The sequence below is a fragment of the Janibacter terrae NBRC 107853 genome (assembly GCF_001591405.1).
Lineage (GTDB): Bacteria > Actinomycetota > Actinomycetes > Actinomycetales > Dermatophilaceae > Janibacter > Janibacter terrae.
Genome location: NZ_BCUV01000006.1, coordinates 225354 through 456039, shown reverse-complemented (window position 1 = coordinate 456039; position 230686 = coordinate 225354). Strand labels below are relative to the sequence as shown.

Genomic DNA, 230686 nt, shown 5'->3' with positions numbered 1-230686 from the left:
GTCGCTTCGTTGTCGAGCATGGCCGCGACGATGTCGCCGTTGTCCGCCTGCGGCTGCTGGCGCACGACGACCCAGTCGCCGTCGCAGATCGCGGCGTCGATCATCGAGTCGCCGACGACCTTGAGCAGGAACAGGGAGCCCTCGCCGACGATCTGCTTGGGCAGGGGGAAGACGTCGTCGACGACCTCCTCGGCGGTGATCGGGACACCGGCGGCGATCTGGCCGAGGACGGGGACGTAGCTGGCCTCGGGACGCGCGTCGCCGGAGCCGGTCGGGTCGACGACGGCATCGCCGTGGTCGGCGCCGCCCCGCATGGAGGCCAGGTCGGTGACCTCGCCCGCCGGGGCGTCGTGGCCGTCGGGGGAGATGACCTCGATGGCCCGCGGGCGGTTGGGGTCGCGGCGCAGGTAGCCCTTGCGCTCGAGGGAGGAGAGCTGGTGGGCGACGGAGCTGGGGGAGGTGAGGCCGACGAGCTCGCCGATCTCGCGCAGGCTCGGCGGGTAGCCGCGGGTCGCGACGGCATTGCGGATGACCTCGAGGACCTTGCGCTGCCGCGCGGTCAACCCGTCCCCGGTGTCGCGCTCGGGGAGCTGGTGGATGTTGCCCTCGCCCGTGTCCTCGCCCTGTCCGCTCATCGATCGACCCTTCGTCCGTGTCCGCGAGGCACCGTTGTCGGTGGTCGCTGGTCAACTACTCCGTGTCGACGACAGTAGGCCGATCGAACAGGTATTTCAAACATCTGTTCGAGCGTGTCCTTGATTTTCTTCGAACACCCGTGCTAGACATCGTACAGACGTTCTATCGAACACCGGTTCGAGAGAACCGCCACCGCCAGGAGGACCGCATGACCGCTCTCACCGCCGCCCCCGCCCCCCTTCGCGGCGCGCGCCCGGCGCGCTCGCGTCATCTCGTCTCGGTGCCGACGGGCGATGCAGCCCTCGCCCACCCCGCCACCCGGCTGCGCATGACCCGCCGCGGTCGGCTGGCCGTCACGACCTCGATGCTCCTGGTCGCGAGCGTCGCCGGTGCCGCGATGGCCTTCGGTGGGCCCGCGACCCAGCCCGAGCAGGTCACCGTCCGGTCGGGGCAGACCCTCGGTCAGATCGCCGCCGCAGAGCTGCCCGAGCTGCCGGTCCAGCAGGGCGTCGCCCGCCTCCAGGTGGCCAACGGGCTGTCGACCTCGTACGTGCACGCGGGGCAGACGCTGACCATCCCGACCCCCTGAGTCGCACCTGATCTCCCGGACCCATCGACCCGGGTCCGGGCCGGCCGAGGGCCACCTCCGCAGCACGTGGAGGTGGCCCTCGTGCCGTTCGTCGACGGGTGTGGATCAGGACTTGCGTCACGCGCTCCGGGGGCGTCTAATGGTCACTACATCTAGTGGTTACACCGTTGTCATTCGTCCACATCTAGTGCACAGGATGAGGTCGGTTCTCCACAGAAATCCGGGGTTCGTCCCCACGCCATCCACCGCACCATCCACAGACCAGCCGTTCTTTCGGCCACGACGAAGGGAGTCCGACGTGCACTGCCCGTTCTGCCGCCACACCGACTCCCGCGTCATCGACAGCCGCACCACGGACGACGGCAGCGCCATCCGGCGTCGCCGCCAGTGCCCGGAGTGCAGCCGCCGCTTCACCACCCTCGAGAGCGCGAGCCTCACGGTGACCAAGCGGTCTGGTGCGGCCGAGCCCTTCAGCCGGGCCAAGGTCCTGGCCGGTGTCCGCAAGGCCTGCCAGGGCCGACCGGTCACCGAGGACCAGCTCGCCCTCCTCGCCCAGCGCGTCGAGGAGAGCATCCGGGCGCAGGGCAGCGCCGAGATCGACGCGCACGAGGTGGGCATGGCGATCCTCCCGCCGCTGCGCGAGCTCGACGAGGTCGCCTACCTACGTTTTGCGTCCGTCTACCAGTCCTTCGACTCCCTGGACGACTTCGAGGCGGCCATCACCGCCCTTCGCCGCGAGCACACCGCGGCCACCTGACCCAGCACGAACCCACTCGCACCACCCGAGCAGCACAGCCGTCACCACACGGACCAGGAGAGAGAGCATGACCGAGACCGCCGGCAAGCCCAGCGCCCGTCGCGGGTCCCGCACCAAGGGCCTGACGATCAACCGCATCCACACGACCGAGGGCGTCCACCCCTATGACGAGGTCACGTGGGAGAAGCGCGACGTCGTCCAGCAGAACTGGAAGACCGGCGAGACGATCTTCGAGCAGCGCGGGGTCGAGTTCCCCGACTTCTGGTCGGTGAACGCCTCCACGATCGTCACGACGAAGTACTTCCGCGGCGCCGTCGGCTCGCCCGAGCGTGAGGCCGGGCTCAAGCAGCTCATCGACCGGGTCGTGCTCACCTACGTCAAGGCGGGGAAGGACCACGGTTACTTCGCGACCGACGCCGACGCGGAGGTCTTCGAGCACGAGCTGACCTACGCGCTCCTGCACCAGATCTTCAGCTTCAACTCGCCCGTGTGGTTCAACGTCGGCACCAAGAGCCCGCAGCAGGTCAGTGCCTGCTTCATCCTCTCGGTCGACGACTCGATGGACTCGATCCTCAACTGGTACAAGGAGGAGGGCTTCATCTTCAAGGGCGGCTCCGGTGCCGGCCTGAACCTCTCCCGCATCCGCTCCTCGAAGGAGCTGCTCTCCTCCGGTGGCACCGCCTCCGGCCCGGTCTCCTTCATGCGCGGTGCCGACGCCTCCGCGGGCACCATCAAGTCCGGTGGCGCCACCCGTCGCGCGGCGAAGATGGTCGTCCTGGACGTCGACCACCCGGACATCGAGGAGTTCGTCGAGACCAAGGCGCGCGAGGAGCACAAGATCCGCGCGCTGCGCGACGCCGGCTTCGACATGGACCTCGGCGGTGCCGACATCACCTCCGTGCAGTACCAGAACGCCAACAACTCGGTGCGCGTCACCGACGAGTTCATGCGCGCCGTCGAGGAGGGCACGGACTTCGGTCTGACCTCCCGCATGGACGGCTCGGTCATCGAGACCGTCGACGCCCGCGAGCTCATGGGCAAGATCGCCCAGGCCGCGTGGGAGTGCGCCGACCCGGGCATCCAGTACGACGGCACGATCAACGACTGGCACACCAACCCCGAGACCGGTCGCATCACCGCCTCCAACCCGTGCAGCGAGTACATGTCGCTCGACAACTCCTCGTGCAACCTCGCCTCGCTCAACCTGCTGAAGTTCCTCAAGGACGACGACACCTTCGACGCGGCTCGCTTCCAGGCGGTCGCCGAGCTCGTCATCACCGCGATGGACATCTCCATCTGCTTCGCGGACTTCCCGACCGAGTCGATCGGCGAGACGACCCGTGACTACCGCCAGCTGGGCATCGGCTACGCCAACCTCGGCGCGCTGCTCATGGCGACCGGCCACGGCTACGACTCCGACGGTGGCCGTGCGCTCGCCGGCGCGATCACCTCGCTGCTCACCGGTGCGTCCTACAAGCGCTCGGCGGAGCTCGCCGGGATCGTCGGCCCGTACAACGGCTACGCCCGCAACGCGGACGCCCACAAGCGCGTCATGCGCAAGCACCAGGCGGCCAACGACCAGATCCGCACGCTGCACACGATGGACAAGGACATCCACGCCTACGCCACCAAGGCGTGGGACGCGGTCGTCAAGGTCGGCGAGAAGAACGGCTACCGCAACGCCCAGGCGTCGGTGCTCGCCCCGACCGGGACCATCGGCTTCATGATGGACTGCGACACCACCGGCATCGAGCCCGACTTCTCGCTCGTGAAGTTCAAGAAGCTCGTCGGCGGCGGCTCGATGCAGATCGTCAACCTGACGATCCCGCGCGCGCTGAAGAAGCTCGGCTACACCGAGGAGACCATCGAGGCGATCGTCGAGTTCATCGCCGACAAGGGGCACGTCATCGACGCTCCCGGCCTCAAGCTCGAGCACTACGAGATCTTCGACACCGCCATGGGTGCGCGCGCCATCGCCCCGATGGGTCACGTGCGGATGATGGCCGCGGTCCAGCCCTTCCTCTCCGGTGCCATCTCCAAGACGGTCAACCTGCCGGAGACGGCCACGGTCGAGGAGATCGAGGACGTCTACATGCAGGGCTGGAAGCTCGGCCTCAAGGCGCTCGCGGTCTACCGCGACAACTGCAAGGTCGGTCAGCCGCTCTCCGACGGTGGCTCGACCGCCAAGGACGCTAAGGCCTCAGCCGACGCCGCTGCCGCCGCGCCGGTGGAGAAGGTCGTCGAGTACCGCCCGCTGCGCCGCCGCCTGCCCAAGCGCCGCACCTCGCAGACGACGAGCTTCGCCGTCGGTGGGGCCGAGGGGTACCTGACCTCCGGCACGTACGACGACGGTGAGCTGGGCGAGATCTTCCTGAAGTTCGGCAAGCAGGGCTCGACCCTGGCCGGCCTCATGGACGCCTTCTCGATCGCGATCTCCATCGCGCTGCAGCACGGTGTGCCGCTCGAGACCTACGTCGAGAAGTTCACCAACCTGCGCTTCGAGCCGGCCGGCATGACGGACGACCCGGACGTGCGGATGGCGCAGTCGATCATGGACTACGTCTTCCGTCGCCTCGCGCTGGACTACCTGGACTTCGACACCCGGTCCTTCATGGGGATCCACACCGCGGAGGAGCGTGCCCGTCAGCTCGAGACCGGCTCGTACGAGGCCCCGTCCTCGGACGACGAGAGCTACGACGACGACAGCTACTCCCAGGGCGTCCCCACCACCGAGGCCAAGGAGGCCAAGCCGGCCGCCAAGGAAGAGGTGGAGGTCACCGACCAGTCCGGCGCCGGTGCCGCCTCGGCCCGCCAGGTCGACGCGACGATCCACTCCTCGGCCGAGCTCCTGGAGAAGTTCCAGGGCAAGACCGCGGACGCCCCGATGTGCATGACCTGCGGGACCAAGATGCGCCCCGCCGGCTCGTGCTACGTCTGCGAAGGGTGTGGCTCGACCAGCGGGTGCAGCTGATCTGAGTTAGAGACGAAGGGGGAGGGGCTGGCCGTTCCGGTCGGCCCCTCCTCCACACACCCTCGGTGCCACCAGAGATTTCCACATTTCAAGCCGTCTTCGGTGTGGGTCCTGGTGTGATGCCAAAGGCGGTGCCAAGTTTGTTGATCACGGCCACCCATTCAGGTGACGTCCGGATCGGTGAGACAGGAAGCCAGAGATGACAGAGCAAGATCCTCCCGCCTTCGAGTTCATCGACCTCTTCGCGGGCATCGGTGGCCTCCGCATCGGCCTCGAGTCGATCGGTGGGGAGTGCGTCTTCTCGTCCGAGTGGGACAAGTTCGCTCAGCAGACCTATGAGGCGTGGCATGGTGAGCGTCCGGCGGGGGACATCACGCAGATCGATCCTGCGTCGATCCCGGATCACGACATCCTCGCGGCAGGGTTCCCCTGCCAGCCCTTTTCGATCGCAGGCGTCTCCAAGAAGATCTCCTTGGGCAGGGCCCACGGCTTCGCGGACGTGAAGCAGGGCAATCTGTTCTTGGCTCTGGCCGACGTCGTGCGGGCCAAGCGGCCGTCCGTCCTGCTGCTGGAAAACGTAAAGAATCTCACGTCACATGACCGCGGCAGGACGTGGCGCGTCATCCAAGAGACCCTCGAGGAACTCGGCTATGAGGTCCACCACCAGATCGTCGACGCCGCAGGTTGGGTCCCGCAGCACCGTGAGCGGATCTTCATCGTGTGCTTCCGTCAGGAGATCTTCAAGCCTGGGTTCCCGCAAGGAGTTCCCTTTGAGTATCCGACTGGCCCAGGAGGCCATAGACTCCGCGACGTCCTCGAACGTGACGTTGACCCCAGGTACACCCTGAGCAACAAGTTGTGGGAATACCTGCAGAACTACGCGTTGAAGCACAAGGCCAAGGGGAACGGATTTGGCTATGGCCTTCCGAAACTCGACGGAGTGAGCCGCACCCTATCCGCGAGGTACTACAAGGATGGTTCCGAGATCCTCATCCGGCAGGCCCAGGGACGAAATCCTCGGCGGCTGACGCCGCTGGAGGCGGGACGTCTCATGGGCTTTCCGATGGAGCGCCTCGACATCGTCGTCTCCGACACGCAGGCCTACCGCCAGTTCGGCAATGCGGTGGTGCCCAAGGTTGCCAGCGCGGTCGCGCGCCAGATCGAGATCGTCCTGCAGCAGGCGATGGCGAGCGGCGTCCAGTGGCGTGCTCGGGGCGCGTCCGAGGAACTCGTGGCCAGTTGACTCAGCCCCGCGCGCGTCCATCCAGCTCACGATCGGAATCTGCAACTCCTGTCGGGTGATCAAACACGGCTGTGAGCGCGTTGTCAGCAACAACGCGAAGGAGCTCTCCGCCGCAGATCTCTTGGCGGCGAGCACGCACACGTGGTTTCGGATACCGAATCGACGTCCGGGGTCCGTGCGCAGTAACGGCATCCAGCGTGACGGTGTCAGACTTCATCGCGCTCATGGAGGTGAGAGGTGTCCTGTGGCGTCGGTCTCGTCTGATCCGATGGGGAGCAGCTCAGCCAACACTTCGGCGACCGCATCCGCGGCCTGCTCCGCGGGCACGTGTTCCCAAATTCGCACAACACGCCAACCGAGGTCGGTCAACCGATGGTCGGTGTCGGCATCACGTTTCGCATTGGTGTCGAACTTCCACAACCACCATTCCCTATTGGCCTTCGGGGTGACGCAGTGCTCGGGACAGCCGTGCCAGAAGCAGCCGTCGACGAACACAGCGACTCGACGGCGAGGGAAGGCGATGTCCACACGCCGACGCGGTAGACCGTCGACCCTGAATTGAACCCGGTACCGGAAGCCGCGACGGTGAAGCTCGCGTCTGAGCTCCACCTCTGGCTTCGTTTCCGAGCGGCGCTGGGCAGCGAACCGAGCGCTCAATGAGGCTACGGGCTGCTCACGGGGCGGCTCTTCGACCGAAATGTCACCACCTCCTTCCCGACGTTCAATCGACTCCGACGAACCCGTGCTCCTTTGCTTTCTGCAGAACGGAGAGCAGCCTCGCGCTCTGACGCTCAGAGGGGAAGCCGGACTTCCTGCCGGTGACGAGGTCGAGGATGCCTACATCGGTGGGGCTCACGATCTTCGACTCGATCCCAAATGAACGTACTTCTTCCCATGTGGCAGGTGGAATCTCGAAAACTGCCGCCTGGACGTGGATGGAGTTGTCGATCTTCTGGGTTTGCCTAGCGGACCTGGCCACGTCTCTCACTTCCGCCGCGGAGATGAGTGTGTCGATGAACTCTGACGGAAGTGATAGTGGCATGGCACGCACCACGTCCCAGCAGGCTTTCCGCTTTGCCCACTCGGTGACGTTCTGGACAGGACGACGCTCCGCGGTCAGGGCCCTAAAGGCCAGCTGCCCCGCCTCTATGAATGTTGCCAAGACTGGCTCGGAGACCGACTGGTCTCGCCAGATCTGGTCAAAGTTCATGCGCGCGCTGGGCGCTTGGCGGGAGATCTCGTGTGCCACCTTGGCCATGGCGTACGTCACGATGTTTGCCAAGTAACCGCTCTGATACCAATCGGCCTTGGCTACCCGTGCACGTACGGCGTGGAAGACGATAGCCTTTGCGACCAACCCCTTGAAGTAGGCCTCGTTGAATTCGGCGTCCGAGGACTCCCACTTGGTGGCTACGGATTCAGCGAACGCAACGAAATTCTTCTGTGCGCCAGCGCTGACCATGTGTGGTTGCTGTCCCCAAGAAACCTCGTACTTGGCCGCTTCTGTTTTGGTGATCACCTGGTTGCGTGGGTGCGATGCCTCGAACTTCTTCTGCTCACTCGGGGTGAGTTTGGACTTCTCGCTCTGGTACTGACCTCGCGTGCGCTCGTAGAACCAGCGGGTTTGGAAGTGGACGCCCGGCCTTGCAGGGGCCAACAGGCGGCGCGAGAGAGTCTCAAGCCTCACGTGGAACGGGCTGTTCGAGAAGAAGTCAGCCTCACTCACCTTGTTCTGGCTGTTCGCGTAGCGGGAGATGGAGGGCACGAGCTCCTTGGCCCGCTCCTCGTCCACCACGACGAGTTTCATCTGGACGTGAACATTTGATACGTCAGGCTTCGGAGACGAGTCCCGCCGCACGTAGAAGAGCGAGGCGGTCGTCTGGCCACCGTTCACAATCTGCAGGTCAGTGATGGCCACAATGTGCCCCGCCGCGTCGCGCTGGACGCCCGTAGCCGTGGCTGTCACACCGTTGTTGTACGCCAAGAACATGTCGGGTTCGGACAGAATCGTCGTCTTGATCCCTTTGTTGACTTTCCCGCGCCCCTGCAGGAAAGCGCGCACGTTGCTTTCTAGGAGCCTGCTTCCGTGTCGCGCGTAGAGGTCGGCCAAGATCGAGCCGGGCACGGCGGCCAAGTAGGTTTCAAAGCCGGAGCCACCTTCGATGCGCAGGGCAGGCAGACCGTCGGGCAGCCACTCGGCCAATGAGATCTGAAGCTCTTCTCGGCCCTGGCTCGAGGTTTGGAGCTGTTCGAAGCGGTTGATGTCCCAGACGTGGTAATCGATCGGAACGCCATTGAGTTCAGAGGATGGCAAGTGCTTCACGCTGGCGCTGAGAGGGGAGTCGCTGAGGAGATAGAGACGGTACCTCGTCACGCTCTGGCCGCGGTGCCGCAGGTCAACGGCAAGCTGCACCGCCGGGTCGCTCGGCTCTCGATCAACCTCGAATGTCCCGTTCACCGCGTCGTGCAAGAAGCCTTCGAGAGCGCCGAGCGCCTTGGCAACCTCCGTTGCTGTCACATTGCTGATCTCGTCCTCATCGCTGAAGAGTGCTACAGCCAAGGCGATTGAGTCGTCGGAGTCGCCCAAGTCGTACCCATCTACCCGCAGGCGCTTCCTGTTGCCACCCACTCCGTCGAAGTGGGCCGGTACCAGATTCTCGATCACTTCTGCGTCCGCAAGCCGCTCAGAGGCCTCGCTGACGAAAGCGGTCAGCGTGAAGTCACTGTCGACGTCAGCTCGCATCCTGACGGAGTTCAGGAGGTCCTGCCGAAAATCAACCATCACTGCCACCTTGGTCTTGAAGGATCACCTCACGGAGCTGCCAACGCTTGAGGGCGTCGATCGCGAGGTCGTACCGAACGTTCGAGACCGGCAGACGGTCCACGGTCTTGGTCTGGATGCTAGGGAAGGAGTTGTCGACTAGCAGCTCTTGGAAGCCGATGACCGAGAAGAATGTCTCCGCATAGAACGAGTTGGACTCGTCAAGTCCGAGGGAAAGCAACAGGTTGTCGATGCGGGATCGTCCCTCGAAGGACAACCCCTCCAGCGTGCGGATTTCGATCAGCAAGTCGATGAGTGTGAACGCTCCCGGCGCGTCAGCGTCACAGTCGTCAAGAGTCACGATCGCCAACACGAGGCGCTTGTCTCCCGGGTCAAGCTGCTCGACAGAAGCGACCCCCACGGTTGAGGCAGAGGGACGTCGTGCCTTGATTTCGCAGAGGTCGCCATCGAGAAATGTGAAGTCCTGTGGCGCTCTCAACGGTCCCGTCCAAGCTCGAGCCACATCCTCCGGGCCATGCGTGTCGGAAAGAGCCTTGAAACCGAACCAGAGCTCGGCGACGAGGCCCCGAAGCTCTTGGAGCGACAGTTGACGAGCCGTGTAGCGACGGAGCATGAGCTTCCACTCGTCCAGGGTGCGGAAGACTGATTTGACCGCAGACTCCTCGGACTTCTCGGCGCCAGACCTGGCCACCAGGTCGAGACACAGCCGGCTGAAAGCAGCAAAGAGAGTGACATCCTCCAAGCGCAAGGACGTCGCCCAACGACCGTCGCTGCGCTGTGTCAAGCTCAAGGTAATGTCGCGGGAGACCGGCGAGTCGTGAGGCTTGCTAGTGGTGATCATGACGAACACAGGCTTTCCCGCCGGGTCAGATCCGTAAAGCAGGTCCAAGGGATGATCCGGGTCGAAATAGCGTTGTGCGGGAGAGCGCTGCTCGACCAAGCCCCGCCAGTCGGCCACGGTCTCAGTCGTCGACGTCATCGTCCACCCCGATCTCGGTCATCCAGTTCTGCTGCGCAACGGAGTTGATGACGTATTCGACGTCGCCACTGGGGTTTGACGTGTCCACGGGCGTTCCCGGGAAAGCGATCTTTGCCGCAACCGTTACCGAGTGCAGCAAGTGGTCCTTGAGGGCGTCGGCAGCTGCGCGGTCGTTGTCGCTGCTGAAGTGCTCGCTGAGAGTGGGCTCCGCAGCCAGTGGGTAGAGCAGGAGAGCGGGGCGGGTAAGCGCCGGGTAGTAGGCCTTCTCCGGAATCTGCTGTGGAGGTTCGGCTTGGTGGCTGAGCCACTCGTCCTCGGCGGCTTTTCGCTCATCCGGCGTGAGCAGGTGCGTGAGGTCGGTGGGCCCGGCCAGCCTGCTGCTGGACCCGGAGACGATCAGGCGACGGGTGTTCGTTACGGTGACGGCACGGGTCACCTTCGTGAAGGTGAAATCACCGTGTGTGCCCTCCTCGGCTCCCTTCTTGCCGCTCATCAAAACCACATCCCAAGTCTGGTATGCGGGGCTCTTGGACTGCCGGGCAAAAAGACCCAACTGCGATGGCTGGGGGCCGGGCCCCGACGCGTGCGACCATATGGGGTCGCTCTCATCGGCCCTGAACGCATCCAAGAAGTCGGCGACAACGTCCTTCCGGACCTCCTTCCAGCGCCGGTGGCGACGGAGCTCGTGCCCGTCCGGTTGGCCGAGGTTGTCCAAGAGCTGGTGGAACGCTGCCAAGTTGGTGTGAAGAACGTCGATCGATGTGGGAAGCTTGGTGCTCTCGATACGGCGGCCGGACAACGACACTGACTTCTGGAGTTGGGCGGTGGCCTTCATCTTGTTGCGGGCGGTGACGAGGAGTGTCCCGGGATGTTTCTGGATGGCCAGACCGAAATCCTCGGGCGTGCGCTTCTGCTGCTTCATGACGGTGAGGTCCTCGCGCAGTTCCCGCACGGCCTCGTCAACAAAGCGGTAGTCGGCGGCGACTTCGTCGTCGATCCAGATGCGGCACAGGTCCTCGTAGCCATCCCGGTACCCGAACCAACGAGCCATCTGCATCAGGGTGTCAAAGGCGCCGACGCTCCGGTAGAAGTAGCTAACCGTGAGGCCTTCTAGAGTGAGCCCACGACTCAGGACGTCACCACCCACGGCGATGAGCCTGGGTGGGCGGTCCCAAAGGGCTTCTTCCTCCGCGAGCCGCTTGTCCCGGTCGGAGTTGTGTAGTTCCACCCTGACGTCGGCCGTTGCGCGATGAAGCTGCCCCAACACTTGGGCCCACGTGACGCCGGCATCCTGGTAGACGTCTTCGAAGGTCTCCTCGATTTCGCTGAGCACGTCGTTGGGCGTGCCCTTCGAAAAGGCGACACTGTGCATCTCAATCGTCTGGCGCAGTTCGATCGAGTAGGCGTCGATCATGTCGAACACCTGGCGTTGGACGCTCTTGAAGCGGGAGACGTTGATCAGCATGGAGCGACCGGAACTGTCCCCCCTCAGGTCGCGGATGGCGTTGGACAGCATGAACACTCGAATCGCGCGCCGCAGGCTCTCAGGCAGTCCGACGACCACGAGATCGGACTTGTGCTTCGGAGGAAAGAAGGTGCTGGCGTCGGATAAGTCCATGGTGTGCATGGTGTTTGCAGGGCCGGAGGCGGGCCCAAAGACCCGCTCGGCGCCGACGTAGTTGGAAGGTGCCTCGAGGCTGTACACGAAGTCCCGGGGAAAGAGATCTTCGGTGTTCTCGTGGTTGATGAAGATGTTGGCGAAGGGCGTCGCCGTGAAGGCGAGGTAAGAACTGCGCGTGAACGTGTCGAGGATCGACCGGATCCCTTGATTTATGGCGGTGGGGTTGTTTTCATCATTTGTGTTCACGGATGCGTAATCCGATTCGTCATCCAGTACGAGCACTGGGATGTCGATCATGCCTTGGGCAGTGGCCTGTTGCTGCAGCCAGTCCTGCAACGCTTTGAGAACGCTCTTGTTCTTTTTCAGCACGAAGACGTAGGTACTCGAGGAGTGCTGGTCGACGGAGATGTTGCTGGCCTGCTGGCTCGACTTGCGGAAGTCCTGGAAGACCGTGGTCATGCCCTGCGCGACCGGGATCGTCTTGTCGAGAGCTCCCACTCCGATCTGTTTGGTGGGAACGGCAGAGACGCCGATCTTCGGCTTCAGCGTGCCCGAGTCGCGACCAATGAAGCCCTCGTCGACTCGAGACTGGGTCTGCTGACGGAGCGACTCCGTGTTGCCCGCGAGCACGATGATGAGGCGGAAGCCAGCGTCTGCCGCCTTGTTGAACAGGCCAAGGTAAGTGGCAGTCTTCCCAGACTGGACGTCACCGATCACCAGTCCTCGTCTCGCCCACACACCAGTCTTGGTCGGGTCGCCGACGAGGTCGAGGACCGTGTCCGTGAGCTGGTCCATGGTGTCCATGACCTTCGGCGGACGGCCTTGGTTGAGCATCCACTGCTTGTACACCTTCCAGCGATGCCATTCGATCGAGTGCTTTCGCTGCGGCAGCCAGGACCGGAAGTCCTTGCTCGTGATGACGTCGCCAAGGTCGTGGACGATGAGAAGCTTGTTGGTCAGCTCCTTGACGAGCTTCTCGACTGCGTGGTCCGTAGCGCTGGGGGCGGCGATCGGTCTGTACTCCTCGATGCACTCGCGCAGTTGTGCTTCGGTATGCAATGAGTCTCCCAGCAGCGAGCTCACGATCTTGTCCAGTCTTTCCAGACCTGCCTCGTTGGTCACTTTCGTTCAGCCGCCTCTCTCAAGATGTTGTGGGCATCTTCGACGCCGTTAAATGGTTCGATACCAGACATGACGCCCACGAAAGAATCAACGTCGTTCTTCCGGAGCCGATAGGTCTCCCAGAGCTCGACTGCCATGCCGCGGAGGTACGCGTAATCGACGGACGGAACCTTTTCGAGGTGGTCCTGCCCCAGTCTGTTGAAGAGGTCCTGGCTCGGGAAGGAATCCTCGATGAGCCGCAGCAGGGCGGATAGGGCTCGTTCATCAGAGGGCTCCAAGCGCTCAGCGAGTGAATTGAGGAGCGGGTGATCACGATTGATCTCATAGCGGAAGTCTTCTCCGTGGCTGATGAGTCGCCACGCGTGCGTGACTCGGTCCTCTGAAGGCTCTGGTCTCCCGCGGTACAGGTGCACCCGCTTGCTGGGTTGGACGATGCGTTCAGCGATGCGACGCAAACGGTTGCGCACGACGGGGGGCGGTTGAGCTGCGGACTTCTTGATGTCTAGAGCCCACAAGTGGTCGAGGGTGTTGGGGACGTCCACCCGAACGCGGGCGAGCTTGCCCAAGTCCTCCCGGGGCAGGATCCGGAACCATGTTCCCCAAATCACCAGGCGCATGGCCCGGTAGATGTAAAAGCCTTGGCTGTCGCGGAGTCGTCCCGCTACCTGGGCACGCTCTCGGTCCTTGACGGACATCTTGGAGATCATGGGGAGCGTGAAGGCTTGTACGCGGATGGTTTGCCCCTCTACCTCGAAGGCCTCAGGTGGCCCGGGTTGAGTCGCGCGGTGGTCCGACAGGAACGGGTCGATCTGGTCGAGTTCGACGTGATTGATGGTTATGGTGAACGGCGATCCGTGCTCACCAGCCAGAAATCTGTGGAAGACCAAGGCCAAGTGCTGCTTCACCCCGACAAAGGCCGAGTCCAGTCCTTTGGCCCCCTCGTCTACCTGAGCGCGCAACTGGTCCAGGTTGCGCCACAGGACCAAGGTGCCGGACGCGCGTTCTCTGAGTTCAGCGAAGTGGGGGAGCCCTTCGATCTCAGTGGCGTCCAACCGAATGAGTGCCCATGTTCCGACTGAGGCGAGATGGTCCAAGTCCCAACGGAACGCAGTGACGGTTGCGGCCTCGTCCTTGGACACGAGCACCAGATCGCGACACTGGGACAAGGAGGCGGTCTTGAGCCCGAGGCCGAATCGTCCCAGGTCGTGGGCATCTCTGGCAGCCGTCGAGCTCTTACCGGCCAATCGCATCGCTTCTCGAGCGCCGTCCTCGGACATGCCTACGCCGTCATCCAAGAGAGCTACGTAGTCGCTGGGCTCGCTCGCGAAATGCAGGTCAACCCGCTGTGCTCCTGCAGTGATCGAGTTGTCCACCAAGTCGGCGATCGCCGCTTCCAACGTGTACCCCACTGCGCGCATCGATTCCATGAGCTGAGGCTCAGGCGTGACCACTTCGTCCGCTGCCAAGTCTTCCCCGATTCATTGCGTGGCAACATTGCTGCGCCGGTTCCCGGCGGGAACCTCCCCGGCGATGTTGCACATTCAAGCAGGCGCCCCCGACAACGTGGGCTTTGGGCCCCTTTCGTAACCGAACGTTGTCACACCTCCCTGAAATCATGGACACATGTTCGACGACGAGCTGGCCATGTTGGGGGAGTCCTTCACGAGACTGGGACATGTGCGGACGGGGGTGACCAAGCGAGGCGGCCGTGCCGACGAGCCCACGCTCACAGCGGTGCTCACCGCGACCGAACGACTCAGACGCGCGGCCGACGCGCTCGAGCTCGCGGTCATCGGGCATGCCGTGCGCTGGGGGGAGGAGCGAGGGCCGGACGGCATCTTCAGACCGGTCCACCTCCCGTCCGGCCGCGTAGCGGAGTTCGCCGCGGAAGCGGTAGCACTGGTGACGCGCGACAGCCTCCACGAGACCGACCGCCGGTGCGACCTCGGCGCCCGGGCCCTGACCGATCTGCGCCCCATCGCCGACCTCGTCGCCGCCGGCGAGATCACGACAAACGCGATGGCCATCGTCGCGAAGGAGACGCGCGACGCGTGCCCCGAGGCTGTCGCGGCGGTCATCGAGCACCTGCTCGGCTCCCTTCGCGGCAAGCCCGGCACGCGACGCATCATCGAGTTCGACCACCGTGAGCTGCGCAAGGCCACCCGCCGGATCCTCGAGCGCGTCGAGCCCGAGCTCCTGGACGAGCGCGCCGCCCGCAACCGTCGCGAAGCGCTCGACGTCCGCTTCAGCCCCGGCCCTGTGGGGTGTGCCGACATGTACGCGACCCTCCCCACCGAGCTGGCCGTCGTGCTCAAGGAAGCGATCGAGCAGGCGGCCGCACGTCGGCGTGAGCTCGATCCCGGGATGACCGTCGGGGCATCCCGCGCCCACGGTCTCGCCGACCTCGCCCTCCGCGGCGTCGACGTCGTCGCCAACGTCCGCCTGGGCATCCCGATCATCACGTCCGCAGCGTCCCGGCTGACCTTCGCCCCCTTCGGAGGGGGCGAAGGAGGGAGCGCCGTCGGGCAGGACCTGCACGGCCCGACGTCCCGGGCCGGCCGCTTCGTCACGGGAGAGGGCGCGGACGCCGTCGACGTCATCCCCGAGGAGTGGGCCGGCAATGCGGTCACCTCGCAGGTGCCCACGACCCTGGGTCCCGGTGGGCAGCAGTCGTGGATCAGCGGCTGCGAGATCCCGGGCGTCGGCTTCATCCCCGCGGACGCGGTGGCGGCGATCGTCAGCAACGTCGAGACGAGGGTCTCCCGTGCCCTGATCGACGCCCGCACCGGAGTGCTCGTCGAGACCAGCAACCCGCGGTACGTCGTCCCCGACTCCATGCGGGAGTTCGTCGGTGCCCGCGACGGCACCTGCCGCATGTGGGCATGCAACCGCCGGGTGCTGGGCGGGCGCCCGGTGGGCAACGCGGACCTCGACCACGCCCTCCCGTACCCCGAGGGCACCTCGTCCCCGAGCAACCTCTCCGGCCTCTGCCGGCACCATCACCGCCTCAAGCACTCCGCCCGGTGGACGCACACCCTCCACCCGGACGGCCGCACCGAGTGGATCAGCCCGAGCGGGGTCTCCGCCGACACCTTCCCCACGATGTGGGTGCACGCCGAGGCCGAAGGGGAGGCGAGCTCGCCCACCGCAGAGGGGGCGAAGAGTCATGACCTCGCAGAAGACCTGGTCATGGCACCGCCCTTCTGATCCCCCTGGCCCCCAGAGGCGCCGCGACCCGCTACCTTGACGGCAAGCAGCCACGTGCGAGGGGAGTCGCAGGAGATGCAGATGGATGGCACACCGGTGCCCGAGACGACAGGGCCCCCCGAGCCCACATCCCGCGCCGGTGCCTCCGCGCGCCGCGAGTACGAGCGGCGCAGGGCCCAGGACGAGCAGCGTCTGCGGCAGAAGTGGGGACGTCTCGGCCATGTCGCCGTCGCCCTGTCGGACGAGAAGCAGAGCACCAGGGCGTGGGCTACCGGAGCCGTCGGCGAGGAGCGGCTCGGCGCCCGCCTCCACCGGTTGGCGTCACCGTCGCTCGCGGTGCTCCACGACCGCCGCATCCCTGGCAGCCGCGCCAACATCGACCACCTCGCGATCACGCCCAGCGGCATCTGGGTGATCGACGCCAAGAAGTACACCGGCCGCCCGCAGCTCAAGATCGAAGGGGGGATCCTGCGTCCCCGCGTCGACACCCTCCTCGTCGGGCGGCGCAGCCGCACCAGGCTCGTCGACGGACTGCTCAGGCAGATCGACGTCGTGCGCGGCATCACCGACCAGATCCCCGTGACCGGGGCGATGTGCTTCGTCGACGCCGACTGGCCGCTCGTCGGGGGCTCCTTCACCACCCGCGGCGTCCACGTCCTGTGGCCGCGGCGATTGACCAAGCTGCTCCAACGCGACGGGCCGGTCGCCCTCGACGTCGAGGCGACGCGGGCGGTCCTCGCCGCGCGCCTGCCGCCTGCGTGAGATGGATACGGTGAGCCCATGCCACGCCTGATCCCGGGGGACCCGCGGTTCGTCAACGACTCCGAACGTGCGGTGTGGGAGCGGCTGCGCGACTCCCTTCGTCCGCAGGACACCGTCATCGCCAACTACCGCCTGACCGACACCCGCAAGGACCACGAGGCCGACATCGTCCTCGTCATGCCCGACGTGGGCGTGGTCGTCGTCGAGGTCAAGGGCAGCGGGGTGCGGATCGCCGACGGGCAGTGGACGATCAAGCGGCACGGCAAGCGGGTGCCGATCGACCCCGTCGCGCAGGTGCGGGACGCGCGGTACGCGATCCGGCAGTACGTCGAGTCCGACCGGCGGTGGGCCGACTCCTCCCGCGGCAAGGTGCGTTTCGCGCACGCGGTCGTGACTCCCTTCGTCGGTCTCGGCCTGGACTTCGACCTGCCCGACTGCCCGCGCTGGATGGTCCACGACCGGGAGGACATGGCCGACCTCGCCCAGCGCATCGCCGACATCCCGCTCGGGTTCGACACCCACCGGCGGATCCCGACCGAGGACGACTGCGACGTCATCGTCGACATCCTCACCGCGCGCGGCACCGACGCCGTCCCGAGCGTCGTCGACGAGGCCGACGAGCGGCAGGCCCGCGCCGACCGGCTCACCCAGGAGCAGGGTCTCGTCCTCGGCGTCACCCGGCTGCTGCGCCGCGTCGAGATCCGCGGTGGCGCGGGCAGCGGCAAGACCGTCCTCGCCCTCACCCAGGCGCGCCAGCTCTCCGCCGGACGCAGCGGCCAGGCGCCCGAGCGGGTCGCGCTGCTGTGCTACTCGATCGGCCTCGCGACGCACCTCAAGCGGGAGACCGCGACGTGGCCGCACCGCCACCGTCCCGCCTTCGTCGGGACCTTCGAGGAGCTCGGCAACCGCTGGGGCGTGCCCTCGGGCGCCCGCGACGACCCGCGCTTCTGGGAGGAGGAGATGCCGCTGCTCATGGCCGAGCGCGCCGCCGAGCTGCCGCCGGGGGAGCGCTACGACAGCTTCGTCGTCGACGAGGCGCAGGACTTCGCCGAGTCGTGGTGGCGACCGCTCCTCGGCGCGCTCACCGACGAGCAGGAGGGCGGCCTGTTCATCTACTCCGACGAGAACCAACGCCTCTTCAAGCGCTTCGGCCGGCCGCCGGTCCCGCTCGTGCCCCTCGTCCTCGACCACAACCTGCGCAACACCAAGCAGATCGCCGAGGTCTTCCGCACGCTCACCCCGATGAAGATGCGGCTGGAGGGCGGCGACGGCCCGGACGTCGCCTTCGTCGCGACGTCGCCCCACGACGCGCTCGACGTCGCCGACGACCAGGTCGACCTCCTCCTGGACGAAGGGTGGACACCGGGCCACGTCGCGCTGCTCACCACCGGTCGGCGCCACCCCGTGCAGGTCGAACGCCAGGACGAGCTCGGGCAGCCGGGCTACTGGCGGACCTTCTGGGAGGCCGATGACGTGTTCTACGGGCACGTCCTCGGGGCGAAGGGGATGGAACGTCGCGCCGTCGTGCTCTGCGTCAACGAGGACGGGAGCACGCAGCGGTTCCGCGAGCGGCTGTACGTCGGGCTCTCCCGCGCCACCGACCGGCTGGTCGTGGTCGGCGACCCGGGGGCCATCGCGCACGCCGGTGAGGAGGTCGTCCGGGCGCTGTCCCCGGGCTGAGCGACACGCGCAGGCATGGGGAGTCCTCCCCATGCCGGAGGCGACGAATCCGCAGGTAGTCTGACCCGCGACACCGTGCACACGTGCACCACCAGACACCACAAGAGATACGGGGAGGCCTGTCATGAGCAACTGGGCTGCCGGTTGGTACCAGGACCCTGACAACCAGGGACAGATCCGCTACTGGGACGGCAACGGATGGACCGAGCACCGGCAGGGGACCCCGGAGGGCTTTGGCGTGGGCCAGCCCGGCCCGGACTCCTCGGGCACCGGGACGCGACAGGACCACGCGGGCACCACGAGTGAGGTCGACGACGCGACGCGCGTGCGCCCCAGCTCCGACCGCGCCCCGGAGACGGAGGCCATCTCCACCGACAGCACCGGCTACGGCGCCTCGTCGTACGACCAGTCGAGCGCGTACGGCCAGCAGGGTGGCTACGACCAGTCGGGTGCCTACGGGCAGCAGGGGTACGGCCAGCAGGGCTACGGGCAGCAGGGCTACGGGCAGCAGCCCGGCTACGACCAGTCCAACCCGTACGGGCAGCAGGGCTACGGCCAGCAGCCGCAGCAGGGCTACGGCCAGGCGCCCTACGCCACCGGTCAGCCCGGCGGCTCGGGCAAGAGCAAGCTCCCGCTGATCATCGGTCTCGGTGTCGTCGGCCTGCTGCTCATCGGAGCCCTCGGATTCCTCGGCATCAAGCTCGTCAGCGGTGGCGACGACGAGCCCGTCGCCACCCCGACGACGCCGACCTCGACGCAGCCGACGGACCCTTCGACGAGCACCGACAGCCCGACCACGACGGACACCACCACGTCCGACCCGACCACCTCGTCGCCGACCACGGACGACGGCCCGGGCAAGGACGTCATCGGCCAGAAGGGCAAGGCCGCCGAGTGGGAGCAGAAGTACAAGGGCAGCGGCAAGGGCTACATCGCCGTCCCCCCGGGTGACGGTGCCGGCCTCGTCGAGTTCACCTACACCGGTGACAAGTACCAGACGCTGACGGTCAAGGGTGTCGACGGCCAGGGCAAGAGCGCCGAGTACCTCGTGACCGCGAGCGACGCCAAGAAGGGCATCTTCGCCTACAACCTCACCAACTACAGCTCCTCGACCTCGAAGCTCGAGTTCGACACCGAGGGCGACTGGACCGTGAAGTTCTCGCGCATCAGCAAGGCGCCGGCCTTCGGCACCTCGCAGAAGGGCAACGGCTCGGCCATCTTCACGTGGGACGGCAAGAAGGCCGACCTCGGCGCGAAGTACACCGAGGACAAGGACTCCTTCCTCGGCACCTTCCGCGTCCAGGCCGTCGGCGCCGAGGACTACCCGGACCGCCTGATCTCCGAGTACGACGCGTACGAGGGCACCACGACGGTCCAGGAGGGCACGAAGTACCTCGTCGTCGAGGCCCGTGGCGACTGGGAGCTCACCAAGAAGTGATGTCCCGAACGTCGCACTGACGAAGGGGGTCGGACCACGGGTCCGGCCCCCTTCGTCATGCCGTGGTGGGGGCGGTCAGCACTCGATGACGTTGACCGCGAGGCCGCCGCGGGCGGTCTCCTTGTACTTGACCTTCATGTCCCGCCCGGTCTCGCGCATCGTCTTGACGACCTTGTCGAGGGAGACGACGTGCGATCCGTCGCCGCGCAGGGCGGTGCGCGCGGCGGTGATCGCCTTGACCGAGGCGACCGCGTTGCGCTCGATGCACGGGATCTGCACGAGCCCCCCGACGGGGTCGCAGGTGAGGCCGAGGTTGTGCTCCATGCCGATCTCGGCGGCGTTCTCGACCTGGGCCGGGCTGCCGCCCATGACCGCGGCCATCGCGCCGGCCGCCATCGAGCAGGCCGAGCCGACCTCGCCCTGGCAGCCGACCTCGGCGCCGGAGATCGAGGCGTTCTCCTTGTAGATCACCCCGATCGCGGCGGCGGTGAGCAGGAACCGGCAGATGCCGTCGTCGTCCGCGCCCGGCACGAAGTCGACGTAGTAGCGCAGGACCGCGGGGATGATCCCGGCGGCGCCGTTGGTCGGCGCGGTGATGACGCGACCACCGGCGGCGTTCTCCTCGTTGACGGCCAGCGCGTAGAGCGTCAGCCAGTCCATGCCGCGAAGGGGGTCGGTGCTCGTCCCCTCGGAGCGCAGCCGCTGGTGCAGCTGCGGGGCACGACGGCGCACCTTGAGCCCGCCGGGCAGGACGCCCTCGGTGCGCACGCCGTTGTCGATGCACTCGCGCATGACCGACCAGATGTGCAGCAGCTCGCTGCGCACCTCGTCCTCGGAGCGCCACGAGGTCTCGTTGTCGAGCATGACCTGTGAGATCGACAGGCCGGTCTCGGCGCAGATCGCGAGCAGCTGGTCGCCGGTGGTGAAGGGGTGCGCCACGGGGGTGGTGTCGGCGACGATGCGGGTCGAGCCGGACGCGTCCTCTCCGACGACGAAGCCGCCGCCGACGGAGTAGTAGGTGTGCGTGCTGAGCGGCGCCTCGCCCTCGCCCGCTCCCTCACCCCACGCGGTGAAGGTCATGCCGTTGGGGTGCAGGGGGAGGGACTTGCGTCGGTGGAGCACGAGGTCCTCGTCCTCGTGGAAGTCGATCTCGTGCTCGCCGAGCAGGTTCACCCGGTGCGCCGCGCGGATCTGCTCGAGGCGACCGCTGACGGACCTCGGGTCGCACAGCTCGGGCCGCTCGCCGGAGAGCCCGAGGAGCACCGCGGTGTTGGACCCGTGGCCGTGCCCGGTCGCGCCGAGCGAGCCGAAGAGCTCGGCCCTGACCCGGCGCACCTGCGGCAGCACGCCCTCGTCGCGCAGGCCCTCGGCGAACATCACCGCCGCTCGCATCGGGCCGACGGTGTGCGAGCTCGAGGGGCCGATGCCGATCGAGAAGAGGTCGAAGACGCTCAGTGCCACGGGGGGTGCTCCTGGGTGCTCGGGGTGGGGGCACGGTGGCCGGTCGCGTGGGTGGTGCGACCCGCCGTGGGTCCCAGTATCCACCCCGCGGCCGGAGGCGGCCTGTGGAAAAGTCCGCGCCTCGTCGGGTCGATCCCGACAGGATGACGGGCATGAGCTTCGACGACCTGCCCCAGGGGTGGCACACCCGACCCCTCACCGACACCACGCTCGCCGCCGACGTCGTCGACCTCGTCGTGCGGGACTCCGAGCGGGAGCTGGGCTGCCTCAGCCTGCTCCTCTGCCACGCCGACGGCCGCATGGTCCAGCCGGTGACGATCACCGAGATGGACCTCCACCCCGGCGCGGAGGAGGACGCCGTCTTCGACACGATCATCGGCGGGCTCGCCGACAGCATCGGTGGCTTCGTCGCCGCCATCGGGCGCCCGCGCGGCCTCGCCCCGGACGACCGGGCGCGCGACCTGCACGAGGAGGCGCTCGCCGCGAGCCGTCGGCACGGCGTGCCGCTCCTCGGCACCTACCTCGCGACCCCGCAGGGCGTCGTCGAGATGCCGGTGTGGGAGGAGCTGCGTGCGACGGGGTGAGCGTCTGGCTGGCCCGAGCCGGCGTGTCGTACTGCAGTTCAGCTGACCGGTCCCCGTGAGGTCCCGGAAAGCCGGGCCCTGTCATCGCACCTGATGACGAACTGCAGTACGACACGCCCAGACTCCAGCTCGCCCACCCACCGTCACAGCTGCGCCTCGACCTGCGCAGCGACCGCCGCGCCGATCGCGCGGGCGAACGCCTGCGGGTCGACGTGCGCCGCCGGTTCCTCGGGGACGAGGACATCGACGAGCCCGTCCTGGTGCATCTGCGGCGCGCCGACGCGTTGGCGGGCGGCGAGGAGGGGGGCGTGCTCGGTGTCCTTGAAGACGATGGCGCTCGCGCCCTCGGGTGGCAGCGGGGAGAGCCAGGCATTGCCCGCGGCGACGACCCGTCGCGCGGGCAGCAGCGCGAGCGCGCCGCCGCCGGTGCCCTCGCCGAGCAGCACCGACACGCTCGGCACGGTGAGGGCCGTCATGTCGGAGATGCACCGGGCGATCTCGCCGGCCAGGGCCCCCTCCTCGGCACGCGGGGAGAGGTCGGCGCCGGGGGTGTCGATGACGGTGACGAGGGGCAGACCGAGCTCGGTCGCCATCCGCATGCCGCGGCGCGCCTCGCGCAGGGCGGCCGGACCCATCGACTCCGAGACCTGGTAGCGGCGGTCCTGGCCGACGAGGACGCACGACCGCCCGCCGAAGCTCGCCAGCGCGAGCATCACGCCCTTGTCCGACTCGCCGTAGCCGGTGCCGTTGAGCGGGATGACGTCGTCCGCGGCGTACCGCAGCAGCTCTCGGACGCCGGGGCGGTCCCCCCTTCGCGTCGTCTCGATGGCGGTCCACAGCCGCGCGATCTCCTCCTCGCTCGGCTCCGGCCGGGAGACGAAGGGGGCGATCCGCCGGACCGGCGCGCCGTCCTCCGCCGCGGGTGAGCGGGCGTGGCCCCCGGTCGTGGCGGAGAGCAGCGTCAGCGCGCGGGCGGCGATGTCGGCGAGCCCGGCGGTCGGCACGACCGCGTCGACGATGCCCTTGTCGACGAGGTTCTCGGCGACCTGCACGCCGGAGGGGAAGGGGACGCCGTTCAGCGTCTCGTAGACGACCGGGCCGAGGAAGCCGATGAGCGCGCCCGGCTCGGCGATGGTCATGTGGCCGAGCGAGCCCCACGACGCGAAGACCCCGCCGGTCGTCGGGTGCCGCAGGTAGACGAGGTAGGGCAGGCCGGCGGCCTTGTGCGCGACGACGGCCGCCGAGATGTCGACCATCGTCATGAAGGCGGGCGTGCCCTCCTGCATCCGGGTGCCGCCGCTCGCCGTCGCCGCGACGAGGGGGAGGCGCTCGGTCGTCGCCCGGCGCACCGCCGCGACGAGGCGTCCGGCGGCCGCGCGCCCGATCGAGCCGCCGAGGAACCGGAACTCGCCGACGACGAGCGCGACCTCGTGCCCGCGGATGCTCGCCCGGCCAGTGACCACCGACTCGTCGGTGCCGGACCGCGCGGCTGCCGCCTCCAGGGTCGCGAGGTAGCCGTCGCTCAGGCCGGAGCGGTCGATCGGCTCGTCCCAGGAGACGAAGCTGTCGGCATCGACGACGGCGGCGAGCAGGTCGTGGGCTCCCGGGCGTGGCGCGCTCATGCCGTGATCGTGCCAGCAGCGGGGCCGCGTACGCTTGCCGCCGTGCTTGTGCCGCTGACCACTCTCGTGATCGTCGCGGTCGGCGTGCTCGGCGTCCTGGCCCTGGCCTACCTGATCATCGACCGGCTCGTCGACGACCTCATGCTGCTCACGACCGCCGTCGTCGAGCTGCTCCTGCTCGCCCTCGTCGTCGGGTCCGCGATCGCGATGGGGCAGGTCGAGGGGGAGGGGGAGGGGGCGACGATGCTCGCCTACGCCCTGACCCTGCCGATCCTGCCCCCGATCGTCGTCTTCATCGCCCTGAAGGAGAAGACCCGGTGGGCCATGGGGGTCGTCCTCGCCGGTGCCTTCACCGTCGGTGTCATGACCTACCGCATCCTGCAGATCTGGCAGACCCATGGCCCCGCCTGAGCTGCGCACCGGCACCGGGCCGGGGCGGGTCGTCGTCGCCGTCTACGCCGTGCTCGCGCTCGCCGCGACCGGCCGCTCGGTCCTGCAGATCACCCAGTACCTCGACCGGGCGCCGCTGGCGTACCTGCTCTCGGCGTTCGCCGCCGTGGTCTACGTCGTCGCGACCGTGGCCCTGGCGAAGGGGGGAACCACCGGCGCGCGTGTCGCGGCCGGGGCGATCCTCGTCGAGGCCGTCGGCGTGCTCACCGTGGGCACCCTGTCGTACGTCCTGCCGGACCTCTTCCCGGACAAGACCGTCTGGTCGCACTTCGGGTCCGGGTACGGGTTCCTGCCGCTCGTCCTCCCCTTCGTCGGCCTGTGGTGGGTCCACCGCGTGAGACGGGCCTGACCAGATGCTGGTCACCCTCCTAGTCTCCGGGTAGGTCTTGAGTGCCAGCGTCAGGCCCCGGCTCGCTGGCCGGCAACCCTCCATCCGCGGTGGGGTGCCCCGGGAGACGACCTGGTCCGTGGCGACCGCCACGGTCAAGCGCGCACGATCAGGAGCAGCATCATGAGCGACCCGTCCACGTGGAGCTTCGAGACGAAGCAGATCCACGCCGGCCAGGCGCCCGACCCGACCACGGGTTCGCGGGCACTGCCGATCCACCTGACGACCTCCTACCAGTTCAAGGACACCGAGCACGCGGCGAACCTGTTCGCGCTCAAGGAGCTCGGCAACATCTACACGCGGATCATGAACCCGACGCAGGACGCGGTGGAGCAGAAGATCGCGGCCCTCGAGGGCGGCGTGGGCGCGCTCCTCACCGCCTCCGGCATGTCCGCCACGCACCTGGCCCTGGTCAACCTCGCCGAGGCCGGTGACCACATCGTCGCCAGCACCGCCCTCTACGGCGGCACGATCAACCTGCTGAAGTTCACCCTGCCGAAGTTCGGCATCGAGGTGAGCTTCGTCGAGGACCCGAGCGACCTCGAGCAGTGGCGCGCCGCGGTCAGGCCCAACACCAAGGCCTTCTTCGGCGAGACCATCGGCAACCCCAAGGACATCGTCCTCGACATCGCCGGCATCTCCGAGGTCGCGCACGCGGCCGGGGTGCCGCTCGTCGTGGACAACACGATCGCGACGCCCTACGTGCTCCGTCCGATCGAGCACGGCGCGGACGTCGTCGTGCACTCCGCGACGAAGTACCTCGGTGGCCACGGCACCGCGATCGCCGGCGTGATCGTCGACGCCGGCCGGTTCGACTACGCGGCCGACCCGGAGAAGTTCCCCAACTACAACCAGCCCGACCCGAGCTACCACGGGCTGCGCTTCGGCCCGGACCTCGGCGTGGACGGTGCCATGGGTGCCAACCTCTCCTTCATCCTCAAGGCCCGCGTGCAGCTGCTGCGCGACATCGGCCCGGCGATCTCCCCCTTCAACGCCTTCCTCATCGGGCAGGGCATCGAGACGCTCAGCCTGCGCATGGAGCGGCACCTGGCCAACACGGCCAAGGTCGCCGAGTTCCTGGGGCAGCACGCGCAGGTCGACAAGGTCACGTGGGCCTCGCTGCCGACCAGCCCGAGCCACGAGCTCGCGCAGCGCTACACGCCCCAAGGCGCCGGCGCCGTCATCTCCTTCGAGATCTCCGGCGGCCTCGAGGCGGGCAAGAAGTTCGTCGAGGGCCTGAGCCTGCACAGCCACCTGGCCAACATCGGTGACGTGCGCTCGCTCGTCATCCACCCCGCGTCGACGACCCACTCGCAGGGCCCCGACGAGGACCGGCTCGCAGCCGGAGTCACCCCGGGCCTGGTGCGCCTCGCCGTCGGCCTCGAGGCGATCGAGGACATCGTCGCCGACCTCGAGCAGGGCTTCGCCGCCGCGAAGGCCTGACGACCACCCCGAGGGGCCTGTGGAGAACTCCACGGGCCCCTCGGCGTTCTTCCCTAGCGTGGGTGCATGGGCGGACAGGAACGCATCTCCATCGACAGCGAGGGCATCGAGGGCCTCGGTCGCCAGCTCAAGGCCATCGCCGACTTCCTCGAGGAGAAGGCGGCCAAGGCCAACAACGAGGCCGTCGAGACCTTCGGGTTCCCGAGCTGGTACGGCACCGACGCGTACGAGGCGGCGATCGGGGACTTCGAGCGGGAGCGGATCAGGGTGGGCAAGCAGCTGCGCGAGCTGGCGCGGCTGGCCCGGGACGCGGGGTCCTGGTACGTGCTCACCGAGGACCTCGTCGACCGGCGCAACCAAGGGATCCTCTGATGGCGCTCCACGACCCCGGGACCATCGAGGAGTGCGACCCCAGCACGATCCGGGCCGAGGCGGACGAGCTGCGGACGGTCGCCGCCAACATCCACACCGTGGCCGAGATGCTGCGCATGGTCTCGACGAAGGGGGTGTGGGACTCGTGCTCGGGGACGATCTTCGAGGACGAGGTGGGCAGCACCCCGGATGACCTCTTCGCGATCGCCAACCGCCTCGCGGACACCGAGCGGATCATCCGTCCCTACGCGGACCGGCTCGAGGAGAGCCAGGCCACCCTCGAGCGACTCCGTGGACGGTACGAGGAGAACGTCCGCATCTCGGAGGAGCGCAAGGCGAAGCTCGCGACGCTGACCCCGCAGGACCCCGAGTACGCCATCGTCGAGCGGGAGTACCGGGCCGCCGCCAACTCGCGGGAGATGAACAAGAGGGGCTTCGAGCGCGAGGCGGAGGAGGCGAGCGCCGACGAGCGGACCATGGCGACGAGCCTGGCCGCGGTGGGGTCCGAGCTCTCCGACGAGAAGGGGTACAACGGTTTCGAGATGGCGAGCCGGACGGGCCGGAGCCGCCTGTTCAACAACGACGTCGTCGACCTCACGCCCTGGGGCAAGCCTGCGGCCGTCGTCACGGCAGCCGACCCGCTGGGCAGGCTGGGGCGCCGCGCCGTGTACGGGGAGGGCAGCTACCGGGACGTCGGCCTGACGACGGTGCTCACGGCGGCCGACATCCTCGTGCCCGGCAGTCGGCGCATCGAGGCCAGGGACGCGACCCGGGCCAGCCGCCGGGCCGACGAGCTCAAGGGCATCAGGGCCGCCGACAGGTCGACCAACCCCATCGCCCATCGACGGCTCGCGACCAACACGAGGATCTGGGCGCAGCACCAGGTCGCCACGGGCAAGGTCCGGGCGAAGCACAAGGTGACGGACACCCTCGCCGACAAGACCGGCATCCGGCTCGTGGACGACATGGTCACCGACTGGTCGGCCGTGGCCGGCGCCGGGCGCGTGCGAAGGAGCGGGTATGCGCTCAAGTACTCGGTCAAGGTCACCAACAAGACCACGGCGCAGGTGAGCTCGGTCCAGTCGGCCGCGGACAAGGTCGGCGCCGCGACCGAGTCCGACGAGGCCCGGCGCGAGCGCCGGGCGCGGGAGGAGGCCGAGGAGCGACGGCAGGAGACCGAGCGCCGGCGGCGAGAGTCCCGCGTGGAGGGCATCACGTCGCGACCGATCACCTCACCGGTGCCGTAGCCGAGAAAAGTGCGTTGCACCCCCTTCGCCGGGGTGCGAGCGTGGCGGCATGGCCTCCGACATCCACGTCACCCGGATCGACCCCGACGACGACGCAGCCGCTGCGCTCGTCCTCGACGGGCCGGCTTCGTCTCCACCCGCGACGGGGAGGTCGTCGGCATCGCCGGGTCCTGGGACGTCGAGCTCTCGGTCCCGGCGAAGGGGGGCGCCTCCCTTCGTCCCGCCGAGGGCCTGACGTGGGTGGGCGTGCACCCCGACCACCGGCGCACGGGTGTGCTGAGCGCGCTGGTGCGCGAGCACCTGCGATGGACCCGTGAGGACCAGGACCGGTCGATCGCGGTGCTCAAGGCCTCGCAGGAGACGATCTACGGCCGCTTCGGGTACGGCGTCGCGAGCTCGGCGCTGCGCTCGCGCTTCGCGGCCGGCACGACCTTCACCGCGCCCGCTGCCGTGCGCGCGCAGGCGGAGGCGACGACGACCCGCACCACCACCGCGAGCGCCGAGCAGGGCGCCCGCTGGCACGCCCTCGCCAGGGCGTGCGGGGAGCAGGCGCCGGGGCAGGTCGTGCGCAGCCTCGAGGACTGCGAGCGGATCCTGCGCGACGTCCCGGAGAGCCGCGGCGACCGGGAGCCGGCCCGGCTGCTGTGGGCGATCCGCGAGGGCCGCGACGTCGGGTGCGCGTACTTCCACCGCAGCCCCACGTGGTCCGACGGGCAGCAGCAGGGCGAGGTCGGGGTCTTCTTCCTCATCTCCGTCGACCCCGGTGCGCGGCTGGCGCCCGCCGAGCGGCTGACGACGATCGACCTCATGGGCAGCACGGAGTACTGGGTCACCCCCGACGACGCCCTGGCGCTGTGGCTGCCCTCGCACCGCTCCATCGGTGGCGGTGGTCTGAGCGACAGCCTGTGGTTGCGCCTCGTCGACCTGCCGACCGCGGTCGCCGAGCGCGGTCACGCCGCGGACCTCGACGTCGTCGTGCTGGTGCACGACGACGTCCTCGAGGACACGGCCGGCACCTGGCGCTGGACCGCCCGCGACGGCGTCGGCGCACTCACCCGGACCGACGAGCCGGCCGAGGTCACGCTGGGCATCGGCGACCTCGGGGCCGTCTGGCTCGGCGGCCAGACGCTCGGCGCACGACACGCGGCCGGCTACGTCACGCAGCAGCGTCCCGGCGCGGTGGCCGAGCTCGACGCCGCGCTGCGCACACCGGTCGGGCCGACCACGACGATCGACTTCTGAGGGCGCGGATATCCTGAACCCCATGCCCACCACCCTTCGCGACGCCGTCCCCGCGGAGGAGCTGCACTACAACGAGGACCTGCCGGTCGTCGCCCGCAAGGACGACATCGCCGAGGCGATGCGCGAGCACCAGGTCGTCATCGTCGCGGGGGAGACCGGCTCCGGCAAGACGACCCAGCTGCCCAAGATCGCCCTGGAGATCGGGCGCGGCACGACCGGGCAGATCGGGCACACCCAGCCCCGGCGGATCGCCGCGCGCTCCGTCGCCGAGCGGATCGCCGAGGAGATGCAGGTCGAGCTCGGCGGGCTCGTCGGCTACCAGGTGCGCTTCGCCGACCACAGCAGCGACCAGACCGCGGTCAAGGTCATGACCGACGGCATCCTGCTCAACGAGATGCAGCGCGACCGGGACCTGCGCCGCTACGACACGATCATCATCGACGAGGCCCACGAGCGTTCGCTCAACATCGACTTCATCCTCGGCTACCTCAAGCAGCTGCTGCCCCGGCGTCCCGACCTCAAGGTCATCATCACCTCCGCGACGATCGACCCGGAGCGCTTCGCCCAGCACTTCGGTGACGCCGCGGGCGAGCCCGCCCCGATCATCGAGGTCTCCGGCCGCACCTACCCCGTCGAGGTCCGCTACCGCCCGCTGGGCGACGACGAGGCAGACGACGGGGACGGGGACCAGGTCACCGGCATCTGCCGCGCGGTCGAGGAGCTGTGGACCGAGTCGACGAGCACGGCGCCCGATGTCCGGGACGTCCTGGTCTTCCTCTCCGGTGAGCGCGAGATCCGCGACGCGCAGGACGCGCTGACGTCGATGGACCTCCCGGACACCGAGATCATCCCGCTCTACGCGCGCCTGTCCGCGGCCGAGCAGCACCGCGTCTTCGCACCGCACCGCGGCCGCCGGGTCGTGCTGTCCACCAACGTCGCCGAGACCTCGCTGACCGTCCCCGGCATCCGCTACGTCATCGACACCGGCACCGCGCGCATCTCCCGCTACAGTCAGCGGACCAAGGTGCAGCGCCTGCCCATCGAGCGCGTCTCGCAGGCCTCGGCCAACCAGCGCGCCGGCCGCTGCGGTCGCGTCGCCGAGGGCGTGTGCATCCGCCTGTACTCGGAGGAGGACTTCGAGTCGCGGCCCGAGTTCACCGACCCCGAGATCCTGCGGACCAACCTCGCCAGCGTCATCCTCCAGATGACCTCGCTCGGCCTCGGCGACGTCGCGCGCTTCCCCTTCATCGAGCCGCCGGACTCCCGCCAGATCACCGACGGCGTCCGACTGCTGCAGGAGCTGCAGGCCTTCGACACGGAGACCGCGGCCGCGCGCGAGCCCCAGCAGGCGAAGGGGGGACGACGCGGCGGTGGTCGTCGCCTCACGCCCGAGGGCAGGACCCTGGCCCGGCTGCCCGTCGACCCGCGGCTCGGCCGGATGCTCATCGAGGCCGACCGGCTCGGCTGCACGACCGAGGTCCTCGTCATCGTGGCCGCGATGTCGATCCAGGACCCGCGCGAGCGTCCGGCGGAGCAGCGCGCCCAGGCGGACCAGCAGCACGCGCGGTTCCGCCGGGAGGGCTCGGACTTCGCCAGCTGGTGGAACCTGTGGGTCTACCTCAAGGAGCAGCAGAAGTCCTTGTCCGGCAGCGCCTTCCGTCGGATGTGCAAGCGCGAGTACCTGCACTTCCTGCGGATCCGGGAGTGGCAGGACCTCCACTCCCAGCTCGTGCGGGCGGCCAAGCAGCAGCGCATCGACACCCGGCAGCGCACGGCAGCAGAGGACGCCGAGCCGGACTGGGACCGCATCCACCAGGCCCTGCTCACCGGCCTGCTCAGCCACATCGGCCTGCGCGACGAGGAGAAGCGCGACTACCTGGGCGCCCGTGGTGCCCGGTTCTCCATCCAGCCGGGCACGACGAACTTCAAGCGGCAACCCCCCTTCGTCATGGCCGGCGAGCTCGTCGAGACGAGCCGGCTGTGGGCCCGCTCGTCCGCCCGCATCGACCCGGTGTGGGCCGAGCGCGCGGGCGCGCACCTCGCCAAGCGCACCTACTCCGAGCCGCGCTGGTCCAAGAAGGCCGCGAGCGTCATGGCGACCGAGCGGGTCACCCTCTTCGGCGTGCCGCTCGTCGTCGGGCGGCCGGTCTCCTACGGCAGGATCGACCCGGTCGTGAGCCGCGAGCTGTTCATCCGGCACGCGCTCGTCGAGGGGGAGTGGGACGCGCGGCACGAGTTCCTCGCCGCCAACCGCAAGCTCACCCGTCGGCTCGAGCAGCTCGAGGAGCGCGCCCGACGCCGGGACCTGCTCGTCGACGACGAGGACGTCCTCGCCTTCTACGACGAGCGCATCCCCGCGGACGTCGTCTCGGGCGCGCACTTCGATGCCTGGTGGAAGACGGCGCGCCGCGAGCAGCCCGACCTGCTGACCCTCACCGAGGAGCTGCTGACCCGCGACGACGCCGAGGCGGTCAGCGGGCGCGACTACCCGCGCCGCTGGCGCACCGACGGGCTCGAGCTCGCCGTGAGCTACCAGTTCGAGCCCGGCACCGAGGACGACGGCGTCACCGTCCACGTGCCCGTCGCCGTGCTCAACCGGCTCACCGCCGGTGGCTTCGACTGGCAGGTCCCCGGCCTGCGCGCCGACCTCGTCACCGCGCTCATCAAGTCTCTGCCCAAGGCCACCCGGCGTCACCTCGTGCCCGCTCCAGACCACGCCCGCGCGGCCCTCGCCGAGCTGGACCCCGACGCCGGCACGTCGATCACCTCGCAGCTGTCGACCGTGCTCGGGCGCCGCGGCGGGATCCGCATCGAGGAGAGGGAGTGGGACTGGGCCAAGGTCCCCGACCACCTGCGGGTCACCTTCGCCGTCGAGGACGGCCGGCGCCGCCGGCTCGGTCGCGGCAAGGACCTCGAGGCCCTGCGGGAGAGCCTCGCCGGGCACGTCCAGCAGGGCATGTCGCGTGCCGGGGCCTCCATCGAGCGGACCGGCCTGACGACGTGGGACCTGGACGAGCTCCCGGGCACCTTCACGACCCGGACCGGCAAGCACACCGTCATCGGGTACCCGGCGCTCGTGGACGAAGGGAGCACCGTCGCCATCCGGGTGCTCCCGGACGAGCAGCAGGCCGTCGCCGCCCACCGCGCGGGCGTGCGTCGCCTGCTCCTGCTCGGCACGACCCCGCCGTGGAAGCGCGTGCTCGCACGCCTCACCAACGCGCAGAAGCTCGCGCTCGCCGACAACCCGCACGGGTCGGTCCCGAAGCTCCTCGACGACGCCCTGGCCGCGGCCGTCGACGACATCGTCGCCCAGCACGTGCGCGGACCGGTGCGCTCGCGCGCCGCCTTCGAGGAGGCGCTCGCCGCCACCCGCACCCACGTCGCGCAGCGCGTGCTCACGGCCGTCTCCGAGGTCGAGCCCGTCCTCGCCCAGCGCAGCGAGATCACGGCCCTGCTCGCTCGCCTGACCGCTCCGGTCCTCGCGAGCACCGTCGCCGACGTGCGCGCCCAGCTCGACGGCCTCGTCCGTCCGGGGTTCATCGCCGACACCGGCCTGGAGCGCCTGCCGGACCTGCGGCGCTACCTGCGCGGGATCTCCCTCCGCCTGGAGCGCGCCGCGGAGAACCCCCGCCGCGACGCCACCCACCAGGAGAGCATCGACGCGGTCGAGGCCGCCTACGCCGACCTGCTCGACGCGCTCCCGCCGCTGCGCCGTCGCTCCCGCGACGTCGTGGACATCGGGTGGATGATCGAGGAGCTGCGCATCTCCCTCTTCGCGCAGTCGATCGGCACCGCACGCTCGGTCTCGGCCAAGCGGGTCCGCTCGGCCATCGCCGCGATCGAGGTCTGATCGAGGGGGGAATGGTGGGCGCGCCACGACCGTTGCCACAATGAGTGCTTCACCGCCTGGGTGATCCGTGATGATCGAGAGGATCTGACGTGACCGAGCGCCTCTACCGCTACGAGGTCGACGCCGACCCCGCGCTGCTCCAGCCGGGGCCGATGATCGTGGCCTTCGACGGCTTCTTCGACGCCGGCATGGCCCAGCGCCTGCTCGTGGACCACCTGCTCGAGGCGAGCAGCCCGACCGTCGTGGCCTCCTTCGACGTGGACTCGCTCATCGACTACCGCAGCCGGCGTCCCGTCATCGTCTTCGACGCCAACCGGTACACCGACTACGCCGACCCGACGCTCCTGCTCTACCACCTCACCGACCGGGACGGGCAGACCTACTACCTCCTCACCGGGCCCGAGCCGGACTACCGCTGGGAGGCCGTCGTCGAGGCGGTCACCTCGCTCATGGACGAGATCGGCATCTCGCTCGTCGTCCACGCGCACGGCATCCCGATGGCCGTGCCGCACAGCCGCCCGGTCGGCATGACCGTCCACGGCTCCGACGAGCGGCTCATCGGTGACCACAAGCCGGTCTTCGGCACCGTGCAGGTCCCTGCGTCCCTCGCCGCGCTCCTCGAGATGCGGCTGGGGGAGTCCTCGCGCGACGCCGTCGGCTTCAGCATCCACGTGCCGCACTACCTCGCCCAGTCGACCTTCCACGACGGCGCGCTCACCGCGCTCAACGCGATCGTCGACTGCACCGGGCTCAACCTGCCCAACGACGCCCTCGCCGAGGCCGCCCGCGAGGGCCTCATGCAGATCGAGCGCGAGATCGACGAGAACGACGAGGTCAAGGAGGCCGTGCAGGCGCTGGAGCGCCAGTACGACGTCCACCTGCGTGGTCTCGAGCGGCCGAGCCTGCTCGCGGGCGAGGGGCAGGACCTGCCCTCCGCGGACGAGCTGGGCGCGGAGTTCGAGGACTTCCTGCGCACCGTCGACGACGCCGACTAGCCCTTCGCGTCGGACCAGCGCCGCACCACGGAGGTGTCGGCGACGAAGCGCACCTGCTCACCGCCCAGCCATCGCCGGGCGGCGTCGGTGAGGGCGGCGTCGACCGCGGCCGCGGCGGCGTCTGCGTGCTCCTGCGGCACGTGCACGAGCAGCTCGTCGTGCAGGCAGAGCACGATCCGGCCGCCGAGGGGGCGCACGGCCACGCGCACCGTGGCCGCCCACGCCTTGAACAGCTCGGCTGCCGAGCCCTGGATCACCGCGTTGCGGGCGAACCGGCCACGGGCGCCGGTGAGGCCCTCGACGTCGTCGCCGCCCCCGCCGAGGTCCGTGCGCACGAGGCGCCCCCCGTACGTGCGCACCGGCTCACCCCGCCGCCCCCGCTCCTGGGCACGCTGCAGGTGCGCCATCGCGACGGGGTACTCGCGCTCGAGCCCCTTGAGGGCCTCGGCGGCCGGCCCGGACCGCTGCCCGTACATCGCCGCCAGCACGGCGATCTTGGCGACCGGGCGCTCCACCCCGAGCCGCTCGGCGACGGGGGCGTAGAGGTCCGCGGCGCGCGTCGCCGCAGCGAAGGCCTCGTCCCGGGAGACCGCCGCGAGGACGCGCGGCTCGACCTGCCCGAGGTCCGCGCGGACGAAGACGTGACCCGGTGCCGCGACCACCGCCGGGCGCAGCTCGGCGGGCAGGTTGTGCAGGCCGGCCTGGGCGGTCATCCGCCCGGCCGCGCCGTCGCACGCCGCCCACGCGCCCCGCAGCCGATCGTCCGGGCCGACGTGCTCACGCAGCCACCGCCACCCGTAGGTCGTCGCGATGCGCTCACGCCTGCGCCACTCGAGCAGCGCGGGCACGACCGGGTGGGTGGCCGCGTGTGCCTCGAGGACCCACTTGCGGGTCGAGGGGACGTCGATCCCTGCGCGGGCGAGCAGCGCCTTGACCTGGGCCGGGTTGCGCAGGTCGACCGACCCGGTGCCCGGGACGGCCGCGAGGACCGGCGCGTCGCGTCTCGTGCGGGCGGCGAGCTCCTCCTCGAGGGTCTGCGGCTCCGGGCCGGCAGCGTCCGTCACGAGCCGTCGGGCCGTCTCCCGGTCGATCGGCAGGCCGTCGAGCTCGAGCTCGACGCACAGCACCGCCGCGGCCGACTCGGCGTGCGCGGTGGCGAGGGCACGAGGGCCGCGGGAGCCCATCCCTTCGCGCTGGATCGCGGCGGCCCGCCGGGCCGCCTCGGCGAAGGCCGCGCAGCGCTCCGGCGTCGTGAGCCAGGCGCCCGTGACCGCGTCGGCGCGCAGGTACCCGTCGTCGAGGACGAGCTGCTCCGCAGGCACCTCGTCGGCGAGGAGGTCGAAGAGGTCTCCCGTCGGCGCGCTCGGTGCCGCCTGCGGGTCCAACCCGTGCGCCGCGGCCCACACCCGCTCGGGCCCGGCAGCCCACCCGCCGTGCGCGAGGCGGTGGACCTCGGCGAGGTCCCACGTGCGGTCCAGCTCGGCACCGGCGGCGACGAGCGGGGCGACCGACCTGGCCGACCACGTGACCCAGCGCGTGCCGGGGGAGAGCGCCGCCACGAGCGAAGGGAGGTCCCTCGCGAGCACCGCCGGGCCGTCCGGGGGCAGCACGGCGCCCACGCCGTCGACCCCGACGACGAGCGCTCCCGGCTGCTCCGCTCCCACGAGGCGTGAGGCTACCCGCGGCATGACAGGATCGGCCCAGGACAGACCACCGCTGCACCCGCAGAGAGGACGTCACATGGGATTCATCTCCGACCGCCTGGGCCTCGGCCGCACCAAGGTCAAGGACACCCGCACCGCGATCGAGCAGGCGCACGACCCCGCGAGCCAGGACGCGCTGGGCGGCTCGACCCTCAAGCTCGTCGAGAACCTGCTCGACACCGGCATCGACGGACGCGGGCCCTTCGACTCCGCCGCCACGGTCGCCGACCGGGCCCTGGCCGAGCACGGCGGTGACGCCGACAAGGCCGTCGACGAGATCGTCGGCGACACGCTCAAGCTGGCTGCCGCCAGCGGCTTCCTCACCAACCTCGGCGGGTTCGCGACGATGTGGGTCGCCCTGCCCGCCAACATCTTCGGCTTCTACGTCCTCGCCACCCGCATGTCCGCGGCCGTGGCCAGGGTGCGCGGCTACGACCTGACCCAGCCCGAGATCCGCTCGGCCGTCCTGCTCAGCCTGGTCGGTGCCGACGCGCAGGACCTGCTCGCCAAGGCCGGCATGGTCGCGCCGACCGGGCGCCTCGCCGGCCTGGCCGCCCAGCGACTGCCCGGACCGGCCCTCATGGTCGTCAACAAGGCCGTCGGCTTCCGCATCCTCTCGCGGGCCGGCAAGGGCGTCTTCTCGCGCTTCGGCAAGATGGTCCCACTCGTCGGCGGTGGCGTCGGGGCCGGCATGGACGTGTGGCTGATGCGCCAGCTGGCCCAGCACGTGCGCACGGAGTTCCCGCCGCGCGGCTGACCGATCTCGAGGTGCGCGCGCAGGGGCCCGGCGGTATCGTCCGCCGGGCCCCTGACCCGCTCAACGGAGAGTTGCCCCCATGTCCTTCGCCGAACTCGTGGACGGCGCCAACGGCTTCATCTGGTCGATCCCGCTCGTCGGGCTCTGCCTCGTGGCCGGCCTGTACTTCACCATCCGCACCCGCCTCGTCCAGGTCCTCGGGATCCCGGACATGGTCAAGCAGCTGCGGGAGGGGGAGGACTCGGTCGACGGGACCTCGTCCTTCCAGTCGCTGATGATGTCGCTCGCCAACCGCGTCGGCATGGGCAACATCGGTGGTGTCGCCACCGCCATCGCCTTCGGCGGCCCGGGCGCCGTCTTCTGGATGTGGGCGGTCGCCTTCCTCGGTGCGGCGACCTCCTTCATCGAGTGCACCCTCGGCCAGATCTACAAGGAGAAGGACCCCGACACCGGTGAGTACCGGGGCGGTCCGGCGTACTACTTCGAGAAGGCCTACGCCCACCGGTGGCGCACGCTCTCGCTCGTCTACGCCGTCACCTTCGCCGTCGTCACCGTCTTCGCCATGAGCTTCTTCCTGCCCGGCGTGCAGGCCAACGGCATGTCCTCGGCGCTCGACGCAGCGTGGGGCGTCCCGACGTGGGTGACGGCCATCGGCATCGTCATCGCGCTGGCCTTCATCGTCATCGGCGGCGTCAAGCGCATCGCGACCTTCGCCGCCTTCGTCGTGCCGCCGATGGCGATCCTCTACATCCTCTTCGCCCTCGTCGTCTTCTTCGTCAACGCCGACCAGATCGGTCACGTCTTCAGCGAGATCTTCTCGGGTGCCTTCGGCGGCCACGCGGTCTACGGCGCGATCATCGGCCAGGCGGTCAAGTGGGGCGTCCAGCGCGGCATCTACTCCAACGAGGCGGGCCAGGGCACCGGCCCGCACCACGCCGCCGCCGCCGAGGTCTCGCACCCGGCGAAGCAGGGCTTCGTCCAGGCCTTCGCCGTCTACATCGACACCCTCTTCGTGTGCACCGCGACGGCCTTCATCATCATCTCGACCGACATGTACTCGGTCTTCAGGGGCGAGAGCTACCCCGGACCGACGCTCTACGAGGGAGCGATCGGGACCGACGTCGAGCCCGGCCCGGGCTTCGTGCAGGCGGGCCTGGACAGCTTCGCGCCCGGTATCGGCTCGAGCTTCGTGGCCCTGGCGCTCGTCTTCTTCGCCTTCACGACGATGGTGGCGTACTACTACATGGCCGAGGTCAACCTCGCCTACCTCACCCGCAAGATCCGCAGCGCCACCGTGCGCCGCGGGATGATCCGGGCGCTGCAGGGGTTGATCCTCGTCTCTGCCGCCTACGGGGCGACGACGACGGCCGGCTCCGCGTGGGGCCTCGGCGACATCGGTGTCGGCACGATGGCCTGGCTCAACATCCTGGGCATCCTGCTGCTCCAGGTCCCGGCCCTGAAGGCCCTCAAGGACTACCGCGCGCAGAAGGCCCGGGGCATCGACCCGCAGTTCGACCCGCGTGAGCTCGGGATCGAGGGTGCGCAGTTCTGGGAGCTGCGTGCCGACGGCCAGCTCACCCAGGGCGCTCCCCGGGAGTCGGTCGGCGCACGGGAGTGACGCCGAGCTCCTGAGGGAATCCGGACCGGGCGCGCTACGTTGGATCCAGCGGAGCGCGCCCGGACCGGGCACGCCTGAGCGTCAGGAGACCGACATGGCCACGACCAGCCGCGTCCGCAACGCCACCCACCTCGCCTCCGCCGTCCGCAGCGCGGCGCGACCAGGCGGGCCCAGCCTCTGGACCCGCCTGCGCGCCGTCCCCCGGATGATCCGCGCGGTCCGCGCGGGGCAGTACACCGGTCTGTCGTCCAGCCGCCTGATGCTCCTGCTCGCCGGTGTCGGCTACGTCGTCTCGCCGATCGACGTGGTCCCGGAGGGCCTCCTCCTCGCCCTCGGCCTGCTCGACGACGTCATGGTCATCGGCTGGGTCGCCACGACCCTGGTGCGGGAGACCGAGGACTTCATCGCCTGGGAGCAGGCGGTGGCCGCAGGCGCGTCCGGGCGCCAGCAGTGGACCCCGCCGCAGCAGCAGTGGGAGCCCGGCCCGACGGTCCGCTCGCACGTCGTGCGCGACTGACCGTCCGCAGACCACCTGCCTGACGTCCGGGTTTCCACAGGATCCGCCCGGTCGCTGCCGGCGCCCTCTGCAGGCGCCAGATTCGTCGGCATGGACCACATCGCCAGACCTCGCGACGCCGCCGAGCTCGCCGTCATCCTCCCGTACCAGCTCGGGTACCACCCGGGCCCCTCCCTCTGCCTGACCGTGATGCGCGGCCGCCGGCTCGGCCTGCTGCAGCGGCACGACCTCGTGCCCGAGCCCGCGGCCTGCCGGGCCGTCGCGGAGCACGCCATCGCCATCGCGGTGCGGGAGGGGGCCACCGCAGTCCTGCTCATGGCCTTCGAGGAGGACGAAGGGGAGTCCCGCCACCTCCGCGCGGCGATGACCGCCGCCGCCGGCGAGGCCGGGCTGCGGGTGCAGGAGCACTTCGTGGTCCGCGACGGGCGCTGCTACCCCGCAGGCGGGCCCCGGGCCAGGCGTCGCCTCGGCATCCCGCTGCCCCGACCCGAGGACGTGCCCGCCGTCGCCACCTTCGTCGAGGCAGGGGTCTGCCCGCTGCCGAGCCGTGCGCACCTGGTCGACGCCGTGCTGCCGGAGCGCGACGAGGCCAGGGCCCGTCGGGTCGCGCTCGCCGTGAACCCGCTCGAGGAGGAGTTCGCGCACCAGCAGGTGGCCCGGACCTGGGCGCGGCTGCTCGACCCCTCCGCCGACGCGACCCCGGTCGCCGAGCTCAGCGACGCAGAGCTCCTCGTCCTCTCCGCGTCGCTGCAGGACGTCGACTGGCGTGACGCGCTCCTCGGCGGGCTCTGCCCCGGAGCCGTGCCCTTCGCCACCTTCGGCGACCCCCTCGTCGAGCACGCCCGCACGGCGCTGGCGCGCTGCCCGTGGGCCCTCGTGGACCCGGACGCCGGGTCCGTGCCCGATGCTGCCGTCGACGTCGGTCGCCACCAGGAGGACGTCCTCGCGGTCCGCGCCCGCGTCGCCGAGCTCGGGCGGCTCGTGCCCGAGGAGCTCACGCCCCCGCTGCTCACCTGCACGGCGCACATCGCGTGGTGGATGGGGGACGGCACGATCGCCGGCAGCTGCCTCGAGCGCGCGCTGCAGATCGAGCCCGGCTACCGGCTCGCCGGTCTCATGCTCGACCTGCTGTCCGCCGGGCTGCGGCCCTGGGACCTCGGGCCCGACGCGCGCGCCGGGCGCCACCCCGCGGCCTAGTCCGGACAACGGACCGGACTCGATCCCGTGGGGCCGCTGTGGTTAGAGTTGTCGCCAGGTCATGAGTGCCAGCGTCAAGCCCCGGCTTGCTGGCCGGCAACCCTCCTCGCGACGGGGTGCCCCGGGTGATGACCGGGCCGCATCGCAGTGGTGCGGCAAGGCGAGACCCCGGGAGCACCGTCGATGAGCGTCACCACCACACCCCCCAGCAACACCGCGCTGTGGCGCGACGGCGACGAGCCGGGGGACCGGCACTTCCTGCGCATCGGGGACCTCACGCTCGAGTCCGGCGAACGCCTGCCTGACGTGGTGCTCGCCTACGAGACCTGGGGCGAGCTCGACCCGGCCCGGGACAACGCGGTCCTCGTCGAGCACGCCCTCACCGGCGACAGCCACGTCGTGGGCCAGGCCGGTCCGGGACACCCGACCGACGGGTGGTGGCCGGGCCTGATCGGGTCCGGCGCCCCCCTGGACAGCGACGAGTACTTCGTCGTCGCGATCAACGTCCTCGGCGGCTGCCAGGGCAGCACCGGTCCCGGGACGCTCGCAGCGGACGGTCGGCCGTGGGGTGGGCGCTTCCCCCGGCTGACGATCCGCGACCAGGTCGCGGCAGAGGCGGCGCTCGCCGACGCGCTGGGCATCGGGCGCTGGCACACGGTCATCGGCGGCTCCATGGGCGGCATGCGCACCCTCGAGTGGGCGGCTGGTCACCCCGACCGGGTCGGTACCGCCATCGCCCTGGCCACGAGCGGCTACGCGACTGCGGAGCAGATCGGCTGGAGCCAGGCCCAGATCCTCGCGATCCGCAACGACCCCTGGTTCGCCGACGGCGACTACTACGACCACCCGCAGGGTCCTGAGGTCGGTCTCGGCATCGCCCGCCGCATCGCCCACGTGACCTACCGCAGCGAGATCGAGCTGCACGAGCGCTTCGGTCGCCGGGAGCAGGACGAGCCGGCGGGGGAGTGCGGTCGTCCGCGCTATGCCGTGGAGAGCTACCTCGACCACCACGGCGGCAAGCTCGCGCGTCGCTTCGACGCCAACTCGTACGCGGTGCTCTCCGAGGCGATGAACTCGCACGACCTGGGTCGCGGGCGCGGCGGGGTCGAGGCGGCGCTCGCCCCCTTCGCCGGTCGCCTGGTCCTCGCGCCGGTGGACTCCGACCGTCTCTACCCGCCCCGCCTCTCGGAGGAGCTCGCGCGACTGCACCCACGGGCGCAGCTGACGACGATCTCCTCCCGGGTGGGCCACGACGGGTTCCTCACCGAGGTCGACCAGGTCGCCGGGCTGCTCCGCCGCGTGCTCGCCGGGGACACGGCCGCGTGTGAGTGAGACACGTCACGCGCCGCCGGTGTAGCGTCTGGCACAGGTCATTCAGGAACCGAGTATCTGTTGAGGAGCATCGATGACGATCGTCGTGGGGTATGTGTCCACCAAGGAGGGCGAGGCCGCTCTCGAGCGGGCCTTCGAGGAGTGCCACCTGCGCAAGGAGCCGCTCGTCGTCATCCACTCCGACCGGGGGGGCGTGGGGATGAGCGGCGACATCGCACGCAAGAACGAGCAGGACCTCAAACAGGTCCGGACCCGTCTCGAGGAGGCCGGCGTCGAGGGTGAGGTCCGCGGGCTCGTCCGTGGCAAGGAGCCGGCCGAGGACCTCATCGTCGTCGCCGAGGAGACCGACGCCAGCCTGATCATCATCGGCCTGCGCAAGCGCACGCCGGTCGGCAAGCTGATCCTCGGCTCCAACGCCCAGCGGGTGCTGCTCGACGCGCCGTGCGACGTGCTCGCCGTCAAGGCGCGCTGAGCCGCCACGCACGGCACCAACCGACCCAGCGGGCGTCCTTCGGGGCGCCCGCTGCGGCATTTCGGCGCACCGCGTTTTATAATGGTGACGAGCCCAGCGCGCAGCGACCGGGCGAGTCGGAGCCCGAGGGACGAACGCCACCCCTTGGAGGTCCCGGCGGATTCTTCCGTGACGAAAGGTTGTTGGTGACTGCTGTGTCCCCACGGTCCGACGGGGCGCAGGGCTCCCTCCCCAAGGAGTTCTCGCACCCATCGCTCCAGGAGCTGGTCCGCAAGGGCCACACGACCGGATCCATCACCAGTGACGAGCTGCAGGCCGCCTTCGGCGACGCGCAGATCAGCCCCAGCCGGGGGCGGGTCGTCCTGCGGGCGCTCGACGACCAAGGAATCGAGGTTCAGGTGCCACAGTCCACGTCCGCCAAGAAGACGACGGCGAAGAAGGCCCCCGCGAAGCAGGCGGTGACCAAGAAGACCGCTACGCCAGTGAAGAAGACCGCGGCGCCCGTGAAGAAGACCGCGGCGAAGAAGGCGACCACCAAGACCGCCGCCCCCAAGGCGGCTGCGGCCGCCGCGGCGGCCCCGGTGAAGAAGGCCGCCGCCAAGAAGACCGCTGCGAAGAAGACCGCCGCCAACAAGGCCGCCAACCCGACGACGACCACGGCCGAGGAGCCGGATCCCGACGAGGACGAGGTCATCGGCGAGGACCCGGCGCAGGCGAAGGCCAAGCCCGAGACCGAGCAGGACGAGAAGTCCGGTTTCACGATCAGCAACGACGACGAGGACGACGCTCCCGCGCAGCAGGTCGTGACGGCCGGTGCCACCGCAGACCCGGTCAAGGACTACCTCAAGCAGATCGGCAAGGTCGCCCTCCTCAACGCCGAGCAGGAGGTCGAGCTCGCCAAGCGCATCGAGGCCGGCCTGTTCGCGGAGGAGAAGCTCGCCTCGGGCGAGAAGATCGACATGAAGTTCAAGCGCGAGCTGTGGTGGATCGCTCAGGACGGCAAGAACGCCAAGAACCACCTGCTCGAGGCCAACCTGCGACTCGTCGTCTCGCTCGCCAAGCGCTACACCGGTCGCGGCATGCTCTTCCTCGACCTCATCCAGGAGGGCAACCTCGGCCTGATCCGTGCGGTCGAGAAGTTCGACTACACCAAGGGCTACAAGTTCTCGACGTACGCGACGTGGTGGATCCGCCAGGCCATCACGCGCGCCATGGCCGACCAGGCCCGCACCATCCGCATCCCGGTGCACATGGTCGAGGTCATCAACAAGCTCGCCCGTGTGCAGCGCCAGATGCTCCAGGACCTGGGCCGTGAGCCCACCCCGGAGGAGCTGGCCAAGGAGCTGGACATGACGCCGGAGAAGGTCGTCGAGGTCCAGAAGTACGGTCGCGAGCCCATCTCGCTGCACACCCCGCTCGGCGAGGACGGTGACTCCGAGTTCGGTGACCTCATCGAGGACTCCGAGGCGGTCGTACCGGCCGACGCCGTGAGCTTCACGCTCCTGCAGGAGCAGCTGCACTCGGTCCTGGACACGCTCAGCGAGCGGGAGGCCGGCGTCGTCTCCATGCGCTTCGGCCTGACCGACGGCCAGCCCAAGACGCTCGACGAGATCGGCAAGGTCTACGGCGTGACGCGTGAGCGCATCCGCCAGATCGAGTCCAAGACCATGAGCAAGCTGCGTCACCCGAGCCGCTCGCAGGTCCTGCGCGACTACCTCGACTGACCGCCACCCCTCAGCGGCGCCGGGTCAGGCGCCGCGAGAGGGCGCGGCCGAGCGCGCGCCAGGTGTCGACGCCGTCCTGGGGCCACAGCAGCGAGCGCACCTGGGCCGAGCGCTGACGGCTGGAGCGGACCCGTCCGACGACCGCGTCGACCTCGTGGGACACATCGGGCAGCTGGCTGCCGGCCGGGGCGTAGCGCGCGGTCTCCAGGGTCCTCACGACGAGGTCCAGCTGGTCCTGCACGTGTGGCTCGAGGGCCATGCGGTGGCCGAGCCAGGCACCGGCCTGCCGCGGGGTGGACCCCACGGGTGCCCGGATGCCGAGGTCGTCGAGCTGGCTGACCAGCTCCTGCCACTCCCGCTCGACCCGGGCGGCGTCGTCCTCGGCGCGCGAGCGCCCGCGACGTCGGGAGAGCCGCGCCGTGACCGGCACGATCGCGAGCAGCAGCGCGAGTCCGGCGAGACCGAGCAGCCACCACACCCACCGGGGGGTGCCCTCGTCCGCGACCGCCGTGGGGTCGACGGACGTCGCCTCCTCGCCGGGCTGGGCCGCGGCGGACGAGCTGCTCGTCGTCGACGAGCTGGACGTCGCGCTGTCCGTCGAGTCGCCTGTCTCGGAGGTCTGGATCGTGTAGCCGGGGACGGAGGCCGCGCGCGCCCCGGGCGTCGGCTCGAACCGCACCCAGCCCACGCCTTCGAAGTACAGCTCCGGCCACGCGTGGGCGTCGCTGGCGCGCACGACCCGCTGCCGGCCGTCGGGGGAGGAGCCGGGGAGGAAGCCGACGACGACGCGCGCGGGGATGCCGCGGGCGCGGGCGAGCAGGGTCATCGTCGTGGCGAACTGCTGGCAGTAGCCCACCTTGGTCCGTAGGAAGTGCACGACCGGGTCCCGGCCCGGGGGCGAAGGGGGGAGCTCCAGGTCGTAGTCGAAATCGGGCCCGCGCAGGTACTCCTGGATCGCCCGGGCGGCCCGGATCTCGCTCTCACCCGGCGTCGTCAGCGAGTCGGCGAGCTCGGTGATCTCGACGGAGGACCCGGGGTCGAGGGTGAGGTACTCGTCCCGGTAGGCCGTCGGGTCGACGGGGTCGGCGAGCTGGGTGCTGCCCGCGGGGAAGTCCTCGTCCTGGGGGTCGAGCTCGGTGAAGGACGCGGAGTAGGTGCCGGGGGTGCGCTGCACGCGAGCGGTGCCGTCGCGCCCCAGCGACCACGCGATGCCGCCGAGGTCGGCGGAGTCGACGAGCGCGGGCAGGGGCAGCTGCGGCGCGGACACGCTGTTGTCCTCGACGATGACATTGCGACGGTCGCGGGCGACGCCCTCGGGCAGGTCGGCCAGGGGATCGCGCGGGACGAAGCCCTCCTGCGGCTGGCGGGTGCGCGAGGTCATCCGGCCGAACCCGTCGGTGAAGTCCTCCACGACCGCCACCCGCAGCGGCTGCGGGGTCGGGTCGTCGGTCGTGTAGCGCAGGACCGGGACCTGGCTGGGCGACTCGAGGCTGCGCTTGAGGTCGAGCTGGGTGGACAGGCGGATGCCGGTGCCGTCGCCGACGCCCGTCCCGCGCCGACCGAGCCCGTCGAGCACGAAGCGCGTGGGCATGTGCGGCACGACCGTGGTGACGGCGACGGCGCCGGCGATGGCGATCGCGCCGAGGCGGACCGCCTGCCAGCGGTGGGCGCGGGTCGCGGACTGCTGGCCGTCGCCCTGAGCGAGGAGCGGGATCGAGGTGGCCCAGCCCCGCAGGTCGAGGTCGGACTGGTGCACGACCATCGCGAGCCAGAGGCCGGCGCCCCCGAGGAACCAGCCCCAGTGCAGCGACCCGCCGGAGTTCGCCGCGGAGACGAGGAAGAGGGACAGGAGCGGGAGCCCCGCGACCGTCGGCGACCCGGCGGTGGCGCTCGACATGTCGACCGCCAGGGTCACGACCACGACGATGATGACGAGCATGACGACGATGCCCGGGGTGGACGGGGCCGGCGCGGCGTAGGTCGTGACCGTCCGCTGCGCGTCGGCGACGTGGTCGGTCAGGGCGGCGAGCGTCTCGGGGGTGGGCAGGAGCCCGGCGTAGAGGGTGTCGCGCAGCTGGGTCAGCAGGACGTAGAGCGTCGCGGCGAGCGTCTGGCCGACGATGACCAGACCCGCGTTGGGGGTGAGGGCGCGCAGCAGCATCCCGCTGCCCGCGACGGCCAGTACCCCGGCGACGGCCGGCGGCATCCACGGGGCCTCCTCGAAGAGCGCGCCGAGCGGGAGCGTGACCGCGACGACGGCCGCCGCGCCGAGGAGGCCGGCGACGACGCGCGGGTCGCCCCTCATGCCCGGACCCCCAGCCCGACGGTCACGCGGGCCCACTGGTCCTGGAGGCCGTCGCCGGGGCGGACGACCTCGGCGTGCCAGCCCCCGCCGGCGAGGATGCGCGCCGTCGAGACCGCAGCTCCCTCAGCGCGAGCACCGGAGTGGAACCCACCGCGGTCGATGACGAGCGCGAGCCCGTGGCGCGAGCGGGCCGTGCACAGGTCGGCGATGTCGTCGCCGAGGTCGCCGACGACCCCGATGACGAGCCCGCCCCCGTGCTGCATGAAGTCGTCGAGGGACTCGACGAGCCCCCGTGGGCTGGTCGTCGCCCGCGGCTCCACGGCGGCGAGCTCGTCGAGCGCGTGGTCGAGGCCCTCGAGGGGGCGCACCGCGCCGGCCTCGTCGGAGGCCAGGCACAGGTGGACCTCGAAGCGCTCGGACAGCAGGAGCGTGACGATGGACGCGACCGCGGTGACCGACCACTCGAAGGACCCGCCGTTGCCCGTACCGGCGTGCGCGACCGCACGGTCGTCGAGCAGGACGAGCGCCCTCCGCCGCGAGGGCTGCTCGTCCTGGCGGACCATCGTCTCCCCGGTCCGGGCCGTCGAGCGCCAGTGGATGCGCCGCAGGTCGTCACCGATGCGGTACTCCCGCACGCCCACGTCGTCCTCGCCCTGGAGCGAGACCCGTGAGGCGGCGGAGGTCTCGCCGCCACCGCCCGCGCCCACCCCGCGCACGGGCGTGAGCGGCAGCACCCGGGGGAGCACGACGAGCGAGGTCGTGTCCGGCACCGTCACGGCCCGGGTCACGAGGCCGAAGGGGTCGGCGAGCCGGAAGGTGAGCGGCCCGATCTGGTGGCGTCCGCGCACGTGCGAGCGGACGCGGTAGCCCACCCGGCGGGAGCCACCCCCTTCGAGCGGGGCGATGAGCAGGCGGGGACGGTCGCCGAGCGCGTAGGCCAGGTGCTCCTCGCCGCGCAGGAGGGGGGTCGGGAGCCGGCCGGCGTTGCGCACCTCCACCGTGACGTCGGCGTGGCCGTCGGTGGTGATCCGGGTCGGCTCGACGGTGCGGGTCACCTCGAGCTCGTGGTCACGTCGGGCGAGGAGCAGCGCGAGCGCGGGGAGCAGGGCCAGCAGGACGCCGATCTTGGTCAGGTCGTGCAGCCCGAGCACGAGCCCGCACAGTCCGACGACCACGCCGGCCCCGAGGAAGCCCTTGCCCCGCGCGGTCACCGGTGCCCACTCACCGAGAGGCAGGCACGCGGGTGCGTTGCACGAGCTCGGTGACGATGTCGGCGGGCTCCCGTCGGGCGAGCTGCGCCTCGCTGCTCAGCAGCAGCCGGTGCGCGAGGACGACCGGCGCGAGGGCCTGGATGTCGTCGGGCAGCACGTGGTGGCGCCCGCTGAGCGCCGCGCGCGCCCGGCCGGCGCGCAGGAGGTGGAGGGTGGCGCGCGGGGAGGCGCCGAGGCGCACGAGCGAGCTGGTGCGCGTGGCCGTCGCGATGTCGACGACGTACTGGCGCACCGCGCTCGAGGCGTGGACCGTGCGCACCGCGGCGACGAGGCGGCTGATGGTCGCGGCATCGGTCACCGGACGCAGGTCCTGCAGCGGCGAGCGCGCGCCGTGGTGGTCGAGCATCGCGACCTCGGAGCCGGCGGTGGGGTAGCCCATCGACAGCCGGGCCATGAACCGGTCGCGCTGCGCCTCCGGGAGGGGGTAGGTGCCCTCCATCTCCACGGGGTTCTGCGTCGCCATGATGATGAAGGGGTGGGGCAGCGCGTAGGTGTGCCCGTCGACGGTCACCTGCGCCTCCTCCATGCACTCCAGGAGGGCCGACTGCGCCTTGGGTGAGGCGCGGTTGATCTCGTCACCGACGACCACGTTGGCGAAGACCGCGCCGGGACGGAACTCGAACTCGCGCTGGTCCTGGTTGAAGATGCTCACGCCGGTGATGTCGCTCGGCAGCAGGTCCGGCGTGAACTGCACCCGGCGCACCGACGCGTCGATGCTGCGGGCCAGGGTCTTCGCCAGCATCGTCTTGCCGACCCCGGGCACGTCCTCGATGAGCAGGTGGCCCTCGGCCAGCAGCACGGTGACGGCGGTGTCGACGACCTCCGGCTTGCCCTCGATGACGGCGTTCATCGCCTCGGCGAGCTCGCGGCCGACCGCGCGGACCTGGTCGAGTGCGCTCGGGGGCGCAGGCGCCGAGGGGACGCCTTCCCTGCTGAGTGTCACCACGACTCCGATCCGGGACGACGTCCGCCGCCCCACGCCACTCCGATGTGCTCCCGACCCTACGTCGCGCGGTGCCCCCGACTCCACGATCCGGCGGCACGACGCTCCTCGAGGACGAAGGGGGGCCGGGAGGGACGCCCTTCGCCGGTACCTGGCGTGAAAATCGCCCCACTTTGCACCACCCCCTATTTCTCAGGCGAAACCCAGGGTCCAGCTCGCGATCCACGGCCCGTGGAGGGTGTGTTTTCGGTCCCAGTGGAGTAAAGTGGTGGAACAAGGAAGGGCAGGGAGCCATGAGGGTCGACACGAAGGGGAGGTGGCCGCGTTGTTTCTCGGTACCCACACCCCGAAGCTCGACGACAAGGGCCGGCTCTTCCTCCCGGCGAAGTTCCGCGACAAGCTCGCCGGCGGTCTCGTCATGACCCGTGGCCAGGAGCGGTGCCTCTACGTCTTCCCGATGGACGAGTTCACGAAGATCACGCAGAAGTTCCAAGAGGCGCCCACCTCCAGCAAGGCCGCGCGGGACTACATGCGCGTCTTCCTCTCCGGCGCCAGCGACGAGATCCCCGACAAGCAGGGCCGCGTCACCGTGCCGGCCGCGCTGCGCCAGTACGCCGGCCTCGACCGCGACTGCACGGTCATCGGCACCGGGTCCCGCGTCGAGGTCTGGGACACCGCCGCGTGGAACGACTACCTCGCCAGCACCGAGCAGGCCTTCGCCGACCAGTCCGAGGAAGTGATCCCCGGACTCATGTGACGCAGCTGCCACCCGGCCTCCAGCCGTGACGGCGCCGACCCGACTTCCCCCGGGCCGGAACGTCCCGGATGGGGACCAGGTGGCAGCAGCACACCGGACCGGGGACCACCCACCACCCACCACCAGCACGAAGGGAGCACCGTGGAGCACCCCGGCACCGAGCCCGACCGCGACGCGGCCTCCCGCCACGTCCCCGTCATGCTCGACGAGGTCCTCGAGCTCCTCGCGCCCGCGCTCTCGCAGCCGGGCGCGATCCACGTCGACGGCACCCTCGGCATGGGCGGCCACGCGGAGGCGGTCCTGCAGGCCGACCCGCAGGTGCGCCTCATCGGCATCGACCGCGACCCGCAGGCGCTGCGCCTCGCGGGGGAGCGGCTCGCGCGGTTCGGTGAGCGGGCCACGCTCGTGCACGCGGTCAACGACGAGATCGGCGAGGTGCTCGACGACCTCGGGATCGGAGGCGTCACCTCGGCCTTCTTCGACCTCGGGGTCTCCTCGCTCCAGCTGGACGAGACCGAGCGCGGCTTCGCATACGCGCACGACGCACCGCTCGACATGCGGATGGACCCGACGACCGGCATCACCGCGGCCGAGGTGCTCAACACGTACGACGCGCGGGAGCTGTCGCGGGTGCTCTCCGAGTTCGGCGAGGAGCGCTTCGCCCGCAAGATCGCCGGGGCGATCGTCCGGGAGCGGGAGGCCGCTCCCTTCGACCGGTCCGGACGGCTCGTCGAGCTGCTCCGCGCGACGATCCCCATGGCCTCGCAGCGCGGCGGCGGGCACCCGGCCAAGCGGACCTTCCAGGCGCTGCGCATCGAGGTCAACCAGGAGCTCGCCGGCTGGGCCGCGGCGCTGCCGGTCGCCCTCGAGCGGCTCGCGGTCGGCGGTCGCCTCGTCGTCCTGTCCTTCCACTCCCTCGAGGACCGGATCACCAAGCGCGGGCTCGCGGCCGGAGCCACCTCGAGCGCACCCGCCGACCTGCCGATCGAGCCGCCCGAGCACGCGCCCGAGCTGCGCCTGCTGACGCGCGGCGCGCTCACCCCCGGCGAGCAGGAGCTCGCCACCAACCCCCGCTCCGCCTCGGTCCGCCTGCGCGGCGCCGAGCGCATCAGACCTCCACGCCGACCGAAAGGCACCCACAGATGAGCCAGTCGTCCGTCGCCACGACCGTCGCGCGCCGCGCGCCCGCCCGCCGCGAGCGCGCCTCCCTCCACGTCGTCACCCCGGCCGACCGGGCCGGGTCGCCGTGGTTCCCCGTCGCCTGCGTCGCCCTGCTCCTCGCCGGGCTCGGCGCGGTCCTCGGCCTCAACACGCTCATGGCGCAGGACTCCTTCGAGGTGTCCGCCATGGAGGCCCGCTCCGCCGCGCTCGCCGACACCGAGGACTCCCTCGCGCAGACGGTCAACGACCGCTCGGCGCCCCAGCGCCTCGCGACCCGCGCCGGTGAGCTCGGGATGGTGCCGGCCGGCAGCGCCGCCTTCATCGACCCCGACAAGGGGCAGATCCTCGGCGTGGCGTCGGTCGCCAAGAAGCCCGACGGTTTTACCGTGGACGCAGCGGCGACGGTGACCGCGGACGAGCGATCGAAGGAGACGGTCTCCGCACCGACCAGTCGCTGACCGGGTCGTCGCTGACCGCACGACCGCACGCACGACCGCACGACGAGGAGAGGGGCCAGAGGTGAGCCGACGCCGACCCCCGGCCCAGCGTCCCCCCGCGAAGAAGACGGTCGCGAAGAAGACCGCCGCCAAGCAGACGGCTGCCAAGAAGACGGCGACGAGGCGACCGGCGAGCTCCCCGGCCCGGCGCCCCGGTTCCACCCCGCCCCCGCGTCCACCCCGCCCCCCGCGCGCTCCACGCCCTTCGTCCGCGGCAGCGGTCCCGCCCGGCGGCAACCCGCGCGCCCGCATGCGCGCTCTCACCCTCGGCACCCTCGTCGTACTCAGCCTCTTCGCGGCCCAGCTGCTGCGCATCCAGGGCTTCGACTCCGATGCCGTCGCGGCCGACGCCCTGCGTCAGCGCACCCAGACCGAGGCGATCCCCGCGCACCGCGGCACGATCTACGACGCCAACGACACCGTCCTCGCGCAGAGCCAGGAGCGACGCACGGTCATCGTCGACCAGACGGCCGTGCCCGAGTACGAGAAGAGGGTCGACGGCTCGCTCACCACCGTCGGCGTCCAGGGTGCGGCCGAGGACCTCGCCGGGCCCCTCGGCAGCGACGTCGCCGAGCTCACGCCCAAGCTCACCGGTGACCTGCGCTACCGGGTGCTCGCCAAGAACATCTCGCCGCTCGCCTGGCGCAAGATCAACGCCCTGGGCATCCCCGGCATCTACTCCGAGCGCTCCTCGCAGCGGACCTACCCGCAGTCGACGACGGTCGCCTCGCTCGTCGGGTTCGTCCAGCCGCAGGACCAGACGGCCGGCGGCGGCCTCGAGCTGCAGCTCGACGACCTGCTCAAGGGCACGCCCGGCCAGTCGACCTACGAGATCGCCCAGGACGGCTCCCGCCTGCCCAACGCCTCCGACGAGGTCAGCTCGGCCACGTCCGGCAAGGACGTGCGGCTGACGATCGACAACGACGTGCAGTGGTACGCGCAGAACGCGCTGGCGGACAAGGTCAAGGAGACCAACGCCCTCTCCGGCACCGTCGTCGTGCAGCGCGTCGACTCCGGCGAGCTCGTCGCGCTGGCGTCGTACCCGACCTTCGACCCCAACAACATCAGTGACGGCAAGGGCGTCTACTCCAACCTCGCCTTCAGCGACGTCTTCGAGCCCGGGTCGACCTCCAAGATCATCACCGTCGCGGCGGGGCTGGAGGAGGGCGAGATCACCCCGGAGACGCCGATGATCCTGCCGTACTCGCTCGAGCGCGGTAACCGGACGCTGAGCGACAGCCACCCCCACCCCGACGAGTACCGCACGGTCGCCGGCGCCCTCGCCGAGTCGAGCAACACCGGGACGATGCTCATCGGCGAGACGATGTCGCCGAGGACGCTCGAGGAGTACCTGCGCAAGTTCGGCTACGGGCGCACGAGCGGCTCCGGGTTCCCCGGGGAGTCCGCCGGCCTCCTGCCCAAGGCCGAGACGTGGAACGGCTCGCAGCGCTACACGATCACCTACGGCCAGGGCGTCTCGACGACCGCCGTGCAGGTGACCAACGTCTTCCAGGCCATCGCCAACGACGGCGTGCGGATCAACCCCACCTTCGTCAAGGAGGTCGGTGACGGGCAGGGCGGCTGGGACCCCGCCCCGGCCGGCAAGCGCACCCGCGCGGTCTCGGAGAAGACCGCTGACCAGGTCTCGCGGATGCTCGAGGGCGTGGTCTCCGACCAGGGCACCGCCCCCCAGGCGAAGATCAAGGGCTACCGCGTCGCGGGCAAGACCGGCACCGCCGACCGCTACGACTCCCAGGTCGGCGGGTACTCGGGCAAGACCGCGAGCTTCATCGGGTTCGCGCCCGCCGACGACCCCCAGCTCGTCGTCTCGGTGATCCTCCAGCGCCCGATCAAGGGGTACTACGGCGGCGTCGTGGCCGCCCCGGTCTTCAAGGACGTCATGACCTACGCCCTGCAGAAGGAGCAGGTCCCCCCGACGCCCCAGGACGCCAAGGCACCCAAGGTGCGCACCACGCTGGCCAAGAAGCCGAGCGCCGACACCCCGGGCCTGCTGCGCGACCGTGGTGCACCGAGCGGCGGGTAGGGTCGCAGACCGTGTCTTTCCCTCGCCCCGCGCGGGTCACCCCGCTGAGCCTGCACGCAGTCGCCGACGTCATCGGTGACCGCGTGGCCCGCCCTGCCCACGGGGACATGGGCACTCTCGTCACCGGGGTCTCCCTCGACACCGCCACCGTGCGGCCGGGCGACCTGTGGGCGGCCCTGCCGGGGGCCCGCGCGCACGGCGCCGACTTCGTCGACCGGGCGGTCGCGGCGGGGGCGGTCGCCGTCCTCACCGACCCCGACGGCGTGGCGCGCATCCAGGCGAAGGGGGTCGACCTGCCCGTCCTCGAGACGGCTCGGCCCCGCGAGGTCCTCGGCCGGGTCGCCGCGGCGGTCTACGAGAGCGCGCAGCGTCGACCCACGATGTACGGCATCACCGGCACCAACGGCAAGACGACGACGGCCTACCTCGCGGTCTCCGCGCTCGAGGTCCTCGGCCGCACGACCGGGCTCATCGGGACCATCGAGACCCGCGTGGGCCAGGAGCGGATCACGTCCGTGCGCACCACGCCCGAGACCACCGACCTGCACGCGCTGCTCGCGGTCATGGGGGAGCGGGGAGTCGACGACTGCGTCATGGAGGTCTCGAGCCACGCCCTGACCCTCCACCGCGTCGACGAGGTCGTCTACGACGTCGCGGTCTTCACCAACCTCAGCCAGGACCACCTCGACTTCCACGGGACGATGGAGGAGTACTTCCTGGCCAAGGCCGGCCTCTTCACCCCCGCCCGCTCACGGCACGGGGTCATCTGCATCGACGACGAGTGGGGGCAGCGCCTGGCCGGCATCGCCGCGGTCCCCGTCACGACCGTCACCTCCCGCCTGGACGTCGAGGCCGACTGGGTCGTCGGCGGGGACCCACGCCAGCCGCAGATGACGCTCACGGGACCCGTCGGTGAGCTGCACCTGGAGTCCGCGCTCCCGGGGGACTTCAACCGCGTCAACACCGCCATGGCGGCGATCGCGATGATCACCTCCGGGCTCGAGCCCCACGACGTCGCCCGCGCCGTCCTCACCCGCCCCGAGGTGCCCGGCCGGATGGAGATCGTCGTCCCCGACACGGAGCGCGAGGACCTGCCGCTCGCGGTCGTCGACTTCGCGCACACCCCCGACGCCGTGGGGGCCGCCCTGGCCGCCCTGCGTCCGCAGACCAACGGCCAGCTCGTCGTCGTCCTCGGAGCCGGCGGCAGCCGTGACCCGGGCAAGCGTCCCGGGATGGGGGCGGCCGCGGCCGCGCACGCCGACGTCGTCATCGTCACCGACGACAACCCCCGGGACGAGGACCCCGCCCTCATCCGGGAGGCCGTCGCCGCCGGCGTGTGGCCACGCGCCCGCGCCCGCCTCGAGGTCATCGAGGGGCGGGTCGCCGCGATCCGGCGGGCCGTCGAGATCGCCCACGAGTCGGGTCCCGGCGCCACCGTCGCCGTCCTCGGCAAGGGGCACGAGCAGGGCCAGGAGGTCCGCGGCGAGGTCCGCGACCACGACGACCGGGCGGTCCTGCGGGCCGCCCTCGAGAGCCGGAGCGCCACCGGATGATCCCCATGACCCTGGGCGCCGTCGCCGACACCACCGGCGGGCGCCTCCACGGATGCGCGCCCGAGGCGGCCCGCACCCTCATCGTCGACGGCCCCGTCGTCACCGACTCGCGCGAGGCCGGTCCCGGCAGCCTCTACGTCGCGCGGGTGGGTGAGAGCGCCGACGGGCACGACTTCGTGGCCGGTGCCGCCGAGCGCGGCGCGGTCGCGGCGCTCACGACCCGGGAGGTGGCCGGCCTGCCGTGCGTCGTCGTGCAGGACGAGCAGGCGGCCTTCGTGGCCCTCGCCCGGCACCTCGTCGACTCCCGCCCCGACCTCACGGTCATCGGGATCACCGGCTCCTCGGGCAAGACGAGCACCAAGGACCTCCTCGGGAGCGTCCTGGCCGCCGACGGCGAGACCGTCGCGCCGGTCGGCTCCTACAACTCCGAGGTCGGCGTGCCCCTCACGGTCTGCCGGATCACCCCGAGCACCCGCCACCTCGTCGTCGAGATGGGCGCCCGGGGGATCGGTCACGTGAAGTACCTCACCCGCATCGCTCCGCCGCGCATCGGCATCGTCCTCAACGTCGGCCACGCGCACGTCGGCGAGTTCGGCTCCGTCGAGGCGATCGCGCAGGCGAAGGGAGAGCTGCCCGCCTCCCTTCCCGACGACGGCGTCGCGGTGCTCAACGCCGACGACCCCCTCGTCGCGGCGATGGCCTGGCGGACCTCGGCCCGGGTCGTCCTCGTCGGCGAGTCCGAGCGGGCTGAGGTCCGGGCCACCGACGTCACCGTCGACGACACCGGAGCGGCCTCGTTCACCGTCACCGCCCCCTTCGGCACGGCCAGCGTGGAGCTCGCGCTCGTCGGGCGCCACCACGTCGGCAACGCCCTGGCCGTCATCGCCGCCGCGCACGCCGCCGGGATGACGCTCGAGCAGATCGTGCCCGCGCTGGCGGCCGCCCGGCCGATGAGCCGCTGGCGCATGGAGGTGACCCGTCGCGACGACGGGGTCGTCGTCGTCAACGACGCCTACAACGCCAACCCCGACTCGATGGCCGCCGCGCTCGGCAGCCTGGCCACCATGGCGACGACCGGGCGCCGGTGGGCCGTGCTCGGCGCGATGCTCGAGCTCGGCGAGGCCTCCGACGAGCTGCACGCGCGCGTCGGTCGTGAGGCCGCCGCCCTCGGCATCGACGAGATCCTCGTCGTCGGCGCGTCCGCTGCTGCGATCGCGACCGGCGCGGAGGACAATGCTGACCGGGACATCCGCGTGCGGGTCGTGCCCGACGCCGGCGCCGCGGAGGCGGTGCTGGCCGAGGAGCTCGTCGCGCCCGACGTCGTCCTCTTCAAATCGAGTCGAGATGCCGGGCTACGGTGGCTCGGAGACCGGATCGTCCAGAGGGAGGCCCGCACGTGAAGGCGGTGGTGATCGCTTCTGTCGTGTCACTCGTCGTCGCCCTCCTGGGGACGCCGATGTTCATCAAGTACCTCGTCAAGCAGGGGTACGGCCAGTTCATCCGGGACGACGGTCCGACGTCGCACCACACCAAGCGGGGCACGCCGACGATGGGTGGCGCCATCATCATCCTGGCGACCGTCGCGGCGTACGCCGTCGCGCACCTCGCCGTGTGGGAGTCCCCGACGGCCAGCGGCGTCCTCGTGCTCTACCTCATGGTGGGTCTGGGCGCGGTCGGTTTCGCGGACGACTACATCAAGATCAGCAAGCAGCGCAGCCTCGGGCTGAAGTCGCGGGAGAAGCTGCTCGGCCAGACCTTCGTCGGCGTCTCCTTCGCCGTGCTCGCCATGCAGTTCCCCAACGAGGCCAAGCGCTACCCGGCGTCGGAGCACATCTCCTTCGTGCGCGACACCAACCTCGACCTGTACTTCGCCGGACCGATCGTCGGGCTGATCCTGTTCATCCTGTGGAGCAACCTGATGATCGCCGGCACCTCCAACGGCGTGAACCTCACCGACGGGCTCGACGGCCTCGCGACCGGCTCCTCCGTCATGGTCTTCGCGGCCTACGTCGTCATCTCGATCTGGCAGTTCAACCAGAACTGCCAGGTCGACCCGGTCAGCAAGTGCTACGACGTGCGCGACCCGCTCGACCTCGCGGTCGTCGCCGCCGGCGCGACGGGAGCCTGCTTCGGCTTCCTCTGGTGGAACGCCTCGCCGGCCAAGATCTTCATGGGGGACACCGGCTCGCTCGCCCTCGGCGGCGCCCTCGCCGGGCTGGCGATCCTCTCGCGCACCCAGCTGCTCATCATCATCCTCGGCGGTCTCTTCGTCACGATCACCCTCTCGGTGATCATCCAGGTCGCCTCCTTCAAGTCCACCGGCAAGCGTGTCTTCCGGATGGCGCCGCTGCAGCACCACTTCGAGCTGCTCGGCTGGCAGGAGGTCACGATCGTCATCCGCTTCTGGATCATCGCGGGCCTCTTCGTGGCCATCGGCCTGGCGATCTTCTACGCCGAGTGGGTCGTGGGGGCACCGTGACCGCTGGTCGTGCCGAGCGGCTGGCGACGCTGACCTGCGCCGAGGCCGACTGGGCCGGGCTGCGCGTGCTCGTCACCGGGCTCGGCGTCTCCGGGTTCGCCGCCGCCGACGCGTTGCTCCAGCACGGCGCGCACGTGCGGGTCGTCGACGGCACGGCGCCCGTCGAGGGCACGCCCATGGGGCAGCGCGCGCAGATCCTCGAGGTCCTGGACGCCGAGCTGCACCTCGGCGAGGGCGCCGAGCAGTCCCTGCCCGTCCCTGCGGACGAGATCGACCTCGTCGTCACCTCACCGGGGTGGCCGCCGCACCAGCCGCTCCTCGCGGCGGCGGCGGCAGCCGGCATCCCGATCTGGGGCGACGTCGAGCTGGCGTGGCGCATGCGTCCGCGCGAAGGGGGAGCCCCCTGGCTGCTCGTCACCGGCACCAACGGCAAGACGACGACCGTGCAGATGCTCACCTCGATGCTGCGGGCTGCCGGCCTGCGCGCCGCGAGCGCCGGCAACGTCGGTACGCCCGTCCTCGACCTCGTGCAGGACCCGCAGCCCTACGACGTCATCGCCGTCGAGCTGTCGAGCTTCCAGCTGCACTGGAGCGACTCCCTGCGTCCGCAGGCCGCGGCGTGCCTCAACATCGCGCCGGACCACCTCGACTGGCACGGGTCGCTCGAGGAGTACACGCGGGCCAAGGGCAAGGTCTACGCCAACGCCGAGGTCGCCTGCGTCTACAACGAGCAGGACCCGGTCACCCGACGGCTCGTCGAGGAGGCCGACGTCGTCGAAGGCTGCCGGGCCATCGGGTTCACCCTCGGCACCCCCGGCCCGTCGATGCTCGGGCTCGTCGAGGACGTCCTCGCCGACCGGGCCTTCGTCGAGGACCGGGCCACCTCCGCCGCCGAGCTCGGCAGCCTCGCCGACGTGCAGGGGGACGCCCCGAGCGTCGCGCCGCACCTCGTCGCCAACGCCCTGGCCGCCGCCGCGCTGGCCCGCGCCCACGGCGTCCCGGCCGTCGCCGTGCGCGACGGGCTGCGCCGGTGGCGACCCGAGCCGCACCGCATCGCGCACGTGGCGACGGCCGGCGGGGTCCACTGGGTCGACGACTCCAAGGCGACCAACCCGCACGCCGCCCGGGCCAGCCTGACCTCGTACGAGCGGGTGGTCTGGGTCGCCGGCGGACTGCTCAAGGGGGCCGACGTCGACGAGCTCGTCGCCGCCGCGGCCGATCGGCTGCGGGCCGTCGTGCTCATCGGTCGCGACCGCGACCAGATCGCCGAGGCGCTCGCCCGACACGCGCCGGATGTCCCGGTGATCGACATCGCCGCGGCCGACACTGGGGCGATGGACCTCGTGGTCCGGCACGCGGGAGAGCTCGCGCAGCCCGGCGACGTGGTGCTGCTGGCTCCGGCGGCCGCGTCCATGGACATGTTCGACAACTACGGAGCACGCGGCGACGCCTTCGCCGCGGCGGTGGACCGGTACCTGCAGGGAGAGTGAGCGCGTGAGCAGCAGTGCAGCGACCGGACGCGGTCGCGCCGGCACGCGCGCGACCCGCACCACCTGGCTCGACCAGTGGGCGGCGCGCTTCGAGTCGCCCATGACGACCTACTACCTCGTGCTCGGGGTCGTCGGCGTCCTCGTCGGCATCGGCCTGGTCATGGTCCTGTCGGCCTCCATGATCATCTCGCTGAAGGAGAACGACTCCTCCTTCACGATCTTCCTCAAGCAGTTCGTCTTCGCGGTGATCGGCGGCGCGGCCCTGTGGTGGGCCTCGCGCCGCAGCGTCCTCTTCTGGAAGCGAACCGCGCTGCCCGCCGCGCTCGTGTCGGTCGTGCTCCTCGGCCTCGTGCTCACCCCGCTCGGCTTCGGCTTCCAGGGCAACCGCAACTGGATCGGTGTCGGCTCGCTGTCGATCCAGCCGAGCGAGGTCGCCAAGATCGGTCTCGTCCTCGCCGGCGCGCTGGTCCTGGAACGCAAGCGCGCGCTGCTCGGCTCGATCAAGCACGCGCTCGTCCCCTTCGTCCTGCCGGGCGCACTGGTCGTCGTCGGGCTCGTCATGGCGGGGCACGACATGGGCACCGCGATGGTGATCTGCGCGATCGTCATCGGCATGCTCTTCACCGCGGGCGTGCGCAAGCGCTGGTTCGCGGCCGGTCTGGGCGTCGCGCTCGGCCTCGGCGCGCTGGCCGCCCAGATCGGCAACAACCGGATGGAGCGCATCCAGATCTGGCTCGACCCCTCGCAGTGCGCGCCCGGGACCGACCTCTTCTACGGCATCTGCCGGCAGTCGGTCCACGGCCGCTACGCCCTCGCCGACGGTGGCTGGCTGGGCGTGAGCCTCGGCGCCAGCCGCGAGAAGTGGGGCTGGCTCTCCGAGCCGTACAACGACTTCATCTTCGCGATCATCGGCGAGGAGCTCGGGCTGCTCGGCACCCTGACGGTGCTCGCCCTGTTCGCGGCCTTCGCCCTGGCCGCGCTGCGGCTCGTGACCCGCACCGACGACTTCTTCGTCCGCATCGCCACGGCCGGCATCTGCACGTGGGTGCTCACCCAGGCGATCATCAACATCGGCGCCGTCACCGGGATGCTCCCGGTCATCGGTGTCCCGCTGCCCTTCGTCTCCTCCGGTGGCTCGTCGCTCGTCACGACGATGCTCGCCGTCGGCATCCTGCTCAGCTTCGCGCGGAGCGAGCCCGGATGCTCTGAGATGATCGCGGCGAAGCCGTCCCGGGCGCGCGCCCTGCTCGCCCGGATCCCGAGCAGGAGGACCTCGCAGCGATGACTCCCACCCGCCCCTCACGCATCCTGCTGGCGGGAGGTGGCACGGCGGGTCACGTCTCCCCGCTGCTCGCCCTCGCCGACTGCCTGCGCCGCCGCGACCCCGGGGTGCAGATCCTCGCCCTCGGGACGAGCGAGGGCCTGGAGGCGCGGCTCGTGCCCGAGCGCGGGTACGAGTTCACGACGATCCCCAAGGTGCCGCTGCCCCGCAGGCCCTCCGGCGACCTCGTCCGCCTGCCGGTCAACCTGCGGCGCGCCGTCGCCGCCGCCGGCAAGGCCATCGAGCGGGTCGACGCCCAGGTCGTCGTCGGCTTCGGCGGGTACGTCTCGACACCCGCCTACCTGGCCGCGCGCAAGGCCGGCATCCCGATCGTCATCCACGAGCAGAACGCCCGCGCCGGTGTCGCCAACAAGGTCGGCGCCCGGTTCACCGACCACATCGCCATGACCTTCCCCGGGACGAAGCTCCCGGGTGGCCGGGTCATCGGCATGCCGCTGCGGCCGGAGATCGTCACCCTCGACCGGGCCGCGGTCCGCCCCGAGGCACGCGCGGGACTCGGGCTGCGCGACGACCTGCCCGTCCTCCTCGTCACCGGCGGCTCGCTCGGCGCGAAGCGGCTCAACGACGCCTTCGCGGCGAGCGTGGCCACGCTGCGCGACGCCGGGGTGCAGGTCCTCCATGCGACGGGTGCCGGCAAGGACTTCGTCGCCATGGGCGGGGACGAGACGGTGCCGTACGTCGTGCTGCCCTACGTCGACCGGATGGACCTCGCCTACGCCGCGGCCGACGCCGTCGTGTGCCGCGCCGGGGCCAACACCGTCTGCGAGCTGACCGCCGTCGGCCTGCCGGCCGTCTACGTGCCCCTGCCGATCGGCAACGGCGAGCAGCGGCTCAACGCCGCCGGCGTCGTCGCCGCCGGCGGTGGCCTGCTCGTCGAGGACGCCGACGTCGACCCCGCCTGGATCGAGCGTGAGGTCGTGCCGCTGCTGCGTGACGCCGACCGGCTCACGGCGATGTCCGCCGCGGCGGCGTCCGTGGGGCACCGCGACGCCGACGAGACCCTGGCCGACATGGTCACCGCGGCGTGGGAGCAGGGCGGCAGCCGTGGCTGAGCTGCCCATGGTCCCGCGCAACGCACGCTTCGACGTCCTGGCCCCGACCGTCCCGCTCGCCGACCTCGGCGTCGTCCACGTGCTGGCCGCCGGCGGCGCCGGCATGTCCGCCATCGTGCGCCTGCTGCTCGATGCGGACGTCGAGGTCCGGGGGAGCGATGCCCACGACTCGCCGCTGCTGGAGCGGCTGCGCGAGCGCGGCGCGAGGATCTGGGTGGGCCACGACCCCGCCCACCTCGACGGCGCCGACACCGTCGTCGTGTCCTCGGCGATCCGTGAGGACAACCCCGAGCTCGCGGCCGCGCGGGAGCGCGGGCTGCGGGTGCTGCACCGCAGCCAGGCCCTCGCCTCCGCGATGGGTGAGCAGATCCGGGTGGCCGTCGCCGGCGCCAACGGAAAGACGACGACGAGCTCGATGCTCACCGTCGCGCTGCTCGAGGCCGGGCAGCAACCCTCGTTCGCGCTCGGCGGCGAGCTGTCCACGCAGGGCGTCAACGCCGCGCTCGGCGAGGGGCGGTCCTTCGTGGCCGAGGCCGACGAGTCGGACGGCTCCTTCCTCGCCTACCGGCCCGACGTCGCCGTCGTGACCAATGTCCAGCCCGACCACCTCGACTTCTACGGGGACTACGCCACGGTCGAGGCGGCCTACCTCGAGTTCGCCGGCACCGTGACCACGGGTGGGCTGCTCGTCGCGTGCGCGGACGACCCCGGGTCGCAGCGCCTCGCCGAGCGTGCCGAGGTCGCCGGTGTGCGCGTCCTGCGGTACGGCTTCTCCGAGGGGGCGCAGGTGCGCCTCGTCGACCCCGTGCTCGACGGGACGAGCGCCACGGTGACCCTCGAGGACGGCGCCGAAAGGCATCGGCTGGCGATCACGGTCCCCGGTCGCCACAACCTGCTCAACGCCGCCGCCGCGTACACCGCGGCCGTCCACGGCCTGCTCGTGCACCCGGCCGCCGTGCTCGAGGGGCTCGCGGCCTACGGGGGCACCCGACGTCGCTTCGAGACGAAGGGGGAGGCCCGCGGCGTCACCGTCGTCGACGACTACGCGCACAACCCCGGCAAGGTCGAGGCCGTGGTGCGCACCGCCAAGGAGATCGCCGGCGGGCACCGGCTCTTCGTGGTCTTCCAGCCCCACCTGTACTCGCGCACGCGCGACTTCGCGCAGGGCTTCGCCGACGGGCTCGCCCCTGCCGACGAGGTGCTGCTCCTCGACGTCTACGGGGCGCGCGAGGACCCGCTCGAGGGCGTCGGCTCGCACCTCATCGCCGACCCGCTCGTCGCGGCCGGTCGCTCGGCCCGGGTCGTGAGCGAGGCGGACGCGGTCGGGTCGATCGCCTCGAGCGCCGAGCCCGGCGACCTCGTGCTCACGGTCGGGGCCGGTGACGTCACGCACGTGGGTCCGAGGATCCTGCGGGCCCTCGCCGCCTCGGGCGGTGACGGGACCTGATGACCCGGGGGAGCGGGACGCGGGAGGCGACCGAGCAGCGCTTCGCCGAGCGGGCGGCCCAGGCCCGGGGGCAGCGGCTGCGCCGCTGGCTCGTCGTCATGCTGTGCATCGCGGTCGTGCTGGGCCTGGGGTGGCTCTTCGGCTTCTCGGCGTTGCTCGGGACCAAGCGGGTCGAGGTGACTGGCGCCGACCCGGCCGACCGTCCGCGCATCGAGGCGATCGCCGAGACCGAGATCGGGACCCCGCTGGCCCGCGTGGACGCCGACGCCCTGTCCAGCACGATCACCGACGACGTCGCCGGTGCCGCGCACGCCGACGTGGAGCGGGGCTGGCCGCACACCCTGAAGGTCAACGTGACGTCGAGGGTTCCGGCGCTGGCGGTCCGTCGGGACGGCGGCTACCGGCTCCTCGATCTCGAGGGCGTGGAGATCCGCACCGTCTCGTCCCCGCCAAAGGGGGTGCCCGCGGTGACCGCCGAGGGCCAGGAGGGCGTCTCCGGCCACGGGGTGCGGGCCGCCCAGGGGATGCTGGCCGCGCTGCCGCAGGCACTGCGCTCCAGGGTCAAGGACGTCACCGTTGACTCGGCCGACCAGATCACCTTCCGGCTCGGGGGCACGGAGGTCGTCTGGGGTGACGGGAGCGACCCCGAGCTCAAGGTCAAGGTGATCCCGATACTCCTGCAGAAGAAGCCCGACGTCATCGACGTGTCCGCCCCCGAGACGCCGGTCACGAGGGGATAGTCTTGCGACACGCTGGCGCGAGCGTTTGCCCCGGCGGCCCGCGGGACATACCGTCATCCGCACACCGAGCGTGACCAAACTGTAACCCTGAAGTTCACCTTGAGCCTTCAGGCGGTGAGGCACCACCGAGCAGCAGCAACAGGAGTCCCCCGTGGCATCAGCCCAGAACTATCTGGCCGTTATCAAGGTCGTCGGCATCGGCGGCGGTGGCGTCAACGCCATCAACCGGATGATCGAGGTCGGCCTCAAGGGTGTCGAGTTCATCGCGATCAACACCGACGCCCAGGCGCTGCTGATGTCCGACGCGGACGTCAAGCTCGACGTGGGCCGCGAGCTCACCCGCGGCCTCGGTGCCGGCGCGGACCCCGAGGTCGGCAAGCGGGCCGCCGAGGACCACGCGGAGGAGATCGAGGAGGTCCTCAAGGGGGCCGACATGGTCTTCGTCACCGCGGGCGAGGGTGGCGGCACGGGCACCGGCGGTGCCCCCGTCGTCGCCAAGATCGCCAAGGGCCTGGGTGCGCTCACCATCGGTGTCGTGACGCGTCCGTTCACCTTCGAGGGGCGTCGGCGCGCCAACCAGGCCGAGTCCGGCATCGGTGCGCTGCGCGACGAGGTCGACACCCTCATCGTCATCCCCAACGACCGGCTGCTCTCGATCAGCGACCGCGCGGTCAGCATGCTCGACGCCTTCCGCAGCGCGGACCAGGTGCTCCTCTCCGGTGTCCAGGGCATCACGGACCTCATCACCACGCCGGGCCTGATCAACCTCGACTTCGCCGACGTCAAGTCGGTCATGCAGGGTGCCGGCTCGGCACTCATGGGCATCGGCTCCGCCCGCGGCGAGGACCGCGCCGTCCAGGCCGCGGAGCTGGCGATCTCCTCGCCCCTGCTCGAGGCGAGCATCGACGGTGCGCACGGTGTGCTCCTGTCGATCCAGGGTGGCAGCGACCTCGGTCTCTTCGAGATCAACGAGGCCGCCCGCCTCGTCCAGGAGGCCGCGCACCCCGAGGCCAACATCATCTTCGGTGCGGTCATCGACGACGCCCTCGGCGACGAGGTGCGAGTGACGGTCATCGCGGCCGGCTTCGACGGTGGGTCCCCGACGCAGCGCCCGGACGACCGGGCCCTCGGCCAGGTCCAGTCCGGCGGACAGGGGCGACCGGCCCCGGCTCAGCAGGCCCCCGCGCAGCAGCAGCGCCCGGCCCAGCCGCAGCAGGGTCGTCCCCAGCAGGTCCCGGCCCAGCAGGTTCCGGCGCAGGCCCAGCCGCAGCAGGTCCCGGCCCAGCAGCAGGCGCCCGCCCAGCAGCAGGCGCCCGCCCCGGCGCAGCCCCAGCCGGTCCCCGCGCAGGCCCCGGCTCAGGCCGCGCCGGCGACGCCTCCGCGGCAGGTGACCTTCGACGACGGTGACGACCTGGACGTCCCCGACTTCCTGAAGTGACCTGACCGGACCCAGTGTTTGCCTGGAGAGACGACACCGCCGGACTCGTGCGGGCGTTCACCGATCGGCACGGGGGGCGCAGTGTCGCCCCCTTCGCCGGTCTCAACCTCGGCGCCCACGTCGGCGACGACGCCGCAGCGGTCGCGGGCAACAGGGCCCTCGTCGAGGAGGCCACCGGTCTGCGGACCGTCTGGGCGGACCAGGTGCACGGCGCCGACGTCATCCACGTGACCCCGGAGCTGCTCGCGGCGGACCGCTCCGGGACCGGTGCGGTCGGGACCGGTGACGCGATGGTCAGCGACGTGCCCGGCGTCGCCCTCGGCGTGCTCGTGGCCGACTGCACCCCCGTCCTCGTCCACGACGCCGCGGGTCCGCTCGTCGGGGTCGCCCACGCGGGCCGCCCGGGCATGGTGGCCGGGGTCGCGCTCCGCCTCGTCGAGGCGATGCGCGACCTCGGCGCCACCGACCTGCTCGCGACCGTCGGCCCGTCGGTCTGCGGTCGCTGCTACGAGGTCCCCGACGAGATGCGCGCGGACGCGGCACAGGTCGCGCCCGTCTCCGCCGCGATCACGTGGACCGGCACGCCCGCCATCGACGTCGCGAGCGGCGTCGTCGACCAGCTGCGCCGAGCCGATGTGCCCGTCGAGTGGGTCCCCGGGTGCGCGCGCGAGGACCAGGCGCTCTACTCCTACCGGCGCGACGGACGGACCGGGCGCTTCGCCGGGATCATCGGGAGGACGGCATGAGCGGGCGAAGGGAGGAGCTCGCCGCCAACCTCGAGCGCGTCGAGGAGCGCATCGCCCGCGCGTGCGAGGCGGCCGGCCGGCCGCGCGAGGACGTCCGGCTCGTCGTCGTGACGAAGTTCTTCCCCCGCAGCGACCTCGACCTGCTCGCCGACCTCGGCGTGACGGACATCGGCGAGAACCGGGAGCAGGAGGCCGCGGCCAAGCTCGCTGAGGGTGGCACTCCCGAGGGCGTGCGCACCCACTTCATCGGCCAGCTGCAGTCGAAGAAGGCCGGTGCCGTCGCCCGCTGGGCCGACGTCGTCCAGTCCGTCGACCGGGCGAAGCTCGTCGGCGCGCTCACCCGCGGCGCCGAGGCGGCCGGGCGCGAGCTGACCGTGCTCATCCAGGTCGACCTCGACGCGGAGCCCGACGGCCACCGCGGGGGAGCGGTCCCCGGCGACGTGCCGGCCCTCGCCGACGAGATCGCGGGGTCCCCCCTTCGTCTCGCGGGCCTCATGGCGGTCGCGCCGCTCGGCGAGGACCCCGACCCCGCCTTCGCCCGCCTCGCGGAGCTGTCCGCGCGCCTGCGGGTCGACCACCCGGACGCCGACTGGATCTCCGCCGGCATGAGCGGTGACCTGGAGTCCGCGGTCCGCCACGGTGCGACACACCTGCGTGTCGGGACGGCAATCCTCGGAGATCGGACGTCCCACCGGTAACTTCGGTGACACCGAAGGCAACAGGTGTGTGACGAAGGATGAGGACATGACGGCACTGCGCAACGCGATGGTCTACCTCGGGCTCGCGGAGGACGACAAGCGCTACGACGAGTACGACGACCAGTACGTCGACGAGTACGAGGCCGGTCACGACCTCGTCGAGGAGGAGCACGCCGCCGAGGTCACGCCGCTGCGCCGTGTCCCGAGCGCTCCTGCCGTCCGCGAGGTGGAGGTCACCGCGATGAACCGCATCACCACGATCCACCCGAGCACGTACAACGACGCCCGCGCCATCGGCGAGAGCTTCCGCAGCAACACGCCGGTGATCATGAACCTCACCGACATGGACGACTCCGACGCCAAGCGTCTCGTCGACTTCGCCGCCGGCCTGGTCTTCGGTCTGCACGGGTCCATCGAGCGGGTCACCAACAAGGTCTTCCTGCTCTCCCCGGAGCACATCGAGGTCGACGCAGAGGGTGGCGAGCCGGCGCAGCCGCGCGCGCTGTTCAACCAGAGCTGACCCTCCCAGCGGGGCCACAGACCCCCGACCTAGGCTGGATCCATGTCGATCGTCCGCGGCGTGCTGAACCTCGTTCTGTACGTCTACCTCCTCGTCCTCTTCGGGCGCCTCGTCCTCGACTGGATCCAGGTCTTCGCCCGTGAGTGGCGACCCCGTGGCGTGATCCTCCTCGTGGCCGAGGCGATCTACTCGCTCACCGACCCGCCCCTGAGGGCTCTGCGCAAGGTCTTCAAGCCCCTGCGCATCGGCGGTGTCGCCATCGACATCGCCTTCCTCATCCTGATCCTCGCGGTCTACATCCTCCTGGGCATCGTCTAGGCTGAGCGGGATGCCCGTGCGCGCTCCGCGTGACATGGGCGTGCACACTGTCCGATCGCTTACGGAGGAACAATGGCGCTCACGCCCGAGGACGTCCTCAACAAGACCTTCACCCAGACCCAGTTCCGTCGTGGGTACGACGAGCGCGAGGTGGACGACTTCCTCGACGAGGTCGTGGCCGAGATGCGCCGCATGGTCAAGGACTCGGAGGACCTGCGGGCCCGGGCCCAGGACGGGAGCGCTCCCGCAGCCGCTGCCGCCCCGGTCGCCGAGGGGTCCGGCAAGGCCGACGAGGCACTGGCCCGCGAGAACCGCGACCTGCGCGCCCGGCTGGACGACCTGCGCAGCCGGTTCGAGAAGGAGACGGCCGCCCGCGCGGCGGCCGAGAAGCGCGCCACCGAACTCGAGCGCGCCAAGGGCGACGCCTCGGTGACCCGTGCGCAGCAGGGCGCCGACGAGCGCATCGCGACCGTCACCGCCCGTGCCGAGGAGGCGGAGAAGCGCGCCCAGGAGCGCATCGCCGCCGCCAACGCGGCCGCCGACAAGGCCGAGGCCGAGGCGAAGTCCCGCCAGGACAAGGCTGCCGCCGCCCCGGTGGCCGCCGCTGCCGGGACCGACGGTGGCGCCGGCCAGATGGCCGCTGCCGCCGGTGGCGGCGCCGGTGCCTCCGGGCTCATCGCCCTCGCGCAGCGCCTGCACGACGAGCACGTCGCCGAGGGCCAGAGCCAGCGGGACAAGCTCATCGCCGAGGCGCAGCGTCGCCACGACGAGCTGATCAGCACCGGACAGGGCAAGCACGACGAGCTGCTCTCCACGGGTCAGGCGAAGTACGACGACTTCGTCAAGACCGGTCAGGGCAAGCGCGACCAGTTCATCGGCGAGGGCACGACGCAGCGCGACAAGCTCATCTCGGACGCGCAGACCAAGAGCACCACGATGGTCAGCGAGGCCGAGGCCCAGCGCAAGAAGATCCTCGACGACCTCAACGCGCAGAAGACGCGCATCGAGGGCCAGATCGCGGAGCTGACGACCTACGAGCGTGACTACCGTCGCAAGCTCAAGGACTTCATCAGCAGCCAGCTGAAGGGCCTCGACAGCAGCGCCACCGTGGCGCCGGAAGCCTCCGCCAAGCACTGACCTCAGCCACTCGGTCGCCCCGCGGGCGGCGTCCACCCGATGTCGGGAGGGCGCCGCCCGCGGCGTGTCCCGGACCGGTGCGGCCAGGTCGTCGTCCCGCGGGTCGAGACCGACACCAAGTTGTCACGTGGCGAGTGCGACCGGGCGACGAAAACGTCGTACCCTGCGTTGACTCTGATCCGTGCTCTCGGCCCGGATCCACGATCTGAGGACGGTCATGGCCGCGAAGAAGACCACGACGAAGACCGCCACCGCGGCCGCGACGAAGAAGAGCGCGACGGCCAAGGGGGCCACGAAGAAGACCGCTGCCAAGAACGGCACGGCCACCACGTTCGCCGTCCGCGAGGACGAGAGCCCCTGGACCGCCAAGGAGCTCAAGGAGGTCAGGGCCGAGCTCGACGCCGAGATCGCCCGCCTGACCGCGGAGATCGACACGGCCGAGGCGGGGCTGACCGAGTTCCTCAAGGAGCCGGTCGACGGCGCGGGCGACGACCAGGCCGACGCGGGCGCCAAGTCCTTCGAGCGCGAGCACGAGCTGAGCCTCGTCGCGGGCGCCCGTACGGGCCTGGAGCAGAACCAGCACGCCCTCGACCGGCTCGAGGACGGCACCTACGGGATCTGCGAGTCCTGCGGCAACCCGATCGGCAAGCTTCGACTCCAGGCCTATCCTCGTGCGACCCTGTGCATGACATGCAAGAGTCGACAGGAGCGGCGCTGAGCGCCCCACACACCCCAGACCACGACGACGACACCCCGGCGGCGGGTTCCCGCTCCGGGGTGCTGCGGTGGTACGCCGTCGCGGCCGTCGTCACCCTCGTCCTCGACCAGGCCACCAAGGTCTGGGCGCTCGACGCCCTGACCGACGGGAGGGTGGTCCCCGTGCTCGGTGACCTCCTCTCCCTTCGCGTCATCCGCAACTCGGGCGCCGCGTTCTCCATCGGCGACGACATGACGTGGGTCATGACGATCATCGCCGTCGCGGTGACCGCGGCGATCGTGTGGGTGACCCCGCGCATCCGCTCGACCCACTGGGCCGTCTCGCTCGGGTTGCTGCTCGGCGGGTCCCTCGGCAACCTCTACGACCGGTTCTTCCGTGAGCCGGGCCCGCTGCGCGGGCACGTCATCGACTTCATCGACTACGCCGGGTACTTCGTCGGCAACGTCGCGGACATCGCGATCGTCGGTGGGGCCGGGCTGCTCATCTGGCTCGTCCTCACCAACGTCGGGATCGACGGCTCGCGCCCGAAGCACACGGAGGAGTCCCATGGGTGACACCCGCAACGTCCTCGTCCCCGACGGCCTCGAGGGGGAGCGGGTCGATGCCGCCGTGGCGCGGCTCTTCGGCCTCTCCCGCACCCGGGTCGCCGAGCTCGCCGCCGACGGCCAGGTCCTCGTCGAGGGCGCGACCGTCGTCAAGTCCTCCCGGGTGAGCGCCGGCGACCGCATCGAGATCACCCTGCCCTCGGTCGACGAGAGCCCGGGCGTCGCGATCGTCGCCGAGCCCGTGCCGGGGATGCGGATCATCCACGACGACGACGACATCGTCGTCGTGGACAAGCCGGTCGGCGTCGCAGCCCACCCCAGCGTGGGCTGGAGCGGGCCGACCGTCCTCGGCGGTCTCGCAGCGGCGGGGTACCGGATCACGACGAGCGGGGCGAGCGAGCGCCAGGGCATCGTCTCCCGGCTCGACGTCGGCACGTCCGGCCTCATGGTCGTGTGCAAGAGCGAGTACGCGTACTCCGTGCTCAAGCGCGCCTTCAAGCAGCGCACGGTCGACAAGACCTACCACGCACTCGTCCAGGGCCTGCCGGACCCGCACGTCGGCACGATCGACGCCCCCATCGGCCGGCACCCGAGCGGCGACTACAAGTTCGCCGTCATGGACTCCGGCAAGCACGCGATCACCCACTACGAGCTCATCGAGGCCTTCCGCCATGCCTCGCTGCTCGAGATCAAGCTCGAGACCGGCCGCACGCACCAGATCAGGGTGCACATGGCCGCCCTTCGTCACCCGTGCGTCGGGGACCCGACGTACGGCGCCGACCCGACGCTGAGCGCGAAGCTCGGCCTCGAGCGCCAGTGGCTGCACGCGATGGGCCTGGGCTTCATCCACCCCGGCACCGGCGACTATGTGCACTTCGAGAGCACCTACCCCGACGACCTGCAGACCGCCCTGGACCGGCTCGCCGGCATGCACTGAGGCCGTACGGCTAGTTGACGAGGCGGTCGCGGCCCTCCCAGTACGGGGCGCGGAGCTTGAACTTCTGCAGCTTGCCGGTCGCCGTGCGGGCCAGCTCGTCGCGGAACTCGATGGAGGTCGGCGCCTTGTAGCCGGCCGCCTTGGACTTGCACCACGCGATGAGGTCGGCCTCGGTGGTCGTGGACCCCTCGGTGAGGACGACGAGGGCCTTGATCGTCTCGCCCCACTTGGCGTCCGGGACGCCGATCACGGCGACCTCGGTGACGTCCGGGTGGGAGAAGAGGACGTCCTCGACCTCGATCGAGGAGACGTTCTCCCCGCCGGTGATGATGACGTCCTTCTTGCGGTCGCTGATCGTCACGTAGCCGTCGTCGGTGATCGTGCCGCCGTCACCGGTGTGGAACCACCCGCCGGCGAAGGTGCGCTCCGTCTCCTCCGGGAGGTTCCAGTAGCCCTCCATGACGACATTGCTGCGGGCGAGCACCTCGCCGGTCTCCTCGTCGACCTTCATCCGGCAGCCCAGGGCGGGGGAGCCGGCGCGCACGAGCTTGCCGGCGCGCTCCTGCGCGGACAGGTCGTCCCACTCGGCGCGGGTGCGGTTGATCGTGAGGAGGGGGGAGGTCTCGGTGAGGCCGTAGATCTGGATGAACTCCCAACCCAGCTCCTCCTCGACCCGGGCGATCGTCTGCGTGGGCGGCGGCGCGCCCGCGACGATGATGCGGACCCGGTCACGGCCGGGGACCTCGCCCTGCCACTCCGCGGCCGCGGCCAGCACGGAGTTGACCACTGCCGGGGCCGCGCACATGACGGTGACGCCGTGGCGCTCGACGCGCCGCAGGATCTCCGCGCCGTCGATCTTGCGGATGACGACGTGCTGGGCCCCCACGCCCGTCATGGCGAAGGGCATGCCCCACCCGTTGGCGTGGAACATCGGCAGCGTGTGCAGGTAGACGTCGCGGTCGCTGATGCCCGCGTGCAGGCCGAAGGTCACGGCGTTGGTCCAGATGTTGCGGTGGGTGATCTCCACGCCCTTGGGGCGGGCGGTGGTGCCAGAGGTGTAGTTGATCGTCGCGACCGCCGACTCGTCCGCCTCCCAGGCACGAGGAGTGGCGTCCTCCGTGTCGCCGAAGAGGTGCTCGTCCTCGCCGAGGACGAAGGTGTGCTCCGCCGAGACCTCGTCGACGAGGGAGGTCAGCTCGGGGTCGATGTAGAGGACGCGGGCGCCGGAGTGCTCGACGATGAACCGCACCTCCTCGGGGGCCAGGCGGAAGTTGACGGGCACGAGGACCCGGCCGGAGCCGGAGACCCCGAAGAAGCTCGTCAGGAGGCGCGCCGAGTTGTGGCTCACCACGGCGACCCGGTCGCCGACCTCGATGCCGAGCGAGTCCAGGTGGGCCGCCTGGGCGAGGGCGAGCCGGCGCATCCGCGCGTAGGTCACGTCCTCCAGGGGCGCAGCCGGCTGGTCGGGCTCGTCGACGACGGCGATGCGCTCGCCGTAGACCGCGGCGGCGCGGTCGATGAAGTCGTTGACGGACATGGGGACGAACATCCCGGGGCCTCCTGTGAGGTGGTTGACGGCGGTGTCGGTCCCGACGGTAGACCCCCTTCGTCCGGCGCGGTAGCGGGCGTCCCACCGCGACGCGCCGAGTGGCGGTGACGGAGCGACCGACGGCGTGCTCGGCTGTCGGGGGCGCGATCTAGACTCGGGTCGATGTCCGAGCTGCCGCGTCCCGAGAACTTCGTCCACCTGCACAACCACACCGAGTACTCCATGCTCGACGGTGCCGCGCGGATCAAGGACATGTTCTCGACCGCCCAGGAGATGGGCATGCCGGCGATCGCGATGACCGACCACGGCTACCTCTTCGGGGCACACGAGTTCTGGAAGACCGCGCAGTCCTACGACGTCAAGCCGATCATCGGCCTCGAGGCCTATGTCGCCCCCGGGACGCACCGCAGCGACAAGACCAGGGTGAAGTGGGGCGACGAGCGCACCCGGCCCGGCGACGATGTCTCCGGTGGTGGCGCGTACACCCACATGACGCTGCTGGCCCGCAACAACACCGGCATGCACAACCTGTTCAAGATGGGCTCGCGGGCCTCCCTCGACTCCGTCTTCGCCAAGTGGCCGCGACTCGACCGCGAGCTGCTCTCCCAGTACGGCGAGGGGCTCGTCGCGACGACAGGCTGCCCCTCCGGCGAGATCCAGACGCGGCTGCGGCTGGGCCAGTACGACCTCGCGGTCCAGGCCGCGTCGGAGTTCCGGGACATCTTCGGCCGCGAGCACTACTTCCTCGAGCTGATGGACCACGGCAACCAGATCGAGCGCCGGGTGCGCGAGGACCTGATGCGCCTGGCCAAGGACCTGCAGCTGCCGCTCCTGGCGACCAACGACCTGCACTACGTCAAGCAGGAGGACGCGATCGCCCAGGACGCGCTCCTGTGCATCAACTCCGGGTCCAAGCTGCACGACCCCGACCGCTTCAAGTTCGACGGGGAGGGCTACTACCTCAAGTCGCCCGAGGAGATGCGTCGGCTGTGGCGCGAGCTGCCCGAGGCGTGCGACAACACCCTGCTCGTCGCGGACATGTGCGAGGTCTCCTTCGTCGAGGGCGAAGGGCGGTACATGCCGAAGTTCGACTGCCCGCCTGGGGAGTCGGAGCAGTCGTGGTTCGTCAAGGAGATCCAGACCGGCCTCGGTCGCCGCTTCCCGGACGGCATCCCGGAGTACGCGCAGAAGCAGGCCGACTACGAGATCGACGTCATCGTCGGCAAGGGCTACCCCGGGTACTTCCTCGTCGTCGCCGACTTCATCAACTGGGCCAAGCGCAACGGCATCCGCGTCGGGCCGGGCCGTGGCTCCGGTGCCGGCTCCATGTGCGCCTACGCGATGGGCATCACCGACCTCGACCCCGTGCCGCACGGCCTGATCTTCGAGCGCTTCCTCAACCCCGAGCGCAAGTCGATGCCCGACTTCGACGTGGACTTCGACGAGCGCCGGCGGGCCGAGGTCATCAAGTACGTCTCCGACAAGTACGGCGACGAGCGCGTGGCGATGATCGCCACCTACGGCACGATCAAGGCGAAGCAAGCGGTCAAGGACGCCGCCCGCGTCATGGGCCACCCCTTCAACGTCGGCGAGCAGCTGACCAAGGCGATGCCCGCCGACGTCATGGGCAAGGGCGTGCCGCTGGCGAAGATGTGGGACAAGGAGCACGACCGCTTCGGGGAGGGGCAGGAGTTCCGCCAGCTCGTCGAGTCCGAGAAGCACCTCGGTGAGGTCGTCGACCTGGCCAAGGGCCTCGAGGGTCTGAAGCGCCAGTGGGGCGTGCACGCCGCCGGCGTCATCATGTCGAGCGAGCCGCTCATCGACGTCATCCCGATCATGCGCCGCCTGCAGGACGGTCAGGTCCTCACGCAGTTCGACTACCCGACGTGCGAGACGCTCGGCCTGGTCAAGATGGACTTCCTCGGCCTGCGCAACCTGACGATCCTCGACGACGCCCTGGTCAACATCAAGGACAACCGCGACGAGGAGATCGACCTCGACGCGCTGAGCAAGGACATGACCGACAAGGCGACCTACCGCCTGCTGAGCCGTGGTGACACGCTCGGGGTCTTCCAGCTCGACGGCGGCGGCATGCGCACCCTGCTGCGCCTGATGCAGCCGGACAACTTCGAGGACATCTCCGCCGCCCTCGCGCTCTACCGCCCCGGCCCGATGGGCGTCAACGCGCACACCAACTTCGCCCTGCGCAAGAACGGCCGCCAGGAGGTCGTGCCGCTCGACCCGCAGCTGAAGGGGAAGCTCCAGCCGCAGATGGAGGAGGCCCTCGGCCCGATCCTCGGCACGACGTACGGTCTGTGCATCTACCAGGAACAGGTCATGGAGATCGCGCAGAAGCTGGCGGGCTACACGCTCGGCAACGCCGACCTCCTGCGCCGCGCCATGGGCAAGAAGAAGAAGGAGGTCCTCGACAAGGAGTACGTGCCCTTCTCCGAGGGCATGAAGGCCAACGGCTACAACGAGGCGTCGATCGCCGCGCTGTGGGGCGTGCTCGTCCCCTTCTCCGACTACGCGTTCAACAAGGCGCACACCGCCGCGTACGGCCTGGTCTCCTACTGGACCGCCTACCTCAAGGCCAACTACCCGGCCGAGTACATGGCCGCCCTGCTCACCTCGGTCGGCGACGACAAGGACAAGTCGGCGCTGTACCTCAACGAGTGCCGCCGCATGGGCATCAAGGTGCTGCCGCCCTCGGTCAACGAGTCCCAGGCCCGCTTCTCGGCCGTCGGCACCGACATCCGCTTCGGCCTCAACGCCATCCGCAACGTCGGCCGCAACGTCGTCGACGGGATCATCGCGGCCCGCGAGGAGAAGGGGGCCTTCACCTCCTTCGACGACTTCCTCGCCAAGTGCCCGGCCGTCGTGTGCAACAAGCGGACCATCGAGTCGCTCATCATGGGCGGCGCCTTCGACGACCTCGGCCACCCGCGGCAGGGGCTGGTCATGGTCCACGAGGAGTACGTCGACGCCTTCGTCGGCGTCAAGCGGCAGGAGGCCGTCGGCCAGGACTCGCTCTGGGACATGTTCGGCGGCGGCGACGAGGAGGCCGACGTGGCCGGCGCCGGCATCGAGGGCATGGGCCTGCGGCCGATCCCGCAGGTGGAGTGGGACAAGCGGGCCAAGCTCGCCAACGAGCGCGAGATGCTCGGCCTCTACGTCTCCGACCACCCCCTCTTCGGCGTCGAGCACGTGCTGCAGCGCGCCGCCGACACCTCGATCGCGACCCTCACGCAGCCCGACTCCGGGGTGAAGGAGAACAGCAATGTCACCGTTGCGGGGTTGGTCACCGGGCTGAGCGTCAAGCGCACCAAGAAGGGCGATCTCTGGGCGATCGCGACCGTGGAGGACCTCGAGGGGGCCATCGAGTGCCTCTTCTTCCCCAAGACCTACCTCACGGTCCAGACGATGCTCACCCAGGACATCGTCGCGGTCGTCCGCGGGCGGGTGAACGCCCGCGACGACACGGTCTCGATCTACGCCGAGGACCTGACGATCCCGGAGCTCACCGACGGTCCCCGCGGACCGGTCGTCCTCACGCTCGACTACGCGCGGGCGACCACCGGCCGCATCGAGGAGGTCAAGCAGGTGCTCTCCCAGCACCCGGGCAGCACCGACGTGCAGATCAAGCTCGTCCAGCCCGGACGATCCGTGACGATGTCGGTCGACCCGTCCTACCGGGTCGAGCCGACCGAGGCGCTCATCGGTGACCTCAAGGTGATCCTCGGCGCCCGGGCGGTGTCGGCATGAGCGAGCACGTGAAGGGGGAGGCCCCCACCCCTCCCGTGGCGGCGCAGAAGCCGTGGACCCGCACCCACCACGGCGAGGACGTCGCCGACCCCTACGAGTGGCTCCGTGACGGCGAGGACCCCGAGGTCCTCGCCCACCTCGAGGCGGAGAACGCCTACGCCGAGGCCACGACGGCGCACCTGGCCCCCCTTCGCCAGCGCCTGTTCGACGAGATCAGGAGCCGCACGCTCGAGACCGACCTGAGCGTCCCCGTCGCCTCCGGCGACTGGTGGTACTACGCGCGGACCGTCGAGGGCAGCCAGTACGCGATCCAGTGCCGCGCGCCGCTCACCGACCGCACGACCGTGCCCGAGCTCGACCCGTCGCAGCCGCTGCCGGGCGAGGTCGTGCTGCTCGACGGCAACGCGCTCGCGCAGGGCCACGAGTTCTTCTCGCTGGGTGCCTTCGAGGTGAGCGCCGACCACAGCCGCATGGCGTACGCCGTCGACGTGACCGGTGACGAGCGCTTCGACGTCACGGTGCTCGACATCGCCACCGGGGAGGTCCTCGACGAGGCGGTCACCGGGGCGGGGTACGGGCTGGCCTTCTCCCGGGACGCCCGGCACCTCTTCCACGTCGCCGTCGACGACGCGTGGCGGCCGCACGAGGTGTGGCGGCACGAGATCGGCACCGCCCGGGACGCCGACGCGCTGGTGCACCGCGAGGACGACGAGCGCTTCTGGATGGGCATCGGCACCAGTCGCGACGAGCGCTGGGTGGTCATCGGCCTCGGCAGCAAGACGACCTCCGAGGTCCACCTCGTCGACGCCGACGACCCGACCGCTGCGCCGCGGTGCGTCGCGCCCCGACGGGAGGGCGTCGAGTACGACGTCGAGCCCGCCGCCGACCACCTGCTCATCGTGCACAACGAGCGCCAGCCCGAGGGCGACCTCGCGTGGGCGCCGCTCGAGGCCACGAGCGCCGATCAGTGGCAGCCGCTCCTGGAGCGCGCCGAGGGCGAACGCTTCGTCGGGGTCGACGCCTTCGACGACTTCGCGGTCCTGTCGCTGCGTGCCGACGGGCTGCCGGCGCTGCGCCTCCTGCCGCGACGGGCGAGGTCCACCCCCTTCGTCGGCTCGGACTACGGGCCACCGACCGCGGTGGCCTTCGACGACGAGCTGCACTCGGTCCACCTCGGTCCGGTCGCCGACACCGACACCGACCGCATCCGGGTCGTCCACGAGTCCTGGGTCTCGCCGCGGTCCGTCCTCGACCTCGTCGTGGCGACGGGCGAGCGGACGGTCCTCAAGCGCCAGCCGGTGCTCGGTGTCGACCTCGAGGACTACGAGCAGCAGCGCACCTGGGCGACCGCGCCCGACGGCACCCGCGTGCCGGTCTCGCTCGTCATGCGCCGCGGGACCGTCGCCGACGGCACCAATCCCGGCCTGCTGTACGGCTACGGCAGCTACGAGATCAGCATGGACCCGTACTTCTCCATCGCCCGGCTGTCGTTGCTCGACCGCGGGGTGGTCTGGGCCGTCGCCCACGTGCGCGGCGGCGGCGAGCTCGGGCGGCACTGGTACGACGACGGCAAGATGCTCGCCAAGCGGCAGACCTTCACCGACTTCGTCGCGGTCGCCGAGCACCTCCACGAGACCGGCTGGGTGGCCCGTGACCGCTTGGCGATCGAAGGGGGGTCCGCCGGCGGTCTCCTCGTCGGTGCCGTGGCCAACCTGGCGCCCGACCGCTTCGCCGCGGTCCTGGCGGCCGTCCCCTTCGTCGACGCGCTGACGACGATCCTGCGGCCGGACCTGCCGCTCACGGTCGGCGAGTGGGAGGAGTGGGGCAACCCGCTCGAGGACCGCGAGGTCTACCGCTACATGCGCGGCTACAGCCCCTACGAGAACCTCGCGGACGTCGAGTACCCCGCCGTCCTCGCGACGACCTCGCTGCACGACACGCGCGTCTACTTCACCGAGCCGGCCAAGTGGGTGGCGCGGCTGCGCGAGGTGACCCGGCACTCGCCCGAGCGCCCGGTGCTGCTGCGCACCGAGATGAGCGCCGGGCACGGCGGACGCTCGGGTCGCTACGACGCCTGGGAGCAGACCGCGTGGGAGTGGGCGTGGGTCCTCGACCGGATCGGCGCGACCGAGCTCACCCCAGGTCGAGGGTGATGAACTTCGGCCGGTAGAGCGTCGGGTCGCGGGTCAGCTCACCGAAGTCGAAGGTGTTGACGTTGTACGAGATGAGCAGCTGCTCGTCGTCGGACAGCGTGGGGTGGCCGTGCGCGTTGTACGTGAAGTGCTGCCCGCGTCCCGACTCGGGGGTCTCGTAGATCCGCTGCGGGTCCGCCCACGGGCCCTGCGGCGAGCACGCCGTCCACGCGTTGATCCCGGGGCTGAAGGGCTGCGAGGTGTCCGAGGAGATCATCAGGTAGCCGTCGCGGTAGGGCGTGACGCTCAGCTCGTTGGCCACGCCGTCGGTGAGCCGCGCGCTCCGCGTCGGGTCGCTCGTCCACCCGTCGGCGCCCCGGTACTCCCAGCGGGTGCGGTCGGTGAGGTTGCCGGCGGGCACGCGCGCCAGGTGCAGGTGCTTGGTCTGCTCGAGGTCCTCGATGCCGTAGACGTAGGTGTACGTCGGTGTTGGCATCACCCCGGCGCCCCAGGCGACGTGGTCGGTGCCGGAGCTGCCGGGGTCGATGATCTCCTCCACCTCGAGGCCCGGCAGCGAGACCCGCGCCATGGCGTTGCGGTCCCACGCGAAGCCCTGCTCGCCGACCCGGCGGGTCAGGGAGAGGAAAACGACGAGCTCCTCGCCCTGCACGAGCGCGTCCTGCACCCAGTAGTAGGTGTCCTCGCTCGGGTCGGGGAAGAAGGACTCGGGCCCCTCGGACGTGTGCGTGCTCAGGCGCCCGGAGTCGTCCTCGGCCACGAGCGCGTTGTGGACCATCGCCATGCCCGGTCGCGGTGTGCCCCCGGCGGTGACCTCACCGATGAAGGAGTCGGAGAACAGCCACAGCGTGCGACCGTCGGGCAGCCCCACGGAGTACGTCGAGTCGCCACCGACCCACCCGGGTCCGGTGAGCTCGAAGCGCCGGTCGTCCTCGCGTGACGGCGTCGCCCAGTCGAACTCCGCCGTCACCGCGTCGCAGCCCGCCCCGGGTGCCTCGTCCGTGCAGGCCGCGAGCATCCCCCCGCCGAGCGCGAGCGCGACGAGGCCCGCGGTGACACCGGTGCGGCGCATGCGGGCTCCTCGGACGAAGGGGGTCGCCCCCATTGTGACCGACGGGTCACCTCGGGTAGGTGGCTGCGGCGCGTCCCCGATGTCACGACTGCGCAATGACAGGTGTCATGGGGAGACATCTCGCAGCCCGGGGAGCATCATGGGGGTGAGGGCCCGGCCGCCCGACCGTGCCCACCGAGACCAGGAGGTGCCCGATGGGCGCAGCAGTCGAGATCAGCACCGGTGACATCGCGCCGGAGCACCTGGCAGGCAAGCACGTGATGCTCGGGTCCACCGAGCTCGGGGTCCTCGGGGGGTCCGAGTCGTCGGTCCGCTACGACATCCCGTCGGGCAAGCACGTGCTCTACCTCAAGGACGGGCTGACGACCTCGGGTGCGGTGGCCTTCCGGGTCCAGGCGGGGCACTGCGCGCAGATCGTCGTCAAGGACACCGAGGCGGGGATCTTCAGCGCCTTCTTCGGCGGCTGGTTCGCCCTGCAGCGCGCGGGCGATCATCGCCTCGAGCCCGGGGTGCCCGGCGCCGAGGAGATCTCCGAGGACGAGGTGCCCGTCGGGGCATGAGACCCGTGGGGGAGCATGTCCCCCATGAGCACCGACGACGCCGCCCGGCTGGCCCGCGGCGAAGAGCTGGAGTACCGGGCCGCGCGCGTGGGCATGGTCTTCGTCCTGATGTTCTGCCTCGGCTTCACCGTCATCGGCCTGTGCCTTCTCGGCGGCGAGGGACTGCTGCGGATGCTCGGGGTGGCGCTCATCGTCTTCTTCGGTGCCGTCGGCATCCCCGTCGCGGTGTGGAGGCTCGCGCGTCCCGGCGTCCACGTGCGCGTCTCGGCCGCCGAGGGCGTGTGGATCCGCGAGCTCGGCGCGTGGATCCCGTGGTCGCACATCGTCTCGGTCGGTCGCGGACGGGTGGCGGCACGTCCCGTCGTCGAGCTGCACCTGCGGGACGGTCGGACGGTGGAGATCCCGCAGACGATCAGCGCCTCCCCGCTCGACGTCCACCCGGTCCTCGCCGCCGAGCACGCCCGCCAGTCCTGACGGCGCCGGCCTGCTCATTACGATCGGGAGCATGCGCGTCACCCAGCTGCGGATCTACCCGGTCAAGTCCCTCGGGGGCACCGACGTCGACTCGGCGCAGGTCGAGCCGTGGGGCCTGGCCGGGGACCGACGATGGGCGCTCGTCGACCCGGCGGGGGAAAAGGTCACCGCCGCGAGGAGCACGCCCTGCTGCGCCTGTGGGCCGAGCAGGTCGACGAGGAGACCATCCGCATCCACGACGAAGGGGAGAGCATCCTCGTCGACGTCCCGCTCGGTCTCCCACCGGTCCCGGTGAGCCACTCCCGTCAGGGATTCGCCCCGCCCGCGGACCAGGACGTCAGCGAGTGGATCAGCGACCGGGTGGGTCGCCCGCTGCGCCTCGTGTGGCAGGAGGACCCGCGGGTCCGGCGGATGTCCGGCGCGCACGGGGGCCTCGAGGGCGACACCCTCTCGCTCGCGGACGCCGGGCCGCTGCTGCTCACCTCCGAGGTCTCGCTCGCCCGGCTGCAGGAGTGGGTGGGCGCGGACGAGGAGCCGCTCAGCATGCTGCGCTTCCGCCCCAACGTCGTCATCGACGGCGAGGAGGCCTTCGTCGAGGACGCGTGGCCGACGGTGCGCATCGGTGACGTCCGGTACCGGACGGCCGAGGTGTGCGACCGCTGCGTCATGACGACGATCGACCCGGTCACGCTGGCCACGGGCCCGGAGCCGATCCGCACGCTCTCGCAGTACCGCAGGTGGGAGGGCAAGACGTGGTTCGGCACGCGTCTGGTCCCGCTCGGCGCGGGCGGGCTGCGGCTGGGCGACGAGGTCGTCCCCGGACCCTGAGGGGCCCTGCGACACGCGGGTCGCACGCCAGCCGTTGACAATTGTGAGGGGCACCACTACGTTCGCAAACTGAATCTGAACACAGATTCATTTCAGAGGTTCTCAACGAGGAGATTCCCGATGGCGCTTGTTCCTTCGTCCCGAGTCCGCCGTTCCTTCGCCCTGGCCGCGAGCGGAAGCCTGGTGCTCGCTCTCGCTGCCTGTGGCGGGGAGGGGAGCGACGGAGGGGCCGGTTCGGGTGGCGACACCCTCGTCATCGGCTACTCCGCCGGGATCAGCGGCGGCGCTGCCGAGTACGGCCGCAACGTGCAGAACGGTCTGCAGATGGCGATCGACGACCTCAACGAGGAGGGCGTCGAGATCGACGGCAAGCAGTACACGCTGAAGCTCGAGAGCCTCGACGACCAGTACCAGCCGAGCACCACCGGGACCAACGCCCAGCGCCTCGTGCAGAAGGAGGGCGCCAAGATCGTCTTCGTCCCGCACGCTGGTGGCATCAAGGCGGCCCAGGAGCTCAACACCTCGCGCGACAAGTTCCTCATCGGCGCCTACAGCTCCGACCCGGACATCCTCTCCAGCGGCAACGAGCTCACCGTGATGATCCCGCCGTCCTTCACCAGCTACATCGACCCCTTCATCGACAAGGTCGACACCAAGGGCAAGGGCAAGCTCGGCCTCCTCACGACCTCGAGCGAGTTCGGCCAGGAGTGGACCAAGGCGGCGACCAAGAGCTGGCAGGACGCCGGCGGCCAGGTGCTCTCCAACAACAACATCGACTACGGCACCGTCTCCGACTTCGCAGGACCCGTGTCCAAGACGCTCGCCGGCAAGCCCGACGTCATCCTCGTCGGCGGCCCCTCGCAGCCGACCGCGCTGATCATCGAGGAGGCCCGCAAGCAGGGCTACGACGGTGCCTTCATGGTCATCGACCAGGCGAAGTTCGAGGAGATGGAGGAGTTCACCGAGCCGGAGAACCTCGACAACTCCGTGGGCATCGCCCCCGTCAAGGAGTTCGAGGGGACCGAGGACTTCATCTCCCGGTACCAGGAGAAGTTCTCTTCCGACAAGCCGGTCAACGCCGACATCGCGCTCAACTACCAGTCGCTCCCCGTCTTCGTCGAGGCGATGAAGAAGGCCGGCAGCACCGACGACCCGGAGGCCATCCGCGAGGCCATGCCCGAGGCCGTCGGCGAGGTCGACGACAAGTTCAAGGTCGCCTTCGCGCCCGACAGCATCACCGACAAGGGCCACTTCGTCTCCGACGGGCTCAAGGCGGCCTACCGCAACGACAAGGGCGAGTACGAGACCTTCGACATCGACCAGCCGAAGGAATGAGCCCGGTGACCAGCGACCCCCACGGAGGTGACGGATGACCCTGTTCATCCAGCAGCTCATCAACGGTCTGGCGCTCGGCGGCATCTACTGCCTGGCCGCCATCGGCCTGACCCTCGTCTTCGGCGTGCTCGGGTTCCCCAACCTCGCCCACGGCGCGCTCTTCATGGTCGGCGGGTACCTGACCTACACCCTGCTCGTCGACGTGGGGCTGCCCTACGTCGTCGCCATCGTGCTGGCGGCTGTGCTGCTGGCGGCCATCGGTGTCGTCTTCGAGCGGCTGATCTTCCACCCGCTGCGCAACGCGCCGCACACCCACCACATGATCGCGACGGTGGGCGTGATGTTCTTCCTGACGTCCGTCGTCCAAGAGGTCTGGGGGACCGGGTTCCTACGGATGGAGTCCCCCTTCGACGGGCGGCTGACCGTGGCCGGCGCGCAGATCTCCTGGCAGCGGATCATCATCATCGTCACCGCGATGGTCGTCCTGATCGCCCTGACCTTCTTCCTCAAGAGGTCCGTGCACGGTCAGGCGATCGAGGCGATCGAGCAGGACCGGACCGGTGCCGCTCTGGTGGGCATCAACCCCAACGTCGTCTCGATGCTGACCTTCGCCGTCTCGTTCGCCCTCGTGGCGATCTCGGCGGGGCTCGTCGCCCCGATCCAGCTGCTGTCGCCCGGGATGGGGGAGTCCCTGAGCCTCATCGTCTTCGCGATCATCATCCTCGGCGGGCTCGGCTCCCTCCCCGGAGCCATCATCGGTGGGTTCGTCATCGCGATGGCAGAGGTCATGGCCTCGACCTACATCTCCGTCGGCGCCGGGCAGGCGGCGGTCTTCGTCGTCCTGATGGCCGTGCTCGCGATCAAGCCGACCGGGCTCTTCGGGATGGTGGAGCAGCGATGACCACGATGCTCAAGCCACGGCTCCTCGGCGTCGCCGTCGTCCTCATCGCCTTCCTCGTGGCGCCGTTCCTCGTCGAGGGCCAGCCCTACCTGCTGCGCATCGTCACCACGGCGGCGGTCTACGCGATCGCGGCCTACGGGATGAACATCATCCTCGGCCTGACCGGGCAGCTGTCCCTGGCCCACGGTGCCTTCTTCGGTGTCGGTGCCTACGTCGTGGGACTGGCCACGACCGACCACGACTGGTCCTTCTGGACCGCGTTCCTGGTCGCCGTCCTCGTCACCACGGTGCTCGGCTACGCCTCGGGGCTGATCGCCCTGCGGACCCAGGGGGCCTACTTCGCCATCTTCACCATGGCGCTCGGGTTCCTGATCTACATCATCATCATCCGGTGGGAGTCGGTGACGCACGCGCACTCGGGTGTCAGCGGGATCAAGCTGCCCGAGGGCATCGGTCCGATCGACTTCGAGGACCCGGTGGCCCTCTACTACCTCGTGCTGCTCTTCCTCGCCGGAGCGGCGTACACGACGCACGCGATCCTCGGCTCCAACGCGGGACGCTCGCTCGTGGCCATCCGCACCTCTGAGGACCTGGCGAAGTCCATCGGGGTCAACGTCGGCGTGAGCAAGCAGCTGGCCTACACCGCCTCGGCGGGCACGGCCGGTCTGGCGGGCGGGCTCTTCGCCACGCTCAACGGCTTCATCGGCGCCGACTCCGCGTCGATCGACCTGACCTTCCAGTTCCTCCTCTTCCTGCTCATCGGCGGGATGGGGACGGTCATGGGACCGATCGTCGGCAGCGTCCTCGTGGCCTTCCTCTTCGAGATGCTGCAGGATCTCGAGGCCTACCGCTTCATCGTGCTCGGCCCGATCATCGTCCTGCTCGTCATCTTCGCCCCGCGTGGGATCGTCGGGTACCTCAACGAGTTCATCGCGGGACGACGGCGCAGATCCTCGCCACCCGAGGCCGCCGTCGCCTCGACCACGACGGAGAGGGGACTGTGATGTTGCTCGAGGTACGTGGGCTCGGCAAGGCCTTCGGTGGCCTGGACGCGGTCAAGGACGTCGACTTCGACGTCCCGGAGGGCTGCGTCACGGCGATCATCGGACCCAACGGCGCTGGCAAGTCGACCTTGTTCAACCTGCTCGCGGGGTTCTACCGGCCGACCTCCGGCACCGTGACCTTCCGGGGCAAGGACATCACCGGCATGCACCCGCACCAGACGGTGCGGGAGGGCATCGCCCGGACCTTCCAGACGACGCACCTCTTCGAGGGTGCCACCGTCCTGGACAACGTGCGGGCCGCCAGCGTCGTGCGCTCGACGTCCAACGCGCTCGACGCGGTGCTGCACACGCCGCGGCACCGGCGGGACGAGCGGCGCAGCCTCGCGAGGTCGATGAGCGAGCTCGAGTTCGTCGGCGCGGCGCACCTGAGGGACGAGATCGCCTCCACCCTCCCGCAGGAGGCGCAGAAGCGGATCTCGATCGCCCAGGCGCTCGCCACCGAGCCGGTCCTGCTGCTCCTCGACGAGCCCGCCGCCGGGACCACCGACGAGGAGACGGAGTCCTTCGGGATGCTCATCCGGCAGATCGTCGCCCGCGGGATCACCGTCTGCCTCGTCGAGCACAAGATGTCGATGGTGATGAACTTGGCCGACCAGATCGTCGTCCTGGACCACGGTCAACGCATCGCCATGGGCACCCCGGAGGAGATCAGGAACGATCCGCTCGTCATCGAGGCCTACCTCGGTGCCGACGCGGGCGCGGCAGGAGCAGCATCATGATGAGCATCACCGGCCTGAGCGCCGGGTACGGCGCGGGCAACGTCCTGCACTCGGTCGACATCACCGCACCGGCGGGTGAGCTGACGGTCATCCTGGGCGCCAACGGGTCAGGGAAGTCGACGCTCTTCCGCACGGTGAGCGGCATCCTGCGGCCGACCAGCGGACGCGTGGAGTTCGACGGAGAGGAGACCACCCGGGCCCGACCGGCGACGATCGTGCGCAGGGGGCTCGCGCACTGCCCCGAGGGACGCCACCTCTTCCCACGGATGTCGGTGGAGAAGAACCTCACGCTCGGTGCCTACGTCGGTCGACGGGACAGGAAGCGCGTGCGTGAGCTCCTCGCGCGCACCTACGATCTCTTCCCCGTCCTGCGCGACAAGAGCCACCAGAACGCGGGCTCCCTCTCGGGCGGGCAGCAGCAGATGGTGGCCATCGGTCGTGCGCTGATGTCGGACCCGAAGATGCTCATCCTCGACGAGCCGTCGATGGGGCTGGCACCGCTCATCACGCAGCAGGTCTTCGACGCCATCGTCGGGATCAACCGGGAGGGCATCGGTGTCCTGCTCGCAGAGCAGAACGCGCGATCCGCGCTGAGGATCGCGACCACCGGGTACGTCCTCGCGGAGGGCAGGGTGGTCCTCTCCGGTCCCGCCGCCGACCTGGCTGACGACCCTGCGGTGCAGCAGGCCTACCTCGGGGTCTGACCGGTGAGCACCGAGGACGAGACCCTGCGCCGCCTCCAGAGTGACGGAGGCGGCGCAGGCCGCGCCGCCACGGCGTACGGGCCAGGGCCCGACCAGCTCGTCGAGGTCCTCGCACCGGCCACCGCCGACCCGGCCCCGCGCACCCTCGTCGTCGTCCACGGGGGCTACTTCCGCCCCGGAGTGGACCGGGCGCACGCCCGACCCATGGCCGCGGCACTGGCGAGCGCCGGGTGGCGCGTCGCCCTGGCCGAGTACCGTCGGGTGCCCGGCGACCCCGAGGCCACGACGACCGACCTCGCTGCCCTCGACGCCCACCTGCGCGGCGCGGGTCACGACGTCGCCGCGTGGGTCGGCCACAGTGCCGGCGGGGCGCTCGTCATGTGGCGGGTGCTGCAGGCGCACCTGCCCGCGACGCGGGCCGTCGCCCTGGCGCCCGTCGCCGACTTCGACGCCGCCGTTGCGGAGCACCTGGGCAGCGACGCAGTCCTCGACTGGGTCGGCGCGTCGCCCGAGGAGGCCCCCGCGCTCTACGCGCGCCTCGACCCCACGCGGCTGCGCACCGCCGATCCCGTTGCGGCGCAACGGATCCACGTCCTCCACGGCGACGCGGACGGGACCGTCCCCCTTCGTCAGTCGCAGGGGTGGGAGCGCACGGTGCTGCTAGGGGCCGACCACTTCGACCCGGTCGACCCGACCTCGCCGCACTGGCCGGCGGTGCTCGACGCCGTCAGCGGCTGAGCGCCTCGCCGATCCGCAGCAGCGCCTCGGCGACCTCGCCGTACGACGTGCTGAGCGGTGAGAGCCCGAGCCGGATCCCGTCGGGCTCGCGGAAGTCCGGCACGACGTCGGCCGCCCACAGCTCGCGGTAGACCTCGCGGAACCGCGGGTGGCCGATCGTCACGTGCCCGCCGCGGTCGGCGTCCTCCCGCGGCGAGACGACCCGCACCCCGTGCTCGGCGAGGGTGTCGTCGACGGCGTCGATGACGAAGCGTCCGAGACGGGTCGCCTTGTCCCGCACCGCATCCAGCCCCACCGACGCGATGAGGTCGACCGTGTCCTCGATCCCGACCATCCCGAGCACCGGCGGGGTGCCGGAGATGAACCCGCGCATCCCCGCCCCGGCCTCGTAGCCCGGCCCCATGACGAAGGGCTCGGCGTGCCCCATCCACCCCTGGATCGGCTGCCGCAGCGTGCGCTGGTGCCGGGCCGCGACGTAGCCGAAGGCCGGGGCGCCGGGCCCGCCGCCGAGGAACTTGTAGGTGCACCCCACGGCGAGGTCGACGCCCTGCGCGTCGAGGTCGCACGGCAGCACGCCGACGGAGTGGCAGAGGTCCCACAGGACCAGGGCGCCCGCGTCGTGCGCGAGGGCGGTGATCGCCCGCAGGTCGGCGACCCAGGCCGACTTGTACGCGGCGTGCGAGAGCAGGACGACGCCGGTGCGCTCGGTGAGCGCGCCGGCCACGAGGTCGGGGGTGACCCCCTTCGCCGGGTCCGGCTCGAGCCACACGAGACGTGCCCCGGTCTCGGCCGCGATGCCTTGCGCCACATAGCGATCGGTGGGGAAGTTCTCCGAGTCGAGCACGATCTCCGGTCGGTCGGGGCCGGCAGCGGCGACGGCCGCGCGCAGGAGCTTGTAGAGCATGACGGTCGTGGAGTCACCGACGACGGTCTGGCCGGGTGCGGCGCCGAGGCAGACCTCGCCGATGCGGTCGCCGAGCCGCAGCGGCAGCTCCATCCACCGCTCGTCCCAGGAGCGGATGAGTCGGTCGGCCCACTCGTGCTCGACGAGGTGCGTGATCCGCTCCGCGGTGGCCCTCAGCGGCCGACCGAGCGAGTTGCCGTCGAGGTAGGCGACGAGGCCCGCGGACGGCAGGTACAGGTCACGGCAGTGCCGAAGGGGGTCGGCCGCGTCGAGCGCGGCGGCCCGGTCGCGCAGCGCGCTCGCGCTCACGAACCGATCTCCGTGCGCACCGCGAAGAGCTCGGGGAAGAAGGTCAGCTCGAGCGCCCGCTGCAGGAAGCCCACGCCGGAGGAGCCTCCGGTGCCGGTCTTCATGCCGATGGTGCGCTGCACGGTCTTGAGGTGCCGGAAGCGCCACAGCTGGAAGTTGTCCTCGAGGTCGACGAGCTCCTCGCAGGCCTCGTAGACGTCCCAGTGGGCCTCGGCGTGCGAGTAGATCTCGGTGAAGACGGCGGTGAGCTCGGGGTCGATCTCGTGGGCGCGCGTGACGTCGCGCGTCAGCACGCGCTCGGGGATCGGGTAGCCGCGGCGGGCGAGGTACCTGAGGAACTCGTCGTAGAGGCTCGGGGCCTCGAGGAGCTCGGTCAGCGCGGCGTGCGCCGCGGGGTCGGCCTCGTGGACCTGGAGCATGCCGGGGTGCTTGTTGCCGAGCGCGAACTCGACGCCCCGGTACTGCCACGACTGGAAGCCCGACGCGTGGCCGAGGTAGGGCCGGAACTCCTGGTACTCCGTCGGCGTGAGCGTCGCGAGCACGGACCACTGGTCGGTGAGCGTGCGCTGGATGTGCTTGACCCGGGCGATGCGCTTGAGGGCGATGCGCATCTCGTCGGCGGCGAGCAGCGCCATCGCCGAGCGGGTCTCGTGCAGCACGAGCTTGAGCCACAGCTCCGAGGTCTGGTGCTGGATGATGAAGAGCATCTCGTCGTGGTGCTCGCTCAGCGGCCGCTGGGCGTCCAGCAACGTCTCGAGCGCCAGGTAGGACCCGTAGGACATATCCTCCCGGAAGTCGCGGTGGACGCCGTCCTCGATGTCTCGTGTGTTCCCGCTCACCCGACCCACACTAGGGTCTGTCGGCCTCCGTCCCCGTCCCGGTGCCGGACCCCAGGAGCGCGCCGGCGAGCACACCCCCTGCGGCGATGATGGCCGCCGAGACGAGCATCGCGGTGCGGTAGCCGTCGGTGAAGGCCGCCGGGTCCTCGACGACGCGGCCGGTGAGCCCGGCGAGCGGCGGGATGGCTGCCACCCCGAGGAGCCCACCCGTGCGCGCCACCGCGTTGTTGACCCCGGAGGCGAGCCCGGCGGCCTCGTCCGGGGCGGTCGAGAGCGCGGTCGCGGTGAGCGGCGCGACCATGGCCGAGAGCCCGAGGCCGAAGAGCACCACGCCCGGCAGCACGTCGCGCACGTAGTCGGCGTCGGCTCCCACGCGCAGCAGGAGCAGCACGCCACCGGCCATGACGAGCGGGCCGAGCGCGAGCTGCACGCGCGGCCCGGTGCGGGCCGCGAGCGCCCCCGACCGGGCGGACAGGAGCATCATGAGCACCGTCGTCGGCAGGCTCGCGACGCCGGCCGCGACCGGGCCCCAGCCCGCGACGACCTGCAGCTGCAGCACGAGCAGGAGGAAGACGACGCCCATCGCCCCGTAGACGACGAAGGTCACCGCGTTGACCGTCGAGAAGCTGCTCGAGCGGAAGATCCCGAGGGGGAGCATGGGGGCGGGGGTCCTCCCTTCGTGCAGGACGAAGGCGATGCCGGCGACGACCCCGACGACGGCCGCGGTCGTCGTGCTGCGGTCGAGGCCCCCGTCACCGCTGCTCGTGAGGGCCCATGTGACCGTGGCCAGGGCGGTCACGCCGAGTGCTGCGCCGATGACGTCGAGACGGCCGGGGCGTGCCGTCCCGTGGTCGGCGGGGGCGTGTCGCGCCGCGATGAGCAGGACGAGCACGGCGAGCGGCAGGTTGATGAGGAAGACCCAGCGCCACGACGCGACGTCGATGAGCCAGCCACCGACGAAGGGGCCGATGACGGTCGCCACGCCGCCGTACCCTGCCCAGGCGCCGATGGCGCGCGGGCGGTCCAGCGGGACGAAGGCGGTCTGCAGCATGGCGAGGCTGCCCGGGGTGAGCAGCGCGGCACCGATGCCCTGCAGGGCCCGCGCGCCCACGAGCCACCCCGAGTCCGGCGCGAGCCCGCAGGCGGCCGAGGCGAGCGCGAACCACACGGTCCCGACGACGAAGACCCGCCGACGGCCGTACCGGTCGCCGAGCACGCCACCGAGGAGGATGAAGGCCGCGAGGGTGAGCGCGTAGCCCGTCACGACCCATTGCAGGGTGGCGAAGGGTGCGTCGAAGGTGCGGCCGATGTCCGGCAGGGCGACGTTGACGATCGTCGCGTCGATCATCGCCATGCCGGACCCGAGGATCGTCATGACCAGGATCCAGCGGCCCCGGGCGGAGTCGAGTCGCAGACGTCCGGCAGGCGCACTCACCGCCCCAGCGTAGGCCGCCGCCCGCGCCCCGGTCAGGTGCCTCGTGAGACCTCGGGCAGCCGCGCCGACGAGACGACCCCGAGCACGCCGAGCCCCGCGAGGAACAGGAGCGCCCACTCGACGCCCAGGCCGGCGATCGCCGAGCTGATCCCGCCGACGACGAGGAGCACCAGGCCCATCGCCGAGTTGGAGACGGCCACGTAGGTCGTGCGCCGGTCGCCCTCGGCCATGTCGACGACGTAGGTCTTGCGCCCGACGCGCACGCCCGTGTGCAGCATCGTCACGAGGAAGTAGCTGCCGACGAAGATCGCGTAGGTGAGCCGGCCGTCGCCCTCGAGGTCGAGCAGCGTGACGAGCAGGACGAGTGCCACCAGGACGAGGGAGGCCAGGGCCGCGCCGGCCGTCATCAGCCGACGGCTCGACCGGTCGGCCATCCGTCCGAAGACGCGTCCGCCGAGGAGCGCGGCGAGGCCCGAGGCGATGATGAACCCGCCCAGGCCGGTGAGCGCCGGGGCGCCGGCCTGCACCGCGAGCGCGACGATGAAGGGCGGGCTGAGCGAGGACACGAGCAGGAAGCTGCGGACCGTGACGAAGGCGCGGAATGCGCGGTCCTCGCGCAGCAGGGTGATGGTCTCGACGAACCACCCCTCGCCGGTCGTTCCCTGAGGAGGCCGCTCGCGGCCGTCTCGAAGGGGTCCCGGCTCCCGCACGCTCGCCCAGACGGCGGCGACGAGGACCCAGAGCACGGCACCGGCACCGAGGATCGCCGCGAGGGTCCGGGCATCGAGGCCCTCGCCGAGGGCCCGGACCCCGAGACCGAGGGTGATCGCGACGAACCCGGAGGCGGTCGTGGCGAGCCCGTTGATCTGGCCGCGCTCTCCCTTCGGCACGGTCCTGGCCTGGACGTCCTTGGAGGCGATGGAGGTCAGGCAGCGACCGAGGGAGAAGACGGCCAGCGCCGCGACGATGACGAGGCCGGCGACCAGGCCGTGGCCGAGCGCCGCCGTGCCGGCCATGACCGCGACGGCCGCGGCCTGGACCACTGCGCCGGCCGCGACGACGAGCTTGCGCTGCCGGACCCGGACGACGAGCGGTGTGAGGAAGGCCTGGGGGAGCATCGACCCGGACTCGCGGATGGGGACCAGCACGCCGGTGAGAGCGGCGGGCACGCCGAGCGCGTGGAAGAGCCACGGCAGGACCGTGGACGCGTTGACGGCCTGGTCGCCCGAGCTCTGGAGCGCGTTGGCCCCGACGAGGCGAAGGGTGTTGCCCGCCACGTGGCGACGCGCCGCCCCGGGCATCTCGGCCTCGGCCTTGAGGTCCCGCTTGATGAGGCGCGCGTGGAGGCGCTCGGTCGTGGTCACGGGGTCAATGTACGTAGGCCGGTCAGACCTCCTGGTCCGCAGGGCTGGACACCTTCGCGAAGACCCGCGGCTCCCCCTTCGTGATGAGCATGACGGAGTAGGGGTCGAACCGGTCGCCCTGCTCCATCCCGGGCGTCCCGACGGGCATGGCGGGCACGCTCAGGCCGCGAGCCCCCTTCGGCGGGTCGGCGAGGTACTCGAGCACGTGCCGGACCGGGACGTGCCCGACGAAGAGGTGGCCATCGCGGTGGCGGGCGAGGTGGCAGGACTGGAGGTCGAGCGGGATGTCGTGCTCCGTCCACACCGTCGCGAGGTTGTCGGGGAGCTCGGTGGTGATGGCGAAGCCGTGCTCCTCGGCGTGGGTGACCCAACCGCCGCAGCAGCCGCAGGAGGCGTCCTTGTAGACGGTCATCGCGAGGCGGTCGACGGGGGTGGTCGGGCCCGAGCAGGCGGCGAGGAGGCCGCCGAGGGGGAGGGCGAGGAGGGACCGGCGGGTGATGGTGGACATGTCGGACCTTTCGGATGACGAAGGGGGTGGGCCCGGCCGGCCGGGCGACCGGCCGGGCCGCGGTGGGGAGAGCGGGTCAGAGGGCGGTGCGCATCTTGCGCATCTTCGTGATCTCGGCCTTCTGGTCGGTGATGACGTCCTGCGACAGCTCGAGAGCAGCGGGGTTCTTCCCGTCCTTGCGGTGCTGCTCCGCCATGTCGACGGCGCCCTCGTGGTGCTCGATCATCTGGTCGAGGAAGAGCCGCGAGGCGCTCGCCCCGTCGGAGTCCTCGAGCCTGGTGATGTCCTGCTCGCTCACCATGCCGTCCATGTGCCCGCCCTCCATGGGCATGCCGGACCCGTGATCCATGGGGTGGCCCCAGTCCTTCAGCCAGCCCTCCATCGTGGTGATCTCGGGGCCCTGGGCCTTCTTGATCTCCCGGGCCAGCTGATCGACGTCCGGGTCGACGCCCTCCTTGTCGAGGACGATGTCGGACATCTCCACGGCCTGCTGGTGGTGCATGGTCATGCCCTGGGCGTAGGTGACGTCAGCCTGGTTGAACTGTGCGGTCGTGCTGCTGCTCGAGGCGGTCCCGGTGTCGGGACCCTCGTCGGACGAGGCGCAGCCGGTGAGGACGAGAGCGGCCGTGGCCGCGCTCGCCAGGGACGTGATGACAGTGTGCTTGCGCATGGGTGATCGCTTCCTGACGTGGGGTGTGTGGTCGGTGACGGACGCGTCGATCACGTCCGGCTGATGCACAACCTCGTCAGGGAGACGCCGAAGATGTCTCCTGGGGCGGCGGCGGGGGGGGAGGGACGGCGGGGACCGCAGCCACGGCGGCTGCCAGGGCCACGCAGCGCGACCACGTCCGGGCACGAGGAGGACCAGGGACAGGAGGACGAAGAGGCACATGGCCGTGGCGGCCGTGCACGTGTCGCTCCCGTCCGGCGCGTGGCAGCCGGGCTGGTCCACACCGACGTGGGCGTGGACGTGGGTGGCGCTCGTCCCGGCCGGCGCGGTCGGGGAGTGGTGGCCGACCGAGAAGCCGTGCATCGCGAGGATGCCGGCGATGACGGCCACGGCGAGCCCGAGCAGGAGGCGCCGGTCCGTGTTCACGCCTCCCAACTTACCCCCCGAGGGTATCGGCGGTGCGAGGGCCCCCGTCAGGTCACCGACCACCCAGCCAGCGCCCACCGGTCCACGATCGGGCGTAGACGCCGTCGTCGACGGCGATGCCGGCCTCGCCGAGCTCGAGCGGGCGGAAGGTGTCGACCATGACCGCCGTCTCGTCGAAGTAGTCCGCCCCGAGCGATGCCTCGACGGCACCCGGCTGGGGGCCGTGCGCGTGGCCACCGGGGTGCACGGAGATCGAGCCCTTGCCGATGCCTGATCCCTTGCGGGCCTCGTAGTCCCCGTCGACGTAGAACATGATCTCGTCGCTGTCGACGTTGGAGTGGTAGTACGGCACCGGCACCGCGAGCTCGTGGTAGTCGACCTTGCGCGGGACGAAGTTGCAGATGACGAAGCCCTGCCCCTCGAAGACCTGGTGCGCCGGCGGCGGCTGGTGCACCTTGCCCGTGATCGGCATGTAGTCGCGGATGTTGAAGGTGTACGGGTAGAGGCACCCGTCCCAGCCGACGACGTCGAAGGGGTGCTCCGGCACCGTGTGGATCGTGCCCGACATGCCACTCGGCCCGCGCCCACGGTGCTTGATGTGGACGTCGACGTCCTGCTCCTCGACGAGCAGCGGCTCCGTCGGGCCGTGCAGGTCGCGCTCGCAGTAGGGAGCGTGCTCGAGGAGCTGGCCGTAGCGGGAGAGGTAGCGCCTGGGCGGGGCGATGTGGCTGCTCGCCTCGATCGCGTAGAGCCGAGCGGTCTCGCCGGTGCGCAGGACCCAGCGGTGGATCGTGGCGCGCGGGATGACGACGTAGTCGCCCTCGGTGGCCTCGAGCGCACCGAACTGGGTCTCGAGCAGCGCCGACCCTCGCTCGACGTAGACGCACTCGTCGCCGATGGCGTTCTTGTACAGGGGAGAGGTCGCGCCGACGTGGGCGTAGGAGAGGCGCACGTCGGCGTTGCCGAGGACGAGGCGACGGCCGGTCACCGCGTCGGTCGTCGCGACCGCCTCGTCGGCGAAGAGGTCGTGGAGCCTCAGGTGCCGGGGGAGGAGGGGCTCGTTGGGCACGAGGGTCTGGTCGGGCAGCTCCCACGGGCGGGCGTCGACGATGCCCGAGGGGATGTGGCGGTGGTAGAGCAGCGAGCTGTCGGAGGAGAAGCCCTCCTCGCCCATGAGCTCCTCGGACAGGATCCTGCCGTCCGCGTCCTTGAAGAGGGTGTGCCGCTTGCCCGGCACGGGTCCGACCTGGCGGTAGTGGGCCATGGTCACTCCTAGTGCGTATATCGCACAGAATTGTGCGCTCAGCGCACACGCTATCCCGTGGAGGATGCCCGGTCAAGGCTCGAGCCGGTCAGAAGAGGCGCGTGATCGCGGCCCGGGACTCCTGCAGCAGGGGCACGAGCATCGCGACGACGAGGTCGTCGGGGTGGCCGAGGGCGATGAGGCCGATGGCGCTCTCCACCTCGGTGGCAGAACCGTGGCCGGTGCCGAGCGCGAGGCCGGCGGTGCCGGGCTGCACCTCGCCGCGGGAGATGGAGTACCCGTCCTCGCGGGCCGAGCGCACCGCGGCGGGGTCGTCGTCCCTCGGCGGCCGCTGGGCGAGGATGGCCAACCCGTCGGCGCCGAGGTCGAGGGGGTGGCGCGTGCCCACCCGGTAGCTGATGCCGATGGATCCTCGGGCAGACGGCTCCGCCACCGCGATCGCGACCGACTCGTCCCCGTCGGCGATGGAGACGAAGGCAGTGAGGCCGCTGCGGTCGGCGAGCTCCTGGACGACGGGTTGCGCCGCCGAGCGGTACTGCGCCATGAACCTGCCGGCCACCACGAGGGCGCCGCTGCCGAGGCGGTAGAGGCCGTCGCCCCCCTTCGTCACGAGGTGGCGGTGCTCGAGCGTGGCGAGGATGCGGTAGGCGCCGGCGCGGTGCACCCCGAGCTCGTCGGCGAGGGCGGCCGGCGAGACGCCACCCGTGCGTCGCGAGACGATGTCGATCGCCTCGAGGCCGCGGTCGAGCGTCTGGAGGGTGCTCATGGCACCGGGAGTCTACGCAGGCGAAGGGGGTGGGCCCTGCGTCGTGGGGCGTTGTCGGTGGTCGCTGTCAGTGTGTGAGGAGTCCACACAGGACACCGCAGGGGAGCGAGGGACGCTCGTACCGGCAGACGGGGAGGTCTGCCGGTCGAGTCCTCGCCAGCCCCACCAACACATCCGGGGGGATGACTTTGTTCTTCACATCCTTCATCAGGTCTGCCGTCGTGGCATTCGTGGCCGCTCTCGTCGGCGGGGTCGCCGTCCTGTCGACCCAGGTGGTGCAGGAGACGCCCGCGGTGGAGTTCACCACGGCTGGACCGAGCACGGTGGCGCCTGCCGTGCCGGCGGGCGCACTCGAGGCGGCCCACGCCCACGCCGAGGCGCACGGCCTCACCGACTGCGTCGACCCGGCGCACGCCCGCCTCGACGACGTGATCCTCACGGTCCCGGCTGACCCGGGCGCCGAGGTGGTCATCACGCCGGTGGGCTTCGACGAGGCGCTGGACTCCGGTGCTCAGGGCCGGTGGAACCTGTTGGCCTGCAGCGCCGGGGAGGGTCGCTAGTCGGTGAGCGAGGCCACCACGCGGGTGGCGGCGGCCGCGATGTCGTGCCCGAGCGCGGTGGCCTGCGCGTCGTCGAGCTCGGCCTGGGCGCCGCCCCCGACGAAGACGGCGAGGCCGGCATCGACTCCGCGCAGCGCCTTGATCACCTCGCGCGCGGCGGGCACGTCCTGGGCCCTCGGCACGGCGAGGACCGCGCACTCGGCCCCGTGGGCGTCGAGGGCCGCCCGCCAGGCCGGGGCCGGCAGGTTGGGGCCGAGGTAGGCGACGTCGACGCCGAGACGCCGCAGGGTGACGGCGAAGGCGAAGATGCCCAGCTCGTGGTGCACGCCCGCCGGCAGCCCGACGAGGACGCGCGGACCACCCGGGCGGCTGGCGGCGGCGTCGAAGGCGGCGGCCAGCCGACGCAGCACGGCGTGGGCGACGAGGTGCTCGCCGGCGACGGAGATCCGCCGGTCCGCCCAGGCCCCGCCGACCGCCTCGAGCGTCGGCATGAGCCAGTCGTCGACCACGGACTCGAAGGACGCCACGGCGAAGCGCTCGTCCAGGACCCGGGCGACCCCGGCCGGGTCCATCGCGGCCGCAGCGTCGAGGAGGTCGCACGTGGCATCGGCCGGCGTCCGCGAGGGGGCGGGGAGTGCGGGCGACGACGGCGCGACCTCACCGGCGTGGCGCCGCCCGACCTCCGCCGCAGCGGTGCTCGCGGTCCAGCCGTCGGCGACGAGGGCCGCCATCTCGCGGATCCGGTCGACGGTCCGCTCGTCGTAGAGGCGGTAGCCGGACTCGGTGCGCTGGGGATCGACGAGGTCGTAGCGACGCTCCCAGGCGCGCAGGGTCGCCGCCGGGATGCCGGTCAGCTCCGCGGCGCGCTTGATCGTGTACATCGGCGGAGTCCTTACTGCAGCCGGGGCAGGATGCGGGCGAGCGCCTCCTCGGCGTCGTCCCCGAGGCCCTCCAGCGAGCCGCGCAGGAAGGGGGTGGCCAGCCGGGCCAGTCCCTTGAAGGTGAAGTCCGCCTCGTAGACGAGCACGCTCCCCGAGCCGTCGGCCGTGGGGCTGATCGACATGGTGTCGCGCGCGACGACGGTCGAGTTCTCCCCGCGCATGACGACGAGGCGGTCCGGTTGCAGGTCGACCGTGACGTAGGTCAGCTCGGTCTCGCGGCCGCGGAAGACCGAGCGGTTGCGGTACCGGCTGCCGATCCCGCCGTCGCCCTCGACGAGGGTCGTCGTCACCGTGCCGGGGTCCCACTCCTCGCTCGTGGTGAAGTCGGAGAGATAGGCGTAGACGGCCGACGGGGCGGTGTCGGGGACCTCGATGGTGCGGGTGATCTTCATGGTGACCTCATCCTTGGACAAACATTTGACAGGTGCTCGACGTCGATCCTAACCTTTGGACAAAGGTTGAACAATCCTTTGGCAGGGTCGGCATCGAACACCTCGTGCCCCTTCGTCCTCGTCCACTCCCGGGAGAGCCCCATGACCGACCTGCGCGACCGACCCACCCGGCCCACCGTCGCCGTCATCGGCGCCGGTGTCTCCGGGCTCACCGCGGCGCACGTGCTGTCGCAGACCCACGAGGTCACCCTCTTCGAGGCCGACTCCCGGCTCGGCGGGCACGCCCACACCCACACGGTCCCGACGAGCGACGGGGGCCGGGCCCGCGTCGACAGCGGCTTCATCGTCCACAACGAGCGCACCTACCCGCACCTGCTGCGGCTCTTCCGCGAGCTCGACGTGCCGACCCGTCCGACCGAGATGAGCATGTCGATCACCTGCGACGGCTGCGGCCTGTCCTGGGCCGGCGGCCGCGGGGCGGGTGCGGTGCTCGCGCAGCCTCGGCGGCTCGCCGACCCGCGCTTCCTGCGGATGCTCGTCGAGATCCCGCGGTTCCACCGGGCCGCCCGGGCGCTCCTCGCGCAGGACGAAGGGGGGAGTGCCGCCGACCCGACGTGGGGCCAGTTCCTCGAGCAGCACCGCTTCTCGCCGTACTTCGTCGCCCACTTCGCCCTGCCGCTCGTCTCGTGCGTGTGGTCCTCCGGCGACGAGGACTCGCTCGACTACCCGGCCCGCCACCTCTTCGCCTTCCTCGAGCACCACGGCATGCTCAGCGTCACGGGGTCGCCCACCTGGCGCACGGTCGTCGGCGGCTCGGCGACGTACGTGGACGCACTGACCGCGCGGCTCGGTCACGTGCGCACGAGCGCACCCGTCACCTCCCTCACCCGGCATGCTGACGGGGTGGACGTCCGCACGGCCGCCGGGGTGACCCCCTTCGACAAGGTCGTCGTCGCGACGCACGCCGACCAGGCGCTCGCGCTGCTCGCCGACGCGACGCCGCAGGAGAAGGAGGACCTCGCCGCCATCCGCTACACCCGCAACGAGACCGTCCTGCACCGCGACACCCGGCACCTGCCGAGCGCACCGCGGGCCCGCGCGTCGTGGAACTACCGCAGCGCGACGTGCGGCGGCGCCGTCCAGCCGCGGGTCAGCTACTGGATGAACCGGCTGCACGGGTACGACGAGGGCGGCGACCAGTTCCTCGTCACGCTGAACTCGCCCACCCCCTTCGCCGAGACGGACGTCATCGCGCGGATGGACTACGCGCACCCGGTCTTCACGCGCGAGGCCGTCGCCGCGGCCGCGCGGCTGCGGACCGCCGGCGGTGACCGGCTCGCCTTCGCCGGGGCCCACCTCGGTTGGGGGTTCCACGAGGACGGGTGCCGGTCCGGCGTCGAGGCGGCGCAACGCCTCGGGGTGCGGTGGTGAGCGCCGCGACCGCGGAGCTGCCGACCCTGCCGAGCCTCGTCGTCGGGACGGTCGCCCACACGCGCCGCACGCCCCTCGAGCACGCCTTCACCCACCGGCAGTACCAGTGGCTCGTCGACGTCGACGACCTGCCGCGCTACCGCGGACCGCTGCGAGCCCTGAGCCGGATCGAGGCGCGCGACCACCTCGACGGCGGGCGGCTCGGCGGCGGGATCCGCGGGGACCTGGAGCGATTCCTCGCCCGCCGTGGCAGGACCCTCGAGACGAGCGACCGGGTCGTCATGCTCGCCAACGCGCGGGTGCTCGGGCACGTCTTCGACCCGCTCACGGTCTTCTGGTGCCTCACCGCCGACGGCGACCTGCGCGCCTGCGTCTTCGAGGTGCACAACACCTACGGCGAACGCCACGCCTACCTGCTCGACGTCGACGAGCGCGGGCACGCACGCACGGACAAGGCCTTCTACGTCTCGCCCTTCAACGACACGAGCGGCGAGTACGCGGTGAGCCTGCGGCTCGACGCCGAGCGGGTCACCGTCACGGTCGGCCTCGACCGGGAGAGCCGGCGCGTGCTCACCGCGACGACCACCGGGGTGCCCCGACCGGCGACGCCGACCGCGGTGTGGCGCACCGCCGCCCGCCACCTCCTCATGACCTGGCGCGTCAGCGCCCTCATCCGCGTCCACGGCATCCGGCTGTGGCTGCGCCGCCTCCCCATCCAGCCCCGTCGTCCCCACTCCCAGGAGAACGTCCGATGACCGCCGCAGCCCCCACCCTCGACCAACCGATCTGCCTGAGCCGCCCCGCCCTTCGTCCGTGGTGCGTGCGGGCCCACATCGCCCGTCCGATCGTCACCAAGGTCCTCGAGCGGGCGCCCGTGCGGGTGACGATGCCCGACGGCACGACCCTCGGCGGGGGACGCGACATCGACGCCCCGACGCTGCGGATCGTGCGGCCGACGGCGCTCTTCGAGCGGATGGCGCACCACCCCAAGATCGGCTTCGGCGAGGGCTACATGGCCGGCGACTGGGAGGTGGCGCCCGGTACCGACCTCGCGGACGCGCTGGTGCCCTTCGCCGAGCGGATCACGACGCTCGTGCCGCCCGGGCTGGCCCGGCTGCGCCGCGTCGTCGACCGACGCATCCCGAGCGCCACCCGCAACACGCTGCTCGGCTCGCGCAAGAACATCGAGGCCCACTACGACCTGAGCAACGACCTCTTCGAGGCCTTCCTCGACGAGACCCTGAGCTACAGCTCGGCGCTCTTCGACCGCTCGCGGACGCTCACCGAGCAGAGCCTCGAGGAGGCGCAGCACGCGAAGATCGAGGCGATCCTCGACACCGCCGACGTGCGCGCCGGCTCGCGGGTGCTCGAGATCGGCACCGGGTGGGGCTCGCTCGCGATCGCCGCGGCGCGCCGCGGGGCGCTCGTCACGACGATCACGCTCTCCCAGGAGCAGGCCGCCCTGGCCCGGGAGCGCATCGCCGCGGCCGATGTCGACGAGCCGGGGCTCGCCGGGCGGGTCGAGGTGCGGCTGCAGGACTACCGCGAGGTGACGGGGCAGTTCGACGCGATCGTCAGCGTCGAGATGATCGAAGCGGTCGGCGAGGAGTACTGGCCGACGTACTTCGGCGCGATCGACGACCTGCTCGCGCCCGGCGGCGTCGTCGCGATCCAGGCGATCCTCATGTCGCACGAGCGCTACCTCGCGACCCGCCGCTCGTACGGCTGGATCCAGAAGCACATCTTCCCCGGCGGGCTCATCCCCTCCGAGGAGGCCATCGAGGAGACGACCGCACGGCACACGTCGCTGCGGGTGACCTCGACCCACCGCTTCGGCCGGGACTACGCCGAGACATTGCGGCGCTGGCGGCGTACGTTCGACCAGGAGTGGTCGACGATCGCCGCGGCGGGCTTCGACGAGACCTTCCGCCGCAAGTGGGAGTTCTACCTCGCGTACTGCGAGGCGGGGTTCGCCGCCGACTACCTCGACGTCGCCCAGATCCGGTTCGAGAGGCAGGAGCAGGCATGAGCAGCATCGTCGGACAGCGCATCTGGTTGGTCGGCGCCTCGAGCGGCATCGGTGCCGCCCTCGCCGAGGAGCTGCACCGACGGGGGGCGATCCTGGCGATCAGCGCCCGCCGGGAGGAGCGCCTCGAGGAGGTCGCGCAGGGCCGCTTCGCCACGGTCGCGCTCGACGCGACCGACGCCGCCGCGACCCGGGAGGCGGCCGCGCAGGTGCGCCGCGAGATCGGCCCCATCGACATGGTCATCTGGTCGGTGGGCTACTGGCACACCTTCACCGCCGACGAGTGGCTGGCCGACGAGTACGAGACGCACATCCGGGTCAACCTCCTCGGGCTCGGCAATGTCATCGCCGCGACCGTGCCCGAGATGGTCGCCGCCCGCCACGGGCACCTCGTCGGCATCGCGTCCGTCGCCGGATACCGCGGGCTGTCCGGGTCGGAGGCCTACGGCGCGACCAAGGCCGCGCAGATCAACCTGCTGCAGTCGATGCGCGCCTCCTTGTCGACGAAGGACGTCCGCGTCACGACCGTCTGCCCGGGGTTCGTGCGCACGGACATGACGGAGACCAACTCCTTCCCCATGCCCTTCATCATCGAGCCCGAGGAGGCGGCCACGGAGATCGCCGACGGGCTCGAAGGGGGCAAGGTCGAGATCGTCTTCCCCCGCCGGATGGCCGCGACGATGAAGGTCGCCCGCGTGCTGCCCGAGCGGGTGTGGGCGATGATCACGGCCCGTCTGGCCCGCGCTTCGTGATCGACCCCGTCGGCGAGCTGCGCGCCTTCGTCGCCGCGGCGCTGGTCGCCCCGGTGCCGCGCGACCACACCGAGCCGGACGCCCTCGTGCGCCGGCGCCGGGTGGTCACGGTCGCGACGCTCCTCGTCGGCACGGTCGTCCTCGCGGTCACCCTGCGCATCCCGCCGGGTGACGACGCGTTCTACCTCGGCGGGCTCGCGCTGGCCCTGGTGTGGATCATCGGGGGGACCGCCGCAGGGCGCTTGCACGTGGGGTGGGCGCACACGCGCGAGTCGGACCTCGCCCGGCCGGTCGTGCAGCCGATCGCCCTGGCCCTGCTCGCCGTCGCGATCTTCCTCGCCGGCGCGCTCGTCGTGGGCCGGGTGCCGTGGCTGGCCGAGCTCGTCGACGACGTCCTCGACCACGCCCGCTACGGGTCGCTGCCGCTCGTCTGGGCGATCACCGTCATCACCGGCATCGGCGAGGAGCTCTTCTTCCGCGGTGCGCTCTTCGCCTCCGTCGGGCGCAGGCACCCGATCGCCATCACCACTGCCGTCTACGTCCTCGTCACCGCCGCGACCGGCAACCTGCTGCTCACCTTCGCCGCGCTCCTCCTCGGTCTGCTGACCGGGGCGCAGCGGCGGGTCACCGGCGGGATCCTCGCCCCGATCCTCACGCACGTCATCTGGTCCAGCTCGATGCTCTTCCTCCTCCCGCCCGTCCTCGACCTCCTGAGGTGACCGACCCATGAACTCGACCTCCGCTTCCTTCGCCCCCGGCACGGTGCTCGTCACCGGCGCGACCGGCTACATCGGGGGCCTGCTCGTGCCCCGCCTGCTCGACGACGGCTGGAGCGTGCGGGTGCTCACCCGATCCGCGGGCAAGCTGCGCAGCCACGACTGGGCCGACCGGGTCGAGGTCGTCGAGGGCGACGCGACGTCCGGCGAGGACCTGCGGCGGGCGCTCGCGGGTGTCGATGTCGCCTACTACCTCGTGCACTCGATGGACGGCGGCGGTGACCTCGCCCGGCGGGACCGTGAGCTCGCCGAGGGCTTCGCGTCGGCAGCCGCGGACGAAGGGGTCGGGCGGATCGTCTACCTCGGCGGTCTGCACCCCGAGGGTGCGGACCTGTCGGTGCACCTGGCCTCCCGGGTCGAGGTCGGGGAGGTCTTCCTCGACAGCCCCGTGCCGGCGGCCGTGCTCCAGGCCGCGGTCGTGCTGGGGGACGGGTCGGTCTCCTTCGACATGCTGCGCTACCTCACCGAGCGGCTGCCGGCGATGGTCGCGCCGCAGTGGCTGCGCAACCGGATCCAGCCGATCGCCGTCGACGACGCCCTGCACTACCTCGCCGGGGCGGCGCGGCTGCCCGCGGACGTCAACCGCACCTTCGACATCGGCGGGCCGGAGGTGCTCACGTACGAGGAGATGATCCAGCGCTTCGCGCGGGTCAACGGGCTGCGGCGACGGGTGATCGTGGGGGTCCCGGTGCTCACGCCGTGGCTGGCCAGCCACTGGGTCGGGCTCATCACGCCGGTCGAGGCGGATGTCGCCAAGCCGCTCGTCGGCAGCCTCGTGCACGAGGTCGTGCGCCGGGAGCATGACCTCGACGACTTCGTCGGCCTCCCCGAGGGCGGACTCACCGGGTTCGACGACGCGGTGCGCCGGGCGATGCGCGGCACCCGGCCCGACCACGCACTGCGGGATGCGCTGACGGTGACGGCGGCGACGGTCGCCAGCGCGGCCGTCGGTGCGGCGGCGACCCAGCCGGACAGCCGGTGGTACCGCTCGCTCGACCTGCCCTCGTGGCAGCCGCCGAAGCTCGCCTTCCCCCTCGTGTGGACCCCGCTCTACGCCGACATCGCCGTCACCTCGGCCGCGACGCTCGTCCGGCTCGAGGAGGAGGGGCGCTTCGACGAGGCGGCTCGCTACCGGCGGGCGCTGTGGACCAACCTCGTGCTCAACACCGGGTGGAGCGTCGTCTTCTGGCGGGTGCGCCGCCCGGCGCTCGCGGCCGTCGAGGCCGGGGTGCTCGCGGCGAGCTCGGCCGACCTGGCGCGGCGTGCCTCCGCCGCCGGTGGGCGCACCCGCTGGGCGCTCGTGCCGTACGCGGCCTGGACGGGGTTCGCCGCGGTGCTGTCGACGGCGATCGCGCGGCGCAACCGGTAGCGGGTCAGTTGGTGTCGGGACCGGCCTCCCACTGCACGGCGCGTCGCGCGGCAGTTCGAGCGACGAAGGGGGTCTGCGCCCCGGGATCTCGTTGGTCCGGACGCGAACTGCCGTACGACGCGCGGGTCAGTGGGTGTCGTCGGCGACGAGCTGGGTCTTGGTGCCGAAGACCTGGAGGGTGTCGAGTGGTTCGTCCTGGAGGTCGGCGACGGTGGCGATGTCCTGCCACTGACCGCCGTTGACGCGGTACTGGCCGGTGAGGCGGGCGTCGACCTTGACCTGCTTGTCGCCGGTGCCGGCGTACTGGTGCGTGATGTCGCCGTCGGGGTAGGTGCCGCCGGTGCTGCTGGTCCAGACGGAGGTCTGTCCGTCGCCGAAGTGGTAGCGGTAGTCGCGGGCGGCGACCTTGAACTCGATGTTCCAGGAGAGCAGCTTGATCGTCCTGCTCGTCTCGCCGGGTTGCAGCCCGGTGTCGTCAGGCCATGAGGCGGCGTAGAAGTTCGTGAAGTTCTTCAGGGTGCGCAGGCCCTTGGGCTGGATGGTGACGCTGGGCTTGCTGAAGGGCAGCTCGCGGAAGGCGGTCTGGATCTGGGCCAGGGTCGGGACGGGCGGCGCTGCCGGGGCCGGGATGGTGACGGGCGGCTGCCCGGGACCGCCGGGGATGGTGACGGCGTCGGGTGGCCCGCACGTGACCCGACCCGTGGACTGCCACGGCCCGTCGTTGACCCTGACGTGGGTGGTGACAGGAAGGTCGAAGTTGTTGGGGTTGCCCGACTCGGTGATGCACCCGGCGCGGGTGCCGTCGCACTGGGACGTCGAGTTGTCACAGGGGAGGTACTTGACCTCGACCCTGTCCTTGACCGCGGGGCCCTTGACGTTCGTCCCTGTGATGTGGGCCGAACGCGGCGTGCTGGGGTCGATGGCTGGTGCTGTGCCGGCCTTCCCGCCCTTGGACGTTCCAGGCGCGCCCGTAAAGTCCCGATGAACGCTCGCGGCGCCCTGTACGCCTCGATCCGTGAACTTGACGTCGACCGGCGGATCATTCGGGCCTCCCCAAGCACTCGTGATCGTGCTCTCCGCAACAATGAGCCCGACGATCAGGGCTGCGCCTGCGCGGATCACGAAATGACCCAGTCGGAGACTTGCCAGCGCCCGTTGGACCAGATGACGTGCTCAGTCAACTTGTACTGCAGCGGATCGACCGATCCGATGACTTTGCCGTCCTCGTAGACCTTGTGGGCGCGCACTGTGACGTCCATAGACACCTTGTACCCCGCATCTGGCCGCTTTGTTGCCCTGACATTGGCGAAGCGGTAGGGGTCCTCGCCTCGGGTCCGGTTGATCTTGGCGTCGGCTTCGATGTCGTCGAGGACCTGTTCGCACGGCGGGCACGATTTCAGACTGAGCTTCACCAGTTCTTCCGTCTCGCCGGTGTGCGAAGCGTCGCCCATCGCCTCGTAGTAGTACTTCCCAAAAGCCGCAGCGCCCGCCTTGGTCTCCTTACGAGCAGCCGCCGGCAGGTCCTTCGGCATCTCGGCGCCGGCTCCGGTCGAGGTCGGCGACACACTCGGGCCGGACGAGCTGCTCGAGCTGGGGTCGACCTCGATGGGCGAGGCCGTCGTGGTGGGCTCGGTCGGCTCGTCCTCACCGCAGGCGGCCAGGCCGCCGGTCAGGACGGCCGTGGCGGCCAGGGCTGCCGCTCCACGCGAGAACTGCACGGGATCTCCCCTTCGTCGACGATCGGGGCAGCGCCGAGGGCCCCCGAAGAACTGACTCCAACGGTAGTGAAATCCGCGCAGGCCGCATCTCGAGTTTCCACAGGAGGCCACGGTCACAGGGTCGTCAGGTGCCCGTCAGAGGCCGGTCACGATCCACGGAGGGCGGCGCCGCCGAGCGTGCGGAGGGGACCGTTCGCCTCACTACCGAGCGGTCACCCTTGGCCCTCGGGGACGTCGCCGCTTGCCTGTGCGGACCACCGACAAAGGAGTCGTCCATGGCACACGAACCACACGAGACCACCGGCACCCAGGTGCCCCGCCGCGTCTTCCTCGGCGGCGTCGGCGCCGCCGTCATCGGGGCGGCCGCAGCCGGAGGGGCGGGCGCCTTCGCGCGCGGCGCCGGCGGACAGGCCGTCACGGCCGCGGCCATCCCCGTGGCCGACCTGGACCCCGTCGACCTGCTCAAGCGGATGCTGTCCTACGACACGCAGAACTTCGGGACCGGGGCCAAGACCCGTGCGCACGCCGAGTGGCTCAAGGGCGTGTGGGAACGAGCCGGCGTCGCCGCCGAGATCATCGACACCCCGCAGCGCGACAACGTCCACCTCATCGCCCGCATCAAGGGCACCGGCACCGAGGAGCCCCTGCTCTTCCTCGGCCACTCCGACGTCGTGCCGGTCGAGGAGGAGAACTGGGACGTCGACCCCTTCGCGGGTGAGGTCATCGACGGTGAGATCTACGGGCGCGGAGCTCTCGACATGAAGGGGGCCAACGCGGCCGGCATCGCCGCGCTGCTGCGCCACCTCGACGAGGGAGCCACGTTCGACCGTGACCTGATCATCCTCACCGACTGCGACGAGGAGGCCGGGGACTACGGCTCCCGCTGGCTGGCGGCGAACCACTGGGACAAGATCGACGCCGGGTCCGTGCTGACCGAGGGCGGCTGGTTCCTCGCACAGAGCGACAGGACCACCCCGATGCTCATCACGGCCACCCGCCAGGACAAGGTCTACTTCAACCTCGACCTCACGGCGACGGGCACTGCGACCCACTCCAGCAAGCCCATGCCCGACGACTCCGCGATCGTCGCCCTCTCGCGGGCGATCAGCGAGCTCGGGGACTGGGAGGCGCCGGTGCACCTCACCGACGTGACACGCGAGTACTTCGAGGCTGTCGCCGAGGCGACGAGCGACCGGCGCTTCGCCAAGGCGATCCGCCTGATGCTGCGGGCCAAGAGCGACCGGTCGCGCGAGCGCGCGGCCCGGCTCGTCGTCAAGCTGTCGGACTACCCGTACCTGCACCGCGCGCTGCTGCGCACGACCCATGCCTTCGTCATCCAGGAGTCGGGCTACAAGGAGAACGTCATCCCGAGCGAGGGCACGACCCGGGTCAACTGCCGCGCCGTCCCCGGCGGGCAGAAGCCCCGCGAGTTCCTCGCGCAGGTGCGCGAGCTGCTCAAGGACCGTGATGTCGAGGTCAAGCTCATCGGCAACCCGGGGGAGAGCGAGGAGCAGGCGCTCGCCCGGCTCGACGGCACGTGGGCGACGAAGCCGGCCGACCTCGACACCGACCTCTGGCGTGCCCTCGAGGACGCGTCGAGGACGACGTACGAGGACACCCCCTTCGCCCCGGCGTTGTTCGAGGCCGGCACCAGCCTCGGCCCGTGGCGCACTCAGGGCGTGCCCGGCTACGGCGTCTACCCGTACGTCCTGAGCAACGAGCAGCTCATCGGGATGCACGGCAACAACGAGCGCATCTTCGTCGAGGCCCTCGAGCAGGGGACGGACTTCATGTACGAGGTCTGGGGCGCCTTCCGCACCGACGCGACCGCCACCGGGACGAAGGGGGGCTGACGCACCCCGGCGGCCACCTCGCGTCCGACAGGGTGTCGGAACGCACAGGCACCAGTTGCGCCTCTCCGCCCGATGACGGCGACCCGGGCGCCTCAGTAGCGTCTCGTGCATGAGCTCGACACCCCACGACGACGTGGTCATCATCGGCGCCGGCATCGGCGGACTCACCCTGGCCCTCGCCCTGCGCGAGCGCGGCATCGACGCGACGCTCGTCGAGCGCACCGCGGAGCTGCGAGAGGTCGGCGCGGCCGTCGCGCTGTCGGCGAACGCGACCAACCTCCTGCGCCGCTACGGCGTCTACGAGGCGCTCGAGGAGGTCTCGTGGCCGCAGACGGACCTGATCTTCCGTGACGGCCGGAGCGGGGCGACGCTCGGCCGGACGCCCGTGGGGGAGTCCTACCGGGCTCGCTTCGGCGCCGACTACTGGGGCGTGCACCGCGCGGACCTCCAGCGGGTCCTGTCCGAGGCCGTGGGTGCCGACCGGATCCTCCTGTCCAGCGAGGTGACCGGCCTGCGCGAGGACGGTGACCGCGTCGTCGTCGAGATCGCGGACGGCGACCACCTGGACGCTGCGGTCGTCGTGGGCGCCGACGGCGCCCGGTCCACCGTGCGCCGGTGGGTCGTCGGGCACGACGACGCGATCTACTCGGGGCGCAGCGGGTTCCGCGGGATCATCCCCACCGAGCAGCTCACCGAGCTGCCGGACCCGCACGCCATCCAGTTCTGGATCGGGCCGACCGGGCACCTCCTGCACTACGCGATGGGCGGCGACGGCAGCCACGTCAACTTCCTCGCGGTGAGCCGCGAGCCCCGGGAGTGGACCGCGGACGGCTGGGTCGTGCCGGCCCGCGACGAGGAAAAGCTCGCCCCCTTCGCCGGTTGGCACCCCGCGGTGACGCAGATGCTCGAGTCCGTCGAGGTCTCGCAGCGCTGGGCGCTCATGCGGCGTCCGCCGATCCGGACCTGGCACCGCGGTCGCGTCGTGCTGCTCGGCGACGCGGCGCACGCGCTCGTGCCGCACCACGGGCAGGGCGCCAACCAGTCGATCGAGGACACGTGGGCGCTCGCCGAGGAGCTCGCCACGGTGGGCGGCGGCGACCCGACGGCGGCCTTCGAGGCGTACGAAGGGAGGCGCCGGCCGCGCACCCGCGCCGTCCAGTTCGCCTCCGCCCAGGTCGCCGAGGTCCTCCACCTGCCCGACGGGCCGGAGGCCGACGCGCGCAACGCGCAGATGGCGACGGCGGACTGGTTCGAGGACAAGCTCGCCTGGGTGCACGGCTACGACCCGACGGTCGACCGGGGGATCCGTCCCGGCGTCAGGGTCTGAGCAGCCCGGCGAGCCGGGCGACGCGCAGCCCGGTGTGCAGGTCCCGTCGGACGAGGCCGTCGCCGAGGTCGACCTCGGTGGTCGTGCGGATGCGACCCAGCCGGTAGTAGAGGGTCGAGCGGTGGATGCCGAGGGCGGTTGCGGTGGCCCGCCCGTCGCCGCCGGTGGCGAGGTAGGTCTCGAGGGTCGGCACGTCGACCGCGCGGTGGTCGCTGGCCAGCAGCCGCGCCACGGGGGCGGGCAGGTCGTCGGGACGGAGGCGCCCCAGGGGCAGGTCGAGGAGCAGCCGGTCCAGCCCGAGGTCCTCCCAGGTCGTCACGCGCCCGTAGGTCGCGGGGTCGAGGCAGGCGGCCCGCCAGGCCCGACGCGCGCGTGCGTGGGACGTGCCGGCCGAGGTCAGGTCCGCGACGACGTCACCGATGCCGGCGCGCAGCCCCGCGAGCCCGGGCGCGGCGAGCACCCGCTCGAGCCGGTCGCGGACGACGGGCCGCGGGAAGACGAGGACGCCCAGACCCTCCACGAGCCCGCCGACGACCGTGGCCGTCGACGTCCGGGCGACGAAGTCGAGCGTCGCCTGCACGCCGGCGAGGGCGGTGCGGGTGGCCTCGGGGGTGTCGTCCGGCTCGGCGATGACGACGACGCAGTAGCGGTCCGCGGCCCCGACCAGACCCTCGTCGACGAGCGCCGTTGCGGCAGAGTCGCGCTCGCCGGGTGACGTGCTCGCGCCGAGGAGGCGGCCGAGCAGGTCCGTCGCCCGGGCGGCATTGCGCTGCTCGCCGAGCGCCCGCAGCGACAGGAGCGCGCCGAGGTGGGCCGCGCCGTCGGCGAGGACGTCGGGCGAAGGGGAGGGGACCCCCTTCGTGCGGATGTACAGGAGGTGGCCGACGCGGTGACGCTCGTCGCGGAGGGGGTGCAGCACCCACACGGTCCCGTCGCGGGCGGTGCGGGTCGCGGGGCGCGTCTGGCCGGCGGGTGGCGGCTCCCAGGTGTCGCTGTGGGCGAGCACGTGGGACAGGCGCGCGCGGTCCTCGTCGCTCTCGTGGATCGAGTAGGCCAGGACGCGCATGCCCTCGTCGAGCACGACGAGCCGCCGCTGCAGGCCCTCGGAGAGGTCCTGCAGGGCGTCGTCGAGGCTGGCGCTGCGGTGCACGAGGTCACCGTAGCGGCGGCACCGCCCGGATCAGCGGGGCGGTTGCTCGACGTGCGTCGGTCCGGTCATGAGCGCCTGCTCCACCCACGCCATGGCGAAGGGGAGGGACGCGACCGAGACCATCCCGGCCACCGTGAGGATGGCACCAGTGAGGTTCATGCCCCAACGGTGGCACCCAACCCGCCGACACGCCGGACAAATCGCCGCGGACGTGCCGTCGTCACCGGATCTTGACCTGGTGCTCGTGGGCGGTGGGTCCCTTGCGAGGATGGCGGGATGACCTCCCTCCACGACCGTCTCGAGCTCGCCCACGGACCGGCCTGGGCCAACCGCTTCGCCCTCGCCCCGCTCACCAACACGCAGAGCCACGCGGACGGGACGCTCTCCGAGGACGAGTACCGGTGGCTCGTGGCGCGAGCCGCCGGGGGCTTCGGCCTGACGATGACCTGCGCGACCTACGTGGCGCGCGCCGGCCAGGCGTGGGCCGGGCAGCTCGGCATCAGCGACGACCGGCACCTCGCCGGCCTCACCCGCCTCGCCGACGGCATCCGCGCCGCCGGCAGCGTCTCCTCGGTGCAGCTGCACCACGCCGGTCGGCGCTCCGACCCGGCCGTCACCGGCGTGCCGAACGTCGCGCCGTGGGACGACCCGGACAAGGACACCCGGGCCCTGTCGACCGGTGAGGTGCAGCAGGCGGTCGAGGACTTCGTCGTCGCGGCGGAGCGGGCCGAGCGCGCCGGCTTCGACGGCGTCGAGGTCCACGGAGCCCACGGCTACCTGATCTGCCAGTTCCTCGACGGACGCCACAACCAGCGCACCGACGGCTACGGCGGGTCGCTCGAGGACCGGTCCCGGATGCTCTTCGAGGTCCTCCGCGGGATCCGCGAGCGGACCCGGGCCGACTTCCAGGTCGGGCTGCGGCTCACCCCGCAGGGCAACGGCATCGTCCTCGACGAAGGTGTCGCCGTCGCCCAGCGGGTCCTCGACTCCGGCCTCGTCGACTACCTCGACATGTCGCTGTGGGACGCCTTCATGACCGTCGACGAGGAGGGCAGCCTGCTCATCGACGCCTTCGTCGGCCTCGAGCGCGGCGCGACGCGGCTCGGCGTCGCGGGCAGGATCCGCAGCGCACAGCAGGCCCGCTGGTGCATGTCGAAGGGGGCGGACTTCGTCGACCTCGGCCGCGCGGCGATCGTGCACCACGACTTCCCGACGCGGGCAGGAGCCGACTCCACCTTCGCCATGGCCCCGCTGCCGGTGACCCGCGAGCACCTGCACGCCGAGCGGGTCAGCGAGACCTTCGTGGAGTACCTCGACGCGGGGTGGCCGGACTTCGTCGCCGGCTGAGGGACGACCGTGCCGAGGGGCCGGGTCATACTTGCGGCAGATCGGCGACGAGCGCGGGGAGTCTCACATGGTCCAGGACGGGTTCTGGCACGACGACGTCGTCCGGCTGGCCGAGGAGGGGGAGCCCTCGGACCTGCTGGGGTCGATCGGGGCGTCGGTGCCGACGACCCGGCACCCGCAGGCGCTGCTGACCTGGGCGCAGGACCTGGGGCAGAGCATCCCGGACCCGGGCGCAGGCGGCACGCGGGTCCGCTGGGAGGTGCTGGCCACCGTCGCCGCGCGCGACCTCGTGGCGGCGCGCGTCCTCGAGCCGCACCTCGACGCCCTGGCCATCCTCCGTGAGGCCGGCGACGTCGTGGACCCGGCCGGCGCCACCTGGGGCGTGTGGGCCGCGGAAGGTCCCGGAGTGCGGCTGGAGGCCTCGCAGGACGACGACGGCTGGGTCCTGGACGGGGTCAAGCCGTGGTGCTCCCTGGCCGGTGACGTCAGCGCAGGACTGGTCACCGCCTGGGTCGACGAGCGGCGACGAGGGCTGTTCGCGGTGGGGACGCGCGATCCCGGCTTCAGCGCCGACGCCAGTGCATGGCGTCCGTCCGGGCTCGCGGAGGTCGCCACCGCGACCGTCACCATGCGTGGCGTCGCGGCGCGTCCCGTCGGCGGCCCCGGGTGGTACCTCGCCCGGCCGGGTTTCGCGTGGGGTGGGATCGGGGTGGCCGCCGTCTGGTTCGGCGCCTCCGTCGCCCTCGCCCGCCGACTGCTGCTCGAGACCACCCGCCGAGCACCTGACGACATCGCCCTGCTCCACCTGGGCGAGCTCGACGCGCGTCTCACCGCAGCACGGGTGCTGCTGGCGCACGCCGCCCAGCTGGTGGACGCCGGGCGGGCCGAGGGCGCTGCAGGGGCGCACCTAGCCGCCCGGGTACGGCACGTGGTGGCCGATGCGGCCGAGGAGGTCCTGACGCGCACGGCGCACGGGCTGGGCCCGGGTCCCCTGAGCCAGGAACCCGAGCACGCCTGGCGGGTGGCGGACCTCTCGCTCTACCTGCGGCAGCACCACGCCGAGCGCGACGCGGTGGCGCTCGGCCGCATGGTCGTGCCGGCTCGCTCCCGGTGACGTCGTGGTGACCTTCAGCCACAGGGACGCGGGCACGAGTGCGCACGCCTGGAGATCCGATCCGCGCTGGCCGCAGCCCACCGATGTCGAACAGCTCCTCGTGGGCCGCTCGCGCGTCGTCGTGGTCGCGGCACACCCCGACGACGAGACGCTCGGCGCTGGGGCCCTCGTGGCCGCAGCCGCCGCCCGCGGGGCGCGGGTCGAGCTCGTCGTGCTCACCGACGGGGAGGGTTCCCACCCGGAGTCGACGACGTGCCCGCCGGTCGAGCTGGCGGCCCGTCGTCGTGACGAGGCGCGGGCCGCGGCAGCCGCGCTCGGGCCGGATGTCGAGCTGACCCTGCTGGGGCTGCCCGACGGCGGGCTCGCCGGTGACCACGAGGAGCAGGTGACGCGCCAGCTCGTCGAGCGGCTCGGCGACGCCCGTGAGGTCTTGCTCCTTTCGCCCTGGCGGCGCGACGGGCACCCGGACCACGAGGCTGCCGGGCGTGCGAGCGCCGCAGCCGCGGTGCGCACCGGTGCCCGTCTGCTGGAGTACCCCGTGTGGTTCTGGCACTGGGCGGCCACCGAGGACGCGCCGTGGGACCGGCTGCTGGTCCTCGGGCACGGCGAGGCCGCCGCGGAGCGCAAGGCGGCGGCGGTGGCGGCCCACCGTACCCAGGTCGAGCCCCTGTCCGACGCGCCCGGTGACGAGGCGCTCCTGTCGGCGCAGCTGCTCGAGCACTTCACCGGTCGGGTCGAGGCCTTCGTCGACGAACCGCCCGCCGATCCCGCCCTCGAGGCCCTGCACACCGCGGAGAGCGACCCGTGGGGCACGACGCACCGCTGGTACGAGCGCCGCAAGCGCGACCTCGTCCTGGCGTGCCTGCCCCGTCCGCGGTTCGTCCGGGCGCTCGAGCTCGGGTGCTCCCGCGGTGAGCTGGCCGCGGACCTCGCGCGCCGGTGCCAGGACGTGCTCGCCGTCGACCGCAGCCCAGCGGCCGTCGCACGGGCCCGCACGGTCGTACCGACCAACGTCGAGACCGCGGTGCTGGATGCGCCCACCGAGTGGCCCGACGGCGCCTTCGACCTCGTGGTGCTCTCCGAGGTCGGGTACTTCCTCAGCCCCGTCGATCTCGAGCGCCTGATCGCGCGGGTCCGGTCGAGCCTGGCCGACCACGGGGTCGTGGTGCTGTGCCACTGGCGCCACCCGGTCGAGGGGTGGGTGCTCGACGGTGCGGACGTCCACCAGGCGGCACTCGCCGCGGACCTGCCGCCACTCATGTCGACCTACCGCGACGACGACGTCGAGATCATCGTGCTGGCCGAGTCGGCGGACCGACCGGACCCCCGTGGATGAGCAGCCGGATCTCGTCACGGGCATCTCGGCGGTGGCCGTCGTCGTGCCGGCGAACGACGAAGAAGTGCTCCTGCCGCGGTGCCTGACGGCGCTCGCGCACGCCGTCGCGACACTGCGTGCGGCTCGACCCGACGTGCGGGTGGAGGTCGTGGTCGCCCTGGACGCCTGCACGGACGGCACCGCCGCCGTCGCGGCCCGTCACGGCGTGCGCACGACGACGGTGGCTGCACGATGCGTGGGAGCGGCGCGGGCGGCTGGTGCCGCGGCCGCGCACGAGCTCCTCGAGCTCGGTGCCACGTACCGGGCAGCCGGTGCGTGGATGGCCTGCACCGATGCCGACTCCGTCGTCCCGGCGGACTGGCTGACCGGGCAGGTGGCTGCAGCCGACGGGGGTGCAGACCTCGTCCTCGGCCGTGTGCGGCCGGATCCCCTCGACCTCGACGGCGACACGTACCGGGAGTGGTCGAGGCGGCACACGTCCGCCCACCCGACGCGACACGTGCACGGGGCCAACCTGGGGGTGCGCTGGTCGGCCTTCGCAGCGGTCGGCGGGTTCGCGCAGGTGCCCGAGCACGAGGACGTGCTCCTCGTCGAGGCTCTGCTGGCCGCTGGAGCGAGCGTGGCAGCCGGTCCGCCGATCCTCACCTCGGGGCGGCGCGCCGGCCGGGTGCCTGATGGGTTCTCCGGCTACCTGCGGGACCTGGACGCCACGCTCGGCCGATGACCTGCCGGCGTCAACGAGGGGCGTGGTCCAGGGCTCGCTCCAGTGCCTCGCCGATCGGCACGTAGTCGAACCCCGGCTCCAGGAGCTCGTCCCGCACCGAGTAGTCCTCGCACACCATGTCGTGGCGCAGGCTCTCGACGAGCGCGTTGACCTCGGTCGACTGCATCCCGGAGATCAGGGCGCTGACGCGACCGACGACCCCGCTCGGCAGGCCGGGGACGTCGACCTGCACGCGGGCCAGGCCGGCGACCTGCGCGTAGAGCCGCAACAGCTCCACGTACTCCAGGACGTCCTCGCCGCCGACGTCGTAGTGGGCATTGGGGGCCGGTTCCACGGTCAGGGCGCGTCGGACCAGGTGCAGGACGTCGGCCAGATCGATGGGCTGGATCCGGGTGTGCATCCAGGTGGGGACCGGGGTGAAGAGGGGGACCCGCTCGCTCAACCGGTGCAGCAGCTCGTACGAGGTCGAGCCCGCACCGATGATCATCGCTGCGCGCAGCACCGTCGTGGGGACCGAGGAGTCGAGGAAGACCTGCTCGACCTCGTAGCGGGAGCGCAGGTGGGGGGACAGCTCGCCGTCGGGGACCAGCCCGGAGAGGTAGACGAGCCGCTGCACCCCGGCGCGCTCGCAGGCGCGGGCCATCCTCCGCGCGGCCTCGCGGTCCTTGCGCTCGAAGTCCTCGGACTCCAGCGAGTGCACCAGGTAGACGACGGCATCGACGCCGTCGACGGCCCTCGCGACGAGCTCGTCGTCGTCGATGTCGAGCTCACGGCTCTCGACGTCGTCGTGCCACGGGAACCTGTCCGTCCCCGAACGGCTGGCCGCCACGACCGTGTAACCGGCCTCGAGGAGCTCGGGCACGAGGTGGGAGCCGACGTAGCCGGTCGCCCCGGTGACAAGGACTCGCTGCATGTCCGTCACAGTAGCTGCGGCATGGTCGGTACCACCGTGCGCGACAGGGCCGATCTCGACAGGTTGCACCACCCCAGACCCGTGGTGAGACTGGGCGGGTCGAGACCCGCCAACCCGCAGGAGCAGGGTATGAGTGAGAACACCACGGTCATCAACGCCTCGACCGACGACGTCTGGTCGGTGCTGAGCGACGGCTGGCTCTACCCGCTCTGGGTCGTCGGCGCCTCGCGCATGCGCGACGTCGACGAGGACTGGCCCGCCGTCGGCAGCCGCATCCACCACTCGGTCGGTGTCTGGCCCGGGCTGATCGACGACCACACTCGGGTGCTCGCCCAGGAGCCGCAGCAGTCGATCACCCTGTGCGCTCGCGCGTGGCCGATGGGTGAGGCCGAGGTCCGGATCACGCTGACCCCGGCCGGCGACCGGACCGAGGTGACCATCGTGGAGGACGCGGTCTCCGGGCCGGCGCTCCTCGTGCCCGGGATCGCACGACAGCCCGGCCTGAAGTGGCGCAACTCCGAGACGCTGCGCCGTCTGCGCCTGCTCGTGGAGGGTCGCTCCGGCAGGGCGCAGACGGCCTGACGGGGGACTCCGGCGTCAGTGGGCGACGGCGAACCGCTGGCGCGGGTGCCGCCGCTGCTCGATCTCGTCGACGTAGGCCAGGGCGAAGTCGGTGCCGGAGATCTCCGACATCCCGTCCTCGGTCGTCACGAGCTCGTCGCCGCCGAGGCGGTAGCTGCCCGTGGTCTCGCCGGGCGCGAAGGACCCGAAGAGCGCGGCCGGGGAGACGTAGAACCAGTCCAGCTCCTGCGGGCCCGCGCGGAGGGCGTCGAGGACCTGGGCGTGGGAGAGGGCCTCGGGCTTCCAGTCGTCGAGGAAGTCCGGGGTGTCGACGAGGCGGGGACCCCCCTTCGCCACGTGGAGCGAACCGGCGCCACCGACGAAGGACAGGCGCGCGCCGTGCTCGATCGCGGCGGAGGTGAGGCGCTCGACGTGGTCCACGAGGGGCGAGCCGCCGACGTCCGCGCCGTGGGTCGCGACGACCAGGTCGTCCGCCTCGGTCGCCGCCTGCGCGAGGACGGCGTCATCGGTGAGCGAGCCGGTGCGGTACTCGACGCCCGCGGTGGTCTGCGCGGGGGCGGTGCGGCTGTAGGAGATGACCTGGTGGCCGCGGGAGACGGCCTCGGCGGCGATGCTGCCGCCGGCGTACCCGGTGCCGCCGAAGATGACGATCGTGGACATGCGTGGATCTCGCTCTCAGTTGGTGGTTGACACGTCGAAGGGGGCGACGCGCCCCTCGCTGTTGCGGCGCCACCCGAGCTCTGGGGCGACGTGCTGGGCGAAGCTGTCGAGGATGTGCAGGTTGTAGTCGACGCCGAGCTGGCTGGGGATGGTGAGCATGACGGTGTCGGCGGCCGCGATGGCAGGGTCGGCTTTCAGCTGGTCGACGAGGACGTCGGGCTCGGCGGCGTAGGTCTTGCCGAAGGTCGAGCGGAGGCCGTCGATGACGCCGACCTGGTCGCTGCTGCCCTGGCCCTGCAGGCCGAAGAAGTGCCGGTCGAGGTCGCTGACGATCGGGAAGATGCTGCGGGAGACCGACACCCGCGGGCTCCAGTCGTGCCCGGCCTCGCGCCACGCTGCCCGGTAGAGCTCGATCTGCTCGGCCTGCAGCTCGCCGAAGGAGGCTCCGGTGGCCTCGGTGAGCAGGGTGGAGCTCATGAGGTTGACGCCCTGGCGGGCAGTCCACTCGGCCGTCTCCCGGCTGCCGGCGCCCCACCAGATGCGGCGGTCGAGCCCGGGGGAGTGCGGCTCGAGGCGCAGCCGCCCGGCCGGGCCCATGCTCGGGTCGGCGTCGACGAGCTGGTCGCCGCGGATCGCGGACATGAAGGTCGCGAAGTGCTCGTGTGCGATGTCGCTGCCGCGCGGGTCGGTGGACCCGGTGTGGCCGAAGGCCTCCCAGCCGCGCAGGGCCGGCTCCGGTGACCCGCGGCTCACGCCGAGGGCCACGCGACCGTCGGAGATCAGGTCGAGCGCCGCGGCCTCCTCGGCGAGCTGGAGCGGGGTCTCGTAGCGCATGTCGATGACCCCGGTGCCGACCTCGATGTGCCGCGTGCGTGCGGCGGTGGCCGACAGGACCGGCATGGGCGCGGCGCCCTGCCGAGCGAAGTGATGGACGCGGAAGTACGCCCCGTTGACCCCGATCTGGTCGGCGCCGACGCCGATCTCGACGGCATCGCGCAGGGCCTGCGCGGCGTCGGGGTCACCCGGTCCGCTGCCGTGCCCGTAGTGCCCGAAGCTGAGGAATCCGAAGGCGTGCATGTCGGCGACAACATCTTGACGCGACAATCAATTCCGCACGGACCTCACTCCAGACCCGGGACCACGACCTCCACGAGGTAGGAGCGAAGGGAGGGCACGTCCCGGGTCAGCGTGGTCCAGACCCGCCCCGGGTCGAGGTCGTCGTACTGGTGAGCGGCGAAGTTGCGCATGGCGACGATCTGTCGCCACGGTTGCGCGGGGAAGCGCTCGAGGACCTCGACGGGGACGCGGTTGACGCCCTCGCCGATGCGGATGAGTCCCATCTCGACGGCCCACTGGGTACGTCGGTCGGCGGCGAAGGCGTCGTAGCCACCCTCGGACATGGTCCGGAGCACGTCACAGACGGTGATCACCCCGCGGACCGCATCCAGGGCCTTGGCCGCGGCGGCGCTCACAGGGGCGTCGCCTCACGGAGAATGCGCTCGCGGACCTCGCCGCGCAACGTGTCGGCCCCGACGACGTCCACCTCGGCGTCGAGGAGGTCACGCAGGGCCAGGCGCAGTCCGACCTCGTCGAGGAGCGACGCCGTGTCCGTGAACTCGACGAGGAGGTCGAGGTCGGAGCCGGGCGCGGCGTCGCCGCGGGCCACCGAGCCGAAGATCCGCGGCGAGCGGGCGTGGTGCTGAGCCACGAGACCGAGGATCGCGCCCCGGTGACGCTCCACGCGATGTGCCAACGGGGTCTCGAGCGCGGCCTCCAGCCTGGTGAGCACGGCTTGGCTGGGGGACCGGCGGCCGTTCTCGTAGGCCGACAGGTTGGGCTGCGAGACCTGTGCGGCGTGCGCGAGCTGGGCCTGGCTCATGCCAGCCGCCCGCCGCCGTGCCCGGATGTCCATCTCCCCACCGTACCCCCGTGGGTTATCGACCGCGATATGTCGGGGTCAGGCCCAGGGGCGCGCCGCGAGGCCGTGGTCCTGGGCGTAGCCGGCCCGCTGCGGCGGGGTCCACCCTTCGAGCGCGGCATCGGGGACCTTGTAGACCTCGATGCCGAGCGGACGGCAGACCGCCTCCGTGTCGCCGGCCTCCGGGCCGAACATCGGGACCGACAGGTCACCGCCGGGGCAGGTCGACAGGGCCGCGAGGATGTCGATCTCGGCGAAGAACTCGAAGTAGTCGCCCTGCGTCGCCGGGCACGTCTTCATGAAGTACTCGTCGCGCTCGTTCAGGCCGGTGCACTGGAAGACATTGAGCACGTCGTGCACGTCGAACTCGGTGAGGTGCCACGGCCGCACGGCCCGGGTGAGGTTGGAGTGGCAGTGGTAGTCGAAGGGCGCGTCGTTGAGCATCTGGTTGACGTACGGGTCGCAGCGGGTGCCGAGCAGGTCGTGGACGCGCCCCCCTTCGTCGTCGACGCCGTAGTCGGCCAGCGAGTCGCCGGTGATCGTCACGAGCGGACGGAGGAAGGGGAGGGTCGACCACAGCCGGTCGAAGACCGACACGTGCGCGGCCTGCAGCTGGCGGGTGCGTGCGGCCCACAGGCGCTCGCGGGGGTCGTGAAGGTTCCACAGGTTGAGGTCCGCGACCTGCGGGCCCTCGATGGTGACGATCCGGCAGACGTGCCCGGCGGGCACCTCCCAGGCCCGGCCGCTGCGGATCGGGATGGTGAAGGAGTCGACGAGCTCACGCCCTTCGGTCATCGAGCCGATCCGGCCGTAGAGCTCACGGTCGACGTCGAGAGGGCCGCCGGGGTCGGCCTGGTAGGCAGCAGCGGTGAGGTCCATGGGGGTCTCCTATCGGTGGGTGGTCTGGCGGCGGACCATGTCGAGGACGGCCAGCTCGGAGTCGTGGAGGTAGCCGCGCAGGAGGTGCTCGGCGCCGGCGCGGTCCCCGTCGGCGAGGCGCTCCCAGATCGCGCGGTCACGGGGGCCCCACGGGCGGTGGAAGGAGCCGGTGTCGCCGGCGGCGTGGAAGGCCAGGCGCAGGCGGCCGAGGATCGTGTCGAAGAACTGGTCGAGCAGGGGGCTGCCGAGCAGCCGCACCAGGGCGGAGTGGAAGTGCAGGCTCGAGCTGGCGTAGTCCTCCCACCGCTCGGCACGCTCCGCGGTCTCGGTCGTCTCCAGCGCGCGGTGGACCTCCTCGAGCGCCTCGTCCGGGGCGAAGGCCGCGTCCTGCACGGCTCGTACCTCGAGGGCCACGCGGGCCGCGTAGATGTCGCGCACGTCGGCCGTCGTCAGGGTCCGCACGACGAAGCCCTGGTGGTTGCGGTGGTCGAGCAGGCCCTCGTGGCGCAGCAGGCTGAGCGCCTCGCGGGCGGTGTTGCGGGAGACGCCGAGCTCGGCGGCGACGGCGGAGTCGCGCACAGGCGCGCCGGGGACGAGCGCGCCGGTGATGATGCGTGAGCGCAGGGTGGCGGCGATCTGGGAGGTCGCGCCGCCCGGCTGGTCCTGGGTCATGGGGAGACAGTAACGACCTGCTGGTGATTGCTCAACAAAGTGCGGTCGAAAATCGCGTGTCGGTCCGCATGTCGGGACCAACCGTTGACCGATTGCTCAACAATCCCTAGCGTGTGCACCCTGAACCACCCCTGACATCGAACGAGACGGAGCACGTGGTGGCACGCAACAGACTCAACGAGGAGTCCGCACTGACAGCGCAGGTCGGCGACGCGTCGGCGCGCAAGGGATTCTGGGAGCGCATGGGCCCGGGGCTGATCATCAGCGCCTCGTTCATCGGTCCCGGCACGATCACGACGGCGACGGTGACCGGCTCGTCCTACGGGTACGCGCTGGCGTGGGCCATCGCCTTCTCCATCGTGGCGACGATCATCCTGCAGGAGATGTCTGCCCGCCTCGGCATCGCGACCGGGCAGGGGCTGGGCGAGGCGCTGCGGACGACCTTCCAGCACCCGGTGCCGCGCATCGGGATGATCGTGCTCATCGTCGCGGCCATCGGCATCGGTGGCGCGAGCTACGCCGGCGGCGACACCACCGGCACCGCGCTCGGCCTCTCCGGCCTGACCGGTCTGCCGCCCAAGCTGCTCGTCGTGGTCGTCGGCCTGATCATCTTCGGCCTGCTCATCACCGGCAGCTACAAGGTGCTCGAGCGCGCGCTCGTCGTCATGGTCGCCGTGCTCGCCGCGGTCTTCTTCCTCACGATGATCGTCGTCAAGCCCGACATCGCCGCCATCCTGCGCGGCACCTTCACCCCGTCGATCCCGGACGGCGCGCTGCTCACGACGATCGCGCTCATCGGGACGACGGTCGTGCCGTACAACCTCTTCCTCCACGCCAACCTCGCGCAGGAGAAGTGGGGCGGCCTGCCCAAGGACCGGGCGATCCGCGACGCCAAGGCGGACACGATCGTCTCCATCGCCATCGGCGGCGTCATCACCCTGGCGATCATGATCACCGCGGCTGCCGCGATGTGGACGAAGGGAGTGACCGCCGAGTCGGGCGCGGACATGGCCGCGCAGCTCGAGCCGCTGCTGGGGGACGCCGCACCGTACGTCTTCGCCCTGGGCCTCTTCGCCGCCGGTATGACGAGCGCGGTCGCGGGGCCGCTGGGTGCCGCGTACGCGATCTGCGGCGTCATGGGCTGGGGGAGCGACCTGAAGTCGCCCCGGTTCCGCGCGGTGTGGATCGCGGTCATGGGCATCGGCATGGTCATCGCCCTCACCGGGGTCAACCCGATCCAGATCATCATCCTCGCGCAGGCGGCCAACGGCCTGCTCCTGCCGATCGTCGCCGGCTTCCTGCTCGTCGTGATGAGCCGCTCGTCGGTGCTCGGGAAGTACAAGAACGGCCCGGTCGCCACGACCCTCGGGGTCCTGATCTTCCTCGTCGTCACCGGGCTGGCGGTCTACCAGTTCGCCGACATCCTCGGGATGCTGCCGGAGTGATCGTCAGCCGCAGTGGTCGCACTGACCGGAGGCGGGCAGGGCGATGAAGCAGCTCGGGCACATCCGCAGCTCGGGCGGGAGGGTGGCCTTGAGCCGCACCCGCTCGCGCCGCCCGGCGAGCTGCCGGGACAGCGCCGGGACCCCGCCGTCGGCGGGCAGGTCGCGGGCCCTGGCGTGGCGGTGGCAGGAGAGGCGCTCGGCGGCGGCGTGGGTGTCGCTGTCGGACGGCTCCGCACCCGTGGTCGTGCGGACCGCCGCCGCATAGCCGGCGCCGACGCTGCCCTTGCTGTCGATGACCAGCGAGCTGAGGTTGGGCTCGTGGTTGGCCTTGCAGGCGATGGCGACGCGCTCGAGGACCGGGCCGATCCAGTGGTGCATGCGCTGCTGGGTGCGGATCCCGGTCGCCCGCTGCACCTCTGCCGCGAGCTCGCTGTAGGTGATCGTGGCGTGGTAGCGGCGCGCGATGTCGAGCAGGACCGGGCGAGCGGCGAGCGCCCAGGCGTCGCGCGCGGCCTGCGAGCCGACCTCGGAGACCTCACGCCACGAGCCGGTCGCCGGGATCACCTCGGGCGAGGAGTCGACGGGGGAGGTGACCTCGAAGCCCATCTCGCCGAGGACCTTGGCGGCGCCGTACCTGCCGCCGCTGAACTCGCCGCTGGACGCCAAGGTGCCCGTCGCGTAGTGGTGGGCCACGCCGAGGATCGCCTTCGAGTCGTAGGTCCTGCCGTCGATGACGAGCTCGTAGCCGCGGCTGCGGCGGAAACCGTGCGTCACGAGGAACTGCTCCTGACCGAGCTCGTCGTACTCGGCGACGGCGTCGTGCACGTCCTGGGCTGAGACCTGCGCGAAATCGACCATCCCTTGACCATATGCCCGTCTGGTGGTGCCGGATGACCACGTCCTTGACGTCCGCGCAGTTGGGGTGTGGTGTGGAGGGGACGAAGGGAGAAGCCGGTGCAGGACTTCGAGGTCACCTCGCAGGGTGATGGTGAGTACGCGGTCCGGGTGCGGACCGAGGAGGGCTCGGTCACGCTGGACGTGCTGCTCGGTGAGGCCGAGTCGGCGAGTGGGGGAGCGCTCGACGCCGGCGAGGGCACGGCGCGGGCGACGGTCCGGTACCTGCTGGAGCACCAGGGTGCCGAGGACCTGCCCCAGCTGGTCGACATCGAAGAGGTCCTCGCGGCCTACCCGGACGCAGCCGAGCGGATCGCGGCCCTGCGGACCGAGACGGACGAGACGAGGAGCAGCTGATGAGCGCGAGGTACAAGGTCGGGGACCACGTCGGGTGGAACTCCGAGGCCGGCCAGGTGAGCGGCACGATCACGAAGGTCCACACCGAGGACTTCGACTACAAGGGCCACACGCGCCGGGCGAGCAAGGACGAGCCCCAGTACGAGATCAGGAGCGACACGACGGACCACGTCGCGGCGCACAAGGGGTCGGCCCTGCACAGGGTGGACTGAGGGCGCTCGCTTGCGTTCCGCGAGGGCGAACGCAGCGTCACCCGACAGGGGCGGGTGCTTGGATGCCCTGATCGCGTGGACGCGCAGGAGAGAGGGCATGAGTCGCATGGCGGAGAGCGCTGGGGAAGCAACTGTCACCCGGATCGCGCGCCGGCGCGCCCGCCCCGGGCACGCGGGGGAGTACGAGGAGCTCGTGCGGGAGATGTTCGTGCTGATGCGTCAGCACCGGGGCTTCCTCGGGGCGGAGCTCATCCCGCCGGAGCGTGAGGGCGGGCTGTACCAGGTGGTCGTCAACTTCGCCTCCGAGGACGACCTCGCACGGTGGGACGGATCGGCCGAGCGGCGCGAGATCTTCACGCGGATGCGCCCGCACGCGGAGGGCGAGCCGGAGCACCGGCGCCTCAGCGCGATCGACGAGTGGTTCCTCGGGCCGGACGTGCCCGCCCGCACCGTCGTCCCGAGGTGGAAGACGGCCGTCGTCACGTGGATGGGCATCTGGCCGCTCGCCTCGCTCGTCCTGTGGTTCATCGCGCCGATCTGGAAGGACCTGGGTCTGCCCTTCCTGCTGTCCACGGCGATCAACGTCGTGATCATCGTGGTGGGCATGGTCTTCCTCGTCTCGCCGGTGCTGACCAAGGCGATGCGGTGGTTCCTGGTGCCGCAGCGGCGCTGACGAAGCACCCGATCCACGCCCCCTGACGTGTGCGAGGCCGCCCGCCCAACGCTCCCTGAGGAGGCCGCCCGCGGCCGTCTCGAAGGGGGCTGACGTGCGGGTGCGCTCAGCAGACCCCGTCGCCCGGGGCCGGGGTCGCCAGTCCCAGCCGGCGGCGGACCTTCAGGCCGAGCCACGTGCCGACGAGGGCGACGACCGCCCACACCCAGCCCGAGAGGCTGAAGCTGGCGATGCCGGCGAGGTAGGCGCCGATGTTGCAGCCGAAGGACAGACGGGCGCCGTAGCCCATGAGGAATCCACCGAGGATCCCAGCGGCGACGACGCGGCCGGGGATGCGGCGCTGGATGACGAACTGGCCGCCGATGGCGGCGGCGAGGGCGGCGCCGACGATGATGCCGAGGTTGTTCAGGGTCGTCGCCTGGTCGAGCAGCGAGCCGTTGAGGTCGGCTGCGGGGCCGGGCTGCTGCCAGTAGGCCCACGTCTCGGGGTGCATGCCGAGTGCCTGAGCGACCTTGGCGCCCCACACGGCGAAGGCGCTCGTGACACCCCAGGCGCTCCCCTTCGTCATCAGGACGAGGGCGCTGAGGACGGCGAGGACGAGTCCCCCGACCCACATCGGCCAGGAGCCGCGCACGATCCGTGCCAGACCCTGTGCCGTGGGGACCGGCGCGACGGGCGGGGGAGTCCGGCGGCGCTCGACGAGCAGGCTCACGGCGGCGATGGCGGCGAGGACGAGCAGGGTGACCACGAGGGCGCCGCCGTAGCCGATGTCCTCGGCGAGGGAGTAGGAACCGAAGCTCGGCAGCGTCTCGTGCCAGAAGTCGTAGCGCCAGGTGGCGGCGAAGGAGCCGATGACGAAGCTGAGGAGCGTGATCACGGTGGCGCTCTGCCCGCTGCCGACGTGGTAGAGCACGCCGGACGCGCACCCGCCGCCGAGCTGCATGCCGATGCCGAAGAGCAGCGCGCCGACCATCGTGCCGACACCGATCGGGTCGACGCTCGGCTCGGGCGTGACGCCGAAGCCGATGCCGGTGGTGAAGATGATCGCGAAGAAGGTCGCGGTCGTGCCGAGCAGCACCGTGTGGGCACGGAGGCCCCGGCCCTGGCCGACGGACACGAGCTGGCGCCAGGCGGAGGTGAAGCCGAAACGGGCGTGGAAGAGCGCGATACCCAAGCCGATGCCGAGCGCGAGGAGACCGGCCTGCTTCACGCCGTGGGTGGCGGCGAGGTAGCCGACGCCGAGGGCACCGATGACGAGTGCCGTGGTTGCCGCCAGAGACTTCGGGCGGTCCATGGCGGGCGGCGTCGTGGCGTCGCCCTGCTGCACAACGGCATCGGGCGAAGGGGGCCGGTCCGGGTTGATCGTCGCAGTCACGGCGGCGAGACTACGCCCCAACTTATTTATTGCATAACGTGACGTTATGCGTCCCGAGATGTGGGAGGGCGTCAGGGGTGCCGAATCCGTCGACCATGGCTCGATGGGCGGCCCGAGCGATCAGCAGGCGATGGCTTCCACCAGTAGACGCCGTTGATCCTGCCGCCCGGGTAGCCCTGGCGGCAGCCGGTGTAGCCGGGCGTCAGGGAGTCGTTCGTCCACCCGGGGCCGGGGCCGGGGCCGGGGCCGGGGGCGGCAGGCGGCAGGCGGGATCAGTCTTCCGCCTTACGGGCCGATCCCCTGAACTCGTCCACCGGATAGCGCTGGGCGTTGCTCGCCGCCTTGGCCGTCAGTGCGTCGTCCAGATCGACGCCCAGGACATCAGCGAGCCTCAGGAGGTAGGTCAAGATGTCCGCGACCTCGTCCTGGACAGCGCGAGCCTTCTCGCCCGACATGACCTCCGCTGCTTGCTCCGGCGTCATCCACTGAAAAATCTCGAGCAGCTCACTCGCCTCGACCGACAGCGCCATCGCCAGGTTCTTCGGCGTGTGGAACTGCTCCCAGTCGCGCTCCTGCGCGAACTGCCGGATGCGCTCGGTCCAGACCTCGGTGTTCATGACCCCAGCCAACACCACTGGGTCGTCATCATATAGCCCACTTCTTGCGGCACTCGTTGTTGTGCTCCTCCAGCAGGCCTGGACTCGGTCGGTGCTTCGCCGAGAGTGGCACGACCTGCAGCAACTGCTGGTCCAGCTCCCGGTACATGTCGGCGCTCAGGTCGTCCGAGACGCGGACGCGGTAGTAGCCGGCGTCATGGACGACAGTCAGCAGGTGCTTGTCGAAGAGCGTGTGCAGGTCGGTGCGCAGAAGGAGTCCGTTCGACGGCGCGTGGCTGTGGCGCCCCTTGTACGGCCGGATATGGGCAGCATCCAGGACAGGCTCGGAGATCCCGGTGATCGCGCATTGCTCTCGGTACGCGTCCAGCAGCCCCTGCCGGAAGGTGCCTTGGCCTTCGCGGACCACGATGGATGCCCGCACCCGTCGACGCAGGTCCTCGTCCGAGTCGGCGTCACCTGGGTCGATGACGTCGACCGCATCCTGCAGGGTGAGGGAGATGTCCTTCGTCTCGCCGATGTCGAGCTGGCGGCGCAACCACCGCTCACCGTCGGTGGACTTCACCTCCCGCGGTCCGAAGTTGAGCGCCCCCGCCACGCCGGTGTTCGTCTTCAGCGTCGTCCAGCTCGCCACGCTCGTTGACTCGGGAGACACGACGTCGAGCTCTACGCGGAACTTGTAGTTGTCCCGCTTGTCGTCGCCGATGTTCCACGGCATCGTCTCGCCCGGACGCACGGGCTCGAGATCCGTCCGGGCACGGACGAGCCCGATGAGGCCGGGCTTGTACCCCGCCGTCTTGGGATCCCCGGTCTGCCAGAAGTAGATGTGGTCGCCGGCCTTGACGCCAACGCGCTTCGTGAGATGCCAGATCCCGTAGCGCTTCGCGTAGTCCCAGTGCTGTGGGTTCTCCTCGTCGATCCCGAAGATCCACGTGGTCATGACATGCCTGCTCCGTGTGAGTCACGGGTGAGGCATGTCCGGCAGCGGAAGCCTGTCGTTCCGTCGGTGTTCGGTTGGTGTTACGTGTTGCCCTATGAGCGCACGAGCGACCGCAGGAAGTCCCTGGTCTGTGGGTCCGTTGAGTAGATGTGCACGCTGCGCATCCCGCGCGTCAGCAGCACCTTGTAGACGTTGCGTACGAGCCGGTCGAAGTCCTCGTCCGGCACCTTCGTTCGGCTCTTGAAGTCCGGGTCGCGGTTCGCCTCGCGCACCGAAACCCACCGTCTGTCGCGCCACACGAGGTCGGGCCCGAGGATCACGCCGGCGTGGTCGTACTCGAACCCCTGCGCCGTGTAGATGCACCCCACCTGACCGAAACCGGCCGGGTCCGAGGCCCACAGCGCGGAAGGGGGAGCACCGCCGACCGAGCGCTCGCCCCGCAGATTCCATGGCCGGGACCAGTCACCGATGACGACGTCATCCACGAGCGTCCCGTCCGGTCGCGGGTCGCTCCACGGCCAGCAGTACCCAGCCGCGACGCGCGCCGTATACCCGTCGGCGTGATGTTGACCGAGCACGTGGCCCAGTTCGAGGGGAGAGTCCACGACCTCGACGTCGAACCCGTCGTCGCCGGTCCAGGGGACCGGCCCGCCCGGCACCAGCCCGAGCAGTCGCAGCACCCAGTCGACGTAGATCTGCGACCCGCCGCAGCGAAACTGGTCGTCGAGCCTGATCTCCTCCACCTCGATGCCGAGGACAGCTGCGTATCGCTCGATGTCCTGCACAGTCCCGAGCTCACCCGGCCGCACCACCTGGTGCTCGTCGAGCAGGAAAACCGGCACACGTGCGGCAGAGAGCAGCTCGTGGATCTGCGGCTGGACGTGCTCGCGCTGCTCCTTGCGCGTGTACCGGTTGACCGACGACTCCCGGATGCGGTGCGCCTCGTCGAGGATCAGGCAGTCGAGGTCGTTCGCCTCGGCGGTCATGAAGGAGTTGAAGTACTTGAAGAGCTTCTGCACCCGCGGCGCGCGAGCACCAGCGACGCGCCGCAGCGTCTGCGTGAAGGAGCGCGACCCGGTCGCGTGGACGACGCTGCGCCCCTGACGCGACAGCTCGCCCATGAGCGAGAGCGCGATGACCGACTTGCCGCTGCCCGGTCCACCGCTGACGACGATCGCCCGCTTCGTGTTGGCCCGCCGGGCCCGGTCGACCGCGTGCAGCACGTGTTCGTAGGCATCGCGCTGCTCGTCGAGCAGGACGAACATCTCCCTTCGCTGCACCTCATCCGCGGCAACCGCGAGGAGCTGTTTGCTCGGCGCGATCCGTGAGCTGAGCAGGGCATCCGCAGCAGCGGTGCCCGACTCGCCGGCAGCCAGGTGCTGGGCGAGGAACTCGCTGAAGGCACCCCGGCGTTGCCCGGTGAAGAGTCGCGACCGCTCCGTGGCTGGTCGAGTGAAGAGGTCCTCCACGCCGCGATCGGTCGCGTTGTGCAGGTAGGCCGCACCGACGAGTGAGTGCTCGGTCTCGGCGAGGTGGCTCGTGAAGTCGGCGATGTAGTCGACGTACCCCTCGACCTGCACCGCCGGGTGGGTGACGGCGCGCCCGCCGTACTGCTCGACGGTTACGAGCGTGTCGGAGTCCTCGTAGGTCTCGGCGGCCGACCACTGCTTGAGCTCGATGACGACGTACGAAGGGTGTCCCGTCCGCGGGTGCACACCCGCGAGGACGACGTCGGCACGCTTGGACGTGAGCGGGAGCTGGTACTCGACGAGCATCTCGACGTCGTCGAGTCCAGCATCGAGCAGGTCCGCGCGAAGGGCAGGGATGCTCCGCTCCCACGAGCGGCGCTCGCTGGCGGAGGGGGAGTGACCGGTCTGGATCGACATCTGTTCGGCAAGGCGGTCTGCCAGATGGTGCTCGAGCGCCGAGAACCCCCGGACGGAGGAGCGAAGAAGTGGCACGGACAGGTCCCCAGGCAGCACGAAACTCGTGCGGGTGGGGGCATGTCCTTCGAGAGGAAGCCCGTCGGGCCGCTATGACAGTGGTGAGTATGCCTGACGACCATAATCGCCGGGAGGACATCCGCTCGGCTGTCGGTACGAGTCGCTAGGCTCACGACGAGTATCTCGGGGACAGGAGCACTAGAGTTGATTGCAGACACTGACGACGTCGCGTCGCCCCTGTCGAACCCGGTCCTCAATGGGCCCTACGATCCGCCAGCCCAGCATTTCGTCATCGGTGCCAAGGGTCCGACCGGAGAGGTCCGCGACGGCCGTCGCTCGAGCGAGTCCTATATCCCTGTTGCACAGGTAAGAAAGCATGGACGCAAGAAGTCTGCCGTAACATCAGCCTCTGACTCAGCGGACCAGCTCACGCTCGGCTTGGTGGAAGAGACGCGGCAGGAAAACTCCCTGATCAACGAGCTCCGCGTCGACGTCGCCAACTGGCGCGACGGCGGCTACCCGGGCACGACCGCGACGAGCGCCAAGCTGCTGCGGCACTGGTCGGACCCCTCGCGGGAGAACAGGATCCTCTTCGCGCAGCGCGAAGCGGCGGAGACCGCGATCTTCCTCGCCGAGGTCGCCGGCCGGACGAAGGGGTACCGCGACCGTCGTGCGGTCATCGAGGGCTTCAATGACGAGCACAACGAGGGCATCCCACGCACCGCCCTGAAGATGGCGACCGGGTCGGGCAAGACCGTCGTCATGGCGATGCTCATCGCGTGGCAGACGCTGAACAAGGTGGCCAGCCCGAGCAACCCCCGCTACGCCAAGCGCTTCCTCATCGTCGCACCGGGCATCACCATCCGTGACCGGCTCCGGGTCCTGCAGCCGAACGACCCGCAGAACTACTACCGCGAGCGAGGCATCGTCCCGGCCGACCTCGAGGGTCTGCTGGGCAAGGCGCAGATCATCATCACGAACTACCACTCCTTCCTGCTCAAGGACGCCAAAGAGATCAAGGGCGTCGCGCGCACGACCCGCAAGCTGCTGCTCGCGGGCAAGTCCGAGGACCCCTTCAAAGAGACCGAGGCGGCGATGGTCTCACGAGTGCTCCGCGGCTTCGGGGGCGGGAGGCAGTCAGGCGAGATCGTTGTGCTCAACGACGAGGCGCACCACTGCTACATGGACAAGCCGATCACCGTCGAGGACGAGGCCGAGGGCGTCGAGAAGGCCGACTCCGAGGACAAGCAGCGCAACGAGGACGCCCGGGTGTGGTTCAAGGGGATCCGTGCCATCCAGGAGCACGTCGGGGTCAAGGCCGTCTACGACCTCTCTGCTACTCCGTTCTACCTCGGGGGGAGCGGGTACAAGGAGGGCTACATCTTCCCGTGGACCGTGAGCGACTTCTCACTCATGGACGCGATCGAGTGCGGCATCATCAAGGCCCCGCGCATCCCGGTTGACGACGACACGACGACCGACACGGTGACCTTCCGCAACCTCTGGGAGATGGTCGGCAAGGACCTGCCCAAGCGGGCACGGGCCCAGACCGACATCACCTCGTGGGTCATGCCCGCCGAGCTCGAGGCCGCGCTGCACAGTCTCTACCGGTCATACCTGCGCGCCTACGAGCACTGGGAGCGGGTGCTCGAGCCGCTCGAGGAGCCACCGCCGGTCTTCATCGCCGTCTGCCCGAACACCGCTGTCTCCAAGCTCGTCCACGACTGGATCGCCGGCACCGAGGTCACTCGCGACGACGGCACCACCGTGCACGTGCCCGGCAACCTCGGGCTCTTCAAGAACGGCGACGGGGAGGTCGCGCACGCCAAGCCGCGCACGATCCTCGTCGACTCCGCGCAGCTCGAGTCCGGCGAGGCGATGAAGAAGGACTTCAAGGAAGCGGCCGCCGCTGAGATCGAGGCGTTCAAGGCTGAGTACCGGCGTCGCAACCCGGGGGCCGATGCGGACGCCCTCACCGACGAGGACCTCCTCCGCGAGGTGATGAACACTGTCGGCAAGAAGGGGATGCTCGGGGCAGACGTCCGGTGCGTTGTCTCGGTCGCGATGCTCACCGAGGGCTGGGACGCGAACACGGTGACCCACATCCTCGGCATCCGCGCCTTCAAGTCCCAGTTGCTCTGCGAGCAGGTGGTCGGCCGAGGGCTGCGTCGCCGTTCTTACGCCGTCAACGAGGAGGGACGGTTCGAGCCGGAGTACGCGAACGTCTACGGCGTCCCCTTCATGTTCATCGGCGGCACCCCACCGAAGGACACGCCCCCGCCGTTGCCGGCTACGGAGGTGCGCAGCGTGCCGGGCCGCGAGGATCTGCGCATCATCTTCCCCAAGGTCGACGGGTATCGCCTCGAGGTGGCAGACGAGGAGCTGTGGCTGCCGGAGGACCTCGCGCCCTTCGTCATCGGGCCCAGCACGGTGCCGAGCTGGACCCAGTCGGCACCGGTCGTCGGGGAACCTGAGCTCGTCGAGGACGAGATCGGAGCGATCCGGCCGCGAGCGGTCGCATTCCAGCTCGCCAAGCGCCTCGTGCAGCACCACTTCGCCCTGGGGGAGGAGATCGATGCGAAGGGGGTGCGGGCCGAGCCGAAGCCGTGGCTCTTCCCGCGTCTGGCTGAGCTCTGCACGGAGTGGATCGATCGAGCGGTCGTCGTCGAGGAGGGCTGGCACCTCGGTCACCTGGCGAAGTACGCGCAATGGCAGGCCCGGGCCTGTGACGCGGTGTACGCGGCGGTGACCAAGCACGAAGGGGATCGCAGGCCCAGCCTGCGCCCGATCCTCCGGCGGTACGACCCGATCGGCTCGACGGGGGGAGTCCGCTTCGCCACCCGCAAGACGGCGCTGCCGACTGCCTCGGACCGCAGCGAGATCAGCCACGTCGTGCTCGACGGGGTCGGCGGCAACACGTGGGAGCAGCTGCTCATGGAGTGGTGCGAGCACGACAAGCGGGTCGCGGCCTATGCGAAGAACGACCGGCTCGGGTTCTCGATCCCGTATGTCCACGAGGGCTCGTCGCACGACTATGTCCCTGACTTCCTCGTCCGGCTGGCCCGTGCCGAGGGCGAGGACTTCGACCGGGTGCTCCTCGTTGAGGTGTCCGGCGGGCAGAAGTCCGCACATTCGCCGGGGTCGGTCAAGGTCAAGGCGACGACCGCCCGTGATGTCTGGTGCACCGCGGTCAACAACCATGGCGGCTTCGGCCGGTGGGGCTATGTCGAGATCACCGACCCCGCGCTCATCAAGTCCGACATGGACGCTGCCGTCACTGCCCTCTACGCCGATGCGCCGATCATCGGTGACCCCGACCTGCTCGCTCTCGCGAAGGACTGATTGCATGCCGCCCCGCCGCAAGAAGCCGACCGGCCCCGTCCCCATCGAGTCGGTGCAGCACCAGGACAAGCGGACGAACTTGCCGACCGCCGACGCCCAGGACCTGGTGACACCGGAGATCGAGCAGGCGCGGCGGATCGTCTGCGGACGCGACGCGACGCTCGACCCGCAGCTCGTGTGGAAGGGGAAGTTCCCCGGGGACGACCCGGCCAACGCCATCGACCTCGTCGCCGACGCTCCCCCCATCTACGTGCAGGAGAAGATCGACCCGCGCGTGCTCGTGGAGAACCTCCGACGCACGGCGAGCCAGCCGCAGGACGAGCCGGAGCTCTCGCTGTTCGACACCTTCGATGGTCTCGAGGACCTGGACCTCATTGAGTTCTACAAGCACGAAGCCAACTGGTCGAACCGGATGATCCTCGGCGACTCCCTGCAGGTCATGGGCTCGCTCGCTGAGCGTGAGGACCTGCGCGGGCAGGTGCAGATGGTCTACATCGACCCGCCGTACGGCATCAAGTTCGGCTCCAACTGGCAGGCCAGTGCCCGGAAGCGGGACGTCAAGGACGGCAAGGTCGAGGACGCGGCGCGGGAGGCCGAGCAGATCAAGGCCTTCCGCGACACGTGGGAGCTCGGCATCCACTCCTACCTGTCGTACCTGCGCGACAGGCTCTTCGTCGCACGGGACCTGCTCACCGAGAGCGGCTCTTGCTTCGTTCAGATCGGCGACGAGAACGTCCACCTCGTCCGAAGTTTGATGGACGAAGTCTTCGGGCCTGAGAACTTCGTCAGTGAAGTCACGTTCAAGAAGACCGGCGGCCAGAGTTCGCGGACTTTGGCCAACGTGGCTGACTACATCCTGTGGTTTGCCAAGGACGGCCGAGCGGTCAAGTATCGCGAATTGTTCGAGACGAAGAGGCCGGGCCAAGAGGGCGCGACTCAGTACACATGGATTGAAGACGGCGATAAGCGACGGTCGCTCAGAGCCGGAGAGGAACCCAGCTCGAATGCCAGACTTTTCCAGCCTTATCCATTGACCTCAGACGGGCCTGCATCTGAGCCCCAACCGTTCGAGTGGCGGGAAGCCACCTACCAGCCTTCAAGAGGAAGCCACTGGAAGGTGCCCGTCCGGGGACTTGGACAAGTGGCAATCGCAGACCGCCTGATCGCACAGGGTAAGACACTTCGCTTCGTCAACTACCTCGACGACTATCCCGTCACCCCTCGCACCAACATCTGGACCGACACTCAGACGAGCGGCTTCGGCGCGGACAGGGTCTATGTGGTCCAAACGTTGCCGCGAGTCGTCGAACGGTGCATGTTGATGTGCACCGATCCGGGTGAGTTGGTCCTCGACCCCACGTGCGGTTCTGGGACGACGGCATTTGTCGCCGAGCAGTGGGGGCGGCGCTGGATCACCATCGACACCTCACGCGTCGCGCTCGCCCTGGCGCGGCAGCGGCTCATGGGTGCCAAGTACCCGATGTACCTCCTCGCGGACTCCGACAATGGCAAGTTCAAGGAGGCTGAGGTCTCGCAGCAGCCGCGAGTCGGCGGAGCATCCACGAATGACATCAGGCACGGCTTCGTCTACGAACGGGTCCAGCACATCACCCTGAAGTCGATCGCCAACAACCCCGACATCGTCGAGGGGATGACCCGCGACGAGATCGACGCCGCGATCAAGAAGCACGCGGAATTTGAGACTCTCTACGACCGGCCCTACCAGGACAAGCGCGCCGTCCGGGTCGCCGGCCCCTTCACCGTGGAGTCGCTGAGCCCGCACCGTAGCCTCGCCTTCGCCGGAGGACCGGATACCGACCACGAGAGCGCGACCGAGCGTGCGGGCGAGGAGCAACCCGACGCCCCGCAGTTCGAGGCGTCCATCCTCGAGAACCTCGTCAAGGCCGGCATCCAGAACGGCTTGCGGGGCGAGCGCATCGAGCTCGAGTCGCTCGAGCCCTACGCGGGGCAGTACATCCAGGCCGTCGCGAGGCAGAAGGTCGCCGATGGCGACGGTGGGGGAGAGGCGGGCTCACCCCTTCGCGTTGGTATCGCGCTCGGACCGCAGTACGGCACGGTGAGCCAACGCTTCGCCGCCAGCGCGGTCAAGGAGGCCGTCGCAGCTCAGGACATCGACCTCGTGTGCGTGCTCGGTTTCGCCTTCGACGCGCAGGCCGCGGACGTCACCGAGGCGGACGGGGTGACCGTCGAGACCTCACGCACCGGCTTCGCGGAGGTCGCCGACGAGCGCTCGTTCGGCCGGATCAAGATGCTGCTCGTCCGAATGAACGTTGACCTGCTCATGGGCGAGGACCTCAAGAAGACGGGAGCGGGCAACCTCTTCACCGTCTTCGGCGAGCCCGACCTCGAGATCCGCCGCGAGGGCGACGAGGTCGTCGTCGAGCTGCACGGCGTCGACGTCTACGACCCGACGACCGGCGAGGTCCGCTCGCGTGACACCAACCGGATCGCGCTGTGGATGATCGACACCGACTACAACGGCGACTCGTTCTTCGTGCGGCACTGCTACTTCACCGGTGGTGGGGACCCCTACAAGCGGCTGAAGACCGCGCTCAAGGCCGAGATCGACGCTGACGCGTGGTCCCAGCTCTACGGCACGGTGTCGCACCCCTTCGCTGTCCCATCCACCGGCAAGATCGCCGTCAAGGTCATCAACGACTACGGCGACGAGGTCATGAAGGTCTTCGAGGTGACTGCATGAAGCTGACCAACGTCGAGGTCAAGAACTACCGATCCTTCTTGGACCGGCACGACGTAGATATGGGTGACGGCGTCAACTTCTTCGTCGGGCCAAACAACTGCGGCAAGTCCAACCTGCTCAGAGCCGTCGCACTAGCCTTGGACCCTGACGCACCCTACGATCCGGCGATCGACAGGCCGATGCGCCCCGGGGCTGTCGGGGCCCCGCTCGCGACCCGAATTTCCCTCACCTTCTCCGTGGGCAATACCGGCCCTGAGCAGACCCTGCTCAGGCACGCCCAGGCCTATGAGCACGCAGTGCGGCAGAGCCGCGGGAGAGCCATCACAAAGACGACGCAGACGTTCGCCAACGACGGGGTAGTCAAGCTCGTGACCGGCTTCGCCGGCTCGGGTCGTCAAGTGTCCTTCCAGGCCAAGGGCATGGGCGGACGCTCTCTCAGCGCGGACAGGCCAGAAGCGATCAAGCTCGAGGAGCAGTTCCGTAAGGTCGTCCGGTTCGCGGTGGTCCGCACCGGGGAGGACCTTGAGTCACTCCTCGCAGGCAAGTTCCAGGAGATCCTCCACCTCGTCATCTCGGACCATCTGCGTGAGCAGATGGACAAGGCGGAGAAGGCCCGGCTCGAGTACGTGCAGTCGCTCCAGGATGAGCTGCTCGAGCCATTGAGGGCGCTGGTCGAAGAGATCACGTCTGGGATGTTCCCCGAGGTCAACGTCGCGACGCTCATCCCGGACGTGCCCGCAGTATCGGAGACGATCTCCTCGGTCGACGTCCAGCTCGGGGATGCGGCGACGACCACACCTCTGAGCGAGAAGGGAACCGGCCTGCGGGGCGCGGTGCTCACCGCGCTCCTGCAGTACCTCGCCGACCAGAGCGCACGCTCACTCGTGCTCGCTGTCGAGGAGCCTGAGTCCTTCCTGCACCCCGCCGCACAGGAGGCTATGGGACGCCACCTGGAGGGCATGTCGAAACCGGACAACGTGTCGCTCCTGGTCACCACGCACTCGCCGTACGTCATGACTCGTGACAGCCGCTCTCGGGTCAGCCAGCTGACGAAGAACGCAGAAGGCTGGACCTCAATCCCGACTACGGTTCGCGGCGACTCGGACAGAGCTGACGTCCTCGGGTCGCTGTACAGCGAGGCGGGCATGGCCAAGGTGCTGGAGCGGGCCATGAAGATCGCCGCTGGGACCCGGGCCGTACTTGTCACCGAGGGGCACCTCGATGGGCTGTTCCTCCAGGCAGCGTGCGAGGGCATGGGTAAGAGCGACCTGCTCGCAGGAGTCCACGTCATCGCCAGCGACGGGGCCAAGAAGACCATCGTCCAAGCGACCCTGGCCCGCGCTGCGACGAACGTCCCGGTCATCGTCCTGGTGGACCACGACCAGGCAGGCAAGAACGCGGCCAAAGACCTCTCGGACCTCGGCTGGAAGAAGGACCGAGACCTGCTGAGCCTCGAAACCTGGCCAGATCGCTGCAAGCACTCGCAGCACGACGTGGAGATTGAGGACCTGCTCCCACTGGCCGCCAGAGACGCCATCGTGGACGAGCTCGGCGAAGCTGTGGCGGTCGATGGCAAGCAGAAGTGCGGATCGGGCTGGCAGACGTCCTACTCGATTGCATGGAAGGACGCCGCAAAGGTCAAGATGCCCGAGCTCCTCAAGATCCATCCGGCACCGGGTCTGATCTGGCTCGCCGAAGAGATCAACCGTCGGATCACCAAGGTCGTCGATGCAGAGGCCCGACGTCGCGCACACATGGAGTCGAGGTAAGGCCGTGGACCTGCGAGCCGAGAAGAAGTCTCTGAAGAACCTCCTGGGACTCGAAGAAGAGCAATTCCGCATCCCGCCTTACCAGCGTCCCTACTCGTGGACCTTCGAGCAGGTCGACGATCTGTGGGACGACCTGCTGGCGAACGCTGCGACAGGCCACTTCCTCGGGTCATTGGTGCTGGCGGACGAGAAGGAGTCGCAACCGCAGGTCATCGATGGGCAGCAGCGACTCACCACCTTGATGATCCTCCTCTCCGCCCTCCGGGACGCGTGCCGGTCGCGAGGGATGGACAGGGACGCACAGCGGATCCAGACCCGACTGCTGTCGGACGCCTTCGCTCACGGCGACGACCAGTACAAGTTCAAGACGGGCGCTGCCAACTGGCAGGTCTTCCGGGATTTCGTGCTTCGCGAGATCGATGACGACAAGCGCCGTCAGCCGACGGACACCGAGGGCCTCTCGCCCCACCAGAAGGACCGCAACAAGGCACTCCTGGGCAATCTCGTCCGTATGCGCGAGCACATCGAGAGCGAGCTCGACAAGAGAGACCCTGACCAGCAACAGATCTGGCTGAGCCGTTTCGCCGCCAACCTCATGGAGAACGTTGAGGTCGTCGTCATCAGGGTGAAGGAGCTGGCAGATGCCTTCCTCCTCTTCGAGACGCTCAACGACCGAGGCCTGCAGCTCTCGGCGGCAGACCTGCTCAAGAGCCATCTCCTTGGACAGTTCGCCAAGGCCTACTCCTCCGAGGAACAAGTCGATGAGGCAGCTGCCGAGTGGGACGCCCTGCTGGAAGACCTGGGCGCCGACGTAGATGTCAGCAGATTCCTGCGCCACTACCTCTTGGGTTATCAGCAGGCGGTCAAGAAGGACGATGTCTTCGGCCACTTCAAGGCGCTGATCGCCAAGCAGGATCCGCAGCGGGTGCTTGACGAGCTCCGCACCGTCGCCCGTTTGTACGGCGAGTTCGAGGCGCCATCGCGGGTGGAGCACTCACCCACCCGGGCGGCGCTTTCCGACCTGCGCACGCTGCGTGCCATGACGTGCTACATCGCGCTGCTTCCTGCTCGACGCTACCTCTCAGAAACGGACTTCATCGCGTTCGCGCGGCTGGCCGAAACCTTGACGTACCGGTACACCAGCATCGTGGGCCTCGGGACCAACGACCTCGAGAGGCGCTATCGCGACGCTGCACAGGTCCTCATCAGGTCCGAGGGAGCCGACCTCGAGACAGCCCGGAAGATCCTCATCGAGACGATGCCGGACTCGGCCACGTTCCGGTCGGCCTTCTTGAAGATGCGGATGGGGACTCAGTACTTCCTGAGATACACGGTGAGCAGGATCGAGGAGCATCTCGACACGGGACGAGAGAAGGTGCTCAAGCCCAACCAGCAGGTCCACATCGAGCACATCATGCCCAAGGCGCTCACCGATGAGTGGCGAGCGACACTGGGGGTGGAGGGAGTCGAGCGCCACAGCGAGTTCCTGAACAAGTACGGCAACCTGACGCTGCTGTACTACGCGGACAACATTCCAGCCTCGAACAAGTCATTCACCGAGAAGAAGGACTACTACAAGTGCTCTGATGTCCGGCTGACCCGCGAGCTCACGGATGTCGACGGCTGGGGGATCGACGCGATCCAAGCACGCCAAGCGCGGCTGGCCGAGCTCGCCGACGAGGTGTGGGCCATCCCTTCGGCCTCCGGCGCAGAGTCGTCGAACGACCCGGCTGGGCGACCGATGGTCGCCTTCCGTGAGTCGTTGGGAGAGCTGTGGGCCTTCGTCGAGCCGATGTGCGTCGAGGTCTCGCCGGTTGAGGTGCAGGTGTGGGCCGATGACGTCGGTTCGCACCTGCAGCATCACGTCGAGGCGGGACCAGAGGCCGCCGCGCTGGCGGCCAGGTTGATGCGTCTGGTCGAGAGATGGGACTCCTTCGACGCGCACCAGAGACCGGTGCTGGCGGCAGCGGTGAAGTACTTTCTCCAGGTCGAGGATCATGCTCACGATGAGGGCGCAGACGGCCTGGCCGACGACCGTCGGGTCGTCGAGGCCGCAGAGCGGGTGCTCACGGGATCCGGAGACGGCGCATGACTGCGTATACGCCCGCCCAGCAAGCGGCCATCGCCTGCCTCGACGAGCCGCTGCAGATCATCGCGTGCGCCGGGTCGGGCAAGACCCAGGTGATCTCGCAACGAATCGTCCGCATCCTCGAGCAGCCGGGCATCGAACCCCGCAACGTGGTGGCGTTCACCTTCACCGAGAAGGCCGCGGCAGAGTTGAAGGAGCGGGTGCACTCCATCGTCGAGAAGGAGCATGGCCCCGTCACGGGGCTGGCCGAGATGTACATCGGCACGATGCACGGCTACTGCCTCGACCTGCTTCAGCGGCTCGTGCCCCAGACCTTCAAGTTCTCCGTGATGTCGGACATCACCACCCGGCTGCTCATCGACAAGTACAGCACGAAGTCGGGCCTCACGACGTGCCCCAAGCTCAGCGGGGACACCCTTAAGCGCTACACCAACTCGCGCCTCTTCATGCAGGTGACGAGTGTCCTGCGAGAGGACGACATCGACGCGGACCTCATCCCTGACGGGGTCAGCACGTCGTGCTCCGACTACCTGCGCCTGATCTACGACAAGAGCTCCTTCGACTACACCGAGATGATCAACCTCGCCGTGCAGATGCTCGACCCGGCTGAGGCCGGTGAGCCGGGCGTCGACGAGGTCCGTCCGAGATGACATCCGATACGTCATCGTCGACGAGTACCAGGACGTCAACCCTCTGCAGGAGGCGCTGGTCCAGGGGCTGGTCCAGTTCGGCGCGAACCTCTGCGTCGTCGGCGACGACGACCAGACGATCTACCAGTGGCGCGGGAGCGCGGTCTCCAACATCCTCACCTTCGACGACCGCTACGACGGGGTGCGTCAGGTGACTCTCGCCGACAACTTCCGCTCCAGCAAAGGGATCGTCGAGCTCGGGCACTCGGTCGCGCTCCGCATCCCGGAGGGTGAGCGGCTCGACAAGCGCATGGTCGCTGCGGGCCACCAGGTGTGGGAGAGGGGCGATCTCCTGGCGCTGGAGCACGAGGACGAAGACGCCGAAGCAGCCTGGATCTGCGACCGCATGGAGACGCTGCTCGGCGTCCCCTTCGTCGACGTCCCGGGTGCCGAGCCGAGAGGCTTGTCGTGGTCCGACTTCGCCGTCCTCTACCGGTCGGTGGCGAAGGATTCCCAGCCTCTCGTCGCGGAGCTGAGGAAGCGCAACATCCCCTTCGTCATTAAGGGACTCAACAAGCTCTTCGAGAGCCTAGAGATCACTGCCGTTGTCGGGATCTTCCGGTACATGGTGGGAGAGGTCGACGCAACGACCCTTCGTGCGCTGTGGGACGGCGCGCACCTCATCGGGCCGCAGTCTCGCTGGGCCGACGCCATGGCAGTCCTGGACCGTGGACGTGACTTCGACCGTGGGGAACGCTGGGGCGTTTACAACATCCAGCGCCTTTACCTCGACTTCCTCGAGGCGCTCGAGCTGCGCGAGGAAACCGTCCCTGGTGAACCCGGGCGAGGGGAGCTCGTCTTCTATCAGCTGGGCAAGTTCAGCCAGGCGATCTCTGACTTCGAGCAGATCCACTTCTCGTCCAGTCCGGCCAACAAGTACCAAACCTTCGCCGCATGGCTTGAGTACCAGGCACCCGACTACTACGCAGACGGCGATGGCGACGTCGGGTACGCCACCCCGGATGCGGTCACGCTGGGCACGGTGCACCAGGCGAAGGGTATGCAGTGGCCGGCGGTTTTTCTCCCGTGCCTACGGCGCAACAGGTTCCCGTCGAAGCGACATGGCGGGCTCAACCTCTTCCATGTCATCCCGGAGGAGGCTGTGGCCGACCCTGATCGCTACCGCGGCACGCTGGCGGACGAGACAAGACTCTTCTACGTGGCCATCACGCGAGCTCAGAAGTACCTCGCGGTGAGCTACTCGCCGAGCAGCAGCAGGATGTACAAGGCGCGATCTGAGTTCTTCGATCACTGCACCGAGAACACCTGGGTCTCGACCAAAGCCGGCATGCTGCCGACAGCGACGCTGCCCCAGGAGCCCAAGCACGAGATACCGCAGGTGACACTCTCGTTCTCAGAGCTGAAGTACCTCTTCGAGTGCCCGTACCAGTTCAAGCTCCGCTTCCTCTACGGGTTCAACCCTCCGCTTCACGAGGCGCTTGGGTTCGGGAAGGGGCTGCACGACGCGCTCTCCGAGGTGCACAAGCGTGCGATCGGTGGAGACATCCTCGACAAGTCGGCGGCGGGCGAACTCGTCCAGCGGCACCTCCACACCCCCTTCGCCTATCCCGCACTCCGAGAGCAGTTGGAGAAGGCGGCCAAGTCGGCCATCGAGCGCTACTTCGTCACCCACGGTGAGTCGCTGGCGAGCACGGTCCACTCCGAGAAGCAGATCCAGGTGCATGTGGCGCCGGGCGTGACGATCGACGGCCGGGTCGACCTCATCCGGCGGCTGGACACCGACGAGCTCGCCATCGTCGACTTCAAGTCGTCGGACCGAGCACAGGCCGAAGACGTGACCCGCGACCAGCTGCACGTATACGCGGTTGGCTACGAAGAGCTCACCGGTCAGACCGCTGACCTCATCGAGGTGCTCAACCTGGACCCCGAGGGAAAGAGCACTCGAGAAGAGGTCGAGGGCGGCCTTCTCGTCGACATCCGGTCACGGATCGCGGGCGCAGGGGAGTCTCTGCGCACCAACGATCTGCCACGATTGCCGGTTTGGTGCGGCCAGTGCGAGAGCTGCGACGTCGCGGCACTGTGCCGGCGCAAGCCTGGGACGTCATGAAGGGCAACGACAACTCGACGTGCCCGACGATGCGCGGGACTTGACCCGTGGCCCCCGACACTCGGTGCACCTTTGAACGCAGGATGCACGCCCCGGGTTCTCTGCCGCCCTCACGGCCGCGCTGCCAGATCGCCATCCGCAGCGGGACCATCACCAAATCGGTCTGCTTGGTCATCGCAGCGTGCCAGGCCACGATCCGTTGAGCGACGCATGTAGGCGCTTCTCTTCCGGCGCCCGTATAGCCCCTCCGGAGTCAACTTGCTGCGGCCGTGCTGGTCGGTGGTCCAAGCGATATCGCGCACCGCGTCCATGACGTGGGCGTCGGTGACGTTCCGCGCGTCCATGACGTGGGCGTCGGTGACGTTCCGCGCGGCCACGCTGGGGCCGCTGGTCTTCCAGCTGCGGTAGGTCCGCGCGGCGATCCGACAGCCCTGCTCGCGCAGAACCTGGCAGATCGACTCGACCGCGCGGCCCTAGCTTCTCATGGTATCGATGATTCCCATGATCAGCGGTTGCGGGGGTCGATTGCCCCCCGCGAAGAAGTCGTCGCCGTTTTCAGCCACGTCCTCGCGCAACCGCCGGTTCTCGGCCCTCAACTTCTTGATCTCCTCAGACTCCTGCGTCGTGGTCCCCTCCCGACGGCCCGCGTCGATGCGCCGTACCGACTCCCGCGAAACGTTCAGCTGCTTGGACACCGCGACCATCGCCTCGGTCATCGACGGGTACTCCTGTCGGTGCTCGATCACCAACCTCATAGCTCGAGCCCGCAGCTCGGGACCAATCTTCTTCGGCATGTGCTCATCCTCCTGGACTCAAACAGGAGCGGCATCAAACCTGGGGGGGGCTTCAACCGTCACACGTCAGCTCGTAGACATCGCCTTCTACGACGAGAACCAGTGAACCCAAGAGGCCAGGCGCAGAAGCACCCCAGGAACGAGCACGATAGTTAGAGCGGAATTCGTCCATCGTCGGCAGGATGATGTGAGAATCGAGACCATGGCTGCGAACTACATGGCGGACGGGACTTACTGGACTGGTCGTGAGGGTGCCAACGGATTCTTGGAGGTCCTGAGACTCGAGGCCACCTCCACGGACTACGTCATCCACGAAGTGTGGGGCTCCTACAAAAAGCGGGGATCTGCTGTGGCGGCAGCGGCGCAACTGGCGTACCAGCAGGGTCGTGCGGATGCGTTGGCAGAAATGCAGGCGAAGGTCCACCAGGCGCTGGCGGGGATTGGTCTCGGTCCTATCGCAGTGGAAGGGCCGGACGCTCCAGCAGGCGCAAGCGAAGAGTGATGGCACTGGGCGGGACTTGACCTTGGGCGATGGGTGAGAGGTCACAGGTTGCTCGGCGCAACGCCGGTCGGCCGGTCTCGGGGCTGCTGCCGACAGCTGCTGCACGATCAGATGTCACCTGATCGTGCACTGATGTCGGCGTTTCGCCTGACCCACGCCGCACAAGCCGACATCGTCGGGATCCTCGCCCCGTGGCACGAGCAGTTCGGAGCGGGGGTGCATGAGCGATACGAGTCCCTGATCGCCACGGCCATCCGTGCCGCGGCCGCACCCGGTGCAGAGTTCGGCCAGACTGCCCGGACCGAACTGGGTGCTGGTGTCCTCTCGTGACATCTTCGGCAGGGCCATATTCAGTCCGCAGGCGGACGTGTCGGCCGTCCACGCCACTTCCTGATCGGCGAGGTGCTGATCGTCGGTCGGGTACTGCACGACGACATTCGAGTTGCGGCGTCCTCTCGACCCCCAGCAGATGTGCGAGTAACGGTCTCACAGTTGCTCATCAACGACGGACCCCGAGACAATCGGCAGAACTTTCTCCGCTCGTGTAGGACGGTGGCGAGATGAACGACCTGCCGATGTTTCCCCTGGGGTCAGCCCTGCTCCCCGGGAACCTCCTGCCACTGCAAATCTTCGAGCCGCGCTACCTGACGATGCTCCGGGACATCGCCGGCGGTGATGGACGCTTCGGTGTGGTGCTCATCGAGCGGGGCTTCGAGGTCGGCGGGGGAGACCAGCGGTTCGCCATCGGCACCGTCGCCTCCATCGAGCAGCTGCAGCCAACTGCGGATGGCCGTGTCCGCCTGCTGGCGCGCGGTGAGGAACGCTTCGAGGTCGTCAACTGGTTGCCCGATGCCCCGTACCCGCGCGCCGAGGTGCGCCTCCTGCCAGACCTGGAGTGGAGGAACGAGCACACCACGCGCCTGGCCGACACCGAGCACGTCGTGCGCCGCGCCCTGGTGGTGGTGAGCGAGTACCGCGCCCCACTCTGGTCCGCGGACGTCGAGCTGTCCGAGGACCCCGTCACGCGGAGCTGGCAGCTGGCCGGGATCGCCCCGCTGGGCGCCCTCGACCAGCTGGCCCTCCTGCGGTCATCCTCCGTCGAGGAGCTGCTGGAGCGCACCGCGCAGCTGACCAGCGAGGCGCTGGACCTGCTCCCTCTGCAGTTCCCTGACGACCCCGTGTGAGGAACGACGGCCCTTCGAGACGGTTGCTGCGCAACCTCCTCAGGGAGCGTTGGGTGTGGTCCCTTCGAGACGGTTGCTGCGCAACCTCCTCAGGGACCGTTGGGGTGTGGTCCCTTCGAGACGGTTGCTGCGCAACCTCCTCAGGGAGCGTGGGTGCGGCCCCTGGCGCGTCTCCTCAGGGAGCGTTGGGGGCATCATGAGCCCATGACGACGCTGCCGGACACCCCCTTCGCCCGTGTGGACCGCGCCAAGGTGGCGCGCAACGTCGCCCGCCTGCGGGCCCACCTCGACGGCCTCGGCGTGACCTGGCGCCCGCACGTCAAGACGAGCAAGGCGCTCGAGCCGACGGAGATGATCTTCGACGGCGGGACCGGGCCGATCACGGTCTCGACGTTGGCCGAGGCGGAGTTCTTCGCCGACGCGGGCTACACCGACATCCTCTACGCCGTCGGCATCGCGCCCGGCAAGCTCGAGCGGGTCGCGCGGCTGCGCCGGCGCGGCGTCAACCTGATGATCCTCCTCGACACCGTGGCGCAAGCGACGGCGGTCGCGGACTTCGTCGCCGGGCACGGGGAGCCGCTGCCGGCGCTCATCGAGATCGACACAGACGGGCACCGCGGCGGGGTGCGCCCCGACGACCCGCAGCTCCTCGAGATCGCGCGCGTCCTCGCCGACGGCGGGGCCGAGGTGCGCGGGGTCATGGCCCACGCGGGCGGGTCGTACTTCGCGACCACGCCCCAGGCCCAGCGTGACGCGGCAGAAGAGGAGAGGCGGGCCACCGTCGACGCCGCGGAGCGGTTGCGGGCTGCCGGGCACCCCGCCCCGGTCGTGAGCGTCGGCTCGACCCCGACCGCCCACGCCGCGAGCGACCTCACCGGGGTGACCGAGGTGCGCGCGGGCAATGTCGTCTTCTTCGACCTCGTCATGGCCGGCATCGGCGTCTGCGCGGTCGACGACCTCGCCCTGTCGGTCGTGGCCACCGTCATCGGGCGCGGGCCGGACGACGCGTCGCTCCTCACCGACGCCGGGTGGATGGCCACCTCGAGCGACCGCGGGACCGCCGCGCAGGCCGTCGACCAGCACCTCGGTCTCGTCACCACGGACGAAGGGGAGGTCCTGCCCGACCTGCTCATGGTCGGCGCGAGCCAGGAGCACGGCGTGCTCGCGATCCGACCCGGCGTCGAGCGCGACCTGCCCGACCTGCCCGTCGGCACGCGCGTGCGGATCCTGCCGATCCACGCCTGTGCCACCGCCTCCCAGCACGACCACTACGAGGTCGTCGCCGGCGAAGGGGAACCCTGCAGCGAGCGGTGGGAGCGGTGCCGCGGGTGGTGAACCTCGCTCTGGCGTGAGCGTTGCGTCCCCTTCGAGACGGTTGCTGCGCAACCTCCTCAGGGAGCGGGAGGGCCTCCTCAGCGGGCCGTGAGCGGGAGCCGGCGGGACGCCTCGCCGGAGGCGAGCAGGTCGCCCATCGTGCGCGTGGGGTCGGCATCCGCGAGGGCGGCCATCTTCGCGTCGTCGACGAGGTGGGCGTCGACGAGCTCGCCGTCGGCGAACCGCAGCATCGTGCCGTGCGGCAGGCAGTAGTACTTCGCGAAGGTCGGGTCGCTGGCCTGCAGCTCACCGGCGTCGATGTTGCGAATCGCCACCTCCTCCTCGCTGCGCGCCCGGGGCGCCGTGATCCACCAGCCCGAGCGGCGGGTGCCGTCGGCCAGCACCTCGCGGCCCGCCGAGTGGCCCACCCGCTCCATGACGAGCGGGGAGGCGACGCCGAGCACGATGTCCTCGAGCGCCGCGGCCTGGATGGCGACCGACTCGTCCGCGCGCGTCGTCTCGCCAGGCACCCCGGACTCCTTGACCGTGAAGGCCTGCAGCACCTGCGTCGCCAGCGGGACGGACAGGTCCGCGGTCATGTCGCTGCGGTAGCCCTCCGGCGAGGAGAAGTCCGCGCACACGACGCGGAGGGTCCCCCCTTCGCCGTGCTCCACGACGAAGGGGGTGTACCCGGACTCGACGCGCGAGCCCACGGCCACCGTCCCCTGCGCGGCGAACTCGTCGAGGACACCCTGCACGAGCGGGGCGAGGTGGGCTGCCCCCTGCGCGGTCAGCCTCACGCCACCGATCGTGGCCGTGAGGGTCTGCAGCGGCTCGGCCGCGCCCGGCACCTCCATCGCGAGGTGACGACCGTCGGCCACCCGCACGACCGAGCCGGTGGGGAGCGTGAGGTAGGGGAGCAGGTGGGGCGCGGTGCCGGCGACGACGCCAGCGATGATCTCCACCTCCTTGTTGCGCAGGAAGGAGCGCTCGGCCGTGCGCACCAGCCAGCCGGAGTCCGTGTCGTCCGTCGGCCGGCGGCGCTCGAGGACGAGCTCGTCGGGGCGGCCCTTGTCGACCACCGTCAGCGCGGCCTTGGTGAACATGACCCGGGAGCTGAGGTCGAGGTCATCACCCCGCACACCCGCACGCTCGGTGGTGTCGGTCTGCGCTGCCTCGATCCACAGCGCGAAGGTCAGGTCATCGGTCGCGACGTCGACGATGTCGTCGCTGGCGTAGTCGGCCGCGGTGAGCCAGTACTCGTTCGGAGCCGATTGCCGCAGTCGCCACATCGTGAAGCCGACCATCGTGCGCAACCCGTCGAGCGGTTCGCCGGCCGCGTGGTACTGCCGGTAGCGCTCGATGACCGGGCGGGCGAAGGGAGCGACCTCGTCGGCGCACCGGTACCGCAGGACCACTCCGCCGAGGTCGGCCGCGGGTTGCTCCCCACGGATGGCGTCGGTCGCGGGCAGCGGCAGTGGGGTGCTCGTCATGGGGAGAGTCAAGCGGGGCGAAGGGGGCAGCGCCATGGGGAGCGCTGCCCCTTCGCCGTGTCCGGCGGTCGGCTCAGCCGATGGTGACCCGGCCGACGCCCGCCGTCGTGTATCACGCGTGATACGCTGATCGCATGGAAGGGGTCAGCGTGAGGGATCTGCGCAACCGCGGCGGCGATGTCCTGCGTCGCGTGGAGCGGGGTGAGTCGCTCACGGTCACGCGGGACGGCGAGCCAGTTGCTCGGGTCGTCCCGCTACCTCGACGCGCCTCGCGGGTCGAGGAGCTGATCGAGAGACGACGGCACCTGCCGGCCGTGGATGCGCAGCGGCTGCGTGCCGACATCGATGAGCTGCTGGACCCCTCCCTGTGAGCCACCCCAGCGACTACGGAGTCCTCGACACCTCCGCGCTCATCGATCTCGCGGTGTGTGATCCCTCGTCCCTGCCCGCGGAGCCGAGCATCACCTCCATCACGCTCGCCGAGCTCTCCGTGGGCCCGCACGTCGCGACGTCCGACCACGACCGAGCCGCCCGCCAGGCGCACCTGCAGCAGGCGGAGGCAGACTTCGAGCCCCTTCCCTTCGACGCGGCTGCGGCACGCGCCTTCGGCCGGGTGGCCGCATCGCTGCGATCGGCTGGGCGCAAGCCGGCGGCTCGAGCCTATGACGCACTGATCGCCGCCACCGCACTGGCCAACGACCTGCCGCTGTACACCGGCAATCCCCGGGACTTCACCGGGATCGACGAGCTCGTCGTGCACGAGGTGCGACGCCACTGACAGCGGGTCTGCAAGCGCTGTCGGGTCCGGCTGTCAGGATGGCCAACGTGACCACGACCTCCACGGCGCTCGCCCTGCAGCGCACGGTTGCCGACAACGCGGCCCTGCGGATGCTCAGGGCCGACCACGTCGCGGTGATCGCCGGCCTCCTGTCCACGCACCTCGGGCGGGCCGGCACGCGGGTGGCCACCGACGACCTGTACGAGGTCATGGACGCCGACCTCGAGCTCCTGCGTGACCACTTCGACCTGCCGAAGACGGCCCGGGCCTACTGCGACGACTGGCGTGGGGCCGGCTACCTCGTGCGACGTCCCGCGGTCGGCGCCAGGGGCGAGACCCTGGAGCTTTCCCCCGACGCCTTCCAGGCACTGCGCGTGCTCGAGCAGCTGGACGAACCCCGGTCCACGGTGACGCAGTCGCGGCTCATCAGCCTGGCGCAGTCCATCCGGCAGCTCGCCATCGACACCGATCCCGACGTGCACCGGCGTCTCGAGGCGCTCCAGGACGAGCGAGACCGGATCGACGCCGAGATCACGCGTGTCCGCACGGGTGAGGTGACCGTCCTCGACGAGCGCACCGCGCTCGAGCGGGCCACCGACATCCTCCTGCAGGCGCAGGACCTCCCCGCCGACTTCGCGGGCGTGCGCGCGCGCTTCGAGACCCTCAACCACGACCTGCGTGAGCGCATCCTCAAGGCCGACGAGAGCGACCGGCGGGTGCTCGACGACGTCTTCCGCGGTGTCGACCTCATCGAGGCCTCCGACGAGGGCCAGACCTTCTCCGGCTTCGCCGCTCTCGTCCGCGACCCCGAGCGCTCGTCGGCGCTGGAGGGCGACCTCGCCGCGGTGCTCGAGCGCGGCTTCGCCGACACCCTCCCGGTCGCTGACCGACGCACCCTGCGTTCCCTCGTCCGCGACCTCAAGACGAGCAGCCGCGACGTGCACCTCGTCCTCACCGAGTTCGCTCGCGGCCTGCGCCGGTACGTCTACTCGCAGGACTTCCAGCGCGACCGGGTGCTGCGTGACTCCTTGCAGGCCACGCTCGCCGCTGCCGGGCCGGCCGCTCGCGAGGTGCGCCCCACGACCTCGCTCGGACGAGATCTGGAGCTGTCCTCCCTTCGTCTCTCGACGGTCGGGGAGCTCGCCCTGCACGACCCGAGCGACTTCGACACCGGCGAGGTGCTGGTGGACGCCGCGGGCGCGCCCCTCGACCTCGAGGCCCTCAAGTCCGTCGCCAGGGAGAGCGAGATCGACTTCGCCGAGCTCATCGACAACGTCAACGCGGAGCTCGCCGCCACCTCACCCGTGACGGTGGGGGAGATCCTCCGACGACGACCCGCCACCCAGGGCCTCGGCAGCGTCATCGGGCTGCTGTCCCTCGCGGCCACCCAGGGCGAGGTCGACCCCGACGCGCGCGAGCGTCTGTGCTGGCGTGGGGTCGACGACGTCCACCGAGCCGCCGAGGTCGGCCGGCACCTCTTCCGGGAGCCCATCGCATGAACGACGACGACCTGGCCCCCGACGACGCCCCCACCACAGCCCGGCTGTGGGACGGCGACCTCGGCGGGCTCCGCGACGCCTCCCGCCGCGCCCTGCTCGAGGTCCTCAAGGGCCCCTATCTCTCCGGGCGGCGACGTCCCCAGCTGTGGGCGGCGCTCGTCGCCGACGAGCGGCAGATCCGATCGCGCCTGCACGACCTCTTCCTCGACCTGGTCATCGATCGCGAGGACGAATTCGCCTTCACCCGCAAGGTCCGCGTTGCGGAGATCGATGCACCCAGCGCCTTGCGCGCCGAGAGCCTGACCCTCGTCGACTCGATCATGCTGCTCACCCTGCGCCAGCTGCTGCTCGCCGCCGTGGGCGAGCCACGCGTGATCGTGGGCAAGGACGAGGTCTTCGAGCGCCTGCTCGTCTATCGCACCGGCGACGCCCAGACCTACCAACGCACCCTCAACGCGGCATGGGGTCGGATGATGAACCGCTTCCGCGTCATCCACCCGGTCGACGAGGACCGCGCCGAGATCTCCCCGGTCGTGAAGTTCATCGTCGACCACGACCTCGCCGTGACGCTGCAGGAGGAGTACCGCAAGCTGGCGACGGCGGACCCGGCTCCGTCCGCGGAGCCGGCACACGACGAAGGGAGCGCCCGTGACGGCTCCTGAGGGGACCGGAACCCTCTTCGCGGGGCAGTGGCGTCTCGCCGAGGTGCAGCTGGCGAACTGGGGCACCTTCGACGGTGCGATCTACCGTGTCCCGATCGCCCGACGAGGGCACCTCATCACCGGCCCCTCCGGGTCCGGCAAGTCCTCGCTGCTCGACGCCATCGCGGCAGTCCTCACCCCGGACAAGTGGCTCCGACTCAACCAGGCAGCCCAGGGCGCCGGACGGCGAGCCGACCAGCGGACCATGCTCACCTACGTGCGCGGCGCCTGGTCGCGCACGATCGACGAGACCGAGGACCGGGTGGTCAGCTCCTACCTGCGCCGCACGGCGACATGGAGCGGCATCGTGCTGCACTTCGACGATGGCCAGGGCAACCTGCTGTCGCTCGCGCGGCTGTTCTTCGTGAGGGCGTCCGGCACGACCGCGTCGGACCTCAGCGACATCTGCCTCATCGAGCGCTCCGAGGTCGACCTCGCCGACCTGCAGGAGCACGCGGCCAGCGGCCTCGAGGCGCGCAAGCTGCAGCAGCGCTGGCCCGATGCCCTCATCACGAGCAATCACGCCCACGGCCGGTTCTACGCTCGGCTGCGATCGATCTTCGGCATGGGTGACGAGACCGCGCTCCAGCTGCTGCACAAGACCCAGGCCGCCAAGAACCTCGACAGCCTCGACCAGCTCTTCCGCGACTACATGCTGGAGCGACCCACGACCTTCGACCTCGCGGAGACAGCCGTCACGCAGTTCGCCGAGCTGCGGGCGGCGCACGAGCGGATCGTCCAGCTGCGCGAGCAGCGTGACCACCTGCTGCAGCTGCGCGCTCAGGCGGAGATCTACGAGGCCGCGGACGCGGCCGCCCGGCAGGCCCACGCGCTCATCGAGGCCGAGGAGCCCTACCGTCGTCGTCGCACGCTGCGCCTCGCCGCCGAGGAGAGCACGCAGCTGCGTGCCGAGCTCATCGGACTCGAGACCGACGAGCAGGAGGCGCGTGACCGTGCCGCACGGGCTGACGAGAGCGTCCGTGCCGCCGAGTTGCGCGCCAACGAGCTCGGCGGCGGGCAGGCCGAGGTGCTCCAGGACCGGCGACGAGCGGCCGAGCAGCGAGAGAGCGCCGTCCACGATAGGTGGCAGCAGCTCGACGCGGACCTGCGGAGGGTGGGGGTCCGGGGCGCACCGACGTCCCGGGAGGACCATGCGGAGCTGATGGCGTCGATCGAGCAGCTGCTCGCACAAGCGTCCACTGCCTCAGGTCCGAGCCATGACCAGCTGGCGGAGCTGGCTGCCGCACGTGGTGACCTCCGCGCGGCGGACGAGGCGATCGCGGCCGCTCGCAGCTCTCGCAGCGGCGTGCCCGGCGACCTGCTCGGCATCCGGCGTCAGCTCGCGGAGCAGCTGTCCGTCCCGGAGTCCTCCCTGCCCTTCGCCGCGGAGCTGGTCGACGTGCGGCCAGAGCACGAGGACTGGCGAGGCGCGATCGAGCGGGTGCTGCGACCCTTCGCGCTCACCCTGCTCGTGCGCTCGCCGCACCTGCCCGCCGCGCGCAGGTGGATCGACGCGACGCGCCTGGGCACGCGGGTCGTCTTCGAGGAGGTGGCCGCCGACGGCGCGAGCCCGCGCCCCGCCGGCAGTCCGCTGTCACTGGTCAACCGGGTGACCGTGCGCGAGGGTGCCTTCCGGACGTGGGTGCTCAGCCGGCTGTCGGAGCGGTACGACTACGCCTGCGTCGAGCGTCCCGACGACATGGACGACCACGCTCGGGCGGTGACGATCAACGGTCAGGTACGGGCCTCGCAGACCCGGTACGAGAAGGACGACCGCTGGGCGATCGACGACCGTCGACGGTGGGTCCTCGGCGACCCGGCGCACCTCCTCGACGCGCTCCTCGAGCACCGTGCGGCGGCCCAGGAACGCGTGGACGGGATCCAGGAGATCATCGAGCGGCTCGAGGCCGGCCGCAATGCCGAGTCGGAGCGTCGCGGGGTCCTCGGCGTCGTCCGCAACCAGTCATGGGCCGACGTCGACCGGGACGGCGCGACTGCCGCCGTACGTGCCTTCGACGAGCAGCTCGCCGAGCTCACCTCCCGCGACGCCGGTCTCGACGCCGCCCTCGCCGCGGTCCGGCGTGCCGACCAGGAGCGCGTCGCTGCCCGGCAGCGGGCGCTCGACGTGGGGGTGCGGCTCAAGAGCGCGCGGGTGGCCGCCGACGAGGTCGCGCACGTGGTCACCGAGACCCGAGCAGCGATCGACGCCGGGCGGATCGCCGAGGTGGACGACGCGACGGCGGCCGAGCTCGACCAACGCTTCCGCATCCGTCGCAACATCACCCGTCAGCAGCTGCCCGAGGTGGGCCTCGCCGTGCTCCGCACGCTCCAGGGCGAGCGGGACCAGGCGCAGGACACGGCACGGCAGGCATCCGAGGGACTCATCAGGTCAGCGGTGAGGTTCAACGGCCGGTGGCCGGAGGCCTCGACCGAGCTGACCCCGACCGTGGCCGACCGGTCCGGCTACCTCACGCTCCTGGACTCGATCGTCGCGCGAGGACTGCCCGAGCACGAAGCAGACTTCCTACGACTCCTGCGCGAGCGCTCGCGTGACCTCATCGGCGAGCTGGTCAGCGACATCCTCGGTGCGCCGCACGAGATCGACGAGCGGGTCACCCCCATCAACGCCAGCCTGCGGCGGTCTCCCTTCGACGTCGGGGTGTACCTGCGGCTACGGGTGAAGACGCGGCGTTCCGAGACGGTCAACCGCTTCCTGCAGGATCTCCGCTCGATCTCCGAGGGCAGCTGGACCGACGACGAGCTGACGACCGCCGAGGAGCGCTTCGCGACGCTCGCCGAGATCATGCGACGGCTCGAGTCGAGCGACCACGTCGACCGCACGTGGCGGCAGGCGTGCCTGGACACGCGGCAGCACGTCACCTTCCTCGCGGAGGAGATCGACGAAGGGGGGCGCGTCCTGGCGACCTACGACTCCGGAGCCGCGATGTCCGGGGGGCAACAGCAAAAGCTCGTCATCTTCTGCCTCGCTGCCGCGCTGCGGTACCAGCTCGCGGACACCGACGACCCCTTCCCGCGGTACGGCACCATCGTGCTCGACGAGGCCTTCGACAAGGCGGACACCCGATACACGCGGATGGCGCTCGACATCTTCGTGGAGTTCGGGTTCCAGATGGTCCTCGCCACCCCGCAGAAGCTGCTCCAGACGATCGAGCCGTACGTCGACGGCGCGACGTCCATCGAGAACCCGAGCCGCCGGCGGTCAGACGTGGCCCAGGTGCAGTGGGACAGGGAAGCATCAGGGGCGACATGATCACGCTGCGGGAAGCTCGGGAGCTGGCGGGGCAGAGGTTGCACCGCCGTCTCTCGGCCTGGGCCACCGAGGCCGTGGACGTCCCGGCGATGAGCATCGCCCTGCGACCGCCGACCGAGCGCGAGGTGCGATCCGACGAGCTCGCTGCCGAGTCGTGGGTGCGGGAATGGGATGCGGCCCGGCTGCCGCCCGGTGCCGAGCTCGACTGGGAGACGCGCAGCTGGCGCAGCATCGGCCGGCAAGCGGTGCCGGTGCGGTTGCGTCTGCGCGACCCGGACGCCGTGGCCGCTCTGGCGAAGGGGGAACCGGCCCGGCGCTGGCGGACGTTGAGCGAGCGCCTGGCCCGCATCCACGACGTGGTCGGTGACTCGGAAGGGGTCCGGGCGGCTGCGCGTCGCCACTCGGCGACCCTGGTCGAGCTGACGCCGGAGCGCTTCGACCAGATCGTCGCCGCAGCCGACTGGTTGTGCCACAACGATGTCGACGGCATGCGTCCGCGGCAGCTGCCCATCCGGGGGGTGGACAGCAAGTGGTTCGGCGCCCATCGCGGCGTCCTCAGTGCGTTGGTGCTGGCGGCCAGCGGCCGTGCAGACCTGGGCATCGTCGCCGCAGACCCGCTCGTGCGGGTGCGCGTGCTCGACCGGGAGCTGGCACGCGGGGGCGTCGATGACTTCGCGGCGAGCCGCGCACAGCTGCGGTCGCTGGAGCTCGATCAGCGGGTGACCTTCGTCTTCGAGAATCTCGAGTCCGTGCTTGCCATGCCACCCTGGCCGGGTGCCGTCGTCGTGCACGGCTCGGGCTACGCCGTCGACGTCATCGCGGAGCTGCCGTGGGTGCGGCGTGCGCCCGTCGTCTACTGGGGGGACCTCGACTCGCACGGCTTCGCCATCCTCCACCGGCTGCGGACGCACCTGCCCGAGGTGGTCTCGGTGCTCATGGATGTCGAGACCCTGCTCGCCCACCGAGACCTGTGGGTACCCGACCCACAGCCCGTCACGGCTCGGCTGCCCTCGTTGACGGATGTCGAGCAGGTGGCACGTGCGCGGCTCGCCGAAGAGGGGCATGTGCGGTTGGAGCAGGAGCGGATCCCGTGGGCGACGGCGATCACGAAGCTGGGGCGGGCGACGCAGGTCTGAGTATCACCCGGTCCGGCGAAGGGAGCACCGCCATGGAGAGCGCTGCCCCCTTCGCCATGTCCCGCCTCGGCTCAGCCGCGCCGACGACCACGGGCCGGCAGCGAGAACCGGTCCAGGTCCCAGCCGACGGTCACCTGACCGCTGTAACCACGCTGCGCGTCACGGCGCCACTTGCGGATGTCGACCTTGGCGGCGCCGAGGTCGGCGTAGTGCGAGACGACGAGGTGCTTGGCCTCGGCCTCCTGGGCGATCGGGCCGAGCTTGGTGATCTCGACGTGCGACTGGAGCATGTGGTCGAGCGAGGCCTCGCCGATCCCGGCGCCCTCGACGCCGATGGCCTCGTGCACGAGCAGGTCGGTGCCGTGGGCCATCTCGATGAGGTTGTCCGAGTGGCGGGTGTCGCCGCTGAAGGTGACCGAGCCGTACTCGGTGTCGAAGCGGTACGCGTACGCCGGGAAGACCGGGCCGTGGGGCACGAGCGTCGCGTACACCTCGACCTTGTCGTCCGCGAAGATCCGGAAGGGACGCATCCGCGGCGCGGTGTCCTCGTACGTCGCGCCCGTCCCTGCCGGCAGGCCGATCTCGTGCACGTCCATGAGCGTGCGGATGTCCGCGACGTTCATGTCCCGCAGGAAGACGTTCATGCTGTACGCGTACGCGTCGTGCAGCGACTGGGTCATCGCCGCGGTGCCCGGGGTCGGGTTCGCCGGGTTGAGGGTCGGGGCCTCGCCGCCACCGAACTTCGGCTGCAGGCCGCCGGCCGGGCCGGGACCGTAGATCGGGACGGGGCGCTCGATGTGGTCACCCGCCTGGTTCTTGATGTGCCCGCCGAGCATGAAGAAGTTGTAGTAGTCGGCGACGTGGTCCGCGTGCAGGTGGGTGAGGAAGACCCCGGCGATCGAGTGGAACTTCAGGCCGGCGGCGGCGAACTGCGTGACCGACGCGCGGCCGCAGTCGACGACGTAGGTGCGGCCGTCGACGACGAGGGCGCTGGAGGCGCCGACCTGGTGCAGGTCGACCGGGGGACCGGCGCGGGTGCCGAGGAGGACGAGCTCGACGCCCTTCCCGCGGGGCGGGCGTCCCCCCTTCGCCGTCGTGGCGGGTGCGGCCGCGGCGAGACCGGGGGTGAGGGCGAGCCCGGAGGCCGCCCCGATGCCGGCCATGATCGAGCGGCGCGAGATCCCGAGACCGCGGCGGGCCTCGTCGACGGCTTCCTCGCGCTCGGAGGTGACCGGCTCATGGGGGAGGTGGTCGCACAGGCAGTCGGGACCGTGCTCGGGCAGGTGGGACATGTGGAACTCCTTTGTTCGACGACGTCGCGCGTCAATTAGGGAGGGCGCGGCGGGCCTGCCGGGGCGTTCGTGAGTGGGGAACGGTTGGGAGATCTACGCCGCCACGGGCACGGAGTCCACCGGCTCCCAGTCGGTCCTGACAGACTCGACGGGATGAGGACCGCCCCTGAGCCCGAAGACCTGATGAGCGCCATCCGACAGGGACGTGTCCGGGTGACCGCACGCACCCGGGCGCTCGCGCTGATCCTCCACGGGGGCCGCGCCGTGACACCCCAGCCGCAGCGGCGACGCGACGTCTCCTACCTGCGGATGCTGCCCTTCGCGCCGACGGTCTGGCGCGTCTCCCGGGGGCGGGTGGCTCCGGTGCTCGTCCACAACAGCGACGGCGGGTGGATCGCGGCGTCCGGCAGCGGCGTGGAGCAGACCCGCCTGCTCGCGCGTCGGCTGGCCGAGCGGTACGACCGCCCCGTCGTGCTGCTCGGGCACTCCAGCGGCGGCTGGGCGGCGCTGCGTGCCGGGGGAGAGGACGCGGTCATCGGCAGCGTCGCCCTCGCGCCCTGGGTGGGCGAGCGCGAGCCCGTCGAGCACCTGCGCGACAAGGTCGTGCGCGTCATCCACGGCGAGGCCGATGCCGTCTGCTCCCCGCAGCGGTCGCGCCAGCTCGTCGAGCGCCTGCACGCCCTGGGTGGTGACGCGACCTACCTCGGGATCGAAGGGGGTGGGCACGCGCTGCTGGACCGGCCGTGGCGGTGGCACCAGCTCGCGGCCGGTGCCGTGCTGGAGGTCGTCGAGCGGGCGGAGGGGCTCGGCTGAGCCGGTCGCGCACCGCCGGGCCGTGCTCCAGCGTCTGAGCTCGTTGACCGGGTGCCGGAGCAGGAGGACGCTGGTCGGGTGGCCACCATCACGGCCGACTACGTCGTCGTCGGCGCGGGGGCGATCGGCATGGCCTTCACCGACGCGCTCATCGCCGATGCCGACGTCTCGGTGGCCCTGGTCGACCGGCGCCACGCGCCCGGCGGGCACTGGTTGGAGGCCTACCCCTTCGTGCGGCTGCACCAGGCCTCGGCCTTCTACGGGGTGGCCTCCACGCTCCTCGGCGGGGGGCGGGTGCAGCAGCACGGTCCCGAGCGCGGGCTGCACGAGCGGGCAACCGCCGCCGAGATCCTGGCCTACTACGAGACCGTCCTCACCGAGCGCCTGCTCGCCAGCGGACGGGTCACCTACCTGCCGGGGTGCGAGTGGACGGGTGATGGGCGGTGCGTCTCCCGCATCTCGGGGGAGTGGCACGAGGTGCGTGGCCCCGCCCGTATCGTCGACGCCCACTACCTCTCGCCCCGGATCCCGGCCGAGTCGATGCCCCCCTTCGCCGTGGACGTGGGCGCCAGGGTCATCCCCGTGGGTGAGCTCGTGCGGGTGGCGGATGCGCCGTCCGAGTACATCGTCGTCGGCTCGGGCAAGACCGCGACCGATGCGTGCATCTGGCTGCTCCAGCGCGGGGTCGATCCGGACCGGATCTGCTGGGTGCGGCCCCGTGACCCGTGGATGCTCGACCGCGCCAGGATCCAGCCCGATCCGCAGGTCTTCATCGGGGCCGCCGCCGACGTCATGGAGGTCGCGGCCACCGCGGAGACCGTCGACGACGTCTTCCTCGGACTCGAGGAGCGCGGGGTCCTGCTGCGGATCGACACCAGGGTGATGCCGACGATGGCCAAGACACCGACCCTGGCCCGGTGGGAGCTGGAGCTGCTGCGCTCCGTCGAGCACGTGGTCCGGCTCGGGCACGTCCTCGCCGTCGAGCGGGGTCGCCTGGTGTGCACGGAGGGGATGGTGCCCATCGCCCCCGACGCGGTGGTCGTGCACTGTGCCGGAGCGGGACTCCCGCAGCGGCCGCTGGTACCCATATGGCGGCCCGAGGTGATCACCCTGCAGCCGATCCGCACCGGCTTCCCGTGCTTCGGTGCCGCGCTCGCAGGTCACGCCGAGGCGACGATCACCGGGGATGCGGACAAGAACCGGCTGTGCCCCCCTTCGCCGTACTCCGACGACCCGATCGACTGGTTGGCGATGCAGGTCATCGGCGCACGGGCCGGGGCCGCCTTCACCAGCGACCCCGACCTGAAGGCGTGGGCGGACACCGTCGCGCTCAACCCGGCCCGCTCTCCCGCGGACCTGGCCGGCACCCCGGCGATGCAGGAGGTGCTGGGGCGGCTCCGCGCGCACGTCGGACCGGCCCTGACCCGGATGGCCGCGCTCTCCGGGGTGACCTGACGGGACCCTCGGGCCAGCGACGGCTGGTGGATCGCGCTGTCGTGCTGCTCAGCTGTAGCGCCACACCCCGTCGACCGCGCTCTCCCGCACGCGCCCCTGCGCCGCTAGCACCTGCAGGTGTGCGAGGGTCTCGGTCGTCGCGAGCATCTGGTTGAAGGGGTCGAGGTCGTCCAGGTGCCGCTCGTGGCGGGTCCAGCGCAACGCCCGGGCCGCGTCGAAGCCGGTCGAGGCGCCGGCACGCACGACGGCCTCGGTCTGCGCCAGCCGCGTCTCGTGGTGGGACAGCAGCTCCTCGACCCGGCGGTGCAGGCTCCCGCCGGCGGGGCCGTGGGCGGGCAGGAGGACCCGGTCCGGCTCGGCGAGCATCGCTGCGAGCGAGTCGAGGTAGTCCGCGAGCGGCGTGGCCGCCGGCTTGGCCTGGAAGCCGATCGACGGCGTGATGTGGGGCAGCACGTGGTCGCCGGCGAAGACGAGGCCGGCGTCGTCGTCGAAGAAGACGACGTGCCCGCTCGTGTGCCCGGGGGTCGCCTTGACGCGCAGCGAGCGGCCCGCTGCAGCAACGGACTCGTCGTCGACGAGCCACCGATCGGGGTCGGTCCACAGGTCGAGGTCCACGGGCTCGTGCGGGGCCCGCTCGATCTCCTCGAGCACCGAGTCCGCGCCGGCGGCGACCAGCAGCGTGCGAGCCCCCTCCAGGCCGGGGGCCTGGCGGATCGCCTCCAGCTGCGGGGCCTCCCCTTCGCCCAGCGCGACGAGGACGCCCGCGCGCTGGCGCAGGCCCATCGCCATCGTCAGGTGGTCGCGGTGGTGGTGCGTCACGAGGCACTGCTCGACGTCCTGGGTGCTCAGACCCAGGGCGCCCAGGGCCTCGTCCAGCGCACGCTGCGCCACCTCGATCTCCCAGCCGCCGTCGACGAGGGTGGGCCGGTCGTCCCCGATGACCGCGTAGACGTTGACGGCCTTGAGCCCGTCCATGGGGAGGGGAAGGGGGATCCGGTGCACCCCGGGGGCGACCTCCTCGGGTCCCGCGATGGTCCAGTCCTGCTGCGTGGCGCGCTGACTCATGTGCCCCAGTCAAGCACGTCGACCTGAGTCCAGATTCACCTATGGTGGAGGCATGATCAACGTCATCGCCCGCATCCGCGTCCGGCCCGAGTCCACCGACGAGTTCGAGACGGCCGTCGCGACAGCCCGTGCCTCCTTCCTCGCCGACGAGGGGTGCCTGCGCTACGACCTCCAGCGCGTCGCCCGCAGCGAGGGGGACTACGTGCTCCTCGAGGCGTACGACTCCAAGGACGCCCTGCGCCGGCACGGCGCGATGGACGAGTTCGCCGCCTTCGGCGAGGCCATCGGCACCCTCGTCCAGAGCCCGCCCGAGGTCACCGTGCTCTCGCCCGTGGGCGACCAGGTGGGGCTGGCGCTCTGAGCGCGCCCCACAGTGGACTCCGGCGGGCACGCCTTCGGCCCTGACTCGTACTGCGAGTCAGGGCCGAAGGGACCAGCAGAGCTGTGTCAGCTGGTGCGCAGGAAGTGCAGCACCTGGTCGGTGAACTCCTGGGCGTGCTCGGTCTGCAGCCAGTGGCCGCAGCCGTTGATGAGGTAGAGCCGGGAGTTGGGCACGAGCGAGGTCAGGCGCAGCGAGTGCTCGAAGTGCACGACGCGGTCGTCGCGGCCGTGGAAGAGCAGGGTCGGCACGCTGATCTCGCGCAGGCGGGCGTGGTCGAGCTCGACGACGGCCTTCTTGCCGGTGCCGTCGATGAAGTTCTGCGCGTGCTCAGGGTGCGCGAGCACGGTGTCGGCGCGGCCCTGGATGAGCTCGTCGGTCGCGTTGGCCGAGTCGAAGGTCATGACCTGCACGAGCTCCTTCATCGTCTCGAAGGAGGGCTGGCGGTAACCCTTCTGCAGGACCTTCAGCCCCTCGGTCAGGCCGGCCGCCCCCATGAGCGTCGGGGCGCCGGAGGAGGAGCCCATGGTGATGAGGCGGTGGACCCGCTCGGGGTGCTCGTAGCCGAAGCGCAGCGTCGTGCCGCCACCCATCGAGTTGCCGATGATCGTCGCCCGCTCGATCTCCAGGGCGTCCATGAGGTCGAGCAGCGCGGTCGAGTGGTCGCGCTCCTGCCAGGTCACGGGGTCCGACTCGCCCCAGCCGGGCATGTCGACGGCGATGACCCGGTAGTGCTCGGCGAGCGCGGGGATGTTCTGCGAGAAGTTGCTCCAGCCGGTCGCGCCCGGGCCGGAGCCGTGCAGCAGGAAGATCGCCTCGTCGTGCTGCGTGCCGGCCTCGTTGATGTGGATCGTCCAGCGGCGGGTGCTGACCATGCGGCTGGTCGACTCGTAGGTCAGCTCGGTGGTCTCGGTGGTGGCGGTCATGCGGTGATCTCCTTGGTGCGTGCGGTCATGACGCCGAAGCCGGCGATGAACTCGCGGATCGGTCGGTAGTACTCGAGCTCGACGGCGTAGTCGCCGACGGCGGACAGGGCGCTGAAGGCGGTGACCCAGGAGCGCACCTCGTGCGAGGAGTTGCCCGCGGTCGCGGCCATCTCGTCGGTGTCGTAGTCGTCGAAGGCGGCGACCTCCCCTTCGCGGCAGACCCGCAGGAACTGCGCGTCCCCCTCCGGGTTGAGGTCGAGGATCGTCGCGGTCCCCGCGGCGAAGGCGTGCGCCGTGTCGACGACGCGCTGCTCCCGGGCGGCGCGCGCCTGCGGGGTCGGGTTGCGTCCGTCGAGCAGGCCCGCGCGCACCTCGGGGGTGGCCGTGGCCCACTGCGGCACCGGCGGGTCGTGGCTCAGGCCGCCGGAGGCGATGACGAGGATGCGCTCGGGGCGACCCGCGGCCCAGCGGCCGATCGACTCGCCGAGCGCGCGGATCCGGCGCATCGGGACGAAGGGGGCGGCCACGCCGTTGACGAAGACGGGGATCGTCGGGACGGTGTCGATCTGCCCGAAGATCACCTCGAGCGGCTGCACCGCACCGTGGTCGACGCCCATGGCGCGCGAGATCGTCAGGTCGATGTCCTCGCCCTGGACGTGCCGGGCGAGGTCCTCGGCGATGTCGGCCGGCACGTCGAGCGCGCCCGACGCGGTGCCGTAGTCACCCAGGCCGTACGCGCCGAGCCCCAGGCAGAAGGGCGGCATCGTGTCGTAGAAGAAGCCGTTGTAGTGGTCCGGCCCGATCGTGATGACCAGCTCCGGGTCGACCTCGGCGACGAAGGCGCGCACGGCCTCGAAGGCACCGTCGACCTCGGCCCGCACCTGCGGGTCCACCTCGACCCGGTGCAGCAGGGGTGTGTGCGACATCGCGACGAGGGAGAGGCTCATGCCGCGACCTCCGCCAGCTGCACCGCCGGGACCGCCGTCGCGCTCATCGCCGTGCGCAGCGCAGCGAGCGCCCGACCCGACTCCTGCGCCAGGCAGGTCGCGCCGACGAAGCGGTCGGGCCGCAGGAAGACGACACCGACGGCGTGCTTGTCGAACCAGCCCTTGAGCGCGCCGTCGACGTCACCGACGACGAGCGTGCCGGACCCCGCGTACTCGGCCTCGGCCCACGGCCGCTGCGTCTCGGACATGAAGGAGACGAAGCGGGCGCCCATGTGCCGCAGCTGTGCCCGCTCCTCGTCGGTGAACAGGCGCGCCGGGTCGTTGCCCCACGCGGCGACCGTCCACCACGTGCCGGTGACGTCGTCGAGACGGGCGCCGGTGTGCTCGGCCGTGTTGACCCGCGGCTGGGGGAACTGCTTGCCGACGGGCGTGGACTTCTCGACCGCGTTCTTCACGGTCATGAAGCCGGAGGTGCGCTTGCGGGGCTGCTCGCCCGCGACCAGCGTGTCCGGGGCGACGACGACCCCCTTCGCGTAGAACGGCATGGGCTTGAAGCGCATGTCGGCGAAGTAGTCCTTGACCCGCGGGCTGAGGTTGAGCGCACGGGACGCGAGGTCACGCGCCCCGCAGACCACGCGGTTGGTCGGCTTGATGATGTTGCCGAAGGTCATCGACAGGTCGATCATCGCCTTGGCGTGGTCGTGCCGCTCGGTCTCGAAGGTGTCGAGGAGCGAGTCCTGCGCCTGGCCGGCGAGGACGGTCGCGAGCTTCCACGAGAGGTTGGTGGCGTCGCGCATGCCGGAGTTCCACCCCTGGCCCATCCACACGGGCATGAGGTGGGCGGCGTCGCCGGCGATGAGGACGCGGCCCTGGCGGAACCGGCTCGCGATCCGGCCGTGGTGGGTGAAGACGCGGCGGCGGATGACGTCGAGCGTCGAGGAGTCCGGGACGTGGTCCTCGAGCAGCGCGGCGACGAACTCGTCGTCCTCGACGCGCTCGCTCGGCTCGTCGTCGAAGAGCATGAACTCCCACCGGCGGATGCCGTGCGGCAGGCCGATCGAGACGTACGGCCGGGCCGGGTCGGCGCCGAGGTAGACGTTGGGCAGGCCGAGCGGGTCGTTGCGCACGTCGATGACGACCCAGCGGGTCGACGGGGAGTGGCCGACGAACTCGACGTCCATGCGCTTGCGGGTCGGCGAGGAACCGCCCTCGCACCCGACGACGTACTGCGCGGTGATCGTCTCCTCGCGCGTCGTGCCGTCGGCGTCGGTGACGGTCGCGACGACCTCGACGTGGTCGCCGAGGTCGCGGGTGTCGGTGACCTGGTGACCGAAGCGCACGTCGATGTCGTCGAAGCGGGCCAGGCCCTCGAAGAGCTGGCGGTCGACGAGCGGCTGGATGAAGCCGAACTTGCGCGGCCAGCCGAAGGGCTCACCCTGCGGCGCGTTGGTGATCATCGTCTCGCCCTTGCCGTTGACGAGGCGCATCACGTGGTGCGGGATCGTGTACGGGCGGACGCTCTCGACGAGGTCCATCGTCTGGATCGAACGCATCGACTCGTCGTCCAGGCCCACGCCGCGCGGGTAGTCGATGAGGTCGCTGCGGGTCTCCAGCACGATCGCGCTGCGGCCGTAGCGGCCCAGCAGGTTGGCCAGGGCCAGGCCGGTCGGGCCGGCCCCGACGATCACTACTTCGGTCTGCATGTCACCACTCCTTCGGGGTCAATCGGCACACCGTCGCAGCGCGACGCGACCCGCCCCACCCGATGTGCCACCGAGTGGCACGTGCCCGCGGCTACCGACGCATGGCGGCGCTCGCCCGGGCGCAGACGTCGAGCAGCAGCGGCTCGTAGCCGGCGCGGGCCACGCTCGTGGGCCCGGTGAGGGCGAGGGACGCGACGGCCCGACCGTCCGCGTCGGTGACGACGGAGGCGACGCTGCTCACCCCTTCGACGTACTCGTTGTCGTCCACGCCGATCCGTGAGCGGGCCACGCGGGCGAGCTCCACCCGCAGCTCGTCGCCGTCGGTGATCGTGCGGTCGGTGAAGGCGGTGAGCTCCGAAGCGCACACCAGGTCCGCCGCCTCGCGGTCGAAGGCCAGCAGGACTTTGCCGAGCGAGGTCGCGTGCGCGGGGGCGCGCCCGCCGATCCGCGAGGGGGAGTGGGCGCGGTGCACGCCGTGCAGCTTGTTGAGGAAGACCAGCTCGCCGTCCCGCAGCACACCGAGCTGGCAGGTCTCGCGCGTCTGCTCGTAGAGGACGGAGAGGAAAGGGGTGAGCCGCTCCTGGACCTTGGCGACCAGGGGCTCGTCCGGGAGGACCAGGTGCGAGCCGAAGAGCGGGCCGGTGCGGTAGTGCTCCCCGCGCCGCTCGATCGCGCCGCTCGCCTCGAGGGTGTGGAGCAGGCGGAAGACCGTCGACTTCGGGATGCCGGTGCGGCGCGCCAGCTCGCTGACGCCGAGCCCCTCGGCGCCGAACTGGTCGACCATCGCCAGGAGTTGGACCGCGCGCTCCACCGAGCTGACCTGCTTGGGCATGCCCCCATCGTGCCACCACGTGGCACGGCTGTTCGCCGGCGGCCGGCGCCGTCCCGCCAATGTACCGAGTACCCCTGACTTGGAGGCTCCCTCGTGATCAACGATGATCTGACCGCACCCGCGACGCCCGCGGCCCTCGTGACGACGACCCCGCGCGAGCGGCGCCGCGCGCAGGGTTCGAGCTTCATCGGCTCGGCCGTCGAGTACTACGACTTCCTGCTCTACGCGGCCGCGGCCGGTCTCGTCTTCCCGGAGCTCTTCTTCTCCGACCTGGACCACGGCACCGGGGTCCTGCTCAGCTACCTGACGCTCTTCACGGGCTACGTCTCCCGGCCCATCGGTGGCCTGCTGTTCGGCCACTTCGGCGACAAGATCGGCCGCAAGCGGATGCTCGTCATCACGCTGCTCGTCATGGGCATCGTCTCGATGGCCATCGGTGTCATGCCGACCGCCGCGAGCATCGGCCTGGCCGCCCCGATCCTCCTCGCCGTGCTGCGCCTCGTGCAGGGCCTGGCCGTCGGTGGTGAGTGGGCCGGCGCGATGCTCATGTCCGGCGAGCACAGCTCCTCGAGCACCAAGGGCTTCGGTGCCTCGCTCGCGATGGCCGGCGCCCCCTTCGGCGCCGTCATGGCCACCCTCGTCCTCGCGGTGACCTCCGGCGTGGCCGGCCCGGCCTTCACCGAGTGGGCCTGGCGCATCCCCTTCCTCCTGTCCGCCGTCGTCGTCGCGGTCGGCCTCTACATGCGCACCCGCGTCTCGGAGAGCCCGGAGTTCGAGGCGGCGCGCAAGCGCGGCGAGGTCCACACGGGCCTGCCGATGGCCGTGCTCTTCACGCAGTACCGCTCGACGATCGTGCTCGGCAGCCTCGCGGTCATGGCGCCGCTCTTCATGCAGGGCCTGCTCGCGGTCTTCATGGTCCCCTACGTCGTCGAGGGCGGCGCGATCTCGCGCGAGGCCGCGCTCTACATGCTCACGCTGAGCAACTTCGTGCACATCTTCACCATCCCGGCCTTCGCCGCGCTGAGCGACCGCCTCGGCCGCAAGCAGGTCATGGTCGGCGGTGCCGTCTTCTCCGCGGTCGCCGTGTGGCCGATGTTCATGCTCTTCAGCAGCGGCGACGCCACGCTCATCACCATCGCCTTCCTCGTCGGCAACCCCTTGATCCAGGCCACGATGTACGGCCCGGTCGGCGCGTACCTCTCCGAGCTCTTCGAGCCCACCGCCCGCTACTCCGGTGTGTCGCTGACCTACCAGATCGGCTCGCTCCTCGGCGCCGGACTGGCCCCGCTCGTCGCGCAGCGCCTCGTGGGCGGACACGGTGACACGGCCGGCCTGGCGTGGTACATCGGCGCGGCCTACGTCATCAGCGGGATCGCGGTCGTCCTGTCGCGCTCCGCGGCACGGCGCAGCGGGCGAAGGGTGGAGGTCCGGGAGGACGCGCTCGTCGGCTGATCCGCTCAGGCGAGCACGACGACCAGGCACAACGAGGTCCCGGCCGCGAGGAGCGTCGAGATCGTCGCGAGGACCAGCGCCTGCGCCGGCAGCGGCCACAGCTCGCGCACCCGGATGCCCATGCCCAGCCCGTACATCCCGCCGGCGAGCAGCAAGGTCGTCACGAGGCTGCCGGCACCGAGCACCGGTGCCGGCAGCCAGCCCGTGGAGCGCACCGCCACGGCCGCGGCGAAGGCCAGGACGAACCACGGGACGAGCGGGGCGGGGGTGCCCGTCGTCCCCTTCGCCAGCAGGGCGGAGATCGGTGCGAGGAGCGCGACGCGACCGAGCTTGACGGTCGTCGCGAGGGCCACGGCGGGCGCCCCGATGAGCGACCCGGCGGCCACCACCTGCGCCACCTCGTGGATGCTCGCGCCGGCCCAGATCGCTGCCTGGTGATCGGTCAGCCCGATGACCCCGGACGCCCACGGGACGAGGACGATCATGCCGGAGCCGAAGATCGTCACGAGGGCCACGGCCAGCGCGACGTAGCGCTCCCGGCCGCGCACGGTGTCCTCGATCGCGGCGATGGCGGCCGCGCCGCAGATCGAGAACCCCGCCGAGAGCAGCACGACGAACCCCTCGTCGAGACCCAGCCGGCGGCCCGCGGCGAGTGTCCCGCGGAAGGTCACCGCGACCGTGACCGCGATGACCGTCAGCCCGGCCGGCCCGATCGCGAGGACCTCGCCGACGGGCAGGCCCAGCCCGAGCCCGGCCACGCCCAGCCGGAGGAGCAGCCGCGTCGCCCGCGCGTGCTGGGCGACGACGGGCACCTCGGCGAGGCGGGAGTTGGCGACGAGCATCCCCGCCGCGAGCGCGAGCAGCAGCGGGCTGAGCAGGGGCACGAAGGGGGAGACCAGCATCGCCAGCGCAGCCGCCACAAGGGGCGGGAGGGTGGTCGGGGTCGTCGTCACCCTCGCAGCGTGCCGCGCGACGGCGCCTGCCGGTAGACCCCGATCCGGCCCCTGGTCATAGGCTGGGTCTATGGCTGATCCTCCCGACGTCGACATCGAGACCCTCCGGCTCGTCGTGGCCGTCGACGACACCGGCAGCCTGAGCGCGGCGGCCCGCCGGCGAGCTCTCAGCCAGCCGTCGGCGAGCGCACGCGTGCGGGCCTTCGAGGCGCGGTGGCAGCTGACCCTCCTCGAGCGCACGCCGCGCGGCTCGACCCTGACCACGGACGGCCGGGCCGTCGTCGCCTGGGCGCGGCAGGTGCTCAACGAGGTGGACACGATGCGCGCGGGCCTGGCCTCGCTCACCGGCAGCAGGCGCGGCGAGGTGCTGGTCGCGGCGAGCCTCACGGTCGCCGAGCACGTCCTGCCGCGGTGGCTCGGTGAGCTGCGGGAGCGCATGGAGGTCCACCCGCAACTGCACGTCGTCAACAGCGACCGGGTCGTCGACATGGTCCGCACCCGGCTCGCCGACATCGGGTTCATCGAGACCACCGACCGCGCCTCTGGCCTCGACCACCGGGTCGTCGGTACCGACCGGCTCGTCGTCGTGGTCCACCCCGACCACCCGTGGGCCCGGCGGCGGACCCCCCTTCGTCCTGAGGTGCTCGCGCGGGCGGAGTGGGTCCTGCGGGAGGAGGGGAGCGGGAGCCGCAGCACCTTCGAGCGGGCCCTCGGCGTGACGCCGACGATCGCCCTCCAGGCCGGCTCGACCGCCGCACTCCTCGGGGCGGTCCGTGCCGACCTCGGCCCCGCGGTCGTCTCGGAGCGGGCGGTCGCCACCGAGGTGGACGCCGGCCACCTCGTCGTCGTCCCGACGACCCTCGACCTGGCGCGACCGCTGACCGCGGTGTGGCGCAGGGGCGCTCGGATGAGCGCGGCGACGTCCGCGCTGCTCCAGGTGGCGCAGGTCAGCCCCGCCGGGCCCGCTCCGCGAAGGAGTCGAGCGCAGCCGTGACCTCCGTGGCCGCCCAGGTCACGTAGCGCTGACGGCCCGTGGCCCGGGTGACGATCCCGGCCTCGCGGAGCCGCACGATGACCTGGTCGGCAGCGGGTTGCGAGAGGCCGAGCTCGTGCTGGAGGAGCGCGGACGTGATGACGGGATGACCCAGCAGAAGGGGAAGTGCCCGCCAGATGGCGGCGTCGCGTCGCGCGCGGATGCGCTCGGTCCACCCGACGTGGATCTCGAGGAGCTCGCGCGCGAGCGCGCGACCGTTGCCGATCGCGGCGAACGTCGCCTCGGTGAAGCGGTCGATGATCGGGTCCACGTCGCCCTCCCGGTAGGAGGAGAGCGCGTCGAAGTAGGCCCGCGTGTCGGCGAGCAGGCCGGCGGAGACGGGCACGGTCGCCCGCGTCGTGGCCCCCCCGCGCTGCAGCATCGCGTGCACCAGGGCGCGACCCACGCGGCCGTTGCCGTCGTTGAAGGGGTGGATGGTCTCGAACTGCGCGTGGGCGATCGCGCACTGGGGCAGCAAGGGGATGTCCGGACGGACGACGAAGTCGCACAGGTCCTCGAGCGCCTGCTCGACCCGGGTGTGGGCGGGCGCGACGAAGGAGGCGCCGTGGGGAGATGCGCTGGATCCGCCGATCCACACCTGCTCGGTGCGCCAACGACCGGGAGCGGCATGGGGCTGGTCGTGCATCAGGGCATCGTGGATGGCCAGCAAGGACTGCGGTGTGACGTCCTCGGCGAGCCGGACCGCGCGCCTCATCGCCTTGACGTTGGCGGCCACGAGCTGGGCATTGCTCCCGGCCGGCGCCAGGTCGAGCTCGGCCATGGCCAGTGCGCGCGCGCCCGCGGTCACGTGCTCGATCTGCGACGACGAGGCCGACTCGGTGCGCAGCAGGACGGCGGGCAGCGGCGCCAGCTCCGTGCCCGGCAGCATGGACGAGAGCTCGGCGTCGAAGCGAGAGATCTCCCCACGGGCGTCGTCAGCGGCCGCGAGGGTCGCTGGGGAGATGGTCGGCTCGAGCCGGGCGATGCGGGCCGGGACGGCAGCCTCGTAGGTGGAGGAGATCCGGGCGCGCTGACCGCGGGAGAGGGGCCGCCCGGTGTCACGCTCCCACGGCAGTGTCTCCCACGAGACCTGTGTCGTCGCGCGCTGATCCATGCTGCATCCTTACATAAGTCAACGTAGTTGAGCCTATGTCAGATGGGGCGCCGCAACATCCTCAGGGGTCGTGGTGGACGTCCACGCTATGGTTCACCTACTCAACAAGTTGACCAACGGAGTTCGTGATGACCCAGCCTTACCCGCACCTCCTCGAGCCGATCACGATCGGCTCCACGACCCTGCGCAACCGCGTCATCATGGGCTCGATGCACGTCGGTCTCGAGGAGGCGCCGGACGGCTTCGAGCGGATGGCCGCCTTCTACGCCGAGCGGGCGAAGGGGGGAGCCGGCCTCATCGTCACCGGCGGCATCGCCCCGAACGAGGAGGGCCGGCCGGCGAAGGGGGGCGCGGTCATGATGAGCGCGCGGGACGTCGCCGACCACCGGGTCGTCACCGACGCCGTCCACGCCGAGGGTGGTCGGATCGCCATGCAGATCCTGCACTTCGGGCGCTACGCGTACCACGCCGACCTCGTCGCGCCCTCGCCGCTCCAGGCGCCGATCAGTCCCCACGTGCCGCACGAGCTCACCGACGCCGAGGTCGAGCAGACGATCGAGGACTACGTCCGCTGCGCGCTCCTCGCGCAGGAGGCCGGCTACGACGGCGTCGAGATCATGGGCTCCGAGGGGTACCTCATCAACGAGTTCATCGTGACGCGCACCAACCAGCGCACCGATCGCTGGGGCGGGTCCTACGAGCAGCGGATCCGCTTCCCCCTCGAGATCGTCCGGCGCGTCCGCGCGGCCGTCGGCGAGGACTTCCTCCTGGTCTACCGGCTGTCGATGCTCGACCTCGTGCCGGACGGCTCGACGCTCGAGGAAGTCGTCCACCTCGCCAGGGAGGTGGAGGCGGCCGGCGCCGACGTCATCAACACCGGCATCGGGTGGCACGAGGCGCGCGTCCCCACGATCGCCACGCAGGTGCCGCGTGCTGCGTGGGCCGGGGTGACCCGGCGGGTCATGGGCGAGGTCTCGATCCCGCTCGTCGCCACCAACCGGATCAACACCCCCGAGGTCGCCGAGCAGCTTCTCGCCGACGGCTTCGCCGACATGGTCTCCATGGCGCGCCCCTTCCTCGCGGACCCCGACTTCGTGGCCAAGGCGGCGAAGGGGGAGCCGGAGTCGATCAACACGTGCATCGGCTGCAACCAGGCCTGCCTCGACCACACCTTCAGCGGCAGGATCACCTCCTGCCTGGTCAACCCGCGCGCCTGCCACGAGACCGAGCTCGTCATCGGCCCCACGCGACTGGCCAAGCGCCTCGCCGTCGTCGGTGCCGGGCCGGCGGGGCTGGCCTTCGCGACGACCGCGGCCGAGCGCGGACACCACGTCACCCTCTTCGACGCCGCCGACGACATCGGCGGCCAGCTCGACGTCGCCCGGCGCGTCCCGGGCAAGGAGGAGTTCGAGGAGACCCTGCGCTACTTCCGCCACCGCCTCGCCGAGACCGGCGTCGACGTCAAGCTCGGGGCCCGCGTCGAGGCCGACGACCTCACCGGGTACGACGAGGTCGCCATCGCCACCGGCGTCACCCCGCGCATTCCCGAGCTGCCGGGCGTGGACCACCCGAGCGTCGTCGGCTACCTCGACGTGCTGCGCGGCGTGGCCCCGGTGGGGGAGCGGGTCGCGATCCTCGGCGCCGGTGGCATCGGATTCGACGTCGCGGCCTTCGTCACCGACCCGGGTGACGACGCGAGCCTCGACATCGCGGCCTTCCAGCGGACCTGGGGCATCGACGGTGACCTCGCCGCTCGAGGTGGGCTCGTGCCCCCTTCGCACCGGGCGGCGCCTCGTGAGGTGACGCTGCTGCAGCGCAAGGCGAGCAAGGTCGGCGCCGGGCTCGGCAAGACCACCGGCTGGATCCACCGGGCCGAGCTCGCGCAGCGCGGCGTGACGATGCTGCCGGGCGTGGGTTACGAGCGCATCGACGACGACGGTCTGCACATCACGGTCGACGGACGGGCGCAGGTCCTCGCCGTCGACACGGTCGTCCTGTGCACCGGGCAGGAGCCCAACCGCGGCCTGCACGACGATCTGAGCGCGCGAGGGGTCAGCGTCCACCTCATCGGCGGTGCCGACGTCGCCGCCGAGCTCGACGCCAAGCGCGCCATCGACCAGGGCACCCGGTTGGCGTCGGTGGTGTGATGCTGCGCTACGTCGCGATCGGCGACAGCCTCTCCGAGGGGGTCGGCGACGACCCGTGGCCCGACGGCGCCCTCCGCGGGTGGGCCGACCGCCTCGCGGAGCTGCTCGTCGACCACCACGGCGAGGTGGGCTACGCCAACCTCGCCGTGCGCGGGCTGCGGGCCCAGGAGGTGCTCGACACACAGGTCGAGGCGGCGCTGGCGATGGAACCGGACGTGCTGACGCTCACCGCCGGCATGAACGACCTGCTGCGCCCCCGTCTCGACGTCCCGGGCCTGCGGCGCGCCCTGGTGGGGATCGTGGCGCCCTTCACCGCGAAGGGGGTCCGGGTCACCGTCGTCCCCATCCCCGACATCCGCGCGGTGAGCCCCGCCGGTCGGCTGATCGCTCGGCGGCGGGTGCAGCTCAACGCGATCTACCAGCACCTCGCCGACGAGCACGGGATGCAGCCGCCGGCGAGGACGGCGGGCACGATCTTCGAGGACCGGCGGGCGTGGGCCGACGACCGGCTGCACCTGTCGGCGCTCGGTCACGAGCGGCTCGCCCTGGGCGCCGCCCACGCGCTCGGGCTGCCGGTGGGGGAGACCTGGAGCCAGGTGCCCGACGGGGCACCACCGCGACGGAGCCTGCGCACCGAGACCGACTGGGCACGGCGGCACGTCGGCCCGTGGCTCGGTCGGCGGCTCACCGGACGCTCCTCGGGGGACGGGCGGGTGGCCAAGCGGCCGACGCTCACTCCCTTCGAGACGGTCGCCGAGCGACCTCCTCAGGGAGCGGAGTAGCTCGCCGAGCGACCTCCTCAGGGAGCGGAGCAGCTCGCCGAGCGACCTCCTCAGGGAGCGGAGTAGCTCGCTGCCGCCTGCTGGATCTGCGGGAACCGCTCGGCCATCCGCGCCGCGAGGGCCTGGGAGGCCTTGAGCGGGCGGGTCATCACCATGAACTCCACGACCTTGCCCTCCTCGTCGAAGGTGAGGAAGTCGCAGCCGGTGATCTCCAGGCCGTCGACCTTCGCCTCGAAGAGGTAGGCCTCCTCGCGACCGTCCTGCAGCTGGCGCACGTAGCGGAAGTCGTTGAAGACCTCGGCGACCGAGCGCAGGATGGCGTTGGTGATCGCCTTGCCCGGGTACGGGGTGTGCGCCACGGGGCTGCGGAAGACGACGTCGTCGGCGAGGAGCGCCTCGACGGCGTCCATGTCATGGGCTTCGATCGCGGTCCGGAACATGGGTCGAACCTACTCAACTAGATGAGTAACCGCCAGAGGCGAACTACGATCGGCTCATGGCCCTCCAGGACGCGATCCTCACCGCCCTCGCCCACGACGAGTCGTCCGGGTACGACCTGGCCAAGGCCTTCGACGTCTCGGTGGCCAACTACTGGACCGCCAGCCCGCAGCAGCTGTACCGCGAGCTGGACAAGCTCGAGCAGGCCGGCCTGGTGCGCGCGCGGACGGTCGCCCAGTCAAAGCGCCCGGACAAGAGGGTCTTCCGCCTGACCGCCGCCGGACGCGAGGCGCTGCGCGCCCACACCGTGCGCTCGCCCAAGCCGCTCGCCGTGCGCGACGAGCTGCTCGTCCAGGTCGCCGCCCTGGAGTCCGGCGACCCGGCGGCGATCCGCGGGCACGTGCTCGAGCGGCTGGCGGCCTTCGAGGCCAAGCTCGCCACCTATCGGCTCGTGCAGGAGCGCACGCTCGCGGGCCGCAGCGAGGAGGACTACCTCGCGACGAGCGAGCGCGTGGGGCAGTACCTGACGCTACTGCGGGGGATCAGCTTCGAGGAGGAAAACGTCGCGTGGGCTCGTCGGGTCCTCGCGGTGCTCGAGGCGCGCGCCGGCTGAGCGGTCAGCCCTGCGTCTGCTCCCGCAGCGCCCGGGCGGCGCGCTCGGCGACCTCGTCGAGCTGGGCGGGCTGGGACGCCCGGCGCGACCCGCGGCGCGGGGCGGTGTCACCGGACTGGATCTGCGGCAGCAGCTGCGCCATGAGCAGCGTCGACAGCGCGGAGGAGTCGCCGGCGCCGGCGTCGGTGTGCACGATGACCGGCCGCGGGGCGTCCTCGGCGAGGGTCGCGCCCACGTCGAGACGGCGCCGTGCGAGCTCGTAGCCGAGCACCGCACGGTTGTCGCGGTAGGCCGTGGCCAGCTGCTCCTGCGCCTTGGCCTCACCCTGCGCGGCGACGAGGTTGGTGCGGGCACGGGTCTCGATCTCGTAGCGGATCTTCTGCGCCTCGGTCTCGCGCTCCTCGAGCATCTGGGCGACGTCCTTGCGGGCCTCGTTGAGCGACGCCTGGACCTCGACGACCTTGGCGTCACGCACCTTCTTCGACCGCTCGATCTCGAGCAGGAGGGTGTCGATGCGACGCTTGCGCGTCAGCTCCCACTCCTTCTCGTACGCGACGAGCTCCTTGGCGACCCGCTCGCGGGTGGCGAGGTGCTCGCGGTACTGGTCGGGCAGCTGCACGTCGGGGATGTTGCAGCCCATGATCTGCACGCCGTAGCGGGTCAGCTGACGGTTGAGCAGGTCCTGCATGTCCTTGACGTCGCTGCCGCGCAGGTCGTACGCCTGCTCGGTGCGCACCTGGCGGCTGCGCTGCCGAATGGCGTCCTGGACCGAGTTGGACAGCACGAGGTCGAAGTTGCCCGCGCCGATCGTCTGCACGAAGCGGATGGCGTCGACGATGCGGAAGCGCAGGAAGAACTCGATCGACTTCAGCGGCACGTTCTCGTGCGTAGGGGAGCTGAGCACCGGTGCGGTGTAGGGGATCTCGGTGGTCACGTCGACGACGTAGGCGACCCGCGCCCACGGGTGCCAGAGGTAGTGCCGGCCGGGTGAGAGGCCGGGGCCGGAGATGGCGCCGAACTTCGTCAGCACCCCGACCGTGCCCTCCTCGATCTCGACGATCGAGCTGCGCCACCACCACAGCGCCGAGAGCAGGAAGGAGATGATCGCGACGAAGATCGCCAGCCCGCCGAGTGCCCCGTGGTCGGAGGCGGCGAGGAAGACCCCGCTGAGGAGCGCCCACAGGCCGAACCAGATGAGCGCGGTCCAGCGCATGCCGCGCTTGTCCTTGGGGATGACGACGGGGACGAGCGAGCCGGAGTCGCCGCCACGCAGGTAGCGCGCGACATCGCCCCACCCGGAGACGACCTCCTTGATCGAGCTCATGCCCTGACCGCGCGCGGCACGGACCGCCTGCTCCATCATCTGGTCACTCATCGCTGCTCACCCTCGGTCGCGTCGGTCTGGATCATCGTCTCGGTCACCGGTGGCGGCGGGGTGGAGGGGCGGATGCCGCCGCTGCTCACCTCGCCGAGCGTTTCGGTGACGCTCTCGTCGGTGACGGACTGGCGGATCTCGTCGAGCCGTTGCTCGCCCTCGGGATCGGTCTCTGCCTCCGTGGCCGGCAGGATCTCGACGTCCGTCTTCTCGGGGGCCTGCAGCAGGTCGACGATGTCGGCCTCGCGTGCGCTGATGCGGGCGGCGATGTCGCCCTGCCGCGCCCGGATGTCCTCCATGTCCTGGGCGGAGAAGAGCTGCGCGTCCTGGCCGCCCACGAGCTGGCGGGCGATCTGCAGGTAGTCCACGCCCTCGGACTCCTCGCCGATGCGCACGAGCTGCGGGAGGGAGCCGGAGACGCCCTCCATCTTGTCGAGCATGTCCTGCTGGTAGCGGTAGTCGAGGATCTCCGGCGCCAGCGCCGCGCTCAGCGCACGGATGTCGAGGGCCTGGGCCTCGAGCAGGGCCGCGTTGGCGTTGGCATCGGACTCCGACTCGACGAAGCGCTGGCGGGCGACCGCCTCGGCGCGGTTGGTCTCCCGCTCCAGCGCCGTGTCCATCTGCGCCTGGTAGCGGGCGATGTCGGCCTGGATGCCGGAGAGGTTCTCCTTGAGCGAGGCGAGGTCCTTGTTGAGGTCGCCCTCGTTCTGCTCCTTCTTCAGCCCCAGCTCGTAGTCGTACGTGTAGGCCTCCTTGGCGACGCGGATCATCTCCGGGGCCGCGAGGTCCATCCGGTACTCCTGCGCGGACGGCTCGGCGTGCGTGATGTTGGCCGTCGTCAGCTCGACCGCCGGGGCGAACTGCGCGTTGAGCTGGTCGAGCAGCCGCGCGGTGCTCTCACCGACGAGGTCGTAGATGCCGGAGGCCTCCTGCTCGTAGATGAGCGAGCGCGTCGTCTCGGAGATCGCGTTGTTGAGCTTGTCCTGGAAGCCCTGCACCGCGCCGAGGACGAAGACGAACTCGCGGGCGCTGACGATGCGGAACTGGAGGAAGAGGTCGACCGACGCCTGCACGCCGGACTTCGTCGGTGCCGAGCGGATCGGCGCGTTGAAGGGGTACTCGCGCGTGGTGTTGACGATGTAGGAGACGCGCTTCCACGGGTTCCACAGCGTCACCCGGCCGGGGCCGACCTCGGCCTCGACCTTGCCGAAGCGGCTGATGAGGGCGGTGCAGCCCTCCGGGACCATGACCATGCCCTGCCGCCACCACATGAAGGCGGCGACGGCGACCACGAGGACCCAGTAGTGCGGCCCGAAGACCGCCAGGCTCATCCCGTCGAAGGGCAGCAGGAAGATCGATCCGACGACGCCGACGATGACGAGCAGGATGACCGGCAGCATCGCCCGCAGGCGGCGGCCCTTGGGCATGACCATCGGGGTGATGACGTGCACGGGGCCGGTCACGCCCATCTCGTAGCGGCTGCGGCTGAGGGCCTCCGCAGCGTCGTCGAGCGGGACGTGGTCGGCGTTGATCCGCGTGCCGGCGGACCCCCCTTCGCCCCGGGCTGCGGGGAAGTCCCGCGCGTTGAGGTCGAAGCCGGCCCCCTGCGCCTGCTGCATCACCTGGTCGACCGCCCCGCCCATGCCGGTCGCGTCCGCGACCTGCCTGGCCCTGTCCATGAACTGCTGCGCTGGGTTGCTCACCCGTGCCCCTTCGTTCGTTCCCTGAGTTGGCCGCAGTCTCCCACAGGGGAGTTCGGCCGGACACGGGGAGAACTCCCCGTCAGCGCTGCACCCTCGTCCACCGCTGGCTGAGGAGGTCGCTCAGCGACCGTCTCGACGCCGCACCCGCACCAGGGCCAGCGGCAGGGTCAGCACGGCGAAGGCGGCGGTCACGAGGAGGGCCGCCGGGAAGCCGTACCCGACCGCGATCGCGCCGACGACGACGGACCCGAGGGCCGAGCCGAGGTCGAAGCCGACATTCCAGATCGAGCTGGCGAGGCCGATGTGCCGGCGCGTCACGGCGGCGAAGGAGATGACGAGCGTGAGGTTCTGCAGGGCCCCGTAGGCGCTGCCGAGCAGGAGGGCACCGACGAGCAGCAAGGGCACGGACTGGTCGTGGACCGCCCAGGCGATGCCGCCCATGCCGAGCACGGTCAGGAGGACGAAGGGGGCGAGGAACCGCTCGGCGCCGTGACGGTCGGCGAGGTCGCCGATGCGCCACCGGAAGATCGCGGCCATGAGCTCCATGAGGGCGAGCGCAGGGATGACGACCGCTGGGTCGCGGACCATCTGCGGGCCGAAGGTGAGCACCGCGCCGCCGGCGATGGTCACGCCGACGAGCAGGACCATCGGCCGCAGCAGGGTGAGCGCCACCCGCGGCGTGCTGGGGCCGGCCTCGCTGCCGACCGGCGCCTCGTGCGCGGGGAAGGCCTCGAGCACCCGCCCCAGGGCCAGCGCGGCGGGCACGCCGAGCAGCGGCACGGCCCCGACGGCGAAGACGACGCCGAAGTCGAGCGTCTCGGCCACCCAGGAGCCCAGGGGGAGGAGCACCACCTGGGGCCCGGCGATGGACAGGCCGTACGCGCCGACGGCCTTGCCGCGGGTCTCGGGCGTGGAGAGCTCGGCGACGGCCGCGCTCCCGGCGACGGTGAGGATGCCGAACCCGACGCCGCGTACCGCGGACAGCGCGAGGACGGCGGGGAGCGCGTCACTGGCGATGAACCCCAGCGACGGCGCGCCGAGCAGCACGAGTCCGGCGGCGAGCGCGGGACCCCAGCCGAAGCGCCGTAGCAGCGCGGGGACGGTGAACTGGGTGAGGACGGTGACGGTGAGGAGGACCCCGTTGACGAGACCGGCGCCCCCTTCGTCCGCGCCACCGTGCACGGCCCAGAGCGGGGCGACCGGCATGAGGACCGCGAAGCCGCTGAAGCCCAGGAAGGTCGCCATCAGCAGCGCGGGCATCCCCCGCGCGGTCCACACACTGCTCACTGGCAGCAGTGTCTCACCGCTCACATGCTCCCTGTCTCCAGGTACCGCTCGTGCCAGCTGAGCGCCTCACCGAGGAGGTGCGGGGTGTGGACGGCATCGGGCCGGGCCGCCTGGGCCCGCTCGAAGTAGTCGAGCAGCCCGGGCCGGAAGGCCGGGTCGGCGCAGTTGTTGATGATCCGCACCGCCCGGTGCCGGGGGGAGAGCCCACGCAGGTCGGCGAGCCCGTGCTCGCTGACGATGACCTGGACGTCGTGCTCGGTGTGGTCGACGTGGCTGGCCATCGGGACGAACGCCGAGACCGTGCCCCCCTTCGCCGTGGACGGGGTGAGGAAGAAGTTGAGGAAGGCGTTGCGGGTGAAGTCGCCGCTGCCGCCGATGCCGTTCATGATCTTGCTGCCGGCGATGTGGGTGGAGTTGACGTTGCCGTAGATGTCGGCCTCGATCATCCCGTTCATCGCGATGACGCCGAGCCGCCGGACCAGCTCGGGGTGGTTGGAGATCTCCTCGCTGCGCAGCAGGATCCGCCCCTTGTAGCTGCTGATGTTGTCGAGGAACCGCTCCACCCCGACGTCCGAGAGACCGAAGGACGTCGCCGACGCGGCGCGCACCGTGCCGCTGTCGAGCAGGTCGAGCAGCCCGTCCTGGAGCACCTCGGTGAAGGCGACGAGGTCGGTGAACTCGCTGCCGTCCAGCCCCGCGAGGACGGCGTTGGCGACATTGCCGACACCCGACTGCAGCGGCAGGAGCGAAGGGGGCATCCGCCCGGATGCGACCTCGGCGCGCAGGAAGTCCAGGACGTGGGCGGCGATGGCCTGCGAGGTCGCGTCCGGGGGGCTGAAGGGGGAGTTGCGGTCCGGGCGGTCGGTCTCGACGACGGCGACGACCTTCGCCGGGTCGACGCGCAGGTAGGGGTCGCCGATGCGCTGCATCGGGTCGGTGAGCTGGATCGGGCGGCGGTGCGGCGGCAGGGCGGCCCCGTAGTAGACGTCGTGGAACCCCTCGAACTCGCGCGGTTGCCAGTGGTTGACCTCGAGGATGACCCGGTCGGCCTGCTCGAGCCAGGTCTTGTTGTTGCCCACGGAGCTGCCCGGCACGAGCAGGCCGTTGGGCAGGATCGCGGTGACCTCGACGATGGCCACGTCGAGGTTGCCGTAGAACCCGAACCACATGTGCGGCGCGGAGTGGCTCAGGTGGGCATCGACGTAGTCGACCTCGCCGGAGTTGATCAGCTGGCGCATCGTCGGGTCGGAGTTGTACGGCAGCCGGCTCGCCACGCCCCGCGCCTCCGCGAGCACGCCGTCCGCGTCGGGTGCCGTCGAGGCCCCGGTCCACAGACCGACGCGGAAGTCCTCCCCGCGGGCGTGCGCCGCGACCATCCGGTCGTGCAGGGCCGTGGGCAGCGCCTTGGGGTACCCGGCCCCGGTGAAACCGCTCATCCCGATGTTGTCCCCGGGGCGGACGTGCTCCGCCGCGGCCTCGGCGGTGGTGACGCGGGTGCTCAGGACGGGGCAGGTGATGCGGCTCATGCGCTCATGATCTCAGCCGCGCTCACGACCCCTTCGGCCAGTCGTCGGCGACCGTCTGCCCGCCCTCGACCACCGGTTCGTCGGCAGGTGCCTCGTCGGACCACGAGTCCTGCGGTCGGTAGCCCAGGTCGAGCATCGTGTTGGTCATCGACCAGCGGCGGTTGGGGTTGTCCGAGATGGCGTAGTAGACACCGTGCTCGACCTTCGCCTCGATCGCGCAGCGCACGACCTGCGCGGCGTCGTCCTCGCTGAGCCACATGGCGTGCAGGACGTCCTCGTCGACGAGGGTCGGGTCACCGGAGACCCAGCCGATGCGCAGCGCGATGAAGGACAGGCCGTGCTCGTCGAAGTAGTACCGGCCGAGCGTCTCGCCGAAGATCTTGGACACGCCGTACAGCGAGTCGGCGCGGGGGAGCGTGTCGGGGTAGACCGGCCACTGCTCCAGGCGGTCGTACATGCCCATCGCGTGGTTGGACGAGGCGAAGACGACCCGCCGCACCCCGGCGACGCGGGCGGCCTCCAGGACATTGCGGGTGCCGATGATGTTGGCCTCGAGCACCGCGTCCCACGCGGAGTCGGGCGAGGCGGCGCCGGCCAGGTGGACGACCGTGTCGATCCCGTCCATGAGGGCGAGGACGGCGTCGTAGTCGGCGAGGTCACCGCCGAGGACGACCGGGTCCGCCGACGGGCCGGCCTCATGCCCGTGCCCGATGATCTCGAACCCGTCGCCGAGGCGCTGCGTGAGGACGGTGCCCACGTCGCCCGTCGAACCGGTGATGAGGATGCGTCGCTTCGTCATGGTCCCCACTCTGCCTCTCGCGCACGGCCGTGTCAGGTCCGGCGAGGGGCATACTCGGCGCATGAGCAGGAGTGATGACCGACCCGCCCTCGTCCGCGCGACCGAGACCGCCCACGGGCTCAAGGCCGGGACGTGGGAGAGCGTCGAGGCGCTGTCCGTCCTGGCCAGGCTCACCGGCGACGCGTCCGTGCTCGAGCGGGCCCGCGCCACGGCCGCCGGCCTGAAGCCCGGCACGTGGGAGAGTGTCCTCGCACTGACCCGGCTCGCCGAGGCCGAGCAGGAGCTCGGCTGAGGACCAGCACGAAGGGTCGTCCTGGTGCACCTGATGGCGGAATCGACCACGAGATGCACCAGGACGACTCTTGTGCACACACCGACGAGGGCGGGACCCCCGGTGATCGGGGGCCCCGCCCTTCGTGAGGTCAGACGTCGATCAGATGTCGTAGTACTGACTGACTGACCCATGCTGACCTGCGCAAACTCCGATTCGTTCAGGCGATTTGTATCCCGTTTGTAACAGCCGAGCGATTGTCGGCCCTTCAGGGGCGTTCAACTACGAAGACGTCCTCGTCCTCAAACTACCGCCTCGGTGCCGTTGGGCGCGTTGGGGACGTCGCGGGTGCCTCGGCGAGGCGGGTCCGAGCTGCGATGACGTTAACGCTGTCTGGGTGTTGAAACTGTGCGTGAACTCGCGGAGGGTGGCGCGCACTTCGCTGGCGGCTCGGAGCGGGCACCTCTCGATGCTTGGCCGTCTTGTGCTGGCCGATGCGATCCGAAGAAGCGACGAGCTCAAACCCAGCTACACCCACCGAGCCAAGTCACATGTAGTAGGCGTATCGCGGCGCCGGGCGTTCATTCGGGCCGAGGTGCTTCAGGATCCGGGACTGCTGCACGATCAGGTGACAGGTTGGGTCACGCAGCCTGAGTGGCTGGCGCGGTCATGATGGTCTCGAACTCGATGGGGGTCAACCGCCCGAGAGTGGTCTGTCGACGACGACGGTGATAGGTCCGCTCGATCCAGGTGACGATGGCGATCCGCAGCTCCTCGCGGGTGGTCCAGTGCTGCCGGTTGAGGACGTTCTTCTGGAGCAGGCTGAAGAAGCTCTCCATGGCTGCGTTGTCGCCGGCCGCGCCGACTCGGCCCATCGATCCGACCATGCCGTGACGGTTGAGCGCGTGGACGTACTTCCGGCTACGGAACTGGCTGCCGCGGTCGCTGTGGATCGCGCAGCCGGCGACATCGCCCCCTTCCAGTTGCCGCCTGGCGACAGCGTTGTTGAGCGCTGTCACTGCGAGGCGGGACTTCATCCGGTCGCTGACGGAGTAGCCGACGATCCGGTTGGAGTGGACGTCCTTGATCGCGCAGAGGTAGAGCTTGCCCTCTGCTGTGCGGTGCTCGGTGATGTCAGTGAGCCAGAGCCTGTTCGGGGCATCGGCGTTGAACTCGTGCCGAACCCGACCCTTGTCGTCGACCACGGCGCACAGGTCGTCGTGGACCGGCGGGCCGGGCTTCTTGGCCTTGCCTCGCTTGGGCTTGCCGAACGCTGACCACCAGCCCAGCTGCGAGCAGATCCGCCATGCGGTCCGCTCGGCCATCGGCTCACCGGCTTCGCGCGCCTCGTCGACCAGGAACCGGTAACCGAACTCGGGATCGTCGCGGTGGGCGTCGAACAGGGCGTTGGCGCGGTAGGCCTGCTCGAGCTCGGCGTCGGTGACCGGGTTGGCGAGCCAGCGGTAATAGGGCTGGCGCGCGATCTTGAGCACCCGGCACGTCACCGTCACGGGCACCCTGATGGGCGCGTCCTTGGCGGCCAGCTCGCGGACGAGCGGGTACATCATTTTCCCGGCAGGTTCGCCTGCGACAGGTATGCGGCCGCGCGGCGTAGGACCTCGTTCTCCTGCTCCAAGAGGCGGATCCGCTTCTTCGCCTCACGCAGCTCGGCGTTCTCACTCGCTGTCGTTCCCGGCTTCACACCGTCCTCGACATCGGCGGTCTTCATCCAGTTCGTCAGGCACGACTCGCTGATGCCGAAGTCGGCAGCGATCTGCTTCAGATGAACGCCCGGCTCACGGTTCCTCGCGACACGAACCACATCGTCGCGGAACTCCTTGGGGTATGGCTTCGGCACAGTGCACATCCTTCCAGCAGCACCCTTGGGCACCACAGATCAGATGTCACCTGATCGTGCAGCAGTCCCTCCGGCCGATCGAGTCAGCTGTGCGCAGCGTGATGGGCAACCGGCCGTCGAGTTGGGTGGCGTTCCAGTTCATCTTGGAGAGCGCGAGCAGCTCAGTCGCGATCTCGGCCGCGCTCGACTGCACGTCGGCAAGGCGGAAGGGGAGTGCCGACGGCACGTACATCCCTGGGTAAGTCCGGTAGAACGGAACGCTCCCACGGGTGTAGAGCAGGTGCCGGGTGTCAGTGAGCGACAGGAGCGTGCCTCGTAGGGTCGTCTGCTCGCCTTGCCGAAACAGCCGGGGGGAGTCCTCGCGTGGGATCCAGACGAGTTCGAGCATGGCCAGGCGCTCCGCCTCGGCGGCAGCCCGGAAGCCCTCCAACTCTTCAGGCGTGAACGAAGAGGTCTTGTGCAGCATGACGCGTGCGGGTGCCGTCTTGTGCTCGATGCGGTAACGGGCCAGCGACTGCTCAAGGAGGTCCTTGGCGTCGTCGCCGGTGAGGTGTGGCTGTCGGTCGTCCTTCGACTGAGTGGCCTGGGCGCCACGGACGATCACGCCGTCGCCGCGCTCGTTGAAAACCTGCGCCACGCTCGTCTGCAGTGTTTCGTTGTCGGTGCTCCGGTAGAAGGCGACGCCGACGTAGCAGGTCGTGAGGTCCCGGACATGGCGGGTCATCCGCCATGGCACGCCGCCGGCCTTGTAGTAGCAGGAGGTGCCGGCGGCGCCGGCGCGGCAGCTGGCGGCATCCCACCGGTTGCGGTGTACCGATGCGTCGACCGCCCCACCTCGAGCACCGATCGACACCCACCGACCTCACTGACCAGAAGGGAAGCCGACGATGACCACCTACGCCGACTACCAGCGCGACCGCATCGGCTGGTTCTTCGGCCTCTCCGGAGGCCAGCTGATGTTCCTGGCGCTGGCCAGCCTGCCGGCGTTCTGGGCAATCAGCCGCGGAGCGTGGTTCTCCGCGCTTCTGTTCGCCCTGGTCTGGGTGTTCCTGCTGGCCATCACCGTGATCCCGGTGCGCGGCCGCTCGGCCACCGGCTGGGTGTTCGCCTCGACGATGTACGCCGTCGGCGGCCTGTTCGGCTGGACCTCGTTCCGCGCCAAGGCCACCCAGGGCCGCGGCGACGATCTCGACACCCCGGACCTGCCCGGGGTCCTCCAGGGCGTCCAGATCCACGACGGCCCGCCGCACGGCTCGCAGCTGCAGCGCGTAGCGATCATCGAGGACCACGCCATGAAGACCTGGGCGGTCACGGCCTCGATCGTGCACCCCGGTATCGGCATGAAGGACACCGAAGAGCGCGCCCGCTACGGCGAGGCGCTGGCCGGACTGCTCGACGTCGCCGGTCGCACAGAGAAGGTCGACGAGATCCTCTTCAAGGTGCGCACCGTCCCCGAGGACGGCGCCGAGCGCGACCTGTGGGTCAACCGCCACCGCCGCCCCAACGCCCCGGAGCTGTCGGAGGTCGTCAACAGCGACCTGGCCCACGGCCTCACCCAGGCATCGGTGCGCACCGAGCAGTTCGTGACGATCGTGATCCCGGAGACCCGGATCGCGAGGTCGGCCAAAGAGTCCGGGGGCGGCTTCGAGGGCCGCTGCCGCGAGCTCTACCTGCTCATGGCCGAGATCGAGGCCCAGCTGCGCGGCCCGATGGGGATGACGACGGTGCGCTGGCTCACCAGCCCCGAGCTCGCGCTGGCCTGCCGGACCGGATTCGCCCCCGGCGACCGCGCCGGCATCGTCGAGGCCCTCTCGCTGCGGGAGAAGGACCCGAGCGTCAACGCCGACGTCCCGTGGGCGATGGCCGGCCCCTCGGGTGCCGACGCCACGGTGCGGCACTACAGCCACGACGCCTGGAACTCGGTCAGCGCCACCATCAAGCTGCCGACCCGCGGCGTCGCGATGGGTGCCCTGGCACCGATCCTCACCCCCAGCGAGTTCGGTGAGCGGCGATCGTTCGTCGTCGCGTACCCGATCGTTTCCCAGACCAAGGCAGATCGGCAGTCCGGCAACGCCGAGTGGGCCGCCGACCTGGCCGAGGGGATGAACGAGAAGCTCGGCCGCAAGACCCGCGCCAAGCAGCGCGACGAAGCCCACAAGGCCCGCGGCCTGGACGCCAAGCTGGCCCGCGGCAACTCGCTGACCCGGCCCTACGGCGTGTGCACGGTCACCGTCCCCAAGTCGATGCGGATCACCGAGTTCGGGCGCCGCCTGGACGCCTCGGTCCGACGCGCCGGGTTCGCACCGCTGCGCCTCGACCTCGCCCAGGACGTCGGGTTCGCCGCGTCCACCATCCCCCTCGGCACGAGCCTGACCCGGAGCGGAGACGCCTGATGACCACCACTCAACGGAACCGCCGTGGCGCCGATCGAGGCCGCGACATGGCTGCCCTGCTCTCCGACTTCGGGCACGACCTGCCCACGATCCCCACGCTCGCCCCGGAAGCCAAGGAGCCCCGGCTCTTCCGGTACGCGCCGCGCCGCGGTGCCGCCCGCCGCGGCCGAGGCTGGGCCGCCGCGACCGCCCCGGCGATGGCCTGGCGGATGACCAGCGACCAGGCCCCGGTGTTCTGGCCGTTCGTCTCCGCGCCCGGGCTGCCCCCGACGGGCGCGCAGATGGGCGTCGACCAGCTCTCCGGCGGCAGCTTCTACTGCGACCCGTTCGGCTGGGTGCTGCGCGACGACGTACCGGTGACCAACCCGAACATCTTCCAGTTCGCCAAGCCGGGCAGCGGCAAGTCCGGAACCACCAAGGGGTTCTGCACCCGGATGATGCCGTTCGGCTACCGCACCCTGGTCACTGGCGACGTCAAGGACGAGTACGAGTCGCTGTGCCGCGCGCTCGGTGTCGAACCCTTCGTGATCGCCCCCGGCTTCTGGGCCCGGGTCAACCCGCTGTCCATGGGGCCGCTCGGCGACGGGTGGGAGAAGCTCTCGGCCGAGGAGGCGCAGCGCCGCGCCACGATCATCTTCAAGCGGTGGCTCGTCCTGGTCCGAGGCCTGGTCGGCAGCATGAAGATCGACGACGAGCGCCGGGTGCCGTTCGGCCCCGACGAGTCCGACGTCGTGCGCAACGCTCTGGCGATCCTCACCGGCTACGCCGCCGGCAACAGCGTCCTGGCCGAGACGACCATCCCGCGGCTGTGGGACCTGCTGCGCAACCCCACCGAGGAGCTCGTCGAGGCTTGCGAGTACGCGAACACCCGCCAGTTCCTCGACGAGACCCGGTTGCTGCGCAACGCGCTCGGCGAGCTGGTCACCGGCACCCTCGCCGGCCTCTTCGACGACTTCACCAACATCGAGGTCGACTGGCGGGCCCCGATCCAGTCGTTCAGCCTCTCCCGGCTCGACGGCCTGGGCGATGAGGCCGTGGGCATCGCGCTGCTGTGCATGAACTCCTGGGGGCGTGGTCTGCGGGAGATCGCCGAGCCCGGTGACCTGCGCATCGTGGTGCGCGACGAGGTCTGGAAGCAGATGCGTCTCGGAACCGCCGCGGTGGCGAGCTTCGACGCCGACCTGCGGCTCTCACGCGGCATGGCCGGCAAGGGCGGCGACATCCAGTTCTGCAACCTCCACAAGCCCTCCGACCTGCTCTCGGTTGGCGACGCCGACTCCCAGGCCGCGATGATCGCCAAGGACCTCCTCGAGCTGGCCGACATCAAGATCCTCGGTGCCCAGAAGCCCCGTGTCGCCCGCGAGCTCGACTCCATGCTCGGGCTCGGCCCGATCGCCCAGGACCTCGTCTCCGGGTGGGCCATGCAGGACAAGGGCCGCGCCCTGTGGTGCATCGGCGACGCCACCTACAAGGTCCAGACGGTGCTCCACCCGCTGGAGAAGAAGCTCTACTACACCAACGAGGCCATCGAGTCCGCTCTTTAGAAGTTCGCGCGAATTTTGACGGTTCTGCGATGAACCTGAGCATACGCAACGGCCTCGACCCGAGGAGCGCACTCAGGTTCGGAGAGTGCGTGGGGGATGCGTGCCGCGTCCCGAATGGGCAGCCCGTCACCGGGAACCTCTCCGGGCGGGGCATCCGGGACGCATGAGGACCGGCGGGTGTGCCTGGACTGCGGCTTAACCGTTGCGGGTTCCCGCTGCGGTCATTCCATGCGTGGGTATGCGACGCCGGCAGCGCCGCGTTGGTCGACGTACCTCGAGGCGAGGATGGCTGGGCTACGAGTGGTCGATTGACCCGGGCGACGCGGTGGCGTGGATTGCAACTTGGCTCACGTCCATTTGACATGCGCGGTAGGATTCGCGTGATTTGCTACGCATTGGAAGTGAGTTCAACACTGTGCCATCATCATTCCGGCCAGCATCTCCGCCCGAGTGTTCCGCCTCGACCGATCGACGTCGGGAGGACCTTACGAGACCGTCAGGAGCAGTGTCGATGTCCTTTTCGATCCGGCCAGTCAGGCAGCGCCAGTTGCCTGCGAGGATGGCAGTACTCATCGGCACCCGGACAGAGCTTGCCGCGCCGCTGATCGCGGACCGCCATTGCCTATCAGCGGCCGGGCGCGCTCAGAGTCTTGCTCTCAGCCTGTGAGCGCAGTCGACGTCGCTCTTGTGGCGATCGGGCTGGTCATCTTGGTCGGTGGCGGTGAGCTTCTGGTGAGGGGGGCATCGGATCTCGCGGCTCGTGTCGGCCTCTCCTCGCTGGTCATCGGGTTGACGGTGGTGGCCTTCTCCACGTCGTCGCCAGAGATGGCCGTCACTGTCGGCGCGGTCTTGGAAGGGCAACCCGACCTGGCGGTCGGCAACGTTGTGGGCAGCAACATCGTGAACGTCCTACTGATCCTGGGTGCCTCCGCGCTGCTCCTACCGTTGACGGTGCGCGCACAGTTGATTCGTCTGGACGTGCCGGTGATGGTCGGGGTGTCAATGTGCTTGTTGCTGCTGTCGCTGGACGGCCGCCTGAGCCTTGCTGACGGGTTCTTTCTGGTCACGGTGATAGTCGTCTACACCGCGGTGTCGGTCGTTGTGGGGCGACGCAGTGCGCCGTATGTCCGCGAGTCAACAGTGGGCGAGAAGGAACGACCGGTGTGGCTGCTCCTCCTGGCGGTGCTCGGCGGGGTGGCGCTGTTGGTCGTCGGAGCGCAGCTGCTGGTCGAGGGTGCGGTCGGCATCGCTGAGGGGTTTGGGGTGAGTGGCCTGGTGGTCGGGCTCACGGTGGTTGCGGTAGGTACCTCGCTCCCTGAGCTGGCGACGTCCCTCATTGCTGTTCGACGCGGTGAGCGCGACCTGGCGGTCGGCAACATCGTCGGCAGCAACATCTTCAACATCGCTGCTGTGCTGGGCGTCGCCGCCTTGGTGGCCGATGACGGGGTACCGGTCGCAGACGCGGCCGTGGCCCTCGACATCCCGCTCATGATCGCCGCAGCGGTCGCGCTGCTGCCCGTGGCTTTCACCGGGATGGCTATCGCCCGTTGGGAGGGCGCGCTGTTCGTCGGGTTGTACGCCGCGTTCACCGCTTACGTGGTGCTGGCAGCCACCGAGCACGACGCGCTCGGGGGCTTCACGGCCGTGATGATCTGGTTCACCTTGCCGTTGGTCGCGATCACCTTGGTCGTCCTCGGGGCCTACGAGATTGGTCGGCGTCGCGCGGCTCGCGAGCCGCTGGCGCCGTCCTGAGGCTCCGGATGTCCGACGAGCGTCACGACCCGAGGAGGCCGACGTGCTGCTCGCCCTGAGCGCCTTGACGGTCTTGGCCGTCCTGGCTCCGCTCCTTGCCCGCTTGGGCTTGGGCCGGGAGCTCGGCTACGTGTTCGCCGCTGGTTTCGCGGGGGTCGCGATCCTGATCGCGTTCCACGTGCCGCAGATCCTTGACGGGGGCACGGTCGAGACCTCCATGGACTGGTTGCCGTCGTTGGGGGTCTCGTTCGCCCTGCGGCTCAACGGACTCTCGTCGCTGTTCGCGTTGATGGTGCTCGGCGTAGGCGCCTTGATCATGGCCTACTGCCCTCGCTACTTGAGCTCGCACGATCCCCATGGGGCCATCTACGGACTGCTCACGCTGTTCGCGGCCGCCATGCTGGGGCTGGTGCTTGCCGCCGATGTTGTGCTCCTCTTCGTGTTCTGGGAGGCCACCACCTACTGTTCCTTCCTGCTGCTCGGGCTGGCCGGGGGCCGGGCCACCCGGCCGGCCCGGCGGGCTCTGCTGATCACCGCAGCCGGCGGTCTGGCCCTGCTGGTAGCCGTGGTGCTCCTCACCGTGGTCACCGGGAGCACGGCAATCAGCGACATCCTGGCCGACCGCGAGGTGATCCTCGCGTCACCGCTGGCATTGCCGATCGGCGCCCTGATCGCGTTCGCCGCGTTTACCAAGTCGGCCCAGGTGCCGCTGCATTTCTGGCTACCCGGTGCGATGGTGGCGATGACCCCGGTCAGCGCCTTCCTGCATGCGGCGACGATGGTCAAGGCCGGTGTGTACCTGCTGATGCTGGTCTCGCCCATCTTCTCGGGCGTGCCCGCATGGTCGGCGCTCCTGGTCTCGATCGGATTGACCTCGGCGTTGTGGGGCGCCTTCATGGCCCTGCGCCAGCACGATCTGAAGGCCATCCTCGCCCACTCGACCGTCAGCCAGCTCGGGCTGCTGGTTGCCGCCATCGGCGTCGGCACCCCGATCGCTCTTGCCGCCGCTATGCTCCACACCATCGCCCACGCGCTGTTCAAGGCGACGTTGTTCATGCTCGTCGGAATCATCGACAAGGAGGCAGGTAGTCGCGACATCCGGGAGCTGTCCGGGCTGTGGCGGGTGATGCCGGTGACCGCGACGATGACAGCGCTGGCCGGACTCTCGATGGCCGGCATCGTGCCGATGCTCGGCTTCGTGAGCAAGGAATACCTCTTCCAAGGAATCTTCCAGGCCGACTTCGCCCCAGCGGCGGGGCTGGTCGCCGGCTCGATCGCAGTCGCCGCATCGGCGCTGACCACGGCCTACGGGCTGCGCATCGTCTACGGCGCTTTCGGCGGCAGCATTCACCAACCCGGCCTCTACGAGCCGTCGCCGGCGTTCCTGGCCCCTGCGGCGATCGCGGCGTTGGCCGGGTTGGTCCTGGGCGCCGGCATCGACTTGTTGAACCCGCTCGTGGCACGAGCCGGCGCCGATGTCGTGCCTGGCGAGCCATTGGGGGCGTTCCAGTTCTGGCACGGACTCAGTCCTGAGATCGTCATGTCCGTCATCGCATTCAGCTCTGGGCTGATGCTCTTCCTGCGTCGACACCAGGTGGACCGACTGCTCGACCGGGTCGTGGTTCCCGACGCCGGGGCAGCGTTCGACCGGGCCCACGCCGGACTGATTGCGTTCGGATACCGGGTCGGGCAGCCGGACCGCGCGGGCGGGACGATGAGCCACCTTGTCCGGCCCCTTGGTGGCGTCGTTTTTCTCGCGGCAGTCGGATTCGTGACGCTGCGCAACCTCCCGCCGGTGCGACCCGCCGACACGGTGGGTGACTGGGTGGTGGTCGGCTTGTTCGCTCTCGGCGTCGCGGCCGCCGTGGTCGCCCGTGACACCCTCGCGGCCGTTGCTGCGCTCGGGTTCGTCGGCTTGCTGATGGCGGCCCTGTTCGTGACCGCTGGCGCGCCGGACGTCGCGCTGACCCTCGTGCTGGTCGAGGTGTTGACCGCCGTCGTCGTGGTCTGGGTGCTGCGTCGGCTGCCGGCGCGGTTGCCCACCGGGGACGGGCCGCGAGTGCCGTGGTCGGTGCTGCTCGCGCTCGCCTGCGGGCTCGCCGCCGCATCGGCGACGTACGCCCTGACCGGGCGGCGAGGTCCGTCAACCGCCTCGTCGTTCTTTCTCGACAACGCCGAGGCGGCGACCGGAGGCACCAACGTGGTCAACACCATCCTGGTGGACTTCCGGGCGATGGACACCCTTGGCGAGGCAGTCGTTCTCGGCGCGGTCGCGCTCGGGCTGCTCGCTCTGCTCGGCTCCACCGCCGCAGATGATCACACCCCGGAGCCACCCGCCGACGCCGACCATCTCAGCGCCGCCGCATCGGTGTTCCTCCAAGTGAGCGCACGGCTGGTCGTGCCGGGCGCGGCGCTGGTGGCTGCCTACCTGCTCTACGTCGGCCACGACGCCCCCGGCGGAGGATTCATCGCCGCCCTCGTCGCAGGCGCCGCGGCCGCGACCCACCAGATCGCACACGGACGGCTACCGAGGTGGTCGCGACCTGAGCTGCTAGTCGGGAGTGGGATCTTGGTCTCCCTCGGCACCGGACTGCTGGCGAGCGCCAAGGGCGAGGCTGTGCTGGCGCCGTTCAAGCTGCCCGGACTGGACGCGGTCGGTGTCGGCTCGGCACTGCTGTTCGACATCGGTGTCATGCTCATGGTCCTCGGTATGCTGACGGCCGCCCTCGACCGCTTCGCGGCGCGCACCCACCGGCCCGAGTCGTCAAGGGTGCACCCGTGACCGCGGCGATCATCGTCGGCCTGCTGGTGGCCGGCGGGGTGTGGTTCCTCGCACAGCCCGGGCTCCTGCGCGTGATCCTCGGATTCGTGCTCCTGGGCCATGGCGTCAACGTGCTGTTGCTGGCGTCGGGTGGTCTCGATCGCCGCCGGGCGCCCTTCGTCGGCGATGGTGCCGGGGACCCCGCCGCCTTGGCGGACCCGCTGCCACAGGCCTTCGTCCTGACCGCCGTGGTGATCACGTTCGGGGTCAGCGTCTATCTGCTGGCGATCCTGCGCGCGGAGTCCGTCGAAGACCCGGACGTGAGCGCAGCAGATGACATGGACGAGACGGACGAACCGAGCGCGGGCCGATGAGCCCGATGCTGCTGGCGCTGCCGGTCTTCGCTCCCTTGGCAGGCGTCGGAATGGTCCTGCTCCTGTCCCGACGCGGCGCGGGCTCGGCGGGTGCCCCGCCAAGGATCGCTCGAGCGGTCGGGTGGGGCGTCACGGTCGTTGTGCTGGTGGCGTCCATGGTGTTGCTGACCTCCGCCCTCGACGGGGACATAGCGACCCTGCGGCTCGGGGGCTGGCCGTCCGGCATCGCGATCGTGCTCGTCGCCGATGTCCTCGGCGCCCTCATGATGGCGGTCACGTCGCTGCTGGTGCTGCTGAGCCTCGTTTTCGCGGCTGCGACAGGCGAGGACGACGGCCACTTCGTCGCGTTGGCCCTGGTGCTCTCCACCGGTGTGTACGGCGCGATGCTCACCGGCGACCTGTTCTCGTTGTTCGTGTTCGTCGAGGTGATGCTGGTTCCGAGCTACGTGCTCCTGATCCGATCCGGAGGGCGGCGTCGGCTGGCGGCCGGACAACGCTACGTCAGCGTCAACCTGCTCGCCTCCACCCTGTTCCTGGCTGGCGTCGGCCTGCTCTACGGCGTCACAGGCACCGTCGACCTCGGCGAGCTGGCAGGTGCTGCCCGCAACCCGGCGGCTGCGCTCGCGACCGCAGTGGTGCTGTTGGCCCTGGGGATCAAGGCCGCGATCGTGCCCCTGCACAGCTGGCTCCCGAGCAGCTACGCCGTAGCCGGCCCCGCCGTGGTCGTACTCTTCTCCGGTCTTCTCACCAAGGTTGGTGTCTATGCGCTGTTCCGGATCTATGCCGTCGTGTTCGACGGCGACCGACGCTGGTTGTGGATCTTCCTCGTCCTCGGGCTGCTCACCATGGTGGTCGGCGTCCTCGCTGCACTGGGGGAGCGCTCCGTTCGATCTGTGTTGACCTTTCACATGGTCAGCCAGATCGGCTACATGCTGCTCGGCCTGGGGTTGTTCACCACCGCCGGGTTGGCGGCCGGCATCTTCTTCCTCGTCCAGTACGTCCTGGTCAAGGCAGCGCTACTGATGTGCGCCGGCGCCATCGAGGTCCGCCACGGCACCGACGAGCTGCGTCTCTTGGGCGGAATCGGCCGCACGGAACCCGTGCTCGCGGGGGCATTCGGGATCTCCGCACTGGCACTGGTCGGTGTCCCGCCGCTCTCCGGCTTCGTCGCCAAGCTGAAACTCGTGCAGGCAGCCGTCGCCGAGCACCAGTACGCCGCAGTGGCAGCGGTGGCGGTCGTCAGCCTGCTCACCTTGGTCTCGATGCTGAAGTTGTGGAACGCCATCTTCACCCAGCCCGAGCCCCAGCCCGAGTCCCAGCCCGTGACGAGACCGGGTGCTGGCCCGTCGACCGAAGCAACGATCATGGTGGTCCCGTCGCGCTCTGGTCCGATCCTGCCCCCGGCCGGTGCGATCGCGTCGCGGCCGCTGCTGCTGGCCCCCGCGGTCGTCCTGGCCGGGGTGGCGGTGTCGCTCGGCCTCGCTGCGGAGCCGCTGCTCGTTGTCTGCGAGCGGGCGGCCGATGGTCTGGTCGACGTCGGAACGTATGTCGAGGCGGTGACCTCGCCATGACCGGGGCCCGTGCTCCTCGTCCTGTCCGCATGGCTCTGTTCGTGGTGGTCTACGGGTGGCGCTACCTGAAGGCCAACGTGCAGGTCGCAGCGACCATCCTGACGGGCCGGCCCCGGCTCGCGCCGGCCCTGGTCGAGGTGCGGCTGCGGTGCCGGACCGACGCAGAGGTGGCCGCCTACATGGGCTTGATCACCCTGACTCCCGGCACTATGGCCGTCTCCCTCAGTCCTGACCGCGCGCGGCTGATCGTGCACGGCATGCACGCCTCCGACACGACGGCATTTCGCGCAGACCTGGCGCGGCTCGAGGCGGAGCTGCTTGACGCCGTCCGCCGGCTGGAGCGGGGCGGCACGGCCCCCAACGGAATGGAAGAAGGGTGAGTGACGTGGAGCCGTCTCTGGGCTCGGTGCTGGACCTTGCGCTGTTGGTGCTCGCAGGCACGCTCGTCGCGGCCATGGTGCGGATGGTGCGCGGCCCCACCGACGCCGACCGGGCACTGGCGGCCGACGTTGGCTTCGCGGTTCTCATCGCCGCCGTGGCGCTCCTGGCGGCGCGACTCGACGAGCCGACCCTCTACAGCCTCGTCATGGTGGCAACCCTGGCCGGATTTCTCACCACCGTCGCGCTTGCGCGGCTGGTCGATCGGCGTTCGCCGTGAGTGCCCAGGAGCTGGCCGCTGGAGTGCTGGTGCTCGTGGGCGTCGCGCTGTTCGCGAGCGCCGCGGTAGGACTGCTGTGGCTGCCCGACGTATACGCCCGAATCAACGCGGCCGCGAAGGCCGCCGGACTTGGCGTGGTCAGTGTGTTGCTCGGCGTCCTGATCCTCGACCCGAGTCCGGCCTCGGTGATCACTCTCAGCCTCGCGATCGTGCTACAGCTGCTCACCGTGCCTATTGCCGGCATCGCCATCGCCGAGGCGGCCTGGCTCTCGAGAGCCCCTCGGACACCAAGCACCCAGGACGAGCTCGAATCTCCACCCTGAAGGTCGTGCAGCCCGTGAGGGGCGAGTTGGTGGTCGACGAGCGAGTGGGCCAGCGCGGGAACTGACGTAGCCACGCTCGCGGAGTGCCGTGATGACTTGGCCGTCAATCGCTGACCTGGGTCAGGTTGGGTACGACAGCCGAGTCCTTTCGGCGGCCAGGACGGAGAGCACGATTTTGAACGAACCAGAGTTCGTGATAACGTTGTCGCATGTGGGCTTGGGGGGTCCATCGCTGGATGAGACGCTCCTGACGCGTTGAACGTGCCCAGCTCGGGCTTCACTCCGGTGGCGGCTCGACCCGTTGATCCGGTTCCCGGCCGGCGCCCGCGCCTACTGCGACGGTGGTGATCTGCATGGTTGACCTTCGTGTCCTCGGCTGGCGAGCGATCCGGTCTCGTCGGTGGTCTGCTCGTGTCCTTGGTGTTGGGCGGGGATGGACCTGACATGAGCACAGACGAAGTTCTGATGGTCGCCGTGGGCTGGGTGCTCTTCGGGCTCGCCGTCGGGCTGTGGATGGCTCGTCGCGGACACGACCCCAGGTGGGCGGTCATCGCGGTGGCGTTCGGTCCGATCTTCGTCCCGATCGCGTTCGAGCGGGTCGAACGGCGTCCCCGTCTGGTCGTGCCGGGCCCGGCGTCACCCGGACAGGAGGCTGAGGCCGCGGACGGGCCCCGGGTGCTAATCGGTCTGGATGGCTCGGTGGAGGCGCAAGCGGCTCTCGACCGGGCGAACGATCTCCTCGGGTCTCATCTCGGACTGCTCGTGCTGGCGGAGGTGGTGTGCCACGACGCGACCGAGGATGCCAGCTACGCAGACATCGATGCCGCAACGCATCGGTTGAGGTCGTCAGCCGCACGGGTCCGCGGCGTCGGTGGCCAGGTAGGTTTCGCGGTGTTGGCCGGTCCGCCTGGTGAAGCCCTGCTGTGGTTTGCCGAGGACCGGGGCATGGATCTGATCGTGGTGGGACGCCGGGGTCGTGGACTGTCCACACGCCTGCTCGGCAGCGTCTCGTCGTGGTTGGTTCGCCACTCCCGTCTGCCGGTCCTGGTGGTCGAGTCTCGCTCACAGGCAGGCCGCGCCCGCTGGCAACGGCAGCGGCCGGGGGGTGCTCGTCGAGGTCGCTTGGGGTAGGCCGCTTGGGATGGGGGTGCGACCGGTGACCCCCTGGATTGGCGCGTGGGCTGCGTCCCGAGGCCGGCGCGCGTCTCTCGACTTGATCTGTCCGTGCAGCGACGTCCCGCTGGCATGATGAGATTTCTCCGACCCACGACAAGCCGCCCGATACGCTGGCAGGCTTCTGGCGCCGCTCAGTGCTCTCGCGGCCCCTGTGGTCATTGAAGGCCTTTCGCCGATGATGCGGTGGCAAGTGCGTCGTCGCACGGCGGCACCACCGTCAAGCCGATCCACGGCGCACCCCTTTGCAGCAGTCCGTATTCCGCCGCACCATCCTCAACCCCTGGTTTCGAGTCGTCCTCAGGTCGAATCCTTCCGTGCCGAACCCTTGAAAACGATGACGAAAGCATGAATACTGGTTCGTGCAATGGGGAGTATCCCCGTGGCGGGCTTCGTCAACACGGTGCCAACGGCTCCCGGAGCCCGGTCCCGCCAGGGACGGGAGAGACCATCCGCAGCGAGACGTAGGAACGGCTCGCCGAGATTCGGGTGGCGTCCATGATGTTCAAGATTCAGGTCTCCGGTCGGACCCAAGGGGCGTGGCCAACCTGGTTCGCCTCTCCAGGTGGTCGTCTCGTCAGTGCGGTCCGACGCATGGTCGTAGCGACCAAACCGCGGACGCCCCGCCAGCGGTGGATGTGACCGCCCCGGCGAGCGGCTCCGTCATCCTTGGCGTCACTGGCGGGCGAGGGCCGAGAGGGGTACTGCGATGGCCTGGACCCTGATGGCGTGGGCCGTCGTCCTCCTGCACCTGGCGTTCCTGGTCTTCCAGATGCTCGGCGCCCTGCTTGCCCTCGTGTCGCGGGTGTGGTTCGTCCCGCACCTCGCCGTGGTGTCGTGGGGGGTCGGCATCGTCATCACTCAGGGCAGCTGTCCCCTGACGGTGCTCGAGAAGGACCTGGTCGAACGCGCCGGTGGCACGCCGTACTCCGGTTCCTTCCTCGACCACTACGTCTTCGGGATCCTGCTCCCCGACGGCACCCAGACCTTCGTGTACGCGACCCACCTGGTGGTCATCCTCGCGACGTACGCCTACGTGGTGTTGCGGCTCCGACGGCGTGCGGAGCAGGGTGCCGGCGAACGAGCCGCGACGGCGAGCGCGAGCTCACCAGGAGCCGAGCCCGGGTGATGGACACCGCGCTGGCGGACCGCCCGGCAGCGCCCGGTCCCGCGAATCGGCCCGGTCGTTCGTACGACGAGCGCGTCACCACGCGTGTCCTGTGGCTGACCTGTGCGGCTGTAGTGGCGGTTCGCTCGGTCTTCGTGGCCCAGCCGATTCGTTCCGATGAGGGTGGGTGCCTGCATGCTGCGCGCCACTGGGCGCCGGGCGAGGGCGAGTTCATCTACGGCGACTTCCACGTCGACCGGCCGCCGTTGCTGATGGCGTTCTTCCGCCTGGCGGCCCTGTGGGACACCGACGCGGCGATCCGGGTCATCACGATCCCGGTGGTCGTGGCGATCGTGCTGGCGACCGCTCGCGCCGCCGGCCTGCTGGCCGGCCCGGTCGCGGCGAGGTGGGCAGCGGTGGTGACGGCGGCTCTGATGTGCTCCCCGGCGCTGGCGGCCGATCAGGCCGACGGCGTGATGTTCGCGCTCCTCTTCGTCACGGGTAGCATCGCCGCGATTCTGCACGGTTGGCGAGCCGGTGACCTCCGCACGACCGTCGGCTGGGGGCTGGTCGCCGGTGTGCTCGCTGCCGCTGCGCCGTTGGCGAAGCAGAACTTCGTCGACGCGTTCGCCTTCGCCGGGGTGCTGATCGCGGTCTCGGCGCTGCGGCATCCGGGGTCTCGGACGCGGCTCGGCACGCTGGCCGCCGGCTTCGGTGCGGGCACCGTCGTCGTCGTCGCAGCGCTGGCGGCGTGGGCCCACCTCAAGGGGGTCGCGATGGACGTGATGTGGGAGGACGTGATCGCCTTCCGTGTCGAGGCGGGACAGGTGCTGGCCGCGTCCCACCACTCGGCACCGATGGAGCGCGCTCGGCTCCTCGTGCTCGCCGCCGTGGCCAGTGCGGCTGTGCCTGTCGTGATGACCTGGCTGGTTGGGTTGCTGCGTCGGCCTCGCCCTCTCGCGGCCGAGCAGTGGGCATTGCTCGCCCTGCTCGGGTGGAGCGCGATCGGCATCGTGGTCGGGGGGAGCTACTGGCTGGACTACCTGCAGGCGTTGGCTCCCGCTGCGGGCCTCGCGGCGGGTCTGGTGAGCGCCGGCCGTGGCGCCGGGCGGCGGCTGATGCGCGGCTTGGCGCTGTGGGCGGCGGTCGCGTCGCTGGGGGCAGTGGCCACCACCACGCTCGCCTACCAGGCCTCGCCGCGGCTGTGGTACCCCCAGCTCATCGGCGGGTGGGTGGCCGACTCCGCCGAGGAGGGCGACACGATGGTGGTCGCGTACGGGAACTCGCAGGTCGTGGAGGCGGCCGACCTGCCCACTCCCTACCCCTACCTCTGGAGCCTGCCGATGCGGACCCTCGACCCGGACCAGCAGCGCCTCGAGCGCCTGCTCGACGGACCCTCGCGGCCGACCTGGTTCGTCGTGTTGAACGGGGTGAACTCGTGGGACATCGATGACGACGGCCGACTCCGCTCCATGATCGAGGAGCACTACGAGCCGGCCGCCACGATCTGCGGGTACAACGTCCTGGTCCGCGCCGACGTCGAACGGCGACTCGCCGACGCTCCGAACTGCGGCAGCAGCCAGTGGTGAGCTCCAGTGGTGAGGTCAGCTGGCAAGGGTGCCGGCGAACACCTGCCAGGACAGCGCTGACTTCGCGACGAGGCTGAGCAGGATGTAGACCCGTTCGCCGAACAGGTAGTCGCGCCACCGTCCGAGGCCGCGGTACTGCAGCCATTGGTTGAGGGCGAAGACGTTGAAGAAGGCGAAGAGCGACACGAAGATGCCGTAGACGAAGGCGGGCGGCTCGGCCCCGGAGGTGGACTGCGGTGACACCAGGTAGACCGTGATCGCGAGCCACGGCACGATCCCGGCGGCACACCCGAAGATGAACGGCAGCCAGCCGCGCGAGCCCGGGTCCTCGTAGTGCTCTTGGAGCCACCCGAACAGGATCATCGAGGCGTTGACGCCGAACAGCGCCAGCAGGGCCGCGACGTCGGAGATCCCGACCAGCTGGGCGATCAGCACGATCATCAGCGACGAGGACACGGAGTACTCGATCCAGCGAGCCCGGTTGCGGCGTCGGGCGAGGTCGGCCCGGTAGCCGGCCCCCCAGGTGGTGGTGACGACGACGTGGGCCAGCGCGGACAACAGGAGGAACGCTGCCACCGCGGCACCGGTTGGGACGTCGAAGAGAACGACCTGCTCCTCCGGCGTCGTTCCGGGTGGGCCGGCGAGGTAGGTCCCGGTGACTGGGAGTGCGAAGCTGGTGGCCAGGGCGAGGACCGCGACGGCCTGGGCGAGGTGGAGCACGGCTGCTACCAGGTTGTCGCGTCGCAGTTTCGGAGCCAAGGCTTCCACCTCGGGAGCAAGCGGATCGGGAGATGGTTCGCGGTGCTGGCCGGACATGGTCGCTCCTCGTGTGCGGGACTTGACTTCCGAAGTGTGCTTCGTGAATACTGTAGCGCATGAGGGGAGTACCCCACCCTCGCTGACATCGACAGTTCGACCGGCCCTGCCCGGTCCGGTGCGGCGGTCGCCAGGTCCACGGACCGGGCGGCGGGGGAGACCTCCAACGTCACGCTCGGCTGTTGGTCGAGTGGTCACGCTGGAGGTATAGCTGTCATGGATGTTCCCTTCTGGGCCTGGGCGGCGGTGCTGGGCGTCATCGTCGTGATGCTGGCGATCGACCTGTTCGCCCACCGCACCGCTCACGTCGTCGGTGTCAAGGAGGCTGCCGCCTGGTCCGCGGTCTGGGTCAGCCTCGGCCTGACGTTCGGCGGCATCGTCTGGTGGGCCTACGGCGCCCAGGCCGGCGGCGAGTACTACGCCGGGTACCTGATCGAGAAGTCGCTGGCGGTCGACAACGTCTTCGTCTTCGCGCTGATCTTCACCTACTTCGCCGTGCCGCGGGAGTACCAGCACCGGGTCCTGTTCTACGGCGTCCTCGGGGCACTGGTCTTCCGGGCGATCTTCATCGCCGGTGGCGCGGTCCTGATCGAGAACTTCGCCTGGATCCTCTACCTCTTCGGCGCCTTCCTCGTATACACGGGCTGGAAGATGTTCCGCCACCGCGACGACCAGATGGACCTCTCGCGCAACAAGCTGCTGGCACTGGCCAAGAGGAAGATCCCCTCGACGGAGGAGTACCACGGGCAGAAGTTCTGGGTGAAGCAGGCGGGCAAGTGGGTGGCCACGCCGCTGTTCTTCGTCCTCATCATGGTCGAGACCACTGACATCATCTTCGCCGTCGACTCCATCCCCGCGATCTTCGCCGTCACCCAGGACCCGTTCCTGGTCTTCACCAGCAACGCCTTCGCCATCCTGGGCCTTCGAGCGATGTACTTCCTGCTCGCCGATCTCATCGACCGCTTCATCTACCTCAAGGCCGGCCTCGCCGCGATCTTGGTCTTCGTCGGCATCAAGATGCTGCTCCTCGACGTCTACAAGGTTCCGATCTGGCTCTCCCTCGGCGTGATCGCCAGCTGCATCGCCGTTGCGGTCATCGCCAGTCTCCGCGCGACTCGTGACCAGGCCACCGTCGCCCCCCACGCGACGCCGGCCCACGCGTCCGACGAGGACGAGGTGCTGCGATGAGCCCCCGCACGCGTCCCAAGGCGGGCGGTTCGCCGGTGGCGCTGAGGACCAGGGACATCGCCGACCTGGCGATCACCTCCGGCTTTCCGTGCATCTCGGTCCTCCTGCCGACGAAGCCGTCCCCGCGCATGACCAGGGAGGACCGGTCGAGGTTGGACGACCTGGTCCGAGACGTGGAACACACGCTCGCCGAGCGTGGCGTGATGAACCGGTCCGCGCTGCTGGACAAGCTGGCCGAGCAGGTCGACCGCGCGGGAGACCAGCCGACCGACCTGGGGCTGTGCATCTACGTGAACCGGGCCGTCGCCCGCTCGTTCCGGCTGCCACAGTCGGTGACCGCCCGGGCGGTGGTGGAGAGCACCTTCGCCACTCGGCCGCTCATCGCGGCCCTGCACCGCATGCCACCCCACGCCGTGCTGCTGCTACACCCCACGTGCGCCCACCTGTACGCCTCCGAGGACGGCGGACTGCGCCCAGTGGGACGGTCCGAGCCGTTTGGCTCGGGGCGGCCGATCCGGGTGCCGGGTGCCGGACAGCCGGGCGCCGCCGAGGCCCGAACGGAGCTGATGGCCAGGTTCCTGCGCAAGGTCGACCGGATGCTGGGCGACTACCGGGCCGACCACCCGAGCCCGCTCGTGCTGGTGGGTCCGCCGCGGTTGCTCGAGGAGTTCTGCTCCCTCAGTGCCAATCTGGAGCGGCTCGCCGGGCGGGTTGATGACCGCGACTGCGCCACGGCCCTCGACCTGGCCCTGGCCGGCATCACGTCCGTCGAGGCGTACCTGCGGACACGACGCGACGACGCACTCGCGCTGCTGCGCCAGGCAGAGTCGGATCGACCCACGGACGTGGCCTCGGGCATCGAGCAGTGCTGGCGGGCCCTCGGGCGACGCCTGCCCGCGATGCTGCTGGTCGAGGAGAACTTCATCAGTCCAGGCACGACGGCACCCGGACGCGGGGCTCCTGCGAACTCCTCAGGGAACGCCTCCGGGGATGCCTCCGGGGCCGGCGACGTGCATGACTTGGTGGACGACCTGATGGAGCAGGTGATCTTGATGGGCGGCCAGCTGGCGCTGGTGGCCGACGGCGACCTCGCGAACCATGACCGGATTGCGCTGGTCCTGCGGCGCTAGTGCCAACCTTGACACCGCAGCACGATTCACGTAATCTGATGCGTAAGAAACCCTTGAAGGGGAGTACCCCACCAACCGGCCATCGTCACTCCGGTCGTCCTGCGACCCGGTGGCCGACCACACCTCCCGGGGTGTGGCGGGGAAGACCTTCCGACCACTGTCGGGAGGCATTCTCCGTGAATACTCAGCTACTTCGTGACCGGCTGAAGGATCGGCGCCGTCCGCCCGGGCGGGTCGGCCCTGCGGGGTGGCGGCGATGACGGCCCTGACCGCGACCCGGACCGAGCTGCTGCGGCGTCGCTCGGCGATCGCCTTCGCGGCCCAGGGCCGTGACCTTCTGGTCGACAAGCGGATGGCCCTGGTGCGCGAGTTGCACCGTCTCGACGCAGACGTGTCCGCCCAGCGTGAGGCCGCCGCCGTCCTCGCCCGGGAGGCTCGCGCGCTGCTCGACGAGAGCACCGCCGACGAGGGCCCGGCCGCCGTCGCGGCGGTCGCGTCGGGTGCGGCCAACGGCGTCGTCGCCGAGCGCGAGGACCGCATGGTGGTCGGCGTGCGGGTCGTGACGGTGCAGGCCAACGACCTGCGACGGACGGCCGAGGAGCGCGGCGCGGCACCGGTGCTGGTGGCCCCGTCGATCGAGGCGGCGGCGGAGGCCTACGAGCGGTACCTCGAGCACGTCCTGCGCTTCGTGGCCCTCGAGGCCACGGTGCGCCGGCTCACCGAGGAAGTGGCCCGCACCACGCGCCAGGTCAACGCGCTCGAGAACGTCGTCATCCCCGGACTCGAGGAGGAGGCCGCCCACATCACCGCGGTCCTCGAGGAGCGCGAGCGTGAGGAGCACTCCCGCCTGAAGCGGGCGCGGGAGCGACGTCGCGTCCCGCAGGACCGACCGGCACCGGACCATCCTCCCGTGCCGCGACCCGACGAGGAGGAACGGCGATGACGCAGATGCAGGATCCGGCCGCGATGCGCCAGGTGCGCGAGCTAGAGCGGCTTATCGAGGCCCGTCTCGAGGAGGCGCGGCAGAGCAACGCCCGCGTTGTCGCGGCCCGGGAGCAGGCGGAGCTCCTCGTGGGGGAGTTCGCCGCGGAAGCCGCCGCGGAAGCCGACCGCCTGTCCGCGCGTATCTTGCAGGAGGCACGCGAATGGGTACAGGCCGACGAGGCCGAACAGCAGCGGATCGGCGTCGAGGTGACGCAGCGGGCCGTGCGCCTGCGGGAGGAGCTCGTCGCCGCCACCGTCGCCGCCGTCCTGACCGTTGCCCCGACCGTGACCCCGCCCGTGGCCCCGACCGTGGCCCCGACCGTGGCCCAGCGGGCCGACCGGACCCCGAAGGCGAGCCGATGATCCGCCGACTGCACCACGTCCAGCTCCTGGGCCGACGCGAGCAGCTGCTCGAGACGGTCGAGTCGCTCCAGCGAGCCGGGGTCGCCGAGGTGACGCCATCCGGGGCGCCGACCGGCAGTGCGGACAAGGCTGCGGACCCGGTTGCAGACCCGGCTGCGAACAAGGGTGAGGACCGTATGGCCAGGCGGGACCTGCTGGCCCGGGTGCAACGCCTGCTGGAGTGGGCGCCGTCAGATGCCTCGTTGGCACGCGAGTCGCCACGCCGGAGCGCGGACGCCGCACCGGTGGACCCGCGCGACGCCGACGTCAACATCGCGACGCTCGAGCTCGAGGTCGAGTCCCTGCGCGGGGCCCAGGCCTCGCTGGAGGAGGAGCGCGACGCGCTGGCGCGCTACGTGGACGTCCTCGCCCAGCTCGAGACCCTCGTGCCGGAGCTGACCTCGCTCTCCGATGCCGAGCTCGAGCTGCTGGGACTGGCGATGACCGCGCTGGTGCTCGACGACCCGGCCGGGGCCGTGGTCGGACTGCTCGAGACCCAGCTGCGGCAGCTCGCCGGCAACGGGTTCATGCTCCGCAGTACGGACGCCGGCCGCGCCCGCGGCTGCCTCCTGGTGGTGGCCCGCGACCGGCTGCCCGAGGTCCTCGGTCTCATGGGCGCGGATGAGATCAGCCGGGTCGAGGTACCCGAGGACTACGCCCACCTGTCCCTGCACACCACGCTCGTGCGGATGCGCGCCCGGCTCGTCGACCTCCAGGCCGACCTCGACGCCGTCCGCGCCGACCTCGACGCGCTCTGGCTCCGCGAGGCCCCCGGGCTGCGCGCCGCCGCGCGTGCGCTGCTCGTGCTGACCGAACGCGACGCCGCGGTCGCGGCCGCCGCGCTCTCCGAGCGCACCTTCCTCCTGCGCTGCTGGGTGCGGGCAGACCGTCGCCGCGAGGTGCGCGAGCAGCTCGACCGCGACGGCCTCGCCGACGTGGCCGTCGTCGACGCCCCGGCGGGCGAGGTCCCCGGCCCCTCCCCGGTGGAGCTGACCGGACGCGCCGCATGGTCCCCCTACCGCCGCCTGGTCGGGTTCCTCTCCTGGCCCTCCCCGAACGGGCTGGACCCGACCGGACTGATGGCGATCTTCTTGCCGTTCCTCTTCGGTGTCATGGTCGGCGACGTCGTCTACGGCGCCGCGCTCGCCGGCATCGGCTGGTGGCTGCGCCACCGGGCACGCACGCACGACCGCGGCGGTGTGGAAGGCGGGGTGATGGACGACGCCGGCCGCGTCCTGATCGCCGGCGGTGCGTGGGCGGTGCTGTGGGGCGTGATGTTCGGCGAGGCGCTCGGCAGCCTCGGCAACATGTGGGGGATGCCGGCGCTGTGGTTCTACCGCGGCGGACCCGAGGCCCTCGAGCCCCTCCTGCTCTTCGCCGTCGCCCTCGGCTGGTCCCACATCGTGCTCGGCCTGACCCTCGGCCTGGTGACCGCGCTGCGCCGTGGCGACCGGCACCGCACCCTCGAGGTGGGCGGCACCCTGGCCGTCCTGCTCGGCGCGACCGCGGCCATCGCGGCCACCATCCTGAACGCCCCCTCGTGGGTCACCCTCGCCGCGCTGGTCCCCGCCGTCGTGGGACTCGTGGCCACCAGCTCCGTGCACGGCCCCATCGGCGCCCTCCTCGGCCCACTCGAGCTCATCGGCACGGTCGGCAACGTCTTGTCCTACCTCCGGGTCGCCGCGGTGGGACTCGCCTCGGTCTACCTCGCCAACGTCGCCAACGAGCTCGCCACCGAGCTGCCCCTCCTCATCGGACTGTTCGTCGCCGTCCTGCTGCACCTGCTCAACCTGGGTCTGGCGGCGTTCAGCCCGATGGTCCAGGCCCTGCGACTGCACTACGTCGAGTTCTTCAGCAAGTTCCACGACGGCGAGGGCCAGGCCTTCCAACCCCTCGGCGCCCACGGGGCCCTCAACCCCCGCGCACTCCTGACCCCACCCCGCGACCGACCGCTCGGCCCACTCCTCACCCCAACCTTCGACCCGGTCGGCGTCCCGCCGCACGGCACCACCAACGGCGTCCGCATCGCCGACGCCACCCACGAAAGGTGACACACATGGAAACCGGACTCATCGCCCTCGGAGCAGGACTCGCCGTCGGCCTCGCCGCCCTCGCCACCGGCTACGCCCAGGCGCGGATCGGCGCGGCGGCCATGGGAGCCATCGCCGAGAAGCCCGAGCTCGCCGGTCGGGCCATCCTGCTCGTGGCCATCCCCGAGACGCTCGTCATCCTGGGCTTCGCGGTCGCGGCCATGATCGTGCTCCTGCTGGGCGGCTGACATGACCCTCCAGGCGCTGCTCGAGACCATGGAGCACGACGGTCGTCGCGACCTGGCCGACGTGCTCGCCCGGGACGAACATCGCGCCCGCGAGATCCTCCGGGAAGCCCACCAGGCGGCCGAGCGCGACCGCCTCGGCATCCTCACCCGAGCCGAGTCGACCGCCCGCGACCAGGCGCTCCGCGTCCGCTCCACCGGGGCAGCCGCGTCCCGCGCCCACGTTCGCGAGGTGGTCGACGCCGAGCTCGAACGGGTGCGCACGGCTGCCGGAAAGGAGCTGCAGGAACTGGTCGGCACAGGCCACGGGACTGCGGCCACGCTCGACCTCCTCGACGAGGCGATGGCTCTCCTGCCCTCGGCCACCTCCTGCACGGTCGATCCGGCCCACCTGGACGCCGTACGCCGCCACCGGCCCTGCCTCGTCGTGGAGACTGGACCCGTGGGGGTCGGCGTCGTGCTGCGCGACGCCCAGGGGCGAGCGGTGCACAACACCGCCGAAGGACGCCTTGACGCGGCGTGGCCGCTGCTGCGCCCGGTGCTGCGCGACGCGGTGTGCGAACCGCACCCGGAAGTGGACCCCGAAGCGGACGCGAAAGCTGACGCGGAAGTGGTCCCGGAGGTGGACCCGCGATGACGGCACCGCTGTACGTCGCCGGCTCGACGGCCCTGCGGGCCCGGATGTCGCGCCTGACCCCGGACGGAGCAGGCCAGGGTGATCGCGAGGAGAGCGAGGAGATGCGTCGGCTGCCGCAGCTGTTCGTGGGCGAGGCACGCGCGGTGGCACAGGTGCTGACGGGACGACACGACCTGCGCGACGCCCTCGCGCTGCTGCGCGGCGCGGCCTCGGGCCTCCCGCCTGAAGACCGGCTCCGGGGGGTGCGCGCGGTCGGTGCCATCACCCCCGAGCGGGCCGCCGAGCTCGCCCACACGCGGGACGAGGCGGGCGTCGTGGCCCTCCTCGAACGGCTGCGGCTGCCGACGCCGATCACGGCGGCGGCCCTGCCTCGGCTGTGGTCACGCTTCGAGCTGCACCGCGACGTCGAGGAGCTCGAGCTCGCAGTGACGGCCACGGCGCACGCCGAGTGGGGCGAACGCGCGGCCCACCCGCGTTCGCGTCCCGTCGCGGACCTCCTCGCCCGCGAGCGGGACCAGCGCAACCTGCTCATCGCGCTGGCCCGGTCGGACGTCGACCCCGGCCGGCTGATGCCGCTCGGGCGCCTCGGCGTCCGCGACCTGGAGCACGCGATCACTGGCCGCTGGGCTCCCGTTCTCGGCGTCTACCCACGCTGGCGGGCCGCCGCAGCGGCGTACGAGTTGCACGGGGATCTCGGCCATGTCGACCGGGACCTGCACGACGAGGCCACCGCCGGCGCCGCCGCGCGGCTGCGCCGCGGCGACGCCGAGAGCGCCGACCCGCTGGTGGGCTACGTGCTGCTGCTCGAGGAGCGCGCGCGCCGACACCGCCGAGCCGGACTGATCCTCGTCACCGGCGGAGCGGACCGGAGGACCCCGTGACGAACGCGCTTACCCCCTCAGCGCCACGGATGGACTCAGAAGTGGACTCGGAGGTCGTCGTGGTGGCTCCGCGAGACGTCGACGCGGGCTTCCGCCTCGCGGGCGCCGCGACGGTGGTGCCCGAGCCCGGCCCGGACGGGGAGATCGGAGCCGACGCCGTCAACAGAGCTGTCGAGACAGCTGTGCGCCTGCCCGGCGACGGCCGCGCGGTGGTCTTGGTGCACCACGACGCGTGGACTCGACTGCCACTCGCCGCCCGCGATGCCTGGGCCGAGCGCACCGACGTCCTCGTGGTCGGCCTCCCGCCCGACGCCCCGGCCGTGGACACCGAGCCCCACGACCAGCTCCAGCGACTGCTCGGACGAGCGGTCGGCTACGAGATCAGCTTCGTCCCCGAAGGAGACCACCCATGAGCACGACACCCACCACGATGCCGAGCACGACACACGGCGGCGCGCCGGCCGGTTCCGGCGACCAGGTCGGGACGGTGGTGCGGGTCTCGGGCCCAGTCCTCGAGGTCGCTGGCCTACCCGCGTGCCGGCTCTACGACGTGGTCAAGGTCGGCCCGCAGGACCTGCCCGGGGAGGTGATCCGCCTCGACGGCGCCCTGGCCACGGTACAGGTCTTCGAGGACACCTCGGGGCTGCGCGTCGGCGACCCCGTGACCGGCACCGGGGGACCGCTGACCATCGAACTCGGCCCCGGGCTGCTCGGCACCGTGTTCGACGGCACCCAGCGCCCGCTCGCCGCCCTGAACGCCGAACACGGCATCTACATCCCGCGCGGCGCCGACCTGCCCGGCCTCGACCGCTCCCGGACCTGGGAGTTCGTGCCGTCCGTGGTGGCGGGCGACCGCGTGGAGGCGGGCGACGAGCTCGGGACCGTGCAGGAGACCACAGCGCTGCGCCACCGCGTCCTGGTGCCGCCGGGCGTCCGCGGCGTGGTGGAGCACGTCGCGGAGGGGTCGCACCGCGTCGACGAGGTCATCGCCCGCGTCCAGGGCCACGACGTGCAAATGCTGCAACGCTGGCCGATCCGCAGGCCCCGTCCCGTGCGGGGACACCAGGCCCTGCACCGCCCGCTGCTCACCGGCCAGCGGGTCCTCGACAGCCTCTTCCCGATCGCCCTCGGCGGTGCCGGCATCATCCCCGGCGGATTCGGCACCGGCAAGACGGTGCTCGAGCAGGCGATCGCCAAGCACGCCGAGGCCGACGTGGTGGTCTACGTCGGCTGCGGCGAGCGGGGCAACGAGCTGACCGAGGTGCTCGAGGAGTTCCCACAGCTCTCTGACCCGCGCACCGGTCGCCCCCTGATGGAGCGGACCGTGCTCGTGGCCAACACCTCCAACATGCCGGTCGCGGCCCGGGAGGCCAGCGTCTACCTCGGCATCACGATGGCCGAGTACTACCGCGACCAAGGCCTGCACGCCGTCCTGCTCGCCGACTCCACCAGCCGCTGGGGCGAGGCACTGCGCGAGGTGTCGGGTCGTCTCGGCGAGATCCCGGCCGAGGACGGCTACCCCGCCTACCTCGCCACCCGCCTCGCGGCCTTCTATGAGCGCGCCGGGCTCGTCGACTGCCTCGGCTCCACCCCGCGTAGCGGGTCGGTCACCGTCGTCGGCGCCGTGTCGCCCGCAGGCGGGGACTTCTCCGAGCCGGTCACCCAGAACAGCCTGCGCGTGGCCGGATGCTTCTGGGCGCTCGATGCGAGCCTGGCCCGCAGCCGCCACTTCCCGTCGATCAACTGGACACGCAGCTACACCACCTACCGGCTGGGCGAGTGGTTCGACGAGCACGTCGCCGAGGACTGGTCGCGCCTCAGCGCCTGGGCCGTCCGCACGCTGCAGGAGGAAGGGAGCCTGCAGGAGGTGGTCAGCCTCCTGGGCGTGGAGGCGGTAGCGCCGCCCCAGCGAGTCACCCTGCGCGTGGGTCGCATGCTCCGCGAGGACTACCTGCAGCAGAACTCCTTCGACCCCGCCGACGCCAGCTGTCCGCCGGCCAAGCAGGTCACGATGCTGCGACTGATCAAGTCGGCCGAGGAGGCCATGACCGCTGCGGTCACCGCCGGGCGACCCGTCGCCGACGTCGTCGCCCACCCCGTCCTGCGCACGGTCGCCGCAGCACGTGGCTGGCCGGTCGACGACACGCTCGAGCGACACCTCGACGACGCCGTCTCGACCATGCACGCCGCACTCACCACCAAAGAGCGCGCTACTGAGGAGCGCGCGGCACTCACCACCGACGAGGAGGAGCAGCGATGACCACGCTGGACAGCTCCAAAGACAGCCCGGAAGACACCGCGGACACGATCACCCGCGCGCGGGACGCCGTCGCCGTCGCACCCGTGGGCATCCTGCCCACGATCGAGATGCGCGACGTACGCCGGGTGGCCGGGCCGCTGCTGCTGGTCGAGGGCGCCGAGGCCGTAGCGTTCGGCGACGTCGTCACCGTCGTCACCGACGACGGCACGGAACGCGACGGCCAGGTCCTCGAGGTGGACCGCTCCCGCGCGGTGGTTCAGGTGCTCGGCGGCACCGAGGGCATGGGCCGGGCCAACGTCGCCGTGCGCGCGCGGTTCCGCGCAGCGGTCACCGGCGTCGGGACCGACGTACTGGGACGCGTCCTCGACGGTGCCGGGCGTCCGCGGGACGGCCGGCCGGAGCCCACCGCCGAGGCGTACCGGCCGGTGAACGGGCTGCCGCTCAACCCCGTCGCGCGGATCCACCCCGACCAGTTCATCGAGACCGGCTTCTCGGCCATCGATGGCCTCAACACCCTGGTCCGTGGGCAGAAGCTGCCCGTCTTCACCGCGGCCGGGCTGCCCGCCGCTGAGGTGGCCGCCCGGATCGCCATCCAGGCCCGGGTGCCCGGCGAGGCCAGACACGACAACCAGGCCGACGGGACCGAGGGAGTAGTGGTCGTCTTCGCAGCGATGGGCGTCACGCGCCGCGAGGCCGACTTCTTCCGGGACCAGTTCGCCACCAGCGCATCAGGGCACCGCAATGTGCTGTTGCTCAACCTGGCCGACGACCCCACCATCGAGCGGTTGCTCACCCCCCGGGTGGCGCTGACGCTGGCCGAGTATCTCGCCTTCGAGAAGCACCTGCACGTCCTGGTGATCCTCACCGACATCACCGCGTACTGCGAGGCGCTGCGCGAGATCGCCGCGGCCCGCGAGGAGATGCCGGGGCGGCGCGGCTACCCCGGCTACATGTACACCGATCTGGCCTCCCTCTTCGAGCGGGCGGGACGGGTGCACGGCTCGACCGGCTCCTTGACCCAGCTGTCGCTGCTGACCATGCCCGACGGCGACATCACCCACCCGATCCCGGACCTCACCGGCTACATCACCGAGGGACAGGTGGTCCTCTCGCGCGACATGGCCGGACGCGGCGTCGACCCGCCCTTCGACGTCCTGCCGTCGCTGTCGCGGCTGATGAACGCCGGCGTCGGCGCGGGGCGTACGCGGGCCGACCACCGGGGTCTGGCCGACCAGCTCTACGCCTGCTACGCCCGCGGCGTCGAGGTACGGCGCCTGGTCTCGATCGTCGGCGAGAGCGGCCTGACGGCCGAGGACCGCCGCTACCTCGCGTTCGCCCGTCGCTTCGAGGAGGAGTTCGTCGGCCAGGGCGAGGCCCGGCGGACCATCACCCAGACCCTGGACCTGGGCTGGGAACTGCTCGGCGACTTCGAGCCCGACGAGCTAGGCCGGGTCGGGGCCGACCACGTCGCCCAGCACCACCGCACCACCACCACCCCCACCGAGCGCACCGAGAGCACCGCCAAGAGCACCACCTGGAGCCAGCCATGACCGCGGCACCCGTCCCCAGCACCACCCCGCACAGCACCCCACTCAGCAACCCGCACGCCGCCAGCGCCGAGGAAGTGGCCATGACACTGGAGGTCGACCCCGCCCAAGGCCTGAGCAGCGAGGAGGCCCGGACACGGCTCGACCGGTTCGGCCCCAACCAGCTGGCCGAGCCCGTACGCCGACCGGTGCTGCTGCGCTTCCTCGACCAGTTCCGCAGCGTCCTGATCCTGGTGCTCATCGGTGCCGCGGTCCTCGCGGGCCTCGTGGGTGAGATCAAGGACACCATCGTCATCGCCGTGGTGCTCCTCATCAACGCCAGCATCGGGTTCTTCCAAGAGCAGCGAGCCGAGAAGAGCCTCGAGGCGCTACGCAACATGCTGAGCCCCTCGGCGCGGATCCGGCGCGACGGGCGAACCCTCGTCGTCGACGCCGGCGACCTCGTGCCCGGCGACGTCGTCCTGCTCGAGGCGGGCGACCGGGTGCCCGCGGACGCGCGCCTAATCCTCGCCTCCTCGGTGGAGGTCGACGAATCGGCCCTGACCGGTGAGTCCCAGCCCGTCCCCAAACGGGCCAACTCGACCGTAGAACACGACGCCCCCCTCGCAGATCGCGACGGCATGGTCCACATGAACACCGCGCTCACCCGCGGACGGGCCGAAGCGGTCGTGACCGCCACCGGCATGGAGACCTCCGTCGGCGCCATCGCCGAGATGCTCGCCACTGGCGAGGAGCCGCAGACCCCCCTGCAGCGGCAGCTCGACACCCTGGGCAAGCGGCTGGCCGTGATCGGGCTCGTCGCCGTGACGGTGTACGTCGCGCTGGCCCTGGCGCGGGGCGAGGCCCCCTCCGAGATCGCCCTGCGAGCCGTGGCGCTCGCGGTGGCGACCGTCCCGGAGGGCCTGCCGGCCGTACTGGCGCTGACGCTCGCGCTCGGCGTGCACCGGATGGCGGGCCGCAACGCGATCGTCAAGCGGCTGGCCTCGGTCGAGACACTGGGCTCGGCCACCGTCATCTGCAGCGACAAGACCGGCACCCTGACCCTCAACGAGATGACGGTCCGCGAGGTACGCGTGGGCGAGAACGTGCTCACGGTCCACGGCCAGGGATACGACACCGACGGCGAAATCCTCTACTCCGACGGCGCGCAAGCAAGCCTGCCGCCGCTGCTGCTCGACGCACTCGCCCTGTGCAGCGACGCCGAACTCAAGGCGGACGGCGACGGGGATGGGGATAGCGCCGGCATCATCGGCGACCCGACCGAGGGTGCGCTGGTCGTGCTGGCGGCCAAGGCGGGGCTCGACGTGACGGCGCGCCGTCAGGAGTGGTCGCGATCGGCGGAGATCCCCTTCGACGCCGACTACAAGTACATGGTCACCTACCACGACGAGGGTCCCGCTTCCCGCGTGCTGGCCAAGGGCGCGGCCGACGTGCTGCTGCGGCGTTGCGACTCGTGGCTGCTCGGCGGCGAGGAGGTTGCGCTCACCGCGTCCGACCGAGAGCGACTCGACGACGCCATCGCGGCAATGGGCGAGCGCGGACTGCGCGTGCTGGCCGTGGCCACCCGCCTGGTCGAGTCACCGTCATCCGAGCCACACTCCGACGTTGCGTCGCTGACCCTGCTCGGCCTGCTCGGGATCGCCGACCCACCGCGGCCCGAGGCGACCTCGGCGGTGGCCCTGTGCCACCGGGCCGGTGTGGGGGTGAAGATGATCACCGGCGACCACGTCGCGACCGCCGTCGCCATCGCCCGCGAGCTCGGCATCGAGGGCCGCGCGATGACCGGCGCCGAGCTCTCCGAGCTGTCGACCGAGGAGCTGGCCGACGTCGTCGACGAGGTGGCGGTGTTCGCCCGGGTGTCTCCCGAGCACAAGGTCGACATCGTGAAGGCGCTCACCGCGCGGGGCCATGTCGTGGCCATGACTGGTGATGGCGTCAACGACGCCGCGGCGCTGCGCTCGGCGCACATCGGCGTGGCCATGGGTCTGACGGGAACCGAGGTCACCAAGGAGGCGGGCGACCTCATCCTCACCGACGACAACTTCACCACCATTGTCGGCGCCGTCGAGGAGGGTCGCTCGATCTACGACAACGTGGTGAAGTTCGTGCGCTTCCAGCTCTCCACCAACATGGGCGCCATCTCGACCTTCCTCGGCGCCTCGGTGATGGGGCTACCGGCCCCGTTGACGGCCGTGCAGATCCTGTGGGTCAACATCATCATGGACGGCCCGCCCGCAATGGCGCTGGGCGTGGACCCGGCCCGGCCGGGGATCATGTCCGAGCCCCCGCGACGCAGCGGCGATCAGATCCTCTCCCCGGCGCGACTGATCAGGCTGGCCCGCGTGGGCCTGGTGATGGCGATCGGCACCCTCGCGGTCCTCATCCTCGCCCGCGAGGAGTGGGGCGAGGCCGTCAGCCTGACCATGGCCTTCACCACCTTCGTGCTCTTCCAGGTCGTCAACGCGCTCAACGCACGCGCGGAGCACGTCACCGTGTTCGCACCGCACACCTTCACCAACCGGTGGCTGTGGGTGTCCCTGACGACGGTGGCCCTGCTGCACATCGCAGCCGTGCACACGACGTGGGGCCAGGCGATCTTCGACACCGTCGCCCTCACACCCGAGCAGTGGGGAATCTGCATCGGAGTGGCGCTGTGCGTGCTGTTGGTCGAGGAGCTCGTCAAGCTCGGCCACCGCTGGGGCACGCGTCGACGAGAAGGCTGAGGACGACCCGGGACATACGAAACCAGAATCGCGTACCATGAGTCATCATGACCCGCGACGACTGGACCTTCCTGTCCAACCATGGCCATGTCCTGGTCGCCCTCGCGCGCGACCCGGACGCGCGGACCCGCGACGTCGCGGACGCCGTCGGCATCACCGAGCGGGCGGTGCAGCAGATCGTCGCGGACCTGGTGGAGCACGGCTACGTCGACAAGGACAAGGTCGGTCGGCGCAACCGATACCGGGTCACCCGCGACTCCCACTTCCGCCACGAGCTGGAATCCGGAGTCACCATCGGCGCGTTCGTCGACCTCGTCAACAAGTCCACCGCCACCCCTTGACATGCGAAGACAACTTCGTGATAAGGTCTGCGTACATCAGGGTTGGGGAGTACCCCACCTCCGGTCGCACGTCACCACGGCTGATCAGCCCGACTGATCGGCCCGGCGACCGGGTCCCATAACCGGGACGGGAGAGACCACTCCTGATCACCATCCGGGCAACGAGGCCCGGACCGACGACAACGGTGGTGATCAGCATGGACGACCTACTCATCCTCCTCGGACTGGCTCTCTGGCTCGGCCTCTGGGCGGCGCGTGAGCTCGGCTGGTGCGGTGTCAGGCGCGGGCAGGCGAGCGCAGCGGCACGGCGCAACCGGCGACACTCGTCCCACGGGTCCGTGCCCGAGGATGGCTCCGACGGCCCGTACGTCGACGCGGCGGGGAGGCGTCCATGATGCTCCTCAGGCTGCCGGTTGCTGCGATGCCCGCGAGCGGCGACCCGTTCCACCCCCACGTGCGACTCCCTGTCTCGGGTGCCTGGTCGCGCACGGACCTCGACGAGGTCGTACGTCATCTCCAGGCAGGGTGCTGCGTGCACGTGACCCTGACGATCCCGCACCGCAGACTGCTCTCGTTCGTGCGACGGCGCAGCACTGCCACGACGGACGGCAACCTTCGCGACCGTCTCGAAGACCTCGCGGGGGTTGCGGGACCCCACGCGAGTCGCGTGACGGTCAGGTTCGAACACGAGCCGAGCTCGTTGAGGGGGGCCTGGGGGGCTTGGGGGGCTTGGGCATGGCGGCGCGGGATCGGAGGACCTGGACACCGGCTCTCGAGCCGATGTGCGCTCGACACGCTCCTTGCGCCGGCCCAGCCCCACCCCGCTGAAACGACGGCCCACCGGGCGAATCGACGCTGCGATGGCAGGCCCCACGTGCGTGCCGACGCTGGAATGCCGCTGTCGTGGGACGTCGTCGATGAGCTCCACCGCTGGGTGTCCGCCGGCGCCGAAGCCCACTTGATGCTGACGGTTCCCCGCTCCCCGGTCTCGCGCGACCCTGAACTCCACCTCCTGTGGGAACGACGCATGACACTCGACGTCGCCGACCGCGAAGGGGAGGTTGGCCAGCTGTGGCCGGGAACCCCGCTCGTGCGGATCGACGTCGTCAGGACTCACCCGACCGCGGGCCGCGTTCGATGGGCACGTCGGTTCGCCCGGCGGACGCCATGACGGTCAGCGAGCGGCGTACCGCCGCAGTGCAAGGTCCGGAAGGAGAAGGATCATGATCCATAGTGACCGGCGCGGCGCCTCAGTCCACGCTCCCGATATGGAGGATTCGCCCCTCCCCACGGCTGCCGACCACGTCGGCGGGGGTGGCCGAGCCATTCCCCGGGACCTCACACCGGAGGCTGCCGCGCATTTGACCGCGGCCGGTGGGTACCCCTGCATCTCCGTGCTGATGCCGACGACCCCGGCTGCACGGATGGCGATCGCGGACCGCGAACGCCTCGAAGGCCTGCTCCTCGACGCCGAGCGACGCCTCGACGACCAACCGTTGGGCGACCGCGAGCGGTTGATGTACGAGCTGCGGCGACAGGCCCGCATCGCCCAGGACTCGAGCACACGGAACGCTCTCGGGCTCTTTGTCAGCCACAGCGTGTCGCGAGCATGGACAAGGGACGATCGCCTGGGCCACGGCCGAGCGGCCGGACACGGTGCTGTTTGTTGCCTCAGGATTCTTCACCAACGGAGCGAAGGACTGGATCTCGAGCTTCAACCAGACGAGGCCGGCGTTCCGCGTGAGAACGTGGGAAATGCCGCAACTGCGGAGGCTGCTGGCTGACCGGATGGATCTCGCGTTCAGGCATCAGGTTGAGACGTCTGCGCTGCGTCGTGTCTCCGAAATCATGGCGGTCGAACACGAGCTGTTCGATCGGCTCTGGTACGGGCGCTCGGAGGCTTCGATTGGTGACGAGCGCCCCGAGGGCTATTCGGCGGAGATCTGGGCGACAGCACAGGCGGCCGCCCGCCGAATTGAGGAACAGTACGGAGTCGACCTGCTCCGCAAGGACACCAAGACTCAGTTCGACTGGGGGATGCTCTCCGGGAAGATCTCTGCGATCCGCTGGGTTCTCGGGGCCGAATGGGACTTCCTCGACAGCTAGTGACGGCGTTCGACCGTGCCAAGACCTCCTAGTGTTAGACATCGAGAGGGCCCATTCCCGCAGACCATGAGCGGGTCGACCTCTGTCGCTGCGGTAGTCAGTCAACTTGCGTTGCTTGACTGGCGCCCGCTAGCCCCGAGAGGGTTGCTCGAGTTCTGTGTCAGCCTCTTTGCCCGCGTGGCGCCCGGCTGCAAAGGCCGCATCCACTGCTGCACGGGTTCGCTCCGTGCTGCTGGGCATGAGATGGGTGTAGGTGCGCAAGGTGAACCCGGGGTCGCTGTGGCCGAGGTATTCGGACACGGCGCGAATCGATTCGCCGGCGTCTAGCAATACGGAGGCGTACCAGTGGCGTAGAGCGTGCATGCCGTTGTCACGCGATTGCTCGATGCCCACATGGGCTTGGCCGGGCTTCCAGAGCCGTGTGTTGAAGTAGTTGCGGTTGAGGGCAGAACGCTCGCGTGTGGTGAGTATGAGCCCTGCGCTCGACTTCTTGTCCGCCTGGGGCGTTCCCCACGGAAGCGTGATGCTCCGTCGCGGGTAGGTAGCGAGGTGGTTGCTGAGTTCCGTCGCGACGCTCTCGGGCAAGGGGACGGTTCGGGTCTTGTCGCCCTTCGGCAGGCCAAAGACCAGGCGGTTGCCTCCGAACACCTTGACTTGCCGCCTGACCTCCACAACTCCGCGGAGGAAGTCGACATCCTCGACCGCGAGCCCAAATACCTCGCCTTGGCGTAGTCCCAACCCCGATCCCAACGTGACTGCGATCCTGTACTGCGGCGGAAGCGCGTCGTGCATGGAGGAGACCCACGCGGTCGGCCAAGGCACCACCTTGCGGCGCGACGTTGCGGGCCTTGTCACTGAACTCGCTTTGCACGGATTCTTGGCAATCATGTCGTCGTCGACCGCAGCCGAGAAGATGGCAGACACATTAGAGAAGATGACGCGCCGGTAGGTCTCGGCCATCTCCATCGACCGTAGGAGCTTCTGGATGGTCGACGGCTTGATCTGTCGCAGCTCGAGGTGTCCTAGCGTCGGGAACACATGGAGCCTGAGTCGCAATTCGGTCGCCTCGTAGGTCAGCGGACTGAAGGTCCGACTGTCGAGCCACTCCTCGGCATAGGCGCGAAATGAGATCCTGCCTGCGTCGACATCAAGGTAGGTTCCACGAAGTTTGTCCGCCTCGACCGTGTTGCGGAACGCAACCGCCTCGGCCTTGCGTCGGAAGGTCTTACGACGCTGCCGCCCCTCGGGATCTCGGTAGTTGACGACGTAGCGAGGGCTGCCGTCGTCGGATGGTCTCCCAGAGCTAATGCTTGCCATGGCAGCCCTCGGCAGCGTCGGACCGGGTGACCAAACATGCTGATGAGCATCTGCTCGCTGGTGGCGATGGAGTCGATTCCGGGTCAGGCTGATGGCCTGTCGGGATCACTGATTCTCCTCGAGTCGCACCGTCCAATTGATCACGGTTGCTGCCCGCCAGCGCAGGTGCTTGCCGACACGGAAGCCGGCCGGGCCGTAACCTGTCGTCCGCCAGGAGTAGATGGTCTGCTTTGTCACGCCAAGGTAGGAAGCGACATCGTCGATGTCCCACAGTTCTTGGGCCTCGACCAGCCTGGGTGCCCGGCTTCCGCGGTCTCCGCGCCGCCGCGGCCCAAAGATTCCCGGTTCCATAGCCGGCACGTTCGAGTTCGTTGCCATCATCCAGCCCCTCCTCGCGGCGTTGACGGACAGTTGGTCTACGGGCACCTATGTCCGACGGCGGCATGGGAGCGATCACGTCGGCGGAAACGATGTGGCAGCAAGATGACTCGGGCATCGCGGCGGTGGTTGCCCAACTGTGCGATGCCAGGCTGGTGGCTCGGGCAACCGACCCGTGCCGCGACCTACCCGAAGAGTCCCCTGAGGACCGTGTGGCAGGAGATGGCGCTACCCAAATTTGTACCGGATTTGTAACAGACGAGCGGCTACCAACAGCAAACGCCGCCGAACGACCAAAAGGTCGCTCGGCGGCGTTTGTGCAGGTCAGCGGCTGTTCTTTGCGGTCGTTCGGCGTTGCTGAATGACCGCAGCCGGAGGCCCGGTTAGATGTCGAAGTACATCTCGAACTCGTGCGGGTGCGGGCGCACCTGCAGCGGGAGCACCTCGTTCTCGTACTTCCAGGTGATCCAGGTGTCGATGAGGTCCTGGGTGAAGACGTCGCCCTCGAGCAGGAACTCGTGGTCGGCCTCGAGAGCCTTGAGGACCTCGGGGAGAGAGGTCGGGACCTGCTCGATGGCCTCGTGCTCCTCCGGCGGCAGCTCGTACAGGTCCTTGTCGACCGGCTCCGGGGGCTCGATGCGGTTCTTGATGCCGTCGATGCCGGCCATCAGCTGGGCCGCGAAGCACAGGTACGGGTTGCTCGAGGGGTCCGGGATGCGGAACTCGACACGCTTGGCCTTCGGCGAGTTGCCCGCGATCGGGATGCGGATGCAGGCCGAGCGGTTGCGCGCGGAGTACACGAGGTTGATCGGGGCCTCGAAGCCCGGGACCAGGCGGTGGTAGCTGTTGGCCGTCGGGTTGGTGAAGGCGAGCAGCGCAGGGGCGTGCTTGAGCAGGCCACCGATGTACCAGCGGGCGAGGTCGGACAGGCCGCCGTAGCCCTGCTCGTCGTAGAAGAGCGGCTCGCCGTCCTTCCACAGGCTCTGGTGGGTGTGCATGCCGGACCCGTTGTCGCCGAAGATCGGCTTGGGCATGAAGGTCGCGGTGTGGCCGGCCTGCCAGGCGGTGCTCTTGACGACGTACTTGAACTTCATGATGTCGTCGCCGGACTGGAGCAGGGTGTTGAACTTGTAGTTGATCTCCTGCTGCCCCGCGGAACCGACCTCGTGGTGGCTGCGCTCGACCTCGAGACCGACGTCCTTCATCCTCAGGCAGATCTGGTCGCGCAGGTCGGCGAAGTGGTCCACCGGCGGCACGGGGAAGTAGCCGCCCTTCATGGCCGTCTTGTATCCCTTGTTGCCGCCCTCCTCCTTCCGACCGGAGTTCCACTTGGCCTCGATCGAGTCGAGGAAGTAGTAGGAGCCCTGCGGCTGGGTGTCGAAGCGGACGTCGTCGAAGACGTAGAACTCGGCCTCGGCACCGAAGTACGCGGTGTCGGCGATGCCGGTCGACTTCAGGTACGCCTCGGCCTTCGCCGCGACGTTGCGCGGGTCACGGCTGTACTGCTCGCCCGTGAAGGGGTCGACGATCGAGAAGTTGACGATGAGCGTCTTCTCGTCGCGGAAGGGGTCCAGGTACGCGGTCTTGATGTCCGGCACGAGCTTCATGTCGGACTCGTGGATGGCCTGGAAGCCGCGGATGGAGGAGCCGTCGAACATCTGGCCCTCGGTGAAGAAGTCCTCGTCGATCGACTCGGCCGGCACGTTGAAGTGCTGCATGATGCCCGGCAGGTCGCAGAAGCGGATGTCGACGAACTTGACGTCCTCGGCCTTGATGAACTCAAGAACCTCGTCAGGGGAGCTGAACAAACCATCCTCCTGGGGTGGGGCGGCAGCCCACTCTGACCTGCCGCATCAACTTGTTGGCGTCACCGTAGGCCGGGCCGGTTTCCCGACCATGACCCGGATGTTTCGCCGGTGTTACACGAGACGGTGGTCCCACGCACTGAGATCGAGCCTACCGAGTGGCGGGCCCGGCCGGTGGTCGCGTCCATCGAGGGGACGCATAGGCTGCCCCGGTGAGCAGCAGCGCCGGCCGTCGTGTCCCCACCCAGGACGAAGGGGGGAGCGCCGCCCCCTTCGGTCGTCGCGTCCTCGCCCTGCTCGTGGACTGGATCGCCTGCCTGGTCATCACCCACGGCCTGGTCGGACGGGTCGTCGAGCTGAGCCCGGAGGGCTTCTCCTTCGTGCCGCTCGGTCTGCTCTTCGTGCTCAACACGCTCGGCGTGACGCTCGGCGGCGCGACCTTCGGCCACCGCCTGCTCGGCCTGCGGGTCGTGCCGGTGCACGAGCAATGGGTCACCCCCCTTCGCGCCGCCGTCCGGGCCGCGCTGCTGTGCCTCTTCATCCCGGCGATCATCATGCTCAAGGACGACGGGCGGGGACTGCACGACCTCGCCGCCGGCACGCGGGTCACGCGCCCCTGACGAGGACGTCGGCTCAGCGGCCGCGCAGGGCGCGGCGGTCCATGCGCGCGCGGGTGGGGTCGACCCCGGCGGGGACGCCCTGGCGCAGGCCCGGGAGGGACTTCAGCCGCTTGTTGACGACGGCCATCTCCTCCTTGGACAGCTCGGGGCGCAGCTTGGTGAGCGTCATCCGGATCTTGCGGGGGGCGAGCTCGCCCTCGCCCGAGCCGACGCGGAAGGTGTGGACCGTGACGCCCGGGGCGACCCGGTTGATCTTCTTGGTCTCCTTGACGAAGAGCCGGTCGACGCGGTGCTTGGGGCCCTCGCCGAGGAGCACGACACCCGGCCGGCCGAGCGCCCGGAAGACGACGGCCGCGGTGTTGATCTCGCTCGGCTTGGTCGCGTCGACCGCGACCGGCTCCTGGTCGTAGTACCAGCCACGCCGCAGGGCGGACAGGCCACCGATCGAGGCGCCGCGCTGGCCCTCCATCTGCGCGAAGGCCGCCCGCTCACCCCGGCGGGACATCATGATCATCGCGGCCAGCGCGGCGAAGGGGAGCGCGACGAGCAGCGAGGCGAGGACGTGCCCCATGACCAGGCCGATGACGGCGCCCACGGCCAGCACCGCGACGAAGGCGAGCAGCATCCACAGACCGATCTGCGGGTCGATCTGCTTGATCGTCGTGTAGACGGTGCGGAGGCGCTTGAAGGGGTTCTCGCGCTTCGGCTTCTCGGGCTGCTCGTTCTTGCTGGCCATGGGGGTTGAGTCTAGTTCCTCGGGAAAGGGGTGGGGTTCAGCCGTCGGTGCCGGTGGCGGGCTGGTCGAGCAGGGCCTGGGCGCGGGACTTCGCGACGAGCGAGGAGGCCTCCTGGCGGGCCGGCTCGTCGATGGCCTGCTCGAGGTGCGACAGGTGCTCCGGGATGGCCCGGCCCCACTTGCGCATGGCCGTCGCGTAGAGGCGACCGGCGCGGTAGCTCGAGCGCACCAGCGGCCCCGCCATGACGCCCTTGAAGCCGATGTCCTCGGCGAGCTCGCTCCAGTGGACGAACTCCTCCGGCTTGACCCACCGGTCGATCGGGTGGTGCAGCTTGGAGGGGCGCAGGTACTGGGTGATCGTCAGGATGTCGCAGCCGGCCTCGTGCAGGTCGCGGATCGCCTCCTCGACCTCGTGGTCCTCCTCGCCCATGCCCAGGATGAGGTTGGACTTGGTGACGAGCTCCGCCTCGCGGGCCATCGACAGGACCCTGAGGGACTTGTCGTAGGTGAAGGCGGGGCGGATCTTCTTGAAGATGCGCGGCACGGTCTCGAGGTTGTGGGCGAAGACCTCGGGGCGGGCATCAAACACCTGCCCGACGAGCTCCGGCTTGGCGCCGAAGTCGGGCGGCAGGATCTCGACACCGGTGTGCGGGTTGAGCTCGTGGATCGCCCGGATCGTCTCCGCGTACAGGGCGGCGGCACCGTCGGGCTGGTCGTCGCGGGCGACGCCGGTCACGGTCGAGTAGCGCAGGCCCATCTCGCGCACGGACTCGGCCACGCGGCGCGGCTCGTCCATGTCGAGCGACGTGGGGCGGCCGGTCGCGATGTCGCAGAAGTCGCAGCGCCGGGTGCACACGTCACCACCGATGAGGAAGGTCGCCTCACGGTCCTCCCAGCACTCGAAGATGTTGGGGCAGCCGGCCTCCTGGCAGACGGTGTGCAGGCCCTGGCCGCTCACCCGCCCGCGGATGGCGTTGTACTCGGGGCCCATCTTCGCCGTGGTGCGGATCCACTCCGGCTTCCGCTCGATGGGTGTCTCGGCGTTGCGCGCCTCGACGCGCAGCAGACGACGTCCTTCGGGTGCGACGGTCACGCAGCTCTCCTGGCAATCTCGGTGGTCCCGGTGGTGTCCGGAAACCGCTCCAGCCTACGCCGCCCCCGCGGAGGGTCGAAGGGGGGCGACGGGCACCCCCTTCGTCACTAGGATCGAGGTGTCGGGCACACGGACCCGCACGGGGTCACAGGAGGTCGGAATGACGCAGTCACCCATCCACGGGATGAGCCGGGACGAGTGCTGGCAGGAGCTGCGCGGGCACGAGTTCGGGCGGCTCGCCTTCCACCTGGCGGGGGAGGTGCACATCGTCCCGATCAACTACGCGATCGACCGCGAGGTCCTGCTCTTCCGGACCGCCCAGGGCAACAAGCTGCTCGGCGTCGTCATGCAGTCGGACGTGGCCTTCGAGATCGACGGCTACGACTCCGCGCAGGCGTGGTCGGTCGTCGTGCGCGGCCGGGCGCGCGTGCTGGAGTCCACCGATGACCGCGAGCGCGCGGAGGCCTCCCGGCTGCGGTCGTGGGTGCCGACCGACAAGGACGTCTTCGTCGAGATCGCCCCCGAGGAGATCAGCGGGCGGCGCTTCGACCTCGACAAGCCGTGGGAGCACGCGATCCCGCTCCGGTGATCAGGCGGTGGCCGCGGCTCCGCGGGTGAGCGGCAGGTCCTCGGTCATGACCTCCAGCAGGTGGGCCCTGGCCGAAGGGAGGATGTCGGCCACGGTGAGGTCGCGCCCGGTCTCCAGGGCGAGGGTCGAGACGTCCGCGTCCGGGATGCCGCACGGCACGATCGTCTGCGTCCACGACAGGTCGCAGTCGACGTTGAGGCTGAACCCGTGCATGGCGACGTCCCGGGAGACGCGGATGCCGATCTGCCCGAGCTTGCGGTCGCGCGCACCGTCGGCGCCGGGCACCCAGATGCCGGAGCGTCCCGGCACGCGGGTCGCGGTGACGCCCACGTCGGCGGCGACGCGGATCATCATCTCCTCGAGCCGGCGCACGTGGGCGATGACGTCGCGGCGACCGGGCAGGTGGGCGATGGGGTAGCCGACGAGCTGCCCGGGGCCGTGCCAGGTGATCTTGCCTCCGCGGTCGACGTCGATGACCGGCGTGCCGTCGACCGGCCGCTCGTGCGGCTCGGTCCGCTTGCCGGCGGTGTAGACCGCCGTGTGCTCGAGCAGGAGCGTCGTGTCCTCGAGCTCGCCGGCCACGACCGCGGCGTGGACCCGCTTCTGGTGCTCCCAGGCGGTCAGGTAGTCGACGGTGTCGGGCGCGAAGCCCAGCTCCTCAAAACGCATCGGGCCAGCCTACGCCCGGCTCAGCGGGGGAGTCGTCGGGTCTCGACGGGGGTCTCGACCGCCCGGCCGTCCTCCCCCTTCGTCACGATGTACGCCCCCTTGCCGTCGACCTCGGTGACGGCCTCGACGAGCTGGGTGCCGCGGTAGACCAGGCCGACGCCGTCGTCCGTGCAGTGGGTCTCGCCGAGCGTGCCGTCGGCGACCAGACGGTGCACCGTCGGCCGGCGACGAGCCTCGTTGTCGTAGTGCACGCCGTTGTCGTACGGGAGGAGACCAAGCCCGTCGGTGACCGCCCGCAGCTCCGGCCCGAAGGAGTCGGTCGTGCCCCCGCGGAACCAGCAGATCGAGCCGGCGCTCACGCCGGCGAGGACGACGCCCGCCTCCCACACGCGGCGGAACACCTCGTCGAGCCCGTGCACCCGCCAGACCGCGAGCAGGTTGGCGACGGACCCGCCGTTGACCCAGACGACGTCCTGCGCGAGGAGGTGGGCCTCCATGTCCTCCACCGTCGGCATCGGGAAGAGGTTGAGGTGGGTGACGTCGTACCCGGCCGCCGCGCCGGCCTCGGAGAACGCGGCGTTGAAGGTGCGCGGATCACCCATGGCCGTGCCGAGCTGGCAGATCCGCGGGCGCGAGGTCGTGCCGGACAGCCCGACGGCGTGCTGGACGAGCCCCGCGAAGGCGAGGTCCCCCCGCTCCGGCCGGACGTAGCCACCGGAGGTGGCGAGGATCGTGGGCTGGTCTGCGGTCATGACCGCAGGTTAACCAGCGTCACCCGAAGAGGCGGCGCCACCACTGCCGACGCGGCTTATCGAGCGGCTGCCCGGCGAGGTGTCCGGTGGAGGACCCGCCCGGCGTCGTCCCCCAGGCCATCGCCCGCTGGAGGTGCGCCCGCACGTCCGGCGGCAGCTCGTCGAGGGAGGTGTACTCGGTGCCGTCGACGGAGTACGTGGTGGTCACCGCCGGCTCGGGCAGGGGACCGCCCTGCAAGACGTCGGGGATCCCGTCGCCGTCCGTGTCGGGCATCCGCGTGCGGACCAGGTCCTGCACCTCGGGCGGGAGGTCCGCCCAGGAGTCGTAGACCGTGCCGTTGTACTCGATGCGCTCGGAGCGAAGGACCATGCGCGTCAGGCTGACGAAGGGAGGGGGCAGGACCGACGGTGAGGTCCGCGGTCCGCCTCGTGCCTGTGGAGAACTCCGCGGCGGGAACGACGATCCGGGCCATGGTGGGGGCATGGACGAGATCCCGCCGCAGGTGCTCGGGTACCGGCTGACCCGGCTGCTCGGCCGCGGCTCGACGGCCACGGTGTGGCGGGCCCGGCGCGAGAGCGACGACGAGCTGGTCGCGGTCAAGATCGTGCGCGGTGGCCTGGACGACGAGAGCGTGCGCGAATACGCGATGCTCCAGCACGCGGCCGGAGAGCACGTGGTCGGCCTGCACGAGACCCTCGAGGTCGAGACGGACGAAGGGGGGTCCACCGCCCTCGTCCTGGAGCTCCTCGCCGGCGGCTCGCTCGAGCGCGTGGTCGCCGAGCGCGGGCACCTCACGCCCGGGGAGACGGTCACGATCATCGCGCCGATCGCCGAGGCGCTCGCCGGCCTGCACGACCTCGGCATCGTCCACGGTGACCTCAGCCCCGGGAACATCCTGCTCGACTCCACCGGGCGGCCGGCGCTCGCGGACCTCGGTTACTCGCGCCTCACCGGCGAGGCACCGGGCGACGTGCACGGCACCGACGGGTTCGTCGCGCCGGAGGTCCTCGAGGGCGGGGACCCGGAGCGCGCCAGCGACGTCCACGCGGTCGGTGCGATCGCCTGGCTCTGCCTCGCCGGCTCGGCCCCGGGGCACATCGCCGCGCGCCCGGAGCTGGGCGACCTCGTGCCCGACGAGCCCGCCCTGGTCGAGGCCGTCGAGTCCTGCCTCGCGACCGACCCGGCGCTGCGGCCGGAGGCGGACGAGGTGGCGCGCGCCGTCTTCGACGCGGTGCCCGCGCAGCCGCTGCGGATGACCTCGACCGGCGACGTCGCGTCGGGCCTGACCCGACGCATCCGCGAGGCGGCGGCCGAGGACGAGCTGCGCACGCCCGCGTGGCAGCTGGAGCTGGCGGCGGCCCGCCCGGCGCAGCCACGTCGTCGGTGGTGGCAGCGTCGCCCCCAGCAGGCCGAGGGGGAGCGGGTACGGCGCGAGCCGCGCCGTGGAGGTCGTCACGCCGCGCCGCGCCGCAGGGACGAGCCCGTCGACCTCTCGCGCGACCCGGACGAGGTGAGCGAGCCGCGCGCGATCGCCCGGTCGGCCGTCGACACGCCTCTGCTCGGCCGGCGGGTCGGGACCGTCGTCGTGCTTGCCGTCGCCCTGCTCCTCGCCGTGATCGTCCCGTGGCGACAGATCGCGACCGCCGAGGACGAAGGGGGCGCCACCCCGAGCCCCGCGTCCGCCCGGACGTCATCGGCGCCCGGGCGGGCGACCTCGCTCGCCACGGACCGCTCGGCCCCCAGACAGGCGGCGAGGGGACTCGCGCAGGAGCTGACCACGCTGCGGCAGCAGCTCGTCCTCGACCTCGACCGAGAGGTCGTCGCCCGGCTCGACGAGCCGGGCTCGCCCGCGGCCGCGCGGGACGGCCGGCTCGTCACCTCGTTGCGGGAGAGCGGTCACCGCTACCGCGGGGTGGAGCTGACCGTTCGCTCCGCGCAGCTGCAACGGACGGCGGGGTCGACGGCCGTCCTGCGCACAGTCGTCGACGAGAGCGCCTACACGGTGGTCGGACCGGACGGCGGGCGCCGCACCCGGCCCGCGCGCCCGGGGCAGCGGGTCGACCTCGTCCTGGTCTGGCACGACGTGGCCTGGCGCGTCCGGGACGTCCGCGCTGTCCCGGACGTCGCGTCGTCGCCACGGGCGGCCGGACGCACCTGAATCCGCATTCCCCTAGGGCAATGCAGGTCCAGGTCGAAGGGGGGTCTCAGTCGTCGAGCAGGTGGGCCAGGGCCCCGTCGAGGTCGGGGTGGCGGTGCTCGAAGCCGAGATCCTGCAGACGCTGGGGGAGCACCCGGGCCGAGGCGAGGGCCTCGTCGGCGAACTCGCCGAGCACGACCCGGATCGCGGCACGCGGAGCCGGCAGGAGGGCCGGGCGGTGCAGCCGACGGCCGATGGCGCGGGCGACCTCGCGCTGGCGGGCCGGGTGCGGACCGGTGAGGTTGACGGCGCCGGTGACGGAGGGGTCCTCGACGAGCAGGGTGTAGGCGGCGACGACGTCGTCGATCGTGATCCACGGCATCCACTGGCGACCGGAGCCGAGCGGGCCGCCGAGCCCGAGCCGGCCCACTCGCAGCATCGGGGTCAGGGCGCCGCCGTGCGCCGACAGGACGATGCCGGTGCGGGCGTGGGCGACCGGTACGCCGGCTTCGCGGGCCGGGGTGGTCGCGGACTCCCAGTCGCGCACGACATCGGCGAGGAAGGTGTCCGCCTCGGCGGAGTCCTCGGTGAGGACCTCGTCGCCCCGGTCGCCGTAGATGCCGACCGCCGAGGCCGTGACGAGCCGGGTCGGACCCGCACCATCGGCGATCGCCCGCGCCACCAGGTCGGTGCCGTCGACCCGCGAGGAGTGGATCAGTGCCTTGTACTCAGGGGTCCACCGGCGGTCGCCTACCCCGGCGCCCGCGAGGTGCACCACGGTGTCGACGCCCGAGAGGGCCTGCGGCGGCAGGTGCTCCGCGGAGGGGTCCCACTGCCGCTCGTGCCCGGCCGAGGGCTCCCGGCGCACGAGGTGGACGACGTCGTGACCCCCTTCGCGCAGGGACGACGACAGCGCGCCGCCGATCAGTCCGGAGGCTCCGGTGATGGCGACGCGCTGTCGGGGTGAGGTCATGTCAGGCCTCGAAACGGCCTTCCTCGAGGCGTGCCTTGACGGTCCCGAGGAAGCGGGCCGCGTCGGCGCCGTCGACGACCCGGTGGTCGTAGCTGAGCGCCAGGTACATCATCGAGCGGATCGCCAGGGTCTCCCCGCCGTCGTCCGTCGTGATGACGACCGGGCGACGCACGATGGCACCGGTCCCGAGCATCGCGACCTGGGGCTGATTGAGGATCGGGGTGTCGAAGAGCGCACCCCGGCTGCCCGTGTTGGTGATGGTGAAGGTCCCGCCGGACAGGTCGTCCGGCGTGATCTTGTTGTTGCGCGTGCGATCGGCGACGTCCGCGATGGCGCGGGCGAGACCGGCGACGTTGAGGTCACCGGCGTTCTTGACGACCGGCGTGAAGAGGCCCTTCTCCGTGTCCACCGCGATGGAGAGGTTCTCCTGGCCGTGGTAGACGATCTCGTCACCCTCGACGCTCGCGTTGACACCCGGGTGCGCCTTGAGCGCCTCGGCCGTCGCGAGGGCGATGAAGGGGAGGAAGGAGAGCTTCGTGCCCTCACGGCTGACGAAGTCGGCCTTGGCGGCGTCGCGGACGCGGGCCACCTTGGTCATGTCGACCTCGACGACCGTCGTCAGCTGGGCGCTGACCTGCAGCGACTCGACCATGCGCTCGGCGATGACCTTGCGCAGGCGCGACATCTTCTCGCGGGTACCGCGCTTGGACGTCGGGACATTGGACTCCATGCCCGCCGGCACACCGGAGGGGGCGGAGGCCACGGCCGGAGCGGCCGGTGTCGCCGCGGCCGGGGCAGCGGGGGCCTCGGCCGGCTGGTTCTTGGCCTTGGCCGCGTCGAGGACGTCCTGCTTGCGGATCCGGCCACCGATGCCGGTGCCCGTCACCTGCGCGAGGTCGATGTCGTTGTCCGCAGCGAGCTTGCGCACGAGCGGCGTGACGTAGGCAGCGGCGTCGCCGGCTGACGACTCCTGCTTCGGAGCCTCCTGCTTCGGGGCCTCGGCCTTGGGGGCCTCGGCCTTGGGGGCCTCCTGCTTGGGGGCCTCCTGCTTGGGGGCCTCCTGCTTGGGGGCCTCCTGCTTCGGGGCCTCGGCCGCCTGGGCGGCCTCGGGCTCCTGCGCGGCGGCCTCGTCGGCGTCGGTGCCCGCGGTCGCGGGCTGCTCCTCGTCGGCCTGCGGCGCGGGCGACTCCTCGGCCGTGGGCGCAGAGCCCGAGCCGGAGCCGCCGACGATCGCCAGGTCGGCACCGACCTCGACGGTCTCGTCCTCCTGGACGAGGATCTTGGTCAGGGTGCCGGCGACCGGTGAGGGGATCTCGGTGTCGACCTTGTCCGTGGAGACCTCGAGCAGCGGCTCGTCGACCTCGACGGTGTCGCCCTCGGCCTTGAGCCAGCGGGAGACGGTGCCCTCGGTGACGGACTCGCCCAGGGCCGGCATCGCGACCTTGGTGCCCTCGCCGCCGTCGGCGGGAGCGGACTCGGCGGCCGGGGCCGCCTCGGCCTTCGGCTCCTCGGCGGGAGCCTCCTGCGCCTTGGGCTCCTCCGCGGGAGCCTCTTCCGCCTGCGGCTCCTCGGCCGGCGCGTCCTGCGCGGGCTCGGCCGCGTCACCGGAGTCGTCGGACGCCGGGGCGTCGCCGTCCCCGATGACCGCGAGGTCGGCTCCGACCTCGACGGTCTCGTCCTCCTCGACGAGGATCTCCTGGATCGTCCCCGCCACGGGGGACGGGATCTCGGTGTCGACCTTGTCGGTCGACACCTCGAGCAGTGGCTCGTCCACCTCGACCGTGTCGCCGACGTTCTTGAGCCAACGCGTCACGGTTCCTTCCGTGACGGACTCACCCAGCGCCGGCATGGTCACCCGCTCAGACATGCGCCTCTGCTCCTTCTATCGAGATGGGGTACGTCACAGACTCTCACGAGTCCGTGTGCTGTTGTCCACGGGGTTCGTCACCTGATCGGTGGCGAGCGATGCCTCACGGCGTCTCAGCTCCTCCTCGTGGCGGCGCCACGCGTCCTGGTAGGAGACGTACCCCTCGACCCACGGCTTCTGGCCGCCGGCCCAGTGGATGATCTTGGGGTCCACGACGTCCTCCTGCGACGGCCGGGCGTTCCAGCCGGGAGCGAGGCTCAGCCGGTCGGCGCCGACGTAGACGTTGAGGATGTGCTGGTCGTGCATGCCGAAGTTGTTGGCATAGGGCAGGAACCGCTCGCAGAAGTCGTCGGCGCGCATCCTGGCCAGGTCGAGGACCATGATCCCGGCGTTGAACCCGACGAAGTCGAAGGGGTGGCGCCGGGTCTCGCGCCGGATGAGCTCCGAGCCCATCCCCGGCTCGAGGTCCTTGAGCGAGGCCGGCACGAAGATGTTGGTGTAGCCGCTCTGCATCGAGCTGGCCTCGGAGTCACGGGCCGCCAGCGGGTGCCCCTGCAGGTCGGTCTCGTAGAGCTCGGCGACGTCGGCCACGGGCAGCGCGTCGATGTCGTGGTAGACGACCCGGTCGACGTCGGTGAGCAGCTGCGGCAGCACCAGGCGGTCCATCGTCGAGACGGTGATGTGCGGGATCATCGCGTGGATGTCGCCGTAGGTCACCTCGTCGCACGGCCACCACGAGAAGGACACGCTCGGGAAGAGCGCCGCGGCCCGGTCGAAGTCGGCCTGCTCGTGCTCGCGCACGAGCACGTTGAGGTGGATCGGTCGGCTCGCGTGCTCCACGAGCCCGTCGACGACGACGAGGAACTGGTCCTTGAGGTTGCCGTCGAGGGCGAGGACGATCTCCATCTCCTCACCGGCCGGGCCGTCCTGCGTGCGCGGCACGTCGACGCGGCCGGCGCGGATCGTCGCGACCGCCTCGTCGACGTCCACGAGGGAAGGGAGGGTCACGTCCTGCTCGTTGCGGCGTCGGGCAGCTGCGACCCGGTCCGCGGTGACCTCGGCCCAGATCGCGCGCACGCTCCCTTCGTCCTCGCCGCGCAGGATCGCCGCGAAGACCGGCTCGAGGAGGTCGGCGATGCCGCGCCCCATCTCGAAGACCTCGTCGTCGGTGAGCGGGGCCAGGCCCGCGAAGCGGATGTCGGACGGGTTGCGCGGCGCGAAGTCGACGTCGCACCCGAGGGCGCGTGCGGGCAGGTACGCGTGCAGGCGACCGGTCACGACCTTGCCGATCGAGCCGGCGTACTCGTCGAGGCTGGCCAGGGCGGTGCGCAGGTTGGTCGCCATGTCGGCGCCGCGCACGTCCTCACGTTCGTTGTGGATGCGGCGAGCCCCCCGGGGTGCCGGCAGGTCGATCCACACGGTCGGTGCGTCCGCCGGCCGGGCCGGGGTGTCGTCGGGCCGCACGTAGCGCACGGTCGTCGTCAGGCAGCCGGAGAAGAAGGCCGGGATGCCCTGCCCGAGGAGCAGGTCGACGGTCGAGTGGTCGCGGCAGCCGATCGGCGCGTGCGCCTTGAGGTGCTCGATCGTCTCGTCGGTGAGCAGCGCCCGCTTGTTGAGGTGGAAGGAGACGTAGAGGGGCTTGAGGTGCCCCGGGAAGGGGAAGTCGTGCCGGACGCCACCGAGCTTGTGGGCGTACCAGCCGAAGGCGAGCATCCACGTGCCCTCGGGCACCTGCGAGTACGTCGAGGCGTCCCGGTCGACCTGGTGGAGGGTCACCGGCACCTCGGGGGAGTCGACGCGCAGGTCGGCCGGGACCCGCGCGGCCAGGTCGGTGGCGAAGCGCCCGAGGTCACCGTCGTCGAACCGCGCGCCGGTGTGCCGCACGAGGTGCGAGAGCGAGGCGATGGTCTGCACGTAGTCGCCGATGTTGCTCGAGGTGTTGCGGGGGTCGGGCTGGTCGTAGCCGATGACGCCGATCGAGACCGTGCCCGGGGTCGCCGGCGTCGGCTCCGTCGGCCCGGCGGCGATGCGCGGCGCCCACCTGGACATCCACGTGCGGTCGCGGACCAGCGCCTCGGTCTGGGCCTCGTCGAGCTCGCCGCTCGCGAGGTCCGCCACCGCCGCGGCGTCGAAGCGCTCGGCCAGCCGCGTGCACTGCGCTCCGAGGCCCAGGCCCATGGCGCGGCGGGTGAGGGTCAGCCAGGTGTGCGTGCTGAGCGGCCCCGGGTGCTCCAGCGCGCGCTCCACCGCGTGCTCCGCGAGTACCCGGTCGTGCTGCCCGGCGAGCAGCACGTACTCGTTGGCGGCGTGGCGCAGCCAGACCTCGTCGGGGAGGGTCGACAGCCGCTCCCAGGCGAACTTGGGCAGGCCCATCTGGTGGGCGATGAGGCCGGTGGCGAGCGTGCCCGCCTGACGGGTCGGTTCGTTGTCGTAAAGCCACTGCGCGATCTGCCGGGCGACCGTCACCTGCGGGGAACCCTTGGCCCCGCGCACGAGGTGCTCCATCGCACCCTCGAGCCCCTCACCGTGCGCGAGCGCCATCGTGAACTCGGCGCGGGTACGCAGCCACCTGACCCCCACCTCGAGCTCGCGGCGCTCGTCCGCGGAGGGCGCGTGGCCCGGCGCCGGGCCGAGCTCGCTCGGCAGGCGGTAGCCCTCGGCAGCGGCGCGCAGGCCTCGGTAGGCGTAGCCCAGGCCGGCGGCACGATCGGCTGCCTGGGCGCGCTTGGCCTCCAGCGCCTTGAGTGAGTCCTCGGCCGCAGCGAGCTTCGCCGTGGTCGCGTCGAGCTGCGCCCTGGCCTCGTCACGCTGCCGGCGAGCCCGGTCGCGCTGCTCGCGGGCCTTGCGCAGCTCCCCCTTCGCCGTGTCGAGGCGCGCGCGCACCTCGTCGACGCCACCGATGCGGGCGGCCGCACGCTTGGTGACGCGCTTGGTCGCGCGGGGGAGTGAACGGGGGTCAGGACTCATGGTGCTCCGTGGTCAGGTCGGGGGGAACTGCACGACAGCCTAGGACGGTCGCTGCGGTCGGTCTCAGGCGTGCGCATGCAGCGGGCGGCCGGCGGCGAGCATCGCGGCCTCGCCGAGGGCCTCGCCCTGGGTGGGGTGCGCGTGCACGAGGGGCGTGACGTCCTCGGGGTGGGCCTCCCAGCCGACGACGAGCTGCGCCTCGCTGATGAGCTCGCTGACGCCGAGGCCGACCATGTGCACGCCGAGCACCGGGCCGTCCTTCGCCCGCACCAGGGTGACCGATCCGGTCGTGCCGCGGATGATGCTGCGACCGTTGCCGCCCAAGGGGTAGGTGACGGTCTCGACGTCGTGGCCGGCTCCCTTCGCCGCCTCGGTGGACAGCCCGACCGAAGCGATCTCGGGGTCGCAGTAGGTGACCTTGGGGATCGTCACGTCGTCGACCGGGCGCGGGTCGAGGCCGGCGACGTCCTCGGCGACGAAGATGCCGTGGGCGAAGCCGCGGTGCGCCAGCTGCAGGCCCGGCACGAGGTCACCGACGGCACGCACGCCCTCGACATCGGTCCGCAGCCGCTCGTCGGTCGGGACGAACCCGCGCTCGAGCGTCACCCCGGCCTCCTCGAGGCCGATGCCCTCGCTGCGGGGCCCGCGACCCACGGCGACCATCACGAGGTCGACCTCGAGCGGGTCGGCGCCCTCGAGGTGGACGACCGCGCGGTGCTCGTCGGCCTCGACGGAGGCGACCCGGGTGGAGGTAAGGGTGGTGATCCCGCGCTTCTTGAACTCGCGCGTCAGGTGCTTGGAGATCGACGGCTCCTCGGCCGCGACGATCCGGTCGAGGGCCTCGACGACCGTCACCTCGGCGCCGAAGCTGCGCAGCATCGACGCGAACTCGACACCGATGACGCCGCCGCCCAGCACCGCGACGCGCTGCGGGATCTCGGCGAGGTCCATCGCACGGTCGCTTGTCATGACCCGCGGCCCGAGCTCCACGCCCGGGATGGTCCGGGCGTACGAACCGGTCGCCAGGACGACGGTCCTCCCGCTCAGGCGCGTCGTGCCCCCTTCGCCCTCCACCTCGACGGTGCTCGCGTCGACCAGCCGGCCGCGACCGCTCACGACCTCGATCCCGGCCTGTCCGATGAGCCCGGTCAGGCCCCTGTGGAGCTGGGCGACGACCTTGTCCTTGCGCGCGTGCAGCGCGGCCGTGTCGATGCCCTCGAAGCTCGTGAGCACCCCGTGCGACGCCCCCACCCGCGCCCCGTCGGCCAGCTCGGCCGCGTGCAGCAGCGCCTTGGTCGGGATGCACCCGCGGTGCAGGCAGGTCCCCCCGATCTTGTCCTCCTCGACGAGCGCGACCGTCAGGCCCAGCTGCGAGGCCCGCAGCGCGCAGGCGTACCCGCCGCTCCCGGCTCCGAGGATGACGAGGTCGAAGGGGGACGAGGTCGTGGGGTCGGCCACGGCGAGGCTCCTTTGCGCGTTGGTGTGTCCGGGGTCACGGACCGGCCCAGCGTACGGCCTCGTGCGCGTGGTCCCCCTACCGTCCGGCGCGACCCGGGGCACGAGGGCTGCGCTGGGGAGAAGTCCGGACTGCTCTCCCCGCCGGTCACCTCGTCCGGGAGGTCCGGACTTCTCCTTGATTCGCGCAGGCCCCCGTCCCCGGGTCGCGCCTCGTCGGCGACGTGACGAGGGCGCGGGCAGGAGGGTGGGGGTCGGCCCGACTCAAGGAAAAGTCCGGACTGCGCACCCGACGCGAGGCGAAGGGAGAGCGGTCCGGACTTTTCCCTAGGGCCACCCCCAGCCCTCCGCCGTGCCCGGAGGCGACCGGGGCACGCCGCAGGCGACGGGGGCGTCAGGCGAGGGAGGTGAGGTGCTCCAGGAGGGTGCCGACGGCGACGCCGGTGCCGCCCTTGGGGACGTGGCCCCAGGGGGCGCCCTCGTTGAAGGAGGGGCCGGCGATGTCGAGGTGGGCCCAGGGGATCTGCTCGCCGGAGGAGTCCTTGGCGAACTCTTGGAGGAACAGGCCGGCGGTGAGGGCGCCGCCCCAGCGGTCGCCCTTGTGGGCGATGTCGGCGACGGCGGAGTCGAGGCCGGAGCGCAGGTCGGCGGGCAGCGGGAGCGGCCAGCTCGCCTCGTCGGCCCGCTCGGAGGCCACGGTGATGGCGGTGCGCAGGGCGTCGTCGTTGCCCATGACACCGAAGATCTTCGGGCCGAGGGCGACGACGCAGGCGCCGGTGAGGGTGGCGACGTCGAGGATCTGGTCGGGGCCGGACTCGGCGGCCAGGGCCATGCCGTCGGCGAGGACCATGCGGCCCTCGGCGTCGGTGTCGATGATCTCGACGGTCGTGCCGTTGCGCATGGTGACGACGTCGCCGGGGCGCTGGGCGTTGCCGCCGGGCATGTTCTCGGCGAGGCAGAGGTAGCCGGTGACCGCGATGGGCAGGCCGAGCTCGGCGGCGGCGACGACGGTCGCGGCGACGGCGGCGGCGCCGGCCATGTCGGACTTCATCGTCGTCATGCCGGCGGAGGGCTTGATGCACACGCCGCCGGTGTCGAAGGTGATGCCCTTGCCGACGAGGGCGACGTGGGGGACCTTCTTGCTGCGCGGCGCGTAGGAGAGGGTGACGATGCGCGGCGGGCGGCTGCTGCCCTGGCCGACACCGACGATGCCGCCGAAGCCACCCGCGACGAGCGCCTCGTCGTCGAGCACCTCGACGGTGAGCTTGCCGGAGGACGCCTTGGCGACCTGCTGCACCTGCTCGGTGAAGGACTGCGGGTAGAGCAGGTTGGGCGCGGTGTTGACGAGGTCACGGGCCCAGGCGACGTTGCGCGCGACGGTCTCGGCGCGGGCGATGACGTCCTTGGGGGAGTCCTTGCGGCCGAGCTCGGAGAAGACGGTGATCTCGCGGTCCTCGGTCGGCGCCGCGGACTTGTGCGCGGTGAAGGCGTACGCGCCGGAGAAGGCCCCCTCGGCGATCGCGGTCAGCCCGGCCTCGTCGGTGTGGGGCAGGGACAGCGCGACGGAGCCCTTGCCGGCGGCGCGCACGGCGGCACCGGCGGCACGACGAAGGGGGTCGCTGCCCCCTTCGCCCTCACCGAGACCCACGAGCACGACCTTGTCCGCGGAGACGCCCGGGACGGCCGCGAGGGTCGTCGTGTCCCCGACCTTCGTGCTGACCTCGAGGACCGGGACGACGCTCGCGAGGTGCTTGGCCGTGGCCTTGGGCAGGTCCGCGCCGGCGACGACGGTGGCGTCGCCCGCGCCGGTGACCCCGAGCACGAGGGTGCGACCGGACCACGCGGGGAAGGATCGGGAACCATGGATCAGCGAGGGCACGTCGGGGGCACCTTTCGGTTGGGGAAACGGTGGGTGTACCTCCCGCAGGCTATCCCGGATGACGAGACGGTAGCGTCTGGCGCATGACCGACAGCGACGCCCTGCGCACCTCCCCGATCCACGAGCGCCACGTGGCGCTGCAGGCCAAGATGGCCGACTTCGGCGGCTGGGAGATGCCGATCGAGTACCCGGGCGGCGGAGTCGTCGCGGAGCACACCGCGGTCCGCGAACGGGTGGGCCTGTTCGACGTGAGCCACCTGGGCAAGGCGCGGGTCTCCGGGCCCGGGGCCGCCGAGCTCGTCAACTCCACCCTGACCAACGACCTCGGGCGCATCGCCCCCGGGCAGGCCCAGTACACGATGTGCTGCAACGAGTCCGGCGGCGTCGTGGACGACCTCATCGCCTACCTGCGCAGCGACGACGACGTCTTCCTCATCCCCAACGCGGCCAACACCGCGACCGTCGTGCAGATGCTCCGGGACGCCGCGCCCGAGGGCGTCGAGGTGAGCGACCTGCACGAGGACTACGTCGTCCTCGCCGTGCAGGGCCCCAAGAGCGACGAGGTGCTCACCGCCCTCGGCCTGCCCGTCGACCACGACTACATGTCCTACGACGACGCGCAGTGGCAGGGCCACGACATCACCGTCTGCCGCACCGGCTAC

Annotated in this window: 202 protein-coding genes, 2 pseudogenes and 2 riboswitches (2 of these 206 only partly in view); of the genes and pseudogenes, 131 read left to right on the top strand and 73 right to left on the bottom strand. The window is 70.6% G+C overall.

The annotated features are described in order from the left end of the window. Nucleotides 1–635: the 5' portion of a transcriptional repressor LexA gene (gene lexA, locus JT1_RS07370; RefSeq protein ID WP_068324993.1), read on the bottom strand. 127 nt of this gene lie to the left of the window's left edge; only the first 635 of its 762 coding nucleotides appear in the window; its start codon is at nucleotides 633–635; its stop codon lies beyond the left edge, outside the window. Between the two features lie 209 nt (nucleotides 636–844). On the opposite strand from lexA, the gene JT1_RS07365 reads away from it, so the two are divergent. The 4 genes from JT1_RS07365 to dcm all read left to right on the top strand — a co-directional run bounded on the left by JT1_RS07365 (nucleotide 845) and on the right by dcm (nucleotide 6196). Next, nucleotides 845–1225: a LysM peptidoglycan-binding domain-containing protein gene (locus JT1_RS07365; RefSeq protein ID WP_068324992.1), complete on the top strand. Its 381-nt coding sequence runs from the start codon at nucleotides 845–847 to the stop codon at nucleotides 1223–1225. Nucleotides 1226–1523: 298 nt separating this feature from the next. Beyond that, nucleotides 1524–1982, top strand: coding sequence for a transcriptional regulator NrdR (gene nrdR, locus JT1_RS07360; RefSeq protein ID WP_068324991.1), 459 nt, complete (start codon nucleotides 1524–1526; stop codon nucleotides 1980–1982). 67 nt (nucleotides 1983–2049) lie between these two features. Then, on the top strand, nucleotides 2050–4953 hold the full coding sequence (locus JT1_RS07355; protein WP_068324990.1) for a vitamin B12-dependent ribonucleotide reductase: 2904 nt from the start codon (nucleotides 2050–2052) through the stop codon (nucleotides 4951–4953). Between the two features lie 199 nt (nucleotides 4954–5152). After that, entirely contained in the window at nucleotides 5153–6196 is a 1044-nt protein-coding gene (gene dcm / locus JT1_RS07350; RefSeq protein ID WP_068324989.1) for a DNA (cytosine-5-)-methyltransferase, read from the top strand. 222 nt (nucleotides 6197–6418) lie between these two features. Here dcm and JT1_RS17765 read toward each other — a convergent pair whose 3' ends face one another. The 5 genes from JT1_RS17765 to JT1_RS07330 form a co-directional block, all read right to left on the bottom strand. Continuing rightward, entirely contained in the window at nucleotides 6419–6853 is a 435-nt protein-coding gene (locus JT1_RS17765) for a very short patch repair endonuclease (RefSeq protein WP_082807534.1), read from the bottom strand. Nucleotides 6854–6917: 64 nt separating this feature from the next. Continuing rightward, nucleotides 6918–8978, bottom strand: a complete 2061-nt coding sequence (locus JT1_RS07345; protein WP_068324988.1) for an AIPR family protein — start codon at nucleotides 8976–8978, stop codon at nucleotides 6918–6920. Next, complete coding sequence (locus JT1_RS07340) at nucleotides 8971–9936, bottom strand: PD-(D/E)XK motif protein (protein WP_169701903.1); 966 nt, start codon at nucleotides 9934–9936, stop codon at nucleotides 8971–8973. The genes JT1_RS07345 and JT1_RS07340 overlap by 8 nt, the downstream gene beginning before the upstream one ends. 4 nt (nucleotides 9937–9940) lie before the next feature. Next, a complete protein-coding gene (locus JT1_RS07335) occupies nucleotides 9941–12700 on the bottom strand; it encodes a Z1 domain-containing protein (RefSeq protein WP_068324986.1) in 2760 nt (919 codons plus the stop codon). Further along, nucleotides 12697–14127 (bottom strand): ATP-binding protein, encoded by a 1431-nt coding sequence (locus JT1_RS07330; protein WP_169701902.1) that lies wholly within the window; start codon nucleotides 14125–14127, stop codon nucleotides 12697–12699. Before JT1_RS07330 ends, JT1_RS07335 begins: the two co-directional genes overlap by 4 nt. Nucleotides 14128–14323: 196 nt before the next feature. On the opposite strand from JT1_RS07330, the gene JT1_RS07325 reads away from it, so the two are divergent. The 4 genes from JT1_RS07325 (at nucleotide 14324) to JT1_RS07310 (ending at nucleotide 19787) form a co-directional block, all read left to right on the top strand. Then, nucleotides 14324–15907, top strand: a complete 1584-nt coding sequence (locus JT1_RS07325) for an HNH endonuclease signature motif containing protein (protein WP_068324984.1) — start codon at nucleotides 14324–14326, stop codon at nucleotides 15905–15907. An 81-nt stretch (nucleotides 15908–15988) separates the two neighbouring features. Next, nucleotides 15989–16669 carry a nuclease-related domain-containing protein gene (locus JT1_RS07320; RefSeq protein WP_068324983.1) on the top strand — a complete coding sequence of 227 codons (681 nt, stop codon included), beginning with the start codon at nucleotides 15989–15991 and terminating at the stop codon, nucleotides 16667–16669. An 18-nt stretch (nucleotides 16670–16687) separates the two neighbouring features. Beyond that, the gene (locus JT1_RS07315) at nucleotides 16688–18349 is read left to right on the top strand and encodes an NERD domain-containing protein (protein ID WP_068324982.1); all 1662 of its coding nucleotides are present in this window, start codon (nucleotides 16688–16690) and stop codon (nucleotides 18347–18349) included. Between the two features lie 124 nt (nucleotides 18350–18473). Further along, nucleotides 18474–19787: a DUF2510 domain-containing protein gene (locus JT1_RS07310; RefSeq protein WP_068324981.1), complete on the top strand. Its 1314-nt coding sequence runs from the start codon at nucleotides 18474–18476 to the stop codon at nucleotides 19785–19787. 75 nt (nucleotides 19788–19862) lie between these two features. On the opposite strand, the gene JT1_RS07305 is transcribed toward JT1_RS07310, so the two are convergent. Beyond that, nucleotides 19863–21248: an L-serine ammonia-lyase gene (locus JT1_RS07305; protein ID WP_068324980.1), complete on the bottom strand. Its 1386-nt coding sequence runs from the start codon at nucleotides 21246–21248 to the stop codon at nucleotides 19863–19865. 152 nt (nucleotides 21249–21400) lie between these two features. Here JT1_RS07305 and JT1_RS07300 point away from each other — a divergent pair, with 152 nt between their 5' ends. Next, nucleotides 21401–21832 carry a hypothetical protein gene (locus JT1_RS07300; protein ID WP_068324979.1) on the top strand — a complete coding sequence of 144 codons (432 nt, stop codon included), beginning with the start codon at nucleotides 21401–21403 and terminating at the stop codon, nucleotides 21830–21832. Between the two features lie 143 nt (nucleotides 21833–21975). Here JT1_RS07300 and JT1_RS07295 read toward each other — a convergent pair whose 3' ends face one another. Then, nucleotides 21976–23454 (bottom strand): carboxyl transferase domain-containing protein, encoded by a 1479-nt coding sequence (locus JT1_RS07295; protein WP_068324978.1) that lies wholly within the window; start codon nucleotides 23452–23454, stop codon nucleotides 21976–21978. Between the two features lie 42 nt (nucleotides 23455–23496). Between JT1_RS07295 and JT1_RS07290 the strand changes: the two genes are divergently transcribed. The 8 genes from JT1_RS07290 to JT1_RS07255 all read left to right on the top strand — a co-directional run bounded on the left by JT1_RS07290 (nucleotide 23497) and on the right by JT1_RS07255 (nucleotide 33441). After that, on the top strand, nucleotides 23497–23865 hold the full coding sequence (locus tag JT1_RS07290) for a hypothetical protein (RefSeq protein ID WP_169701901.1): 369 nt from the start codon (nucleotides 23497–23499) through the stop codon (nucleotides 23863–23865). Continuing rightward, nucleotides 23852–24253 carry a hypothetical protein gene (locus tag JT1_RS07285; RefSeq protein WP_068324976.1) on the top strand — a complete coding sequence of 134 codons (402 nt, stop codon included), beginning with the start codon at nucleotides 23852–23854 and terminating at the stop codon, nucleotides 24251–24253. The genes JT1_RS07290 and JT1_RS07285 overlap by 14 nt, the downstream gene beginning before the upstream one ends. A 33-nt stretch (nucleotides 24254–24286) precedes the next feature. Next, nucleotides 24287–24400: riboswitch (SAM riboswitch) on the top strand. 15 nt (nucleotides 24401–24415) lie between these two features. Continuing rightward, complete coding sequence (locus JT1_RS07280; protein ID WP_068324975.1) at nucleotides 24416–25735, top strand: bifunctional o-acetylhomoserine/o-acetylserine sulfhydrylase; 1320 nt, start codon at nucleotides 24416–24418, stop codon at nucleotides 25733–25735. A gap of 66 nt (nucleotides 25736–25801) precedes the next feature. Then, complete coding sequence (locus tag JT1_RS07275) at nucleotides 25802–26107, top strand: hypothetical protein (RefSeq protein ID WP_068324974.1); 306 nt, start codon at nucleotides 25802–25804, stop codon at nucleotides 26105–26107. Continuing rightward, on the top strand, nucleotides 26107–27354 hold the full coding sequence (locus tag JT1_RS07270) for a GvpL/GvpF family gas vesicle protein (protein WP_068324973.1): 1248 nt from the start codon (nucleotides 26107–26109) through the stop codon (nucleotides 27352–27354). The genes JT1_RS07275 and JT1_RS07270 overlap by 1 nt, the downstream gene beginning before the upstream one ends. 9 nt (nucleotides 27355–27363) lie before the next feature. Further along, nucleotides 27364–28596, top strand: coding sequence for a GNAT family N-acetyltransferase (locus JT1_RS07265; protein WP_082807532.1), 1233 nt, complete (start codon nucleotides 27364–27366; stop codon nucleotides 28594–28596). Between the two features lie 22 nt (nucleotides 28597–28618). Then, entirely contained in the window at nucleotides 28619–32446 is a 3828-nt protein-coding gene (hrpA, locus tag JT1_RS07260; RefSeq protein WP_068324971.1) for an ATP-dependent RNA helicase HrpA, read from the top strand. Between the two features lie 89 nt (nucleotides 32447–32535). After that, on the top strand, nucleotides 32536–33441 hold the full coding sequence (locus JT1_RS07255; protein WP_068324970.1) for a PAC2 family protein: 906 nt from the start codon (nucleotides 32536–32538) through the stop codon (nucleotides 33439–33441). On the opposite strand, the gene JT1_RS07250 is transcribed toward JT1_RS07255, so the two are convergent. Beyond that, a complete protein-coding gene (locus JT1_RS07250; protein ID WP_068324969.1) occupies nucleotides 33438–35105 on the bottom strand; it encodes a DNA polymerase in 1668 nt (555 codons plus the stop codon). The genes JT1_RS07255 and JT1_RS07250 overlap by 4 nt on opposite strands. A 76-nt stretch (nucleotides 35106–35181) precedes the next feature. On the opposite strand from JT1_RS07250, the gene JT1_RS07245 reads away from it, so the two are divergent. From JT1_RS07245 to JT1_RS07215, 7 genes are all read left to right on the top strand, one after another. Continuing rightward, nucleotides 35182–35901, top strand: a complete 720-nt coding sequence (locus JT1_RS07245) for a hypothetical protein (RefSeq protein WP_068324968.1) — start codon at nucleotides 35182–35184, stop codon at nucleotides 35899–35901. A 79-nt stretch (nucleotides 35902–35980) separates the two neighbouring features. Next, a complete protein-coding gene (locus tag JT1_RS07240; RefSeq protein WP_068324967.1) occupies nucleotides 35981–37519 on the top strand; it encodes an alanine/glycine:cation symporter family protein in 1539 nt (512 codons plus the stop codon). A 94-nt stretch (nucleotides 37520–37613) separates the two neighbouring features. Further along, nucleotides 37614–38036 (top strand): YkvA family protein, encoded by a 423-nt coding sequence (locus tag JT1_RS07235; RefSeq protein ID WP_068324966.1) that lies wholly within the window; start codon nucleotides 37614–37616, stop codon nucleotides 38034–38036. A 90-nt stretch (nucleotides 38037–38126) separates the two neighbouring features. Beyond that, a complete protein-coding gene (locus JT1_RS07230; protein WP_068324965.1) occupies nucleotides 38127–39233 on the top strand; it encodes a DUF4192 domain-containing protein in 1107 nt (368 codons plus the stop codon). 57 nt (nucleotides 39234–39290) lie between these two features. Further along, nucleotides 39291–39401, top strand: a riboswitch (SAM riboswitch). A 15-nt stretch (nucleotides 39402–39416) separates the two neighbouring features. Then, nucleotides 39417–40565 carry a homoserine O-acetyltransferase MetX gene (gene metX / locus JT1_RS07225; protein WP_068324964.1) on the top strand — a complete coding sequence of 383 codons (1149 nt, stop codon included), beginning with the start codon at nucleotides 39417–39419 and terminating at the stop codon, nucleotides 40563–40565. 73 nt (nucleotides 40566–40638) lie between these two features. Further along, on the top strand, nucleotides 40639–41037 hold the full coding sequence (locus JT1_RS07220) for a universal stress protein (RefSeq protein ID WP_068324963.1): 399 nt from the start codon (nucleotides 40639–40641) through the stop codon (nucleotides 41035–41037). A 263-nt stretch (nucleotides 41038–41300) separates the two neighbouring features. Continuing rightward, complete coding sequence (locus tag JT1_RS07215) at nucleotides 41301–42761, top strand: RNA polymerase sigma factor (RefSeq protein WP_439645746.1); 1461 nt, start codon at nucleotides 41301–41303, stop codon at nucleotides 42759–42761. A 10-nt stretch (nucleotides 42762–42771) separates the two neighbouring features. Here the strand turns inward: JT1_RS07215 and JT1_RS07210 are convergent, their stop codons facing one another. From JT1_RS07210 to JT1_RS07200, 3 genes are read right to left on the bottom strand one after another with little or no spacing between them, the layout of a single operon-like run. Next, entirely contained in the window at nucleotides 42772–45066 is a 2295-nt protein-coding gene (locus JT1_RS07210; protein ID WP_068324961.1) for a transglutaminase TgpA family protein, read from the bottom strand. Further along, complete coding sequence (locus tag JT1_RS07205) at nucleotides 45063–46277, bottom strand: DUF58 domain-containing protein (RefSeq protein WP_082807531.1); 1215 nt, start codon at nucleotides 46275–46277, stop codon at nucleotides 45063–45065. The genes JT1_RS07210 and JT1_RS07205 overlap by 4 nt, the downstream gene beginning before the upstream one ends. Before the next feature lie 10 nt (nucleotides 46278–46287). Next, a complete protein-coding gene (locus JT1_RS07200; RefSeq protein WP_068325478.1) occupies nucleotides 46288–47280 on the bottom strand; it encodes an AAA family ATPase in 993 nt (330 codons plus the stop codon). A gap of 325 nt (nucleotides 47281–47605) precedes the next feature. Between JT1_RS07200 and mraZ the strand changes: the two genes are divergently transcribed. The 21 genes from mraZ to JT1_RS07095 all read left to right on the top strand — a co-directional run bounded on the left by mraZ (nucleotide 47606) and on the right by JT1_RS07095 (nucleotide 68899). After that, complete coding sequence (mraZ, locus tag JT1_RS07195) at nucleotides 47606–48037, top strand: division/cell wall cluster transcriptional repressor MraZ (RefSeq protein ID WP_068324960.1); 432 nt, start codon at nucleotides 47606–47608, stop codon at nucleotides 48035–48037. Between the two features lie 198 nt (nucleotides 48038–48235). Then, entirely contained in the window at nucleotides 48236–49183 is a 948-nt protein-coding gene (gene rsmH / locus JT1_RS07190) for a 16S rRNA (cytosine(1402)-N(4))-methyltransferase RsmH (protein ID WP_068325476.1), read from the top strand. Continuing rightward, a complete protein-coding gene (gene ftsL, locus JT1_RS07185; protein ID WP_068324959.1) occupies nucleotides 49180–49656 on the top strand; it encodes a cell division protein FtsL in 477 nt (158 codons plus the stop codon). The genes rsmH and ftsL overlap by 4 nt, the downstream gene beginning before the upstream one ends. 61 nt (nucleotides 49657–49717) lie before the next feature. Then, the gene (locus JT1_RS07180; protein WP_245634705.1) at nucleotides 49718–51739 is read left to right on the top strand and encodes a peptidoglycan D,D-transpeptidase FtsI family protein; all 2022 of its coding nucleotides are present in this window, start codon (nucleotides 49718–49720) and stop codon (nucleotides 51737–51739) included. A gap of 11 nt (nucleotides 51740–51750) precedes the next feature. Further along, nucleotides 51751–53292 carry a UDP-N-acetylmuramoyl-L-alanyl-D-glutamate--2,6-diaminopimelate ligase gene (locus JT1_RS07175; protein WP_068324957.1) on the top strand — a complete coding sequence of 514 codons (1542 nt, stop codon included), beginning with the start codon at nucleotides 51751–51753 and terminating at the stop codon, nucleotides 53290–53292. Then, nucleotides 53289–54692 carry a UDP-N-acetylmuramoyl-tripeptide--D-alanyl-D-alanine ligase gene (locus JT1_RS07170; RefSeq protein WP_068324956.1) on the top strand — a complete coding sequence of 468 codons (1404 nt, stop codon included), beginning with the start codon at nucleotides 53289–53291 and terminating at the stop codon, nucleotides 54690–54692. The genes JT1_RS07175 and JT1_RS07170 overlap by 4 nt, the downstream gene beginning before the upstream one ends. Beyond that, entirely contained in the window at nucleotides 54689–55771 is a 1083-nt protein-coding gene (gene mraY, locus JT1_RS07165) for a phospho-N-acetylmuramoyl-pentapeptide-transferase (RefSeq protein WP_068324955.1), read from the top strand. Before JT1_RS07170 ends, mraY begins: the two co-directional genes overlap by 4 nt. Then, nucleotides 55768–57261, top strand: coding sequence for a UDP-N-acetylmuramoyl-L-alanine--D-glutamate ligase (gene murD, locus JT1_RS07160; protein ID WP_255218283.1), 1494 nt, complete (start codon nucleotides 55768–55770; stop codon nucleotides 57259–57261). Before mraY ends, murD begins: the two co-directional genes overlap by 4 nt. 4 nt (nucleotides 57262–57265) lie before the next feature. Then, nucleotides 57266–58546, top strand: a complete 1281-nt coding sequence (gene ftsW, locus JT1_RS07155) for a putative lipid II flippase FtsW (protein WP_068324953.1) — start codon at nucleotides 57266–57268, stop codon at nucleotides 58544–58546. Next, a complete protein-coding gene (gene murG / locus JT1_RS07150; RefSeq protein WP_068324952.1) occupies nucleotides 58543–59655 on the top strand; it encodes an undecaprenyldiphospho-muramoylpentapeptide beta-N-acetylglucosaminyltransferase in 1113 nt (370 codons plus the stop codon). Before ftsW ends, murG begins: the two co-directional genes overlap by 4 nt. Nucleotides 59656–59662: 7 nt before the next feature. Further along, on the top strand, nucleotides 59663–61102 hold the full coding sequence (murC, locus tag JT1_RS07145) for a UDP-N-acetylmuramate--L-alanine ligase (protein ID WP_068325474.1): 1440 nt from the start codon (nucleotides 59663–59665) through the stop codon (nucleotides 61100–61102). After that, entirely contained in the window at nucleotides 61102–61842 is a 741-nt protein-coding gene (locus JT1_RS07140) for a cell division protein FtsQ/DivIB (protein WP_068324951.1), read from the top strand. The genes murC and JT1_RS07140 overlap by 1 nt, the downstream gene beginning before the upstream one ends. A gap of 151 nt (nucleotides 61843–61993) precedes the next feature. Next, nucleotides 61994–63280, top strand: a complete 1287-nt coding sequence (ftsZ, locus tag JT1_RS07135; RefSeq protein ID WP_068324950.1) for a cell division protein FtsZ — start codon at nucleotides 61994–61996, stop codon at nucleotides 63278–63280. A 14-nt stretch (nucleotides 63281–63294) separates the two neighbouring features. Next, nucleotides 63295–64026: a purine nucleoside phosphorylase YfiH/LACC1 family protein gene (locus JT1_RS07130; RefSeq protein WP_068324949.1), complete on the top strand. Its 732-nt coding sequence runs from the start codon at nucleotides 63295–63297 to the stop codon at nucleotides 64024–64026. Further along, nucleotides 64023–64724 (top strand): YggS family pyridoxal phosphate-dependent enzyme, encoded by a 702-nt coding sequence (locus JT1_RS07125; RefSeq protein ID WP_068324948.1) that lies wholly within the window; start codon nucleotides 64023–64025, stop codon nucleotides 64722–64724. Before JT1_RS07130 ends, JT1_RS07125 begins: the two co-directional genes overlap by 4 nt. A gap of 46 nt (nucleotides 64725–64770) precedes the next feature. Then, a complete protein-coding gene (locus JT1_RS07120; RefSeq protein ID WP_068324947.1) occupies nucleotides 64771–65244 on the top strand; it encodes a cell division protein SepF in 474 nt (157 codons plus the stop codon). 42 nt (nucleotides 65245–65286) lie between these two features. Further along, entirely contained in the window at nucleotides 65287–65562 is a 276-nt protein-coding gene (locus JT1_RS07115; protein ID WP_068324946.1) for a YggT family protein, read from the top strand. Between the two features lie 72 nt (nucleotides 65563–65634). Beyond that, nucleotides 65635–66699, top strand: coding sequence for a DivIVA domain-containing protein (locus JT1_RS19075; RefSeq protein ID WP_068324945.1), 1065 nt, complete (start codon nucleotides 65635–65637; stop codon nucleotides 66697–66699). Between the two features lie 217 nt (nucleotides 66700–66916). Beyond that, nucleotides 66917–67417: a TraR/DksA family transcriptional regulator gene (locus tag JT1_RS07105; RefSeq protein ID WP_068324944.1), complete on the top strand. Its 501-nt coding sequence runs from the start codon at nucleotides 66917–66919 to the stop codon at nucleotides 67415–67417. Then, a complete protein-coding gene (lspA, locus tag JT1_RS07100) occupies nucleotides 67390–67971 on the top strand; it encodes a signal peptidase II (protein ID WP_169701898.1) in 582 nt (193 codons plus the stop codon). Before JT1_RS07105 ends, lspA begins: the two co-directional genes overlap by 28 nt. Continuing rightward, nucleotides 67964–68899 carry an RluA family pseudouridine synthase gene (locus tag JT1_RS07095; protein WP_068324942.1) on the top strand — a complete coding sequence of 312 codons (936 nt, stop codon included), beginning with the start codon at nucleotides 67964–67966 and terminating at the stop codon, nucleotides 68897–68899. The genes lspA and JT1_RS07095 overlap by 8 nt, the downstream gene beginning before the upstream one ends. Before the next feature lie 10 nt (nucleotides 68900–68909). Here JT1_RS07095 and JT1_RS07090 read toward each other — a convergent pair whose 3' ends face one another. Continuing rightward, on the bottom strand, nucleotides 68910–70436 hold the full coding sequence (locus tag JT1_RS07090; RefSeq protein ID WP_255218282.1) for an AMP-binding protein: 1527 nt from the start codon (nucleotides 70434–70436) through the stop codon (nucleotides 68910–68912). A gap of 174 nt (nucleotides 70437–70610) precedes the next feature. Between JT1_RS07090 and dnaE the strand changes: the two genes are divergently transcribed. Together dnaE and JT1_RS07080 are read left to right on the top strand one after the other, a co-directional pair. Then, on the top strand, nucleotides 70611–74213 hold the full coding sequence (dnaE, locus tag JT1_RS07085) for a DNA polymerase III subunit alpha (RefSeq protein WP_068324940.1): 3603 nt from the start codon (nucleotides 70611–70613) through the stop codon (nucleotides 74211–74213). Beyond that, nucleotides 74210–76366 carry a S9 family peptidase gene (locus JT1_RS07080; RefSeq protein WP_068324939.1) on the top strand — a complete coding sequence of 719 codons (2157 nt, stop codon included), beginning with the start codon at nucleotides 74210–74212 and terminating at the stop codon, nucleotides 76364–76366. Before dnaE ends, JT1_RS07080 begins: the two co-directional genes overlap by 4 nt. Here JT1_RS07080 and JT1_RS07075 read toward each other — a convergent pair. After that, on the bottom strand, nucleotides 76347–77435 hold the full coding sequence (locus JT1_RS07075) for a DUF5005 domain-containing protein (protein WP_068324938.1): 1089 nt from the start codon (nucleotides 77433–77435) through the stop codon (nucleotides 76347–76349). The genes JT1_RS07080 and JT1_RS07075 overlap by 20 nt on opposite strands. Nucleotides 77436–77629: 194 nt before the next feature. Between JT1_RS07075 and JT1_RS07070 the strand changes: the two genes are divergently transcribed. From JT1_RS07070 to JT1_RS07030, 10 genes and pseudogenes are all read left to right on the top strand, one after another. Continuing rightward, the gene (locus tag JT1_RS07070; protein WP_068324937.1) at nucleotides 77630–77995 is read left to right on the top strand and encodes a hypothetical protein; all 366 of its coding nucleotides are present in this window, start codon (nucleotides 77630–77632) and stop codon (nucleotides 77993–77995) included. Nucleotides 77996–78019: 24 nt separating this feature from the next. Then, nucleotides 78020–78469 carry a hypothetical protein gene (locus JT1_RS07065; RefSeq protein WP_068324936.1) on the top strand — a complete coding sequence of 150 codons (450 nt, stop codon included), beginning with the start codon at nucleotides 78020–78022 and terminating at the stop codon, nucleotides 78467–78469. Nucleotides 78470–78500: 31 nt separating this feature from the next. Further along, nucleotides 78501–78587 (top strand): annotated as a pseudogene (locus JT1_RS18905) (MOSC N-terminal beta barrel domain-containing protein); the annotation flags it as partial. 14 nt (nucleotides 78588–78601) lie between these two features. Further along, entirely contained in the window at nucleotides 78602–79297 is a 696-nt protein-coding gene (locus tag JT1_RS07060) for an MOSC domain-containing protein (RefSeq protein WP_255218281.1), read from the top strand. 183 nt (nucleotides 79298–79480) lie between these two features. Then, nucleotides 79481–80632 (top strand): ABC transporter substrate-binding protein, encoded by a 1152-nt coding sequence (locus JT1_RS07055; protein WP_255218280.1) that lies wholly within the window; start codon nucleotides 79481–79483, stop codon nucleotides 80630–80632. 34 nt (nucleotides 80633–80666) lie between these two features. Beyond that, on the top strand, nucleotides 80667–81533 hold the full coding sequence (locus tag JT1_RS07050) for a branched-chain amino acid ABC transporter permease (RefSeq protein ID WP_068324934.1): 867 nt from the start codon (nucleotides 80667–80669) through the stop codon (nucleotides 81531–81533). Next, nucleotides 81530–82537: a branched-chain amino acid ABC transporter permease gene (locus tag JT1_RS07045; RefSeq protein ID WP_068324933.1), complete on the top strand. Its 1008-nt coding sequence runs from the start codon at nucleotides 81530–81532 to the stop codon at nucleotides 82535–82537. Before JT1_RS07050 ends, JT1_RS07045 begins: the two co-directional genes overlap by 4 nt. Next, entirely contained in the window at nucleotides 82537–83316 is a 780-nt protein-coding gene (locus JT1_RS07040; RefSeq protein WP_068324932.1) for an ABC transporter ATP-binding protein, read from the top strand. Before JT1_RS07045 ends, JT1_RS07040 begins: the two co-directional genes overlap by 1 nt. Further along, nucleotides 83313–84020: an ABC transporter ATP-binding protein gene (locus JT1_RS07035; protein ID WP_068324931.1), complete on the top strand. Its 708-nt coding sequence runs from the start codon at nucleotides 83313–83315 to the stop codon at nucleotides 84018–84020. The genes JT1_RS07040 and JT1_RS07035 overlap by 4 nt, the downstream gene beginning before the upstream one ends. Before the next feature lie 3 nt (nucleotides 84021–84023). Further along, a complete protein-coding gene (locus JT1_RS07030) occupies nucleotides 84024–84758 on the top strand; it encodes an alpha/beta hydrolase family protein (RefSeq protein WP_068324930.1) in 735 nt (244 codons plus the stop codon). Here the strand turns inward: JT1_RS07030 and JT1_RS07025 are convergent. The 8 genes from JT1_RS07025 to JT1_RS06990 form a co-directional block, all read right to left on the bottom strand. After that, on the bottom strand, nucleotides 84748–85971 hold the full coding sequence (locus JT1_RS07025) for a kynureninase (protein ID WP_068324929.1): 1224 nt from the start codon (nucleotides 85969–85971) through the stop codon (nucleotides 84748–84750). The genes JT1_RS07030 and JT1_RS07025 overlap by 11 nt on opposite strands. After that, the gene (kynA, locus tag JT1_RS07020) at nucleotides 85968–86753 is read right to left on the bottom strand and encodes a tryptophan 2,3-dioxygenase (protein WP_211596787.1); all 786 of its coding nucleotides are present in this window, start codon (nucleotides 86751–86753) and stop codon (nucleotides 85968–85970) included. Before kynA ends, JT1_RS07025 begins: the two co-directional genes overlap by 4 nt. A gap of 67 nt (nucleotides 86754–86820) precedes the next feature. Beyond that, nucleotides 86821–88245, bottom strand: coding sequence for an MFS transporter (locus JT1_RS07015; protein ID WP_255218279.1), 1425 nt, complete (start codon nucleotides 88243–88245; stop codon nucleotides 86821–86823). Between the two features lie 32 nt (nucleotides 88246–88277). Next, nucleotides 88278–89609: an MFS transporter gene (locus tag JT1_RS07010; protein ID WP_068324927.1), complete on the bottom strand. Its 1332-nt coding sequence runs from the start codon at nucleotides 89607–89609 to the stop codon at nucleotides 88278–88280. 22 nt (nucleotides 89610–89631) lie between these two features. Then, on the bottom strand, nucleotides 89632–90117 hold the full coding sequence (locus JT1_RS07005) for a DUF411 domain-containing protein (RefSeq protein WP_068324926.1): 486 nt from the start codon (nucleotides 90115–90117) through the stop codon (nucleotides 89632–89634). 76 nt (nucleotides 90118–90193) lie between these two features. Further along, the gene (locus JT1_RS19140) at nucleotides 90194–91213 is read right to left on the bottom strand and encodes a DUF305 domain-containing protein (RefSeq protein WP_369407435.1); all 1020 of its coding nucleotides are present in this window, start codon (nucleotides 91211–91213) and stop codon (nucleotides 90194–90196) included. A gap of 52 nt (nucleotides 91214–91265) precedes the next feature. Then, nucleotides 91266–92477 (bottom strand): homogentisate 1,2-dioxygenase, encoded by a 1212-nt coding sequence (locus JT1_RS06995; protein ID WP_068324925.1) that lies wholly within the window; start codon nucleotides 92475–92477, stop codon nucleotides 91266–91268. Nucleotides 92478–92565: 88 nt separating this feature from the next. After that, the gene (locus JT1_RS06990; protein ID WP_068324924.1) at nucleotides 92566–93243 is read right to left on the bottom strand and encodes an IclR family transcriptional regulator; all 678 of its coding nucleotides are present in this window, start codon (nucleotides 93241–93243) and stop codon (nucleotides 92566–92568) included. Nucleotides 93244–93464: 221 nt separating this feature from the next. On the opposite strand from JT1_RS06990, the gene JT1_RS06985 reads away from it, so the two are divergent. Continuing rightward, a complete protein-coding gene (locus JT1_RS06985; protein ID WP_169701896.1) occupies nucleotides 93465–93803 on the top strand; it encodes a hypothetical protein in 339 nt (112 codons plus the stop codon). On the opposite strand, the gene JT1_RS06980 is transcribed toward JT1_RS06985, so the two are convergent. Both JT1_RS06980 and JT1_RS06975 read right to left on the bottom strand, forming a co-directional pair. Further along, entirely contained in the window at nucleotides 93800–94684 is an 885-nt protein-coding gene (locus JT1_RS06980; RefSeq protein ID WP_068324922.1) for a MerR family transcriptional regulator, read from the bottom strand. The genes JT1_RS06985 and JT1_RS06980 overlap by 4 nt on opposite strands. An 11-nt stretch (nucleotides 94685–94695) precedes the next feature. Continuing rightward, nucleotides 94696–95136 carry an SRPBCC family protein gene (locus JT1_RS06975; protein ID WP_068324921.1) on the bottom strand — a complete coding sequence of 147 codons (441 nt, stop codon included), beginning with the start codon at nucleotides 95134–95136 and terminating at the stop codon, nucleotides 94696–94698. Nucleotides 95137–95277: 141 nt separating this feature from the next. Between JT1_RS06975 and JT1_RS06970 the strand changes: the two genes are divergently transcribed. From JT1_RS06970 to JT1_RS06945, 6 genes are read left to right on the top strand one after another with little or no spacing between them, the layout of a single operon-like run. Beyond that, nucleotides 95278–96567, top strand: coding sequence for an NAD(P)/FAD-dependent oxidoreductase (locus JT1_RS06970; protein WP_068324920.1), 1290 nt, complete (start codon nucleotides 95278–95280; stop codon nucleotides 96565–96567). Further along, entirely contained in the window at nucleotides 96564–97322 is a 759-nt protein-coding gene (locus JT1_RS06965; protein ID WP_068325467.1) for a DUF1365 domain-containing protein, read from the top strand. Before JT1_RS06970 ends, JT1_RS06965 begins: the two co-directional genes overlap by 4 nt. Then, nucleotides 97319–98596 carry an SAM-dependent methyltransferase gene (locus JT1_RS06960; protein ID WP_068324919.1) on the top strand — a complete coding sequence of 426 codons (1278 nt, stop codon included), beginning with the start codon at nucleotides 97319–97321 and terminating at the stop codon, nucleotides 98594–98596. Before JT1_RS06965 ends, JT1_RS06960 begins: the two co-directional genes overlap by 4 nt. Continuing rightward, the gene (locus JT1_RS06955) at nucleotides 98593–99345 is read left to right on the top strand and encodes an SDR family NAD(P)-dependent oxidoreductase (RefSeq protein ID WP_068324918.1); all 753 of its coding nucleotides are present in this window, start codon (nucleotides 98593–98595) and stop codon (nucleotides 99343–99345) included. The genes JT1_RS06960 and JT1_RS06955 overlap by 4 nt, the downstream gene beginning before the upstream one ends. After that, on the top strand, nucleotides 99342–100064 hold the full coding sequence (locus JT1_RS06950; protein ID WP_068324917.1) for a CPBP family glutamic-type intramembrane protease: 723 nt from the start codon (nucleotides 99342–99344) through the stop codon (nucleotides 100062–100064). The genes JT1_RS06955 and JT1_RS06950 overlap by 4 nt, the downstream gene beginning before the upstream one ends. Nucleotides 100065–100071: 7 nt before the next feature. Continuing rightward, on the top strand, nucleotides 100072–101490 hold the full coding sequence (locus JT1_RS06945) for a tryptophan-rich sensory protein (RefSeq protein WP_068324916.1): 1419 nt from the start codon (nucleotides 100072–100074) through the stop codon (nucleotides 101488–101490). 126 nt (nucleotides 101491–101616) lie between these two features. Here JT1_RS06945 and JT1_RS18900 read toward each other — a convergent pair whose 3' ends face one another. Together JT1_RS18900 and JT1_RS06935 are read right to left on the bottom strand one after the other, a co-directional pair. Continuing rightward, nucleotides 101617–102612 (bottom strand): hypothetical protein, encoded by a 996-nt coding sequence (locus JT1_RS18900; RefSeq protein WP_068324915.1) that lies wholly within the window; start codon nucleotides 102610–102612, stop codon nucleotides 101617–101619. After that, entirely contained in the window at nucleotides 102609–103208 is a 600-nt protein-coding gene (locus JT1_RS06935; RefSeq protein WP_068324914.1) for a DUF6318 family protein, read from the bottom strand. Before JT1_RS06935 ends, JT1_RS18900 begins: the two co-directional genes overlap by 4 nt. A 275-nt stretch (nucleotides 103209–103483) precedes the next feature. Here JT1_RS06935 and JT1_RS06930 point away from each other — a divergent pair, with 275 nt between their 5' ends. Both JT1_RS06930 and JT1_RS06925 read left to right on the top strand, forming a co-directional pair. Beyond that, nucleotides 103484–105061 carry a M20/M25/M40 family metallo-hydrolase gene (locus JT1_RS06930; protein ID WP_068324913.1) on the top strand — a complete coding sequence of 526 codons (1578 nt, stop codon included), beginning with the start codon at nucleotides 103484–103486 and terminating at the stop codon, nucleotides 105059–105061. Nucleotides 105062–105170: 109 nt separating this feature from the next. Then, nucleotides 105171–106388 carry an FAD-dependent oxidoreductase gene (locus JT1_RS06925; RefSeq protein WP_068324912.1) on the top strand — a complete coding sequence of 406 codons (1218 nt, stop codon included), beginning with the start codon at nucleotides 105171–105173 and terminating at the stop codon, nucleotides 106386–106388. Here JT1_RS06925 and JT1_RS06920 read toward each other — a convergent pair. Both JT1_RS06920 and JT1_RS18895 read right to left on the bottom strand, forming a co-directional pair. Beyond that, nucleotides 106378–107538, bottom strand: a complete 1161-nt coding sequence (locus JT1_RS06920; protein WP_068324911.1) for a helix-turn-helix domain-containing protein — start codon at nucleotides 107536–107538, stop codon at nucleotides 106378–106380. The genes JT1_RS06925 and JT1_RS06920 overlap by 11 nt on opposite strands. 30 nt (nucleotides 107539–107568) lie before the next feature. Continuing rightward, nucleotides 107569–107697, bottom strand: coding sequence for a hypothetical protein (locus JT1_RS18895; RefSeq protein WP_255218278.1), 129 nt, complete (start codon nucleotides 107695–107697; stop codon nucleotides 107569–107571). Nucleotides 107698–107814: 117 nt separating this feature from the next. Here JT1_RS18895 and JT1_RS06915 point away from each other — a divergent pair, with 117 nt between their 5' ends. From JT1_RS06915 to JT1_RS06900, 4 genes are all read left to right on the top strand, one after another. After that, nucleotides 107815–108885: an NADH:flavin oxidoreductase gene (locus JT1_RS06915; protein WP_068324910.1), complete on the top strand. Its 1071-nt coding sequence runs from the start codon at nucleotides 107815–107817 to the stop codon at nucleotides 108883–108885. A gap of 67 nt (nucleotides 108886–108952) precedes the next feature. After that, nucleotides 108953–109999, top strand: a complete 1047-nt coding sequence (locus tag JT1_RS06910) for an acyl-CoA dehydrogenase family protein (protein WP_068324909.1) — start codon at nucleotides 108953–108955, stop codon at nucleotides 109997–109999. A gap of 100 nt (nucleotides 110000–110099) precedes the next feature. After that, the gene (locus JT1_RS06905; protein WP_169701895.1) at nucleotides 110100–111335 is read left to right on the top strand and encodes a bifunctional PIG-L family deacetylase/class I SAM-dependent methyltransferase; all 1236 of its coding nucleotides are present in this window, start codon (nucleotides 110100–110102) and stop codon (nucleotides 111333–111335) included. Next, on the top strand, nucleotides 111328–112059 hold the full coding sequence (locus tag JT1_RS06900; protein ID WP_082807526.1) for a glycosyltransferase family 2 protein: 732 nt from the start codon (nucleotides 111328–111330) through the stop codon (nucleotides 112057–112059). Before JT1_RS06905 ends, JT1_RS06900 begins: the two co-directional genes overlap by 8 nt. A gap of 10 nt (nucleotides 112060–112069) precedes the next feature. Here JT1_RS06900 and JT1_RS06895 read toward each other — a convergent pair whose 3' ends face one another. After that, on the bottom strand, nucleotides 112070–112972 hold the full coding sequence (locus tag JT1_RS06895; protein WP_068324907.1) for an NAD(P)H-binding protein: 903 nt from the start codon (nucleotides 112970–112972) through the stop codon (nucleotides 112070–112072). A gap of 129 nt (nucleotides 112973–113101) precedes the next feature. Between JT1_RS06895 and JT1_RS06890 the strand changes: the two genes are divergently transcribed. Beyond that, nucleotides 113102–113554, top strand: a complete 453-nt coding sequence (locus JT1_RS06890) for an SRPBCC family protein (protein ID WP_068324906.1) — start codon at nucleotides 113102–113104, stop codon at nucleotides 113552–113554. Between the two features lie 15 nt (nucleotides 113555–113569). On the opposite strand, the gene JT1_RS06885 is transcribed toward JT1_RS06890, so the two are convergent. The 6 genes from JT1_RS06885 to JT1_RS06860 are packed head-to-tail and all read right to left on the bottom strand — an operon-like array spanning nucleotide 113570 to nucleotide 117683. Continuing rightward, nucleotides 113570–114214, bottom strand: coding sequence for an NAD(P)-dependent oxidoreductase (locus JT1_RS06885; protein ID WP_068324905.1), 645 nt, complete (start codon nucleotides 114212–114214; stop codon nucleotides 113570–113572). 15 nt (nucleotides 114215–114229) lie between these two features. After that, nucleotides 114230–115291 carry an LLM class flavin-dependent oxidoreductase gene (locus JT1_RS06880; protein WP_068324904.1) on the bottom strand — a complete coding sequence of 354 codons (1062 nt, stop codon included), beginning with the start codon at nucleotides 115289–115291 and terminating at the stop codon, nucleotides 114230–114232. Between the two features lie 44 nt (nucleotides 115292–115335). After that, the gene (locus JT1_RS06875) at nucleotides 115336–115626 is read right to left on the bottom strand and encodes a HepT-like ribonuclease domain-containing protein (protein WP_169701894.1); all 291 of its coding nucleotides are present in this window, start codon (nucleotides 115624–115626) and stop codon (nucleotides 115336–115338) included. A gap of 56 nt (nucleotides 115627–115682) precedes the next feature. Then, complete coding sequence (locus JT1_RS17755) at nucleotides 115683–116126, bottom strand: helix-turn-helix domain-containing protein (RefSeq protein ID WP_082807525.1); 444 nt, start codon at nucleotides 116124–116126, stop codon at nucleotides 115683–115685. 45 nt (nucleotides 116127–116171) lie between these two features. Further along, nucleotides 116172–117011: an urea carboxylase-associated family protein gene (locus JT1_RS06865; protein WP_068324902.1), complete on the bottom strand. Its 840-nt coding sequence runs from the start codon at nucleotides 117009–117011 to the stop codon at nucleotides 116172–116174. 9 nt (nucleotides 117012–117020) lie between these two features. Next, nucleotides 117021–117683 (bottom strand): GntR family transcriptional regulator, encoded by a 663-nt coding sequence (locus JT1_RS06860; RefSeq protein ID WP_068324901.1) that lies wholly within the window; start codon nucleotides 117681–117683, stop codon nucleotides 117021–117023. 158 nt (nucleotides 117684–117841) lie between these two features. Between JT1_RS06860 and JT1_RS06855 the strand changes: the two genes are divergently transcribed. Next, entirely contained in the window at nucleotides 117842–119128 is a 1287-nt protein-coding gene (locus JT1_RS06855) for an Nramp family divalent metal transporter (protein WP_255218277.1), read from the top strand. Nucleotides 119129–119131: 3 nt separating this feature from the next. On the opposite strand, the gene JT1_RS06850 is transcribed toward JT1_RS06855, so the two are convergent. Then, nucleotides 119132–119986: a ScoMcrA-related endonuclease gene (locus JT1_RS06850; RefSeq protein ID WP_068324900.1), complete on the bottom strand. Its 855-nt coding sequence runs from the start codon at nucleotides 119984–119986 to the stop codon at nucleotides 119132–119134. Between the two features lie 96 nt (nucleotides 119987–120082). Between JT1_RS06850 and JT1_RS06845 the strand changes: the two genes are divergently transcribed. The 3 genes from JT1_RS06845 to JT1_RS06835 all read left to right on the top strand — a co-directional run bounded on the left by JT1_RS06845 (nucleotide 120083) and on the right by JT1_RS06835 (nucleotide 121264). Further along, nucleotides 120083–120379: a hypothetical protein gene (locus JT1_RS06845; RefSeq protein WP_068324899.1), complete on the top strand. Its 297-nt coding sequence runs from the start codon at nucleotides 120083–120085 to the stop codon at nucleotides 120377–120379. Continuing rightward, nucleotides 120379–120591 carry a hypervirulence associated TUDOR domain-containing protein gene (locus JT1_RS06840; protein ID WP_068324898.1) on the top strand — a complete coding sequence of 71 codons (213 nt, stop codon included), beginning with the start codon at nucleotides 120379–120381 and terminating at the stop codon, nucleotides 120589–120591. The genes JT1_RS06845 and JT1_RS06840 overlap by 1 nt, the downstream gene beginning before the upstream one ends. A 97-nt stretch (nucleotides 120592–120688) precedes the next feature. Continuing rightward, nucleotides 120689–121264, top strand: a complete 576-nt coding sequence (locus JT1_RS06835; protein ID WP_068324897.1) for an antibiotic biosynthesis monooxygenase — start codon at nucleotides 120689–120691, stop codon at nucleotides 121262–121264. A 106-nt stretch (nucleotides 121265–121370) separates the two neighbouring features. On the opposite strand, the gene JT1_RS06830 is transcribed toward JT1_RS06835, so the two are convergent. The 4 genes from JT1_RS06830 to JT1_RS06815 all read right to left on the bottom strand — a co-directional run bounded on the left by JT1_RS06830 (nucleotide 121371) and on the right by JT1_RS06815 (nucleotide 126154). Then, on the bottom strand, nucleotides 121371–122639 hold the full coding sequence (locus JT1_RS06830) for a YeeE/YedE family protein (protein ID WP_211596771.1): 1269 nt from the start codon (nucleotides 122637–122639) through the stop codon (nucleotides 121371–121373). 272 nt (nucleotides 122640–122911) lie between these two features. Continuing rightward, the gene (locus JT1_RS06825; RefSeq protein WP_068325457.1) at nucleotides 122912–123256 is read right to left on the bottom strand and encodes a nucleotide pyrophosphohydrolase; all 345 of its coding nucleotides are present in this window, start codon (nucleotides 123254–123256) and stop codon (nucleotides 122912–122914) included. A 28-nt stretch (nucleotides 123257–123284) separates the two neighbouring features. Next, the gene (locus tag JT1_RS06820; RefSeq protein WP_068324896.1) at nucleotides 123285–124193 is read right to left on the bottom strand and encodes an HNH endonuclease; all 909 of its coding nucleotides are present in this window, start codon (nucleotides 124191–124193) and stop codon (nucleotides 123285–123287) included. A 92-nt stretch (nucleotides 124194–124285) separates the two neighbouring features. Continuing rightward, entirely contained in the window at nucleotides 124286–126154 is a 1869-nt protein-coding gene (locus JT1_RS06815; protein WP_068325455.1) for a DUF2075 domain-containing protein, read from the bottom strand. Nucleotides 126155–126343: 189 nt separating this feature from the next. Between JT1_RS06815 and JT1_RS06810 the strand changes: the two genes are divergently transcribed. The 6 genes from JT1_RS06810 to JT1_RS06790 are packed head-to-tail and all read left to right on the top strand — an operon-like array spanning nucleotide 126344 to nucleotide 138815. Continuing rightward, nucleotides 126344–129478, top strand: coding sequence for a BPTD_3080 family restriction endonuclease (locus JT1_RS06810; RefSeq protein ID WP_068325452.1), 3135 nt, complete (start codon nucleotides 126344–126346; stop codon nucleotides 129476–129478). Next, the gene (locus tag JT1_RS06805; protein WP_255218296.1) at nucleotides 129360–132200 is read left to right on the top strand and encodes a site-specific DNA-methyltransferase; all 2841 of its coding nucleotides are present in this window, start codon (nucleotides 129360–129362) and stop codon (nucleotides 132198–132200) included. The genes JT1_RS06810 and JT1_RS06805 overlap by 119 nt, the downstream gene beginning before the upstream one ends. Further along, on the top strand, nucleotides 132197–133969 hold the full coding sequence (locus JT1_RS06800) for an ATP-dependent nuclease (protein ID WP_068324894.1): 1773 nt from the start codon (nucleotides 132197–132199) through the stop codon (nucleotides 133967–133969). The genes JT1_RS06805 and JT1_RS06800 overlap by 4 nt, the downstream gene beginning before the upstream one ends. Before the next feature lie 4 nt (nucleotides 133970–133973). Continuing rightward, nucleotides 133974–136061 carry a DUF262 domain-containing protein gene (locus tag JT1_RS06795; protein WP_068324893.1) on the top strand — a complete coding sequence of 696 codons (2088 nt, stop codon included), beginning with the start codon at nucleotides 133974–133976 and terminating at the stop codon, nucleotides 136059–136061. Further along, complete coding sequence (locus JT1_RS18660; protein WP_218005565.1) at nucleotides 136058–136708, top strand: UvrD-helicase domain-containing protein; 651 nt, start codon at nucleotides 136058–136060, stop codon at nucleotides 136706–136708. Before JT1_RS06795 ends, JT1_RS18660 begins: the two co-directional genes overlap by 4 nt. Next, nucleotides 136674–138815: an ATP-dependent helicase gene (locus tag JT1_RS06790; RefSeq protein WP_218005564.1), complete on the top strand. Its 2142-nt coding sequence runs from the start codon at nucleotides 136674–136676 to the stop codon at nucleotides 138813–138815. The genes JT1_RS18660 and JT1_RS06790 overlap by 35 nt, the downstream gene beginning before the upstream one ends. Before the next feature lie 106 nt (nucleotides 138816–138921). Here the strand turns inward: JT1_RS06790 and JT1_RS18890 are convergent. After that, nucleotides 138922–139609 (bottom strand): annotated as a pseudogene (locus JT1_RS18890) (transposase family protein); the annotation flags it as partial. A gap of 202 nt (nucleotides 139610–139811) precedes the next feature. Here JT1_RS18890 and JT1_RS06780 point away from each other — a divergent pair. Further along, on the top strand, nucleotides 139812–140111 hold the full coding sequence (locus JT1_RS06780; protein ID WP_169701893.1) for a hypothetical protein: 300 nt from the start codon (nucleotides 139812–139814) through the stop codon (nucleotides 140109–140111). 114 nt (nucleotides 140112–140225) lie between these two features. On the opposite strand, the gene JT1_RS18275 is transcribed toward JT1_RS06780, so the two are convergent. Beyond that, nucleotides 140226–140540: a hypothetical protein gene (locus JT1_RS18275; RefSeq protein WP_068324891.1), complete on the bottom strand. Its 315-nt coding sequence runs from the start codon at nucleotides 140538–140540 to the stop codon at nucleotides 140226–140228. A gap of 131 nt (nucleotides 140541–140671) precedes the next feature. On the opposite strand from JT1_RS18275, the gene JT1_RS06770 reads away from it, so the two are divergent. Together JT1_RS06770 and JT1_RS06765 are read left to right on the top strand one after the other, a co-directional pair. Then, nucleotides 140672–141295: an LON peptidase substrate-binding domain-containing protein gene (locus JT1_RS06770; protein WP_255218276.1), complete on the top strand. Its 624-nt coding sequence runs from the start codon at nucleotides 140672–140674 to the stop codon at nucleotides 141293–141295. Nucleotides 141296–141499: 204 nt separating this feature from the next. Beyond that, a complete protein-coding gene (locus JT1_RS06765; protein WP_068324890.1) occupies nucleotides 141500–142630 on the top strand; it encodes an alanine racemase in 1131 nt (376 codons plus the stop codon). A gap of 77 nt (nucleotides 142631–142707) precedes the next feature. Here the strand turns inward: JT1_RS06765 and JT1_RS06760 are convergent, their stop codons facing one another. Next, nucleotides 142708–144102, bottom strand: coding sequence for a hypothetical protein (locus JT1_RS06760; RefSeq protein WP_068324889.1), 1395 nt, complete (start codon nucleotides 144100–144102; stop codon nucleotides 142708–142710). Between the two features lie 134 nt (nucleotides 144103–144236). Between JT1_RS06760 and JT1_RS06755 the strand changes: the two genes are divergently transcribed. The 6 genes from JT1_RS06755 to JT1_RS06730 are packed head-to-tail and all read left to right on the top strand — an operon-like array spanning nucleotide 144237 to nucleotide 151487. Continuing rightward, the gene (locus tag JT1_RS06755; protein WP_169701892.1) at nucleotides 144237–144473 is read left to right on the top strand and encodes a type II toxin-antitoxin system Phd/YefM family antitoxin; all 237 of its coding nucleotides are present in this window, start codon (nucleotides 144237–144239) and stop codon (nucleotides 144471–144473) included. Beyond that, complete coding sequence (locus tag JT1_RS06750; protein WP_068324888.1) at nucleotides 144470–144880, top strand: type II toxin-antitoxin system VapC family toxin; 411 nt, start codon at nucleotides 144470–144472, stop codon at nucleotides 144878–144880. The genes JT1_RS06755 and JT1_RS06750 overlap by 4 nt, the downstream gene beginning before the upstream one ends. 47 nt (nucleotides 144881–144927) lie before the next feature. After that, entirely contained in the window at nucleotides 144928–146379 is a 1452-nt protein-coding gene (locus JT1_RS06745; protein ID WP_068324887.1) for a DUF3375 domain-containing protein, read from the top strand. Beyond that, nucleotides 146376–147041 carry a DUF4194 domain-containing protein gene (locus JT1_RS06740; RefSeq protein WP_082807520.1) on the top strand — a complete coding sequence of 222 codons (666 nt, stop codon included), beginning with the start codon at nucleotides 146376–146378 and terminating at the stop codon, nucleotides 147039–147041. Before JT1_RS06745 ends, JT1_RS06740 begins: the two co-directional genes overlap by 4 nt. Beyond that, nucleotides 147028–150351 (top strand): ATP-binding protein, encoded by a 3324-nt coding sequence (locus JT1_RS06735; protein WP_068324886.1) that lies wholly within the window; start codon nucleotides 147028–147030, stop codon nucleotides 150349–150351. The genes JT1_RS06740 and JT1_RS06735 overlap by 14 nt, the downstream gene beginning before the upstream one ends. Further along, on the top strand, nucleotides 150348–151487 hold the full coding sequence (locus JT1_RS06730) for a Wadjet anti-phage system protein JetD domain-containing protein (RefSeq protein WP_068324885.1): 1140 nt from the start codon (nucleotides 150348–150350) through the stop codon (nucleotides 151485–151487). Before JT1_RS06735 ends, JT1_RS06730 begins: the two co-directional genes overlap by 4 nt. A 71-nt stretch (nucleotides 151488–151558) precedes the next feature. Here the strand turns inward: JT1_RS06730 and JT1_RS06725 are convergent, their stop codons facing one another. Further along, nucleotides 151559–152779 carry an MBL fold metallo-hydrolase gene (locus JT1_RS06725; protein WP_218005563.1) on the bottom strand — a complete coding sequence of 407 codons (1221 nt, stop codon included), beginning with the start codon at nucleotides 152777–152779 and terminating at the stop codon, nucleotides 151559–151561. Between the two features lie 213 nt (nucleotides 152780–152992). Here JT1_RS06725 and JT1_RS06720 point away from each other — a divergent pair, with 213 nt between their 5' ends. Further along, on the top strand, nucleotides 152993–153592 hold the full coding sequence (locus JT1_RS06720; RefSeq protein WP_068324884.1) for an alpha/beta hydrolase: 600 nt from the start codon (nucleotides 152993–152995) through the stop codon (nucleotides 153590–153592). 78 nt (nucleotides 153593–153670) lie between these two features. Beyond that, the gene (locus JT1_RS06715) at nucleotides 153671–155047 is read left to right on the top strand and encodes an NAD(P)-binding protein (protein ID WP_169701891.1); all 1377 of its coding nucleotides are present in this window, start codon (nucleotides 153671–153673) and stop codon (nucleotides 155045–155047) included. Between the two features lie 48 nt (nucleotides 155048–155095). Here JT1_RS06715 and JT1_RS06710 read toward each other — a convergent pair whose 3' ends face one another. Continuing rightward, nucleotides 155096–156112: an MBL fold metallo-hydrolase gene (locus tag JT1_RS06710; protein WP_068324883.1), complete on the bottom strand. Its 1017-nt coding sequence runs from the start codon at nucleotides 156110–156112 to the stop codon at nucleotides 155096–155098. Between the two features lie 52 nt (nucleotides 156113–156164). Here JT1_RS06710 and JT1_RS06705 point away from each other — a divergent pair, with 52 nt between their 5' ends. Further along, on the top strand, nucleotides 156165–156473 hold the full coding sequence (locus JT1_RS06705; RefSeq protein ID WP_068324882.1) for a putative quinol monooxygenase: 309 nt from the start codon (nucleotides 156165–156167) through the stop codon (nucleotides 156471–156473). Between the two features lie 86 nt (nucleotides 156474–156559). Here the strand turns inward: JT1_RS06705 and JT1_RS06700 are convergent, their stop codons facing one another. From JT1_RS06700 to JT1_RS06685, 4 genes are all read right to left on the bottom strand, one after another. Next, a complete protein-coding gene (locus JT1_RS06700; RefSeq protein ID WP_068324881.1) occupies nucleotides 156560–157417 on the bottom strand; it encodes an alpha/beta fold hydrolase in 858 nt (285 codons plus the stop codon). After that, nucleotides 157414–158364 (bottom strand): 3-carboxyethylcatechol 2,3-dioxygenase, encoded by a 951-nt coding sequence (locus JT1_RS06695; protein ID WP_068324880.1) that lies wholly within the window; start codon nucleotides 158362–158364, stop codon nucleotides 157414–157416. The genes JT1_RS06700 and JT1_RS06695 overlap by 4 nt, the downstream gene beginning before the upstream one ends. Further along, nucleotides 158361–160067 carry a bifunctional 3-(3-hydroxy-phenyl)propionate/3-hydroxycinnamic acid hydroxylase gene (locus JT1_RS06690; protein ID WP_068324879.1) on the bottom strand — a complete coding sequence of 569 codons (1707 nt, stop codon included), beginning with the start codon at nucleotides 160065–160067 and terminating at the stop codon, nucleotides 158361–158363. Before JT1_RS06690 ends, JT1_RS06695 begins: the two co-directional genes overlap by 4 nt. A gap of 91 nt (nucleotides 160068–160158) precedes the next feature. Further along, nucleotides 160159–160899, bottom strand: coding sequence for an IclR family transcriptional regulator (locus JT1_RS06685; protein ID WP_068324878.1), 741 nt, complete (start codon nucleotides 160897–160899; stop codon nucleotides 160159–160161). A gap of 93 nt (nucleotides 160900–160992) precedes the next feature. Between JT1_RS06685 and JT1_RS06680 the strand changes: the two genes are divergently transcribed. Next, nucleotides 160993–162351: an MFS transporter gene (locus JT1_RS06680; RefSeq protein WP_218005562.1), complete on the top strand. Its 1359-nt coding sequence runs from the start codon at nucleotides 160993–160995 to the stop codon at nucleotides 162349–162351. A 5-nt stretch (nucleotides 162352–162356) separates the two neighbouring features. Here JT1_RS06680 and JT1_RS06675 read toward each other — a convergent pair whose 3' ends face one another. Continuing rightward, nucleotides 162357–163304 carry a YeiH family protein gene (locus tag JT1_RS06675; RefSeq protein ID WP_169701890.1) on the bottom strand — a complete coding sequence of 316 codons (948 nt, stop codon included), beginning with the start codon at nucleotides 163302–163304 and terminating at the stop codon, nucleotides 162357–162359. A gap of 70 nt (nucleotides 163305–163374) precedes the next feature. On the opposite strand from JT1_RS06675, the gene JT1_RS06670 reads away from it, so the two are divergent. Then, nucleotides 163375–164298, top strand: coding sequence for a LysR family transcriptional regulator (locus JT1_RS06670; RefSeq protein WP_068324876.1), 924 nt, complete (start codon nucleotides 163375–163377; stop codon nucleotides 164296–164298). Here the strand turns inward: JT1_RS06670 and JT1_RS06665 are convergent. Then, nucleotides 164252–165451, bottom strand: coding sequence for a Fic family protein (locus JT1_RS06665; protein WP_068324875.1), 1200 nt, complete (start codon nucleotides 165449–165451; stop codon nucleotides 164252–164254). The two genes, JT1_RS06670 and JT1_RS06665, sit on opposite strands and share 47 nt — an antisense overlap. 128 nt (nucleotides 165452–165579) lie before the next feature. Between JT1_RS06665 and JT1_RS06660 the strand changes: the two genes are divergently transcribed. Continuing rightward, nucleotides 165580–167598 carry an NADPH-dependent 2,4-dienoyl-CoA reductase gene (locus JT1_RS06660; RefSeq protein WP_068324874.1) on the top strand — a complete coding sequence of 673 codons (2019 nt, stop codon included), beginning with the start codon at nucleotides 165580–165582 and terminating at the stop codon, nucleotides 167596–167598. Then, nucleotides 167598–168380 carry an SGNH/GDSL hydrolase family protein gene (locus JT1_RS06655; RefSeq protein ID WP_082807517.1) on the top strand — a complete coding sequence of 261 codons (783 nt, stop codon included), beginning with the start codon at nucleotides 167598–167600 and terminating at the stop codon, nucleotides 168378–168380. The genes JT1_RS06660 and JT1_RS06655 overlap by 1 nt, the downstream gene beginning before the upstream one ends. Before the next feature lie 50 nt (nucleotides 168381–168430). Here JT1_RS06655 and JT1_RS06650 read toward each other — a convergent pair whose 3' ends face one another. Next, the gene (locus tag JT1_RS06650; RefSeq protein WP_068324872.1) at nucleotides 168431–168820 is read right to left on the bottom strand and encodes a nuclear transport factor 2 family protein; all 390 of its coding nucleotides are present in this window, start codon (nucleotides 168818–168820) and stop codon (nucleotides 168431–168433) included. Between the two features lie 56 nt (nucleotides 168821–168876). Here JT1_RS06650 and JT1_RS06645 point away from each other — a divergent pair, with 56 nt between their 5' ends. Next, nucleotides 168877–169431 (top strand): PadR family transcriptional regulator, encoded by a 555-nt coding sequence (locus JT1_RS06645; protein WP_068324871.1) that lies wholly within the window; start codon nucleotides 168877–168879, stop codon nucleotides 169429–169431. A 4-nt stretch (nucleotides 169432–169435) separates the two neighbouring features. On the opposite strand, the gene JT1_RS06640 is transcribed toward JT1_RS06645, so the two are convergent. The 5 genes from JT1_RS06640 to JT1_RS06620 all read right to left on the bottom strand — a co-directional run bounded on the left by JT1_RS06640 (nucleotide 169436) and on the right by JT1_RS06620 (nucleotide 176121). Then, nucleotides 169436–170806 (bottom strand): SPFH domain-containing protein, encoded by a 1371-nt coding sequence (locus JT1_RS06640; protein WP_218005561.1) that lies wholly within the window; start codon nucleotides 170804–170806, stop codon nucleotides 169436–169438. Further along, nucleotides 170803–172509: an SPFH domain-containing protein gene (locus tag JT1_RS06635; RefSeq protein WP_245634698.1), complete on the bottom strand. Its 1707-nt coding sequence runs from the start codon at nucleotides 172507–172509 to the stop codon at nucleotides 170803–170805. The genes JT1_RS06640 and JT1_RS06635 overlap by 4 nt, the downstream gene beginning before the upstream one ends. A gap of 120 nt (nucleotides 172510–172629) precedes the next feature. After that, the gene (locus JT1_RS06630) at nucleotides 172630–173796 is read right to left on the bottom strand and encodes an MFS transporter (RefSeq protein ID WP_255218275.1); all 1167 of its coding nucleotides are present in this window, start codon (nucleotides 173794–173796) and stop codon (nucleotides 172630–172632) included. Nucleotides 173797–173816: 20 nt separating this feature from the next. Then, complete coding sequence (scpC, locus tag JT1_RS06625) at nucleotides 173817–175322, bottom strand: succinyl-CoA:acetate CoA-transferase ScpC (protein WP_068324869.1); 1506 nt, start codon at nucleotides 175320–175322, stop codon at nucleotides 173817–173819. 22 nt (nucleotides 175323–175344) lie between these two features. After that, the gene (locus JT1_RS06620; protein WP_068325440.1) at nucleotides 175345–176121 is read right to left on the bottom strand and encodes an NAD-dependent epimerase/dehydratase family protein; all 777 of its coding nucleotides are present in this window, start codon (nucleotides 176119–176121) and stop codon (nucleotides 175345–175347) included. Nucleotides 176122–176182: 61 nt separating this feature from the next. Between JT1_RS06620 and JT1_RS06615 the strand changes: the two genes are divergently transcribed. After that, nucleotides 176183–176413 carry a hypothetical protein gene (locus JT1_RS06615; protein WP_068324868.1) on the top strand — a complete coding sequence of 77 codons (231 nt, stop codon included), beginning with the start codon at nucleotides 176183–176185 and terminating at the stop codon, nucleotides 176411–176413. Between the two features lie 620 nt (nucleotides 176414–177033). Here JT1_RS06615 and JT1_RS06610 read toward each other — a convergent pair. Continuing rightward, a protein-coding gene (locus tag JT1_RS06610; RefSeq protein ID WP_169701937.1) for an IS3 family transposase occupies nucleotides 177034–178250 on the bottom strand; the annotation gives its coding sequence in 2 pieces (ribosomal slippage) (nucleotides 177034–177963 and nucleotides 177966–178250; 1215 coding nt in all). A gap of 46 nt (nucleotides 178251–178296) precedes the next feature. Continuing rightward, nucleotides 178297–179103, bottom strand: coding sequence for an argonaute/piwi family protein (locus JT1_RS06600; RefSeq protein WP_174522858.1), 807 nt, complete (start codon nucleotides 179101–179103; stop codon nucleotides 178297–178299). A 34-nt stretch (nucleotides 179104–179137) separates the two neighbouring features. Here JT1_RS06600 and JT1_RS06595 point away from each other — a divergent pair, with 34 nt between their 5' ends. The 12 genes from JT1_RS06595 to JT1_RS06540 all read left to right on the top strand — a co-directional run bounded on the left by JT1_RS06595 (nucleotide 179138) and on the right by JT1_RS06540 (nucleotide 193496). Then, nucleotides 179138–180643 carry an SCO6880 family protein gene (locus JT1_RS06595; protein WP_068324864.1) on the top strand — a complete coding sequence of 502 codons (1506 nt, stop codon included), beginning with the start codon at nucleotides 179138–179140 and terminating at the stop codon, nucleotides 180641–180643. A gap of 47 nt (nucleotides 180644–180690) precedes the next feature. Next, nucleotides 180691–182187, top strand: a complete 1497-nt coding sequence (locus JT1_RS06590) for a putative type IV secretion/conjugal transfer ATPase (RefSeq protein ID WP_255218274.1) — start codon at nucleotides 180691–180693, stop codon at nucleotides 182185–182187. Between the two features lie 663 nt (nucleotides 182188–182850). Next, entirely contained in the window at nucleotides 182851–183939 is a 1089-nt protein-coding gene (locus tag JT1_RS06585; RefSeq protein WP_068324862.1) for a calcium/sodium antiporter, read from the top strand. A gap of 43 nt (nucleotides 183940–183982) precedes the next feature. Further along, nucleotides 183983–186721 (top strand): hydrogen gas-evolving membrane-bound hydrogenase subunit E, encoded by a 2739-nt coding sequence (gene mbhE, locus JT1_RS06580; protein WP_068324861.1) that lies wholly within the window; start codon nucleotides 183983–183985, stop codon nucleotides 186719–186721. Continuing rightward, complete coding sequence (locus JT1_RS06575) at nucleotides 186718–187074, top strand: sodium:proton antiporter (protein ID WP_068324860.1); 357 nt, start codon at nucleotides 186718–186720, stop codon at nucleotides 187072–187074. The genes mbhE and JT1_RS06575 overlap by 4 nt, the downstream gene beginning before the upstream one ends. After that, entirely contained in the window at nucleotides 187071–188645 is a 1575-nt protein-coding gene (locus JT1_RS06570) for a monovalent cation/H+ antiporter subunit D family protein (RefSeq protein ID WP_068324859.1), read from the top strand. Before JT1_RS06575 ends, JT1_RS06570 begins: the two co-directional genes overlap by 4 nt. After that, entirely contained in the window at nucleotides 188642–189025 is a 384-nt protein-coding gene (locus tag JT1_RS06565; protein WP_082807516.1) for a Na+/H+ antiporter subunit E, read from the top strand. Before JT1_RS06570 ends, JT1_RS06565 begins: the two co-directional genes overlap by 4 nt. Before the next feature lie 5 nt (nucleotides 189026–189030). Further along, nucleotides 189031–189303 (top strand): MrpF/PhaF family protein, encoded by a 273-nt coding sequence (locus JT1_RS06560; RefSeq protein ID WP_218005560.1) that lies wholly within the window; start codon nucleotides 189031–189033, stop codon nucleotides 189301–189303. Continuing rightward, complete coding sequence (gene mnhG, locus JT1_RS06555) at nucleotides 189300–189626, top strand: monovalent cation/H(+) antiporter subunit G (RefSeq protein ID WP_068324857.1); 327 nt, start codon at nucleotides 189300–189302, stop codon at nucleotides 189624–189626. Before JT1_RS06560 ends, mnhG begins: the two co-directional genes overlap by 4 nt. A 444-nt stretch (nucleotides 189627–190070) precedes the next feature. Then, nucleotides 190071–190757 (top strand): universal stress protein, encoded by a 687-nt coding sequence (locus tag JT1_RS06550; protein WP_068324856.1) that lies wholly within the window; start codon nucleotides 190071–190073, stop codon nucleotides 190755–190757. A 751-nt stretch (nucleotides 190758–191508) separates the two neighbouring features. Next, nucleotides 191509–191928 carry a DUF2784 domain-containing protein gene (locus JT1_RS06545; RefSeq protein ID WP_068324855.1) on the top strand — a complete coding sequence of 140 codons (420 nt, stop codon included), beginning with the start codon at nucleotides 191509–191511 and terminating at the stop codon, nucleotides 191926–191928. Then, on the top strand, nucleotides 191928–193496 hold the full coding sequence (locus JT1_RS06540; protein WP_169701889.1) for a glycosyltransferase family protein: 1569 nt from the start codon (nucleotides 191928–191930) through the stop codon (nucleotides 193494–193496). Before JT1_RS06545 ends, JT1_RS06540 begins: the two co-directional genes overlap by 1 nt. 15 nt (nucleotides 193497–193511) lie before the next feature. Here the strand turns inward: JT1_RS06540 and heR are convergent, their stop codons facing one another. Beyond that, a complete protein-coding gene (heR, locus tag JT1_RS06535) occupies nucleotides 193512–194264 on the bottom strand; it encodes a heliorhodopsin HeR (protein WP_068324853.1) in 753 nt (250 codons plus the stop codon). A 264-nt stretch (nucleotides 194265–194528) separates the two neighbouring features. On the opposite strand from heR, the gene JT1_RS06530 reads away from it, so the two are divergent. The 15 genes from JT1_RS06530 to JT1_RS06450 all read left to right on the top strand — a co-directional run bounded on the left by JT1_RS06530 (nucleotide 194529) and on the right by JT1_RS06450 (nucleotide 210786). Continuing rightward, a complete protein-coding gene (locus JT1_RS06530; RefSeq protein ID WP_068324852.1) occupies nucleotides 194529–195500 on the top strand; it encodes a TerC family protein in 972 nt (323 codons plus the stop codon). Continuing rightward, nucleotides 195497–196630 (top strand): baeRF3 domain-containing protein, encoded by a 1134-nt coding sequence (locus JT1_RS06525; RefSeq protein WP_169701887.1) that lies wholly within the window; start codon nucleotides 195497–195499, stop codon nucleotides 196628–196630. Before JT1_RS06530 ends, JT1_RS06525 begins: the two co-directional genes overlap by 4 nt. A gap of 256 nt (nucleotides 196631–196886) precedes the next feature. Then, the gene (locus JT1_RS06520) at nucleotides 196887–197573 is read left to right on the top strand and encodes a V-type ATP synthase subunit D (protein WP_068324850.1); all 687 of its coding nucleotides are present in this window, start codon (nucleotides 196887–196889) and stop codon (nucleotides 197571–197573) included. Then, nucleotides 197570–197977 (top strand): hypothetical protein, encoded by a 408-nt coding sequence (locus tag JT1_RS06515; protein WP_068324849.1) that lies wholly within the window; start codon nucleotides 197570–197572, stop codon nucleotides 197975–197977. Before JT1_RS06520 ends, JT1_RS06515 begins: the two co-directional genes overlap by 4 nt. Continuing rightward, nucleotides 197974–200067: a V-type ATP synthase subunit I gene (locus JT1_RS06510; RefSeq protein ID WP_068324848.1), complete on the top strand. Its 2094-nt coding sequence runs from the start codon at nucleotides 197974–197976 to the stop codon at nucleotides 200065–200067. The genes JT1_RS06515 and JT1_RS06510 overlap by 4 nt, the downstream gene beginning before the upstream one ends. Nucleotides 200068–200072: 5 nt before the next feature. Next, nucleotides 200073–200294, top strand: coding sequence for an ATP synthase subunit C-like protein (locus JT1_RS06505; protein ID WP_053208071.1), 222 nt, complete (start codon nucleotides 200073–200075; stop codon nucleotides 200292–200294). Nucleotide 200295: 1 nt separating this feature from the next. Further along, on the top strand, nucleotides 200296–200928 hold the full coding sequence (locus tag JT1_RS06500) for a V-type ATP synthase subunit E family protein (protein ID WP_056886718.1): 633 nt from the start codon (nucleotides 200296–200298) through the stop codon (nucleotides 200926–200928). Continuing rightward, nucleotides 200925–201809 carry a V-type ATPase subunit gene (locus JT1_RS06495; RefSeq protein WP_068324847.1) on the top strand — a complete coding sequence of 295 codons (885 nt, stop codon included), beginning with the start codon at nucleotides 200925–200927 and terminating at the stop codon, nucleotides 201807–201809. Before JT1_RS06500 ends, JT1_RS06495 begins: the two co-directional genes overlap by 4 nt. Nucleotides 201810–201871: 62 nt before the next feature. Further along, a complete protein-coding gene (locus JT1_RS06490) occupies nucleotides 201872–202222 on the top strand; it encodes a hypothetical protein (protein ID WP_169701886.1) in 351 nt (116 codons plus the stop codon). Continuing rightward, a complete protein-coding gene (locus JT1_RS06485; protein WP_169701885.1) occupies nucleotides 202219–204069 on the top strand; it encodes a V-type ATP synthase subunit A in 1851 nt (616 codons plus the stop codon). The genes JT1_RS06490 and JT1_RS06485 overlap by 4 nt, the downstream gene beginning before the upstream one ends. Next, nucleotides 204066–205619, top strand: coding sequence for a V-type ATP synthase subunit B (locus JT1_RS06480; protein ID WP_082807515.1), 1554 nt, complete (start codon nucleotides 204066–204068; stop codon nucleotides 205617–205619). Before JT1_RS06485 ends, JT1_RS06480 begins: the two co-directional genes overlap by 4 nt. After that, a complete protein-coding gene (locus JT1_RS06475; RefSeq protein ID WP_082807514.1) occupies nucleotides 205616–208339 on the top strand; it encodes a cation-translocating P-type ATPase in 2724 nt (907 codons plus the stop codon). Before JT1_RS06480 ends, JT1_RS06475 begins: the two co-directional genes overlap by 4 nt. A 47-nt stretch (nucleotides 208340–208386) precedes the next feature. Then, entirely contained in the window at nucleotides 208387–208680 is a 294-nt protein-coding gene (locus JT1_RS06470) for a helix-turn-helix transcriptional regulator (RefSeq protein ID WP_068324845.1), read from the top strand. 197 nt (nucleotides 208681–208877) lie between these two features. Continuing rightward, complete coding sequence (locus tag JT1_RS06465) at nucleotides 208878–209075, top strand: hypothetical protein (protein WP_169701884.1); 198 nt, start codon at nucleotides 208878–208880, stop codon at nucleotides 209073–209075. Between the two features lie 1189 nt (nucleotides 209076–210264). Then, complete coding sequence (locus tag JT1_RS06450; protein ID WP_169701883.1) at nucleotides 210265–210786, top strand: hypothetical protein; 522 nt, start codon at nucleotides 210265–210267, stop codon at nucleotides 210784–210786. A gap of 129 nt (nucleotides 210787–210915) precedes the next feature. Here the strand turns inward: JT1_RS06450 and JT1_RS06445 are convergent, their stop codons facing one another. Further along, nucleotides 210916–212103: a site-specific integrase gene (locus tag JT1_RS06445; protein ID WP_068121768.1), complete on the bottom strand. Its 1188-nt coding sequence runs from the start codon at nucleotides 212101–212103 to the stop codon at nucleotides 210916–210918. Nucleotides 212104–212208: 105 nt separating this feature from the next. Next, the gene (locus JT1_RS17740; protein ID WP_082807513.1) at nucleotides 212209–212484 is read right to left on the bottom strand and encodes a helix-turn-helix transcriptional regulator; all 276 of its coding nucleotides are present in this window, start codon (nucleotides 212482–212484) and stop codon (nucleotides 212209–212211) included. Between the two features lie 47 nt (nucleotides 212485–212531). On the opposite strand from JT1_RS17740, the gene JT1_RS18270 reads away from it, so the two are divergent. Then, nucleotides 212532–212846, top strand: a complete 315-nt coding sequence (locus tag JT1_RS18270) for a hypothetical protein (protein WP_155993199.1) — start codon at nucleotides 212532–212534, stop codon at nucleotides 212844–212846. An 18-nt stretch (nucleotides 212847–212864) separates the two neighbouring features. On the opposite strand, the gene glnA is transcribed toward JT1_RS18270, so the two are convergent. Next, entirely contained in the window at nucleotides 212865–214289 is a 1425-nt protein-coding gene (glnA, locus tag JT1_RS06440) for a type I glutamate--ammonia ligase (protein ID WP_068324840.1), read from the bottom strand. A gap of 209 nt (nucleotides 214290–214498) precedes the next feature. Here glnA and JT1_RS06435 point away from each other — a divergent pair, with 209 nt between their 5' ends. Beyond that, complete coding sequence (locus tag JT1_RS06435; RefSeq protein WP_068324839.1) at nucleotides 214499–214906, top strand: RDD family protein; 408 nt, start codon at nucleotides 214499–214501, stop codon at nucleotides 214904–214906. 13 nt (nucleotides 214907–214919) lie between these two features. On the opposite strand, the gene JT1_RS06430 is transcribed toward JT1_RS06435, so the two are convergent. Together JT1_RS06430 and lipA are read right to left on the bottom strand one after the other, a co-directional pair. Continuing rightward, nucleotides 214920–215642, bottom strand: a complete 723-nt coding sequence (locus tag JT1_RS06430; protein WP_068324837.1) for a DUF4191 domain-containing protein — start codon at nucleotides 215640–215642, stop codon at nucleotides 214920–214922. A gap of 37 nt (nucleotides 215643–215679) precedes the next feature. Further along, complete coding sequence (lipA, locus tag JT1_RS06425; RefSeq protein WP_068324835.1) at nucleotides 215680–216735, bottom strand: lipoyl synthase; 1056 nt, start codon at nucleotides 216733–216735, stop codon at nucleotides 215680–215682. 160 nt (nucleotides 216736–216895) lie between these two features. On the opposite strand from lipA, the gene JT1_RS06420 reads away from it, so the two are divergent. Next, a complete protein-coding gene (locus JT1_RS06420; RefSeq protein WP_068324833.1) occupies nucleotides 216896–217324 on the top strand; it encodes a pyridoxamine 5'-phosphate oxidase family protein in 429 nt (142 codons plus the stop codon). On the opposite strand, the gene lipB is transcribed toward JT1_RS06420, so the two are convergent. From lipB to JT1_RS06405, 3 genes are read right to left on the bottom strand one after another with little or no spacing between them, the layout of a single operon-like run. Then, a complete protein-coding gene (gene lipB, locus JT1_RS06415) occupies nucleotides 217325–217993 on the bottom strand; it encodes a lipoyl(octanoyl) transferase LipB (protein WP_068324831.1) in 669 nt (222 codons plus the stop codon). Nucleotides 217994–218013: 20 nt separating this feature from the next. Further along, nucleotides 218014–218745, bottom strand: coding sequence for a Type 1 glutamine amidotransferase-like domain-containing protein (locus JT1_RS06410; protein WP_068324829.1), 732 nt, complete (start codon nucleotides 218743–218745; stop codon nucleotides 218014–218016). Between the two features lie 19 nt (nucleotides 218746–218764). Then, a complete protein-coding gene (locus tag JT1_RS06405; protein ID WP_068324821.1) occupies nucleotides 218765–219115 on the bottom strand; it encodes a hypothetical protein in 351 nt (116 codons plus the stop codon). A 112-nt stretch (nucleotides 219116–219227) separates the two neighbouring features. Here JT1_RS06405 and JT1_RS06400 point away from each other — a divergent pair, with 112 nt between their 5' ends. After that, on the top strand, nucleotides 219228–220904 hold the full coding sequence (locus tag JT1_RS06400) for a serine/threonine-protein kinase (RefSeq protein WP_068324818.1): 1677 nt from the start codon (nucleotides 219228–219230) through the stop codon (nucleotides 220902–220904). A gap of 46 nt (nucleotides 220905–220950) precedes the next feature. On the opposite strand, the gene JT1_RS06395 is transcribed toward JT1_RS06400, so the two are convergent. From JT1_RS06395 to JT1_RS06375, 5 genes are all read right to left on the bottom strand, one after another. After that, nucleotides 220951–221856, bottom strand: coding sequence for a TIGR01777 family oxidoreductase (locus JT1_RS06395; RefSeq protein WP_068324815.1), 906 nt, complete (start codon nucleotides 221854–221856; stop codon nucleotides 220951–220953). Between the two features lies 1 nt (nucleotide 221857). Next, a complete protein-coding gene (sucB, locus tag JT1_RS06390; RefSeq protein WP_068324813.1) occupies nucleotides 221858–223723 on the bottom strand; it encodes a 2-oxoglutarate dehydrogenase, E2 component, dihydrolipoamide succinyltransferase in 1866 nt (621 codons plus the stop codon). A 33-nt stretch (nucleotides 223724–223756) separates the two neighbouring features. Beyond that, nucleotides 223757–226690 (bottom strand): glycosyltransferase, encoded by a 2934-nt coding sequence (locus JT1_RS06385; protein WP_068324811.1) that lies wholly within the window; start codon nucleotides 226688–226690, stop codon nucleotides 223757–223759. 63 nt (nucleotides 226691–226753) lie between these two features. After that, entirely contained in the window at nucleotides 226754–228148 is a 1395-nt protein-coding gene (lpdA, locus tag JT1_RS06380) for a dihydrolipoyl dehydrogenase (RefSeq protein WP_068324808.1), read from the bottom strand. Nucleotides 228149–228539: 391 nt separating this feature from the next. Further along, nucleotides 228540–230024, bottom strand: coding sequence for a leucyl aminopeptidase (locus JT1_RS06375; RefSeq protein WP_068324806.1), 1485 nt, complete (start codon nucleotides 230022–230024; stop codon nucleotides 228540–228542). A gap of 83 nt (nucleotides 230025–230107) precedes the next feature. Here JT1_RS06375 and gcvT point away from each other — a divergent pair, with 83 nt between their 5' ends. Then, nucleotides 230108–230686: the 5' portion of a glycine cleavage system aminomethyltransferase GcvT gene (gcvT, locus tag JT1_RS06370; protein ID WP_068324800.1), read on the top strand. The gene runs 531 nt beyond the window's last position; 579 of the gene's 1110 nt are visible here — the first part of the coding sequence; its start codon is at nucleotides 230108–230110; its stop codon lies beyond the right edge, outside the window.

What these genes read in the sequence shown, in the direction of transcription:
- JT1_RS07365 (WP_068324992.1), top strand. Translation starts at nt 845, where the DNA reads ATGACCGCTCTCACCGCCGCCCCCGCCCCCCTTCGCGGCGCGCGCCCG.
- JT1_RS07355 (WP_068324990.1), top strand. Translation starts at nt 2,050, where the DNA reads ATGACCGAGACCGCCGGCAAGCCCAGCGCCCGTCGCGGGTCCCGCACC.
- dcm (WP_068324989.1), top strand. Translation starts at nt 5,153, where the DNA reads ATGACAGAGCAAGATCCTCCCGCCTTCGAGTTCATCGACCTCTTCGCG.
- JT1_RS07345 (WP_068324988.1), bottom strand. Translation starts at nt 8,978, where the DNA reads ATGGTTGATTTTCGGCAGGACCTCCTGAACTCCGTCAGGATGCGAGCT.
- JT1_RS07330 (WP_169701902.1), bottom strand. Translation starts at nt 14,127, where the DNA reads ATGGAATCGATGCGCGCAGTGGGGTACACGTTGGAAGCGGCGATCGCC.
- JT1_RS07325 (WP_068324984.1), top strand. Translation starts at nt 14,324, where the DNA reads ATGTTCGACGACGAGCTGGCCATGTTGGGGGAGTCCTTCACGAGACTG.
- JT1_RS07320 (WP_068324983.1), top strand. Translation starts at nt 15,989, where the DNA reads ATGGATGGCACACCGGTGCCCGAGACGACAGGGCCCCCCGAGCCCACA.
- JT1_RS07315 (WP_068324982.1), top strand. Translation starts at nt 16,688, where the DNA reads ATGCCACGCCTGATCCCGGGGGACCCGCGGTTCGTCAACGACTCCGAA.
- JT1_RS07310 (WP_068324981.1), top strand. Translation starts at nt 18,474, where the DNA reads ATGAGCAACTGGGCTGCCGGTTGGTACCAGGACCCTGACAACCAGGGA.
- JT1_RS07300 (WP_068324979.1), top strand. Translation starts at nt 21,401, where the DNA reads ATGAGCTTCGACGACCTGCCCCAGGGGTGGCACACCCGACCCCTCACC.
- JT1_RS07295 (WP_068324978.1), bottom strand. Translation starts at nt 23,454, where the DNA reads ATGAGCGCGCCACGCCCGGGAGCCCACGACCTGCTCGCCGCCGTCGTC.
- JT1_RS07285 (WP_068324976.1), top strand. Translation starts at nt 23,852, where the DNA reads ATGGCCCCGCCTGAGCTGCGCACCGGCACCGGGCCGGGGCGGGTCGTC.
- JT1_RS07280 (WP_068324975.1), top strand. Translation starts at nt 24,416, where the DNA reads ATGAGCGACCCGTCCACGTGGAGCTTCGAGACGAAGCAGATCCACGCC.
- JT1_RS07275 (WP_068324974.1), top strand. Translation starts at nt 25,802, where the DNA reads ATGGGCGGACAGGAACGCATCTCCATCGACAGCGAGGGCATCGAGGGC.
- JT1_RS07270 (WP_068324973.1), top strand. Translation starts at nt 26,107, where the DNA reads ATGGCGCTCCACGACCCCGGGACCATCGAGGAGTGCGACCCCAGCACG.
- hrpA (WP_068324971.1), top strand. Translation starts at nt 28,619, where the DNA reads ATGCCCACCACCCTTCGCGACGCCGTCCCCGCGGAGGAGCTGCACTAC.
- JT1_RS07245 (WP_068324968.1), top strand. Translation starts at nt 35,182, where the DNA reads ATGGGATTCATCTCCGACCGCCTGGGCCTCGGCCGCACCAAGGTCAAG.
- JT1_RS07240 (WP_068324967.1), top strand. Translation starts at nt 35,981, where the DNA reads ATGTCCTTCGCCGAACTCGTGGACGGCGCCAACGGCTTCATCTGGTCG.
- JT1_RS07235 (WP_068324966.1), top strand. Translation starts at nt 37,614, where the DNA reads ATGGCCACGACCAGCCGCGTCCGCAACGCCACCCACCTCGCCTCCGCC.
- JT1_RS07230 (WP_068324965.1), top strand. Translation starts at nt 38,127, where the DNA reads ATGGACCACATCGCCAGACCTCGCGACGCCGCCGAGCTCGCCGTCATC.
- metX (WP_068324964.1), top strand. Translation starts at nt 39,417, where the DNA reads ATGAGCGTCACCACCACACCCCCCAGCAACACCGCGCTGTGGCGCGAC.
- JT1_RS07220 (WP_068324963.1), top strand. Translation starts at nt 40,639, where the DNA reads ATGACGATCGTCGTGGGGTATGTGTCCACCAAGGAGGGCGAGGCCGCT.
- JT1_RS07210 (WP_068324961.1), bottom strand. Translation starts at nt 45,066, where the DNA reads ATGAGGGGCGACCCGCGCGTCGTCGCCGGCCTCCTCGGCGCGGCGGCC.
- rsmH (WP_068325476.1), top strand. Translation starts at nt 48,236, where the DNA reads ATGCTCGACGAGGTCCTCGAGCTCCTCGCGCCCGCGCTCTCGCAGCCG.
- ftsL (WP_068324959.1), top strand. Translation starts at nt 49,180, where the DNA reads ATGAGCCAGTCGTCCGTCGCCACGACCGTCGCGCGCCGCGCGCCCGCC.
- JT1_RS07170 (WP_068324956.1), top strand. Translation starts at nt 53,289, where the DNA reads ATGATCCCCATGACCCTGGGCGCCGTCGCCGACACCACCGGCGGGCGC.
- murG (WP_068324952.1), top strand. Translation starts at nt 58,543, where the DNA reads ATGACTCCCACCCGCCCCTCACGCATCCTGCTGGCGGGAGGTGGCACG.
- murC (WP_068325474.1), top strand. Translation starts at nt 59,663, where the DNA reads ATGGTCCCGCGCAACGCACGCTTCGACGTCCTGGCCCCGACCGTCCCG.
- JT1_RS07140 (WP_068324951.1), top strand. Translation starts at nt 61,102, where the DNA reads ATGACCCGGGGGAGCGGGACGCGGGAGGCGACCGAGCAGCGCTTCGCC.
- JT1_RS07125 (WP_068324948.1), top strand. Translation starts at nt 64,023, where the DNA reads ATGAGCGGGCGAAGGGAGGAGCTCGCCGCCAACCTCGAGCGCGTCGAG.
- JT1_RS07120 (WP_068324947.1), top strand. Translation starts at nt 64,771, where the DNA reads ATGACGGCACTGCGCAACGCGATGGTCTACCTCGGGCTCGCGGAGGAC.
- JT1_RS07115 (WP_068324946.1), top strand. Translation starts at nt 65,287, where the DNA reads ATGTCGATCGTCCGCGGCGTGCTGAACCTCGTTCTGTACGTCTACCTC.
- JT1_RS19075 (WP_068324945.1), top strand. Translation starts at nt 65,635, where the DNA reads ATGGCGCTCACGCCCGAGGACGTCCTCAACAAGACCTTCACCCAGACC.
- JT1_RS07105 (WP_068324944.1), top strand. Translation starts at nt 66,917, where the DNA reads ATGGCCGCGAAGAAGACCACGACGAAGACCGCCACCGCGGCCGCGACG.
- lspA (WP_169701898.1), top strand. Translation starts at nt 67,390, where the DNA reads ATGCAAGAGTCGACAGGAGCGGCGCTGAGCGCCCCACACACCCCAGAC.
- JT1_RS07095 (WP_068324942.1), top strand. Translation starts at nt 67,964, where the DNA reads ATGGGTGACACCCGCAACGTCCTCGTCCCCGACGGCCTCGAGGGGGAG.
- JT1_RS07090 (WP_255218282.1), bottom strand. Translation starts at nt 70,436, where the DNA reads ATGTCCGTCAACGACTTCATCGACCGCGCCGCCGCGGTCTACGGCGAG.
- dnaE (WP_068324940.1), top strand. Translation starts at nt 70,611, where the DNA reads ATGTCCGAGCTGCCGCGTCCCGAGAACTTCGTCCACCTGCACAACCAC.
- JT1_RS07080 (WP_068324939.1), top strand. Translation starts at nt 74,210, where the DNA reads ATGAGCGAGCACGTGAAGGGGGAGGCCCCCACCCCTCCCGTGGCGGCG.
- JT1_RS07075 (WP_068324938.1), bottom strand. Translation starts at nt 77,435, where the DNA reads ATGCGCCGCACCGGTGTCACCGCGGGCCTCGTCGCGCTCGCGCTCGGC.
- JT1_RS07070 (WP_068324937.1), top strand. Translation starts at nt 77,630, where the DNA reads ATGGGCGCAGCAGTCGAGATCAGCACCGGTGACATCGCGCCGGAGCAC.
- JT1_RS07065 (WP_068324936.1), top strand. Translation starts at nt 78,020, where the DNA reads ATGAGCACCGACGACGCCGCCCGGCTGGCCCGCGGCGAAGAGCTGGAG.
- JT1_RS07060 (WP_255218281.1), top strand. Translation starts at nt 78,602, where the DNA reads ATGGGCGCTCGTCGACCCGGCGGGGGAAAAGGTCACCGCCGCGAGGAG.
- JT1_RS07050 (WP_068324934.1), top strand. Translation starts at nt 80,667, where the DNA reads ATGACCCTGTTCATCCAGCAGCTCATCAACGGTCTGGCGCTCGGCGGC.
- JT1_RS07045 (WP_068324933.1), top strand. Translation starts at nt 81,530, where the DNA reads ATGACCACGATGCTCAAGCCACGGCTCCTCGGCGTCGCCGTCGTCCTC.
- JT1_RS07040 (WP_068324932.1), top strand. Translation starts at nt 82,537, where the DNA reads ATGTTGCTCGAGGTACGTGGGCTCGGCAAGGCCTTCGGTGGCCTGGAC.
- JT1_RS07035 (WP_068324931.1), top strand. Translation starts at nt 83,313, where the DNA reads ATGATGAGCATCACCGGCCTGAGCGCCGGGTACGGCGCGGGCAACGTC.
- kynA (WP_211596787.1), bottom strand. Translation starts at nt 86,753, where the DNA reads ATGTCCTACGGGTCCTACCTGGCGCTCGAGACGTTGCTGGACGCCCAG.
- JT1_RS07005 (WP_068324926.1), bottom strand. Translation starts at nt 90,117, where the DNA reads ATGTCCACCATCACCCGCCGGTCCCTCCTCGCCCTCCCCCTCGGCGGC.
- JT1_RS06995 (WP_068324925.1), bottom strand. Translation starts at nt 92,477, where the DNA reads ATGGCCCACTACCGCCAGGTCGGACCCGTGCCGGGCAAGCGGCACACC.
- JT1_RS06990 (WP_068324924.1), bottom strand. Translation starts at nt 93,243, where the DNA reads ATGAGCACCCTCCAGACGCTCGACCGCGGCCTCGAGGCGATCGACATC.
- JT1_RS06980 (WP_068324922.1), bottom strand. Translation starts at nt 94,684, where the DNA reads ATGTACACGATCAAGCGCGCCGCGGAGCTGACCGGCATCCCGGCGGCG.
- JT1_RS06975 (WP_068324921.1), bottom strand. Translation starts at nt 95,136, where the DNA reads ATGAAGATCACCCGCACCATCGAGGTCCCCGACACCGCCCCGTCGGCC.
- JT1_RS06970 (WP_068324920.1), top strand. Translation starts at nt 95,278, where the DNA reads ATGACCGACCTGCGCGACCGACCCACCCGGCCCACCGTCGCCGTCATC.
- JT1_RS06960 (WP_068324919.1), top strand. Translation starts at nt 97,319, where the DNA reads ATGACCGCCGCAGCCCCCACCCTCGACCAACCGATCTGCCTGAGCCGC.
- JT1_RS06955 (WP_068324918.1), top strand. Translation starts at nt 98,593, where the DNA reads ATGAGCAGCATCGTCGGACAGCGCATCTGGTTGGTCGGCGCCTCGAGC.
- JT1_RS06945 (WP_068324916.1), top strand. Translation starts at nt 100,072, where the DNA reads ATGAACTCGACCTCCGCTTCCTTCGCCCCCGGCACGGTGCTCGTCACC.
- JT1_RS06930 (WP_068324913.1), top strand. Translation starts at nt 103,484, where the DNA reads ATGGCACACGAACCACACGAGACCACCGGCACCCAGGTGCCCCGCCGC.
- JT1_RS06925 (WP_068324912.1), top strand. Translation starts at nt 105,171, where the DNA reads ATGAGCTCGACACCCCACGACGACGTGGTCATCATCGGCGCCGGCATC.
- JT1_RS18895 (WP_255218278.1), bottom strand. Translation starts at nt 107,697, where the DNA reads ATGAACCTCACTGGTGCCATCCTCACGGTGGCCGGGATGGTCTCGGTC.
- JT1_RS06915 (WP_068324910.1), top strand. Translation starts at nt 107,815, where the DNA reads ATGACCTCCCTCCACGACCGTCTCGAGCTCGCCCACGGACCGGCCTGG.
- JT1_RS06910 (WP_068324909.1), top strand. Translation starts at nt 108,953, where the DNA reads ATGGTCCAGGACGGGTTCTGGCACGACGACGTCGTCCGGCTGGCCGAG.
- JT1_RS06895 (WP_068324907.1), bottom strand. Translation starts at nt 112,972, where the DNA reads ATGCAGCGAGTCCTTGTCACCGGGGCGACCGGCTACGTCGGCTCCCAC.
- JT1_RS06890 (WP_068324906.1), top strand. Translation starts at nt 113,102, where the DNA reads ATGAGTGAGAACACCACGGTCATCAACGCCTCGACCGACGACGTCTGG.
- JT1_RS06885 (WP_068324905.1), bottom strand. Translation starts at nt 114,214, where the DNA reads ATGTCCACGATCGTCATCTTCGGCGGCACCGGGTACGCCGGCGGCAGC.
- JT1_RS06880 (WP_068324904.1), bottom strand. Translation starts at nt 115,291, where the DNA reads ATGCACGCCTTCGGATTCCTCAGCTTCGGGCACTACGGGCACGGCAGC.
- JT1_RS17755 (WP_082807525.1), bottom strand. Translation starts at nt 116,126, where the DNA reads ATGGACATCCGGGCACGGCGGCGGGCGGCTGGCATGAGCCAGGCCCAG.
- JT1_RS06865 (WP_068324902.1), bottom strand. Translation starts at nt 117,011, where the DNA reads ATGGACCTCACCGCTGCTGCCTACCAGGCCGACCCCGGCGGCCCTCTC.
- JT1_RS06860 (WP_068324901.1), bottom strand. Translation starts at nt 117,683, where the DNA reads ATGACCCAGGACCAGCCGGGCGGCGCGACCTCCCAGATCGCCGCCACC.
- JT1_RS06850 (WP_068324900.1), bottom strand. Translation starts at nt 119,986, where the DNA reads ATGGTCGATTTCGCGCAGGTCTCAGCCCAGGACGTGCACGACGCCGTC.
- JT1_RS06840 (WP_068324898.1), top strand. Translation starts at nt 120,379, where the DNA reads ATGAGCGCGAGGTACAAGGTCGGGGACCACGTCGGGTGGAACTCCGAG.
- JT1_RS06835 (WP_068324897.1), top strand. Translation starts at nt 120,689, where the DNA reads ATGAGTCGCATGGCGGAGAGCGCTGGGGAAGCAACTGTCACCCGGATC.
- JT1_RS06825 (WP_068325457.1), bottom strand. Translation starts at nt 123,256, where the DNA reads ATGAACACCGAGGTCTGGACCGAGCGCATCCGGCAGTTCGCGCAGGAG.
- JT1_RS06820 (WP_068324896.1), bottom strand. Translation starts at nt 124,193, where the DNA reads ATGACCACGTGGATCTTCGGGATCGACGAGGAGAACCCACAGCACTGG.
- JT1_RS06805 (WP_255218296.1), top strand. Translation starts at nt 129,360, where the DNA reads ATGTCGAGATCACCGACCCCGCGCTCATCAAGTCCGACATGGACGCTG.
- JT1_RS06800 (WP_068324894.1), top strand. Translation starts at nt 132,197, where the DNA reads ATGAAGCTGACCAACGTCGAGGTCAAGAACTACCGATCCTTCTTGGAC.
- JT1_RS18660 (WP_218005565.1), top strand. Translation starts at nt 136,058, where the DNA reads ATGACTGCGTATACGCCCGCCCAGCAAGCGGCCATCGCCTGCCTCGAC.
- JT1_RS06780 (WP_169701893.1), top strand. Translation starts at nt 139,812, where the DNA reads ATGGCTGCGAACTACATGGCGGACGGGACTTACTGGACTGGTCGTGAG.
- JT1_RS06770 (WP_255218276.1), top strand. Translation starts at nt 140,672, where the DNA reads ATGAACGACCTGCCGATGTTTCCCCTGGGGTCAGCCCTGCTCCCCGGG.
- JT1_RS06765 (WP_068324890.1), top strand. Translation starts at nt 141,500, where the DNA reads ATGACGACGCTGCCGGACACCCCCTTCGCCCGTGTGGACCGCGCCAAG.
- JT1_RS06760 (WP_068324889.1), bottom strand. Translation starts at nt 144,102, where the DNA reads ATGACGAGCACCCCACTGCCGCTGCCCGCGACCGACGCCATCCGTGGG.
- JT1_RS06755 (WP_169701892.1), top strand. Translation starts at nt 144,237, where the DNA reads ATGGAAGGGGTCAGCGTGAGGGATCTGCGCAACCGCGGCGGCGATGTC.
- JT1_RS06740 (WP_082807520.1), top strand. Translation starts at nt 146,376, where the DNA reads ATGAACGACGACGACCTGGCCCCCGACGACGCCCCCACCACAGCCCGG.
- JT1_RS06730 (WP_068324885.1), top strand. Translation starts at nt 150,348, where the DNA reads ATGATCACGCTGCGGGAAGCTCGGGAGCTGGCGGGGCAGAGGTTGCAC.
- JT1_RS06725 (WP_218005563.1), bottom strand. Translation starts at nt 152,779, where the DNA reads ATGTCCCACCTGCCCGAGCACGGTCCCGACTGCCTGTGCGACCACCTC.
- JT1_RS06710 (WP_068324883.1), bottom strand. Translation starts at nt 156,112, where the DNA reads ATGAGTCAGCGCGCCACGCAGCAGGACTGGACCATCGCGGGACCCGAG.
- JT1_RS06705 (WP_068324882.1), top strand. Translation starts at nt 156,165, where the DNA reads ATGATCAACGTCATCGCCCGCATCCGCGTCCGGCCCGAGTCCACCGAC.
- JT1_RS06700 (WP_068324881.1), bottom strand. Translation starts at nt 157,417, where the DNA reads ATGACCGCCACCACCGAGACCACCGAGCTGACCTACGAGTCGACCAGC.
- JT1_RS06695 (WP_068324880.1), bottom strand. Translation starts at nt 158,364, where the DNA reads ATGAGCCTCTCCCTCGTCGCGATGTCGCACACACCCCTGCTGCACCGG.
- JT1_RS06690 (WP_068324879.1), bottom strand. Translation starts at nt 160,067, where the DNA reads ATGCAGACCGAAGTAGTGATCGTCGGGGCCGGCCCGACCGGCCTGGCC.
- JT1_RS06685 (WP_068324878.1), bottom strand. Translation starts at nt 160,899, where the DNA reads ATGCCCAAGCAGGTCAGCTCGGTGGAGCGCGCGGTCCAACTCCTGGCG.
- JT1_RS06670 (WP_068324876.1), top strand. Translation starts at nt 163,375, where the DNA reads ATGGCTGATCCTCCCGACGTCGACATCGAGACCCTCCGGCTCGTCGTG.
- JT1_RS06665 (WP_068324875.1), bottom strand. Translation starts at nt 165,451, where the DNA reads ATGGATCAGCGCGCGACGACACAGGTCTCGTGGGAGACACTGCCGTGG.
- JT1_RS06660 (WP_068324874.1), top strand. Translation starts at nt 165,580, where the DNA reads ATGACCCAGCCTTACCCGCACCTCCTCGAGCCGATCACGATCGGCTCC.
- JT1_RS06655 (WP_082807517.1), top strand. Translation starts at nt 167,598, where the DNA reads ATGCTGCGCTACGTCGCGATCGGCGACAGCCTCTCCGAGGGGGTCGGC.
- JT1_RS06650 (WP_068324872.1), bottom strand. Translation starts at nt 168,820, where the DNA reads ATGTTCCGGACCGCGATCGAAGCCCATGACATGGACGCCGTCGAGGCG.
- JT1_RS06645 (WP_068324871.1), top strand. Translation starts at nt 168,877, where the DNA reads ATGGCCCTCCAGGACGCGATCCTCACCGCCCTCGCCCACGACGAGTCG.
- JT1_RS06640 (WP_218005561.1), bottom strand. Translation starts at nt 170,806, where the DNA reads ATGAGTGACCAGATGATGGAGCAGGCGGTCCGTGCCGCGCGCGGTCAG.
- scpC (WP_068324869.1), bottom strand. Translation starts at nt 175,322, where the DNA reads ATGAGCCGCATCACCTGCCCCGTCCTGAGCACCCGCGTCACCACCGCC.
- JT1_RS06620 (WP_068325440.1), bottom strand. Translation starts at nt 176,121, where the DNA reads ATGACGAAGCGACGCATCCTCATCACCGGTTCGACGGGCGACGTGGGC.
- JT1_RS06615 (WP_068324868.1), top strand. Translation starts at nt 176,183, where the DNA reads ATGAGCAGGAGTGATGACCGACCCGCCCTCGTCCGCGCGACCGAGACC.
- JT1_RS06595 (WP_068324864.1), top strand. Translation starts at nt 179,138, where the DNA reads ATGACCACCTACGCCGACTACCAGCGCGACCGCATCGGCTGGTTCTTC.
- JT1_RS06590 (WP_255218274.1), top strand. Translation starts at nt 180,691, where the DNA reads ATGGCTGCCCTGCTCTCCGACTTCGGGCACGACCTGCCCACGATCCCC.
- JT1_RS06570 (WP_068324859.1), top strand. Translation starts at nt 187,071, where the DNA reads ATGAGCCCGATGCTGCTGGCGCTGCCGGTCTTCGCTCCCTTGGCAGGC.
- JT1_RS06565 (WP_082807516.1), top strand. Translation starts at nt 188,642, where the DNA reads ATGACCGGGGCCCGTGCTCCTCGTCCTGTCCGCATGGCTCTGTTCGTG.
- JT1_RS06550 (WP_068324856.1), top strand. Translation starts at nt 190,071, where the DNA reads ATGAGCACAGACGAAGTTCTGATGGTCGCCGTGGGCTGGGTGCTCTTC.
- JT1_RS06545 (WP_068324855.1), top strand. Translation starts at nt 191,509, where the DNA reads ATGGCCTGGACCCTGATGGCGTGGGCCGTCGTCCTCCTGCACCTGGCG.
- JT1_RS06540 (WP_169701889.1), top strand. Translation starts at nt 191,928, where the DNA reads ATGGACACCGCGCTGGCGGACCGCCCGGCAGCGCCCGGTCCCGCGAAT.
- JT1_RS06530 (WP_068324852.1), top strand. Translation starts at nt 194,529, where the DNA reads ATGGATGTTCCCTTCTGGGCCTGGGCGGCGGTGCTGGGCGTCATCGTC.
- JT1_RS06525 (WP_169701887.1), top strand. Translation starts at nt 195,497, where the DNA reads ATGAGCCCCCGCACGCGTCCCAAGGCGGGCGGTTCGCCGGTGGCGCTG.
- JT1_RS06520 (WP_068324850.1), top strand. Translation starts at nt 196,887, where the DNA reads ATGACGGCCCTGACCGCGACCCGGACCGAGCTGCTGCGGCGTCGCTCG.
- JT1_RS06515 (WP_068324849.1), top strand. Translation starts at nt 197,570, where the DNA reads ATGACGCAGATGCAGGATCCGGCCGCGATGCGCCAGGTGCGCGAGCTA.
- JT1_RS06510 (WP_068324848.1), top strand. Translation starts at nt 197,974, where the DNA reads ATGATCCGCCGACTGCACCACGTCCAGCTCCTGGGCCGACGCGAGCAG.
- JT1_RS06505 (WP_053208071.1), top strand. Translation starts at nt 200,073, where the DNA reads ATGGAAACCGGACTCATCGCCCTCGGAGCAGGACTCGCCGTCGGCCTC.
- JT1_RS06500 (WP_056886718.1), top strand. Translation starts at nt 200,296, where the DNA reads ATGACCCTCCAGGCGCTGCTCGAGACCATGGAGCACGACGGTCGTCGC.
- JT1_RS06495 (WP_068324847.1), top strand. Translation starts at nt 200,925, where the DNA reads ATGACGGCACCGCTGTACGTCGCCGGCTCGACGGCCCTGCGGGCCCGG.
- JT1_RS06485 (WP_169701885.1), top strand. Translation starts at nt 202,219, where the DNA reads ATGAGCACGACACCCACCACGATGCCGAGCACGACACACGGCGGCGCG.
- JT1_RS06480 (WP_082807515.1), top strand. Translation starts at nt 204,066, where the DNA reads ATGACCACGCTGGACAGCTCCAAAGACAGCCCGGAAGACACCGCGGAC.
- JT1_RS06475 (WP_082807514.1), top strand. Translation starts at nt 205,616, where the DNA reads ATGACCGCGGCACCCGTCCCCAGCACCACCCCGCACAGCACCCCACTC.
- JT1_RS06470 (WP_068324845.1), top strand. Translation starts at nt 208,387, where the DNA reads ATGACCCGCGACGACTGGACCTTCCTGTCCAACCATGGCCATGTCCTG.
- JT1_RS06465 (WP_169701884.1), top strand. Translation starts at nt 208,878, where the DNA reads ATGGACGACCTACTCATCCTCCTCGGACTGGCTCTCTGGCTCGGCCTC.
- JT1_RS06445 (WP_068121768.1), bottom strand. Translation starts at nt 212,103, where the DNA reads ATGGCAAGCATTAGCTCTGGGAGACCATCCGACGACGGCAGCCCTCGC.
- JT1_RS17740 (WP_082807513.1), bottom strand. Translation starts at nt 212,484, where the DNA reads ATGATGGCAACGAACTCGAACGTGCCGGCTATGGAACCGGGAATCTTT.
- JT1_RS18270 (WP_155993199.1), top strand. Translation starts at nt 212,532, where the DNA reads ATGTCCGACGGCGGCATGGGAGCGATCACGTCGGCGGAAACGATGTGG.
- JT1_RS06430 (WP_068324837.1), bottom strand. Translation starts at nt 215,642, where the DNA reads ATGGCCAGCAAGAACGAGCAGCCCGAGAAGCCGAAGCGCGAGAACCCC.
- JT1_RS06420 (WP_068324833.1), top strand. Translation starts at nt 216,896, where the DNA reads ATGACGCAGTCACCCATCCACGGGATGAGCCGGGACGAGTGCTGGCAG.
- lipB (WP_068324831.1), bottom strand. Translation starts at nt 217,993, where the DNA reads ATGCGTTTTGAGGAGCTGGGCTTCGCGCCCGACACCGTCGACTACCTG.
- JT1_RS06410 (WP_068324829.1), bottom strand. Translation starts at nt 218,745, where the DNA reads ATGACCGCAGACCAGCCCACGATCCTCGCCACCTCCGGTGGCTACGTC.
- JT1_RS06405 (WP_068324821.1), bottom strand. Translation starts at nt 219,115, where the DNA reads ATGGTCCTTCGCTCCGAGCGCATCGAGTACAACGGCACGGTCTACGAC.
- JT1_RS06400 (WP_068324818.1), top strand. Translation starts at nt 219,228, where the DNA reads ATGGACGAGATCCCGCCGCAGGTGCTCGGGTACCGGCTGACCCGGCTG.
- JT1_RS06395 (WP_068324815.1), bottom strand. Translation starts at nt 221,856, where the DNA reads ATGACCTCACCCCGACAGCGCGTCGCCATCACCGGAGCCTCCGGACTG.
- sucB (WP_068324813.1), bottom strand. Translation starts at nt 223,723, where the DNA reads ATGTCTGAGCGGGTGACCATGCCGGCGCTGGGTGAGTCCGTCACGGAA.
- JT1_RS06385 (WP_068324811.1), bottom strand. Translation starts at nt 226,690, where the DNA reads ATGAGTCCTGACCCCCGTTCACTCCCCCGCGCGACCAAGCGCGTCACC.